Raw genomic sequence first — 222,461 nt, forward strand, 5'->3', positions numbered from 1 at the left:
GGCCTTCTCCAAGTTCGTCGACGATGTACTGGGAGGCGGCGTTGAGCACTGAGACCCTTGGCCACAATTCGGTCGATCCGCGCTCGAACGGGCTGTTCGGCGTTTATGTCCACTGGCCCTTCTGCGCGGCCAAGTGCCCCTATTGCGACTTCAACTCGCACGTCCATCGCGGTGAGTTCGACGAGCCCGCCTATGTCGAGGCCTACTCCCGCGAGCTCGCGCATTTCGCGCGCCAGACCGAGGGCCGCGTCGTCCAGTCGATCTTCTTCGGCGGCGGTACGCCCTCGCTGATGGATCCGCGCTCGGTTGCGGGCATCATCGATGCCATCGCCCAGCACTGGACCATCGATCCCAAGGCCGAGATCACGCTCGAGGCCAACCCGACCTCGGTCGAGGCCAACCGCTTCCGCGGTTACCGCAGCGCCGGCGTCAACCGCGTGTCGCTCGGCGTGCAGTCGTTGCGTGAGGGGCCGCTCGCCGAACTCGGCCGCCGCCACACGGTGGACGAGGCCATTGCCGCGGTGCGGCTGGCGCAGTCGATCTTCCCGCGCTCGAGCTTCGATCTCATCTACACGCGGCCCAAGCAGACCCTTGCGGACTGGGAAGACGAGCTGACCGATGCGCTGTGGCTGGCCGAGCCCGGCCACCTGTCGCTTTACCAGCTCACCATCGAGATGGGCACGCGCTACTACGACCTGTTCAAGGCCGGCAAGCTCAAGATGCCCGACGAGGACACGAGTGCCGATTTCTACGAGCTGACGCAGGAGCTGACCCAGAAGGCGGGCCTGCCCGCCTACGAGATCTCCAACCACGCGCGCCCCGGCCAGGAGAGCCGCCACAACCTCATCTACTGGCGCTACGGGGAGTATGTCGGCGTCGGCCCGGGAGCTCACGGCCGGTTGCTCATCAACAACCAGCGCCACGCCACCGCCACCGAGAAGATGCCGTTCGACTGGCACAAGAAGGTGCTGGCCCGTGGCCACGGCCTCGTCACCGACGACATCCTCACCTGGGAGGAGGAGGGCGACGAGATGCTGGTGATGGGCCTGCGCCTCCGCGAAGGCATCGACCCGCGCCGCTTCCACCGCATCGCCGGCCGCGCCATCTCCGATCGCCAGATCGCCGAACTCAAGGCCATCGGCTTCGTCGAAACCCTGCCCAACGGCTTCATCCGCGTCACCGACAAGGGATGGCCGGTACTGGACGCGGTGGTCGCGGACCTCGCGGCCTAAACCATCGCATCTGAAAGCCTGTCCCTCTTCAGGCGCATTGCGCTCCGCGTCGTAAACCGCTTTACTAAAGCCGTTGCCACCCGGAAAACAGCGTCAATGAATGTCCCCGACGATTTGATCCTCAGCCCCGAGGATGAGGTGGCTGTGCGCCAGCATCTGACCCTCGTGGCGCTGGCCAGGCGCCCCGCGGATCTGGTCATCGAGGTCGGCCGCCTGCTTGCCGTACACTCCCGCCATTGGCTCGAGGATCAGGAGATCGTCGTCTCCGGCCGCCGCATCGCCTATGTCGGCCCGCGCGGCAGCTACCGCGGCGAGGTCAAGGCGCGGGTGAGCTATCCGAACCTCAGCGCCGTTCCCGGCTTCGGCGAAGTGCACAAGCACATCGAATCGACCCACATCACGCCAGAGTTCGAGGCGGCGCTGGTCATTCCGCGCGGCAACACCTGGACCTGCGAGGCGAGCCATGAGTTCGCCAACGTCAATGGCCCCAGGAACCAGGAATTCTGGCAGAAGGCGCGCGGGCTCGGCTCGCCGCTGAAGATCTTCATCCAGCCCGGCTCGGCCGTCCCGCCCAGCGCCTGGGAGGAATCGGGCGGCTATTACGGCTACGAGGAGCAGGCGGGCTTTCTCGAGCACGACATGGGCACGGTCAGCCTCGACGAGGTGATGGACTGGCCCGCCGTCTGGGACCCGCAGAACCCCGGCTACATGCGCATGTGGGGCATGATCGGCGCTACCATGGAGAAGCGCGGCGTCGTCGAGGGGCACGGCTCGGGCCTGATCGACCCGCATGATCTCTCCGCCTTCGCCGCCGCCGGCATCTCCTCCGACCATGAGGTCTGGGCCTTCAAGGAGGCCTGGGAGCGGCTGAGCCACGGCATCTTCACCGAGCTCCGGCCGTTCTCCTATGACGTCATAATGCCCCAGCTGATCGAGCAGTTGGACGATTGGCAGAACGTCGCCTTCACCACCGACGACCGCTCGGCCACCGAGACGCTGGAAAAGGGTGCGTCCGACTACAACGTGCGGCTCGCCATCGAGTATGGCCTGAAGCCGGAGATTGCGATCCAGTGCGCCACCATCAATCCGGCGCGCCACATGCGCATCGACCAGTGGGTCGGCTCGATCGCTCCGGGGCGCTATGCCGACATAGTATTGCTCGACGACGTCCAGACGCTGTCGATCCGGCATGTCTATGCCGATGGTCGGCTGATGTCGGACGGCAAGCGCTTCCTCGGCCCTGAGGAGCCCATCGAGTGGCCCGACTGGGCCCGAAAGACCATGAATATCGGGCGCACGCTCGAGGCGTCCGACTTCGCCATCAAGGCCGAGCCGGGCCGCGAGACCATGGAGGCGGCGGTGCTGCGGCCCTTCCACTGGAACGAGGACTTCTGGGTCCGGACCCTGCCGGTGGTCGATGGCGAGGTGCAGCGTGACACCGCCGACCAGATCACCAAATGGGCGCTGATCGACCGTTATCGCGGTGACGGGGCCGTGGCGACGATGTTCTGGATCGGCTGCGGACCAGTCGATGCGGATACCGCGCTCTGTTCCTCGGTCGCCCATGACAGCCACAATGTCTGGTGCGTGGGCTCGTCCGATGCCGCCATGGCCAAGGCGGTAAACCGGTTGCAGGAGATCGATGGCGGCTGGGTCCTCGTCCATCGCGGCGAGATCGTCGCCGAGATGCGCTTCGAGATCGGCGGGCTGATGACGGCCCGGCCGGCCGAGGCCTATGATGCCGACATGCAGGCCTTCTATCGCGCGGCCGCCGAGGTTCAATGGATGTACCTGCCGGGTGGCGACAATCTCTGGAAGCCCGGATTCCCCGAGCACCTGAAGTTCGCCACCCTCACCTGCTCGCCCTGGCGCTGGGTGCTGGTGGCGCCGAGCGAGGCTTGCCCGGAGGGCTTCGTCAACGTGCAGACCGGCGAGCAGCACAAGGTGGTGTGGTGACGGGCCTGCGCGGGCGGGCCCTGCGTGGCACCTTCGTCCATGCGCCCGTGCGCGGCGAGATCGAGGTGCTGGACGATGTCGTCGTCAGCCTCGACGCGGAGGGACGGATCGACCGTGTCGTTCCGGCTGCCGAGGGCGTGCCGGAGGGGACGGTCGAACTGCCGGCGGGCCAGCTTGTGCTCCCCGGGTTTGTCGACCTCCACGTCCACGCCCCGCAATACCCGCAGCTCGGGCTGGCCCTCGACGAGCCGCTCGAGGTCTGGCTGCAGAAATACACCTTCCCGCTCGAGGCGAGGTACGCCGACCTCGATTTCGCCCGCGAGGCCTATGGCACACTGGTGACGGACCTGCTCGCAGGCGGTACGACCACGGCGCTCTATTTCGCGACGGTCCACCGCGAGGCGACCGAGCTTCTGGCCGAGATCAGCCTCGCGCAAGGCCAGCGCGCCCTTGTCGGCAAGGTGGTGATGGACCTCGCCGAGAGCTGCCCGGACTACTATCGCGATGCCACGCCGCAAGCGGCGATCGATGATACTCGGGCTGTGATCGACCATATCCGGGCGCTGCCCGGCAACGACCGCGTGCTGCCGGTCATCACGCCGCGCTTCATTCCGTCCTGCACGGACGAGGCGTTGACGGGGCTCGGCCAGCTGGCTGCCGAATGCGGCTGTCACGTGCAGACACACTGCTCGGAAAGCGACTGGGCGCACGGTTATGCGCTCGAGCGCTTCGGGCGCACCGATACCGACGCGCTCAGGCAGTTCGGGCTCCTGACCAGAAAGACCGTGCTCGCCCATTCGGTCTTTCTCACCGATGCCGACATGGATGAGGTGCGCGCCGCGGGCGCCGGTGTTGCGCACTGCGCGCTCTCCAACATGTATTTCGGCAATGCGGTCTTCCCGCTGCGCAAGGCGCTCGACAAGGGCCTCCATGTCGGACTCGGCACCGATATCTCCGGCGGACCTTCGGCCTCGATGCTCGAGGCCTGCCGCACCACGGTCGCCGCCTCGCGCGTGCTGGACGATGGCGTGGATGCGGAACGCCCTGCAGGCGAGCGCGGTCGCCCGGGTTCGCGGGTCGACATGCTGACGGCATTCCACCTCGCCACGGCGGGTGGTGGGGTGGCGCTGGATCTCGACATCGGTCTTTTCCGGCCCGGCTACCATTTCGATGCGCTTATTGTAGACCCCGCGGCAGCGGCGGGGACCGTCCGCCTGTTCGGCGCGCAACCGGTTGAGAGGATTGAGCAAATTCTCTACACCGCGAGCCGGGCCAACCTTGCTGCGGTCTATGTCGGCGGCGATCTGGTCAGCGGCGCTGACAGATCCGGCGCCTATTCCTGAACCATCCATTACCCGTTTCTGAACGAGCAAAATGCCTAAATCCGTCTATCTCGCCGGCCCCGAGGTCTTCCTGCCCAACGCGCGCGAAATCCTCGACCTCAAGATCGCGCTGACACGCGAGGCTGGCCTCGTTCCCGTGTCGCCCGGTGACCTCGAGCACCCCAAGACCGACAGCAAGTTCGAACTCGGCCTCGCCATCAGCCGGATCGACGAGCATCTGATGAACTCGGCCGACGCCATCATCGCCAACCTCACGCCGTTCCGCGGCATTGCCGCCGATACCGGCACCTGCTTCGAGCTCGGCTATGTCTGCGCGCAGGGCAAGCCCGCCTTCGCCTACACCAATGTGAAGGCCGACCACGGCGAGCGCACCCGCAGCCACTTCAACGGCGAGTGGTACGCCGACGCCGCGGGCCTGCCGCGCGGGCCTGATCATATCCTCATCGAGGACCTCGGCTTCATCGACAACCTGATGCTGCACGGCGGCGTCGTGAACCGCGGCGGCGAGGTGGTGGTCGGCGATGCCCCGGTGGGGGCCGAACTCACCGACATGACCGCCTTCAGGCGCATCCTCGCCATCGCCGCGGCAAAGCTGGGCTAGGCCCGCTCGAGGTTCCCCAGCACGATCTCGCGCCAGATGCGGGCCGGGGTGACCCAGCGCTCGAACAGGTTGTAGTCGCCGGCATAGATGACGCAGGCGACACCGGCTTCAGGCGCGAGCCACAGGCGCTGGCCGCCATTGCCGAACGCCCCGACCCAGCGCAGCGGCGTGTCGGAGCCGGGCGCCGGGGCCTCGTGCATGTACCACAGCCGCCCGTAGCCGAGGCCGTCGGGAAGGGTGATGGCAGGGGTCCATGATCCTTCGATCCAGGCCTCGGGCACGACCTGCCGGCCTTCGTGGCGGCCGCCATCGACCAGCATGGCGCCGATCCGGAGCAGGTCTGGAGCGCGAAGGCGCAGGCCGGAGGCCGGCGAGGCGACGCCATCGCTGCCGGCCATCCAGTAGAAATCGGTGATGCCGAGCGGCGCGAACAGCGCCTCGCGGGCGAACTCGGCTATCGGCTTGCCGGTGCCGCGCTCGATGAGCGCACCGATCAGGGCCACCGCCCCGCCCGAGTAGATCCAGGTCTTGCCGGGCTCCTCGACGATGGGCCGGTCGAGGACGAACCGGTAGCGATCCGGCGCCATTTCCATGGCGATCTCGGAATTGGTCGGGTCGGTGTAGGGTTTGTTCTCGTCCCACTCCATGCCCATGGTCATGTTGAGCGTATGCCCGACGGTCACCTTGCGGCGCTCCGGATCGGCGACGAGGTCCGGGTATTCGGGGAAGGCGTCGATCACCGGCGCGTCAATCGGCGGTACGAGGCCGCGTTCAAGCGCAATGCCGTAAAGGAGGCCGACGACGCTCTTGGTCACCGAGCGCAGGTCGTGCAGCACCTCCGGCCCGAACTCCACCCGGCCCAGCGAATCGGCCCAGCTCTCGTCCTCGCCCTCGAAATACTGCTCCAGCACCAGCTTGCCGCCGCGGCTCACGAGCAGCGCGTGGATGGGCAGCAGCAGCCCCGATTCGAAGCCCGCGGCGAGCTTGCGCTCCAGATTGACGGCAAAGCCCGCCGCTTCGGGCGCCACCCGGTTCCAGTCCGTCATCGTCGAAATCCCCCTGTTGCGGCCGCCTGCCCGATCACACCGGGGCGATGCCGTCTTGACCCCACGCCTCTGCCTCGCGACCTTGCCATATGCCCTTTGATTCGAGCGCCGCATGACCTGGCTCGCCGAGACCGTGATGCTGAGCCATGGCTGGCGGCGTTTCTTGATCCTGGTTGCGGCCGGTGCTGTTGCCGCGGCTTCCGTGCCGCCTTTCTTCCTGTTGCCGGCGCTCTTTCTCGCCCTGCCGGTCTGGGTCTGGGCCCTCGACGGCGCCGAGCATCGGCGTGGCTGGCGCCGGCTGGTCGGACCGGCCTTCGCGATCGGCTTTGCCTTCGGGCTCGGCTATTTCACAGTGGCGCTCCACTGGCTGGGCGCCGCCTTCTTCGAGGAGGGCGGCCTCTATCTGCTGCTCATGCCCTTCGCCATCGTCGGGCTCGCCGCGATCCTCTCGGTCTTCTGGGGTCTGGGCAGCGCATTGGCCCACATGCTGTGGTCGGGCGGGGCCTTCCGCATCGTCACGCTGGCGAGCTTCCTGGCGCTGGCCGAATGGGGCCGTGGGCACCTCTTCACCGGCTTCCCGTTCGACCTGCTCGGCTACGCGCTCACCGCCAATGACGAGATGCTGCAGCTCGCCTCGGTGATCGGCAGCTATGGCCTTACCTTCCTCGCCGCGCTCATCGCCATGACGCCGGCGCTGATCTGGCCGGCCGACCAGCGCGGACTGGTGCGCCGGCTGCTGCCGTTCTTCCTCGCCGTTGCCGTGATCGCCGGGCAGGTCGCCTATGGCAACTGGCGGCTCACCACCACGACGCTCACGGCGCGCACCGACATGAAGGTGCGCATGGTGCAGCCGATGATCCTCGAGCATGCCGACTGGGCGGTCGCCAATCCGGATACGATCATCAACCAGCTGATCAGCCTGTCCGAGAGCCGGCTGACGCCATCCGACCCCGGGCTGAGCGCCATCACCCACCTGGTGTGGCCGGAATCGGTGTTCCCGTTCTTTCTGACCAATTATCCCGACGGCATCGCGCGTATCGCCCGCATGCTGCCCGACACGACCCTGCTGCTCACCGGAGCGCCGCGCGAGCCGCTTGGCGACGACGGCCTGCCGATCCCGGACAACCCGGGCTACAACTCGATCCTCGCCATCGACACCAATGGCGAGGTGGTCGCGAGCTACGACAAGTCGCACCTCGTGCCGTTCGGGGAGTACCTGCCGTTCCAGAGCTTCTGGCGCCTGTTCGGCATCAACCAGTTCGTGCCCGGCACCAATGGCTGGGCCGCTGGCGACGGGCGCCGGCTGATGGCCCCGCCGGGCACGCCGCCTTTCCTCGCGCTGGTCTGCTACGAGGCGGTATTCCCCGGTGATATCGGCGACCCCGCCGAGGCGCAGTTCATCCTCAATGTCACCAATGATGCCTGGTTCATGGGTTCGATCGGACCGGCGCAGCACGCGCACCATGCGCGGATGCGGGCGGTCGAGACCGGCCTGCCGATGCTGCGCGCCGCCAATACCGGCGTGACGCTGAGCGTCGATCCGCTCGGCCGGGTGGTCGCGCAGCTGGCCGAGGGGCAGGTCGGGGTGCTCGACGTCGTGCCCGCCGAGCCCATTGCCGGCGGCACGCTGTTCAACCGGCTCGGCGACCTGCCGTTCTGGATTGCCGTCGGCCTTGGCATTCTCGGCTCGCTCATCGCCGCGCGGCGCCCCCGCCGCATAGCATGAATATTCCACGCCGGCCTTGCATCAAGACATAAAGCTACCTTTATATCCCTTGACCGCGTGCGGCCTGAGTGGCAAAACACGCCCCAACTATGCGATTTTCGCGTATTTGGACCATTTTTCGGGGGTTTCGCCTTGGCTCGGTCGTCCTACCTGTTCACGTCGGAGTCGGTTTCGGAGGGTCACCCCGACAAGGTCTGCGACCGGATCTCCGACGAGATCGTCGACCTCGTGTTCCGCGAGGCGAAGAAAACCGGCATGGATCCGGCCCAGGTCCGCATCGCCTGCGAAACGCTTGCCACCACCAACCGCGTCATCATCGCCGGCGAAGTGCGCGTCCCCGCGACGCTGCTGAAGAAGGGCAAGGACGGCAATATCCTGCTCGATGCCGCCGGCCATCCGGTGGTCAATCCGGCCAAGTTCAAGTCGACCGCCCGCAAGGCCATCAAGGCCATCGGCTACGAGCAGTCGGGCTTCCACTGGAAGACCTGCAGGATCGACGTGCTGCTGCACGGCCAGTCGGCCGACATCGCGCAGGGCGTCGACGAGACGGGCAACAAGGACGTCGGTGCCGGCGACCAGGGCATCATGTTCGGCTATGCCAGCCGCGAGACCCCGGAACTGCTTCCGGCCCCGATCTACTACGCCCACAAGATCCTCGAGACCCTGACCTATGCGCGCAAGAACGGCGATGCCAATGCGCGCAAGCTCGGCCCCGACGCCAAGAGCCAGGTGACGGTGAAGTACGAGAACGGCCAGCCCGTCGGCGTCACCCAGATCGTCGTTTCGACCCAGCATCTCGACGAGAGCCTCACGTCCGAGGACGTCCGCTCGATCATCGAGCCCTACGTGCGCTCGGCGCTGCCCGAGGGCTGGATCGACGCCGGCACCGTCTGGCACGTCAACCCGACCGGCAAGTTCGTCGTCGGCGGCCCTGACGGCGATGCCGGCCTCACCGGCCGCAAGATCATCGTCGACACCTATGGCGGCGCGGCCCCGCATGGCGGTGGCGCCTTCTCGGGCAAGGATCCGACCAAGGTCGACCGCTCGGCCGCCTATGCGGCGCGCTACCTCGCCAAGAACGTCGTCGCCGCCGGCCTCGCCGACCGCGCCACGATCCAGCTGAGCTACGCCATCGGGGTGGCGAAGCCCCTCTCGATCTATGTCGACCTCCACGGCACCGGCAAGGTCGCCGAGGACAAGCTCGAGACGGTGCTGAGCGAGGTGTTCGACCTCTCGCCGCGCGGCATCCGCACCCAGCTCGACCTCAACAAGCCGATCTACGCCAAGACCTCGGCCTACGGCCATTTCGGCCGCAAGCCCGGCCGCGACGGCTCGTTCAGCTGGGAAAAGACCGACCTGGTCCCGGCGCTCAAGGCGGCGGTCAAGGCGGCGTAGCGTCCCCAACTCATTGGATGTCATCCCCGCGAAAGCGGGGACCGATCCTTCCACAAGTGCCGGCCTCGAAATGGATCCCTGCTTCCGCAGGGATGGCGTCGTGGTGTAGGTGAGCCGCATGACCTCCAAGCCCCATCACCCCCTGAACGTCTCCGGCGAGCCGCGCGCCTTTTTCGGGCGCCGCTCGGGCAAGCGCCTGCACAAGGGGCAGGATCGGCTGTTCAAGGAACTGCTGCCTGAACTCTCGATCACGCTGGGCGAGGAGACGCTCGACCCGGCCGAACTGTTCCCCGCGAGCACCAGCCGCATCATCGAGATCGGCTATGGCGGCGGCGAGCATCTCGCCCGCCAGGCGCGCCAGAACCCGGAGACCGGCTTTATCGGCTGCGAAGTCTTCTCCGGCGGCATCGCCAAGCTTGTGCAGCAGATCGACGAGGAGGGGCTCGACAACGTCCGGCTCTATACCGACGATGCGCTGAAGCTGTTGCAGAAGCTCCCCGACGCTTCGCTCGACGGCGCCTACCTGCTCTATCCCGACCCATGGCCCAAGACTCGCCACCACAAGCGGCGCTTCATCTCGCCGATGACGCTGGGCGAGCTCGCGCGCACGCTGAAGCCGGGCGCCACCTTCCGCTTCGCGTCCGATATCGAGGATTATGCGAACTGGACGCTGGCGCATGTCCTCCGCTCGCCCGACTTCCGCTTCGCGCCGGAGCAGCCGGGCATCTGGCACGAGCCCTATGCCGGGTGGGAACCGACCCGCTACGAGGAAAAGGCCCGCGCCGAGGGCCGGCACATCAGCTTCTACCTGAGCTTCACGCGGCTCTGACGGTGCGGTTGTGCTGGCGCGTACGCCAGGCAGCAGGCTGTGGGCGCGGCGGTGGGCAGCGACGGGGGTGGTTGCCCTGATGCACGCGTCACGCGCCGGCTGTCATCCCTGCGAAAGCAGGGACCCATGTCTCCGCTGGCGCTGGCTGCGCGTTGGATCCCTGCCTTCGCAGGGATGACATCCCGAGGGTGGATGGGATCCTGTCGGGGAGGTTGAGGGTGGCCTCTGGAGGGGTCCGCTTGCTTTCGCGAGTTAACGCTACGTTAAGGCAACGGCTTCGGGAAAATACCTGCCGCCCTCTGGAAGAACGCGATTTGCGAACGATATCGGACGCTTGGGGAAGAGCTCGCGCCGTCCGTAAGGGCGGCCTCATCCGTCTATTCTGAGGAGTTGCCGCCATGCGGGAACAACGCCGGCCACCCATCGGCTACGAGGCCATCGAGGGCCTGCTGGCCACCCGCCAGAGCAAGTGGACCCTGGTCGTCGTCCTGCACCTGAGGCGCGAGACGATGCGGTTCTCCGAGCTGCAGCGCGACATCGGGGCCATCTCGCAGAAGGCCCTGACGCTGTCCCTGCGTGCGCTCGAGCGCGACGGGTTCGTCACCCGCACCAGCTACGCCACCATTCCGCCGCGCGTCGACTACGCCCTCACCGATCTCGGACATGAGGCGCTGAAGGCGTTCGAGGCGTTCGAGGCTTTCGCATCCCGGCATTGGCATCGGGTGCTGGAGGCGCGCACCCTGTTCGATGCCCGCGACGCGGAGCCGGTTGAACCGCAGGTGCGGGTTTCCGGCCTCCGCTAGTCTGGCTTAGCGAGCCGGCAGGCGATGCCCGCCGGCTCGGAGCGACCCGTCAGTCGAAGAAATTGTCGACGAGCAGCGAGTCCTTGCTCACCGGAGCGGTGCGCGCGCCGCTATCCACCTGCGTCATCACGCGGGTCTGCGAACCCGGAGCCTTCACCGGCTGCAGCGTGTCTTCATAGAAGTACTGGAACGCGGTCTTGCCGTCGGCGAGCTTCACTTCGGCACGGATCACGTTGTCAGAGTTCTCGTAGGCCGCGATGGCGGCGACGCCACGCTGCTGCAGCTGGGTGACGATGAAGTCGTCGTCGAAGCTCGAGTCCGACGCAAAGGCGGGAACCGAGAGGCCGCCGACAACGAGGAGAGCGACAAGGCCGAGGGGGGAGGTCTTCATTTTCATGTCCCTTTCGTTTCTGGACAACCGGGAGATCGGCCTTTCGACGTGTCTCCACAAGGACCAGAATCGACACTTCAGGGACTTGAAATTGGCGAGTTAGTGCAGAGACTTACAGTGAGGAGCGCCACTTTCAGATGAGATACCCACCCCCCTCCATGGGGGGTAGGTTGCCTCAACGAAACTGTAGGTCGGAGCAGGGCTTGCGTGCCATTTTCGGCTGCTGCACGCTGCAACCCGAAGGCTTTTCGCGCGTCTTTCGGGCACCGATGGAGGTGGGCCGTGCAGCAGAGTGTTAAGATTTTAGACATTTCGAAAGTCACGCACAATGTGCGGCGCTACGAGGTCGAAAAGCCCGAGGGCTTCCGTTTCGAGCCCGGGCAGGCGACCGAACTCTCGATCGACCGCAACGGCTGGCGCGAAAGGAAGAACCCTTTCACCTTCACCGCGCTGAACGACTGGGACCACCTGGAATTCACCATCAAGTCCTACTTCGACCATGACGGGGTGACGCGGCAGCTGTGGGAGCTCAACCCGGGCGACCGGCTGATCCTGCGCGATCCATGGGGCACCATCACCTACAGGGGGCCGGGTACGTTCATCGCCGGCGGGGCGGGCGTGACGCCGTTCATCGCGATCCTCCGCCAGCTCGAGAAGGACGGCAAGCTGGCCGGCCACCGCCTCATCGTCTCCAATCACCGCGCCGACGACATCATCCTGCGCGACGAGTTCGAGGCCATGGAGGGGCTCGAGGTGACCTGGACCCTGACCGACGATCCGAACGCGACGGGCGTCCTCCACGAGCGCATCGACGAGAACTTCCTCAAGCGCCACGTCCGCGACATCAGCCAGAACTTCTACCTCTGCGGCCCCGATCCGATGGTCAAGGAACTGCGCGGCACGCTCGAGGGCCTCGGCGCCAGCACCGAAGCCCTCACCTGGGAGAAGTAGGCCGGCTCAGTAGCGCTGCGGCGCCGCCGGCTTGTTGCCCATGATCTCCTCGATCCGGGCCAGCACGTCCGGGGTCAGCTTGGCCTTGTGCTTGAGCGCCTCGAGGTTGTCCTTGAGCTGGCTCAGCCGGCTCGCGCCGAGGATCACGGTCGACACGTTCGGGTTGGCGTTGCACCAGAGCAGCGCCAGGTGATGGATGGGCAGGCCGATCTCTTTGGCGAGCACGGCGAGTTTTCCGACCTTGGCCAACTCTTGCTTGCCCTGCTCGCTGTCGAGCCGCTTCTTCAGCCATTCGTAGCCGGGCAGGTTCATCCGTGAGTCGGCCGGGATGCCGTCATTGTACTTGCCGGTCAGGATGCCCGAGGCGAGCGGCGACCAGATGGTCGTGCCCAGCCCGAACAGGCTGTAGAGCGGCAGGAACTCGGCTTCGACCTTCTCGCGGCGGAACAGGTTGTATTCCGGCTGCTCCATGGTCGGCGGCGTCAGGTGCTCCTGGCGCGCGATAGCATAGGCCTCGGTGAGCTGCTGCGCGGTCCACTCCGAGGTGCCCCAGTAGAGCACCTTGCCCTGGGTGATGAGGTTGTGCATCGCCCGCACCGTCTCTTCGATCGGGGTATCGATGTCGGGGCGGTGGCAGAAATAGAGGTCGAGATAGTCGACCTGCAGGCGCTTCAGCGCCGCATGGGCCGCGTCGGTGACGTGCTTGGCGCTGAGCCCCTTCTGCGTCGGCTTCTCGCCGCCCCAGAAGACCTTGGAGGAGACGGCGTAGCTGTCGCGCCTCCAGTTCAGCGCCTTCAGCGCCTCGCCCATCACGACCTCGGCATTGCCGCTCTCGTAGCCCTCGGCATTGTCGAAGAAGTTGATGCCGTTGTCGTAGGCGTACCCCATGATCGAGGTCGCGTCGTCCTCGCCCACCTGCTTGCCGAAGGTGACCCAGGCGCCAAAGGAGAATTCGCTGACCTTGAGGCCAGCTTTGCCGAGACGGCGGTATTCCATGTCGATGTCCGTGGTTTGGGAGTCGGGGTACGCCATTCTATCGGCGCCTGCCGATGGAAGCAATGACGGTGGTATGGCAGTTAGTGAAGCATTGACTTAAGTCTCGCGCCGAAATAGCTTAAGCGCGCCCTTAAGTATCTGCGCAAGCGGAGCCGGGTGTCGTCGCTCACTGCTGCCGAGCGCCGACGGCGGCCGGCGGCGGCCTGAAGCGCTGGGCAGCGTAACGCCGTCGCCGGTTTCGCCCTTCGGCCGGGTTGATTGCCCGTCTCCGATCCCGCAAGGTCCCCCGACCCCGGGGTTCGTGGACCAGCGCATGCTCAGCATCCTCAATGCCATCCGTGGCGCCTTTGCCGCCCTGTTCAGCGAGCCCGAGGGCCTCGGCAGCGGTGCGCCGCCGGCGCCGCGCTTCATCGTCTTCGGCCTCGGCGCCGTCGGCGGCTCGCTCGCTGCGAGCCTTGCCCGGTCGGGCCACGAGGTCATCGGCATTGCCCGCGGCAGGATGCTGGACGCGACGAGGGCCGATGGCCTGCTCTTCCGCACGCCAGCCGGCGCGGAGCGCATCCGCTTCCCCGTCGTCGCCACCCCTGCCGAAATCCGCTTCCGGCCTGACGACATCATCCTGCTCACCATGAAATCGCAGGATACCGAGGCGGCGCTCCAGGCCCTGCGTGATGCCGGCGCGATCGAGCAGCCGATCTTGTGCGCCCAGAACGGCCTCAACAACGAGCGCCTGGCGCTGCGCTTCTTCCCCAATGTCTATGCCGTGACGGTGATGATCCCGGCCGACTACACCGTGCCCGGCGAGGTCAACTGCTTCGGCACGCCGCGCCACGGCATGTTCGACATCGGTCGCTACCCCGCGGGGCTCGACGACACCGTCCATCGCGTCGGCAAGGCCCTCGAGGCCGCCAACCATGCTGCCTACCCGATGGCCGATGTGATGCGCTCCAAATACGGCAAGCTGCTCGAGAACCTCGGCAATGTCGTCGAGGCGGCGCTCGGGCCCGGCAACGATCGCGCCGATATCATGGACGCCATCCGTGCCGAGGCCGAAGCGGTCTATCGCGCCGCCGGCATCACCGACTGGATCGAGATCGGGGGCGCCGATCCTCGCCGCGCCGGCGTCCTCTCGATGGGCGAGGTCGAGGGCGCGAGCCGTGTCGGCGGGTCCTCCACCCAGAGCCTCAGGCGCGGGGCAGGCAGCATCGAGACCGACTACCTCAATGGCGAGATCGTCCTCATGGGCCGCCTCCACGGCGTGCCCACCCCGCTCAATTCCACTCTCGTCGCGCTGGGCCATGAGCTGATCGCAAAAGGCGCTGAGCCCGGCAGCTACACTCCGGAAACCCTGAAGCAACGCCTCGGCCTAGCCTGAGCTTGCGCTTCAGCAGCTTCGGCGCTATATCAGCGCCAACAACATCTCTGGCTTTAAAGCGAGAGTGGGGTGCCGAACGGCCCCCGCTCTTTTTGTTTTCCGGGGCGGCATCTTAGCAGCCGCCAGTCAAGAAGGGCCGAATGAGCTTCGACCTCAACGAGAAACGATACGTCAAGGAGACCGGCCTCGAGGCGCGCATCGCCCGTATCGTCGAGCCGGTTGCCAATGATCTGGGCTACAGCCTCGTCCGCGTGAAGCTCACGCAGGAGAACGGGCTGACGCTGCAGATCATGGCCGAGGACCAGAACGGCCGTTTCAACATCACCGACTGCGAGCGGCTGAGCAAGGACCTCTCGCCGGTGCTGGACGTCGAAGACCCCATCGACCGCGAGTATCATCTCGAGGTGAGCTCGCCCGGCATCGACCGCCCGCTGGTCCGGGCCCGCGACTTCGCCAACTTCATCGGCCACGAGGCCAAGATCGAGCTCTCCGACCTGCTCGATGGCCGCAAGCGTTTCCGGGGGCTGATCAAGGCCGTGGACGGCGACACCGTCACCATCACGCTGCCCGACGCACCCAAGGACACCGACCCCGACAACAAGCTTCCGCTGGCCCTTCTGGCCGAAGCCAAGCTGGTGATGACCGACAAGCTCATGAACATGGCGCAGGTCGACCAGGAAGAATTCCCCATCGACGACGACGAGGACATCGAGACCGTCGAACTGGGTGAAACAGTAGAATCCGCCGACTCTGAAGAGGAGACACATTGAATGGCCGTTAGCGCGAACCGTCTGGAGCTGCTCCAGATCGCTGATGCCGTTGCTCGCGAGAAGTCGATCGACCGGATGATCGTGATCGAGTCCATGCAGGACGCGATCGAGAAGGCGGCCAAGACCCGCTACGGCGCCGAGACCAACGTGCGCGCCGAGATCAATCCGCGCAGCGGCGAGCTCCGCCTGTGGCGCCTGCTCGAGGTGGTTGAGACCGTCGAGGAGCCGTCGCGCCAGATCGAGCTCAAATACGCCAAGGCCAAGGCCCCCGACGCCAAGCTCGGCGACTACCTCACCGAGCCGCTGCCGCCGATCGAGTTCGGCCGCATCGCCGCCCAGTCGGCCAAGCAGGTGATCGTGCAGAAGGTGCGCGATGCCGAGCGCGACCGCATGTATGAAGAGTACATCAACCGCGTCGGCGAGATCGTCAACGGCACGGTCAAGCGCGTCGAGTATGGCAATGTCATCGTCGACCTCGGCCGTGGCGAGGCGATCATCCGCCGCGACGAACTGATCCCGCGCGAGGTCTACCGCTACGGCGACCGCGTCCGCGCCTATATCTACGACGTGCGCCGCGAGCAGCGCGGGCCGCAGATTTTCCTCTCCCGCACGCACCCGCAGTTCATGGCCAAGCTGTTCATGCAGGAAGTGCCGGAGATCTACGATGGCATCATCGCCATCCGCTCGATCGCCCGCGACCCGGGCAGCCGCGCCAAGATCGCCGTGACCTCGAACGACTCTTCGATCGATCCGGTCGGCGCGTGCGTCGGTATGCGCGGCAGCCGCGTGCAGGCCGTGGTCGCCGAACTCCAGGGCGAAAAGATCGACATCATTCCCTGGACCGAGAACATCGCTGACCTCGTCGTTTCGGCCCTGCAGCCGGCTGACGTCGCCAAGGTCGTGCTCGACGAGCAGGCCGAGCGCATCGAAGTCGTGGTGCCCGACGAGCAGCTCTCGCTCGCCATCGGCCGCCGTGGCCAGAACGTGCGCCTCGCCTCGCAGCTGATCGGCTGGGATATCGACATCCTCACCGAGCAGGAAGAGTCCGAGCGTCGCCACAAGGAATTCACCGAGCGGTCGGCTCTGTTCATGCAGGCCCTTGATGTTGACGAGATGGTTGCCCAACTATTGGCTTCCGAAGGTTTCTCGTCGGTCGAAGAGCTCGCCTATATCGATCTGAGCGAAATCGCCTCGATCCAGGGCTTCGACGAGGAAACGGCCGGAGAAATCCAGCAGCGCGCCGCCGACTACCTGGCCGCCATCGAGAAGGCCAACGACGACGAGCGCATCAAGCTCGGCGTCGAGGACGATCTTTACGAAATCCCGGGCCTGAACGCGGCGATGCTCGTCGCCTTGGGCAAGGAAGGTATCAAGAACGTCGAGGACTTCGCCGGTTGTGCCGCCGATGACCTCGTCGGCTGGACCGAACGCAAGGACGGCGAGACCAAGCGCTTCGACGGGACCTTCAAGGAGTTCCCGGTGAGCCGTGAGGAAGCCGAGGAGATGATCCTGCAGGCCCGCCTGAAGGCTGGCTGGATCACCGAGGCGGATCTCGCCGCGGACGAAGTGACTGAAGAGGAAGGGGCGCCCGCGTAATCGGGCGGTTCTGCCAAGGGTGCCGAGTAGAGAAGAAACAGAACGGATGTGCGCGCTCACCCGCGAGGTGAAGCCCGTCGCCGATCTCATCCGCTTCGCCGTCTCGCCTGACGACGAAGTGGTGCCCGATACGGACGCCAGGGCCGAAGGCCGAGGCGTCTGGATCACCCTCGGATACCGACAGGTTGCCGAGGCGCAGAAGAAGAAGGCCTTCGCCCGGAGCCTCAAGTCCGAGGTGAAGGTGCCCGAAGATCTCGCTGGGCTCACGCGCCGGCGGCTGGAGGAGCGGTACCTGTCCGCCCTCTCGCTGGCGCGAAAGGCCGGGCAGCTCGTCACCGGCGCGACCAAGGTGAAGGCCGCGATCGAGGGGGGCGAAATCAGTGCGCTCCTCACCGCGACCGACGCGGCCGAGGACGGCAGAAACAAGCTCCTGGGCTCGCTCAAGGGGTATACAAAAGCGGCGGAAGAGGCCGGTCTAAACCCGGCGGAAACCCCGCATTTCGAATTACTCGATTCCGGCCAAATGGGTTTGGCACTCGGGATCGAAAATGTGATACATGCTGCGCTCACAAAAGGGGGCGCGGCCCAGGCGGCAGTGAAACGAGCTGAAAGACTGGCTCGTTACATCGCCAACTAGATGGGTTATTCGAGCGGCGCGGCAACGCTACGTCGCCCCTGAGCCCCTGCAATCGGACTTGTTCGGAAAGAGCGGCCACGCACTTTCTAGGACGACGTTTCGTGAAGGAAGACGCGAGTACATGGCAGACAACGACGACAAGCGCGAAGATTCTGGTCAGGGCGGCAAGAAGACGCTGTCATTGAAGGGGGCTCCTCACATGGGGAACCGCCCGAACGTGGCACGCTCGTCGCGGACCGTGGTCGTCGAAAAGCGCACCCGGTTCGTGCCGGCCAACTCGCCACCGCACGTACCGCACGGCAATATCGGCGCCCCGCAATCGCGGCCGCAGCAGAGTTCGGCTCCGGCCGGTGGTGCAGCGCGTCCGCAGGGTGGACCCTCGCAGGGCAACCGCCCGCAGGGTGGTGCACCCGGTGGCCGTCCGTCCTATGACAATCGCTCGAACAGCTCGCGTCCGCCGATGCGTTCGGGCGGCCCTGCCCGTCCGACCGGCCTCAGCTCCACCGAATCCGACGCCCGGGCCCGCGCCCTGCGCGAAGCCGCCGGCCGCCAGGCCGAGGATGAAGCGCGCCATCGCGCCGAAGAGGCCCGCCGCAACGAGGAAGATGCGCGTCGTCGCGCCCTGCGCGAAGAAGCGCAGCGCGTCGAGGACGAGCGCCAGCGTGCCATCGAGGCCGAAAAGGCCGTGGCCGAAGTCGCGGAAGTCTCCAACGTCTCGCGTGAGCCGCGCGTGTCGCCGGCCGCACGTGCCGCCGAGCGCACCCCGGCCCGCCGGCCCGCCCCGACGCAGCCCGGTGCCAACATTCCGCCGGCCCCGCCGTCGGAGGCCGATGGCCGCAAGACCCGTACTGCACCCGCGGCCCGTCCGCTGGTCAGCGCCAACGAGCTCGAGAATGCCCGTCGTGGCGGTGCCGCCCGTGTGCCGGCGACGCCCGAGCGTCCGACCCGTCGTGCCGGTGAAGAGGCGTTTGCCCGCAGCCGCCTGACGCTGTCGAGCGCAACCACCGAATCCGATCGTGACCGCGGCCCCTCGCTCGCCGCGATGCGTCGCCGCCAGAACAAGAAGATGGGCCGCAACCAGCAGGCTGCACCCAAGCTCAGCCGTGAAGTGACCATTCCCGAGGCGATCACCGTCCAGGAACTGGCCAACCGCATGGCCGAACGCGCCGTCGACATCATCAAGATCCTGATGGCCCAGGGCCAGATGGTGAAGATCACCGACGTCATCGATGCCGATACCGCCGAACTCATCGCCACCGAGCTGGGCCATACGGTCAAGCGCGTGTCCGATGCCGACGTGGAAGAAGGCCTGTTCGACATCCAGTCGGACGACAAGGCCGAGGATCTGACCGATCGTGCGCCGGTCGTGACCATCATGGGTCACGTCGACCACGGCAAGACCTCGCTGCTCGATGCGATCCGCGAAGCCAACGTGGTCTCGGGTGAAGCCGGTGGCATCACCCAGCACATCGGTGCCTACCAGGTCGAAAAGAACGGCCAGAAGATCACCTTCCTCGATACCCCGGGCCACGAGGCGTTCACCGCCATGCGTGCCCGTGGCGCCCAGGCGACCGATATCGCGGTTCTGGTGGTGGCGGCCGACGACGGCGTCATGCCGCAGACGATCGAATCCATCAAGCACGCCAAGGCGGCCGGGGTTCCGATCATCGTGGCCATCAACAAGATGGACAAGCCGTCGGCCAATCCGCAGCGCGTTCGCACCGAGCTGCTGCAGCACGAGGTGTTCGTCGAATCGATGGGCGGCGACGTGCTCGACGTGGAAGTCTCGGCGGTCACCAAGGCCGGCCTCGACAAGCTGCTCGAAACCATCCTGCTGCAGGCCGAAGTGCTCGAGCTCAAGGTGGCCCGCGACGGGCGCGCCGAAGGCCTCGTCATCGAAGCCAAGCTCGATCGCGGCCGCGGTGCGGTGGCGACGGTGCTGGTGCAGCGCGGCACGCTCGCGATCGGCGACATCGTCGTCGCCGGCACCGAGTTTGCCCGCGTCCGTGCGCTGATCAACGACAAGGGCGAGCAGGTCAAGGAAGCCGGCCCGTCCATTCCGGTGGAAGTGCTGGGCTTTACCGGCGTGCCGAGTGCGGGCGACCGCTTCTCGGTGGTCGAGACCGAAGCCCGGGCCCGCGAAGTCACCGAGTATCGTCAGCGCGCCATCCGCGAGAAGACCGCGGGCGGTGGCGCCACCAGCCTCGAGCAGATGATGAATCAGCTCAAGGCCTCGGGCGTCGCCAAGTTCCCGCTGATCATCAAGGGCGACGTGCAGGGCTCGGTCGAAGCGATCAACGCTTCGCTCAACAAGCTCTCGACCGACGAAGTGTCGGCGCAGATCCTGATGAGCGGCGTCGGCGCCATCACCGAATCCGACGTGACGCTGGCTTCGGCTTCGAACGCCATCATCATCGGCTTCAACGTCCGCGCCAACAAGCAGGCCAACGACCTCGCCACCCGCGAGGGCATCGAGATCCGCTACTACAACATCATCTACGACCTCGTGGATGACGTGAAGGCGGCCATGTCGGGCCTCTTGAAGCCGGAACGGCGCGAGACCTTCATCGGCTACGCCGAGATCCTCGAGGTGTTCAACATCACCAAGGTCGGCAAGGTCGCGGGCTGCCGTGTCACCGAGGGCATCGTGGAGCGTGGCGCCGGCGTGCGTCTGCTGCGCGACAACGTCGTGATCCACGAAGGCAAACTCAAGACGCTCAAGCGCTTCAAGGACGAAGTCAAGGAAGTGCCGGCCGGCCAGGAATGCGGCATGGCCTTCGAGAACTACGAAGACATCCGCGCCGGCGACGTCATCGAATGCTTCCGCGTGGAGCAGGTGACCCGGACGCTGTAAGCGGTGGCCAGATCGAGCAAATCCAAGGAGGGGTACCAGCGGTACCCCTCCTTTTTGTTTGCGCTTTCGGCTCTGGGCATGGGACGGGTGGCTGCTGTCGTCGCCAGCCTCACCGCCGACCTCCTCTCCAGCCTGACGAGCCCTTACCTCGAGCCAGAGGTCCGCGTCCTGGCTTCTCGCCATCAGTGCAGGTTGAGAACCGGTTCCAGCTCCCCTAAGTATCTGTAATGCGTGGAGTCGGCGGCAGGGGTGGCGGGGGACGCGGGCTGAATGGCCCCGACATCCCTGATGCCCTGCCCTTCGACAAAGGCGAGCGGCTGAAGACCTTTCGCCATCTCGGGCGGCTGTTTGCGCAGATGTGGCGCACCAGCCCCTGGCTGATTTCGCTGTCGATCGCGCTTCGCCTTGTCGTTGCCATCCAGCCGCCGCTGGTGCTGCTGTTCACCAAGCTGATCATCGACGAGGTGGTGCACCAGACCGGCCTCGGCGTTCCCGGACCGGCTCTCGGCGACTGGCTCGAAAGCGGCCGGCTCAACTACCTGATGCTGCTGCTCGCCGGCGAGTTCGTGCTCGTCTTCGCCCGCGATGCCTTCAACCGCGCCATCAACGTCGTCGACAACATTCTCGGCGAGAGCCATTCCAATGCCGTGAGCCTCGAGCTCATGCAGCATGCGGCCAATCTCGACCTCAAGCATTTCGAACAGTCCGAGTACCAGGACAGTCTCGAGCGTGCCCGCCGCCAGGCCTCGAGCCGCTCGACCGTCATCTCGCAGCTCTTCGGGCAGGCGCAGGCGATGATCACCGCCATCGCGCTCGCCGCCGGCCTCTTCATCTATGCCCCGCTGCTGATCGGCCTCCTCGCGCTGGCGCTGATCCCGGCCGTATGGGGCGAGTTCAAGTTCAACCGCCTCGCCTACTGGATCTCGCACTCCCGTTCGCCCGAGCGGCGCCAGCTCGAATACCTGCGCCAGATCGGCGCCAGCGCCGAAAGCGCCAAGGAGATCAAGCTCTTCGGGCTGGGCGACTTTCTCTCCGGTCGCTTCAAGGTGCTGAGCGAGCAGATCCTCATCGAGAACAGGAACCTGTCGATCCGGCGTGCGCTGCAGACGGGACTGCTCGCCTCGATCTCGACCCTCACCTACTACGCCGCCTACGCCTACATCGTCTGGCGCACGCTCCATGGCGAGTTCTCGATCGGCACGCTGGTGTTCCTGTCGGGCAGCTTCAACCAGCTCAACGGGTACCTGCAGCAGATCCTCATCGGCTTCACCCAGATCGCCGGGCAGTCGCTCTATCTCGACGACCTCTTCGGCTTCTTCGAGATCAAGCCCGGTATCGTCGATCCCAAAAAGCCGCGGCCCTTCCCGACGCCGCTCCGGGAGGGCATCGTCTTCGACAATGTCGGCTTCCGCTATCCGGGCTCGGAAACCTGGGCCATCCGGAACCTGAGCTTCACTGTCGCCGCGGGCGATACGCTGGCGCTGGTCGGCGAGAACGGCGCCGGCAAGACCACCATCGTCAAGCTTCTCACCCGGCTCTACGACCCCGACGAGGGGCGGATCACCATCGACGGCATCGATATCCGCGAGTTCGCCCTCGCCGACCTCCGGACCCATGTCGGCGCCATCTTCCAGGATTTCCTGCGCTACAGCTTCTCGGCGTCGGACAATATCGGGGTGGGGCGGATCGAGGCCGCAGCCGATCGCGAGCGCATCGTCGCGGCCGCCACGCAGAGCCTTGCCGATGCGGTGATCAGGAAGCTCCCCGAGGGCTATGACCAGATGCTCGGTCGCACCTTCGCAAGAGGACACGACCTCTCGGGCGGCGAGTGGCAGAAGCTCGCCATCGCCCGCGCCTACATGCGCGATGCCGAGATCATCATCCTCGACGAGCCCACCGCCGCGCTCGATGCGCGCGCCGAGGCCGAGGTGTTCCAGCGCTTCAAGAATCTCGCCGAGGGGACGACCGCCGTGCTGATCTCGCACCGCTTCTCCACCGTGCGCATGGCCGACCGCATCGTCGTCCTCGCCGACGGCAAGGTGGAGGAAGAGGGCACCCACGACGAGCTCATGGCCAATGGCGGGCGCTATGCCGAGCTCTTCGAGCTGCAGGCGGCGGGGTACCGGTAGCGGGCCAGTTCCGAGGTCGCCGCCGCCATCCGCGGGTCCTTGCCCTGGCGGGAGCATCGGTCGGCTCCCCTCCCCCTTGAGGGGAGGGGTTGGGGGTGGGGGTCCGTCGGTGATCGCCGGACCACCCCCTCCCTCGGTCCCTCCCCTCAAGGGGGAGGGAGGCAGGCCGGCGCCGGGGATGGATCCCTACCTTCGCAGGGATGACAGCCGGTGGATGGAATGATCGGTGAGCATCGGCTCCCCTCCCCCTTGAGGGGAGGGGTTGGGGGGTGGGGGTCCATCGGTGATCACAGGACCACCCCCTCCCTCGATCCCTCCCCTCAAGGGGGAGGGAGGCGGGCCGCCGCACGGTAGGAGCTCGTGGTGGCATTGGTGGTGATGTTCACCGGGGGAGTACGGTATCGGCACCGGGAGGCGGCCCCTCGACTCCTCAGCCACGCGCGCATAGGTTCCGCGCGCTTTCGTGGAGGATCGAATGCGCGCCCTGTTGCTTGCCCTGGCCCTCGTGGCCGCTACGCCTGCCCTCGCCCAGGAACCAGCGGTCGGCCGTGATGGCGTGAACCTTACCTTCACCGCGCTCGGGCACCGGTTCGTGCTGCCCACGCCCGACTGGCTCACGCCGACCGAACGGCTGCAGCCCGATATTCTGCCGCTGGTGGAATCCACCACCTATGCCGATGCGGCACAGGCCTTCGTCGAGTTCTTCCCCAAGGGCCAGAGCGTAAAGGACTGGCGCACCACCTATGCCGCCCGCCTGACGCTCAATCCCGGCCGCAGCCTCGACGACTACCGGCGCGCCACCATGTACGGCTACTCCCAGATCTGCCGCGAGGATGCGATCGGCTTCTTCAACTTCGGCGAGGAGACGGCCGAGCAGTTCCCGGCGCTCGGCATGGTCTGCGGCGCCTACAAGGAGACCGGCGCGCTGAAGGGGCTGGGCGAGGTGATGGTCGCGGTGTTCAGGAAGACCGACGAGGGCGTCGCCATGGTCTACCAGGAATGGAAGGGGCCGGCGTTCGATCCGTCGGAGCCCAAGACCTGGCCAGTGGATGCCGAGGCGTTCCAGGCGCGGGCGAAGGAATTGCAGGAGGTGGTGAGGCTGGAGGCGGTTGGGGGCTGACTGAAGCAGACGGCCCCTCCCATCCTCCCCCATGAAGGGGGAGGTGCCCTGCCGGTGTGTCTGGCATCATCAAGCCACAGCCTCGACTCTTCACCTCCCCCTTCATGGGGGAGGATGGGAGGGGGCCGTCTCTCTCATCGATCCATTTTACCCCCGCGCCGCCAGCGCTGCGCCCGTGAGGCTCCCCTTCGCGCCCTTCAACCCCGCCGGTGTCCCCTCGAACACCACGTTGCCGCCTTCGTGCCCGGCCCCCGGACCGAGGTCGATGACCCAGTCCGCGCGGCTGATCACGTCGAGATTGTGCTCGATGACGATCACCGTCGAGCCGGCGTCGACCAGCCGGTCGAAGAGGCCGATCAGCGTGTCCACGTCGTTCATGTGGAGCCCGGTGGTGGGTTCGTCCAGCACGTAGATATTGCCGGACTTGCCGAGTTCCGCGGCGAGCTTCAGGCGCTGGCGTTCGCCGCCCGAGAGGGTCGAGAGCGGTTGGCCGAGGGTGAGGTAGCCGAGGCCGACGTCGTCGAGGCCCCGGATGATCTTGGCGATCGCCGGCTCGGTGAAGTAATCGAGCGCCTCGGTGACGCTCATCTCGTAGACGTCGCTGATCGCCTTGCCGCGCAGCTTGTGCTGCAGCACTTCCTCGGTGAAGCGCTTGCCCTCGCAGCTCTCGCAGACGCTGGCGACCGGGTCCATGTGGGCGAGGTCGGTGTAGGTGACGCCGAGGCCCTTGCAGTCGGGGCAGGCGCCCTTCGAGTTGGCCGAGAACAAAGCCGCGTCGACGCCGTTGGCCTTGGCGAAGGCCTTGCGGACGGTGTCGAGGATGCCGGTATAGGTCGCGGTGTTGGAGCGCGACGAGCCGCGGTTGAGGTTCTGGTCGATGATCACCGTGTCCGGGTAGGCCGCCGGGAGCGAGCCCTGGATCAGCGAGCTCTTGCCGGCGCCGGCGACGCCGGTCACCACGGTGAGGACGCCCTTGGGGATGGTGACCGACACGTCGCGGAGGTTGTTAGTCCTGGCGTTGGCGATCTTCAGCGCGCCGTCGGCCTTGCGCCCCTCGGTCTTGATCGGCTGGTGCTTCTTCATGTGGTTGCCGGTGAGCGTGCCGGACTTCAGCAGCCCGTCGAAATCGCCCTCGTAGACGATCTCGCCGCCTTTGCTGCCGGCGAACGGGCCCATGTCGACCACGTGGTCGGCGATGGCGATCATGTCGGGCTTGTGCTCGACGATCAGCACGGTGTTGCCCTTGTCGCGCAGCTGCTGCATCAGCCCGGCGAGCGGGCCGACATCGTGCGGGTGGAGCCCGACGCTCGGCTCGTCGAACACATAGGTGATGTCGGTCAGCGACGAGCCGAGGTGGCGCACCATCTTCACCCGCTGGCTTTCGCCGCCGGAGAGGGTGGAGCTTTCGCGGTCGAGGCTGAGATAGCCGAGCCCGATGGTGACGAGGTTCTCGAGCCGCGCCGCCAGCGCCTCGATCATCGGCTTGATCGAGGGGGCGTCGATCGAACGAACGAAGGGTGCGAGGTCGGAGACCTGCATGGCCGAGCATTCGGCGATCGACTTGCCGTTGACCTTGCTGCTCAGCGCCGCGGCGTTGAGCCGGGCGCCCTTGCAGGCGGGGCAGGTCGCGCGGGTGAAGATCTTGTCGTACTCGACGCGGACATGCGGCTGCAGGTTTTCGGGGTCCTTCGAGCCGAGCCCCTTCTTCAGCTTGGCGACCACGCCCTCGTAGGTGAGGCCGATCTTGCCGACCTTGATCTTGCGGCCGTCGTCGAGGTTGAGGAGGTTCTCGCGCTCCTCGGCGGTGAACTTGCCGACCGGCTTGTCCATGTCGAACAGGCCGGAATTGGCGTAGATTTCCCACCACCAGCTGTCGACGGCGAAATCCTTGGGCAGCAGGGCACCCTGGTTGAGGGACTTGCTCTCATCGAGCACCGCGCTCATGTCCATCGCCGCGACCTGGCCGATGCCTTCGCAGTCGGGGCACATGCCACGCGGGTCATTGTAGGAATAGAGCCCCGGTGCGCCCAGCCTAGGCTCCGCGGCGCGCGAAAAGATCACCCGCAGCATCTGCGCCGCGTCAGTGACGGTGGCGACGGTGGAGCGCGAATTGCCGCCCAGCCGCTGCTGGTCGACGATGATGGCGGCCGAAATGTTCTCGAGCTCGTCGGCATCGGGCTGGCCGTAATGCGGCATGAACTGCTGGACGAACGCGGGGTAGGTCTCGTTGATCAGCCGCTGGCTTTCCGCTGCGATGGTGCCGAACACCAGCGAGGATTTGCCGGAACCGGAGACGCCGGTGAACACGGTGATCTTCCGCTTCGGGATATCGAGCGACACGTTCTTGAGATTGTTCTCCCGCGCGCCGCGGATCCTGATCGAGCCGTACATGCAGATCCTCTTTGGTAATTTACCGAATGGTTGAATAAGGCGAGTGGGGGTCCCCGTCAAGCCGGTGCCTGGTGCACCCCCACCCCTCAGTCCCTCCCCACAAGGGGGAGGGAGGCGCACTTTGCACCGCCGGTTCAGTCGTCTCCCTCCCCCTTGTGGGGAGGGATCAAGGGTGGGGGTGGCCACACGCGCCGACCCTAGAGGCTCGCCTTGCGGATCGCTTTCGCGCCGATGCTGAGGCCGACGACGGCGGTGCCGGCGGCGATCAGGACGCCCCACAGCACCGTGGTGGTGAACAGCTCGCCGGCGAACAGCGCCCGCTCGGCTTCGACGAGATAGGTCAGCGGGTTGAAGCGGCTGGCGATGTAAAGCCAGCCCGGCCCGTTCTCGATCGGCAGCAGCACCCCGCCCAGCAGCATCAGCGGCAGCGCCACCGACTGGCTCACCATGTAGAACAGCGAGGTGTTGTGCCGCGCCGCGATGGCGAGCGCATAGGAGAGCGCCGCGACCCCGGCGCCGAACAGGGCGAGCAGCGCCAGCCCGAACAGCATCTGGATCGGATGGAGCTGCAGCCCGAACGGCCAGGCGAGGAGGATCAGCGCCAGCGCCTGCAGCGCGAGGGGGAACATCTCCTTCAGCGAGCGGCCGAAGATCAGCGCCGGCCGGCTCATCGGAGTGGCGAGGAAACGCTCCAGTACGCCGCTCATCAGCTCCTCGGTGAGGCTCCAGCCGACCATCGCGGTGCCGAACAGCGTCAGCATCACGATCATCCCCGGCACGAACCACTGCAGCGCATCGGCGGTGGAGCCGCCGACATCGAGCAGCGGCACGAAGAAGGCGAGGTAGAGGATCGGCTGCACGAGGCCGAACGCCATCCAGGACGGGTCGGCAAGGGTCGGCTTCATCTCGCGGGTGAACGAGGTCGCGACGTCACGGAAGAAGGTCATCGATGAAACTCCAAGTCTCTCGGGTCGCTTCTCCCCTCAGGGGAGAAGGTGGCGCGTAGCGCCGGATGAGGGGTGAAGGCGGCTCAGCTAGCGTAGATGGTGAGGCTGCACCCCTCACCCTGACCCTCTCCCCTGAGGGGAGAGGGGACTGCTCGGCTGGTGCGCGCCGCCCCCGTATCGGTGCAAACGGGCCCTTCATGTCGCCGTCTCCCGGAGCGAGCGGCCGGTCAGCCCCAGGAACACGTCGTCGAGCGTCGGGCGACGGATGTTGGCGGCGAGAACGCGTGCGCCGCGCTGGTCCAGCGCCCGGATGAACTCGGGCAGTACCGCTTCGCCGCCCTTCACCGTCACCCCGACCCGGGCGCCGTCGCGGACGACTTCGCGGGCTTCGGGGAGGTTGGCGGCGATCTCGGCGGCGACAATCGCGTTGTCGGCATCGATGGTGATGCGGTCGCCGGCGAGGTTGGCCTTGAGCCGCTCCGGCGTGTCGTTGGCGATGACCTGGCCGTTGTCCATGATCATCACCCGCTCGGCCATCTGATCGGCCTCGTCGAGATAGTGGGTGGTGAGGAAGATGGTCATGCCCGTGGACTTCCTCAGTTTGACGATGTGCTCCCAGAGATTGGCGCGGCTATGGGGGTCGAGCCCGGTCGAGGGTTCGTCGAGAAACAGCACGCTCGGGCTGTGCATCAGTCCGAGTGCGATATCGACGCGCCGCTTCTGCCCACCGGACAGGCTCATGCCGGTGCGTCTTTCGAGCCCGGTGAGTTCGAGCATGCCGATCAGTTCGTCGGCGCGGCGGGCCGCGGCGGCCCCGGTCATGCGCTGCGCCGCGCCCTGCGTCAGCAGTTCATCGCGCAGCTTGTTGTAGCCGCCGGCCCCGGCGCCCTGGCCGACATAGCCGATGCGGCGGCGCACCGCGTCGGCCTCGCGCAGCACGTCGTGGCCGGCAACGCTCGCCGCGCCCTCGGTCGGCGGCAGGAGTGTTGTCAGCATGCGGACGCTGGTGGATTTGCCGGCGCCGTTGGGGCCGAGGAAAGCGACGAGCTCGCCCTCCGCCACGTCGAGATCGAGGCCGCGCACGGCCTCGACGACGCCCTCCTTGGTCTTGAAGCTGCGCTTCAGTCCCCGCGCATGAATCATCGCTCCACTCCTCAGTTCGCTTCATTGGACAAACCTAGCCAGCCCTGCTGACATGACGTGTCAGCAGGCTGGATTTCGACACGCCGCTCGCCGGATACCCGAAGGGATATCTCGACTTTCGCGGGCAGTGCGTATAACGTTGTGCAGTGTACGAAGTTTGGATAGACCTAATCCTGTACACTGTAAAGAGTATTTTTGGAGGCCGGATGGCCGAGGAAATTGCCGGACGGGGCGATCCCGTACGGACGCTGGAACTGATGTGGGGCAAGGCCCCGGCGCCCCGGCGCGGGCCCAAGTCGCGGGTCAGCGTCGCCGATCTGGTGGCGGCCGCCGTCACCATCGCCGATGCCGACGGGATCGACGCGGTCTCGACCCGGCGGGTCGCCGAGGCGGTGGGTATCTCGCCGATGAGCTTTTACACACACATCCCCGACAAGGCCGTGTTGCTCGACCTGATGCTCGATGCGGTGGCGTCGCCGCCCGGCGAGGATACGCCGGCCAATCCGGCCTTCGATCCGGCCGAGTGGCGGGCCAATGTCACGTTCGTCGCGCGTGCCTTCCGCGCCTTCTACCTGCGCCATCCCTGGGTGCTGCAGGTGGGGACGCATCGTCCGGTGCTCGGGCCCAACACCATGCGCGCCTATGACGTCTTCCTCAGCGCCTTCGACGGCATCGGCCTGAGCGAAGTCGAGATGGACCTCTCGGTCACCATGGTCGCCAACTACGTGCATGGCGCGGTGCGCGACGTGGCGCGCGCCCATATGGTCAAGGAACAGACCGGCAAGAGCGACGACGAGTGGTGGTACACCATCGCGCCGTTCCTCGAGACCATCGACTTCTCGCCCTATCCGGTGGCAAACCGGGTCGGGCCGGTGGTCGGCGAACTCTACGGGCTGGGCGACCCCGACCTCGCCTTCGATTTCGGACTGGAGCGGCTGCTCGACGGGCTCGAGCGGCTGATCGAGGGCAAGGCTTCGTCCGCGGTCGTCATTCCGCCGAAGCTGACGCCGGCGGATCGAGAAGGTCTGGTCATCCCACCGTTGACGCCGCCGCGTGGAGCGCCTAACTCGGGCAGATGAAACGCGACACCCACAAGCCCACCGGTCCCAGTCAGCGCATGCTGCGCGTCGGCGAACTGGTGCGCCATGCCCTGGCGCAGGTCTTCGCGCGTGGCGAGATCGAAGATCCGCTGCTCGAAGGCAAGGTCATCACCGTGCCCGAAGTCCGCATGACGCCGGACCTGAAGCTCGCCAACGCCTACATCATGCCGCTGGGTGGCGAGGGGGCCGAGGAAGTCGTCGAGGCGCTCAACCGGCACCACCGCTTCATCCGCGGCCGTATCGCCCCCGATCTTGATCTGAAGTTCGCTCCCGACCTGCGCTTCTTCGTCGACAACACCTTCGAGGAGTTCGGCAAGATCGACGCCCTGCTGCGCTCCGACCGCGTGCAGCGCGACATCAGGGACGACGACGAAGACTAGCGCTTCCGCGAGGAACGCACCGACGCTCGTAGTCGCCTTCCTTCACCGGATGGGAGGGGTCAAGGATGGGGTGAAACCCCATGCCCGGCGCGAGTTGCACCCCCACCATCAATCCCTCCCCCGAAGGGGCGGGATGCGACAGGTTCGATATCCAGTGTCCCAGGCCAAATCCCCCAAGCGCGACGTCTCCGGCTGGCTCATCTTCGACAAGCCCTACGACATGACCTCGACCCAGGCGGTCGGCAAGATCCGCTGGCTGTTCGGCGCCAAGAAAGCCGGCCATGCCGGCACGCTCGACCCGCTGGCCACCGGCATCCTCCCCATCGCGCTCGGCGAAGCCACCAAGACGGTCCCCGCCGTGCAGGATGGCAAGAAAGTCTACCGCTTCGCCATCAAGTGGGGCGAGCAGACCACGACCGACGACATCGAGGGTGAAGTCAGCAACAGCTCGACCGCCCGGCCTTCCGAAGCCGATATCCGGGCTGCGCTGCCCCGCTTCACCGGCGAGATCATGCAGGTTCCGCCCGCCTTCTCGGCGATCAAGATCGACGGCGAGCGCGCCTATGACCTTGCCCGCGCCGGCGAAACCGTGGAACTCGCCCCCCGCCCGGTCTTCATCGAGACGCTGGAGCTCATCGCGCATCGCGGCGAAACGAGCGAGCTCGAGATGTCGTGCGAGAAGGGTACCTATGTGCGTGCGCTCGCCCGCGATCTCGCCCGGCACCTCGGCACGTTCGGCCATGTGGTCGAGCTGCGGCGCACCGCCGTTGGTCCCTTCACGACGGTTCGCGCCGTCGACCTCGCCACGCTGGAAGCCGCCGCCGATCGTGACGGCCTGCTCCTGCCCATCAGCGAAGGCCTGACTCTGCTGCCCGAAATTCGCCTAACGCCGGATCAGGTCAGCGTCGTCCGTCATGGCAACCCGGTTCTGCTCACCGGCCGCGCGGCGCCCATCGCGCTCGAGGAGTGCTGGGCCAGCTCGGGCGGCGTCGCCGTTGCGCTCGGCCGCGTCGAGATGGGACAGTTCAAGCCCCAGCGCGTCATCAACGGCTAATTTTTCTTCAACCTGTTGCAACTCACAGGCTAACCTGGCGTTTAAGGGCTGAAGTTTTCCTAGGGGCCGGGCGTATGTCTGCCGGAGTAGTTGATGGCTGACGGGTCCGGTTCGGCTGAAACCGGCGCTAGCAAGCGTACGCGCGTCGCGCGTCCGATCGCCGTCTATCTGTTTGTCCTCGCGCTCGTCGCGCTGGTTCCGGCCTTCATCTTCTCGGCCGTGCTGCTGCAGCGAAACAACGAGGCGCAGGAGCGGGTGGTCGAGACCCTGATCACCGGCAATGCCCGCGCCATCGTCCAGGCCGTCGACCGTGAGATCAACGCCAACGTCACGACGCTGCGCGTTCTCGCGACGACCCCGCCGCTCGAGCCTGCCGACTATCCCGCCTTCCACGCGCGGGTCAGCCAGGCCCTCGCCGATACCGGTTCGTACGTCTACCTGATCCACCCCGACTTCACCTCCGATCTCTCGACCCGCGTGCCGATATCGGAGCAGAAGGTCACCCCGATCGGCGACGTCGAGACGGCAAAGAAGGCCTTCGAGACGCATGAGGTCGTCGTTTCCGATGCCGTGTTCGGCCGTGTCTCCCAGCAATGGGTGGTCAACATCCTCCTGCCCATCTTCCCGCCCGGGAATGAGCCCCTGATCCTGGGGTTCAGCCGTTCCGCCAGCCAGCTCTCGATGCCGCTGCTCGCAAGCCGCATGCCCGAGGGCTGGCACGTCGCGCTCGTCGACCGCAAGGGCGTGATGATCGCCACCACGGGCGACGGCGGCGCCACCGGCGACGCCTTCAACCTGCTGCCGCTGGACCAGCTCGGCTCGGCTGCCGGCTGGCGCAACGTCCGCGACGGCAACACCGACTACCTCGTCGTCACCCAGCAGTCGCTGCTCACCGGCTGGACGCTCGTCGCCTGGGCCGACCGCAACGTGGTGGCCCAGCCGCTGGCCGATGCTTTCTGGTCGCTGCTCGCCGGCGGCGTGCTGCTCGCGGCGCTGGTCGTGCTCGTCGTCTATGGCGTGAGCCTGCAGATCGGGCGCTCGGTCCACGGGCTCGAGGCCGATGCCAAGCGGCTGGGCGCCGGCCAGCCCGTGGAGGCCCGGCACTTCCCCATCGAGGAGATCGAGACCGTCTCCGCTGCGCTCGGCGATGCGTCGCGGCGGCGGCAGGCCGCCGAAACCGAGGTGCGGTTCTTGATGCGCGAGCTGGCGCATCGATCGAAGAACCAGATGACGGTCATCGCCGCCATGGCCAAGCAGACGGCCCGCGGCGCCGATACCGTGCCCGAGTTCGTCCAGAGCTTCGAGCGGCGCATCTTCGGGCTCGCCCGCTCCACCGACCTGCTGCTCGCCCACGGCGTCGCCGGCGTCGACCTCAAGGAGTTGATGGTCAGCCAGATCGACCCGTTCTGCCCGGTCGATGGCAAGCAGGTGGTCGTCGAGGGCCCGGCGCTGCGGCTCAACGCCCAGGCGGCGCAGATCCTGGGCATGGCGGCCCATGAGCTGGCGACCAACGCGGCGAAATACGGCGCCTTCGCCCGCGAGGGCGGACGGCTCTCGGTTACATGGAAGCGTGAGGGCGAGGCTGTCGCCTTCACCTGGCATGAGACGGGCAGCACGCCCGGCGTCATTCAGCCCCGGCGCGGCTTCGGCACCACGGTGCTCGAGAACATGGTCGGCCGCTCGCTCAACGGCGAAGTGAACCGCGAAGTGCACGAACGCGGCATCACCTGGCGCTTCACCATCCCGCTCGCTTCGCTCGATCCATCGGACACGCTCAACGGCCGGGCCGAGGCCTAAGAGCGGGACCCGGCGGACAATTAGCTGGCATTTCCTGCCCCTTTCCCCTATAGAGCGCGCCAAGTTCCGGCTTGCCGGCACTTCTCATGGCTCCACCTGGACGACATCCCGGGTGGCAGCGTCCCGATGATCCTCTATTTGAAAGGACCTAGCCGATGTCGATTACCGCAGAGCGGAAGACTGCGCTCATCAAGGACTTTGCGACCAAGAAGGACGACACGGGCTCGCCCGAAGTCCAGGTCGCGATCCTCTCCGAACGCATCGCCAATCTCACCGAGCACTTCAAGAGCCACAACAAGGACAACCACTCCCGTCGTGGCCTGCTGAAGATGGTTTCGACGCGCCGTCGCCTTCTCGACTACGTCAAGAAGAACGACGAGACGCGCTACAAGGCGCTGATCGAGCGCCTCGGCCTCCGCCGCTAAGGCAGGGTCGATCGAACTTGGTCGCGAGGCACGCCTCGCGATCCTTTGCCCCGGCCGGATGCCGGGTGTTGCGTAGGCTGACGAACTACGCGGAGCATGGCGAGATCATCGGCCGCTCACGGTGCCAGTGGGCACCTCCCTCCCAGGAAAATGAGCGGCTCATCGTCTTGTCCATGTTCCGCCCCGGCCGCGGGAGCGTGATCAGGAAAAGTCATGAGACTTTTCCGGTTCGAGAGCGCGACCACAGAATATGCCGGGAGTCAGCGCCGAACCGTGCCGATTTTGGGCTGCGGTCGCACATGGGGTGCGGCGCGCGGCTGGCACACCGGATGAGTTCGCGGGGTGGCTACGCCTCCGCGTTCCCGCTCATTCCGGCAGAATGGAAAGACAACGATATGCCCATCAACTTCGACTACCACAAAGTTGAGCTGAACTGGGGCGGCCAGCCCCTCACCCTCGAGACCGGCAAGATCGCCCGCCAGGCAGACGGCGCCGTGCTCGCCACCCTCGGCGAGACCGTGCTGCTCGCGACCGTCGTTTCGGCCAAGTCGCCCAAGCCCGGTCAGGACTTCTTCCCCCTGACGGTCAACTATCAGGAAAAGTACTTCGCCGCCGGCAAGATCCCGGGCGGCTACTTCAAGCGCGAAGGTCGTCCGACCGAGAACGAGACCCTGGTCTCGCGCCTGATCGACCGTCCGATCCGCCCGCTGTTCCCCGAAGGCTACAAGAACGAGACCCAGGTGGTCGTCACCGTTCTGCAGCACGACATGGAAAACAACCCGGACGTGCTCGCCATGGTGGCCGCCTCCGCGGCACTGACCATCTCGGGCGTGCCGTTCATGGGCCCGATCGGCGCTGCCCGCGTCGGCTACATCGACGGTGAGTACGTCCTCAACCTCGACGTCAACCGTCGCTCTGAATCCAAGCTCGACCTCGTCATGGCCGGCACCCAGGACGCCGTCCTGATGGTGGAATCGGAAGCCCAGGAGCTCTCCGAGGAGATCATGCTCGGCGCCGTGATGTTCGGTCACGAAGCCTCGCGCAAGGTCATCGACGCGATCATCAAGCTGGCTGAACTCGCCGCCAAGGAACCGCGCGACTTCACGCCGCCGGACTACTCGGCGCTCGAAGCCGAAGTGCTGAAGGTTGCCGAGGCCGATCTCCGCGCTGCCTACAAGATCACCGACAAGGCCCAGCGCTACGCTGCGGTCGATGCCGCCAACGCCAAGGTCAAGGAGCACTTCGCCGCCCAGATCGAAGCCGGCACGGTGTCGAAGGAAGACCTGGCCGAAGTCGTCCATAACCTCCAGGCCAAGATCGTCCGCTGGAACATCCTCGACACCAAGTCGCGTATCGATGGCCGTGACCTGACCACGGTCCGTCCGATCGTGGCGGAAGTCGGTATCCTGCCGCGCACCCACGGCTCGGCCCTGTTCACCCGCGGTGAGACCCAGGCCCTCGTCGTTGCCACGCTCGGCACCGGCGACGACGAGCAGTTCGTCGACAGCCTCGAAGGCACCAACAAGGTGAACTTCATGCTGCACTACAACTTCCCGCCCTACTCGGTCGGTGAAGCTGGCCGCATGGGCTCGCCCGGCCGTCGCGAAATCGGTCACGGCAAGCTCGCCTGGCGCGCCATCAACCCGGTGCGCCCGAAGGCGGAAGACTTCCCCTACACCATCCGTGTCGTCTCCGAGATCACCGAGTCGAACGGCTCGTCCTCGATGGCGACCGTCTGCGGCACCTCGCTGGCGCTGATGGATGCGGGCGTTCCGCTGAAGAAGCCGGTGGCCGGTATCGCCATGGGCCTGATCCTCGAAGGCGACCGCTTCGCCGTGCTGTCCGATATCCTGGGTGACGAAGATCACCTCGGCGACATGGACTTCAAGGTTGCGGGCACTGCCGACGGCATCACCTCGCTGCAGATGGACATCAAGATCGCCGGCATCACCGAGGAGATCATGAAGGTCGCCCTCGGACAGGCCAAGGGCGGTCGCGAGCACATCCTGGGCGAGATGGCCAAGGCGCTCGACACCTCGCGTGCCACGGTGGGCGAGTTCGCTCCGCGCATCGAGACCATCACCATCCCGACCGACAAGATCCGCGAAGTGATCGGCACCGGCGGCAAGGTGATCCGCGAGATCGTCGAGAAGACCGGCGCCAAGATCGACATCAACGACGACGGCACCGTGAAGGTCTCGTCCTCGGACGGCAAGGCGATCGACGCTGCCATCAAGTGGATCAAGGGCATCACCGACGAAGCCGAAGTGGGCCAGATCTACCAGGGCACCGTGGTCAAGACCGCCGATTTCGGCGCGTTCGTGAACTTCTTCGGCGCCAAGGACGGCCTCGTCCACATCTCCCAGCTTGCCGACCAGCGCGTGGGCAAGACCACCGACGTCGTCAAGGAAGGCGACAAGGTGTGGGTGAAGCTGCTCGGCTTCGACGAGCGCGGCAAGGTCCGCCTCTCCATGAAGGTCGTCGACCAGGCGACCGGCAAGGAAAAGGCCGCCGAGGACGCGCCCGCCGCCGAGTAATCGGCAGCACCAGACAGTTGGAAAGGGCCCGGATCGATCGATCCGGGCCCTTTTGCTTAGGCGCTCGCCGATCCCGTCCGCCGGAACATCATGACCGAGGTGAGGGCCGCGACCAGGACGATGGCAGCGCTCACCAATAGTGGCCAATGGCTGCCTGACGGAAAGAGGCCCGGGGCTGGCGTGGCCCCGAGCACTTCCCCCGGCATCGCGGCGATCAGTAGCGGTCGGTCGCGTCGCGCACCGGGCGGTAGACGAAGTCGGTGAACACCGCCTCCTTGCCCGTGCCGTTGAGGTCGGAGCAGGCCATGCCGACGAAGGCGCCGGTGAAGCTGCCATGCTCGGCATGGCCGCCGCATTCATCCGAGAGCAGCGAGGCATCGAGCACCGGGCCGGCCGGCTGCCAGTTGCCGCCTGCTGCGGTATCGCCGGCGGCGTAGAAGAACTGCAGCTTCGGCCCGCGGATCTCGAGCTTCAGCCGCACCGGACCATCCTGCGGCAGCGGGATGGGATCGGCGGGGAACGTCAGGTTCCCATCGGGGTGCGAGGCCATCGAGCTCATGATGAGCAGCTCGCGCTTGCCGTCCGAATGGGCCGTGACCGTCACGTAGTGGAAGTTGTAGCGGCTGTAGTAGCCCGTGAGGCCCGCGAACTGGCGCTCGTCGACGGGGGAGAAATCGACCGTCACTTCGGCATCGTAGCTGAAGTGGGTCTGGCGGCGTGCGACGAGCGCCTGCTCGAACCAGCTGCCGATCGACTCGCGGCCGATCAGCGTCAGCTTGTTGTCACCGACCCTGAAGATGCGCTCGGTCTCGGGCGTGCGCAGCCACTGGAAGTCCTGGTGGAGCGTGTCGAAGCGGTAGCGCTGCTCGGCCCAGTAGGGGGCGTCGTCGCGCGTGCCGGGCACCTCGACCTCGATCGATGGGACCGGCCCGTCCTTGACCCACAGCCAGTCGTCATTGCCCCAGTAGGCTTCCTGGATGCCGGTCTCGCGGCCCAGCACGCAGCGGCGCTTCTGGGTGGTGGGGCGGCCCATCAGGTGGACGAGGAAGGTCTTGCCGTCAGGCGTCTCGACGATGTCGCCATGCCCGGCGCGCTGCACCTCGTTGAGCGGCGCGTCCTTGGCGGTGAGCACGTGCTTGATCGGGTGGGTCTCGTAGGGCCCCTCGATATTGCGCGAGCGGGCGAAGGTCACCGCGTGGTCGTAGCCGGTGCCGCCTTCGGCGGTCAGCAGGTAGTACCAGGGGCGGCCGTCCTTGCCGTTGCGCTTGTAGAGGTGCGGGCCCTCGACGAGCTTGAGCTCGGTGCCCTGGTAGATGTTCCTGACCGGGCCGACGAGCTTTCGCTGGCTGTGATCGTATTCCTGCAGCGCAATGCCGGCGAAGCGCAGCGGGCGGGCGCGATGGTCCCACAGCATGTTGACGAACCACTTCCTGCCGTCGTCGTCATGGAACAGCGAGGGATCGAAGCCCGACGAGTTCATGTAGACCGGGTCGGACCACGGACCTTCGATCGAGGGCGCGGTGACGAGGTAGTTGTGCGCGTCCTTGAAGTTGCCGTCCTTGCGCTTGACGTCGGTGTAGATCAGCCAGAACTGCTCGCCGTCATGGGTGAGGCACGGGGCCCAGATCCCGCAGCTGTCGGGGTCGCCGCGCATGTCGAGCTGGCTCTTGCGGGTGAGCGGGCGCGCGACCAGCTCCCAGTTGGCGAGGTCCTTCGAGTGATGGATCTGCACGCCCGGGTACCACTCGAAGGTGGAGGTGGCGATGTAGTAGTCGTCGCCGACACGCAGGATCGAGGGATCCGGGTTGAAGCCGGGGAGTATGGGATTGCGGATGGTGGGCATGTAACACTCAGCTAGCAGTCGGGATGCCTTCTCCCCTTGTGGGAGAAGGTGGCGCGAAGCGCCGGATGAGGGGTCGGCAGACGGCAGTCTGCGCGACCGGAGCGAAGCGACGGGCGACGAGTTGGCGGACAGAACCCCTCATCCGCCCTTCGGGCACCTTCTCCCACAAGGGGAGAAGGCGATCGCCGAAGCTGCGGAGGTCATCAAACGAACCGGTTGACCAGGTTTTCGAGGTATTCCTGCTGGCCGGATTTCGGTTGCGGGTTGATGTTCTCGGCTTCCACCCACTGGGCGATCTGCTCGAGGGTGCGTTCGCCCTTCAGCATGGCGGCCGCGCCTTTCTCGTTCCAGCCGGCGTAGCGCGCGTCCTGGGCCTTGTCGAAGGTGCCGTCCTCGATCATTGCCGCCGCGCCCTTGAGGCCGCGGGCGAGGACGTCGAGTCCGCCGATATGGCCGTAGAGCAGGTCGGCCGGATCGATCGACTGGCGGCGCACCTTGGCGTCGAAGTTGAAGCCGCCCTTGCCGAGGCCGCCGGCCTTGAGGATCTGGTAGAAGGCCAGCGCCATCTCGCCCGGATTGTTGGGGAACTGGTCGGTGTCCCAGCCCGATTGCAGGTCGTTGCGGTTGGCATCGACCGAGCCGAGGATGCCCAGCCCGCCGGCAACCGCCAGTTCATGCTCGAACGAGTGGCCGGCGAGGAAGGCATGGCCGACCTCGATATTGACCTTCACGTCCTTCTCGAGGCCGTAGGTCTTCAAGAACCCATAGACCGTCGCGACGTCGTAGTCGTACTGGTGCTTGGTCGGCTCCTGCGGCTTGGGTTCGATCAAGAGCTGGCCCTGAAAGCCGATCTTCTTCGCATGGTCGATGACCAGCGACAGGAAGCGCGCCGCCTGGTCCTGCTCCTGCTTGATGCGGGTGTTGAGCAGCGTTTCGTAGCCCTCGCGGCCGCCCCAGAGCACATAGTTGGCACCACCAAGCTCATGGGTGATCTCGAGCATCTCCTTCACCTGCCCGGCGGCATAGGCGAAGACATAGGGGTCAGGGTTGGTGGCGGCGCCCGCCATGTAGCGGCGGTTGGAAAAGAGGTTTGCCGTGCCCCAGAGCAGCCGGGTGCGCGAACTCTGCATCTTCTTGGCGAAGATGTCGGTGATGGTGCGCAGGTTCTTGTTGCTCTCCTTGAGGCTCGCACCCTCCGGCGCGACGTCGGCATCGTGGAAGCAGAAGAAAGGCGCGTCGAGCAGGTCGAACAGTTCGAAGGCGACATCCGCCTTGAGCTTGGCGCCTTCAAGGCCCTTGTCGTACCAGGGGCGATCGAAGGTACGGCCACCGAACGGGTCGCCGCCCTCCCAGGCGAACGTGTGCCAGTAGGCGACCGCAGGGCGGATGTGATCCTCCATCCGCTTGCCCAGGACGAGTTCATCCTTGTTGTAGAACCGATAAGCGAGCGGGTTGGCGCTTTGCGGGCCCTCGAACTTGACGGGGCTGAAACCCTTGAAGAAGTCAGTCACCGGCGTGCCTCCTCGATGGCGGGATAGAGCGCGCGATAGCGCTCGTACTGGCGGGAATAGGCGTCGGCGAGCGACGCATCGGGCGTGATGACCCGCCTGATGGCGGGGTTCTGCATGATTTCGGTGGGGTCGGCTCCTTCGGCGGCACAGAGGCCGAGCCGGGCAACGCCGAGCGCGCCGCCGAAATCCCCCTCGTCGGTGATGGCGATCTCGGTATCGAGATTGGTGGCGATCAGCTTGAGCCAGAGCTCGGACTTCGAGCCGCCGCCCACGGCGATCAGCCGGCCGAGATCAGTGCCGGCATCGTTGAGCACGCGCTTGCAGTCGCGGAAGGCGAAGGCGACGCCCTCCATCACGGCCTGCGCCAGCTTCGCGGTGTCCGTCGAGTGGCTGAGGCCGACGAAGCTGCCGCGCGCGCCGGCATTGTTGTGCGGCGTGCGCTCCCCGCTGAGATAGGGGAGGAAGATTTCCTCGCCCGGTCCCTCGAACTGCGCCTCCGCCGCGCCGGCGAGCTTGGCCGGGTCCTGCCCGGTGATCCTGGCCAGCCAGTTGAGGCTGTCTGTCGCCGAGAGGATCACGCCCATCTGGTGCCAGGTCCTGGGCACGGCATGGCAGAAGGCGTGGACGGCGCCCCTGGTGTTGGGCCGGAAGCGGTCATTGGAGACGAACAGCACGCCGGATGTGCCGAGCGACACGAAGCCCTCGCCCGGCTGGATCGCGCCGATGCCGCAGGCCGCCGCGGCGTTGTCGCCCGCGCCGCCCGCGACGATCACCTCGCCCGACATGCCCCAGCGATCGACGAACTCGCGCTTCAGTGCGGCCGAAGGCGCCGAGCCCTCGACGAGGCGCGGCATGTGCGAGCGGTCGAGGCCGGTGACCCTGAGCAGGTCGTCCGACCAATCACGCCTCGCGACGTCGAGCCACAGCGTGCCCGCGGCATCCGACATCTCCTCGACATGCTCGCCGGTCAGCAGCAGCCGGACATAGGCCTTGGGCAGCAGCACCTTGGCGATCTTTGCATAGATCTCGGGCTCGTGCTTGCGAACCCAGGCGATCTTGGGCGCCGTGAAGCCGGGCATGGCGATGTTGCCGGCGATGTCGCGCAGCGAGGGAAGCGCGGCTTCCATTTCGGTGCACTCCGCCGCCGAGCGGCCGTCGTTCCAGAGAATGCAGGGACGGAGGACCTGGTCGTTCTTGTCGAGGAGGGTCGCGCCGTGCATGTGACCGGAGAGGCCAATACCCCGCACCGCCGCCATCTCCGCGGGGTGCGCCCGCGCCAGCTTGTCGGCGGCTTCGAGCGTTGCGTTCCACCAGTCCGCCGGGTTCTGCTCCGACCATCCGGGGTGGGGACGGACCGGCTCGACGGCCTTCGCCGTGGCCTCGCCGATCGGCTTGCCGTCGCGATCGAGGAGCAGCGCCTTGACGCCGGAGGTGCCGATATCGATGCCGAGATAGGTCATGAGGCACGTACCTCAAGACGCGACAAGCCAACCATCGGACAGTCCTCCCCGGGCGATCTGTTTTGATTAGCCCTTTGGCAGATTGTCGCGCAGATAGAGGCCGATTTCAATGGGGGCGAGGAGGCGCCCGTCGTCCTGCCCGAGCGCGAGGCTGCGTGCGATGGCAAGGGCCGCGGCGATCTCGCCATCCGGGTTCTGGTCGATCACCACGTCGATGGCCCCGCTCGCCAGCCCCTTGCGGGTGGCGGCGGTGAGCTCGTGGGCGACGACGCGGACCTTGCCTGCCTGGCCCGAGCTTTCGAGCGCCCGGATGAGCCCGTCATTGCCGGCGCCGAGGTTGTAGATGCCGGCGAGCGGACGGCTGAGCAGTTCGGCCGCCGCCGCCTCGGTGCGCGCGTCGTCGTCGAAGCCTTCGAAGGGGCCGACGATCTCGTGCCCGGCGAATTCCGACTTCAGCACCGCCTCGAAACCCTCGCGCCGCTGGTGGTGGTCGGCGAGGCTGAGCGAGCCGGCGATGATCCCGATCGGCCCGGGCCGGACGAACCGCCCCAGCAGCGACGCCGCGGTGCGGCCCGCCGCGTGATTGTCGATGCCGACGAAATGCCGCCGGGCCGAGCCCGGCAGGTCGGACACCAGCGTCACCACGGCGATGCCGCGGCGGTGGGCCTGGTCGATGGCGCGCCGCACCACGTCATCTTCGGTGGCGACGACGACGGCGCAGTCGCAGGACTTGGGATCGAGCGCGCCGAGCGCTGTCGCCAGCGCGGCCGGATCGAAGGCGTGGACGCGCTGCGTGTCGATCCGCAGGCGTTCGCCCTTGCTCTGGCTGGCGCGCCGCTCGATCGCATCGATCAGCCGCAGCATGAACTCATTGCGGTTGTCGGGGATGAGGAAGCTGACGCCGAGATCGCGGGCGCGCGCCAGCAGCGACGCGGAGAGGTCGCGGCGGAAATCGAGCGCCTTGATCGCCTCGGCCACCTTCTCGGCTGTCTCGCTGCGCACCCCCGGCCGGCCGTTGAGCACCCGGTCGACGGTAGCGAGCGACACGCCGGCCTCGCGGGCCACGTCATGCACCGTTGCGCGGCGTCTGGTTTCGTCCATCTTGCCTCCCCCGCTTTCGCTCTCAAACGAATGCGGCTATCAACCCGTCGCACAAAAGAGGAGTTTTCGGCAATGAGCGTCGCGGTGGAAGCGTTCGGCAGCTTCGAGGGCAAGCGGGTCGATCAGTTCAAGCTCAAGAGCGACACGGGCGTCGAAGTCGACCTCATTTCCTGGGGCGTCACGGTGCGCGACTGGCGCGTTCCGGTCGCCGGCGGCCTCCGCTCGGTCGTCCTCGGTTTCGACCAGCTCGATTCCTATCCCACGGCCTCGCCCTATTTCGGCTCGCTCGCCGGGCGCGTCGCCAACCGCATCAAGGACGCGAGCTTCACCCTCGACGGCAAGACCTACAAGCTCGCGAGCAATTTCGTCACCCACACGCTGCATGGCGGGCCCGAAGGAATCGGCCGGCTGGTGTGGGACGGCGAGGCCGACAGCGCCAACAACGCCGTGAGCTTCACGCTCGATTCTCCCGATGGCGCGATGGGCTTTCCGGGCAATGTGAAGTTCACCGCCACCTACACGCTCACGGGGAACACCCTGCGGCTCGACATCGCCGCCAAGGCGGACCGGCGCACGCCGATCAACGTCGTGCAGCACCAGTATTTCAACCTCGGCACCGGCAAGGATGTGCTGGACCACACCTACAAGGTCAACGCCAGCGCCTATACCGAGCTCGGGGGCCCGCTGATCCCGACCGGCACCATCCTGCCGGTCGACGGCACCGTGTGGGACTTCCGCGCCGGCCGCACGATGCGCGACGCCGCCGGCAAGCCGATCGACTATGACGGCAATGTCGTCCTCGCCTCCGATCGCCGCTTCGAGGATCCGGTGGCCGTGGTCACCGGCCCCGACAAGGCCCTGACGCTGAAGCTCCGGACGGACCAGCCGGGCCTCCAGATCTACAATTCGGTGACCACCGATGCGTCGGCCGAAGGCAAGCATTTCGGCCACCATTGCGGCTTCTGCCTCGAGGACCAGGGCCTGCCGGATTCGGTGAACCACCCGCACTTCCCCTCGATCATCTATGGTCCCGACCGGGACTACAGCCACCGGGTCGATATCGAGATCGCCTGATGGCGGTCTGCGTCGCGCTGATCCGGGCGATCGGGCCGGTGACGCATGCCAAAATGAAGATGGCGGCGCTGCGCGATGCCTGCGCCGCCGCCGGGCTCGAGGACGTCTCGATCGTCGGCAATACCGGCAACGTCATCTTCCGCACCGGCCACACCCTCGCTGAGGCGCGGAAGATCGTGCAGGGCGCGGTGGACGGCTTCGGGCTCGGGCCGGCCAACGAGGTGTTCGTGCTGACGCCCACGGCCATGGCGGCGGTGGTGAGCGCCAACCCGTTCCCCGAGGTGGCGGCCGAGCGCCCGAGCGAGCTCGGCGTCTGCTCGTTCCACAAGGCGCCGGACTGGGCGCCGGTGCTCGACTGGGACGGGCCGGAGCTGGTGACAGCCGTGGGGGCGCACCTGGTCGTCGCCTACCCCAAGGGCGTCAGCACCAGCAAGCTCAACATCGAAAAGCGCCTCGGCGCCCGCATGACGCAGCGCAACTGGACGGTGTTTGCCGGCCTCGCCGAAAAGGCGGCGGCGCTGGCGAAGGCCTGACACACGGTACTGCTGACAGCATGTGGCAGCAGGCCTCGCGCATTGATCTCCGCGTACCCAACGTGGAGACGATCCTTGACCCCTTTCACCATCGCCATTGCCGACGCCGAGATCGCCGACCTCAGGAGCCGGCTGCAGCACGCCCGCTTCCCCGACGAGGTCGAGGATGCCGGCTGGGAGTACGGCACCAGCCTGCCGTTCCTGCGCCGCTTCGTCGCCTATTGGGGCAATGAGTTCGACTGGCGTGCCGCCGAGGTGCGGCTCAACCGCACCCCGCAGTTCACCGCCGAGATCGACGGCGAGACGGTGCATTTCGTCCACGCACGCGGCAAGGGCTCCAGCCCGGTCCCGTTGCTCCTTACCAACGGCTGGCCGAGCAATTTCGTCGAACTCTTGCCGCTGGTCGACCGGCTGACCGCCGAGACCGATGGCACCTCGTTCGACGTGATCATTCCCTCGCTGCCCGGCTACGGCTTCTCCGGCCGGCCCAGGCACAAGGGCATGAACCTGACCCGGACGGCGCAGCTCTGGGCCAAGCTGATGGACCGGCTCGACTACCCGCGCTTTCTCACCTCGGGTTCGGACCTCGGCACAGGCGCGATGATGAGCCTCGTGCGGCACCATCCCGAGCGGCTGCTCGGCGCACACTACTGCAACGTCTTCTCGGGTTATCCGAAGCCGGACGACCCGACGCCCGAGGAGGCCGAGTACTTCCAGAAGGTCGCCTATACCGGCTTTGTCGAGGGAGCCTACGCCCTGGTGCACGGCACCAAGCCGACGTCGCTGGCGGTGGGCCTCAACGATTCCCCGGCCGGGCTCGCCTCGTGGGTTCTCGAGAAATTCCACCGCTGGGGCGATACGGGCGGCGACATCGAGAGCGTCTTCCCGTTCGAGACGCTGGCGACGCTGCTGTCGGTCTACTGGTTCACCGAAACAATCGGCTCCTCGGTGCGGCTCTACAAGGAAGCCTTCGCCGATCACGAGGTCATGTCGCCGATGCCCAGGCACGACGTGCCGCAGGGCGTGCTGGTGCCGGCCGATGCCGACCTGCCGGCGCCGCGCGCCTGGGGCGAGCGGAACCTCCAGAACCTCATCCACTGGAACGAGACGCGCCAGGGCGGGCACTTCCCGGCACTCGAGGTCCCCGACGTGCTGGCGGGGGATATCCGGGCGTTCCAGCGCGAGGTCGCCGCGCGCGGCTAGCGCCGGTCATCCGGGGGTGGCCGTCGGCACGGCCGCCTCCCTCGCTGCAACCGCCCCTCGCATGGTGCAGCCGGCCGAACTTGGCTAGAACGAAGGCCCGGGAGATGATTGCTTGGACAAGACCGAACGCCTGTTTTCCGTCATGGATGCGCTCCGTCGTCACCGCCGCCCCGTCACGGCGGCGGCGTTGGCCGAGGAACAGGGCGTCTCCGTCCGCACGCTCTATCGCGACGTGCAGACGCTCATCGGGCTCGGCGCCCCCATCGATGGCGAGGCGGGAGTGGGCTACATGCTGAAACCCGGCTTCTTCCTGCCTCCGCTGATGTTCACCCCCGAGGAACTCGAAGCCCTCGTCCTCGGCGCGCGCTGGGTCCAGGCCCAGCCCGACGCCGGACTTGCCGGGGCCGCGCACAATGCGCTCGGCAAGATCGCCACCGCGTCGCCCGACGACCTGCGCGATCGCATCAAGGATACCGGCCTCTGGCCTGTCCTGATGCGCGGGCCGCTCGAGCCGACGCCCGTCCTCGGCCTCGTGCGCGAGGCCATGCGCAACGAGAAGGCCCTCCACATCGCCTATGCCGACGAGGGTGGTCGCGAGAGCGAGCGCGACATCTGGCCCGTGCAGCTCGCCTACTACGAAGGCAAGCAGATCGTCGTCGGCTGGTGCTGCCTGCGCGAAGCCTTCCGCAACTTCCGCACCGACCGTGTCGTCAGGGCCGAGGCGACCGAGAACCGCTACGGCCGCCGCCGCCTGCAGCTCGCCAAGGAATGGCGCGCCGAATGGGAGCGGCTGCACCCCGACTGGGCAACCGAGGCGGGATACTGAGGCCCCTGCCGGACACTCCTGCCACGCCCTGTCAGCAGGCCTGATGCACTCTCCTCCCAGACGCCGACGACAGTCGCCGGCGCTTTCAGAGGAGCCGCAGGATGACCGTTCTCGATCGCAGACAAGTCCTCGTTGCCGCCGCGGCGGCCGCCATCGCCCCGGTCCTGGCCGGCTCCGAAGCCATCGGAGAGAGCACCATGACCGCCGCCGTCACGCCGTTCAGGATCGACGTTTCCGACGAAGCCATCGCCGACCTCAAGGAGCGCCTCACCATGGCGCGCTGGCCGCACGCGACCACCACCGACTGGAGCCACGGACAGCCTGTCGCCTTTATCAGGGAACTGGCCGACCAGTGGCTCGGCAAGTTCGACTGGCGCGCCTGGGAGGCCCGGCTCAACGCCTACCCGCAGTTCACGACCAAGATCGACGGGCAGACGATCCATTTCCTCCACATCAGGTCGAAGGAGGCCAACGCCTTCCCGCTGATCCTCACCCATGGCTGGCCCTCGAGCGTGATCGAGTTCTTCGAGGTGATCGGGCCGCTCAGCGACCCGCGGGCGCACGGCCTCGACCCGAGTCTTGCCTTCGATCTCGTCATTCCCTCGCTCCCCGGCTACGGCTGGTCGACGCCGCTTGCCGCGCCCGGCTGGGACACCGCGAGGGTGGCGAGGACCTGGGACACGCTGATGAAGCGGCTGGGCTATGCGCGCTACGGCGCGCAGGGCGGCGATGTCGGCGCGCTGGTGGGTAAGGAGCTCGGCATCCTCAAACCCGAAGGGCTGGTCGGTGTGCACCTGCAGCAGATCTTCGCCTTCCCGACGGGCGCCGAAGGCGAGATGGAAAAGCTCACGCCCTTCGAGCAGGAGGGCTTTGCCAACCTCGACATGTTCACCAAGTACTCGGGCTACCAGGACATCCAGTCCAAGCGCCCGGGGACCCTCGCCTACGGGCTTGTCGATTCCCCCGTCGGGCAGCTCGCCTGGAACACCGAGCTGTTCTTCGGCTTCGAGGGCGAGGGGGTCCAGTTCGTCGATCGCGACCGCTACCTCGCGCATACCTCGATCTACTGGTTCACCGCCTCGGGCGGTTCGGCCGCCAGCATCTATCTCGAGGATGCCCGGTCGGGGTCAGGCTATCGCGAGGTGCGCAACGACACCCCGACCGGCGTCGCCGTGTTCCCGTGGGATTTCCGCTCGGTGCGCAGCTTTGCCGAGCGCGCCAACAACATTGTCCACTGGACCGAGATGCCCTCGGGCGGCCACTTCGCTGCAACCGACGCGCCGGACCTCCTGGTCGAGGATATCCGCAAGTTCTTCGGTGGGCTCATCTGAGCCCGTCCCGGGCGCGGCGGCCGATCCCCGCCGCGCTCAGTGCTTCGCCGGGCCGCCATTGGGGCTGACGAGATACCATTCCGCGCCGAAGTCCTTGAGGTCCTGCCCCTTGATGTCCCCCGGCGCGCTGTCTTCGCCGTAAAAGTACATGGGCCAGCCATTGTAGGTGAGCTGCTTGAGGCCGTCGGATCGGCTCATGGTCCCGAGCAGCGCGGCGTCCACCCCCTCGCCTCCCACCGGCTTGCCTTCGACGATCACCGCCGTCCACATGCCGATGCAATCGTCGACGCAGGCGCTGACGGCGCCGCTGCCGTCGCGCGCGCCCTTTGTGTCGGCCTCGAACAGGTACATGGCAGAACCGTTCCCGCCGACGAGATAGGCCCCCTCCTTGGCGTTGCGCATGACCCCGACCGGTTCGTCAGTCGATTGGGCCAGCACCGGCTGGGTCGAAAGGGCGAGCAGCAGGGTGAGTGACAGGGCACGGGCGTTCATGGCGGCATCCTCCAAACGCTCCGACAACGTCCGCGGACCCGCGGCGGTTTCAGGGGGGTTGCGTCGCGCACGCCATCGCACCAAGAATGCCCGGTCGCGAGGAGGGCGCCCCATGAAACTGCTTCACACTACGCTCGGGCCCAGGCGCGCCGACGAGCTCGGCATGATCCTGCCGCACGAGCACGTGTTCGTTGACCTCAGGACGCCGGACCAGCCCGGCTATGCCGAGGCGGACGCGGCCGACGTGGTGCGGCTGATGGTTCCCGAGATCGAGAAGATCAAGGCGCGCGGCATCACCGCGCTGGTCGAGTGCTCGACCGGCGGCGTCGGGCTGCGGGTCGACCTCGATCTCGCCGTCAGCCTCGCGACCGACTTCCCCATCGTCGTCCCTACCGGCAATTATCGCGAGCCCTGGATTCCGGACTGGGTTCGCGACGCGAGCGTCGATGAGCTCGAACAGAGCTTTTATCGCGACCTCGCCGAGGGCGTCGGCGATACGGGGGTCAAGGCAGCCTGGATCAAGATCTCCGCCGGCGACGACGGCATCACGCCGGTCGAGGAGAAAGTCCTGCGTGCCGCGGCCCGGGCTGCGAAGCGCACGGGCGCCGTGATAGGCAGCCACACGATCATGGGCCGGGTGGTGATGGACCAGCTCGACATCATCGAAGCCGAGGGCTATCGCGCCGACCGCTTCATCTCCATCCACACCCAGGCCGAGAAGGACTTCGGCCTCAACCTCGCGGTGGCCGAGCGCGGCGCCTGGATCGAGTACGACAATATCGGCTGGGTCGACGACGAGGAGTTGGCGCCGCTGATCGTCAAGGTGCTGGAGGCCGGCAGGGGCGACCAGCTGCTCCTCAGCCATGATCGCGGCTGGTACGATCCGGGCAAGCCCGGTGGCGGCGAGCCGCTGCCCTACACGCACCTGAGCGATGTGATGCTGCCGCTGCTGCGCGCGCGGGGTGTCGACGAGGCAGCCATCCGGCAGCTCACGGTGACCAACCCGTTCGAGGCATTCGCGCGCTGAAACAGCGGGTTGCGGGGGGCGGGTACTTGCCAGGGCGCGGCGGGCGGCGTTAGCATTTGCTAGTATGCTAGCGAAATCCGGAGTGTGTCATGAGCACCGGGCCCAAGGCGTATTTCTCCCAGATCCTTGCCGATGCGGGCATCGAACTCGGCGGCAGCCGGTCTTTCGACGTGACCGTGCATGACGACCGGCTGTGGGGCCGGGTCATCAGCCATGGCACGCTGGGCTTCGGCGAAGCCTACATGGACGGCTGGTTCGACACCGACGCGCTGGACGAGTTCGTCTACCGGCTCCTCGAGTACGACATCTACGCCCACCTGAAGCCGGACCTGGGACTGGCCATCAGCGTCGTCCGCGGGCGGCTCTTCAACCGCGCCCGCAGCCGCGTCGGCGAGGTGGGCGAGAAGCACTACGATATCGGCAACGACCTCTACGCCGCCATGCTCGACAGCCGCATGATCTATTCCTGCGGCTACTGGGCCGAGGCCACCGACCTCGACGCGGCGCAGGAGGCCAAGCTCGACCTCATCTGCCGAAAGGTCGGCCTCCGGCCGGGCATGAGGGTGCTCGACATCGGCTCGGGCTGGGGCGGGTTCCTCAAGTTCGCCGCCGAGCGCTATGGCATCGAGGGCATCGGCGTCACCATCTCGAAGGAGCAGGCGGCCTACGCCGAGCAGATGAAGGGCACGCTCCCGATCGAGACTCGGCTCATGGACTACATGGCGCTCGACGGCGAGTTCGACCGGGTGATCTCGATCGGCATGTTCGAGCATGTCGGCTACAAGAACTACGACGCCTACTTCCGCAAGGTGCGCTCGCTGCTGAAGCCGGACGGGCTGTTCCTGCTCCACACCATCGGCAACAACTTCACCTCGACCCACGGCGACCCGTGGACGGAAAAGTACATCTTTCCCAACGGTCTGCTCCCCTCGATCAAGCAGATCGCCAGCGCCAGCGAGCGCGTCTTCGTGCTGGAGGACTGGCACAATTTCGGCGCCGACTACGACCGGACGCTGATGGCCTGGTGGGCCAGGTTCGACGCCGCCTGGCCGAGCCTCAGGGACAAATACGGCGACCGGTTCTGGCGCATGTGGCGCTTCTACCTGCAGGTCTTCGCTGCCATGTTCCGGGCCCGCAACATGCACCTGTGGCAGCTGGTACTGAGCCCCGGCGGGGTGCGCGGAGGCTATCGGCGGATTTCGTAGGCGCTGCGGGGTGCCTGAGTTTAGGCGGCTCCGAAGAGGGGGCGGGCCAGGGACAGCATTTCCTCGGCGCTGATGAGACCGGTGGCCAGACCCACGAGCCACAGCGCGTGAACGCTTCCGACGATCGCCGTCGCGAAGATGAACGTCGGCTTGCGCGTCTTGTGGCGGAAGACCTCCTGGGCGAGGAGGCCGCCGATGACGCCGCAGAAGAGGTCCGCCGCCAGCAGCCTCGCCTCCGAGGTGCGCCAGCGTCTGGCTTCCGCCGCGGCCTTGTCGGACCCGTAGAGGGCGAACGAGACGACGCCCATCACCGCGTAGATCCCGACCAGCCACAGCGAGGCGGTTCCGCGGAAGACCGCAACCGCCAGCAAAAGCGCGAAGAGGCCGGCCACGACCGCACGCCAGCCTGGACGCGGCCTCGCGACGGGTGGAGCGCCGCGGCGGAGCACCTCGCGGTCGAAGGGGTTGGCGCCATCGATCTTCACCGACTTGGCGGCCGGCCGGCCATCGGAGCCTCGGCCGGCCAGGAACGTCACCGCATCGCCGTCGCGCGGCCGGGTGGCGATGCGGTCAATGGCGCTGATGTGCACGAAATAGCGTTCGCCGTCGGCGCCGGCGATGAAGCCGAACCCGCGTGCATCGTTCCACTGCGAAAGCTTGCCGCTGAGACGCATGGGTTAGCTCGTTGCCAGGTCGAGAAAGGCGTTGCGGCAAGAAGAGTTATGGGGAATGCAGAGCGCTCGCAAGCCTCGTCGCCGCTGACGTTATCCTCAACACGTGCCGGTGTCGGGACCGATGCCGGCAACCCAGCCGGCGATCGCCTCGGCGATATCGGCGAGATGCGACGTGCCATTGGGCGCCTCCATCCCGTGATCGAGGGCCGGAAACTCCCAGTAGGTCAGGTTGCACTTGCCGGCCGTCGCGAAGCGATCGGTGGTGGCGCGCGCCGCCGCCACCGGCGACGAGGTGTCCCGGTCACCCTGCACGATGAGGAACTGCGTGTCGCTGCGTGCCATGTAGTCGGCCGGGATGCGATCGAGGATATCGGCCCAGAAGCGATGCGATGAGCCGGCGAACAGCGTCCTGCCCTGCGGGTCGGAACGGGCGGCGGCGAAGCCGGCCCTGATGGACCCGTGGCCTTCGGGCGGCACGGTGCTCAGCACCATGTCGGCGAACGGGATGCCAGTGGCCGAGGAGAGAAGGATCGTGGCGGTGGGGGCCGCCTGCTCGGCCAGCATGGCAACGGCGAGCCCACCCTCGGACCCTCCGAACAGCACCAGCGGTGTGTCCGGCCTGCGCTTCAGGCTGTCGAGCACGCTGACATAGTCCGCAACGCGCTGGGCCACGGTATGGCCGGCATGAAAGGCCGCTGGGCAATCGGTGAAGCCGTCGGCGATGACGGCGTCCGATGCGATGCCGTATTTCTCGACCATGACCGTGACGTAGCGCGGGAAGGCTTGTCGCATGACGGCGAAGTTGGCGTTGGCGGTCGTCGGCTGGCAGCCGGACCCCTGGGCGAGCACCAGGATGCCGTCCGGCTTGCCCGCCGGCGTATCGACCGAGAATGCGATGGAGCTGCCATCGGGGCGGGGCAGCACGCGATGTTCCGTCTGGGCGAGCGCAGGGGTGGCGGCAAGAGCCGCAATGCAGGCAGCGATGAGGCGATGCATCAGCGAACTCTGAGGTGGCGGTGGAGCAGCAGGAACGGGGCGATGGTGGCGAGCGCATAGAGCGCCAACACGTCCGGCGCGGGACCGCCGAGGCTGACCGCCACGGCATCCGGGCCGATCGCGAGATCGAGCGCCGTCGCGGCAACGAGCGTCGCGAGCATGCCGGCCAGCGGCCAGCCGACGCCGGCCCGTCGGCGGAGGGCACTGGCAGCGATGCTCCAGGCGATGACGAGCGGCGCGAGCAGCAGCAGCGGGCCGACGATCGCAGGCCCCATCGGCGCAAGGCCATGCCGGCCGGCGGCAACCAGCAGCACGGCGAGCAGCGCGATGACGCCGAGCTGGGCCAGCAGCGGCAGCATCAGCCAGGTCAGCGCCGGCACACGGCTCGGCAGCGACCTGAGGCCTGGTTGGCTCAGCATCGAAACCGCGAGGGTTTTGTGATCGCCGAGGCGTGACAGAGCTGCGGCACGCGCTTCGGTCGGTGACAGGCCGGTGGCGGCGAGTTCGTCGGTGAGGTCGGCGAGATGCTCGTCGAGCTCGGCGGTGTAGCGGGCGACACGGGCGGGCGAAATGCCGGCTCGTAGCAGCTCTTCGCCGAGGGCCGAATGGGGGTCACGCATGGCGCGGCTCCCCGAGTACTCCGGCTATGACTGTGGTGAGCTGCCGCCAGGTGTCGGCAAGGTCGGCGAGACGCGTGCCCCCCTGTTCGGTCAGCGCGTAGTAGATGCGGCTGCGGCCGTTGACGGTCTGGCGTTCGGTGGAAAGCGCGCCCTCACGCTCCAGCATGTGCAGCACGGGATAAACCACGCCCTCGGCGAGGACGACATGCTCGCCGGTGGCCGCGCGGATCGCCTGCACCAGTTCGTAGCCGTACATCGGCCGCTCGCGCAGGCATTGCAGCACCAGCAGTTCGGGGACGCCGTTGAGGAACGGAGGATTCTTGGGGCCAGCCATTGCCAATACCTAGTGTCGCTAGGTGTCCGTATACCTAGCTGTGCTAGGTATGGCAAGCGCAGAGCTAGGCCGGCGCCAAGTTCAGCCGGTAGCTCAGGGCTTCGGCGAGGTGCGGGCGGGCGACCTTTTCGGCCCCGGCGAGGTCGGCGAGGGTACGCGCCACCTTCAGCACGCGGTGGTAGGCGCGGGCCGAGAGGTTGAAGCGCTCGGCGGCCTGCAGCAGCAGGGTCTGGCTTTCCTTGTCCGGGTTGACGAGCTTTTCGATCAGCGACGGGCCGGCGGCGGCGTTGGTGAAGACATCGGGCTGGCCCGCCTCGATGTAGCGCTCCCGCTGGCGTTCCCGCGCCTTCTCGACCCGCTCGGCCACGCTGGCCGATGGTTCGGCCGTCGCGGGGCCGATCATGTCGGCGGCGGAAACGGCGGGAACGTCGATCCTGAGGTCGATGCGGTCGAGGAAGGGGCCGGAGACTCGGCCCTGGTAGTCTGCGGCACAGCGGTCGCCGCGCTTGCAGGTGTGGCCCGGCGTGCCGGCGAGACCGCATTTGCAGGGGTTCATGGCCGCAACGAGCTGGAAGCGGGCCGGGAAGGTGACATGCGCATTGGCGCGGGCGATCACCGTCTCCCCCGATTCCAGCGGTTGGCGCAGGCTGTCGAGGACAGACGGCTGGAACTCCGGCAACTCGTCGAGAAAGAGCACGCCATTGTGGGCGAGGCTGGCTTCGCCCGGTCGCACCCGCAGCCCGCCGCCGACCAGTGCCGCCATCGAGGCCGAGTGGTGCGGCGCGCGGAAGGGCCGCCGATCGCTGAGGGCGCCGTCGGCCAGCTCACCGGCGATCGACTGGATCATCGACACGTCCAGCAGCTCGCGCGGGTTGAGGGGTGGCAGGATCGAGGGGAGGCGCGCCGCGAGCATGGATTTGCCGGCGCCCGGCGGGCCGATCATCAACAGGTTATGGCCACCGGCCGCGGCAACCTCGAGGGCGCGGCGCGCGACTTCCTGCCCGCGCACATCGGCGAGATCGGGCAGTGCGCCCGGATCGGGCCGCCGACGCGTTTGCGGGCGGGCGCAGAGCTGGTAGCCGCCGAGATGGTTGACGAGTGCCAGCAGGTTCTGCGGCGCGATGATCTCGAGGTCGTTGCCGGCCCACGCGGCTTCCGGTCCCGAGGGCTCGGCGCAGATGATGCCCATATCGCGCGACAGCGCCGCGATGGCGGCCGGAAGCACCCCGGCCGTCGGCGCAAGGCGGCCGTCTAGCCCGAGCTCGCCGAGCGCCACGTAGCCTTCGAGCGAATCCGACGGGATGGCGCCGATGGCCGCCATCAGCCCGAGCGCGATGGGCAGGTCGTAGTGGCTGCCTTCCTTGGGCAGGTCCGCCGGGGCGAGGTTTACCGTGATGCGCTTGGGCGGCAGGCTGAGCCCGGAGGCATAGAGCGCGGCATGGACGCGCTCGCTCGATTCCTTGACCGCCTTGTCCGGCAGGCCGACCAACAGGAACTTCGGCATGCCGGGCGCGATCTGCACCTGCACGTCCACCGGCACCGCCTCGATACCCTGAAACGCGACGGTCGCGACCCGCGTGACCATGACAAGCCCCCAAGCTCCGCCGCGACGGTATCAGGAGATTTACTTATGTGGCAAGAACGTTTCGGGAACAGATGCAGTCGTGTTGCGCAACCCGGCCGCGCCGTTAACCATGCTGGAATAACAAAGGGTTAGCGCAAGGTTTCATTAATTACCGCATGTTGAATCAAAGGCTTTCACTCCTTGCGAAGGCCTTGTTGCGCATGCGTCTTGCCGTCCGCCCCACGCCCACTCTCCTCAAGTCCGCGTTGGCCGTGGGGCTGATGCTTTTCCTCGCTGCCTGCGGGCGCTCGCCCACACACGACTATCGTGGCATTCCCGGCGACAATGATCCGCATGAGGGCGTGCGGCGGGCCTGGGCCCTGCCCATCCAGGGCATGGACGTGGCGCGCTATCAGGGCCGCATCGATTTCGCCGCGGCGCGCAATGGCGGCATGCACTTCGTCTTCATCAAGTCGACCGAGGGCAAGGACTACATCGACCCCAATTTCTACGACAACTGGCGCGGGGCACAGGCCGCGGGCATGGCGCGCGGCGCCTATCACTTCATGACCTGGTGCAGCCTTGCTTCCGAGCAGGCCGCCTGGTTCGCCAAGAAGGTGCCCAACGATCCCGATGCGCTGCCGCCGGTGCTCGACCTCGAGTGGAACAACCACTCGAGCTGCAAGAACAAGCACAACCGTGCCGACATCCTCGAGAAGGTGCGGGTGATGCTGGCGGCGATGGAGCGGCACACCGGCAAGGTGCCGATCATCTACACCGACATGAACTTCTACCGCGACATCCTCGCCGGCGAGCGCTTCGACTCGTCGTTCTGGCTGCGCTCGACCGCCGCCGAGCCGCACCTGCGCTATGGCGACCGTCCCTGGACGTTCTGGCAGTGGACCCAGACCGGCACCATGTCGGGCATCCGCACCGAGGTGGACCGCAACGCCTTCTACGGCAGCGAGAGCGAGTGGGTGCAATTTCTGTTGACCGGCTGCGACCCGCGCAACCTGCAATGGCTCGGCCCGCAGGGCCGTTGTGGTAGTCTCAAGTAGAGTTGAGGCGGCTCGATTCGCCATCAACTTGTCACGACCTGGCGCAACTACTAGATTTCCCTATGTGAATTGCTGGCGCGAGGCCAGCCACAAGCGAGGAGGGTGAAGACCATGGCTAAGGGCCAGATGCGCAAGACCAAGGAAGCCAAAAAACCCAAGAAGGACAAGGCCGCTGCCAAGCCGGCCGCCGGCGCGACGACCATCGCTGCGGCCAAGAAGTAATTCTGGCCAGCCGGGTCAAGTCCATAGGGGCCGTGGCGCTGAGCTGCGGCCTTCCTGTTTGCGCTAGACCGCGGGAAGCCCCGGAATGAGGCCGCTGGTCCTCAGCCCATCGAGCAGGAACTGCACGGCGAGCGCCGCGAGCAGCACGCCGACGACGCGGCTGACCACGGCAAGGCCGGTAATGCCGAGCAGGCGCTGGATCGGAATCGCGACCAGCATCACGACATAGCAGAGGCCGAGGATCGCGAGCAGGGCCAGCACCACCACGACCCATTCGAGGTTGAAGCCGCTGGTGCCGGTGGTGAGCAGGATCACCGCGCTGATGGCGCCCGGCCCCGCGATCAGCGGAGTGGCAAGCGGGAAGACCGAGATGTCGGCGCGGCCCTGCGCCTCGTTTTCTTCCTCGGGCGTCGTGCCGGTGCCGCCCGAATGGCGGGCGAACACCATGTCGATCGAGATGAGCAGCAGCAGGATGCCGCCGGCGATCCTCAGCGAAGGCAGGCTAACGCCGAACAGGCGGAGCATGGCTTCGCCGAAGACGGCGAAGAAGAGCAGGATGCCGGTGGCGATGAGAACGCCGCGCAGCGCCATCGTCTGCCGCTCGGCCCGGGTGTTCTTGGTGGTCAGCGCCGCAAAGACGAGCAGCAGATCTGCCGGCCCCAGCGTGGCGAAGAAGGTGGAGAGCGCTAGCAGGAACGTATCGATCGGCATGGAGTGACCATGCCGGAAACTCCGGCGCTTGGCGAGGGGGGCGCTACACGCGGGCGCGCTTCAGCGCCGTGCCGAAAGCCTTGGCGAAGCTCGCCTTCTCATCCTGGTCGAGGAACGAGCCCAGCACCATGTCGCGGTCGCGGGTTCTTAGGTGGAGGGCCACCGTCCGCTCGTTGTAGTCGCGGTCTATGACGAGCTTGACGAAATAGGGATTGAAGCGCGTGAGCGTTTCCTTGCCGGCGCCGTCGACCTGCTTCAGCTCGAGCTGGTCGGGCCACAGCGTCACCTCTTCGTAGCGCTTGCCGTCGCGCTGGCTGGCGCTCATCGCCCACCAGATGAGCGCAACGTCGAGGCCCATGAAGCCGACGATGGGCCAGGCGCCCATGGAAAAGAAGACAATGCCGGGAATGGTCGCGAGGATCGCGACCAATACGATGACGGCGCGAGCACCCTTTCGTCCCATCGAACGGTGGGGCGTCAGCTTCGCCGCGAAGAGCGGCCTAGCTTGCGTTTGCGTCGTCATCTTGGGCATCACTATAAGCCGGGATTCGGGATGACGGAAATGGCGCAGCAAAAAGTGAAGCCGCTGCCTACGGCAGATGTCGAGGCGATTTTCGGCGCTTTTGCGGCAGCCAACCCCGAACCGAAGGGGGAACTCGAATACGTCAATCCCTTCACCCTCCTCGTGGCCGTGGTGCTCTCCGCCCAGGCCACCGACGCCGGAGTCAACAAGGCGACGCGGGGTTTGTTCCAGCTCGCCGATACGCCGGAAAAGATGGTGGCCCTCGGGGTCGATGGCATCGAGCAGCGGATCAAGACCATCGGGCTTTTCCGCAACAAGGCGAAGAACGTCTTTGCGCTGAGCCAGCAACTGATCGAGAACTTCGATTCAAAGGTGCCTGAGGACCGCGAGGCGCTCGAGAGCCTGCCCGGCGTCGGCCGGAAGACCGCCAATGTCGTGCTCAACATCGCCTTCAGCCAGCCGACCATCGCAGTCGACACCCACCTGTTCCGGGTCGCCAACCGGACGGGCCTCGCTCCCGGCTCGAACCCGCTCGCGGTCGAGCGGGGGCTCCTGAAGGTCGTGCCCGACCAGTACCTGCTCCACGCCCATCACTGGCTGATCCTGCACGGTCGCTATGTATGCAAGGCGCGCAAGCCCGAGTGCTGGCGCTGCGTCATCCGCGAATGGTGCCGGTTCGAGCCCAAGACGCCGGCGCCCAAAGGCAGGTGACGCCTAAGCCCCATACCCCCGCGCCAGTGCCGCGGCGAAGCTGGGGATGAAGATGAAGATGGCGGCCTGGACGAAGAGCATGCGCCGCGCGCCGGCAACCTCGCCGGCCGGCGGGACATAGCCGGCGTCCTTCCCCGCGGCACGGCGCCAGCGTGCCACCGCGATGGTGCCGGGTATGGAAGCCAGGCCCATGGCGATGAAGGCACCCATCTTGGCCCAGAATACCCAGTTGCCGGCATAGTATTCCCAGCCCGAAGCGCCGAAGATCACGCGGATGATACCGACGACGACAACGGTGCCGGCAGCAGCGCCGTAGGCGGCGTCGACCGCGCCGAGCTGGCCGATGCGCCTGCCTTCGATGCCCGGCCGGAGCAGGGCGAACTCGGCGGCGAAGATGCCGACGAGGGCGAAGACGGCGAGGTGATGGAGGATGGCGAGAATCAGGTCGAGCATGTCGTGTTCCTTCCCTCGAAAACTTCGAGGCAATATGTTAACACTGTTCGCATGACACCTAGATAGGCAGGGATGTAAGCGATGTCAACTTCAGAGCCGACGGATCGCTACCATCACGGCGACCTCAAGCGGGCGCTGGTCGAGGCGGCGCTCGAGATGCTGGTTGAGGGTGGAGCAGAGGCCGTGGGCATGCGCGAGCTGGCGCGCCGCGTCGGCGTCTCGGCTGCAGCGCCCTATCGTCACTTCCGCGACAAGCAGGCGCTGATCCAGGCGGTGGCGGCCGTCGGCTTCGAGCGCTTCCACGAAGCGGTGGAAGGCGCCCGGGACGGCGTGCCTGAGGACGAGCAGTTCGGCGCCATGGCCGAGGCCTATGTGAAGTTCGCGCTTGCCCACCCAAGGCTCTACCGGCTGATGTTCTCGGCCGAGTTGGGCCAGTTCGGCGATCCCGACCTGAGGCGCGCGGCCGACGCTGCCTATGGCAGCCTTGCCCTCGCGGCCGCCAAGGAAGACCCGGAGCGCCCGGGCGAGGCCGCGATCAGCGCCTGGGCCTTCGTCCACGGTCTCTCCATGCTGCTGCTCGATGGCCAGCTGCTCGGCGTCTCCATCGACAATGCCGACCCGCTGGTCCGGGCCCTGACGCGCCGCGCCGCTCAGCGGATCAGGACCACCCATCCGGCCTGACTTTCCGTTGCGCGAGGGGGAAATCTCCTCTAAGTCCGGCGCGGCTCGAATTTCTCTACTTCTGTGAAGGATTGCCGATGGCCGAGGCCCGGTTCGACGTGTTGACCATCGGCAATGCCATCGTCGACGTCATCGCCCCCATCGAGCACGGCTTCCTCGAGCGCGAAGGGTTGTCCGAGGGCATCATGCACCTCGTCGACGCCGAGCGCAGCGAGTACCTCTACGAACGCATGCCGGCCGACAAGCGCCAGATTTCGGGTGGCAGTTCGGCCAATACCGCCGCCGGCGTTGCCTCGCTGGGCGGCAGGGCAGCATTCGTCGGCAAGGTCGCCAACGACCCGCTCGGCGACGTCTTCGCCGAGGACCTCACGCGCATCGGCGTCCACTATGGCGTGTCGCGGCTCGAGGACGGACCGGCCACGGCGCGCTCCATGATCCTGCTTTCCTCGAGCGGCGAGCGGACGATGAACACCTATCTCGGCGCCTGCCATCAGCTGACCACCGCCGATATCAAGGAAGACGAGATCGGCGCGGCGACGATCACCTACATGGAAGGGTTCCTCTGGGATCCGGCCGAGGCCAAGAAGGCCTTCGTCCAGGCGGCTCACTACGCGCACAAGCACGACAAGGCCGCCTCGTTCACGCTGTCCGACCCGTTCTGCGTCAACCGTTATCGCGACGAGTTTCTCGACCTGATCCGGTCCAAGACCATGGATATCGTGTTCGGCAACATCGAGGAGCTGAAGTCGCTCTACCAGTGCGACCTCCACGGTGCGGTGCAGGCCATCGCGCAGGATGCCGAACTCGCGGCGATCACCATGGGCGCCGATGGCGCCATGGCCATCCACAACGGCGAGATCGTCACCGTGCCGGCCTATGCCGTGCCGGAGGTGGTCGATGTCACCGGCGCCGGCGACCTCTTCGCCTCGGGGTTCCTGCTCGCCGTCGCCCGTGAGCGCGATTTCCGCACGGCGCTCCAGGCCGGCTGCCTCGCAGCGAGCGAGGTGATCTCGCATATCGGCGCACGCCCGGTGGCGGACCTCGCGGCGATGACGCGCGAGAGGGGCATCGGGGTTTAGGCTCAGATCTCTCCGTGATCATCCACCGCGTAGCGGGGGAGGGGGACCACGCAAAGCGTGGTGGAGGGGGCGACCAAGTGCGTCCGGCTACTCCGCTCCTGTCAGCGCCAGTCGGATCGCCGTCAGCACACCCTCAATCGAACGATCGTCAAGTATCTCGGCGGCGGCGAAGCGCAGTACCCGGACACCCTGTTGACTGAGCCAGGCATCCCGCCGCTCGTCGTGCAGGGCTTGCTGGACGAAATCATGTGCTGCCCCGTCTACCTCCACGGCCACGTTGGCGCCGGAACAGTAGAAATCCAGAACATGCGGTCCGACTGGGTGCTGGCGCCGAAAGTGCTTCGATAGCTGCCTGCGACGCAAGTCCTGCCAAAGCACGACCTCCGGCAGCGTCATTTCTCGACGCAGGCGCTTGGCGTGCTTCAGCGTGATTGTCGGTCCGCGCATCTGGCCGCCCCCTCCACCACGCTTCGCGTGGTCCCCCTCCCCCGCCTTGCGGTGGAGGATCAAGGGGAGATCCTGCCACAGCTCGGGCCTGGACTCACACCTTCCGCAAAGCCACCCGCTCGATGGCGTGGCTCGCGCCCTTGGTCAGCACCAGGTCGGCCCGGCTGCGGGTCGGCTGGATGTTGTCGCGCAGGTTCGGCAGGTTGATTTCCTTCCAGGCCCACATGCCAAAGGCCTCGGCTTCCTCGGCGCTCATCTGGGTGAAGCGGTGGAAGAAGCTCTTGGGGTCGGCGAAGGCCGTCTGGCGCAGGCGCCGGAAGCGTTCCATGAACCAGGTGGTGAGGACCTGCTCGTCGGCATCGATGAAGATCGAGAAATCGAGGAAGTCCGAGGCGAACAGGATCGGCTTGCCCGATTTGGGCAACTCGCCCGGCTGCAGGATGTTGAGCCCCTCGACGATCAGGATGTCGGGCCGGTCGACGGTGACGAACTGGCCCGGCACCACGTCGTAGACGAGGTGCGAATAGACCGGCACCTTCACCTCGGGCTTGCCCGACTTGATATCGGCGAGGAAGCGGATCAACGCCGGGCGGTCGTAGCTTTCGGGAAAGCCCTTGCGGTCGGCGAGCTTCAGCTGATCGAGCCGGGCATTGGGAAAGAGGAAGCCGTCCGTGGTGACGAGATCCACCTTGGGCGAACTGGGCCAGCGGCTGAGCAGAGCCCTCAGGATGCGCGACGTGGTCGACTTGCCCACGGCCACCGAGCCGGCGACGCCGATGATGTAGGGCACCTTGCGCCCGTCGGCGCCGAGGAAGCGGGTCGATGCCCGATGCAGTTCCTGCGTCGCCTCGACATAGAGCGAGATGAGCCGGCTGAGCGGAAGGTAGATTTCCTCCGCCTCAGTGAACGAGATCGGGTCGTTGAGCGCGCGCAGCCGCTCGATGTCGGCCGGCTCGAGCGTCATCGGCTCGTCGGCGCGGAAGCCGCTCCACTCGGCCTTGGTGAAGGTGTGATAGGGGGCGAGCTCGAGCTTGTCCGCCATCAGGACTTCGCCTTTCCGCGCGCGGCCTTCTCCTCGAGGCCGGATTGCGCCGTGCGCTTCTCCAGCTCGGTCATCACCTCGGCGAGCGGGACGCCGGCCGCGCGCAGCACCACGAGCAGGTGGTAGAGCACGTCCGCCGCCTCGGCCGTCGTGCCCGGCTTGTCGTGCGTCACCGAGGAGATGATCAGCTCGGCCGATTCCTCGCCGAACTTCTTGGCTGCCTTCTCGACCCCGGCAGCCAGCAGCTTGGCCGTGTAGCTCTCCTCGGGCGAGGCGGCGGCGCGCAGGGCAAGGCGCTCGTCGAGCGCTTCGAGCGTGAAACTCATGAGGTCAGGCTCCCGCGTTGGTGTCGCGCCGCATCGGGATGCCGTGGCGCTCCATGTAGTCCTTGGCCTCGGCTACCGTGTAGGTGCCGAAATGGAAGATCGAGGCGGCGAGCACCGCCGAGGCGTGACCCACCTTCACCCCGTCGACGAGGTCGTCGAGCGAGCCGACGCCACCCGAGGCGACCACCGGCACATGCACGGAATCGGCAATGGCGCGGGTCAGCTCGAGGTCGAAGCCGGACTTGGTGCCGTCTCGGTCCATCGAGGTGACGAGCAGCTCGCCGGCGCCGCGCTCGACCATCTTCGCGGCGAACTCCACCGCATCGAGCCCGGTCGGGTTGCGCCCGCCATGGGTGTAGATTTCCCATTCGTCGCGGTTCTGCTGCCCCGGCGCCTGGGTCTGGCGCCGGCGGGCGTCGACCGAGACGACGATGCATTGGTCGCCGAACTTGTCGGCAGCGCGGGCGACGAAATCGGGGTCGTTCACCGCGGCCGTGTTGATCGAGACCTTGTCGGCGCCGGCCAGCAGGAGCTTCCGGATATCCTCGACCCGGCGCACGCCGCCGCCGACCGTAACCGGCATGAAGCAGTGCTCGGCCGTCCGCGCCACGACATCGAAGATCGTGTCGCGGTTCTCCGAGCTCGCCGTGATGTCGAGGAAGCAGAGCTCGTCCGCGCCGGCGGCATTGTAGGCGATGGCGGCCTCGACCGGATCGCCGGCATCGATCAGGTCGACGAACTGCACGCCCTTCACAACGCGCCCGTCCTTGACGTCGAGGCAGGGAATGATGCGGGTCTTGAGCGTCATTGGCGCGGGTCCTTGGGGCGTTTCCTGAGCTTGCTCGCGATGGCGAAGACCAGGCTGAACAGCCAGAAGAAGAAGGCGAACAGGCCGAGCAGGCCGATGAAGGGCGAGAGGATTCCCGAAAAGCCGAGATAGATCAGCGCCAGGATGGGAAGGAGCGCGATGCCGTACCACCACAGGTCGACCTTGCCAACCAGCACCGGCTTGTTCTTGAGCTCAGCCATCAAAGCCCATCCTCTTCTTCCAGCGCGACCGATGCCACATCAGCACCAGGAGCCACACCGTCATCGCCACGATGCCCGCGGGCCAGGAGTAGAGAGCGTACCAGAAGCTGTTGGCCATCGCCTGCAGCTCCGGTGCCTTGTCGACACCCTCGACGATGCACGGGTCGAACAACCCGCCCGTCGCCGTGCAGCCATAGCCCTGGGCGCGGTTGACCGCGTAGACCGTGAGCCCGATTGGCGCCATGGCCCCGATGAAGATCAGCGCCAGCGCGACGAGATAGGGCCACCAGGGAAAGCGCGGGATGGTCATGGCTTGGCCGCCTGCCTGCGACCCCACACGGTCCGGTGGATGACGAGGATCACGAGCCACGCCATGATCGCCATGCCGCCCAGCGGGATGGTTGCGATCATGAGCCAGCCCATGACGCCCATGGCGTAGAGGGTCTTGCCCATGTCGGAGCCGTTGACGATGCAGGGGTTGGAGAAGCCCTCGTGCAGCGTGCAGCCATTGGCCTCGGCGATCGAGCCCGCGATGACCACCGGGACGACCGGCAGCAGCGCGACGACGAGAATGAGGGCCAGCAGGACCCAGTATACCCACCAGGGAAAGCGGCGGGCAGCTGGGTCGGTCACGCTGCCCTCACCTGCTTGAGCAGCGCCAGCGCCTCGCTCGGATCGATGCGGCCATCATAGAGCGCGCGGCCCGAGATGGCGCCTTCGAGGATCTGGTACTCGGGTTCGGTCATGGTCCGGATGTCGTCCATCGAGGCGAGCCCGCCCGAGGCGATGACCGGGATCGACACGGCCTTGGCCAGTTCGAGCGTCGATAGCCAGTTGATGCCCTTCAGCACGCCATCGCGGTCGATGTCGGTATAAATGATGGCGGCGACGCCCGCGCCTTCGAAGCGCTTGCCGAGCTCGATGGCGCTGAGTTCCGATGTCTCGGCCCAGCCTTCCACGGCAACCTTGCCGCCGCGCGCATCGATGCCGACGGCGACCCGGCCGGGGAACAGCCTCGCCGCTTCCCTGACCAGCGCCGGATCGCGCACCGCGACGGTGCCGAGGATGACGCGGCTGAGACCGCGGCCGAGCCAGTCCTCGACATGGGCGATCGAGCGGATGCCGCCGCCGAGCTGGACGGGGAAATCCACGGCATCGAGGATGGCCTGCACCGCCTCCCCGTTCACCGAACGCCCGGCAAAGGCACCGTTGAGGTCGACGACGTGCAGGTACTCGAAGCCCTGGTCTTCGAACGACTTCGCCTGCGCGGCGGGATTGTCGTTGAAGACGGTCGCCTGCTCCATGTCGCCCAGCTTCAGCCGGACGCACTGGCCATCTTTCAGGTCGATGGCGGGGAAGAGGATCATGGCGTCCACCTCAGGAAATTGCCGATGAGGGTCAGGCCGAGGGTCTGGCTCTTTTCGGGGTGGAACTGGGTGCCCAGCATGTTGTCGCGACCGACGATGGCGGTCACCTGCTGGCCGTACTCGGTCGCGGCGACGAGCGTCTCCGGACGTTCCGTGGCGAGGTGGTAGGAGTGGACGAAATAGGCATGCAGGCCCCGTTCACCATCCGGGATGCCGGCGAGCAGCGGATGCTGGCGCTCGAAACGAAGCGTGTTCCAGCCCATGTGCGGCACCTTGAGGTCGCCTTTTGGCTCGAGCCGCACCACGGCGCCGGGAATCCAGCCGAGGCCCCTGGTGATGGTCTTCTCGCGGCCCTCGCTGGCCATCAGCTGCATGCCGACGCAGATGCCGAGGAATGGTGTGCCGCCCTTGATGACGCGTTCTTCGAGCACGTCGACCATGCCGGTCACGGCGTCGAGCCCGGCGCGGCAATCGGCGAAGGCGCCGACGCCCGGCAGCACGATGCGGTCGGCGCGGCGCACCTTGTCGACATCGTCGGTGACGAGGATCTCGTCGCCGGTCCCGGTTTCGCGGGCGGCGCGTTCGAAGGCCTTGGCGGCCGAGCGGAGGTTGCCCGAGCCGTAGTCGATAATGGCAACCGTGCTCATGAGGCGCGCCGCTTCAGGTAGTCGACCAATGCGAGGTCCTCGTCGGCGGCGATCAGGTCGCCACCGAACTGGCCGCCGGCCTTGGCGGTCTTGATGCGGAGGAAGGTCGAAGCCTCGAAGCCGAGGAAGGCGGCAAACAGGACATAGAGCCAGAATCCGGCTTCGGCGCCGACAAAGAGCCCAATGCCGGCGATGGCGAGCGTTCCCACGACCCACAGGGCCAGCATGAGCCACAGCCCGTGGAAGAGCGCATGCACCGGCGGCAGCAGGGCTGCAGACCAGGAGAAGCGATCTGAGACCACAAGGGGCTCATCGCTTCGGCGCTCGTAGACGGAGTAGAGGGTCACGGGTTAACCTCGGAGGGATCGGCGTTGATCGAGGTTCGCCTTAGAGCAAAACCTCGGCGGTTGGAAGATCAGGGGAACCAGCCGCTGCTAGCATCGTTCGGCGCCGGAGCCATGAGGAGAGGCATATGTCGCACGATTCAACTGATGGGCTCGGTTCCAGCCCGAGCGATGGTGATATCGGCCAGGCGATATTCCTGGGCTGGCTCGCGGCCGGGCTGCTCGGCTTCATAGCGGTATTCACCGTCGCGGTACTGGTCATCGCAGCCATGCACGGCTTCAGCTGATCCTGCCGACCGCTCCGACAGTTTGAACCGGTCGCAGGTTGCGACCGGTGTTATGCTGGCGCCGCAGGGTGGACGTCATGCCGCTGCCCGGGACGGAGACGGACGACGAAGGCCGGCCGAAGCCCTGAGCGTTACAGCGTGCCTTTGGTCGATGGGATCGCATCCGCTGCCCGCGGATCGATCTCCACGGCCGAGCGCAGCGCCCGGGCCAGCGCCTTGAAGGCGCTTTCGGCAATATGGTGGTTGTTGTCGCCGTAGAAGGTCTCGACGTGGAGCGTGATCCCGGCATTCATCGCGAAGGCCTGGAACCACTCGCGGAAGAGTTCGGTATCCATCTCGCCCACCTTGTCGCGGGTGAACTCGACCTTCCACACGAGGAACGGCCGGCCCGAGACGTCGAGCGCGACGCGGGTCAGCGTGCCGTCCATCGGCAGGTCCGAGCTGGCGTAGCGGCGGATGCCCTTCTTGTTGCCGAGCGCCTTTTTCACCGCTTCACCCAGCGCGATGCCGACATCCTCGGCCGTGTGGTGGAAGTCGATATGCAGGTCGCCCTTGGCGCGCACCGTCATGTCGATCAGCGAGTGCTTGGACAGCTGGTCGAGCATGTGGTCGAGAAAGCCGATGCCGGTCTGCATGTCATGCTTGCCGGTACCATCGAGATTCACCGACACGGTGATGTCGGTCTCGTTGGTCTTGCGTGCAATCTCGGCGGTGCGCATGGCGTGAGGTCCCTGTGTGGCGCGCGGGCTTTAGCAGATAGCGCCCAAGGGATGAAGATGCGATGAAGTCCCGGCCCGCGGTCAAATCCGGGTCGCTTCGACCGGTGCGCGCGCCTATCTATGTCCGCATGAGCAAGCATGAAACCATCATCGCCAATTCGGACTACGAGACCGTCCAGGCCGCGATCGCCTATCTCAGCGAGACGCTGCCCGATGAAACCGACCTGCCGCGCTTTGCCCGTGCGCTCGGGCTGACCGAGCGGCAGCTCACCGACCTCTTCCGCCGCTGGTGCGGGTTGAGCCCGAAGAGCTTCGCCCAGTGCGTGGCGCTCAACCACGCCAAGAAGCTGCTGGCAGACAACCAGAGCGTTCTGGACACCACCTATGAGGTCGGCCTCTCATCGACCTCGCGCCTGCATGATCTCTTCGTCACCCACGAGGCCATGCCGCCCGGCGCCTATCGCAACAGGGGCGAGGGCATCGAGATGACCTGGGGCGTCGCGCCCTCCCCGTTCGGCACCGCCGTGCTGACCATGACGGAGTATGGCCTCTCGGGCATCGGCTTCGCCGATGAGCGCATGAGCATCGAGGAAGCCTTCGAGGACCTCGCCGACCGCTGGCCCAACGCCCGTTATCGCCGCGACGACAAGGCGGTGGCACCCGTCGCCGCTCGTGTCTTCGATCCCGGTCGCTGGAACGCCGAGGAGCCGGTGCGCGTGGTGCTGATCGGCACGGACTTCGAGGTCAAGGTCTGGGAGACGTTGCTGAGGATTCCGGTCGGCAAGGCGACCACCTACCAGAAGGTCGCCGACCATATCGGCAAGCCCACCGCAGCACGCGCCGTCGGCGCGGCCGTGGGCAAGAACCCGATCAGCTTCGTCGTCCCCTGCCACCGCGTGGTGGGTTCGAGCGGCGCGCTCACCGGCTACCACTGGGGCCTGCCACGGAAGCGCGCGATCCTGGGATGGGAGAGTGGGGTGGTCGGGGCTTAGCCAGTGCGTCACTGAGCCGGACGGCCCCCTCCCGGCCTCCCCCATGAAGGGGGAGGTGAAGAGTCGAGCTTGTGGCTGGATCGTGCCAAATACTGGATGCGGCACCTACCCCTTCATGGGGGAGGATGGGAGGGGGCCGTCTCTATCGGCTTGCGCCTAGACCGCCACCGTCCCCGCCAGCTTCCCGTCCGCGCCGATCTTGTAGACCACCGGCTCGCCCGTCGCGAGTTCGCGCTTCAGGATCTGCTCGGGCGTCAGGCCTTCGATCGCCATGACGATGGAGCGCAGCGAGTTGCCATGGGCAGCGACGAGGACGGTCTTGCCGGCCTTGAGCAGGGGCAGGATTTCCTTGTCGAAATAGGGCAGCGTGCGCGCCGCGGTGTCCTTGAGGCTCTCGCCGCCCGGCGGGGGCACGTCGAAGGAGCGGCGCCAGACATGGACCTGTTCCTCACCCCACTTCTTGCGGGCATCGTCCTTGTTGAGGCCGGCGAGATCGCCATAGTCGCGCTCGTTGAGCGCCTTGGAACGGGTGATCGTCACCTCGGTGATGCCGAGCTCGTCGAGGATCAGGTCGAGCGTGTGCTGGGCGCGGCGCAGCGCCGAGGTGAAGTAGACGTCGGGCACGAGCCCGGCCTTCTTCAGCCGCTCGCCGGTCGCCTTGGCCTCCCCGATTCCCTTCTCGGTGAGGTCCGGGTTGCGCCACCCGGTGAAGAGGTTCTTGAGGTTCCACTCGCTCTCGCCATGGCGCACGAGGATCAGCGTACCGGTCATCGACAGTTTCCTGGGTTCAGTTGAAGCCGAGCACATCGGCCATGGAATAGAGGCCGGGCCGCTGGTCGCGGGCCCAGAGCGCTGCTCGCATCGCGCCGTCGGCAAAGAGCGCACGATTGTCGGCGATATGCGTGAGTTCGATCCGCTCGGCCGGCCCGGCGAGGATCACCTTGTGCTCGCCGATGACGTTGCCGCCGCGCAGCGTCGCAAAGCCGATGCTGCCCGCTTCACGCGCGCCGGTATGGCCGTCGCGAACGCGAACCGAATGCGTCCTGAGGTCGACGTTACGGCCGCGTGCCGCCGCTTTGCCCAACATCAGTGCCGTGCCCGAGGGCGCATCCACCTTCTTGTTGTGGTGCATCTCGAGGACCTCGATATCGAAGTCCGGCAGCGCCGCCGCCGCCTGCCTGACGAGGCCGAGCAGCAGGTTGACGCCGAGCGAGAAATTGCCGTCCTTGACGATGCGCGCGCCGTTCGCTGCGGCAGCGGCGATCGCCGCGTCGTCGGCCTCGCTGCACCCGGTGGTGCCGATGATGTGGATCAGCCCGCGCTTCGCCGCCTCGTTGGCGAGCGCGACTGAATTGGCCGGGGCCGTGAAGTCGATGATCGCATCGGCGCCAGAAAGGGCTGCCTCGACGTTGTCGGTGATGGCGACGCCCAGCGCATCGACGCCCGCGAGTTCGCCGGCATCCTTGCCGATCGGCGGCGCGCCGCTGCGATCGAAGGCGGAGTGAACGGTGAGGCCCGGCGTCGCAACGATGGCGCGAATGTTCGCGCCGCCCATGCGTCCGCCCGCTCCGGCGACTGCAACCTTCAGGTCCGACATGCTGATCCCTCGTTGTTGACCGACGCCTATAGCGCAGGCCGGGGGCTCAAGCCAACCGCGTGCCACCAGCCATTTCGGCAAGAATGGCCTGCGCGGAGGCCCGGGGATTGGCGGCGGCCGTGATGGGCCGTCCGACAACGAGGTGACTGGCGCCGGCTGCGAGGGCTTCGGCCGGCCCCATGACGCGCTTCTGGTCACCCAGCGCGCTGCCGGAGGGGCGGATGCCCGGCGTGACGATATCGAGCTGCGGTCCGACGATGGCCCTGACCATCTGCGCCTCGTTAGGTGAGCACACGATCCCCCCGATGCCCGCGGCCCGGGCCTGCTCGGCGCGCAGCGCCACGAGGCCTGCCGCATCGCGGGCATAACCGGCTTCGATCAGGTCGGCGTCGTCCATCGAGGTCAGCACGGTGACGCCCAGCACGGTGAGCCCCGACCCGGCCGCAGCCTTGGCTGCCGCACGCATGGTCTTGGGATAGGCGTGGACGGTGACCATGGTGGCGCCGGTCCTGGCGATGGCGCCGACGCCCTTTTCGACGGTGTTGTCGATATCGAGCATCTTGAGGTCGAAGAATACGCGCTTGCCGGCGGCGAGCAGCGCCTTGCCGAGGTTCAGTCCGTCGCCGCCGTAGAAGAGCTGGTAGCCGATCTTGTAGAAATCGACCGCGTCGCCAAGGTCCGCGACCAAGCGTTCGGCCTCGTCTCGGGTGTCGAGATCGAGCGCCACAATGAGCGTGCCAGCCATCAGATGTCTCCGGATTTTTGGGCTCTTTGCATGCGTCGGCATGGTCGGTCAAGCCTTGTACGCCGGACTGGCCGCACTCAGTATGGCGCCATAGGACGTCTGGATTCGGTCGGGGTTACATGCAGCAGCAGGCGCTTTCCGCCACCGTCGCGTGGGTGCGGCTCGAGCGCGCGATGGCGGCATTCGAGGCCGAGCTGAAGAAGCGCTTCGGCATCACCGGGCTGCAGCTGCAGGTGCTGCGCATCTGTGCCGAACGACCACAGCTGCCGCTTGCGGCGCTGCGCAAGGCCCTCGTGATGCATCCGGCGACGCTCGGCCAGTCGATCGACGAACTGCGCCGCATGGATCTCGTCGCCGTCCGCACCGATCCCAATGACAGGCGGGCGCGTCTTGTGGGGCTGACCGACAAGGGGGCGGAACTCGTCGCGAAGATCCCGTCCGCCGGTCCGGTCCGCCTGCGCGAGATCGAGCACGACGTCGCCCGCCTCGACAGGCTGAAAAGCGCCCTCGAGGATGCAGTGGAGCTGTTCGGGCTCGCCGAGTGGGCGCCGGGTCGCTAGGCCGCCTCCCTCCCCGGGGAGGGATCGAGGAGGGGGTGGTGCGGTGATCACCGATGGACCCCCACCCCCAGCCCCTCCCCTCAAGGGGGAGGGGAGCTAGAGGCCGGTGATTGTGTCCGGTAGCACTTCCATGGCCAGCCAGTCGGTGAGCAGCGCCCGGTCCGACAGGCGGACGACGAAGACGTTGCCGCCGCCGGGATCGCCGATCCGGCGCTGATCCTCGTTGCGCGAAATGGCGCGGCCGCCGAGCTGGCATTTGAGGAGCGTCCCGACAGCGCCGTGCCCGGCGAATGCGATGGGCAGGGATGGGTCGTGGTTCGCCAGCGCGGCCTCGAAGGCGGCGGTGATCCGACGCTGCGCCGCCCGGGCGGTTTCCCAGCCTTCCGCCGAATCGTCCGGGCTCGCGAAGAACGCGTCGGCCAGCTGCTCGAAGCGGTCGGGCCCGACATAGCCGGTGCTCGTCCGGTCGTTCTCGGCAAAGTTATCCCCGCTGTCCACAGGCTTGCCGGACACCGTACCGAGAATCGCCGCGAGCTCGAGAGCCTTGGTTTCCGGGCTCGAGACGACCCTCGTGGCGGCGCGGACCAGCGGGTGGTTCGCGAATCGTTCTGCACGTGACCTGCCGAGCGACGAGAGCCCCCAGCGCGGCACCGGCACGGCCGGGTCCTGCACAACCTGCGGATGGGTGATGTAGAGCGCGTAGCTCACGTCAGATGCCGCCGCGCGAGAAGTGGGTGAGCTCGCGCACCGTCTGGCCGACCTTCCACTTGATGTTGGCTTCGTTCGGCTCGCCATTCTCGTCGAAGACGTCGGGGTAGGGCCCGATGCCGAGCAGCGTCGGCACGACCAGCGCGCCCAGCTTGCTGAGAGAATCGCGCAGGTGCGAGAGCGCGAAGATGGTGGCGTACTTGCCGTCGCTCACCCCGCCGATGCCGAAGATCGCGTGTTTGAACGGGTTCGGCTTCTGCCGGCTCACCCACGAGATCATGTTGACGATGAGCGGAGTGACGCCGCCGTTGTACTCGGGCGAGGCGATGAAGACGATGTCGTAGCTGCGGAACATGTCCGCGAGGCGCTTGGCTGCCTCCGGCGTCTCGCCGGTTTCCTCGATGTCCTGATTGAAGATCGGCATGTCGAAGTCGCGCAGGTCGAGGTCGGTGACCTCGACGCCGGCTTCGCGCAGCTTGTTCGACATCAACCGGCGAAGCGGCTCGTTGATCGACTCCTTGCGGAGCGAACCGCAGAGCGTGATGGCAGTCTTGGGGGAGGGCGCTTCAGTGGTCATGGCGCGAACGCTAGCCGATTTGCCGGGGCTGGTGGAAGAACCCCTCATCCGGCACTGCGCGCCATCCTCTCCCCGGCGGGGAGAAGAATGCGGATGGCCCGGCGGCGGGCCCTCGCCCTAGTTCTCGAAGATGCTCTTCAGCTTGGCGAAGAAGCCCTCGCTGGTCGGCGAGTTCTCGCGGGTCGATTCGCGTTCGAACTCCTCGAGCAGCTCGCGCTGGCGCTTGCTGAGGTTCTGCGGCGTCTCGACGTCGAGCTGGACGTAAAGGTCGCCGAAATCCTTCGAACGAAGGATCGGCATGCCCTTGCCCTTGAGCCGCACGCGCTGGCCGGGCTGGGTGCCCGAGGAGACCTTCACGCGGGCCCGCGATGCATCGAGCGTCGGCACCTCGAACTCGCCGCCCAGTGCCGCCGTGGTCATGGCGATGGGGACGCGCGCGTAGAGGTCGGCGCCGTCGCGCTGGAACAGGTCGTGCGGCTTGATCGAGATGAAGATGTAGAGATCGCCCGGCGGTCCGCCGCGCAACCCTGCCTCGCCTTCGTTGGCGAGCCGGATGCGGGTGCCGTCCTCGATCCCCTTGGGGATATCGACGCTCAGCGTGCGGTTCTGCTGGCGGCGACCCTGGCCGCCGCAATCGGTGCAGGCCTGCTCGAGGATCTGGCCGCGACCGTTACAGATGGGGCAGGTGCGCTCGATGGTGAAAAAGCCCTGCGCCGCGCGCACCTTGCCCTGGCCATTGCAGTGCCGGCAGGTCGACATTCCGGTGCCGGGCTTGGCGCCAGAGCCCTCGCAGGTGTCGCAGGCGGCGAGCGTGGGCACGTCGATATCGACGGTGCGGCCGGTGAAGGCCTCCTCGAGGCTGATCTCGAGGTTGTAGCGCAGGTCCGAGCCGCGCAGGCGTGACTGGCCGCTGCGGCCGCGGCCACCGCCGCCCATGAAGTCGCCGAAGATGTCCTCGAAGATATCGGACATCGACGAGGTGAATTCCGGCCCGAAGCCGCCCGGGCCGCGGCCCCCGCCATTCTCGAACGCCGCATGCCCGAACCGGTCGTAGGCCGCGCGCTTCTGGGGGTCCTTCAGCGTGTCGTAGGCTTCGGAGATTTCCTTGAACTTGTGCTCGGCATCGGCATTGCCCGGATTGCGGTCCGGGTGGAACTGCATGGCAAGCTTACGGTAGGCGCCTTTCAGCACCGCTTCGTCGGCACCCTTAGGTACGCCGAGCACTTCATAAAAGTCGCGTTTGGCCAATCCGTCTCGATCCCAGCTGCCCAGTGCCCAATCCAGGCATTCCGGCTAGATAAGTACTGTTCCGCGCTCTTACCATAGGTTGAGATCGCTTCAATCCTACCGAACGGTGCAGGTTCGGGAAGTATGGTGGTGTTGCTTATCCACCGCGGCAGCCCGCAATGCGGTCAACCGCCGAAGGCAGCTATCAGATTCCGGCTCAGCTGGCCGTGCGCGAACATGGCTTTGTTGACCACCCGATAGAGTCCAAAAAAACCGTGGGTCACGCCTTCGTAGCGCGTTTCGTCGACCCAGACGCCCGAGCGGCGCATGGCATCGGCCAGCGCTTCGCCCTCCGAGCGGAGCGGATCGGCATCGGCGAGGATGATCGTCGCCGGCGGCAGGCCGTCGAGATCGAGGCGGCCGGCAACGTTCATGCGCACGTCATGGGCCTCGTCCTTCTTGCGGAAGAGCTTGCGCGCCGCCCATTCGAGCGCCGCTGTCGAATAGGGGAAGGTCGCCTTGTTCTCGAGATGCGAGGGCAGGTCGAACAGCATGGCCGCCATCGGCGTCACCAGCCCCAGGTGGAGCGGCATGGCCTGCCCCTCGAGCTTGGCGCGCAGCGCGACATTGACGGCAAGATTGGCGCCCGAGCCCTCCCCGACAAGCGCGGCCCGCTTCGGATCGCCGCCCAGCGCCGCGGCATGCTCGTTGAGCCACGTCCAGGCCGCCCAGGCGTCCTCGTGCGCCGCGGGAAAACGATGCTCCGGCGCCTTCCGGTAGTGGGCCGAGACCACGAGGGCCCCGGTTCGCGCGGCAAGCGCCCGCGGGGTCGCGTCATACTGGTCGACGTCGCCGAGGACGAAGCCGCCGCCGTGGAAATAGAGGATCATCGGTCGCGGACCGACGATGATGTCGTTCTGCGGCAGGTAAATGCGGGCCCTGAGGTCGCCGGTATGCCCGTCGATGAGCCGCATCTCCATGCTGACGCCCATGTCGTCGATCTGGTCGCGCAGGATCCGGCGCAGCGCCATGTCGAGGGTCGGCAGCGCCCGCGCTTCGGGCGAGTTGCAGACTTCGATGCGCTTGCCGCCCATCGATTCGAGCACCGTCAGGACATGCCGCATGTCGGCGTCCAGCCGATCGGCAGGCAGCTCTGCTGGCGCCGCCGCGTGCGGTTCGCTGTTCTGCGCAAACCGCCTCACCTCTACCGATGACATTCAATATCCTTCTAAGAAGCCGCCGCCCCAAACGGCGGACCTGATGGCCTCAGAGGTCCGCCGCCGCCCCTGCCGGGTGCACGCCGTTACCAGCGAATCCCAAGCATCCCCTCAGCGCGATCAGCTTTAGCGTCCGATGTGAAGAGAGTTGGGCGGAGCTGTGGCGGGATTGCGGAAGCTGGGGATGCTGCACCGGCGTCCGGCGGGAAGGGGCGGCACTGGTGCCAAAAAGCAAAGGGCCCGGGATCGCTCCCGGGCCCTGTTCGATTCGTCCGAACCGGATCAGGCCGACCGCTTGTCGTCCTTGACCTCTTCGAACTCGGCGTCGACGACGTCGTCGTCGGCCGGCTGGTCGCCGCCCTCGGCCTTGGCTTCCGCCTCGGCCTGGCTGGCCTTGTACATGGCCTCGCCGAGCTTCATGGAGGCCTCGGCCAGCGCCGCGGACTTCTCCTTGATGACCTCGGCCTCATCGCCGTCGATCACGCCGCGCAGGTCCGCAATCGCGGTCTCGATGGCGGCCTTCTCCTCGGCGCTGACCTTGTCGCCATAGTCCTTGAGCGACTTCTCGGTCGAGTGGATCAGCGATTCGGCTTGGTTCTTGGCCTCGACCGCCTCGCGCTTCTTCTTGTCCGCCTCGGCATTGGCCTCGGCTTCCTTGACCATGCGCTCGATATCGGCGTCCGACAGGCCACCCGAGGCCTGGATGCGGATCTGCTGCTCCTTGCCGGTGCCCTTGTCCTTGGCGTGGACGTTGACGATGCCGTTGGCGTCGATGTCGAACGTCACTTCGATCTGCGGCACGCCGCGCGGGGCCGGCGGGATGCCGGCGAGGTCGAAGTTGCCCAGCAGCTTGTTGTTGGCTGCCATCTCGCGCTCGCCCTGGAACACGCGGATGGTCACAGCGCTCTGGTTGTCCTCGGCGGTCGAGAAGACCTGGCTCTTCTTGGTCGGGATCGTGGTGTTGCGGTCGATCAGGCGGGTGAACACGCCACCCAGCGTCTCGATGCCGAGCGACAGCGGGGTGACGTCGAGCAGCAGCACGTCCTTGACGTCGCCCTGCAGCACGCCGGCCTGGATGGCGGCGCCCATGGCCACGACTTCATCGGGGTTCACGCCCTTGTGGGGCTCCTTGCCGAAGAAGTTCTTCACCGTCTCGGCGACCTTGGGCATGCGGGTCATGCCGCCGACGAGAACGACCTCGTCGATCTGCGCGGCGGTGACGCCGGCATCCTTGAGGGCCTGGCGGCAGGGCTCGACCGTCCGCTGGATCAGGTCGTCGACCAGCGATTCGAGCTTGGCGCGGGTGAGCTTCAGCGTCAGGTGCTTGGGACCCGAGGCGTCGGCCGTGATGAAGGGCAGGTTGATCTCGGTCTGGGTGGCGCTCGAAAGCTCGATCTTGGCCTTCTCGGCCGCTTCCTTCAGGCGCTGCAGGGCGAGCTTGTCGCTCCTGAGGTCGATGCCCTGATCCTTCTTGAACTCGTCGGCGAGATAGTCGACGAGGCGCATGTCGAAGTCTTCGCCGCCGAGGAAGGTGTCGCCATTGGTCGACTTCACCTCGAACACGCCGTCGCCGATCTCGAGCACGGAAATGTCGAACGTGCCGCCACCAAGGTCATAGACCGCGATGGTGCCGGTGTTCTTCTTGTCGAGGCCGTAGGCGAGCGCAGCCGCCGTCGGCTCGTTGATGATGCGCAGCACCTCGAGACCGGCGATCTTGCCGGCGTCCTTGGTGGCCTGACGCTGGGAATCGTTGAAATAGGCGGGAACGGTGATGACCGCCTGGGTGACGTTCTCGCCCAGGTACGACTCGGCCGTTTCCTTCATCTTGGTGAGGATCATCGCCGAAATCTCGGACGGCGAGTACTTCTTGCCGTCGACCTCGACCCAGGCGTCGCCATTGTCGCCGTTGACGATCTTGAAGGGGACCAGCCCCTTGTCCTTCTCGACCATGGGGTCGTTGTAGCGGCGGCCGATCAGGCGCTTGACCGCGAACAGCGTGCCTTCCGGATTGGTCACCGCCTGGCGCTTGGCCGGCTGGCCGACGAGCCGCTCGCCGTCCTTGGTGAATGCAACCATGGAGGGCGTGGTGCGTGCGCCTTCCGCGTTCTCGATGACCTTGGGCGTGCTGCCGTCCATGACCGCAACGCAGCTGTTTGTCGTACCGAGGTCGATACCGATGACTTTACCCATACCTACTGCCTCTTTCCTGGCGAACCCGTTTGAAACCCCTCACGGCAGTTTCTCAAAGTCCCTCGCGGGGTTCGGGCTCCCTCACTGAAATTGACCCGTCGCCGGGCCTTGAGCGCTATATAGGAGGGGTGATTTGGGCCTGCAAGCGCCGTGCTCGTACAAAGTCACGAAGGCGCGAGGCTGGTGTCACCGGGACAGGGCCCGGACTGGACCGGCGGCGCGGGCATGGACCCATGGCGCCACCGGAAGACTTGCCTGTCAGGCAGGCCGGATCACTGCGCGTTGGACAGCGTGTATTCGCCCAGTTCGCACAGGTCGATGCCCTTCTCGATGAACTCGGAATCGTCCTCGAGGATGAATTTCATGTCGTAGACGCACTGCTCGCGGCCATCGCCGATCGTGATGCTCACATAGTTGCCGGCCGGCAGGTAATTCTCGCCGAACACGTCCTCTTCCCAGGTGTCGATATCTGCCGGCGAGGTGAAGAAGGCCTTCACCGCATAGGACGAACTGTTGGTCAGAACGAATTCCAGGTCCTCGGCCAGCGCGACGCCGGGCAAGGCGAGGAGAAGAGCGGCGGCGACGCCACCCACGAACAGATGCTTCACATAAGCCCCCAAAAAAACGCGCCGCTTCTGCGACGCTGAACGGTTCGATAGCATTTTAGGCGCATAAGCCTCAAAGGCCGCATCGTCGCGTGGTTAGAGAAACGTTCTGAAGGCGCGGCCCCCCGCGTGGCCGCTTGTCCGTCAGGCGCGCCGTATGGTCTAAGGAGCGCTCGTTGCCGACCGAAGGAACGCGACCATGCTGAGGTTCCTCGCACTCTTGCCGGCCGTCCTGGCCCTGACGCTCGTACCGCTCGCGGCCTATGCCCAGGAGGTGCCGGCGGAAGCGCAGATGGACCTGTGGTGCGGCACCGCCTTCGAGCTCATGACGCGCGATGCTCCGCCTGACGCCACGGCCGGCAAACTCGCGTCCGCCGAGATATTCGCCGATGGCGGCAAGCGCCTGATCGATCGCGCCATCCCTATCTTCCTCGAGGCCGGCTACTCCGACCAGGCCCTCGCCGACTACCGCTCCCGCCTCGAAGACTCCGTCGGCCGCGTCGTCAATGGCTCCGCCCGGGCCCATGAGGACGCCGCCTTTTCATTTCAGGATTGTTCGGCCTTGATCGGCCAGTGAAAGACAGACCCGTTATGGCCTTTACCCCCCGCTCCGAAGACCTGCTGCTCGTGGTCGACCTGCAGCACGATTTCCTGCCCGGCGGACAACTCGCTGTCGCCGGCGGGGACGAGATCATCATTCCGATCAACCGGCTGGGCCGCCGCTTCGAGAACGTCGTCATGACGCAGGACTGGCATCCGCCGGGCCACATCTCGTTCGCCTCGAGCCATGCCGGCGCCAAGCCCTTCGACATCATGGGATTGCCCTATGGCCCGCAGGTGCTCTGGCCGGATCACTGCGTCTGGGAGACCCACGGCGCTCAGTTCTCGCCGGATATCGAACTGCCGCACAACCAGCTGGTGATCCGCAAGGGCCATCACGACGTGGTCGATTCCTATTCCGGATTCCGGGAGGCCGACCGCAAGACGAGGACCGGTCTCGAAGGCTACCTCAAGGAGCGCGGCATCAAGCGGCTCTTCATTGCCGGCCTCGCCACCGACTTCTGCGTGAACTGGACCGCCGTTGACGCGCGGGCGGCGGGCTTCGAGACTTACGTCATCGAGGACGCCTGCCGGGCCATCGATACATCGGGCTCGCTCGCCCAGGCCTGGGCCGATATGAATGCTGCAGGGGTCAAGCGAATCGTGGCGGGGGACATCGCCTGAGGAGCCATGCTGAAGGTTGCACTGGGGCTATTGCTGGGCGTGCTTGCCACCACGGCTGTCGCCGAGGAGATCTCGGCGGCGACTGACCGCCTGCTCTGGTGCGGCAGCGCCTTCTACTGGCTCTCCACTGACGCCTATGATTCGGGCGACACCGTCGAGGGCGACCAGTACGAGGCCTGGTCCAATGACCTGGGCGCCCGTGCCGACATGATGCTCGAATCGGAAGGCAAGGGCGAGGACGAGATCGGCACCATCCGCGAGGATTACGACACCCGCGTCGTTGCCGAGATGGGCCAGCCCGGAGCCAAGTACGACGTGACGACCTGTCCCGACCTGGTGGCCGCACCCTAGGCGAGCGGCAGTCGCACGATGGCCTCGAGACCGCCCTCCGGGGCGCGGCCGAACCGGACGCTGCCGGCATTGAGCGCCACCACTTCGAGCGCAATGGCGAGGCCGAGGCCGGACCCGCGGCGACTTTCGTCGTGGCGCAGGCCCCGTTCGCCGAGCCGGGCGGCCTGATCATCGGGCAGGCCCGGGCCGTCGTCGGCGATCCTGAGCTCGGCGTACGCCCCGGCCACCACTGCCTCGACAGTGACCGCGGACCTGCCCCACTTGGCGGCATTCTCGAGAATGACCCCGACCAGCTCCATGAGGTCGTGGCGGTCGATATCGACCTTGAGTTCGGGCGCGACGTCGATGCGCCAGTCGAGCTCCTCGCCCTCCTGCGTCCGGCTCAGCACCGCGACGGTGCGGTCCACCGCCTCGTTGAGCGAGGCGGAGAGCTGGTGCGCACGGGTCCGCATGCGCAGCCGTGACAGGCGGAGCTGGTACTCGACCCGGTCGTCCATCTCGCCGACGATTTCGTCCACCTCGTTGCCGGCCGCCGCTTCACCGGTCGCTTTCATCTCGGCCGCGAGATTGCGCAGCACCGAGAGCGGCGTCTTGAGGCCGTGGGCGAGGTCGGCGGCGCGGGCACGGGCGAACTCCATCGATTTCTGCTGCTGCTCGAGCAGGGCATTCACCTCGCCCACCAGCGGCAGCACTTCGGCGGGATAGTGCGAGGCGAGCCTCTGGGTCGCGCCGCGGCGGACTGCGCCGATGCCCTCGCGCACGCTCTCGAGCGGCTTGAGGCCAAGCCGGACCTGCAGCCAGGCCGCCAGGATCAGCGCCACGCCGAGGACCGCAAGCGCCACCAGCAGGTCGCCCCCGAACTTGCGGATCGATTCGTCCAGCAGGGCCCGGTCCTCGGCCAGCGTGACGCGGAACCGCTTCGGCGTGCCGCCGGCGGAAGCGCTAAAACTTACCTCGCGCACCATCGCCGACAGCGATTGCCCGCCCGGTCCGGCGATCGTCGAGAAGCGCTCCACCCCGCCCGGGGCGGCAGCGTTGCGTGTGTCGAGCACATGGTCCCACAGCGAACGCGAGCGCCAGGACTCGAGCGTCGCCACGTCCTCGATCTGCCAATAGGCGCCGGAAAGCGGCGTGTCGTAGTGCGGGTCGGGCAAGGGGCCGGGCTCGACCGGCTCGGCGGCCGCCGGATCGATCTGCGCCACCAGCCGGTTGAGGCTCGCCGTCAGCTCCTCACGCATCGAGCGCTCGACATTGGCGGTGAACATCCAGCCGATGGCGATACCGGCGACGACGAGGGCGAGGACGATCCAGAGGGCCGCGCCGCCCAGGAGCCTGAGGCGCAGCGAACGCGACCTCATTCCTCCAGCATTCCCATGTAGTAGCCGAAGCCGCGCCGCGTCTTGATGATGTCGTTGCCGAGGCGCTTGCGCACCCGCCCCACCAGCACCTCGACGGAGTTGGATTCGCGCTCGAAGTCCTGCGCATAGAGATGCTCGGTGATCTCGAGCTGCGACACGACGCGGCCGCGCTGGTGCGCCAGATAGGCGAACAGGCGGTATTCCTGGGGCGTGAGGTTGACCGGCACGCCGTCCCGGCTCACCTGCATGGCCCGGGTGTCGAGCACGAGGTCGTCGACCTCGACGCGCGAGGAAGCAAAGCCGCTCGAGCGCCGGACGATGGCGCGGACGCGCGCCACCACTTCCTCGACGCGGAAGGGCTTGACCACATAGTCGTCGGCGCCCGCCTCGATGCCCTCGACACGCTCCTCCCAGTGCCCGCGCGCGGTGAGGATCAGCACCGGGCCGGTGCGCCCGGCCTTGCGCCAGCGCTTGAGAATGGTGAGGCCATCGAGCGTGGGCAGCCCAAGGTCGAGGATGATGGCGTCGAAATCCTCGGTATCGCCGCGGTGCCAGACGTCCTCGCCGTCGGCCTCGATCTCGGCGACGAACCCCGCGGCCTTGAGGGCTGCGGCAAGCGCTTCGGCGATCCGGCGGTCGTCTTCGGCGACAAGTACGCGCATGGTGCGATCAGTTGCCTACGGGGAGCCCTGAGCGAGCATAGAAGTAGAGCTCGCTCACGTCACCCGCCTTGCCCAGCACCTTGACCTCGTAGAGCAGCACATCCTGCACCGCGATCAGCCGGGCATCGATGATGTCGCCATCGGTGAGCAGCCTGGCGCGCAGGAGAATGTCCTCGAGCGGCAGCGCCCGGCCCCGCCTGACAGCCTCCGAGGCCTGTTTCTGGCCCAGCGCCAGGGTGTCGGCGCCCTCGCCCAGGTCGAAGTCGAGCCTGCCGCCGGAGCCGCCTCCCAGGTTGAGATCGAGTCCGAGACCTCTGTCACTGTCACCATCGCCGCCCACGTTCACGTCGAGCCCGGTGGCGCTCTCGCCGCCGATGTTGAGGTTGACGCCGGCGCCGTCGTCCCCGCCCAGCTCGAGGCCGAGTCCCAGCCCCTGCGCGGCGGCCGGCGAGGTGGCGGCGAGTGAGAGAAAGAGCGCAAGTGGCGCCAGGCGATACGAAATCAGGCGGAACATGCGGGCGTTCCTAGCGCAGCGCGGCTGACCGTTTGCTGACAGCGTCCTCACCGGCATGTCAGCCCGGCGGCGCCAAACTCCGATTCGCATGAACTGCAAAGGAGCCATAGTCATGAGAACCCAAACCCTCGCTGCAGCGCTTGCCTGCCTCACGGCGCTGTCCGCGCCCGCCCAGGCGCTCGACCTCGGCCTCGGTGCTTCCATCGGTGTCGGCGCATCCACGTCCGCGGAAGGAAGTGGCCTCTCGCTTGGCGTCGGCGCCGACCTCTCGGCGGGTGCCAGCATGGGGGCCGCCAGCCCTTCGGACACCGTTAGCACGTCCGCTTCGCTCACTGCCAATGCTTCGGCCGATGCGTCCTTAACCGCCGATGACGAGCTTGGGCAGATCATCGCGCTGATCGACGCTAGCGTGTGGACCACGAAAAGCCTCTCCGGCGTCACCGCCACCGATGCGACCGCCTATGATGTGGCCGCCTGGATCGATTCCGGCAACCAGGCTGCCTTCGACCTGGCGCTCAGCGCCAATGCCGATGAAATCGAGGACCTGCAGGCCGCCGTGGCGGCCAACCAGTCGCTCGAGAGCTGGCTCGAAGCCAACAACGCGACGGCGGAAGACGTGATTGCGATCGGCGTCACCGCCGACGGCTCGCTCGCGGTGTTCACGAACTAACAACCAGCAGCCCCCGACACAACTGGCGCGGCTCTCGCTTCCGGCCGCGCCACTTTCTTGCCTGCCAAAGCGAAAGGGCCGGTCGAGGACCGGCCCTTTGCGCATCTGTCGTTCGGACCGTCAGGCCTTCTTGGGCAGGATCTTCCAGATGCCGACGATCGAGAGCGCCGCGAAGCCCATCTTGAGGATGTCCCACACGATGAACGGGGCAACGGCGCCGTTCCAGGCCGTGGCGATGAGGTTGGTCGCATCGAGCCAGGACGGCAGCGCCGCCCCGGTCTGCATGATCACGTTGGCGACCACCAGCAGCCAGGTGAAGCCGAAGGCGAAGGCCACCGCATCGCCAAGGAGCATCGCGCCGAAAAGCAGCACGATTCGGCGCGAGGCGCCCATGTCGGCGGCGCGGCCGATGATGTAGGCCATCGGCAGGTAGCCGAGGATGAAGCCGAAGGACGGGCGCAGGATGTAGTCGAGGCCGCCGCCCGTGGCGAAGACCGGCAGGCCCGCAAGGCCCTGGGCGATATAGAGCGCCACGGTCGCGACGCCGATGCGCCAGCCGAACCCGGCAGCGAGGGCGGCGACGGCGAGGGTCGTCAGCGTCACGGGCACCGGCATGACCGGTACGCTGACCTTGGCCGACAGCGCCAGGACCAGCGAGCCCAGCACCACGGTGACGATGTTGAGGGCGAGGCGCGCCGACTGCGACTTGGGCGAAAGCACGCCGAGAACCGTGTTTGGCGTGGTGAGCGTCAAGGCCATTGCCAATCCTTCAGCAAGAGGAGATTTTCCAGGGCCCTTTACTATTCGGTCGCTTCGGAGAGCGCAATGGCTGCCCCGCCGCCGGTACTGCGCTTCAACACCGAGTTCGAGGCCCGGACGGGACTGCCGGTCGAGCTTGCCCCGGGGCTCGTCCGTGTCACTGCGCCCAATGCCGGCCCCTACACCTTCAAGGGCACCAACAGCTTCCTCGTTGGCACCGACAGCGTCGCCGTGGTCGATCCGGGGCCGGAGGACGAAACCCACCTCGAGGCGCTCCTCGCCGCCATAGCCGGCCGACCGGTCGAAGCCATCATCCTGACCCATACCCATCGCGACCACACAGCCCTCGTGCCGGCGCTGAAGGCGGCCACCGGTGCGCCGGTCTGGTCGGGCGGCAAGCATCGGCTGAGCCGGCCGGCGCGCCTGTTCGAGATCAACCCGGTCGGCACCGACAGCGACTTCCGCCTCGAGCCCGACCGCGTGCTCGTCGACGGCGAACGCCTGATGGTCGGCGGGGTGCCGGTCGAGGTCGTCGCGACCCCCGGGCACTGCGCCAACCATCTCGCCTTCGGCCTCGAGGGGACATCCCTGCTGCTCACGGGCGACCACATCATGGGGTGGAACTCGACGCTGGTCTCGGTCCCCGACGGCTCGATGGCCGACTATCTGCGCTCGCTCGAAAGGGTAATCGGGCTCGGCTACACCCGCTATGTGCCGGCACATGGCGGCCTGATCGAGAACGGGCCCGACTATGCCAGCGCGCTCCTCGCGCACCGGCAGGAGCGCAACCGGCAGGTGATCGAGGCCGTCGGGCTCGGGGCGCGCAAGGTCGGCGACCTGCTCAAGCCCATCTATCCCGATCTGCCCCAGCCCCTTCACGGTGCGGCGCTGATGACGCTGCAGGCCCACGCCGAGTATCTCGCCGATCGCGGGCTCATCGGGGCCACCTACGGCGTCATGGGGATGAGGCTGTTTCCCTCGAACCCCTAGTCGTCATCCTCGTCCGCTGCCGGGGTCGGCGGGGTTTCGCTGTCGGCCGGGGCGGCCGTCTGCGGCGTGTCGCGCAGGGTGAGGGTGATCTTCTGGTCGAGTGCGAGCAGGAATTCCTCGACGCGCCGCCCGTTCTCGCCGAAATCGTGGCCCCCGCTCAGCGGCACCGAGCGCATGTCGATGACCGAGCCCTGCGAAGTGCCGGTCACGCGAATCGCCACCTCGTCGCGCCACCCCAGCAGCGACACGGCGATGGCATTGAGCTGGCCGGAATCGAGGGCCGTGGGCGGGGCCCGGCGCATCCGCACCTCCCAGCCGCGCGCCGTCACGAGGTCGGCGACGATTGTGAACATGTCGGTCGCGTCCACCGGATAGGAGCGCGTACGGGCATTGGGGAAGGTGGCGGCGGTCTTCTCGCGCAGTGCCGCACTGGTGGGGGCGACGCGGATGGGCGAGGACAGCGTCAGCGGGTCGAAGATGTCCGTGCTGACCTCGTTGACGAGGGGATAGCGCGCAGCTTCGGTGGCCAGCCAGGCGAAGGGCAGCAGGCACAGCCCGCCGAAGACGAGACCCCACACGGCCCGCCCCCAGCCGCGGTCGCCCGTGATCCACAGGCGAACGAAGGCGCCGAGCGCCAGGATCACCGCCAGCGTCGCAAGGCCCGCGGCCACGGCCTCGATCACGGCGAAATCGCCCGACGAAACCATCTGCGCCCGGTGCATGAACACCGGGATGATGGTCAGGGGGACCGCGAGGCTCCCCAGTCGGCGGGCCCAGATCGCCCATTTCGAAGTGCGGATAAGGATACGCATTGCAGCCCGATTTCACTCGGCACTAGCCATAACCATGCCGGGGCCCTTCACGCAAAGCCAGCGCGAAGAAAGCTGTTAGGAGCGTGGCGGGATCCCGGTGAGGGCCGGCTCGGCTTCACGGGCAAACGGTCAACTGAACCGGTCGCACATCAGCTTGATCGCGGTCCACTCCTCGTCGCCGAAGGCGCGCAACCCCGGCGGCGGCTTGGGGAGCTGTTCGAGCGCCACCCGCCGTTCCACCGTCAGCGGGTGGGTGCTGAACACCTGGAAGAACCGTCCGGCCTCGTTGTCGCCGGCGACCCGCTCTATCAGCGTCGCGAGCGCAGCCGGGTCGAAGCCGTATCGCGCCCCGACAGCGCCGGCGAAGGCATCGGCCTCGTGCTCGGCTTCACGTGAGAAACGGGTGTCGATGAGGGCCGCCCCGAGGCCGCCGGCGACCGATAGCCCGGTCATGTCGCCCAGCACGAACCCGACGAGGAGGCCCGTGGCGGAGGTGGAGATCAGCCCGTCGAGGCCGTGCCGATGGTGGACATGGCCGAGCTCGTGCGCCAGCACCCCGGCGAACTCGTCCGCGGTTTCGGTCTGCTCGAGCAGCGCCGAGAAATAGTAGCTGTGCCCTCCGGGCAGTGCGAAGGCATTGGGAATGTACGCGGCGACGACCTTGACGTCGGGGGTGAAGGGTGACCCGGCGTCGGCGAGGACTGTCCTCGCGAAGCGATCGATCGCTCGGTTGGCGAGGCTATCAGGATCTTCGTCGCAGAATGTGACCTGTCCCTGGTAGCCGATGATCTGGTCGATCTGTGCAAGCGTCGCCTCGCCCAGCTGCGACTCCCATTCCGGCGGTATGGACGGAACGAGGGCACGGGCGAGAAGCGGTATGCCGAAGACGTAGGCGGCAACCAGGGAGAAGAGCGCGCCCGATGCGATGCCGATGAGCCGGCGTTGCTCGCGTCGTTCGTTCGCCTGCTGGTTCTTCAGCGCTGGCAGGAGCTTTCGGGTTGCCTCGACCAGCGGCGCTCCCGTCAGGCTGAGCCGTGCGCCATCGGGGCGGCCTCTGGCGCCCAGCCGCAGCCGGTTGGCGAGGCCGTGGACCTCGAACACGTCGTCGATCGGCCAGCGGTCGATCACGTCATGCGTTTGGCCATCGGCGATGATGATCGCGGGCGTAGCGGTGTCCCGGGTGATGGCGAAGGTGACGTCCCTCGCTGCGGAAACCCTGCCGTCATGGTAGCGGGCCAGCGGATTCATCAGAACGCCCCCACATTGAGCGCGTCGGCGAAACCTTCGCCGAGCGTCGACCTGTCCTCATCGATGGCGCGGACATCGCCGAGGCTCTCGACATTGACGATCCAGGATCCGCCCGCAACGAGCTTCCACCAGCCGAAATCGAGGATGGTTTCGCTGAGGAGCGAGAAGGCTCCGACGGTAAGGACGTACCCGCCCACAACGAGTGCGGCGCTGGCCCAGCCGTTCGTCGAAATTGACCTGATACCGGCCAGGGTGCCCTCGGCGCCTCCCGCGACAGCCAGTATGGCCGAGCCCGCAAACCACGCCACGATCACCAGCAGCAGCCAGACGAGGCCAAACGCGAGGTGCTGCCCGAACAGGGAGCGGGCCTTGATCGTGGTCTCGACGCGCGCCGGGCCGAGCCGGATTGCCGAGAACATGCGTGTCGCTTCCCGCGAGCGCCAATAGACGAGGGCCAGGCCGCCCAGGACGATCACCGCGACCGGTGCCAGCGCGAACACCCGCAGGTTGCCCGTCACGCCCAGTCCGACTACCAGTCCGACTGAAACGGCCACCACCGCGTACGCGCGGTAAAAGGGCCCGGCAATTGTCCTCCACGTGCCCTCGAAACTGACCTGCCGGTCGCCGAACCAGGTGTTCGCGTAGCGGTAACGCCAAAGGCTGGCCGACATGAACGGATAGGCCAGCCCGAGCGTGACCACGACGAGCAGGGACCACAGGAACCTGCGGGTCGCATATGCGACCGCGCTGCCCTTCTGGTCGAAACGGATGCCGCGCCAGAGCGTTCGCGACAGGCGGAAGTCCCGGCCGCGATACTGCGCGTAGCCGACGAAGAACCACAGGCAGCCGAGCACGACAACATAGCCGATCGCGCCGATTACTCCCGCGAACAAGGAGAGGACAAACAAGGCTATGTAGGCTGGAAGAAAGAACGCGATGGCAAGCAGGAAGCCGACCAGCAACTGCCGGGCCGTTCCTGTGTATTCGAGCGGGTCACCATCAATGACGGTGTGGCTCCAGTAGAACCTGCGCTTGAACGTCGTAACCCAGAAGCGATAGACGCCGAGCGTGGGCAGCATCAGCAGGTAACCGCCGAACAGCCGACCGAAGAACTCATCGCGCGGCCCGGTAAAAGTCACCGGTGCCGCGGCGGAATCGTTTAACCCGGCTGCCATTTTGCCCCCACCGCAGCGCCACTCCCTGCGTGAGGATTGCATGGTCATGCAATATCTACAATAGAGATCGAATCAGTTGGTGCGGCGGAAAGTATTCCTGCCGGCGAAGCAAGCTTACGGGTAGAGGCGCTGCCGCTTCCATTGCCCGTTGGGCAGGGTGCGGGTGAAGCGGACGCGGTCGTGGAGGCGGTTGGCGCCGTCCTTCCAGAATTCCATGACCTCGGGAACGAGCCGGAAGCCCGACCAGTAGGGCGGGCGCTGCACCGGTTCGTCCTCGCCGAAGCTCTTCTTCAGGGTCTCGACGCGCTCGAGCAGCGTGTAGCGGTTGGCCAGCGGGCGCGACTGCTTGCTGGCATGCGCGCCGATCTGGCTCAGCCGTGCACGGGTCGCGAAATAGGCGTCGGCCTCGCCATCGGGCACGATCTCGACCGGGCCGCGGACGCGGATCTGCCGGCGCAGCGACTTCCAGTGCATGACGAAGGCGGCCTTGGGGTTGGCGAGCAGTTCGCGCGCCTTGTCGCTCTCGAAATTGGTGAAGAAGCAATAGCCGCGCGCGTCGCGGGCATTGAGCAGCACCATGCGCACGTCGGGCATGCCGTTCTCGTCGACGGTGGCGAGAGCCATGGCGTGGGGGTCGTTCGGCTCGCTCTCCTGGGCCAGCGTGAACCACTCCTCGAACAGCGAGCAGGGATCGATCGGCGCGGTGTCGGAATCGTCGAACAGGCGCTCGGTCAAAGTCGTCGACGTCATGCTAACCCCCTCAAGCCCGACGGGAAACTTGCCGACCCTTGCGGTTCGGTCCCGTGGTGACTCTCTGCTGGCGCACCGATCTGGACAAGGCCCGGGCGCGTCGCCATATAGGATGTGGCAGGGGGCGAAAGCAAATCCCAACCCGCGCCAACCAAAAGGAACCGATGCGCGATCCCTATACCGTGCTCGGGGTGCCGAGGTCCGTCACCGACAAGGACCTGAAGTCCGCCTATCGCAAGCTCGCCAAGGCGCATCACCCCGACCAGAACCAGGACGATCCGAAGGCTCACGCGAAATTCGCGGAGATTTCGTCTGCCTATGACTTTCTCACCGACAAGGAGAAGCGTGCGAGCTACGACCGCGGCGAGATCGACGCCGACGGCAACCCACGCTTTGCGGGCTTCAACCGCACCAGTGGCGGCCGTGCCGGCGCAGGTGCGGCCGGCGCCGGAGGCTTCTCAGCCGAAGACATCCTCAAGGAATTCATGTCGGGCTTTGGCGGCCAGCAGCCGCGCGGCGGCGGCCGCGGCGCCGGCAGCCAGAGCTGGGACCCCTTCACCGGTGGCGGCGCATCGAGCGGCGGCTATTCGAGCCGCACCACGAGCTTTGCCGGCGAAGACCTCAATGCCACGGCGACCGTGACGCTGGAGGAAGCCCATACGGCGGCCAGCGTGCCGCTGCGCATGCCGACCGGCAAGACGCTCAACGTCAAGCTGCCCAAGGATGTCGAGGAAGGCCAGCAGATCCGCCTCAAGGGCCAGGGCAACGCCTCGCCCATGGGCGGCCCGCCCGGCGACGCCATCGTCACCGTCAAGTTCGAGCGCCACAAGCAGTTCCGCCGCGAAGGCAGCGACCTCCGGGTCGACGTGCCGATCACGCTCTATGAGGCTGTGCTTGGCGGCAAGGTCCGCGTCCCCACGCTTGATGGTTCGGCCGAGCTCAACCTGCCGGCTTCGGTCAATACGACCAAGGCGCTGCGCCTCAAGGGCAAGGGCCTCCACGGCAAGGGCGACCTCTATGTGACGCTGCGGATCGTCCTGCCCGAGACCGGCGACCCCGACCTCGAGAGCCTGATGCGCTTCTGGCGCGACCAGAAACCCTACAAGGTGCGGGACAACTAATCCCGCGGCGCCGCCGCCCGCTTCAGCCGGTCGTTGATCGCCTCGCCCAGTCCCAGGTTGGGGATTGGCGCGACGGCGATGCGGCTCGCGGTTTCGTCGAGCTGGTGCAGCATGGAAAAGAGATTCCGCGCGGCTTCGCGCAAATCGCCCGTCGGCGAGAGGTTGGGCCCGTCCCAGCCGGGGCCGAAGCCCAGATAGGTCTCGCCGTCACCGGGCCTGTCGGCGTCGAGCCGCAGCGTGGCATTGGGCGCGTAGTGGCTCGCCAGCATGCCCGGCGCCGCGACCTTGGCATCATGCGCCGCGATGGCGACCGGCCTGCCGAGCGCAGCCTCGATTTCCTCGCGCGGCAGCGCGCCGGCCCGGAGCTGGACCACGGCATCGCTGTCGACCGAGAGAATGGTGGATTCCACCCCCGAATGCGACGGCCCGCCGTCGAGCACCGGTACCGCTCCGGCAAAACCGCGCTCGACCTGTGCGGCCGTGGTGGGCGAGAGCTTGCCCGAGCGGTTGGCCGAGGGCGCGGCGAGCGGGCGTCCGGCGACGCGGATCAACTCGAGTGCCAGCGGGTGGTCCGGGATGCGGATGCCGACCGTGTCGAGCCCGGCGGTGACGATATCGGAGAGCCCGGCCTCCGCCCGCCGCGGCAGCACGAGCGTCAGCGGGCCCGGCCAGAAGCGGGCGAGCGCGCGGGCCACGGGGCCGATTTCCACCAGCTGTTCGGCCATGCCGAGATCGGCGACATGTACGATCAGCGGGTTGAAGCGCGGCCGGCCCTTGGTCTCGTAGATCTTGAGCACGGCATCCGAGTTCGTCGCGTCCGCACCCAGCCCGTAGACCGTCTCCGTGGGGAAGGCGACGAGCTCGCCGGCGCGAAGGCGGGCGGCGAGGGCGGGGAGGTCGGCAGGGGAATGGACGGCGCTGGCCATGGCGCGAGGTTTGACAAGCTCGCTGGCGCAACGTCAAGCTGGCTTTGCAGCGACAGTTCCCCGGATCATGGCCACCCTTCTCCTCTCCCAACGCAATTTCGAGAGCCACGTCACTCCTGCGGGCCATCCGGAGAGATCCGAACGGATACGCGCCGTCGAGCAGGCACTGAGCCGCGAGCGGTTCAGCGGGCTGATCCGGCGCGATGCTCCGTCGGCCGACCTGAGCCTCGCCGAGCTGGTGCACGACAAGGACTACCTGGGCATCCTGACCCGCGCCCGCCCGGCCGAGGGGATCGGACGGATCGACGAGGACACTTTCATCTCCTCGCGCTCGCTCGAGGCGGCGGCGACCGCGTTGGGCGCGGGCCTCGCGGGCCTCGAGGCCGTGGCGCTGGGCGAGGCGAGGAACGCGTTCTGCGCCGTGCGGCCACCGGGCCACCATGCCGAGATCGACCGGCCGATGGGCTTCTGCCTCGTGAACACGATCGCCGTGGTTGCGCGCGAGGCGCAGCGCAAGTTCGGCGCCGAGCGGGTGGCGATCGTCGACTTCGATGTCCACCACGGCAACGGCACCGAGGACATCTTCAAGGACGATCCGACGGTCTTCTACGCCTCGAGCCACCAGATGCCGCTCTATCCCGGCACCGGCTCGCCGAGCTTCACCGGCGTCGGCAACATCGTGAACGTCGCGCTCGCCGCCGGCTCCGGCACCGAGGCTATGCGCGAGGCCTATGACGGCCACATCCTGCCCGCCCTCGAGGCCTTCCACCCCGATATCCTGCTCGTCTCCGCCGGCTTCGATGCCGACTACCGGGACCCTCTCGCCGGGCTCAACTGGCGGCCCGAGGATTTCGCCTGGGTCACCGGCCGCCTCATGGAAGTCGCCGACCGGGTCTGCGACGGCCGCATCGTCTCGATGCTCGAAGGGGGATACGACCGAGAGGGCCTCGCAACGGGCGTCGCCGCGCATGTTGAAATGTTGATGGGCGCGGGCTAGCAACGGGGCCGAATACGAGGAGCCGCGAAATGGCCGATTCCCCCGCCGAGGACGACATCAAGACGATGAGCTTCGAGGCCGCGTTGCGCGAGCTCGAGACCATCGTCGGCAAGCTCGAGAGCGGCCAGGCGCCGCTCGCCGAGTCGATTGCCATCTACGAGCGCGGCGAGGCGCTGAAGCGGCACTGCGAGGCGCTGCTGAAGCAGGCCGAGATGCGCATCGAGAAGATCACCCTGCGCAACGGCCAGCCGACCGGGACCGAGCCGCTCGATCCGCAGTAGCGGCCGTTTCAACCCTTGGTGACTGCGACAACGCTGCGCGCACCTGCGATGCCGCGGGGCGGTATAAGCGGCACCAAGTTCGGGGACCTCTCACCATGGCCGACACCTCTTCCTCTCCCGCGCTCGCGCGCTTCCGCATCATCCTGTGGACGCTGGTCGTCCTCGCTGCGCTCGGGGCGACCGCGCTCTTCGTCTTCCGTCCGCCCACGGCGCCGCTGGCGGTGACGGGCAAACCCTTCGCGCTCGAGTCGACCGGGGGCGGGACCTTCACCGAGGCCAGCCTCAAGGGCACGCCGAGCCTCGTCTTCTTCGGCTACACCCACTGCCCCGATGTCTGCCCCACGACACTCGCCGAATCGGCGGTCTGGAAGGATGAGCTCGGTCTTTCGCCCGAGCAGCTCCGCATCATCTTCGTCACCGTCGATCCCAAGCGCGACACCAAGGAAGTCCTCGCCGACTACCTGAGCTCGTTCCCGGGCACGATCGGCCTCGTCGGCAACGACCAGCAGACGGCCGATGCCAAGGCCTCGTTCGGCGTGGCGTCGGAAACGACCGAGCCGGACGCCGACGGCTACTATCTCGTCAACCACACCGCGAGCGTGTTCCTGATCAACAAGGACGGCCAGTTCGAAGGCACCATCGCCTATGGCGAGCCCAAGGATACCGCCGTGGCCAAGATCAGGAAGCTGCTCGCGTCGTGAGCCGCACCCGGCTCGACCAGGAGCTGGAGGCCCGCGGGCTCCTGCCCAGCCGGGCCCGCGCCCGCGACGCCATCCTGCGCGGCACGGTGACCGTCAACGGCGCCGTCGCCAGCAAGCCGAACCAGCAGGTCGGCCCCGGCGATGTGATCGTGCTCGACGATCCCGCTGCCCGCTACGTCTCGCGCGCGGCGCTGAAGCTGGTGGCCGGCCTCGACGCGGGCAGCATCGATCCCGGTGGCAAGATTTGTCTCGACCTCGGTTCCTCGACCGGTGGTTTCACCCAGGTGCTGCTCGGACGCGGCGCCATCAGGGTCTATGCCGTCGACGTCGGACACGACCAGCTGCACGACACCGTGAAGGCTGACCCGCGCGTCGTTTCACTCGAGGGCGTCAACGGTCGCGACCTGACACCCGGGTTGATCCCCGACCCCGTGGCGCTGATCGTCTCCGATGTCAGCTTCGTCTCGATCCTCAAGGTCATCGACCCGGTACTGGCGCTGGCGGCGCCGGGGGCTGAGGCCGTGCTTCTCATCAAGCCGCAGTTCGAGGTGGGCCGCGACCATATCGGCAAAGGCGGCATCGTGACCGACGAGGCGGCTGTCGCGGCCGCGGTCACCCGGATCGTGGATCACCTGGCGGCAGCCGGCTGGGCCCACCGCTTCAGCGTTCCCTCACCCATTGCCGGTGGCGATGGCAACCACGAGATCGTCGCCGGCTTCCGCCGCTCCGCTCAGTAGCCGATCCCGCCTTCGCGCCCGGTCTGGCCGCGGTGGCGCAGGAAATGATCCGCGAGAACCAGGGCCATCATCGCCTCGCCGATCGGCACGGCGCGGATGCCGACGCACGGGTCGTGCCGGCCCTTGGTGATGACTTCGGTGTTCTCGTTGTGCGTCGTCACCGTCTCGCGCGGCGTGATGATCGACGAGGTCGGCTTCACCGCGAAGCGCACGACGATCGGATCGCCGTTCGAGATGCCGCCGAGGATTCCGCCGGCATGGTTGGACTTGAAGGTCGGCCCGCTATTGCCGGCGCGCATCTCGTCGGCATTCTCGGTGCCGGTCAGCGCCGCCGCCGCCATGCCTTCGCCGATCTCGACGCCCTTGACCGCATTGATCGACATCATCGCCGAGGCGAGGTCCGCACTGAGCTTGCCGTAGATCGGCGCGCCCCAGCCAGGCGGCACGCCTTCGGCCACCACCTCGATGATGGCGCCGACGGAGTTGCCGTCCTTGCGGATGCCGTCGAGATAGACCTCCCATTCTCTGGCCGCGACCGGATCGGCGCAGAAGAACGGGTTCTGGTCCACCTGGTCCCAGTCGAAGCGGGAATAGTCGATCTTGTGCGGGCCGACCTGGACGAGGCTCGCACGCACCCTGACGTTCGGGATCACCAGCCGCGCTACCGCACCGGCCGCCACCCGTGCCGCCGTCTCGCGCGCCGAGGCGCGGCCCGAGCCCTTGTAGTCGCGGATGCCGTATTTCTGGTGGTAGGTGAAATCGGCGTGCCCCGGCCGGTACTTGTCCTTGATCTCGGAATAGTCCTTGGAGCGCTGGTCGGTGTTCTCGATCATCAGCGAGATCGGCGTGCCGGTGGTCTTCACCAGCCCGTCGCGCTCGTCCTCGAACGTGCCGGAGAGAATCTGGACCTGGTCGTCCTCGCGCCGCTGCGTGGTGAAGCGCGACTGGCCGGGCTTGCGCCGGTCGAGATCGCGCTGGATCACCTCGGGCGAAATCGGGATGCCCGGCGGGCAGCCATCGACCACGACGCCGAGCGCCGGCCCATGGCTTTCGCCCCAGGTGGTGAAACGGAAGAGGTGGCCGAAACTGTTGAAGCTCATTGACGTGCCCCGAGGGTTGCGGCGGTTCTAGGGGCGGCAGACAGGTGCGTCAATTGGACGGCTGGAGGTATGGCCGCATCGCCTTCGCCATCTCGGCGGCAATCTCGATGCGACGGATCCACTGCAGTGGGTCGGCGTCGTAGCTGTCGGCAGCCGCCGCAAATTGCTCGATCGTGCGATACAGCAACCCATCCGCTTCGACATGACCCACGGCATGGCCCATCTGTTCCGCCAGCAGCGGCCACGCTACGTCGTTGGCGAGCGTATCGACCTGCGAGTGTGCGACGATGTCGCTGGCCGCCGCCCTGTCCATCCGGCGCACCGCGGACAGCAGGTCTGCACGCCGCCCTGTCATCAGTTCGTAGGCCCGGTTGATCGGCCCTTCGGTCTGCTGCAGCCGCTGCGGCACCGCTGCGAACGCACGCTCGGACCGCCCGACGATCAGAAAACCGACTTCCGGCCGCGCAGCGAGCACCGCCTTGAGTTCTTCGGGGGCCGCATTCAGCCAGTGCAGCATGTGGTCGGGGTCGGCATAGAGCACCCGCTCCGTACCGAGCTCCAGAGCCAGGGCGACAGCGGTGCGCCGGCCCAGACCGATGTACTGTTCGCCCGTCGGGTGTCGGGTGACCCGCGCGCCCAGTGCATCGACCATGATGCGCTCGATATCCGGATGGGTCGCCTCGGTGAGGCTCACCGCCACGCCCGAGAAGTTTTCGGCCAATCCGGGCGCTGCCGCCTTGATCGGACCGGCTAGCAGGGCCTGGGGGTCATGCAGGACTGTCGCGAACGCTGTGCTCCTCAACATGCCCTGCTCCCCGAAACCCCTCAGTCGTCCCAGCTATGCCCGGCTGGATAGACGACGCTCTTGCCATCGATGAAATGCACCACCGAATCCTGCGGCGGGAACCAGTTCACCGCCCGCTCGGCCGGAAAGTCCTCGATCAGGCGGCGGAGGATACGGAGTATCCCGCCATGCGCCACGATGATCGCCGGGCCATTGAGATTGTCGCCGGCAAAGCCCAGCACGCGCTGCGCCACGTCCTCATAGCTCTCGCCCGAGGGCGGGCGGAAGAACCAGAAATCGGCGTCGCGCTCGCCGGCAATGGCCATTTCCGATGTGCTGAGCTCGGAGTGGAGCCGCCCCTCATAGACGCCGAACGAGACCTCGACGAGCCGCTTGTCGAAGGCCACCTCCGGCAGCGGCTCGGAAAACGCCGAACGTACCCGTTCCATGGTCTCGCGCGTGCGTCCGAGCGGGGAGGCATGCCAGGTGAACTCGCCCGGCTTCCGTCCGGCGCGCTTCAGAATCTCGACCAGCAGCCTGCCGTTGAGATCGGCCTGCCCCCGCCCGATGTCGTTGAGCGGAATGTCCTTGGAGCCCTGGTAGCGCCCCTCGGCGTTCCAGTCGGTCTCCCCGTGACGGATGAAATAGAGTTCAGGCCAGTTGAAGGACATCTATCGACGCTCGGAAACAGAAAGGGCCGCCTCGCGGCAGCCCCTGGACAGGTCACGCAGTAGCTTCCGTTTCATCGTCGACATGCATGCCGATGATGTTGAAGCCGCAGTCGACATACTGGATCTGGCCGGTGACACCGGAAGCGAGGTCGCTGAGCAGGTACAGTGCGGCCGAGCCGACTTCCTCCTGCGTGACGTTGCGCTTGAGCGGCGCGGCCTTCTCCTGGAAGTGCAGCATGGTCCTGAGGCCCGAGATGCCCGAGGCCGCAAGGGTCTTGATCGCGCCAGCCGAGATGGCGTTGACGCGGATGTTCTTGGGGCCGAGGTCATGCGCGAGGTAGCGCACCGACGCTTCGAGCGCCGCCTTGGCGACGCCCATCACGTTGTAGTTCGGCACGTACTTCTCGGCGCCGTAATAGGTCAGCGTGAGCAGCGAACCGCCGGGGTTCAGCATCGCCTCGGCGCGCTTCGCCACGGCGGTGAACGAATAGACCGAGATGTTCATGGTCAGCGCGAAGTTGTCGGCGCTGGTATTGATGTAGCGGCCCTCGAGCTCTTCCTTGTTGGAAAAGCCGATGGCGTGGACGAGGAAATCCATCGTCCCCCACTTCTCCTTCAAGACGCGGAAGGTCTCGTCCATCGCCGCATCGTTCGACACGTCGCACTCGACCAGCGTCGTGACGCCGATCTCGGCGGCCAGCGGCTCGACGCGTTTCTTCAGCGCCTCGCCCTGGTAGGAGAAGGCAATCTCGGCGCCCTGGTCGGCAAGGGCCTTGGCGATGCCCCAGGCGATCGAGCGGTTGTTCGCCACGCCCATGATCAGGCCCTTCTTGCCGGCCATCAGCCCGTTCGCCATCGTCTTGCTCCGTAATGGATGTCTCGTTGGCGCCGCTTGTCGCATAGCGCCAAGTGGTGAGCAAGATTGGGCGGGCAAGTTCACCCTTGCGTCGATCCCGCCCGCCGCTATCTTCCCGGCCATGACGCTCGCCCCCGACGCAATCATCTCCGGTCTCAAGGCTTTGCTGGGGGAGGCGGGCGTGATCGCCGATCCCACGGCGATGACCACCTATCTCACCGAGCCGCGCAAGCGCTTCAGGGTCCCGGCCGTGGCGGTGGCCCTTCCCGCCGATGTCGCGGCGCTGCAGGCGCTTTGCCGCTGGGCCAACGCCAACCGCGTGCCGCTGATCCCGCAGAGCGGCAATACCGGCCTCGTCGGCGGCCAGGTGCCGCTCAGCGGCAACGAGGTCGTCGTCAACATCTCCCGCCTCAACCGCGTCCGCGAGGTCAACGCCGCCGCCGGACACATGACGGTCGAAGCCGGGCTGATCCTCGATGAAGCGCACAAGGTGGCGGAAGCCGCCGGTGCCATGTTCCCGCTCTGGCTCGCCTCGCAAGGCTCGGCCCGTATCGGCGGGGTGCTGAGCTCCAATGCCGGCGGCGTGCAGGTCCTCGCCTTCGGCAACGCCCGCGAGCTGACGCTCGGGGTCGAAGCCGTGCTGGCCGATGGCCGGCTCTACAACGGCCTCAATGCGCTCAAGAAGGATAATACCGGCTACGACCTCAAGGACCTGTTCGTCGGCGCCGAGGGCACGCTCGGCTTCATCACCGCCGCGACGGTGAAGCTCTTCCCCATCCCCGAGGCCCAGGAAACGGCGCTGGTCAACGTCGCGAGCCCCGAGATGGCACTCGAATTGTTCTACATGCTGCGTGAGCGTACCGGCTCCCGCCTCACTGCCTTCGAGTTGATGAACCGCTTCGGTGTCGATCTGCAGCTCAGGCACGGGCTCCTCGCGCGCGATCCGACTGCCAGCGTCTCGCCCTGGTACGTGCTGGCCGAGGTGAACCGCATGAAGGGCGGCGTGCCCGGGGCCCTCCAGGCAGCGCTCGAGGAAGCGCTGGGGGCGGGGCTCGTGACCGATGCCGTGGTCGCCGAATCCGAGGCCGACCGCACGCTGATGTGGGCGGCGCGCGAGCAGATGAGTGAGGTGCAGTCCAAGGAAGGCGCCTCGATCAAGCACGACGTCTCGGTGCCGATCGGCGCCGTCCCCCAGCTCATCGCCGAGGGAACTGCCGCAGTCGAGCGCGTGATTCCCGGCGTCCGGCCCTGCCCGTTCGGCCACATGGGCGACGGCAACATCCACTTCAATTTCAGCCAGCCGGTGGGCGAGGATCCCAAGGCCTTCATGGCGCGCGAGAAGGACGCCAACGCCGCGATCTATGAGGTCGTGCAGCGACTCGGCGGCTCGGTCTCGGCCGAGCACGGCATCGGGCAGTTGAAGCGCGACTTGCTGAAGGAGCTGAAGGACCCGGTGGCGCTCGACATGATGCGCGCTATCAAGGCGGCGCTCGATCCCAACGGCATCATGAACCCGGGCAAGGTACTCTGAGGTGCCTTGTTGACGGGGCGCCCACTCCGTCCCATCTCACGCCTATGCTTCTCGATATCGGTTTTCTCGACGACGCCACCCGTCCCGCCCCCATCCGGCTCGAAGGGCTGACGGAGGCCCAGCGCGCGCCCGGCCTGCACCTCCGTGAGGTGCACGACCACCTGCGCGACAACATGAAGACACTGGCAGTGCTGATCGAGCGCGCCGCGGCCGGCACAGTCGGCGCGCGGGCGGCGACCGATGAGGCCGCGAGCCTTGCCATGGTCGCCAACTATCGGCGCTTCGGCAACCTCTGTGGCCAGCACTGCAACATCGTCAACATGCACCACTCGATCGAGGACGAGGCGGTGTTCCCCGCGATTGCCGCCCAGGGCGCCGGCTTCAGGGCCATCGCCGACCGGCTCCGCGCAGAGCACGTGGTGGTGCATGAACTGCTGGTGCGCCTGATCGATGCGCTGGGCGAGCTGGCAGCCGATCCCGGGCCGAGCCGCTTCGACGATACGCTCGAGATCTATCGTGCGCTCGAGCGCGTGCTGCTCAGCCACCTCGGCTACGAGGAAGAGGCCATCGGCGACGCGCTGGGCTATTTCGACATTTTCTAGAACAGGTCGAGCTGCCCGCCGCCGGCCGCTGCCTTTTTCGGCTTCCTGGCCCGTGTTTCGTCCTCGGCGGCAAGCTCTTCCGCCGACATCTCCCGGATCAGCGCCGGCTCATCCACATCGGTCCGGCCCACCGCCTTGCCTACCGGGTGGTACTTCAGCGATCCCGCCGGGAGCGGCAGGGCGAGCTGAGTCGCGGCCCGCGTGTCGATATCGCGGGTATTGAGCCACAGGTCGACATTTTCCCCGGTCAGCATCGCCGGCATGCGGTCGTAGATCGAGCTGATCTCGAGATTGGGCTCGACCGTGACGATGCAGGCGGTGTCGACTTCCTCGCCGTCGGGGCCCGACCAGGTCGAGTAGAGCCCGGCAAACACCATGGGCGAGCCGTCTGCCATGGTGATGTAGTAGGGCCGGCGCACGCCATCCTTGCCCTTCATCCACTCATAGTAGCCCGAGGCCGGCACGATGCAGCGCGAGTTGCGCACCGCGTCGCGGAACGATGGCTTCTCGGCCATGGTCTCGGCGCGGGCATTGATGAGCAGCGAGAACTCGCGCGGATCCTTCACCCAGCCCGGCACGAATCCCCAACGCACCAGCTGGATGGTCCGGCGCCCCGATTGCTCCCAGACCACCGCGATCGGCTGGGTCGGGGTGATGTTATAGCGCGGCGGAAAGTCGATCTGGTTGAGCAGGTTGAACAGCTCGACCATCATCTCGGGGGGCAGGGTGGCCGCGTAGCGTCCGCACATGGGGCGAGTCTCCTTCAGGCACTAGTTAGGCACTTGCCGCCGAAGGGGCAAACCTCAATCATCGCGGCATGGCCGACTCCGCCCGCCCACCCAACGCCGCAAGCGTTGCGCTCATCGACCGCGACCGCGTGCTGCTCATCCAGCGGGCGCGAAAGCCCTATCACGGCATGTGGAGCCTCCCCGGCGGTCGGCTCGAGCCGGGCGAGACAGCCGAGCAGGCGGCCGAGCGCGAGATCATGGAGGAGGTGGGCCTGCGCGTCTGGCGCCTGCATCCGATCCGCCGCATGTGTCTCGCCGAGGGCCGCTTCGTGCTGCAGGTCTATGCCACCGAGGCCTTCGAGGGCGAGATCGTCACCTCCGACGAGGTGAGCGACCATCGCTGGGTCCGCGCCGACGAGATCGGGCTCATGCATACGACGCCCGACCTCGCCGAGGTCGTGGCCGGAGCCTTCCGCATCTTCAACCGCAGTTGAGGCGGGGGCCCGATTCCCATAAGGATGCGCCATGCGCCTCCGCTTCCTCCCCGCCGCGTTTCTCGCCGTGCTGCTGGCCACCGTGCCGGCACGTGCGATCGATCCGCCCTACCAGGCGGAAATGGAACGGCTGAGCGAGATCATGGGCAGCCTCTACTTCCTCGCCCCCCTCTGCCGTCCCGACAACCAGACGGACTGGCGCACCGAGATGGGCGAGCTCATCAGCCTCGACGAGCCCGATGACGACCGCCGCCAGCGCCTGACCGGGGCCTTCAATGCCGGCTACGAGGCCTACGCGCGATTCTACCGCCTGTGCACGCTTTCGGCCGACGAAGCCCTGTCGCGGCTCCTCATCGAGGCCGAAAAGACCGCCCGCGACATCCACTCCCGCTACGCCGAGTGATCCGGCCCGCGGGTTAAGGATAATTGAAGAGTGCATATTAACCTTTTGGCGACGACTTGGACGCGACTCAGGTGAGGGCATGCTACGGCCCTCGGTCATGAAACTCTCAAAGACCCTCAAAAGTCCGAACGGTATCGAGCTGCCGGCCGACGCCGACCGCGAAGAGCGCCAGGTGGCGCTCGAGTATGTCGCCGAGGCCTGGAACGAAGCCGAGGACGACGGTGTCGCAACGCTTGCGCTCGCCCACGCCTCGCTGTTCGCCGCCATCACGTCGCTGGTCGAGTATCACGGCGAGAGCGCCGTCGCCGCCCTGATCGCCAGCCTGCCCGCCAAGATCGAAGCCGGCGAATACAGCCTCGGGCGTTCGCTGCAGTAGCGCGGCCCCGCCAGATCGCGCCCTTCCAGCAGCGGCGTGATCCAGTCCTCGATCACAGCGTTTCGAGAAACCGCATCGGCTGGCCGACGCTCGGTGTCACCAGCTCGCCCTGCCACATGACGGTGTTGCCGCGCACGATCGTGCCCACCGGCCAGCCGGTGACGGCGACGCCGTCATAGGGCGTCCAGCCGGCACGGCTCTTTACCCACTCATTGGTGATGGTTTCGCGCCGCTTGAGGTCCACCACCGTGAGGTCCGCGTCATAGCCGACGGCGATCCGGCCCTTGCTGGCGATGCCGAACAGCCGATTGGGGCCGTGACTGGTCATGTCGACGAAACGCTCGAGGCTCATGCGTCCGGCATTCACGTGGTCGAGCATGATCGGCACCAGCGTCTGGACGCCGGTCATCCCCGAATGCGACTGCGGATAGGGATGGTCCTTTTCCTCGCGCGTATGCGGGGCATGGTCCGAGCCGAGGATGTCGGCGACGCCGTTCCTGACTCCGGCCCAGATGCCTTCGCGATGCGCCTTGTCACGCACTGGCGGGTTCATCTGCGCATACGTGCCGAGCCGCGTGTATGCCGTCTCGTCGAGCGTCAGGTGGTGAGGCGTCACCTCGACGCTCGCGACGTCCTTGTGCGCAGCGAGGAACACCATCTCCTCGGCCGTCGAGATGTGGAGGATGTGAACGCGCTTGCCGGTCTTCCGCGCCAGGGAAACCAGCCGCCGCGTCGACAACAGCGCTGCCTCGGGGTCGCGCCACACCGGATGCGAGCTAGGGTCGCCCGGCACGCGCAGGGGCTTTCGCTCCTCGAGCCGGTACTCATCTTCCGAATGGAAGGCGGCGCGGCGGGAAATGGCGCGAAGGATCGCCTCGACCCCACCATCGTCGGGAACCAGCAGCGAGCCGGTGGACGAGCCCATGAACACCTTTACGCCGGCGCACCCGGGCAGCCGCTCCAGTTCCGGGAGCTGCGCCACGTTGTCGTGCGTGCCGCCGATGTAGAAGGCGAAGTCGCAATGCATGCGGCGGGTGCCGAGCCGGATCTTCTCCTCGAAGGTCTCGAGCGTCGTCGTCAGCGGGTTGGTGTTGGGCATCTCGAACACGCCGGTAACGCCGCCCATCACCGCCGAGAGCGATCCGGTTTCGAGATCTTCCTTGTGGGTGAGCCCCGGCTCGCGGAAATGCACCTGCGTATCGATCACGCCCGGCAGGATATGGAGCCCGGTGCAATCGATCGTCTCGCCGGCGGATTCTGCGGCGAGATCGCCCAGCGCGACGATGCGGCCGTCATTGACGGCGATGTCGGCGCGATGGATGCCGTCTTGGTTGGCCACGGTGCCGTTCTTGAAGATCGTCTGATACTGCGCCATGTCTCTGGTCCCGGCCATTCCGTGTTCGGCCGGGTGTAGCGGAACCCTCCCATGCCCACAATCCTCCGTCCGTCCCGTGCCGCCTTCCGCTTCTCCGGCCCAGAGGCGCAGAAACTGCTGTTCGACGTGGTCACGGGGCGCCTCCTCGCCGAGCCGGGTCCGGCCGTGTGGTGGGCGCTGCTCTCGCCCCAGGGCAAGGTGCAGGCCGAGGGCCTGAGCGGCTGGGCCGCGGATGCCTTCTGGCTCGATGTCGATACCTCGGTCGCCGATGCATTCCTCAACAAGATGAAGCTCTATCGCCTTCGCGCCAAGGTCGAGATCGACGACCTCAGGGACACCCACTCGGTGGGCTGGAACTTCGACGGCTGGAGCGGGGGCATCGCCCATGCCGACCCGCGTGGCCTGGGCGAGCGTGTCATCGCGGGGAAATCCGCCACCGCGGAGTGGCTTCCCGCCGACGAGACTTTCGCCCGTCATCGCATCGCGGCCGGCATCCCCGAGCAGGGGCCCGATTTCGGCATCGACGAGGTCTTCGCCCACGACATCGGGCTCGACCTGCTCGACGGCATCGACTTCGTGAAGGGTTGCTATATTGGCCAGGAGGTCGTGAGCCGGATGAAGCACCGCGGCACCGCGCGCCGCCGTCCAGTCATCGTCTCGGGCATCGAGGCCCCGGCCGGAACCGCCGTCGTCGCCGGCAACCGCGAAGCCGGCACGATCGGCGAGGTCGTCGACGGCAAGGCCGTCGCCATCCTCCGCCTCGACCGCATCACCGACCCCGCAGCAGTCACCGTCGCCGGTCGCCCGGTCAACGTCACGCTGCCGCCCTACGCCACCTATCAGTTCGGCGAAGCGACTGCGGACGAAGGCTGAGCTCAGCGCATGGGGAACGTATCCCCCCCGTGGCGGCGCCCGAACCACCAATCAGCTTTGAGGGTCATTAGCGTGGTCTAGTTCGAGTGGAGGTCATTTGTGAACGGCCGCTGCTCGCATGCTCGAACTGCCAACGATCAATGATGCGGCCACCAGGCCAGGGCATAGTGCGGACATAGGGACCTGACGCTATGGATTTTGGATCCGTACCCGACTGGATCGTCGCCATCGCTGCTGCGCTGGCCGCTTGGCAGGGCATCAAGAGCCTCAACGCCTGGCGCCGAGAGGAAGCCGGCCGCCGGCGCATGGAGTTGGCGGAAGTGGCCCTGAGCGAATTCTACGAAGCACGCGACATCTTCAAATGGGTGCGCAGCCCGGCCCGCGAAGACAGCGATCCGGCGGCACAGTCAACTCCTGATGACCCAGAGACACGCATTCAGTCACAGCGCGACATCTACTACCCGATCCTCAAGCGCCTCGCCGATGATGGGGATTTCTTCGGTCGCATGCGAGCGCGCCGTTACCGAGTCCAGGCCTTGTTCGGCCCCGCCGGAGCAGAGCCCTACGACATAATCAACGACGTGCATGGCAAGGTCGCACTAGCGGCCAAGATGCTCGTGCAGACTCAACAGCAAGGAACGCCTACCGAGGCGGAGATGGCGCGGAGCGGCGAATGGCAGGATACAGTGTGGGATGATGCTGAAGGAAGCGACGAGATCAACGATCGCATTGAGCTGGCGATCCGGAAAGCCGAGGAGGTCTTTCGGCCAACGATATCGGTGTGACGCCAAACCGCCTCGTGGCTCCGTTACGGCTTTACGGGCTAGCCCGCAGCGCAGATTAGTCGACCCCGGCTTCGGCTCTAGATGGTGAGTTCCGCCTTCGACGCAGAACCGATGCTGCGTGACCGCCATGTCCCCGTCCCAACGTTCAAAAGTCTCCGTCACGTGGTGCACTTTTCATCCGCCCTCGCGTTTCGAATGGTAGAGGAACAGAGCGATGAGCAGGCCCGGCGAACCCAACGCCAGCAAAAACGCCTGGCGGGCAATCAAAGCGGGGCTGCGCGGACGATGTCCGCGGTGTGAGAAGGGCGACCTGTTCGCCGGGTTCCTCCGGCAGGTCGAACACTGTCCGGTCTGCGGCGAGCACCTGGGCCGCTACAACGTCGGCCTGTTGCTGCCCTTCATTGTCATCACCATTGTTGCACACGTGATCATTTTCGTGATGCTGGACATGGAGTTGAATCGGCGTGCCAGTCCGCTGATTTACCTCAGCGTGCTCGTTCCGATGTCAATTGTGGTACCGCTGCTGATAATCCGTCCAGCCAAGGGAGGACTCATTGGTTTCCTCTGGGCTCGCGGGCTGAGCGACGAACTCGATCGCTAGCCCGTCGGTGCCGGGCAGGTGAATTGGACTGCCAGCAGGTAGTTGAATTCGTCTTGCGGAGTCGGCAGGCAGCCCTGCAAGCCGGTCAGTCGACGGCCGAAATTGCGGCCGTTGTCCGCTCGAGGACTCTGGTGTGAACAGTACTAGTTGTTGGCGGCGTCGCTCGCACTTTTTTCTGCCAAGTCGGCAATTGCCTGCAACCGGATGGCTTCGGCGAGCCGCCGCAGACCCAGTCGCCTCAGCATGCGGGAACTGTGGACCTCGACAGTTCGCACGCTGATGCCCAGCTCGAACGCGATGGCTTTGTGAGAATCGCCTCGCGCGAGGGCGAACAGGACCTCGCTCTCGCGCGGTGACAGCATCTCGATGCGGCGGACCGCGCGTTCCACAGTCCCGCGAAGCTCGGGGGTAGGATGCTCGGCCATGGCGGCATCAATGGCGAGGAACAGCTGCTGCTCCTCGAAGGGCTTTCCCAGGAAGCCCGAGGCGCCGAGCTTGGCCGCACGCATGACTGTTTCCGGCTCGGTTTGCCCGCTCATCATGACCGCCGGCAGGTTGACATTGCGCTGCCGCAACTCAGCCAGCAACGACAACCCGTCGGTGCGGGGCATGCGGACATCAATAAGCAGGCAGCCGCGCCACAAGTTGTCATTGGTGGCCAGCACTCCGGCCGACTCCTGATAGAGATACACTTCGTAGCCCGCGAACGTCAGCTGTCGGCCGAGAGTCCGAAGGAACGCGGCATCATCGTCTACAACATGAACCGTATAGGCCTTCAGTTCGGCCTCCTCAGTGAGTCACCGGACAGCACTGCGCCGCTTGGATGCCCGGCTGGCGCCGCGGGTTCTGCCTGGCCTGCGCAACAACCCACATTGTCAATGTGTGACTTCGGTTCCGGACGTCAATTCTATCGACTTTGGCTGACGACCATCATTGCGGCCGGAATTTTCCTGCTGCCTTGGCGACCGGCAGATAGACCGTGACCGACGTGCCCATCCCGACCTTCGTTTCGATGCGCATCCCACCGCCGGATTGCTGCAGCACGCCGGAGATATGGGCGAGTCCGAGGCCCGAGCCCAGGCCGTTGGTTCTGGTCGTGAAGAAAGGCTCGAAAACATGGGGCAAGACATCGTTGCTGATGCCCTCACCGGTGTCCTCGACGAGAAGGGCGGCATATTCGCCCGCCGGAGGATGTTCCTCCCTCGTCGCCGACGCTGCCACGATGTTGAGCGTTCGCACAGTAAACGTGCCTTCTCCCAACATGGCATGGCGCGCGTTGTTCGCGAGGTTGAGGAGGATCATTTCGACCTGGGTGGGATCAACCAAAGCAGCTTTGAGATTTGGCGCCAACGCCATTTCGAGATGAATGCCCGCACCCAGTGCGGCACGCAGCAGATCGCTCATGCCGATGATCTGTGCATTCAGGTCGACGACTTGCGGCTCGAGTTGCTCCTTTCGAGCAAAGGCGGCGAGTTGCGCCGCGATCCTGGCTCCTCGGTCGGCAGCAACTCGGATCAGCTCGAGACCGTCGCGGTCTTCAGGATCGTGGATCGAGCGCTGGAGCAGCTGCACATTGGCGAGCACTATGGCTACCAGATTGTTAAAATCGTGAGCTATTCCAGAGGTCATCTGCCCAATGGCCCTGAACTGTAGAGCTGCGGCCTCGGTAGCTGCGTGTTGTGCGACCTCTTCGCGCAACTTCCCGTTGAGCAACTCGAGTTCGCGCGAGCGCGCGTCCACACTCTGCGCGAGCGCCTCCTCGATGTGCTTCCGCTCGGTGATGTCGATTACCGCGCTGTACAAGGCAACCGCCTTGCCGCCCGCGAAGCTTGCGGCTCCACGCGCTGCGACCCATCGTTCGATGGCATCATAGCCGATGACCCGATACTCGATATCAAACACCTCTCTGGTATTCGGATCGAGGCTCGATCTGATTGCCGCGTCCACGGCTCCGAGATCATCGGGATGAATGGCGGCCCGCCATAAGGCGTAGTCGCCTCCTGGGTGTGAGGGCAGTCCCCAAATCGCCCTGGCGACCGCATTCCATTCCATGTCATCGGTCTGAAGAGTCCACCGGCAGATCCCCAGTTGCACCAAGTCAGCCACGGCCTTCAAGCGAGCCTCACCTTCTCTCAGGCCGTCAGAGGCGCGCCTCTCACCGGATACGTCCTCAAGCGTCGCAACGGCACCCGAAATGCCGCCCCTTTCATCGCGATACGGGGCCGCGCAGACACGTAACCAACTGTAAACTCCCGCCTTATCGGTATAGCGGAAATCCACACCGGGGGTCACAGTTTCGCCGCGCAACGCCCGCGCTTCGGGGTAGTCTGCCGGGGCGAGGATACCTCCGGCGCGGTCGTTCCCGCGCCAGCGATGCTCCGACTCGGGCGTAAAGGCGGGCATCCGATCACCCCAGACGTGCGCCAGCCTTCCATTCCGCAGGAGCAAGCGCCCTTCAAGGTCAAACACCCCGATCGCGCCGGACAAGCTCAGGATCGACAACAACTGAGCCTTGCTAACCCTAAGGGCGTGATCGACGAACCGCTGGGTCATGGCGATGGCCTGTTCTCGACCCAATCAGTGACGAAAACGAACCGAGTCCGCTGGGCGGGAGCTCGGCGGTCCTCAATCTGACCAGATCCTTGTGCTGGTCGACGCGTCGGATGCGTGCCGAGCATGCACAATGACTAAAACGGCGGTCGCGATGTTTGGTTGCGGCGGCAGACAGCGCCTCAGGCCACGTCCTCGCCCGGCGTTACCTGCGGTGGATTGGGCAGCAGCGGCGTCAGTCCTGAGTCCCGCAACCAATTGGAGGGAACCAGCAGGGCCTTGTCAGCGGCGGCCTTGTCGATGAACAGGGTTACGCTGGCGAACACGTCCATCCCCGTATCGACCAGGTGATAGCCGCGAAAGCCCTCGACTTTGCTGATGATGGGGAGGAATTCTCCGGAGACCCGGCGCAAGACTTCCTGTGGCTTGATGACTCCGGCGTAGCGCCGGATGATGACATACATATCGCACCTCCGCGACATATTGAGCAGCGGGATTCTACGCGTTCCGCCCTGCCACGCCTTGCGATCGGTCAGGTTTAGAGCGGTTTGCCGAGCAGTTGCGTGATCGATCGGTTCCTTTAGTGCGCAATCAGCAGCGGGACTGGTGATCGCTGCAGCAGCTTTCGGGTCGTTCCCCCCAGAAGCCATTCAGCAAGACGGGAATGACCGTATCCACCCATGATGGCAAGGTCCGCATCGAGAGCCCTGAATTCCTCGATCAGGCCGTCGGCGACGCTGCCCTGGGTGGGGATGGTCCGCAGCCGTCCCTCAATTCCGTGAGCCTTGAGATAGCCGAGGGCCTTCTCCCCGATCAGGGCGTCGATTTCGAGGTGCCCCCCCCTGCCGACTACGAGGACGGTGACGATTCGCGTGTTGTGGAGATAAGGTCGTGCTTCGGAAAGCGCCCGGGCGACTTCGCAGCTGCCATTCCAGGCAATTACGGCGTGCTTGAACCCACCTTCATAACTACGCCGGTCGTTTACGAGGAGAAGGTGTCGTCCGCCTCGGAAAAGGACAGTCTCCACGACATCCTGCCTTTCGCTGTCGCCGCTGGCCGACGGGCGCAAGGTCAGGAACACGTCTGCGGCACGGGCTTCGCGCGCGCAGACCCAGCCGATATCGGCTTCGAAAACGTCAAACCGGCGCAATTCGGAACGTTGGCCCAGTTCCGCAAGCCGCGTCTTCAATTCGGCTGCGGCGATATCTCCCGACTTCCGCGCTGCCGCGACCAGAGGCGACCAGGCATCGGTGTGGAGGTCGACGCGTGGAATGGGAGAGGGGAGTACGTTGAGATAGAGCCCGACGACCTGCGCGTCGAACAGTTGCGCGAGCTCGCGCGCGGCGTGGAGCCGAAGGCCGTCGGGCGTCGTGTTGCCGTCAAAGCGAACAAGGATGACCTTGATCATACTGCTTTCATGCGACTGATCGGAGGGTGTGGCTGTCGATGCCACGCTGGATCAAATAAGGCCGGCGTCCGCCCCTCGCCCTGACCGTTGTCAGGTCGTTGCAGGACCGCACTCGGCAAGATGCAGGTTCATCGAGGACGGCCAGTTCCAAGTCGGCCCTCTGCGTCTAACCATGCGTGTCGGGATCTGCTCCATGGCCAGGAAAGTAATGCTTGAGGCGATCAATACCGGCCACCGGCTGTTGGTGACCCCGGAAGAGATACGTCTGTGGGGGGAGGCACGTTCCGGGTTGCCTGCCATCGAAGATCGGCCGCCAAACATACCGGGCCCGCCGATCCTTCGCATCGTTTTCGACCAGCAGCTGCTGAATACGGGCGAGAGCCAATACGGGGATCGGCCTGGCGGCCTGGAACTTGTTTCGTGGGACGAGTGGGTGGCCGAACTCGAGGTGCGCAATCTCGCTCTCAAGGTCGCGATCGAGGTTCCCGGTATGCTCGATGACCGCTACGAGTTCGTGGAACTTGACAGGCCCAGGAGCGAAATTTCCTAGTCCAAGGTCGTCACCGATCGATCGTTTGGATCGCAAGATAGGCGACAAGATCGGCAAGCTCTGTCGGATCCTTGATGCCGGGAAATGCCATCTTGTTTCCCAGTGCCGTTTCGCAATCCTGGTCCCGGAGACGGATCATCATGCTGACCTCCCGGTGGACGTATCCGAGGGCGCCGCAGCTGCGAGGGCATCGCGAAGAGCCTGCTCCTTCTCGGGATCGAGCGATGCCTTGATTACCTCGCCACCCGATCCCTTGATGGCCTCGAGCACCTTTTCGAACGAGACCTTGCGGATCAGGAGGAACAGTGCCGCATGACCGGGGGCAAGCTTTTGGCTCAACTCCTTCATGAAGTTGTCATCGATGCCGAGATCGGTGAGCGCGCCACCGATAGCGCCGGACGCTGCCCCGAGCGCAACGCCCGAGACCGCGCCGATAGCAAGTCCCGCGACCGGCATCAGGAAGAGAGCGCCGAGTAGCAGACCCCACATGCTGCCCGACAACGCGCCGGCGGCAGTCGGGTTGAGCAGCTGGTTCAGACGCACATGGCCGTTGCCGGTGTTGACCGCGATCGCCGCATCGTCGAGCTCGATCAGGTATTCCTTCTGGAGCTGCAAGAGCTTCCGGCGCATCTCCTCGGCCTGTTCTTCGCTGGGGTACACGATGACAGCAAGGTCGGGCATCTGGGGTCTCCTTGGTACGCGCGCAGATTGGGGAAGCGATGGTGCGAGAAAGCTCAACCGGAGCCGCCGGGACGGCCTTGACGTCCGTCAGTCAGGCTTCCGAAATGCAACGGCGGCAGAAGCTTGTGCCGCTGCCGCCGTGACACGCGCCGGGGAGGAGGCGGCGCTATTTCATGCCTTCGAGGTTCCGGCAAAACGCCACGACGACAGGAGGGTGGTCTGCCGCGGGTTCTACCAGTTGCACCAGACAGGCCTCCTTGACCTTGGCCTGCTGGTCAGCGGACAGCGAACGCATGAATGCCTGGTTGTCTTCGGCGGTCGTTCCCGCATTCGAAATGTCGACGCCGAGTTCTTTCATGCCTTGGGTGTCGGCGTTGGAGCCGGTCGTCTCTTGCGAAAAGCTCTGGGTTGGCGCGAGGGCGAACAGGATCACGCCGGCGAGTGCGATACGGGTGCTAGTCTTCATGACAGTTCCTTGGTTGGGACCAGGCGCGACGGCCGCACGACGCAGGTCCGGAGCGGTCCTATTTGTCCTGGCCGTATTTGAACTCTTGGGTCTGCTGCAGCTCTTCTTTGGAACCGCCGCTGGTCAGCACGATCCCACGACCCCCATCGCTGATCTCGAGGCTCTCGTAAGGGACCGCGACGAGGTAGCCGCCAAGCCCGAGAAATGCGCCGACCTGCAGGATTGCGTAAACAAGCCGGTCCTGATCGAAGATCAGGTCGTCGAGCGTGCCGACTTCCTCCTTGGCGGAGTTGACGACTTTCGTTCCAAGGAGCTTGGAGGCGCGGAAGCCTTCCGCAACCTTGACGACGTCGACGACAGTTACTGTCTGGGCGATGGCCGGGCGAACAGTCACCGTGACGCTCAGAGCAGCACAGGCGGCCGCGGCCAGCAACGCTGCGGAGAGCCAATGCCGCTGATGGCGGTTACGGGATTCGGCGGCGTGAGCGATGGCTACTTTCATTGTTGATCCTCGCTGTGATTGAACTGGTCGCCGATGGTTGGATCGGGGACCTTGCGAGTATCCCGGGATGCGCGCCCTCTGTCCTTGACCGCCGTCAGGTTTGGTGTGCGGGCGCGTTCATTGCGGCATTGATCGCAGTGATCAGCTCGGGCGCGAGGTACGCACCATTGTAACGCTCGCCGTTGATGAAGAAGGTCGGGGTGCCGTTCACACCGCTGCGGATGCCCCCCATGAAATCGTCGTTGATCTTGCTGCGATAGCGGCCGCGGTTGATGGCATCGCGCAGATCGAGCTGGGAGAGACCGAAGGTGCTCGCGAGCGCGAACAAGGTGGTTGGGCTGAGCATCCGCTGGTTCCGGAAGATCGCCTCATGCATCTCCCAGAACACTCCATTCTCGCCAGCGAACTCCGCTGTTTCCGCGGCGACGAGCGCGTACGGGTGAATCTCGGTCAACGGGAAGTGCCGGTACACCAGCGCCAGCCTTTCGCCGAACTGGGCTTGCACCCGCCTGACGTTTGGTTGCGCCGCGGCACAGTGCGGGCATTGATAGTCACCATACTCGACCAACGTCACGATCGCATTGCGACCGCCCGAGATGTGGTCATGCGCGTTTACGGGCACTCTTAGCGTCGACATCGAGGCTCTCCACAGCTGGCATCTTATCGAGGGCGTCGAGAATTCCATCGGCGCCGGGATTGACGGCAAGCGGGGACTGGTAGCTCCATACAATCATACCCTGCTCGTCGATCAGAAAGAGCGCGCGCGCCGCCTCTCCCACGTCCTCCATGTAGCAGCCATATGCCGTCGCAACGGCGCCCTTGGGGTGAAAGTCGGCAAGTATGGGAAAGTGAAGGTTGCGCGCCTTTGCGAATTCCTGATGGCACCACGCGCCGTCGACTGAGATGCCGAGAAGCTCGGCGCCGCGCCGGCGGAACTCAGGCAGGATCTGGTTGTAGAGCGCCAGCTGGTCGCCGCAGACCGGACTCCAGTCGGCGGGATAGAAGGTGAGAATGACCCGACGGCCGGCAAGCTCCGACAGTGCGAGTTTCTGGTCAGGTGTGACCGGAAGCGAAAATGCGGGGGCCTTGGTTCCAGGTTGCAGGTAGCGAGCCATGACGGTGCTCCGCTTTGGAGGGGGGCGTACGCGGCCAGGGAAACCGCGGACGCATTTCAGGATGCTCGGACGGGGGCAACTCGTTGCTTGGCTTTGCCAAGGCGCATCCCGAGTTGGAATGCCAATGCGACGATCCCAAAAGCGATGGCAAGCAGGCCGCGCAGGCTCACGATCCACCAGTTTCTGACGAGGTTGGCGTTTATGGCGCCGGCTCGCCCCGTGGACGCCGTTGCGTTGCCGCTCATTGCGAGACTCCCTGCCTCGTAGAAGTAATGACAATGCGATTCTCGACGACCTGGACGCCAGGCGTCTGCCAGGCGACGTGCTCGGCTTCCTGCCGCTCGGCCCAGCTTCTGACCCTGCCACTCAGGACAATCCGATCGTCGTCGGCCTCGATTTCGATACTCTTCGCATCGGTCTCGGCAATGCGACGGAATGCGTCTTCGATCCTCCGCCTGAGGGCGGTCTCCGCCGAGGCTGCGCCAACTTCCAAGTTATTGTTGACCGCAATCACGTCACGCACCTGAGAGGCGAGCTCACTGGCGCGAAGCCGCTGCGACTTGCTCGCGACCTGACCCTCGAGGGTCACGGCACCATTCTGAACCGAGATCCTGATGCCGTCCGCCACATCGCCGAACTCAAGAGCAAGTACTGCAGCGAGGTCGCTGGCGATCTCTGGGTCGGGGCGCCTGTCCATACCGGGTAGCCGGACTTCGATCTCGTTCACAATGACGCCAACACCTTCGACGCCCTTGACGATGCTTTCGGCGAGCCACTTCTGGTCGAGTCGCTCAACGACGCCGCCGATCGTCACAACGCCCTCTCTGGCGGCAATGCTGATCGTGGCTGACCTGAGCTCGGGGCGCTCGTCGAGCGCGGCCTGAATCTGGCTGGTGATCGCTTCGTCCGATGGCATTGTCATCGAGCTCCGGTGATGATCGTGGTGACCGCTGGACGGTAGCGGCGGCGAGGCGTCCGGACCTTGACCAGTGTCAGTTTCACTGCCGGCAGCCGGACCGGCGGCGACGACTGGCCCCCAGGCTGGTGGGTCGCTGGCGGGGAACGAGTCCTCGCTGGCGCGATCGACCGGGTCCGAAGCCTTGTCGCCGCCGGCCATTGTTGTCAGCTCCAATCGATGGTGATCAGGTTCCGGACGCTTTTTACGCCCGGGGCGCGCCACGCTGCGCGCTCCGCCGCCTCCTTCTCCGCCCAGGACTTCACGGTGCCTCGCAGCGTGACTTCCGAGCCTCCCACCTCGACGGTGATCCGTTGCGCATCCAGCTCCGCGGTTCGCTTGAGTGCCTCCTGGATCTTGGCCTTGACTTCGAACGGCTCCACCTTCGGCTTGATCGCGATCAGGTTGGAGACTCCCTTCACGCCAATCACGCGGCGGATCGCCTCTTCAGCGCGACGGCGCTGATACTCCCACTCGACGTCTCCCTCGAGCGTCAGCCAACCGTCCTTCACCACGATCTTGATCAGTTCGTGGGAGAAGGGGAGCTCCGCCTTCAGCTTGGCGACGGCGTCCCGGGCAATTTCGGGATCGGGGCGCTCACTTGAGGAGGGAAGCCGAACTTCGAGGTCATTGGCTACGGCGCGCACGCCGGAAACGCGCTTGGCCACCCGCTCCGCCTCCCACTTCTGGGTGTAGCTGCGTACGAAGCCCGTCAGGGTCACGACCCCATCCTTCACCGCGATCGCGATGTCGGTCGCATCGATGTCCGGTTCCCACTTGAGCTCGGCTTCCACGTCCCGACGAATGTCACTGTCTGTTCTCATGTCTCAAACTCCCAATGGGGCTCAGAGCCGATCCGGTCGATCGGTCCGCATCACCCTAAGGAGGGCCGCGCCGGTCGCCTTGACCGCTGTCACTTTTGAGGCGCGAATTTGAGGCGCGAAAAAGCCCCACGGTGAGGCGCCGTGGGGCTCAGAAGGCAAGCGAGGGAGGGAGGTCAGCTTGCCTGAATCTTGATCCTTTTTTGACCGGACCGCGACTCGACCGACTTGGGGACCACGATAGTCAGGGCCCCGTTCTTGAAGCGCGCGGCTGCCTGATCGGGCACTGAACCCTCGGGCAGAGGGATGGTACGCTCGAGAACACCGACGCTTCGCTCGATCATGACCGCGGTGCCGCTGCTTTCCTGCCGCGCTTGCTGGCGTTCGGCGCGGATCGACACCGAGCCCGTCCCAACAGTGACCTCGATATCGTCCTCGGAGAAGCCGGGCAGCTCGGCAACGATCTCGACCTCGTTCCCCTTGTCGCGAACATCGACCTTGAAATCGGGCTGTTCTACACCGGAAAATGCCCTCAACACGGCTTGGGGTTGGGAGAATGGCATGAGGTTCCAGAAGCTCCCGAAGGCGCGGTCCATGTCGGCCTGAAGAGCAAGGATGGGATCGCTATCGCTATCGCGATCTGTCGGCGCCGGTACATTTGCGCGACGCTGACGGAAAGGAACGACATCGAATATGCCCATTTCATTCTCCTCAGTTGAGCTTGACCGAAATCTTCTTGGACGGCTGCTGCGCTGCTTTGGGCAAGGTGAGGCGAAGCACACCGTTCTTGAGCACTGCATCGATCCCGTCCCGGTCGATCTGATCGGAGATGACGAACTTCCGCTCGTACGAACCGTCGCGATACTCCGCATAAAGTGGCCTGAGGCCCTCAGGCGCCGTGGACATCGACTGCGCGGCGATGGTGAGCACGCGTTCGTCGAGAGTGACGTCCAGTGTCTCCGGGTCAGCCCCTGGGACGTCGAGAATCATCACCAGGGCATCGGACCGTTCGATGATGTCCGTTGCCGGAATGAAGGTTGGACCGACGCGCGTCGGCTCGGCGCCGTTGCCGTTGGTGGCAGCTGGACGACCGTCTTGCTGAAGCTCTGCCATGGGTTCCTCCATCACGACGGCTGAACTTTGATGCGCTTGGGACGCTCTGACTCCGGACGCGGTAGCTCAAGGGTCAGCACGCCATGTTTGAAGCTCGCCTTCACACCGTCCGGATCGACATGGAACGGTAGAGTAAAGCTGCGCGCGAATGCTCCGGCGGTACGCTCAGCCCGGTGGACGACATCCCCTTCGGAGAGCGCTTCGGGTTCGCGGGTGCCGCGAAGAGTCACGGTGTCCTGGTGAACCGAAACATCGAGGGCGTCGGGCTCGACCCCCGGCACCTCTGCGCACAGAACGGCGTGATCGGCGCTGGCCCATACGTTGATCAAGGGATAGTCGGCCTGGGTGGGGGCGAAGCGCAGGGAACCAATAGCTCGGTTGAGCTCTGACTGCGCACGCCACATCTGCTGGAATGGATCCATCTGACGGGGGGAGGCGATGGGGACTGGACCTTGCATCATTTTTCGCTGCTCCGGGCTGAGGTCGTGCTGACGACGACCATCCCAGCTTGCCCCGGCCGCATCGGCGGGTCGCTGATGCCCATCATTTCCCCGGGCCGCAGCAGGGATAACCTTGCCGCTTTCGATCGCAGGAGCCGGCCGTGGCTGCCAATCCGTACCAGGTTCTCGGAGTGAAGAAGGACGCCTCCCAGAAGGAGATCCAACGGGTCTACCGGCAACTGGCGAAGAAATCGCATCCCGATCTGCATCCAGGGGACGCTGAGGCCGAGCAGAAGTTCAAGGAACTCACCGCAGCCTACGAGCTGATCGGCGACGCCGATAAGCGCAAGCGTTTCGATGCCGGCGAGATCGACGCCTCGGGACAGGAGACGCCGAAGCGAAGCTACTATCGCGACTTTGCGGGATCAGAGGCAGGCGCGGGCGCCTATCGATCAGCCGCCGGGTTCTCCGATTTCGGGGACGCGGAGGACATCTTCTCCAGTATGTTCGGTGGCCGCTCCTTCCGCTCGCGTGGACCGGACATTCGCTACCGGCTGACGATCGACTTCCTCGATGCCGTCAATGGCGGCACGAAACAGGTGACGCTGGCGGACGGCTCGAGCATCGACGTCAGTATTCCGCCGGGGACGCGTGACGGCCAGGTTCTGCGACTGCGCGGGAAGGGCCAGCCTGGCACCGGGGGAGGTCCCCCGGGCGACGCTCTCGTCGAAATCGTCGTGCGGCCGCACCCCTTTTTCACGCGCGATGCTGACGACATTCGGCTCGAGCTCCCTATATCCCTCACCGAGGCGGTGCTCGGCGGCAAGGTTAAGGCGCCGACGCCGACCGGTACCGTTATGGTCACTGTGCCCAAATGGTCGAGTAGCGGCAGGGTGCTTCGGATACGCGGTCGCGGCGTACCTCGCCGCGACGGATCTCGCGGAGACGCCTATGCTCGTCTCGCCATTGTCCTGCCTCAGAAGCCGGATGCGGAGCTCGAAAAGTTTGCCACCGGCTGGTCCGCCGGCAAGGCGCATCAGCCCCGCCAGCATATGGGAGTGTGATGCTCACGACTGCGGAACTTTGCGACGAACTGCACATCGGACGCGATCTCCTGGACCGCTGGATCGCCAGCGGCTGGCTTAACCCGGCCACCGAAGGCAGCGTCGCCAGTTACGCCGACATCGACATCGCTCGCGCCCGTCTCATCCTCGAGCTAAGCACTGATTTCGAGGTGAACGAGCAGGGGATCGGCATCATCATCGATCTCATCGACCAGATACACGGTTTACGTTTCGCGCTGCGGCATGTTCTCGACATCCGCTAGCCCGTACAGTCCGGAATCAGTCGGCGCCAATTCCGATCCCCTCGTTATCGACCACTCCAACCTTTGCCGGCCGCAGCAATCGATCGTGGATCATATAGCCGGGCAGGATTACTTCCATCACCTGGCCGGTATCGAGGCCCGGCTCAGCGCGCTGGTAGACAGCCTCGTGGTAGCGGGGGTCGAACCGCTCGCCCAGGGGTTCGATCTTGCGGATGCCGTGCTTGGCCAGGGCTGCAAGCAGGTTGCGCTCGGTAGCGACTACCCCCGAGAGCAAACTTTCGACGCCGCCTTGTGGCGAACTCTCCACCGCCCGGCGCAGGTTGTCGACCGACTCCAGCAGGTCCCCCGCCAGCTGTGCGGCGGCGAAACGCACGGCTTCATCGCGTTCCCGCGCTGCAAGCTTTCGCACATTGTCCTGATCGGCAAGAGCGCTCCGAAGAGCCTCGCGTGTTTCGACGAGAGCCCTCTCGTTCGCGGCCAGACGCTCGTGAACGTCCGGCTCTCCTATTGGATCGCCGTCAACGCTCTGGTCGTCCCGCGGAGGCGGCTCAGCCGCGTTCTGGTCGCCCGGATGTGGTCGTGTCATGCTCGTCTCGACTTCATCGCAGTGCCCTAGGGCGATCCATGGGTTTGGTTGTCGTCGACATCTTCAAACTCGGCATCGACGACATCGTCGTCGCCCCCGGGCGTGCCGCCAGCGCCATCGCTGCTGTCGGCGGAGCTTGTCTGTGATGCAGCCTGAAGCTGTTGCGTCGCTCCTGCGAGCGCGGTTGTCTTGGCATCGATGTCCGCCTTGTTGTCCGTAGTCATGGCGGTCTGGAGCTCGGTGATCGCGGTCTCGACCGATTCCTTCTGGTTCGGCGCCTTGTCTCCCGCCTCGGTGAGGGCGCGTTGTCCTGCGGCGATCTGAGCGTCTGCCTGGTTCCTGGATTCAATCAGCGCCCGCCGAGCCTTGTCGGCCTCCGCATTCTGCTCGGCCTCCTTGATCATGCGGTCGATGTCCTGCTGGGTTAGCCCGCCAGAACTCTCGATCTTGATCTGCTGCTCCTTGCCGCTCTGCTTGTCCTTGGCGGAAACGTTGACGATCCCATTGGCATCGATGTCGAAGGTGACTTCGATCTGCGGAACGCCACGCGGCGCTGGCGGAATGCCGACGAGATCGAACTGGCCAAGCAGCTTGTTGTCGGCGGCGAGTTCGCGCTCGCCTTGGAAGACCCGAATGGTCACAGCATTCTGGTTGTCCTCGGCCGTCGAGAACGTCTGGCTCTTCTTTGTCGGGACGGTCGTGTTGCGCTCGATCAGCTTGGTGAACACGCCGCCGAGCGTCTCGATGCCGAGCGACAGTGGCGTCACGTCGAGCAGCAGGACATTGGAAATGTCGCCTTGCAGGACGCCGGCCTGGATGGCGGCGCCGATGGCGACGACTTCGTCGGGATTGACGCCCTGGTGCGGTTCTTTCTTGAACAGGCCTTTGACCGTCTCCTGCACCTTGGGCATGCGCGTCTGGCCGCCGACAAGCACGACTTCCTCGAGCTCATCGGCCTTCAACTTGGCGTCCTTGAGGGCAGCCTCGCACGGTGGCACTGTGCGCTGGATGAGGTCGCCAACCAGTTCCTCGAGCTTGGCCCGCCGAATCTTGATCTCGAGATGTCGCGGGCCGGACGCGTCGGCGGTGATAAACGGCAGGCTGGCCGTCGTCTCGAGGGTCGAGGATAGCTCGATCTTCGCTTTCTCGGCTGCGTCCTTGAGCCGCTGCAGCGCAAGCCGGTCCTGCCTGAGGTCGATACCCTGGTCTTTCTTGAATTCCTCGGCGAGGTAGTCGACGAGGCGCTTGTCGAAATCCTCGCCGCCGAGGAACGTGTCACCGTTGGTCGCCCGCACCTCGAACACTCCGTCCCCGATATCGAGAATGGAGATGTCGAACGTGCCGCCGCCAAGGTCATAAACCGCGACTTCGCCATGTCCTTGCTTCTCGAGGCCATAAGCGAGAGCCGCCGCCGTCGGCTCATTGATGATGCGCAGCACCTCCAGTCCTGCGATCTGTCCGGCATCCTTGGTGGCCTGACGCTGCGAGTCGTTGAAATAGGCAGGAACCGTGATCACAGCCTGGGTGACTTTGTCGCCGAGGTAGCGCTCCGCAGTTTCCTTCATCTTGGTGAGGATGAAGGAGCTGATCTGGCTTGGGCTGTACTTCTTGCCCGCGCATTCGACCCAAGCGTCCCCATTGGGACCGGGTACAATCTTGTAGGGCACCAGCCCCTTATCCTTATCTACGATAGGATCGTCGTAGCGCCGGCCGATAAGACGCTTGATGGCAAAGACCGTGTTCTCCGGGTTGGTTACGGCCTGGCGCTTGGCCGGCCATCCCACCAGGATTTGCCCATCCTTGGAGAAGGCTACGTATGAGGGGGTAGTCCGCTGGCCTTCCTCGTTCTCAATGACTTTGGACTGCCGGCCTTCCATAACCGCCACGCAGCTATTGGTGGTCCCGAGATCGATGCCGATCACTCGCTTGGCCATTGCTCGTCTCCTTCAACCGGCGCGATGGCGCCGCGTAGCGCGGGCCTGGTCGGTGCCTGTCGCATCCTCGCGCGCGTGCGGGACGCGCGCGTTGACGGACGTCAGTGGGTTGGATGCTTGAGCATTGGATCAGGTTGGATATCTCCGAGTGGCAGGTCGCTTGTCCGCTTGCCGATCTCGATCTCATGGACGCGAACTGCGTCGGCTCCGCTCTTCTGCAGGATCTCCTGGGCACGCCACTCGTGTTCGGGGTCGTGAACGCGCACCCAGACGACGACTCCCCCTGCCGCCAGGTTGTCTTCAATCCCGTTCTCAAAGGTCCTGAGCAGCTTGCGGGCCAAACCGAAACCGATGAGACCGGCGGCGAGCCCGGCGACAGCCGCAACGATGAGGGCGGGGAGGGCGCCACCGCCGCTTGCCACGACCGCTGCTCCGCCAGCAAACGCGCCAACGACGAATAGAGATTGGAAGACGGCGATCATGGTCAGTCGCTGATCTTCCCGAGTGACGAGGGAATGTCGCGGGGCATTCGGCACGTCGGCAAGCTCTTCGACCGCCACCACCGTGCCAAGTCGACGATAAACGACATCAACATCGCCGAGAACGTCGATGTCGCTGCGGTCAAAGCCGGCCGTCAGCAGTTCTTTGATCGCCCGTTCCAGAGCGTCCCTGGTTCTGAACACGCCCACCGCTTCGCGGGCGATCGATGTCTCCAACAATGTGTCTTCAGGGATCACAGTACTAACCACCGTTCGATACTGGTTCGTCACGAACCACAATCAATCCAGGTAACGTGGCTCGATCGTCTGCAGATTCCTTGGGCTGCCGAGGTGGATGGTGCCCAATACCCTCAACTCGGTGATGGCGCGGCTCACCGTCTCCGCCGAGATACCGAGCTGGTCGGCAATGTCGTAGCGCGACACTGGCAACGTGATACCGCTGCCTCGGCGATTAGGCAGCCGATCGAACATGTTGGAGAGAAAGGCCCGGACCTTTTCCGCAGCTGTCATGGTGCCGACGACGAGCAGATGCTCCTGCAGTCGTGCGATAGTCGAAATGGTCCGTTCTCGTATCGCACGTGCAACAAGGGGGTCGGCATCGGCTGCCGCCTCGATCTGGCTTCGCGAATAACTCGCGACAATGGTGTCGGCCGCAATCGCCTGCACCGCGAAACGATGGGCAGTTTCGACCGTAAAGCCGAAGAAATCCCCAGGAAGCAGAATGTCCACGATCCGCCGCCGGCCGTCCGGTCGCACCATGTATTGGCGGCAAGCTCCCGAGATCACGCAGTACCAGTCGTCCGCGCTGTTGCCCTGGTAGACGATGTCCTGGTCGCGCGGCCAGCGCTTGATCCTGGCAAAGGGCCGTAGGATTTGGGGCCCGGTGGATGCTTGTACGGGCTCTGCCGCGAGAAAGGGAGTGAGTGCGGCAGGGCCAACGGTAACGTGCATGCTCATGATGGCCTCCATGTCTGGGATGGACCGTGGTCCGTCGACTTGGGTCGACCTCGCCAGCCTCACGGAACTTGCATTCGATGCCTATAGCGGGGATGCCCGTTAAGGGAGTTCCCGTAACGGGCAGCGTGACGTTTCGCCTGCAGTTCGGCAGACGCGTCGGTCTCTGAGCCTCGCGCATTCCCTTCAACAGCGCCTTCCGCGCCCGGTCTCTGCGTCTATCCCGGGCCCATCGTCCAGGCGGAAAGCTGTGGTCAGGCGTCTAAATGAACATTAATGAAACCTGTCCGAATGGTAAGTTCCGATCCTCTCTCCGATTTGAGAAACTCGCCGCGTCTATCTGGAGACCAAGCATGACCACCTTCGTCCCGCGCGTGAGCGAGCTTACCCGCGAACGTATTTCTCGCGAGTTTGATGAGTTCGGGCCGCGCGCTTGCCGCGCCGAGGTCACGGGCCTTCTCGCCGACGAGAATCCGGAGATCCTCGACATGATGACCCGGTGCGCGGAAGACATCGGCACCACACCCGACGTCATGATTGGCTTTGCGATGTTCTATCGCCTGCTCATAGCCGAGGCGCGAATGGCGCCAGGCTTGGTGTTGCCGCGCGTCACCGCCGAAACGCGCGCCCTCATGGTTGAGGAAATCACGGAGCTTGGAGAGGATCAGTTCACCCTGGCCGCGTGCGACCAACTGGGGAAGGACAACCCGGAATTGCTTCGGATGGCCGAGAGCTTCGCTTCGCGCCACACGGACTATCTGGGAATTATGCAGGGCTTCTGTCTCGTGTACGGCACGCTCGCTCTGCAATCGAAACTGGAGCGCGGGTCCGTCCACTAGTGTGAACGCCGTTCGGGCAACCCTGTCGATTACGCCAGCGGGCACTGTCCGACATGCAACTCCGGCGCTTTGCCCGGAAAGGGCGCCAGATTCCGATACTCAGCCTTAGTGCAGTTGTCGCAATCACTCTGAAGGCGGCGCCCCATCCGCTCATACACAGGAGAGCTGAGGTCATCACCGCGCTGGCGATGAACAAGATCCAGAAGGACGGGAGCCGGGAAGCTGGTTCCCGTTGATCATTCGTCGAAGACCCTTGAGCCTCCGGCATCCTACGGCGCCAGTCTTTCGTCGTAATCGCGTCACTCATTCGCGGGCAGAACACAGAACGGGCGTCTGGCTGGGGCGCTAGGATTCGAACCTAGGAATGGCGGTACCAAAAACCGCTGCCTTACCACTTGGCGACGCCCCAACGGGCGCGTTCCTACACGCTTCACCACGAGCGTGCAACCAATCGCAAAGAGCGTTGAGTTAGGCGCTTGAACCCCAAACGCGCCGAGTCTATAAGACGCCCGAGCCGCCGGCCGCCCCGCCGACATGACCTGGATTTCGGCAACGCGGGCACGGGATACGGCAACCTGACGGAGTATAGCGCAGCCTGGTAGCGCACCTGCTTCGGGAGCAGGGGGTCGAGTGTTCGAATCACTCTACTCCGACCAATCGAACCCCGGTCTCGCAAGAGGCCGGGGTTTTTGTTTGGCGCGGGTGGCTATGAGGCCAGCAGTGCTTCGATTTCGGGCCTGGTCGGCATGGATGGGGCTGTGCCCGGACGCTGGACGGAGATGCCGGCGGTGGCGCAGCCGAAGCGGATGGCTTCGACCGGCGACTTGCCCTCGGCGAGTGCAACGGCGAAGCCGCCGTTGAAGGCGTCGCCGGCGCCGGTGGTTTCGACGACCTTGTCGACCTTGAAGGCGGGCACGACATGGGTGCCGGCTTCGCCATGGAGGACGGCGCCCTTTTCGCCGAGCGTGATGAGCGCGTTGCGGGCACCGCGTCGGACGAACTCCTTCGCCGCGGCGAGCGCTTCCTCCTCGGTCTCCACCTTGAGGCCGGTGAGCGCTGCCGCCTCGGTCTCGTTCGGCGTGACATAGTCGCAGAGCGCGTAGATGGCGTCGTCGACGGCGACGGCCGGCGCGGGATTGAGAATGGTGGTGACGCCGTGCCGGCGCGCCAGCGTCAGTCCCGCGATCGCCGTTTCGACCGGCTGCTCGAACTGGGTGAGAAGGACGCGGGAACCCGCTATCACAGCCTCGGCTGCGGCCACATCGGCCGATGAGAGGTTCGCTGCGGCGCCGCTCTCGACGATGATGGCGTTGTTACCCGTCTCCGTCGAAACGAAGATGAAGGCGGCGCCGGTCGGGGCGGTGTCATCGACGGTCACGGCGGAGATGTCGATGCCGTCGGCGGCCCAGGCCTTCTGCGCCATTTCGCCGAAGGTGTCGCGGCCGATACGGGTGATGATGCGCGCGTCTCCTCCCGCCCGGGCCGCGGCGATGGCCTGGTTCGAGCCCTTGCCGCCCGGACCGTCCTTGAAACCCTGGCCGAGGATGGTCTCGCCCATGAGCGGCAGGCGCGGCGCCCGGAATGCCAAGTCTGCAACGAAAATGCCGAGCACGGCGACGGGTGCGCGCGTCATCAAGAGTTCTCCCCCAGTTTCCCGCCCGCCGCCGCCTCGTCGCCGGGGTGAGCCTGGCGACGAGGGCTGGCGGAGAACGGCTTGTCCCCTCGGCGTGCCGACTTACGTCAGCTTGCCCGCTTGCAATGCCGCAAGGATCCAGTCGCGATAGGTCTGGTCCTTGTTCTCGATTTCGGGAACCACCTTGCTGGCTTCGGTCATGAAGTAAAGGTAGTCGCGCCCCATTTCCTCGCCGCGCAGCGTGTGCATGTCGACGGCGAAATCGGGGATCTCGGGCAGGCGCTCACCAAAGGCGACGACGTGCCTGGCCCAGTTGACCATGTCGTCGCTGGTGCGGTCTTTCTTGCCCGAAGCGAGCACGCGGATGGCGTGCGCGGCAAACAGGAACCGATCATGCGTCGGCCGGTCGAAGCGCTGGTGCGTGCGATAGAGCGTATCCACCAGCACCGGAGCATCGAGGTTGCCGAAGCCGACATCCTCGACCGAGATCACCGCGAGCCGGTCCCACAGCTTCTGCTCGAGCTCGGGGCTGGTGAGATACATCTCCCAGCCGAGCAGCAGCGCGTTCTCGGTGAGGCCGCGGCGAATGGATTTCTGCAGCGCCGAGATCACCTCGTCGGCCGGAAAGCCGTTCTCGGTAGTGGTGCGCTGCCAGGGATCGGGAGCCTGCTTCACCTTGGTCATTTGCGGGAGTCGTCCTTTGCCACCCAGTTCGCGATGTTGTTCCACAGCGGTGCATAGCCGGCCCAGTCGACGAAGGGCGGCGGAGCCCAGTGCGGGCCGCAATCGGAGGTGAAGGCGACCGACCGGCCCTTGCCCGCCTTGCCGGCGACGATGAGCGGATCGCCTCCGACCCGGACCAGCACTTCGGCGTCGGGCTTGGCCGTCACTTCGTTGTAGCCGAGCAGCGCCGGCCAGTCCCCGTCGATGCCGCTGGTGATCGGGTGCGACGGGTTGCCGACATGCGGGACGACGCCCTGCGGCGATTCCCGGCGGTCGTCGTGGCGGAAGAGATCGACCGGCAGCACTTCGGCGACCGGCGAGCCGGCCCACTGGCCCTTGGCGTCGATCCCCTGGAAGGTGAGGTAGCCGCCGATCATCACGAGACCGCCGCCATTGAGGACATAGTCCCTGATCGCGACGAGGCGGTTGGGCAGCGGCACTGAGCGCACGAACGTATCGGGGTGGAGCAGCAGCGTGTTGGCGCCGATGTCGGAGAGCATCACCACGTCATAGGCGCCAAGCGCCTCGGCAGTCTGGGGGAACTCACGGGCGGCAAGGTGATTGGGCAGGAACGTCACCTCCCAGCCACCGGCTTCCAGCGCCGCTCGGAGCCAGCGCACGCCCTCGTTGTATTCGGTGGTGGTGAAGCTGTCGAAGCCCTTGGTGTGGATCGAGTGGGTGACCCAAGACTCGCCGGCAATGAGGACGCGTTTACTCACGTTCTGAAATCCTTGGCTGTGGGGGCCGCCACCGACTGCCGGCGGATGAGCTCCACCGGTAGGCGGGTGAGAAGCGGCGGCGACTCCCCGTTGAGAAGGGCGAAGAGGGCGAGAAAGCCCTGCCGCCCGAGTTGTTCGACCGGCTGGCGGATGGCGGTCAGCGGCGGTGTCAGCAGCGCGCCTAGGGCCATGTCGTCGAAGCCGATCAGCGACATCTCGTCGGGCACGCTGACGTTCCGGTCCCTGAGGCCCAGCACGGCGCCGATGGCGAGATAGTCCGACGAGGCGAAGATGGCGGTCGGCGGCAGCGGCAGGTCGAGGAACCTGAGCGTCGCCGCACGCGCCAGCTCGGGCGCAAAGCTGCCCATCGCCACATACTCGTTGCGCACCGGCACCCCGGCCTCGTTCATCGCCATCAGGAAGCCTTCACGGCGCTCGGTCACGGTCAGCAGGCCGTGCGGGCCGCCGAGGTAGGCGATGCGCCGGTGTCCGGCCTCGATCAGGTGCCTCGTTGCCTGATAGGCGCCTTCGGTGTTCTCGACGAAGATGCGCGGTACACTGACGCCGGGGATGTCCTCGTCGACGATGACGACGTTCTGGCGCTTGCCGATGAGCCCCGACAGCGTGCCGTCGTCGGGCGTGTTGGTCATCATGAGCAGCCCGTCGACATGCCGGTCGTGCAACCGCTCGAGCGAGGCGATCTCGCGGTGGCGGTCCGACCGGGTCGAACTGATGAACACGGTGTAGCCGTGCTGATCGGCCTCGTCCTCGAAGGCAGAGGCGAGCTCGGCGAAGAAGGGCTCACGAATCTCGGGTGTGACGAGGGCGACGGCCTCGGTCTTGCCCGTGGAGAGCCGCTTGGCGAGGAGGTTCGGGCGGTAGTCGAGCTTCTTGATCGCCGCATCGATGCGCGCCGCCGTTGACGCCGGCAGTTCGATCCGGTGGTTGAGATACCGCGACACCGTGGTCGGCGACACCCCGGCATCCTGCGCCACATCATGGATAGTTGCCATTGCACCCCCCATTCGCACTGCCAAGCTATGGCAAGAAAACCGCTTTAGTAAAGCGGTTTCGTAACCAGCTCACCCATTACCACACCACCGGATGCGTTTGCCCGGTCGCGACGTTCACGAAGCCTTCGGGCGCCAGTGGCGAAGGCGCGACCAGCACCCACTGCCAGGGTGCGCAGGTCAGTGTTGCGAACATAAGCCGTTCGGGAAAACCCGGATGCCAGCGCGGATGCCAGGTCGGCTCGTACATCCACTCGATCGCCTCGCCCGCCTTGCGCAGCACCGCCATGTCCGCCGCCACCGCTTCGGCGGAGCGCTGCGACATGAGCCCGCCCACCTCGAACTGCACAGTCGCGACGACCTCGCCGCGATGCACCAGCGCCCAGCCCCCCTGCTGATCGCGCAACCGGTTTACTGCGAGCGCCATGGCGGCATCCGACGAGCCGCAGACCCAGATGTTGTGCTTGTCGTGGGCGACCGAGCAGGCGAGCGCCGTCTCGGGATCGCGCGGGCCGCAGCCGCGCCAGAACATCTTCGAGACCTTGCCCTCGCCCGAGAAGCGATCGACGATGGCGAACTTGGTGATGGTCTCGGCCGCGAGGCGCTGCACCTCGCCGTTCTCGACCGGCAGCTCCTCCGTGAGGAACTCCGGATGCCAGTGGAACGGGCGGATCACGGCTGCCTTCATGCTGGTCCGACCGGGGTCCGCCTTGATGGCGAAATCGGCTGCCGTGATCTCGCGTCCGATGTTGACTGTGTGTGTCGCCCAATCCGGCCAGTCGATCGCCGGCACCTGGCCGGTAAACCGGTTTCCTTCAGAGACCAGTTCGCCGTCAGCCCAGACCTTGGCGATCGTGAGGCTCGGCACGTCCTCAAGCAGCACGATGTCGGCATAGCGCCCGGGCGCGATCGAGCCGACATGCGGCGTGAGACGCATGTGCCGTGCCGGGTTGATGGTCACGCACTGGATGGCGATCTCCGGGGCGAGCCCGGCCGCGATGGCGGTGCGGACATTGTGGTCGGTAGCGCCGATCTCGAGCGTCAGCGGTGCGCTTCGGTCATCGGTGGCAAAGGCGACCTGGCTCCAGTCGTTGAGGCCCCTTTCGATGAGACCCTTGATGATCTCGGGCATGGTGTGGATGCGGATCTCGATGAAGAGCCCGCGCCTCAGTTTGTCCCAGGCCTCCTCCGCGCTGAACATCTCGTGGTCCGAGGCCATGCCGGCGGCGGCGAAGGCGTTGATCTCGGGCAGGGCCCGCAAACCGGCCGCATGCCCCTCGACGACGCCACGCGCCGCGAAGGTCGCCTCGATCATCCCCCAGAGCCGCTGGTGCGAGGGGTTGTCGGCGTTCCAGACCGCCGGCCAGTCCATCACCTCGTCGAGCCCCGTGACCATCGGGTGCTGCATGAAGCGCTGCTGCTCGTCGTGGCCGAAATACCCGCCGCCCCATTCGTAGGCCGTGGGCGGCACGGCGGAGCCGGGCTGGGTGAAGATCTTGAGCCGGGAGCCGGCGGCGCGCGCCTTCATCCAGAATTCGAGATTGTGTGCGCCGTCCACATTGGAGAACTCGTGGCTCGCCTCGCAGGTCCAGGTATTGCCGCGCGGCATGACCAGCGCCGCCTCCCATTCCGGCGTCAGGTGCGAGCTTTCGATATGCTTGTGCACATCGCCGAAGCCCGGCACGGCGCTGAGCTCCGGCTCATGATGGCGCTCGGCCACCTCGCCCTGGTACTGGCCGGCCGGCCCTACCCAGGCGATCCGGCGCCCGCGGATCACGATTTCCTGGTCTTCGAGCCATGTCCGCGAATGGACATCGAGCAGCCGTCCGACGCGCAGCAGCCGGTCCGCCGGGCGCTTGCCCAGTGCAACGAGCAGCAGGTCCTGCCGGATCTTGACCTCGTCGGCGGCATTGAGGAGGAGGTCCGAGGGGAGCGGAGGGGTCATCGGGTGGACGTACTCACAGTCATATCCCCCACTTGTCGCGCCAGACGCCGATCAGGCGGAGGGACTCCGCAGCGATTCCCGCGATCATCGCCTCGCCCTTGTCGGCGGTGGCGGGGCGCGGGTCGCCGAAGACGCCACTGCGGTTGAAGGCACTCAGCTTCATCGGCTCGGCGCCGAACAGTTCGGGGAACTCCGGATACTCCGGCGCGGCCCGGTACATTCGCACCGTCTCGGGCGCGAGCGCCAGCATGATCGAGGTCTCGACCTCGTCGGCGTGGTAGAAGCCGGGGCCTGCCGGCTTGCTATCCATCAGTTCGCCGGCCAGCGCTTCGAGCCGTGGATAGTCGAGATGCAGCACCGGGAAACCGGCTTCGCTCAGGACGCGCGCCGCGAGGTTGATCGGCTCGCGATTGCCGAAATGGCCGTTGACGGTGACGAGGCCCCTGACCCCCATGCGCTGGAGGCCGCGACCGATATCCTCGACCGAGCGGCGCAGAGTGTCGGGCGAAAGCGACAGGGTTCCGGCCCAGTCTTCCGCCGTCCAGGCGTCGCCATAGGCGAGGGCGGGAAGCAGGAAGCCATCGCAGCCCTCGGCGATCCGCCGGGCGACACCGGCCGCCATGACCGTGTCGGTGAGCAGCGGCAGGTGCGGTCCGTGCTGCTCCACCGCGCCGACCGGCAGTACGGCGATCAGCCCGCGCGCAATAGCGGTGGCGACGTCTTCCCAGCTCGCGCTGGCCGCATCGAGCATCATGCCCACCCCACGATCGTCAGCGGCGCCGGGGGCGCCAGCCTGCCGAGGAGTTCAGTGACGCTGAGCGAATAGTCGACGCTGCCGCCGACCCGGGTGACGAGTGCCACCTCGGCGATGTCGGAGGCTTCGTAGCCATGGGCCACGAGGTCGATCATTGCCGCCTGCAGCGGTCCCATCGTGGGGTTGAAGGCGACGCTTTCGATCGCGAAACCGCTGACAGTGTTGCCGTCGCTGAGCGCCAGCACCACGGCGCCCGGGCACTTGCTGTAGGGCGCATGGGAACGCCGGCCGGCGAGCAGCAGCCGGTCGGCGATGGTCGCCGGCAGGTCGTGGTCACCAAGGTCGATCGCGGCGTTCGAGGTACCGGGCACGAAACCGGATTCGCCCAGATAGTTCGGGTCGAACGGCCAGGGATAGAGCTCGGCCATGGTCAGCCGGTGCCCGAGCGGGTCGATCAGCGTCAGGTCGCGCGTCGGTGCGAACTCGCTGAGATACTGCCGGCAGTGCGCGCAGGGATGGGCCTCGCCGATGGCGATGGTCTCGATGGATGTGCCTCGCGAGGCCGCCCGCGTGAATACGAACCCCTCGCCGTGGATGGTGAAGCCGAGGTGGGTAGCCGGGAACTCCATGTTCCCGCCCAGGATCAGGTTGCCTGTCTCGCGCTCGAGCCCCACGGCGCCGACGAAAAATCCGGAAATCGGCGGCCTGGCGATCTGGCGGGCCGCCGGCAGCGCGAGCAGCATCAGGTCCTCGACCCCGGCGAGGCCGTAGCTCTCGATCAGCTGCCGGGCCTCCTCCTTGAGGATGATGCCGCCAAGGTTCTCTTCCGGGCGCCGGTGCTTTTGAGCCGCCAGCCGGGCGATATCGGTCGCGATGTCGCCGCCGATCAGGGCCCCCAATTCGCTCAGGCGGTTAGCGATCTCGGGGTCGGCCCGAAACGGATTGAGGCTCACTGGGCGCGCGCTCCCTGTTCGGTGTTCTGCCGCGATTGCATTTGACAAGCAGCGCGGACGTGTCGTTAATTCGCAATGTAAACCGGTTTACCGGATGGGGGTCAAATGAGTTCGACGCTTATCCACGGAGCGACAATCCTGTCCGTGGACGCTGATAATCGTGTGTTTGAGGGTGGCTACATTTCCATCCACGATGGCCGGATCAGCGGCGTTGGACAAAGGGCCGAGACTCCCGACCCGTCCGGCTACGACGAGGTGTTCGACCTGACCGGACACCTCGTCATGCCGGGTCTCGTCAATGCCCATACCCACTCCGTCATGGTGCTGTTCCGCGGCCGCTCCGAGGGCCAGAGCCTGCTCACGATGGAGGGCTGGTACAATTCGATCCGCGAGCCCGAGCTGTCGCTGACCTCGACCGATATCGGTCCCGCCGTCGCGCTGAGCTGTGCCGAGATGGCGCTTTCGGGCACCACCACCTTCTGCGACCAGTATTTCTTCGCCGAGGAGATCGCCGAGGCGGTGAAGGCCGCCGGGCTGCGCTCGGTGATCGCCTATGGCATCGTGCAACTGGGCGACAAGCAGCGCGGCGAGGAAGAGCTCGCGAAAGCCACCGCGTTCCTCGAAAAGCAGCGCTCGGCCGATGGCCGGGTCATCCCGTGGTTCGGGCCGCACGCCCCCTATGTCGACAATTCCGAGGACCTGCTGCTGGCCGAGGTGGAGGTTGCCAACAAGTACGGCGTCGGCCTGCACCTGCACATGGCCTGCGGCCCCGAGGACAACGAGGAAACGGAGCGTCGCTACGGCACGACCGCGGCCGTGGCCCTCGAAAAGATCGGCTTCTTCAACGGCCGCATCCACGCCGCGCATTGCCTCGACCTCAGCGACGAGGACATCGCGGTGTTCGCCCGCGCTCCGCATGCTTCAGTCTCCTACAACGCCACGGCGGGGCTGCGCTCCGGTCGCGAGGGCATCTGCCCGGCGGTGAATCTGAAGGCCGCCGGTGTCACGGTGGCGCTGGGCACTGACAACGTTGCCGCGAACAATTCCTACGACATGGTCTCCGAGATGCGCGTCGCCGGGCTCGTCGCCTCCCACCGCGAAGGCGTGGCGCAGCCGCTCTCGAGCCGAGAACTCGTCCGCATGGCCACCATCGAGGGGGCGAAGGCCCTCGGCCTCGACAAGGAGATCGGCAGCCTCGAGGTCGGCAAGGCGGCCGACATCGCTGCCTTCGACCTGCGCGGCGCCGGTTACTCCGAAACGCCCGATCCCGAGACCCTGCTCATCTATTCGGGCTCCGGCCGCGATCTCAGGCACCTGTGGGTATCGGGTGAGCAATTGGTCGCAGATCGCAAACTCACCCGCAGGCCTTATGACGACATCCGGCACGCGTACTCGGCGACCTATTCCGATTTCTGGGATCGCGTGCGAGACGCCAAGAACAAAAGAGAAGTAGCCTGATCTTGACCAAGCGTAAGTTCATTTTCGACAGCGACGGCGGTGTTGACGACGCCCAGGCGCTGATCCTCCTGGTCGCCAATGGCAAGGTGCCCGATCTCATCACCACGGTGTTCGGCAATGTCGGACGCGACCAGGCGACGACCAACCTGCTCGCCACCTGCGCCCAGCTGGGCGTCGACATTCCGGTCCACCGCGGTGCCGATCGCCCGCTGACCCAGCCCGTCATCGACGCCAAGTACGTCCATGGCGACGATGGCCTGGGTGGCGCGCCGCGGCCCTCCTCGCAGCCGCCCCATGCCTCTGATGACGGCATTGGCGTCCTTGTCCGCACCTTCCGCGACGCCGCGGCAAAGGGTGAGAAGGTCGACATCCTGATGATCGGGCCGCTCACCAACCTGGCGCTGGCGCTCCGCCTCGATCCGACGATCGTCGACGGCATCGGTAGGCTCACCATCATGGGCGGCAACGTCTACGGCCGCGGCAACACCACGCCGGCCGCCGAGTTCAACATCTATGCCGACCCCGAGGGCGCGCATGTGGTGCTGACCGCCGGTATCGAGACCGTGGTGGTTCCCTGGGAGCCCTGCCTTACCCACTTCATGGAAGGCGAGAAGGTCGACGCGCTGTTTGCCGGCATCCCGGCCTCGCCGCTCAAGGACTTCAACGAGGCGCTGCAGCAGCACGCCCGTTCGAACGGCGTGAAGCGCGGCCTGCCCGACCGCTTCCTCTATGTCGATCCGCTCGCCGCTGCCGTGGTGCTCGATCCGTCCATGGTCACCAAGTCCATCGACGCATCCTCGTCGGTCGTCCTCGCCCCGGGCATCGCCCGCGGCATGACGCTCGTCGACCCTTCGGGCCGCCTCGGCACGCCCAGCATTACGTTCGTCGAGGAGGTCGACGTCAGCAAGGTCGACGCCCTCTACGCCGTATCAGCCGCCTATTCCCCATGATTGAGAACAAACGCAAACAGGAGTGCGCATGTCTCTGATCTCGACTCTCGGCAAAACCGTAACCGGTGCTCTGCTCGCAGCCGCATTGATGGCCTCGACGGCCATCCCTGCCTTCGCACAGGAGTACACCAAGGATAACCCGCTCAAGGTCGTGCTCATGCTGCACGGCACCCAGGGCGACAAGAGCTTCCTCGATTCCGCCGTCGCCGGCGTCAAGAAGGCCGCCGACGAGCTGCCGGTCGAAGTGAAGATCATCGAGGCGGGCTATGACCGCTCGAAGTGGCAGCCGGCTCTCGCCGACGCCGCTGACTCGGGCTACGACGTCGTCATCGCCGGTACCTTCGACATGACCGGCTACATCGTCGAACTCGCGCCGCAGTACCCGGACGTGAAGTTCATCGACTTCGACGACGCGCCCGACTTCGCCAACTGCGACTGCGACAACATCCTCGCCGTGCAGTACGGCACGTCGACCGCCGGCTACCTCGCCGGCTACGCCGCTGCCAAGCTCTCGAAGTCCGGCAAGCTGGGCACCATCATCGGCATGGAGTTCCCCACCGTCACCGACTTCAAGGTCGGCTTCGACCAGGGTGCCAAGGACGCCAATCCCAACATCGAGATCCTCAACGCCGTGGCCGGCACGTTCTCGGATCCCGCCAAGGGCAAGGAAATCGGCCTCGCCCAGCTCAACCAGGGCGCTGACGTGATCTTCCCGATCGCCGGCGGTACGGGCCTCGGCGCCCTGCAGGCCGTCAAGGAAGCCGGTGGCGGCAAGCTCGCGGTCGGTGTCGACAGCGACCAGGCCACCATCTTTGCCGCCAACAATGACCAGGCCCAGGCCGACGTCATCTTCACCTCGGTGGAAAAGAAGGTCGGCGAGTCGCTCTTCCTGGCGCTCAAGGCTACGATCGACGGCACGCAGCAGTACGGTCAGCGCGTCCTTCTCGGCCTCAAGGAAGGTGCCGTCGGCATCTCCAAGAACGCACAGTACGAGGCGCTTGTCCCGGCTGAACTGCGCGCCGAAGTCGACGCGCTCGAAGCCAAGATCATCGCCGGTGAAATCACCGTCGCGACCGATATGAAGTAATGAATGGGCGCCGCCGGCCATCCGGCGGCGCCCGTCTCTTGGCCCCGGGGCAATGGGGGCCGATAGGGAACGGGCTGCAAGGCCCTGACCCGGAAGGAATACGGGGAAGGCGCGGGGCAAAATGGCGCTTCTTGAAGCTATCGGGATCGGCAAGACCTATCCCGGCGGGGTCGTGGCCAATGACGGGGTCAACCTCGTCATCGAGCCGGGCGAGGTTCACGCCGTTGTCGGCGAAAACGGCGCGGGCAAATCCACGCTCATGAAAATCCTGTTCGGCATCGAGCAGCCGAATGCCGGCAGGCTCCTGCTCGACGGGCGCGAGGTGCATTTCGCCAATCCGCGCGAAGCCATCGACGCCGGCATCGGCATGGTGTTCCAGCATTTCTCCCTCGTTCCCACCTTCTCGGTCTACGAGAACGTGGTGCTCGGCTCCGAGCCGAGGAACGGCATCCGGCTCGATCGCCAAAGGGCGATCGCCGAGGTGCAGGAACTGAGCGAGCGGTTCCGCCTCAAGGTCGACCCGCTCCCGCCAGTGCGCGCGCTTCCGGTCGGCCAGCAGCAGCGCGTCGAAATCCTCAAGGCGCTCTACCGCAACGCCCGCATCCTGATCCTCGACGAGCCGACCGCCGTGCTCGCGCCGCAGGAAGTGCAGGAGCTGTTCGTCGCCATCCGCTCGCTGGTGGCACAGGGCAAGACCGTCATCTTCATCGCCCACAAGCTGCCCGAGGTGCTGGAGATATCGAACACCATCACCGTGATGCGCCAGGGCAAGACCGTCGGCCAGGTGAAGACCAGCGAGGTTACCGAAAAGAGCCTCGCCGCCATGATGGTCGGCCGTGAAGTGAGCCTGCGGGTCGAGCGCAAGCAGACCGACCAGTCCGAGTGCGTCGCCTCCGTCGAGGGATTGCGCGTGGTCAACGCACGCGGCACCGAAGTGGTGGCCGGGCTCGACCTCAACGTCCATGCCGGCGAGATCGTCGGCCTCGTCGGCGTCGAGGGCAACGGGCAGGCCGAGACTCTCGAGGCCATCGCCGGCCTCCGCTCGATTGCCGAGGGCACCATCACCATCGCCAACGAGAACGCCGCGTCCCTGAGCGTGCTCGAGCGGCGCGGGCTCGGCCTCGCCTCCATCCCCGAGGACCGGATCGCCGAAGGCCTCGCCACTGGCTCGAGCGTGGCCGAGAACCTCGTCGCCACGCGCCTTAACGATCGCCGCTACGTGCGCAACGGCCTGCTCGACCTCAAGGCCATCAAGGCCCACGCGACCAAGCTCATCGAGCAGTTCTCCATCCGGGTGGGTGGGCCCAGCTATGCCGTGGGGACGCTCTCGGGCGGCAACATGCAGAAGGTGGTCGTGGCGCGCGAGCTGTGCGAGCAGCCCAAGCTCCTGCTCGTCAACCAGCCGACCCGCGGCGTCGACCTCGGCGCCACGCAGTTCATCTGGCGTACGATCACCGACGCGCGCGACAAGGGCGCCGCCGTGCTGCTGAGTTCGGCCGACCTCTCCGAACTGCTTGCCCTCAGCGACAGGCTGGTGGTCCTCTATCGCGGCAAGATCGTCGCGGCCTTCGTCAATACGCCGGACCTCACGCCCGAAACGCTCGGCACTTACATGCTCGGGCTCTCCACGCAGACCGCGGACGAAATGAAGGCGGCCCTCAAATGAGCAACATCCCGGCCATCGACCGCGCGTCGCGCTGGAAAACGATCCGGCGCGAGACGCTGCGCGCACTGGCGGCGCTGGCAATCGCGCTGCTCGTCACCTTCATCGTCGTGCTCTTCACGTCCAAGGCCCCGTTCGAGGCCTTCACCCAGCTGCTCACCGCGCCCGTCTCGCGCGTGCGCACGGTCGGGCTGTGGATCGACGATGTCGTCAAGCTGACCATCACCGGACTGGCCTTCTCGCTCGTCTTCCAGGCCCGCCAGTTCTCCATGGGCGTGCAGGGGCAGGTCTACATCGGCGCCCTGGCCGCGACCTATGTCGCGCTCTCGCCCCTGGGGGCAACCTGGGCCGGAATTCCGCTCGGCATCACCGCGGCCATGCTTGCCGGCGCCGTCTACGGCTTCCTCCCCGGCATCGCCAAGGCCAAGCTGGGCGCCAACGAGATCGTCTCGTCGCTGATGCTGAACTACATCGCGATCGAGCTCTGCAACTTCCTCGTCCGCACCAACCTGCCCAAGCCACAGGCGGGCGTGCTGACCACCAACGACTTCCCCGACAGCGCGGTATTCCCCGCCCTTGTTGCCAACACGCGCATCGACCTGGGGCTCATCTTTGCACTGGTCGCAGTCGTCGTGGTGTGGTTCGCGCTCTACCGCACCAGCTGGGGCCTCAAGCTCCGCCTCGTCGGCCACAATGCCCGCTTCGCCGAGTATTCCGGCATCAAGGCGACCTTCATCATGGTCTCGGCCATGACCGCCTCGGGGGCCCTGGGCGGGCTGCTCGGCTCGATGTTCGTGCAGGGCCAGACCTACGGCAAGCTCACGGTCCTCTTCGAGGGTGGGCTCGCTTTCGAGGGTATCCTCGTTGCCATCGTGGCCCGCAGCCGGCCGCTCGCGGTACCCGTCGTGGCGCTGTTCTACGGCTACCTCAGGCAGGGGGCGCAGCTGATGAACATCCGCACCGACGTGCCCGCTGAAGTGATCGGCGTCGTTACCGCCATCATCATCCTGCTGGTCTCGTCGTCCTTCTCGTTCGGCTTCATCAAGAAGCTGTTCAACCGTGATCCGGCCCGCGTCTCGGCGCCGGTCGCCGCCGGTGGTGCCGCCAAATGATGGAACTGTTCCTCACCGTCTTCTCGGCGGCGTTCTTCGTCACGGTCATCCGGACCACGACGCCGCTGCTGCTCGCAACGCTGGGCGGTCTCATCGCTGACCTCGGCGGCGCGCTCAACGTGGCGCTCGAGGGCATGATGCTGATCGGGTGCCTCACCGCGGTTATCGTCTCGGTCTATGCGCCGTGGTACGTGGCGGTCGCCGCCGGGCTCGGCGCCGGGGCGCTGCTCGGGCTGATCATGGCGTTCTTCGCTTTCCGCCTGAAGGCCGACATCATCCTGGTCGGCTTCGCCATCAACATCTTCGCCGCCGGCGGCACCGTCTTCGCCCTCGCCCTCGCAACCGGTGGCGACAAGGGGACGTCGATCAACCTGCCCTCCAAGGCCATCCCGGCGGTTGACCTCAGCGTCCTCAGCAACATCCCGGTGGTCGGTCCGACGCTCACGGCCTTCCTCTCCGGCCATTCGGTGCTGAGCTGGTTCGCGGCGTTCCTGGTTTTCGCCGTGTGGTATTTCCTCTACCGGACGCCCTGGGGCCTGTGGCTGCGCGGCGTCGGCGAGTATCCGGCCGCGCCGGAGGCCGCCGGCATTCCGGTCAACAAGATCCGCACCTGGAGCCTCGTCGTCTCGGGCGCACTGGCCGGCCTCGGCGGCGCCCAGCTTGCCATGTTCAACTATGTCGGCTTCACCCGCGAGATGACCGCGGGCCGTGGCTTCATCGCCCTCGGCGCAGTGCTTCTCGGTGCTCGCCATCCGGTCGGTGCGCTGCTGGCGGCCCTGCTCTTCGGTGCCTTCGAGGCGCTGGCGGTGGTGATGCCCGGCCTCTTCAACGAGATTCCGGCCGAGATCATCCGCATGATCCCGTTCGTCGTGACCATCGCGGCGCTGGTGCTCTTCTCGGTCCGCGCCCAGCGCGCCCTGGCGATGCGCGGGGCGAAGTAGGGAAAAACCGCCCGTCACCGATGGTGGTGGCGGGCCTCCTGCTAGTACATGAGCTCGGTGAAGCGCGCAGCGCGCCCGTCGTAGAGCAGCAGGCGGCCGACCAGCGGCTCGCCGACGCCGGTGACGAGCTTGATCGCCTCCATCGCCATCAACGTGCCGATGACGCCGGTGACGGCACCCAGGACTCCCACCACTTCGCAAGCCGGCAGGTCGGCTTCGTCGGGCGTATCCGGATAGAGGTCGCGGAAACTCTTGCCGCCGGGCATGAACACCGTCACCTGGCCATCGAACATGGAGACGGCGCCCGAAACCAGTGGCAGTCCTGCCTCCTCGGCCGCCTCTGCAACGATGGCGCGCGTGCCAAAATTGTCGGTGCCGTCGAGGACCAGCGTGTAGCCCTCCATCAGCCGCGCCGCATTCTCCGAACTGATCCGCTCGATATGGGGGACGAACTCGACATGGGCGTTGAGTCCCGCAACGAACTCACCGGCGCTCTCCGCCTTGGGAGTGCCGATGCCGGCGCTCTGGTGGATCATCTGGCGCTGCAGGTTCGAGAGCGACACCGTGTCGTGGTCGACGACGCCCAAAGTCCCGACCCCAGCGGCAGCGAGATAGGCGATAGCAGGGCTGCCGAGCCCGCCGGCGCCAATGACAAGCACGCGCGCCGACTTGAGCTTCTGCTGTCCGTCGCCGCCGACGCCACGTAGCACGATGTGCCGGGCGTAGCGCTTGATCTCCTCGGGGCTCAGCGCGCTCATGGCGACGCCGTGACCGGCACGGCGATGAAGCGCCGGTCCGGTCCCTCGAAGCCGTGCGAATAAACCGAGACGATGGCCACCGGCGTGAAGTTCCTCCACGCCCAGTTGACCGGTGCGACCACACCATGGAGGCGGTAGTCGACCGTGCACGAGCGCGAGGCCGGCACCGTCTCGTCGCGATGCAACTCCCGAACCCCGTCGGCCGTCTTGAGTTCGAGGGCAAAGCCGACCGGCGCCTCAAAGCCGTAGCTCTCGACGCAGGGAAGCGTGGAAGTCGAGGGGAAGGTCGACAGGGTGAGCGTCGATATGTCGGTAGGGGGCTCGAGCCCGAAGCCGGGAGCCCCGAAGCTCAATGCGCGCCGGTCTTCGACCGGCTCCGCGTCGCCATTGAGAGCGACGATGACAGGCGGTTCGGTGATCGCGAGATCGGCCAGTGCTTGTGCCGCCTTCTCGTGCGACTGCTCCCGAACCTGCACCAGCCCCGGCTGCTCTTCCTCGATCCGTACCCGGAAAGGCGAACCGCCGGACCACTTGTCTTCGGCGACGTCGAGGATGAACACGTTCGAGAAGGGAAAGCCGGAGCCGTCCTGGACGCCGAACTCTTCGTAGGCGAAGTAGCGGCCATCGGCGGAAAAGCCGAGCGGCAGGAAGTTCGCAGCATCGCCGGAGAGGGCCGGCGATGCGAGGGCGAGAACGCCCAGGCTAGCGACCAGTCGAGCCGAAGCCGCCTGAACCACGTTGCGTCTCATCGAGTGCCTCCCGGAGTTCGAACTGCACTGCCGTCACCGGCGCCACCACCATCTGGGCGATACGGTCGCCGCGGCGGATCTCGAACGGGGCCTCGCCGAGGTTGATCAGGATGACCTTGATCTCTCCGCGATAGTCCGCATCGATGGTACCGGGCGTGTTGAGCACCGTCACCCCGTGCTTGGCCGCCAGCCCCGAGCGCGGGCGAACCTGCGCCTCGTAGCCGGGGGGCAGGGCGATCGCCATGCCCGTCGGCACCAGCGCGCGCTTACCCGGTGCGATGGTCATGGTCTCGGAAACGGCAAGCGCGGCGAGGAGGTCAACTCCTGCCGCGCCTTCGCTCTGCTGGCGCGGGGCCTCGAGGCCCCGGCCATGTTCAAGCCAGATGAACTGGACTGGAAGACGTCCCGTCATCAGCGGGTATCGACCACCGCGTAGAGCTCGTCGGGCAGTTCGGCCGTACCGTCGAGCAGCGCGGTGAACGGGATGACCTTCTCGGCGGCGCCGTCGGCAGCCGTGTCCATGTTGGTCTCGATGATCTTCTTGCCCTTGATGCGGATGGTGGCGTTGTGGCCCTCGAAATAGGCCTTCATCATCTGGGCGCCCTCTTCGTCCTGGCCCTCGGTAACCTGGCTCGACATCTCGGAGGTCTTGAAGGCAACGCGCACGACGCCCGGGCTGACGACGGTGAAGACCGTGTCTTCGCTGACGCTGTCCTCGTCGGCGGTGATTTCGGTGAGCGGGCCTTCCTTGACGGAGGTGCAGGTGGCGCTGCCATCGGCGTTCTCGGTCAGGACGTCGGCTTCTTCCTCGCAGAACCCGCTGCTGGCTGCTGCCTCGGCGTCTTCACCGCCGGCCTCTGCCATCTGCTTGATCATGGGGTAGAACTCGGCGCCCATGGTCATCGTGGTCGTGGCCTTGCCGGTGGTCTCCGACAGCACGTCGATCTCGGCAGTCACGTCCATACAGCCGGCAAGCCCGGCGCTCAGCATCAGAACGCCGGCCAGCCGGGCGATCGTCTTCACGGTCATCGAATTCTCCTCAACAGTCAGCCAGCGGCTTCCCCGTCACGGTATTGGCCGGGGCCCAAGAGCTGCAAGCTCGTTCTGCCTCGGTATGGCCCCAATCCTGAACGGACAATGAACCGGACCTAAGATTCCAGCAGCCGCCACAGCGCGACCAGCAGTACCACGACGCCGAGCCAGAACCCCGTCAGGATCATGAACCGGTTGAAGCGTCGGGTCGGCGCATGCTTGTCGCGTTCGTAGTCGTCGAGTGCCACCTCGGCCTTGTTGACGATGGCAGGCAGCCGACCGAGCGTTTCGACTGCTGTGTCGAAGTGATCCTTGAGGTCCTCGAGCCGGCCGAGCGGGCCGGCCTCCCTGCGCACCCAGTCGCCCACGATCGGCTCCGAGATCGTCCAGATGTCGAGCTCGGGATCGAGCGAGCGCGCCACGCCCTCGACCAGCACCATCGACTTCTGGAGAAGGATCAGTTCGGGACGCGTCTGCATCTCGAACAGCTCGGTCGTCGCAAAGAGCTGGCCCAGCACCTTGGCCATCGAGATATCGGAGACGCGCCGTCCGTGCTGCGGCTCGCCGATGGCCCGCAATGCCAGCGCGAACTCGTCCACCGACTGGTGTCGCGGCACGTAGCCGATATCGAAGTGCCGCTGGGCGATCAGCCGGTAGTCGCGGCTGATGAAGCCGTAGAGGATCTCGGCGAGGAACCGCCGCTCGCGCCGCGTGATCCGGCCCATGATGCCGAAATCGACGGCGACGATGTCATTGGTGCGCGGGTTGGCGAAGAGGTTGCCGGGGTGAAGGTCGGCGTGGAAGAATCCGTCCCGCACCGCATGGCGCAGGAAGGACTGCATCAGGTTGCGCGCCAGAGCCTTGCGGTCGGCGCCGGCCGCATCCAGCGCCGCGTTGTCGCGGATCGGGATACCTTCGACCCAGGTCGTCGTCAGCACCGTGTCCGAGGTGTAGTCCCACAGCACCCGGGGGATGACGAAACCCTTGTCGTCCTTGATGTTGTCGTGGAACTCCGAGATCGAGGCGGCTTCCATCCGGAGGTCGAGCTCGATCCGCGCCGAGCGGTCGAGCGTCGCCACCACGTCCACCGGCCTGAGGCGCCTGAGCTTGGGCACGAAGGTCTCGGCCAGCCGCGCACCGGCATACTGGCTCTCGATGTCGTCGGCGAAGCGCCGGCGGACGCCGGGCCTGAGTATCTTCACTGCGACCTTGGTGCCGTCGGGCAGGCGGGCGTGATGCACCTGCGCGATCGAGGCGGCCGCGACGGGTGGCGAAATCTCCGCGAGCTCCGCTGCGCGTGACCCGATCGCTTCGGCGAGGAGCCCGGGGACGAGCTTGTCATCAAACGGCTCCATCGCGTCCTGCAGTACGGCGAGGTCTGCGGCGACGGCGGGGCCGACGATGTCGGGGCGGGTGGCGAGGGTCTGCCCGAGCTTGACATAGGTTGGGCCGAGCCGGTTGAGGGCGCGTGTCAGGCGCTCAATCTTGCCGGTGCGCCTGACCTCGCCGCGCTCGAACAGCCGCCCGACCCGCACGCCGAACTTCATCACCGGCGGCAGCGCCTCGTTGTCGGCGATCGATAGTGCGCCCTCGCGCGCCAGCACGAAGCCGGCCCGAGCCAGTCGGAAATAGGCCCCCAACCCCATGGCGTCAGAGCTTCCAGGCTGCGTGCAGCGCCGCGATGTTCCCGCTGAAAGCAGTGTGCGTCACCCGCTTGAAGCCGGCATCGGCGATCATGCGCGAGAAATGCTCCGGGGTCGGGAACTTGCGGATGGATTCGATGAGATACTGGTAGGGCTGCGCGTCGCCCGTCACCACGCGCCCGATCGGCGGGATCACCCGGTCCGAGAAGGCCTTGTAGACATCGGACAGCACGGGCGTATCGACCTGGCTGAACTCGAGGCAGAGGAAACGCCCGCCGCGCTTGAGCACGCGATAGGCTTCCTTGAGCGCCAGCTCGATGCGCGGCACGTTCCTGATGCCGAAGGCGATCGTATAGGCGTCGAAGCTCTCGTCCTCGAACGGCAGCTGCTCGGCATTGGCCTCGACGAACGTCGCCTGACCCGGAAAGCGCCAGCCCTTCGACCGCTCCTCGCCCACCCGCAGCATATCGGTATTGATGTCGCTGACCGTCACCTCGGCATAGCCGACCGAGGCGTTGACGATGCGCTCGGCGATATCGCCGGTGCCGCCCGCCATATCCAGCACGCGGTAGGGCACCGTGCCGGACTTGGGCGGCGCGAGCCGGGCGACCATGGCGTCCTTCCACAGCCGGTGGACGCCGCCGCTCATCAGGTCGTTCATCAGGTCGTAGCGATCGGCGACGTTGTGGAAGACGTCGTTGACCAGCCCCTGCTTCTCGTCGAGGGCGACCGTCCGTTCGCCGAAATGGGTGGTCTCAGCCATGCGCGCGTCTCCGAAACTGGCGGCGTTATAGCGAAAGCCCGTGAGCCTGACCATGACGCAAACCGGCGCATGGTTGCCTGGTTTGGTCACCTAACCCTGACAATACGGTGGGCTTGTTTACCCCTCCGCTTCCGGCCACATATCGGCTCACCCGGAGAAGAGAGCAACATGCCCGAACTGCCAGAGGTCGAAACCGTCCGCCGCGGCCTCGAGCCCTATGTCACCGGCGCGCGCATCGACAAGGTCGTGCTGAAGCGCAAGGACCTGCGCTTCCCTTTTCCGGAAGGCTTCGGGCCAGCGCTTGAAGGGGCGACGATCGAAGCCACGGGCCGCCGCGCCAAGTACCTGCTGTTCCGCCTTTCGACCGGCAAGACCTGGCTGAGCCACCTGGGCATGACCGGCACCTACCGCTTCGAGGACTTCAAGTACAAGGACCCCTCGCGCTATTACGAGCCGACCGAGGACAGGAAGCACGACCATCTCGTGCTCGAGCTTACCCATCCCGAGCACGGCACGATGAAGCTCATCTACAATGATGCGCGCCGCTTCGGCTTCATGGATATGTTCGAGGACGAGGAGCAGAGCCCCTGGCTCGCCGAGCTCGGCCCCGAACCACTCTCCAACGCCTTCAACGCCGCCGAGATGGCCGACCGTTTCCGCGGCAAGAAGGCGCCGATGAAGGCGGCGCTCCTTGACCAGCGCGTCGTCGCCGGGCTCGGCAATATCTATGTCAGCGAGGCGCTGCACCGCGCCCACATCCGCCCCGACATTGCGGCGGGGACGCTCGTCCTCAAGTCCGGCAAGCCCTCGAAACGCCTCGAGAATCTGGCCGACGGGGTCCGCACCGTGCTCGTGGAGGCCATCGACGCCGGTGGCTCGACCCTGCGCGATTTCCGCGCCGCCGACGGCAATTCCGGCTACTTCCAGCACCGCTTCGCCGTCTACGACCGCGAGAACGAGCCGTGCCCCACGCCGGGTTGCCGCGGCACGATCAAGCGCATCGTCCAGTCAGGCCGCTCGACCTTCTTCTGCCCGATCTGCCAGCACTAGACGGCGCCTTTGACTGTACCGAACTTCCTGATACAAACGCCCTCTTATTTTGGGAATGCGGGCGAGTCATGAGCCGGAATTTTTTGCTCGTTGATCCGGAGGAGCGGCCGGAGGTGCTGAAGGCGCTGGCCTCCGAGGTTCGGGTGGCGATCCTGAAGCTGCTGCACATCGAAGGGCCGATGAACGTCAACGACATCGCGGCCAAGCTCGGCCAGCCGCAGTCGACCGTCAGCTCGAACATGCAGACGCTGGTCGAGGCCGGGCTCGTCCGAACCGAGACGCAGAAGGCGCGCAAGGGCAACCAGAAGATCTGCCACAGCCTCTTCGACGAGGTGCTGGTGATGTTCAAGGAGGACATCCGGCCGCTGAAGTCCAACGCCATAGAGGTGGCGATGCCGCTCGGCCTCTACACCAGCTGCGACGTCACCGCGCCCTGCGGCCTCTGCTCCACCGAGGGCATCATCGGGCTGCTCGACGTGCCCGATACCTTCCTCGATCCCGAGCGCATGAAGACCGGACTCATCTGGTTTACCAGGGGTTTCGTCGAGTACCAGTTCCCCAACAACGCCCGCCTCGCCCAGCAGAAGATCAGCTCGCTGGAGTTCTCGCTCGAGCTGAGCTCCGAGGTGCCCGGAACGAGCGCCGACTGGCCCAGCGACATCACCATCACGGTCAACGGCCACGACATCGGCACCTGGACCTCGCCCGGCGATTTCGGCGACAAGCGCGGCGTCTACACCCCGGACTGGTGGAAGCTGAAGGGCAGCCAGTACGGCAAGCTCAAGGGTTTCCGCGTCAACGGCACGGGCACGTTCGTCGATGGCGTGAAGATCTCGCCGGTATCGCTGAAGGACCTCGACCTCGACACGCACCACTCGATCCGGCTCAGGATCGGGGTGAAGGAGGATGCCAAGCACCCGGGCGGCATCAATATCTTCGGCCGTGGCTTCGGCAATTACGACCAGGACATCGTGCTCCGGATCGAGACGGAATAGTGCCGGAACATCGAGACCAAGCCCGACTCAAGTCCATGACGGGGCTATGAACTTCTACCGGCCCCGGTGACCCCCTTGACGGTTCCCAGTCGCTTCCATATCAAGTCCAACGATATAGATCACCAAATCTGGTGACATGGAGGAGCGGATGCGGGCGACGGTTACGGCGCACAAGGACTATACCATCTCGAAGATCGACGACCGGGTGTACGGGGCCTTCCTCGAACATCTCGGGCGCGCCATCTACACCGGCATCTACGAGCCCGATCATCCGACCGCCGACAAGAACGGCATGCGCGGCGACGTCGCCCAGCTGGTGCGCGAGCTCAAGGTGCCGATGGTCCGTTACCCCGGCGGCAACTTCGTCTCCGCCTACAACTGGGAAGACGGCGTCGGCCCGCGCGCTGAGCGCCCGACCCGCCTCGACCTCGCCTGGCACACCTCCGACAGCAACGCCGTGGGCGTCCATGAATTCGCCGACTGGTGCGAGCTGGTCGACACCGAGATGATGCTCGCCATCAATCTCGGCTCGCGCGGCCTCGACGATGCGCGCAACTTCCTCGAATACGTCAACGGCCCGACCGGTTCGTACTGGGGTGACCTCAGGAAGAAGAACGGCCGCGCCGACCCGTTCAACGTCAAGCTCTGGTGCCTCGGCAACGAGATGGACGGCCCCTGGCAGGTCGGACACAAGACCGCCTACGAGTATGGTCGCCTCGCCAACGAAGTGGCCAAGACCATGCGCGCCTTCGACAAGCAGCTCGAGCTGATCGTCTGCGGTTCGTCCCATGCCAACATGCCGACCTATCCCGATTGGGAACGCGAGGTGCTCGAGCACACCTACGACAACGTCGACCACATCTCGCTGCACATGTATTTTGCCAACCGCGAGAACGAGCAGGCCCTGCTCGATGGCGCCGCTCCCGAAGTGCTGGCCAGGAACACCGCCAACTACCTGGCGCTCAACGAGAAGCTGGACGGCTACATCGCCACGGTGGCGTCGACCATCAACTTCGTGAAGGCCAAGAAGCGCTCGAAGCACAACGTCTATATCAGCTTCGACGAATGGAACGTCTGGTACCACTCCAACAAGCAGGACCGGAAGATCCTCGACGGCAACGCCGGCTGGCCGCATGCGCCGCGCCTGCTCGAAGACATCTACAATTTCGAGGATGTGCTGCAGGTCGGCCTGATCCTCAACACCTTCATCCGCCGTTCCGACGTGGTGAAGCTCGCCTGTATCGCGCAGTTGGTGAACGTGATCGCGCCGATCATGACCGACCCCAAGGGGCAGGCCTGGCGGCAGACCATCTACTACCCGTACTACTTCGCCTCCGTGTTCGGCCGCGGCACCGCGATGCAGCTCGACGTCAAGTCGCCCGGCTATGACTCGGTGCATGGCGACAATATCGGCTATGTCGACGTCGCGGGCGTCCACAACGAGGAAGACGGCACCATCAGCTTCTTCGCGGTGAACCGTCACGCCACGGAATCGATCGATGTCGACCTGAACCTCCAGGGCTTCGGCACCGCCACGGTGATCGACCACCAGGTGATGACGCACGAGAACCTGCGTGCCGTGAACACCGCCACCGCGCAGACCAATGTCGCTCCGGCCAAGGGCTCGGGCGCCAAGGTCGAAGGCAAGGTGCTGAGCGTGAAGCTCGCTCCGTACTCGTATCAGATGATCCGCGTTAAGGTCTGATCGCGAGGTCTTTCCAAACACAGCGGAATCGGGAAAGTTCACGCTTTCCCGATTCCGCTTTCGCGTTCCGGTCCTCCCGGAAAAGTCCTCCGGCGCACCGCTCCCACGGGGCGCTGGAGGGCGCTTGGGGCTGGCGATGCAGCTCGCGCCCCCTTCATAGGTGCCCCTGACCTGGCCGGGATGACGCCGCTGGAGCGGTAGACACCACTTGCTCAGGTTCCCTCATCACCGGGCTTGTCCCGGTGATCCAGCCGCGCGGCGTCTGCCGCGCGAAAAGGAGTCGTCCCGCTCCGCCGACGCGGAGCGGCTGGATTGCCGGGACAAGCCCGGCAATGAGGGCAGACTGTGGGCCATCGCCCCGAGGGGATGGACGATGGTAGGGCAGTATGTACCTCGGCCTGTTTGTTTCCCATTTGTTCCTGTGCTATCTTCACGCCAGAACGAGGAACTCATCATGGCCACTCGCGCGGGAAGCGCCGATCTGCCGCTGCATGGCGGACGGGTGCCGAAATGGCTGAGCGAGCGCATGGCGCGGCTCGGCGCGGTGATCTGCGAGGCCATCGCCCATGAATATGGCCGCGACGAACTGCTGAGCCGGCTCGCCAACCCCTTCTGGTTCCAGTCCTTCGGGGCCGTCATGGGCATGGACTGGCATTCGAGCGGTATCACCACCAGCGTCATCGGGGCGCTGAAGGGCGGCCTGAGGCCGCTCGAGCGCGAACTGGGCCTGCATGTCTGCGGCGGTCGCGGACGCCATTCGCGCAAGACCCCCGACGAACTGGTGGCCATCGGCCACCGCGTCGGCTTCGACGGCGCCGGGCTGGCGCAGGCCAGCCGGCTCGTCGCCAAGGTCGACAGCGCCGCCGTGCAGGACGGCTTCGAGCTTTACCTGCACGGCTTCATCGTTGCCGATGACGGCAAGTGGGTGGTGGTGCAGCAGGGCATGAAGGGCGATGCGAAGACGGCCCGGCGCTACCACTGGCAGTCGGCCGGCCTGAAGAGCTTCGTCGAGGCGCCGCACAGCGCCATCGAGGGGATGGGGCAGGGAACGATCGTCAACCTGACCGATGTCCGGGCGGCGCTCTCGCGCACGGCCCAGACCGAACTGCTCGCCGGCATGGGGCCCGATGCCATCGTGCGCGAGGTCGGCCGGATCGAAGGGATCGTCGAGCCGGCGCCGGTCGAGGACGACCGGCCGATGCTGCCGCACCTCGTCATGCCCGAGCACCACGACATCCGCCCCAAGGACGTGATGCTGCGCCGCCTGCACGGCAGCCTCGCGGCCGCGGCCGACCGCGCGCCCACGGATTTTTCCGAACTGCTGCTCGTTCCGGGTGTCGGCGCCCGCACCGTGCGGGCCCTGGCCCAGGTGGCCGAAGTCGTGCACGGCGCGCCGCACCGCTTCGCCGACCCGGCCCGCTTCGCCATGGCGCATGGCGGCAAGGACGGCCACCCGTTCCCGGTGCCGCTCAAGGTCTATGACGAGACCATCCGCGTGCTGAAATCGGCAGTCGGCAAGGCTCGGCTCGGCGCCGAGGAGGAACTGGGCGCGATCCGGCGGCTCGACGCGCAGGCCCGGGCGCTCGAAGGGGCGCAAGGGCCGAGCTTTCACGAGTTCATCGCCGAGGAGCGACGGCGTTCGCCCGAATATGGCGGACGAACCGTGATGGACGACATGCCGAGCAGCTATCTCAAGGCAAAGATGCGGGTGTGAGGGTAGGTCGGGCCTGACGGTTTCGAGGGCCCGCGATCGCCGCCCATTGCTAGGGCCGCCTCGGCGACAACGTCCGTCCTGCGCCACGAGCAGACTGCATCTCCTGCATGCGTCGTGACTTGCGTCGCGTCCCGTTGCATCACTATTGGGTAGAAACTCGGGCGAGGATCGAACGTGCAAAGCCAGTCAATTGCGTCCCTCGTGCTCGCGTTGGTCTGCTCGCCTACCATTGCCTGCGACCTCATTCCACCCAGCAGGCCGCCGACGCTCGCGGAGAAGCTTGGCGGGGTGAAGGAAATCTTTGGTGGGACGGTAATTGGATATGTCACTCCAGATGGCACCCAGTTCATTGGATTGCCACCGGCGAGTTGCGTCGACGACGATGGCGATTTCCGCTGGTGGGAGTGGGAAGAGCTGCGGCAGCAGCCTGAGTGTTCGGCCTACATGGATATTGAGGCTGCGCTGTTCCGTGTGGATGTTCATATCGTGGGGCCCGCCGTCGGCGAAACGGCAACCTACGAGATGACGTGGGGTGACGGCGACTGCAACACCGACTTCGGCATCGGCGACAAGTGGCTCATAGCAGGTCCGCATGTGATCGAGGAACTCCAGGCGCCGATACGTGACGACGAGGTCGTCACGCTGCAGCGACTGGCAGCTCGACCTGCTTTCGACATGAGCCAACTGTATCGCTGAAGGTGTAGCCTCCCACACCCCGGCCCCAGGCGTGGGCAACCGAATGACCGCTCTGCGCCAGAAGCGGACACTCGCTCCCCCACGCCCCATCATCGTTTGCGGGCTCCCGCCGCATAGAATACGGTGCACGCTAGGGGGTGGTGCTAATGAAACGTCTCATTATTGCTTTGTCGTGCCTCGCCGCGGCGCCGGCGCTGGCATCGGAAACTGATGTCCTGCGCAGACTTGGTCGGCCGGACGTCCTCTGCCTGCACCAGTATTACGTGAGTGTTCAGGCGGCTACTAAACTTTGTCATTGGCCGAGAAGTGCGGTGGATGACGCGATCGATGCCTCAGTGCTGCGAATTGAGAGCTACCTGATCTCAATTGCGCCGGTGCATGTTGATGCAGCCCTCGCATCTCAGCGAAAGTGGCTTTTCGACATGCTTGAAGTCGGTGACAGCGAAGTGGAGATGTTGAAGGCCTGTCAGGAGTGGGACGGGATCGCTGCCCTTGCCACCCTCAGATCGTCCTTTAGCAATGGTGAGCAAATAGAGCGAATAGTGGACACAACGCTTGCTGGCCCGCCACCTGAACGAATGGTTTGCTAGCGAAACCGCAATCCGGCAAAGAGTCCGCTTCGGGCCAGAACCAGACGTCCCCTGTGCGCCAAAAGCGGTCACTTGATTTGGAACTGAGCCGCCGTCATTCTGGTCAGCGCGAATTCTTCGCTCTGGAGCACCCCATGCGAGCCTACTGATCCAAGGCAACGATGCCACCTGGGCAGCGAGCGCTTGTGCTCGCCCGGGATTCGGCGCGACCGCCATGGATCAGATCGTTCCCTGGGTTGGACTCGCTTCTTTCAATCGCCCTGGGTGGCTCGGCAGGAACCTGAGTTCTCCCTAGGATTGGGTCGCCTACGCCGGCGCATGTCACTGCCCGCCATGGGTGAGCAGTGATGCCGCTTCCTCGCTGAGGCCTGCCTTTGGCGGCGCGGGGCCGCCGGCCGCGACCCGACACTCCCGGAACACTGATCCCACTCAAGGTCCATTTGAGGGGATGACTATGCTTGACGTGACGATCGGCGCGGTGGCGCTGCGATTGCAGACCGAACCTGGCCTCTTCTCTCCGCAACGGCCAGATGCCGGCACGCTGGCAATGCTCTCACGGATCACCTTCGCTCCACACGACAAGATCCTCGACCTCGGTTGCGGTTACGGCCTGGTGGGCGTTCTGGCCGCCCACCACGTTCCTCCAGCGCAGGTGACCATGCTCGACAACGACCCAAGGGCCGTGGCTGTCGCCCGCCGCAACGCCGACGCCAACGGTGTGTCCGGCGTGACGGTGGCGCTGTCAGATGGTTTCAGGGACACGCGGGAGACCGGGTTCACCAAGATCATCTCGAACCCGCCCTACCATGTCGATTTCTCCGTTCCCCGGCACTTCATCGAGAAGGGCTTCAACCGGCTGGTGCTGGGCGGGACGATGTGGATGGTCACCAAAAGACGCGATTGGTACAGCAACAAGCTCGGCGCGATCTTCGGCGGCTGCCGGGTGCACGAGATAGACGGATACTATGTGTTCGAGGCCACCAGGCGTCGATCGACCTACGCTCGGTGGCGCTAAGGGCTCTGGTCGGATTGCCGGCCTGTGACAGACGACCGATCTGGGCCAGAAGCGGCCCCCCCGCACCCGTCATTCTGTGGGGTCACAAGTCTGGAATAGGCCTTGGCTGGAGGAATAGGCCAGCTGAGACGCGATAGTATGCCGTCGCCCCCTGATTGGTCACCGAGAGTTTCTCTGCACGGAGCGCCGGTTGATCCAGCCAAGTCAAAATGCTTGCTGCCCCAAAGGTCACTGGGTCAGTGGTCCGAGAAATCGCGACTCCTAGAATGCACAAATCACCAGGGAGTTCTCGCGGATTGTGAAGTTTGACCGCATGCGGGTTGTCCGGGTCGTCGGTGATCGCGATCACTGGCCAACGTTCTGGCGGCAGCAAGCACTCATCAACGAAAACCCTATCGACCTGCCTCAAAAAAACTGCAGCGTCGTCCAAATCGTTTGTATCCGGCGGAGAAACCTCACACGCATCGGATATGATGTTCGCTAAAGGTGCACCGCCCGGCGCAGGAGAATTCAGCGGAAAGAAATATCGTCCGTCCGCCGCCTCTCCACGGACCGTCTCACCACGCCAAATATACTGAATGCCCATGTGGTTAGGCACGGAACTAGGTAGGTAGGAAACCTCGATAACGCCCGAGGTCGCCTTCTGTGTGCCACCCGTCTCGTAGACGACCGCCAAACGATATCTGAGTTCAAGCGGCTCATAAGAATGTCCGCATCCAGCCAACACGCCAATTGCGGCGAGAAGTGCCAATGCCCGAGCATGTAACATTGCTTTCTCGGCAGAATGGTTGGACGGGTTCTTATTCGATGGCGACCAAATCCTTACAGTGCGTCACTTGGGTTGGGCATGATTTTGGGCAAAGTGATTAAGAGGCGGTAGGCCCCACACCCGCACTACGGGCGGTGAGACCTGAGGGCCCGCTCTGGCTGCCGCTCGTCGGCGTCCGCTGTGCGCCACAAGCGGCTACTCCCTGATCGGCCGACGACTAGAGCTACAGCAGCTTCAGGCCTGACGCGGCTACAGCCACTCGACTGGCTCGAAGGGGAGATCGGCAGGCTGACGGAACTGGGATTGCCATCGAACCACATAATCCCATCGATGGTCAGAGGCAGGTTCACCTCGGCACGATTCCAGCCAAGCGGGCTGCAGTGCCGTTTCTACTTAAGCTGTGGATGCACTGGCCAAACCCGGTAGAAGGATGTCGGCGGAACGGCGTTTGGGGGACTTGCGCTTGGGCAGCGACAGCACATCGCCGGAAGCCGGGGCGGCCAGGGTCGCAGACGTTTTCCGCCTTCCCAATTTCTTCCCGTTCTGGTTCGCCGAGACGGTCTCGGGGTTCGGGAACTACGTCACCTTACTTGCGGTCCAGACCACCGTTGTTCTGCTGCTTGGCGGCACGGCGACCGATGTCGGCCTCGTGACGATGGCGGGGTTGCTGCCGAACCTGTTCCTCGGGCCTGTCGCCGGTGCGGTTGTCGACCGCTTTCGGCGCATCAGGGTCCTCGTCGTTACCGACATCGGGAATGGAGCGGTCCTCTGTCTCCTCCCGCTGCTGTGGGTCGTGGGGCTGCTCAACACGCCCGTGCTGATGGCGATCATGATCGTCTCCGGGGTTCTGACGATCCTGAACCGGGCCGCGAGCCAGTCGGTGTTGCCGAGGCTCGTTCCCAGGCCGCACCTGCTCGCGGCGAACGCACGAATTGACCAGGGTGCGACCGTGGCGCAGACGTCTGGCAGCTTCGTAGCCGGGGGGCTTGTCGCGCTCCTGGGGGCTCCGCTCGCCATCCTGATCGACGCCGCGTCCTACTTCGTGTCGGCCGCCGCGATGGCGACGATCCGCCTCGACGAGTTGCCCCAGAAATCCAGGGCGACCCTGCGGGCGCTTCATGCCGAAGTCGGCGAGGCCGTGCGCTGGCTGTACGGGCACAAGGTGCTTGGGCCGTTGGCCCTGTCGACCCACATCTGGTTCTTCGCCAACGGCTTGGTCGGTACGGCGATGGTGGCCTACACGCTGCAAGCCCTGAGCCTTGGTCCATTCTGGCTGGGGGTCGTCTACGGCGTCGGCGGCATTGCGGGCCTCGTGGGCAGTTTCCTTGCGGTGAGGGTTGGCCGGTGGCTCGGCGAAGGCTCGACCGTCATCGCCTGCCGGACGCTGGCATGCCTTGCGTGGGTGCCGGTCGCGCTCATTCCCGATCCGGCGCCATTGTGGTTGCCGATCGCTCTGCTGGCGCTGGGGCAAGCGCTGTTCGGCCTGAGCATCGGCGTCGAGAACGCCAGCGAAGCGAGCATCTGGCAGAACGCGGTGCCGGACGACCTCCAGGCCCGGGTGGTCTCGACGCGGCGTTCCGTCAACCGGACTATGATCGTCATCGGCGCTCCGGCAGGGGGGCTGCTTGCCGATATGGCGGGGTTCGGAACCACGTTCTGGGTCGCCGTGTCCGTCTTCGCCATCGCCGCAGGCGCTCTCGGATTGGCAGGCTTCCGGAAAATCCGCGAAGCATAGGCTGGCGCAAGCACGGCAGCGAGCGCTACTGCGTGAGGAAGGCCGTCGCGACCTCGGTGAGGAGCGGCGACTGGATCAGGCTGTAGTGCGTGGTGTTGGGGATGATGGCGAGCTGGCTGGCGGGGCGCAGCGAGCCGTCAAAGCCGGCGTCGCGCTGACCGCCGCCGAGCAGCTTCCAGAACTCGACCATGTGCTCGGGCCGGATGGAATCCGAGTCGGCGAAGACCAGCAGCGTCGGAGCCTCGATGGCCTTGATCCCCTCGGTCCAGTCGCGCTCGGGCTGGTTCATCTCGCCGCTCTTGCGCATCATCGTCTCCCAGTTGACGTCGGGATAGAACTGCGCGAGCGGCGAGGCGGCGATCTGGCTGCCGATGGCAGCGGCCATGGCAGGCATCTGCTCGAAGGCCTGCCGGACTTCGGGATAGTCGCCGTCGGTGCGGAAGGCCACGGAGACCAAGACCAGTTTCTCGACCAGTTCCGGGTGCCGGAAGGCGACCTGCAGCGCGACGGCGGCGCCGAGCGAATAGCCCATGAAGCGCGCCTTGTCGATGCCGAGGTGCTGGAGCATGGCCGCGACGTCGTCGGCCATCAGCTCGTCGGACCAGGGCGCGTCGCTGTCCGTGCTGAAGCCGTGGCCGCGCATGTGGATGGCAATCACCTTGTGCGTCTTCGCCATGGCGGCGAGCGGAGCGCCGAAGGTCTGGGACGGGTCGACGCCGCCATGCAGCAGCACGAGCGGCGGGCCGTCGCCATGGATCTCGTAGTAGATTTCGGCGTCGCCGACCGTGACCTTGCCCGTGCTGCTGGGGGTGCTCATCGGATCGTCCACTGGGGTTTGGCCTACGGCGGCGCTGTCACCTAGGCCCTCAGAACAACCACTTTCGTGTTGACCGGCGTGCGTGAGTAGAGGTCGATCATGTCCTGGGTGAGCAGGCCGATACAGCCGCTTGAAATGCCCCTGCCGATCGTCTCCGGCGCGCTGGTGCTATAGAGCGTGTAGAGCGTGTAGACGCCGTTCTGGTAGAGATAGAGCGCCCGGGCGCCGAGCGGATTGTCGAGGCCTGGCGCCATGCCGCCGGCATACTTGGCCACTTCCGGCTGCCGCTTGATCATTTCCGCGGGAGGCGTCCAGATGGGCCATTCGGCCTTGCGTCCGATATAGGCGTCGCCGCTCCACAGGAAGCCGGCGCGGCCGACACTGACGCCATAGCGGGTGGCGTTTCCATCGCCTTCGACGCGGTAGACATAGTGGTTGCGCGGATCGACGACGATCGTTCCGGCCACTTCCGCGGTGTCGTAGCGCACTGTCCGGCGATAGTACTTGGGATCTACCTTGCTGACATTGACGGCCGGGATCGGGAAACGCTCGTTGGGCCGCGGCCCGTAGACATTCCTCGCTTCGGCCAAACTCATGCTCCCGGACGGGGCGCAACCGGCGAGCGCCAACGCGCCGAGACCGGCGGCCGATCCGAACAGAAACGAGCGGCGACTGACAATCGTGGGCCGAACTGCCGCGTCCGGTTCGCCTGCCGGAATCCCATCGTCTACGATCATGGCTTGAGTCTCCCCACTCCCATTCCCCAGCCAAGAATAACACGGGCCCACACCCGCAGAAGGCCCGGAGTAAGGCTGGTCTCATACCGCACAATGGCAGGAAGGGGCTCCCGTTCGGCGTGCTCCGGCCGGGACTTAGCGAAGAGTTCCGACATCGGCCTGGTTCGCGCTCGCGTGCGCGCGGTTCGAGCCACCGAGGCAGAAGCGGCCCTCCGCCGTAGCATCAGGGAGGTGGCGAGGAGCCTGAGTCGCGGGGTGAACCGGGATGTGCCGGGGACGTGGCGTCAGCACCACGACCGCCCCACCGTGGCAGCCTGACGCAGCGACAAACCGTGCAGGTGGCGAAGCAGCGCGATGCGCTAGCTTGGTTCCCCTTTTGCACTGAATGACCTTGGGGATACCAATGCCACAGCACCATAGCTGGTCGCCGCTGCGCGTCCCGCGGCGCGAGACCGAGACCGTCGATCAGTTTGAGCGACGGCGCGCCGAGATCGAGCGCATCGTCGCTGGTTTTCGCATGAGCCGCTACGGCCGAGCCGAGGCGGAGCGCCTCGAAAGGCGCCTCGCCCGGCTGCGTTCGGATCAGTCGAAGAAGCCGGCGTCTTCTTCCTTGAGGTAGCGCTTGGCCGCCTTGGCGTCGATGTCGAGACCGAGGCCTGGGCCCGGCAGGAGGTCGACATGGCTGTCGACGACGATCGGGCCGGAGGGGAGGCCCGTGACGATCTCGTTCCAGAAATCGTCGGAGGCCGACGGGTACTCGAAGGCGATGTAGTTGGCCGGCAGCGTCGCGCAGACATTGATCAGCGCGCCGAGACCGAGCAGGCCGTTCGCGGTGCCGTGCGGCGCCATCATGATCGAGTGCATGTAGGCGTGCTCGGCCACCCACTTGAGCTCGGCAATGCCGCCGATATCGGCCGGATCGGGACCGACGACGCGGACCGCCTGGGTCTCGATCAGTTCCTTGAAGTTGTGGCGCAGGTAGATCTGCTCGCCGGTATGGATCGGCGTCGAGGTCGAGGTGGTCAGCTCACGATAGGCCTGCGGATTGACCCACGGCACGTAGTCGCCGGTGAGCATGTCCTCGAGCCACATGATGTTGTAGGGCTCGACCGCGCGGGCGAACTTGATGGCGTCGTTGAGGAACCAGCCCGGGCCGCAATCGAGGGCGAGCGAAACCTTGTCGCCCAGCGCTTCCTTCATGGCGATGACGCAATCGAGCAGGTAGTTGAAGCCGTGCTCGGAAATCTGGCCCTGGTCCATGGCGCCGTGATAGCCGGCCTTCTTGCCGATCGGGCCATAGTGGAAATCGGGGTAGCTGTCCTTCTGGGACGAGTGGAAGCTCAGGCCCTGCTTGACCATAAAGAACTTCTGCGGCTGCTCGGCCATCCACTTGACGTCGGCGGCGAAGTCCTCGGGGCGATCGCCACTACGCTTCTGGCGCACTGAGCCGTTATAGACGCGGACCTTGTCGCGCACCTTGCCGCCGAGGAGTTTGTAGGCCGGAACGCCCGCCGCCTTGCCGGCAATGTCCCACAGCGCATGCTCGATCACCGAGACGGCGGCGCCGTAGGGCTTGAACGAGCCGCGCTGGCGGATCTTCATCATGCAGCGCTCGACGTCGGTCGGGTCCTCGCCGATCAGCGCCTCGCGGAAGTGGAGGATGAAGGGCTTGAGGTAGGTCTTGGTGTATTCCACCTCGCCGATGCCGTAGATGCCCTCGTCGGTGACGATGCGGACGATCGGATGCTTGCCGATGACGGCAACGCGCAAGTCTGTGATTTTCATGGTGTTCTCTCTATTCGTCCGGACGGGCCGGTGGCGTTCGTGCTCTGTGCCTCGCCGGCCTTGACCCTTCCCTACCGGGGCGGGGGGTGTCGCTGGTTGTCGGTTCCCTCCCCGTGCGGGGAGACGATGAGGGTGGGGTATGCCCCACCCCCGATGCGTCAGCTCCAGGTGCGGTCCCAGGAGTACTCGTTGTCCCAACGGTCGGTCGGCTCCCAGATGCCGGTGACGCCCGGCTGCAGGTGCTCGCGCAGCAGCTCGTCGTTGAGATCGTCGATGCCGAGGCCGGGCTTGTCCGAGACGGTGATGAAGCCATCCTTGACGATCGGCTTGGGCAGGCCGAGCTGGATGTCGTCCCACCACGGCACTTCCACCGTGTGATACTCGAGCGCGAGGAAGTTCTCGGTGGCGACCGCGACATGGGCGGCGGCCATCGCGGCGATCGGGCTCTCGGCCATGTGGATGGCCATGGCGATGCCGTGGTCCTGCGCCGCGTCGCCGATCTTCTTGGTCTCGAGGATGCCGCCCGAGGTCAACAGGTCCGGGTGGATGACCGAGATGCCGGCGTTGAACAGCGGCTCGAAGCCTTCCTTCAGATAGATGTCCTCGCCGGTGCAGATCGGCACCGAGGTTGACTGCTGCAGTTGGCGGTACTGCTCGGTATGCTGCCAGGGGATCACGTCCTCGAGCCAGGCCGGGGTGTACTTCTCGATGCGCTGGGCGAGGCGGATGCCGTCCTGCAGCGAGATGTGGCCAAGATGGTCGATGGCGAGCGGAATCTCGGGCCCGATGACCTCGCGGACTTCGGCGATGTACTGCTCGAGCAGCTCGAGGCCCTTCTCGGAAAAGTGCAGGCCCGTGAACGGGTGCATGACGTTCTGCGCGTCGTAGACGAGGTTGCGCTTCTTCCGGCCCTCGAGCGTGCGCGGCGAGGAATCGCCGGCATGGTGGCGGAAGGCGTCGAGCACGCCGGCCGGGCCGACGACGGCGCCCGGAACGTCCGCGATCTGCATCAGGCCGAGGTCCATCTTGAGGAAGGTGAACCCCAGGTCCATGCGCTCCTTGAGGCGCCTGCCGGTCTCGGCGCCGCTCGGCTTTTCCGCGTCGGTGTCGCAATAGACGCGCACCTTGTCGCGGAACTTGCCGCCCAGCATCTGGTAGATCGGCACGCCATAGGCCTTGCCGGCAATGTCCCACAGCGCGATCTCGATGGCCGAGACACCGCCGCCCTGGCGGCCATGGCCGCCGAACTGCTTGATGCGCCGGAACAGCCGGTCGATGTCGAGCGGGTTCTCGCCGAGGAGACGGCTCTTGAGCATCAGCGCATAGGTGGCGCTGGCGCCGTCGCGCACTTCGCCGAAGCCGACAATGCCCTGGTTGGTGTAGATCTTGAGGAGCGCCGAGGTGAACGGGGCGCCGACGATCTCGGCGACGCGGATGTCGGTGATGCGCAGTTCGCTCGGCCGTGAGGCCGTGCGGACATTGCCTTCGATCCGCTCGTTCGCTGTCAGGTTGTCAAGTTCAAGCGTCACTACCCTCTCCTCCTCGAAATGGCTGACTGAAAAATGGATTGCGCGATCAGCGCCGTGTGGTGCCGTTGCGCTGCGCCACGCCCATCTGCTCGATGATGTGCCGGCCCGAGCCTTCGACGTGGCGGGCGACGACCGCAGCGGCGGCCTCGGCATCCTGGGCGCGGATGCAGGCGATGAGTTCGCGGTGTTCGCGTAGCACGGAGACGCGCCGGCTGAGCGAGGTGGGGAAGCGCCGGCTGATGGCGCGCAGAATCTCGCGATGCTTCCACCACAGTTCGGCCGCGTGCCGGTTGTAGTGCCGGTCGTAGATGAACTGGTGGAAGCGCGTGTCGAGTATCCCGTGCCGGGTCCGGTCGGTGAAGTTGTTGGCCTCGATCTCGGCCTGGATCGCCTCGAGCTCGTCGATGTCGGAGTCGCCGGCGATGGAGACGAACCAGCGCGTCAGCGCTGCCTCGATCAGCATCTCGATCTCGATGATGTCGCGCACGAAATCGGCGTCGATCGGCCGGACGCGGGCGCCGCGATTGGGCTCCATGAGCACGAACCCCTCGCCGCGCAGCTGCTGCAGCGCTTCGCGGATGGGGTTGGTCGAGGTCTGGTAGCGCTCGGCGAGGTCTGCGACCTTCAGCCGCTCATTGGGCTCGAGACGCCCGGAGACGATGTCCTCGCGGATCATCTCGTAGACGGAACCGTGCTGCTCGAGCGTCTCCTCGGGCTTGTCCGGTATGTCGGTCACCTCACTCATTGCACCTGTTTATGCATGTTTTTTGGGCAAGCCAAGTCCGATTGCACGCTATCTTTCAGAAATAATGTACAACTTTGGTGATGTTGACATACATGACGTTGTCTGGAACTGTGCCATACCAGTTGGGAGTGCCGACAGCAGGCCGGTTCCCGAGCACCGTAACAGCGCAAGCTGTGGGGCGACGTTGCGAGGGCCGGATGGCCCGGGCGCGCTCAGATTTTTTGGAGGAGGATTCCTGAATGCCTACTTCGCGTCATCGCGAGAAGCGTGCCCGCCGTTTGCTCGGGCTTTCGATCGCCGCCCTGAGCGCAGCGAGCATGGTGGCGAGCACTGCCACCGCGACCTACGCGCAGTCGGTTGATCTGTCCAAGTGGTCGCCCGAGTACGTCAAGTCGATCGCCGGCACCAAGCAGTTCGACGCTGCCAAGGATTGCGGCGCGGTCGTGCCGAACGACTACACCGGTTCCGTCAGCTACTGGTACACCGGGCCGTTCGAAGCCGATCCGGCGATCGCGCATGAGCAGGACAAGGCGTTCTGGGAGGCCTTCAAGGCCGCCTATCCGAACATCACGACCGACGTTCAGTCGATCACCTACAACGAACTGCTCGACAAGTTCCGCACCTCGCTGCTCGGCAACTCGGCCCCGGCCGTCATCCGCCTGCAGATCCTGGGCGGCGTCGAGTTCGCCGCCAAGGGCTACCTGCAGCCGCTGAAGCCGGAAGATGTCGGCTACACCGCTGCCGATTTCTGGCCCGGCGCGCTGAAGTCCGTGACCTATGAGGGCGTCAGCTACGGCCTGCCGACCAACAACGAAACCATGGCGATGATCTGGAACGCCAAGGTGTTCAAGGATGCCGGCCTCGATCCGGAAAATCCGCCGGCCACCTGGGACGACGTCGTCACCTATTCCAAGACCATCAACGAAAAGCTCGGCATCCCGGGCTACGGCCTCGTGGCCAAGCAGAACGCCGGCAACACGCCGTTCCGCTTCATGCCGCAGATGTGGGCCTATGGTGGCGGCGCGCTGGACGAAGCCTCGGCCGAGCCCGGCTACAAGGATGTCTGGATCAACAATGCCGGCTCCAAGGCTGCGCTCCAGGCTGCCTACCAGATGTATGCCGTGGACAAGTCGGTCCCGACTTCCGCGCTGACCAACACGCAGGGTGAAAACCAGGCGCCGTTCATCGCCGGCAAGCTCGGCATGATGATCGCCCACCCGGCCGAATACGCCAAGATGACCGACCTCGCCTCCAAGGCGACCGGTGCCGACAAGGCAGCGGCCGACGAAGTGGTGGCCAACATGCGCTATGGCCTGATCCCGGCCGGTCCGGACGGCAAGCGCGCCGTGGTGTTCGGCGGTTCGAACATCCACGTCGTCAAGCCCGAGTTCGTGCAGGGCGGCAAGGTGGACGAGCAGGCCGTCAAGGCTCTGATCTGCTTCTGGAACAGCCCGGAATGGTCGACCAGGCTCGCCTGGGTCGGCTCCAACCCCGGCAACATCAATGGCTTCCTGACCGACGCCATGAAGGAACGCCTGGACACCATCAAGTTCCTCGACGTCACCACCTCGATGTTGCCCAACGGCATCCCGTTCCCGGTGATCCCGCAGGCTCCGGAAATCATGAACATCATCGTTCCGGACATGCTGCAGAACGCTCTCACCGGCAACATGACGGTCGACCAGGCGGCCGATGATGCGGCTGCCAAGGTGCAGGCCATCGTCGACGGCGGCGGCGGCATCTGATCGCCTGATCCATCTGATCTCGGACCGGCGGCATCGCCGCCGGTCTCTTATTCTCACCAACTAGGGTATGCGCTGTGAGCACCGTTCAGGGACAAGCCATCTTCCGCGACGTGCCCGAGCCCAAGCGCGTCGGCCTTCGCCAGAAGGTCTGGAACAGCCGGTTCGACTATCTGTATGTGGCGCCGGCGATCATCGTGATGCTGATCGTCATCGGCTACCCGATCTACTACACGATCGAGCTGAGCTTCTTTAACACGCCGGCGAGCCTGGCGCTCAGCGCCAAGCAGTTCAACGGCCTCGACAACTACGTCACCATCCTGACCAGCCCGATCTTCTGGAAGGTCACCTGGCAGACGGTCGTGTGGACCGTGGTCTCCACCTTCTTCGCTTTCATGATCGGCCTCGGCGCCGCGCTTGCCCTGCATCGCGAGTTCGCCGGCCGCGGGGTCCTGCGCGCAATCCTGCTCATTCCGTGGGTGGTGAGCGCCGTGGCGGCCTCGTATGTGTGGAAGTGGCTCTATCACTCCGACTTCGGCGCCATCAGCGCGATGCTGACGCAGGTCGGCCTCGTCGACAAGCCGATCAACTTCATCGACAACACCAGCACCTCGCTCTACGCGCTGATCGTCGTGAACGTGTGGAAGGAATTCTCCTTCGCCATGATCATGCTGATGGCGGGCCTGCAGACGGTGCCCGATACGCTGCTGCGCGCTGCGCAGGTCGATGGTGCGAGCCCGTGGCAGCGCTTCTGGCACGTCACGTTCCCGCATCTTCGCGGCGTGTCGATGGTCACCCTGCTGCTGCTCGCGGTGCAGAACTTCAACTCCTTCATCATCCCCTGGATCATGACCGGCGGCGGCCCGGCCGGCTCGTCGGACATCTGGATCACCCATATCTACCAGCTCGCCTTCGGGCGGCAGCGCTGGGGCGTCGCCTCGGCCTATGCGGTGATCCTGTTCATCGTGATGATGGTGCTCGGCTACTTCTATGTCCGTGCATTGACCAAGGGCGACGACGCGAGGGCCGCCACATGACCGCAATAACCGAAGCTGCGGTGACGCAACGCAAGGGCGCCGGCGGCTGGCGCTGGAGCGGACGGATCTTCCTCCTTCTGCTGCTCGGCTTCACCGTGATGCCGATGATCTGGATGTTCATCACCTCGCTGAAGACGGGTTTTGCCGCCATGCAATACCCGCCGCAGTGGTGGCCGTCCGAGCCGACGCTCGAGAACTACTGGCGCCTGATCGATCCGTCGGGCAGCGTCGGCCGCGACTTCGTGCAGTATTTCCTGAACAGCGTGTGGGTTTCGACCCTCACGACCATCCTCGCGGTGGTGGTAGCGGTGCCGGCGGCCTATGCGTTCTCGCGCTTCCGCTTCCCCGGCCGCACCTTCCTGTTCTTTGCGGTGCTGCTCAGGAACATGTTCCCGGCCGTGGTCTTCCTCGTGCCGCTGTTCATCCTGATGAAGGCGCTCGGGCTGGTGAACACCCACGGCTCGCTGATCCTCACCTACCTGACGTTCGGCCTGCCGCTCGCCATCTGGCTGCTCAAGGGGTTCTACGACAACATCCCGGTGCAGCTCGAACAGGCGGCCCGCATCGACGGCGCGACGCGCTTCCAGGCGTTCTTCCTGATCGTCATGCCGCTGTCGACGCCGGGCATCATCGCCACCTCGATCTACAGCTTCATCGGCGCCTGGAACGAGTACATCTACGCCTACACGTTCCTGACCCGGCACGATCAGATGACCCTGCCGGTCGGCATCCAGCGCTTCTTCTCGGAGAACGCCACGGATTGGCCGGGGCTGATGGCGGCCACCTTCATGATGAGCATCCCCGTCGTGGTGCTGTTCCTCGTCCTGCAACGCTACTTCGTGCGTGCCCTGACCGAGGGCGCCGTGAAGCACTAGTGCGCTCCGAGGAGCGCGACCAAACAAGACCCAGAGCGGTTCGACGAACCGCTCCTGCCTATGGAAAGCTAAGTTTATGGCTCAGGTTGTCCTCAAAGACGTGGTGAAGAATTACGGCGACGTCTATGCCGTGAACCACGTGTCACTGACCGTCGAGGACGGGGAGTTCGTCGCACTGGTCGGCCCTTCGGGCTGCGGCAAGACCACGACGCTCAATCTCGTCGCCGGCCTCATTCCGATGTCGGGCGGCACGATCAGCATCGGCGACCGCGACGTCACCGATCTCGATCCGAAGGACCGGGACATCGCCATGGTGTTCCAGAACTACGCGCTCTATCCGCAGAAGTCGGTCTACAAGAACCTCGCCTTCCCGCTGCAGATGCGCAAGCTCCCCAAGGACGAGATCGACAAGCGCGTCCAGGCCGCGGCCAAGACGCTCGATATCGTCCACCTGCTGGAGCGCAAGCCGCGCGAGCTTTCGGGCGGCCAGCAGCAGCGCGTTGCCCTCGGCCGTGCGCTCGTGCGCGAGCCGCGCGCCTTCCTGATGGACGAGCCGCTGTCGAACCTCGACGCCAAGCTGCGCGTGCAGATGCGTTCGGAGATCAAGCGCTTCCACCAGGACCTCAACGCCACCATCATCTATGTGACGCACGACCAGCTCGAGGCCGTCACCATGTCCGACAAGATGGCGGTGATGAACGGCGGGTTCCTGCAGCAGTACGACAGCCCGGCCAACGTCTTCGCCAACCCGGTGAACATGTTCGTCGCCAGCTTCGTCGGCTCGCCGGCAATGAGCCTCGTGCCGCTGACCGCGGTGACCAAGGGGACCGACGTCGTCCTCGCCAGCCCCGAGGGCTGGGAACTGCCGCTGAACGCCGCCAACGCCAAGAAGGCGCTGAGCGCCAAGTCGAACAAGGTGGTGCTGGGTGGCCGTCACTCGACCATCAAGGTGCACAAGGCGCAGGTGCCGGGCTCGGTGCCGGGCAAGGTCTACACGGTCGAGCCGACCGGCGACGTCACCTTCGCCCAGGTCTTCGTTTCGGGCGCCGTGGTCAATGTCAGCGTCGATCCGACCTTCCTGCTTCGGCCGGACGAGCCGGTGTTCATCGAGTTCGACCAGAACCGCATGCACCTGTTCGACGGCGAAACCGAAATGGCGCTGAAGCTGGCGGACTGACGATCCCATCTGTTTGAAGTCGCGCGGCTCCCTTCTCCCTTGAGGAGAGGGACAGGGGGTTGGGGACGCGCGGCTCCTGTCGTGCCTGCTGCACTCCTCTCTCCCTAAACCCTCCCCTCAGGGCGGAGGGAGGCAATGGTCAGTGGACATCAAATGAAGATCAAGGAAATCAAGGTCATCGTCTGCTCCCCGGGGCGCAACTTCGTCACGGTGAAGGTGATCACCGACGAAGGCGTCTACGGCATCGGCGATGGCACGGTGAACGGCCGCGAACTGGCGGTTGTCTCGTACCTGCAGGACCACATCGCGCCGACGCTGATCGGCAAGGACCCGCTCCGCACCGAGGACATCTGGCAGTATCTCTACAAGGGCGCCTACTGGCGCCGCGGCCCGATCACCATGGCCGCCATCGCCGCCATCGACATGGCGCTGTGGGACATCAAGGCCAAGGTTGCCAACATGCCGCTCTACCAGCTGCTCGGCGGCCGGTCGCGCGACAAGGTGATGGTCTACAAGCACGTCGGCGGCCTCGACATCAGCGAAGTGACCGAAGGCGTCATCCGGATGCGCGAGCAGGGGCTCGACGCCATCCGCGCCCAGGTCTCGATCCCCGGCCTGCCGCCGATCTACGGCACCGGCCCCTCCACCGACCAGGCCGCCGGCGGCATGATCAAGCCGATGGTGACCGAGGAAGTCTGGGCGACGCACAAGTACCTGCCGCTGGTGCCCAAGCTGTTCGACAAGCTTCGCGACGCCGTCGGCTGGGACGTGCACCTCTTGCACGACGTGCATCACCGCCTGACCCCGATCGAGGCAGCGCGGCTGGGCAAGGACCTCGAGCCTTACCGCCTGTTCTGGCTCGAGGACGCGATCCCCGCCGAGCTCCAGGAAGGCTTCCGCATCATCCGCCAGCACACCACGCAGCCCTTGGCCGTGGGCGAGGTGTTCAACTCGATCTACGACACCACGACGCTGATTTCCGAGCAGCTGATCGACTACATCCGCGTCACGGCCGTGCATGCGGGTGGCGTCACCGGCATCAAGAAGATCTTCGACTACGCCTCGATCTACCACGTGAAGTCGGCCTGCCACGGCCCGATGGACATGTCGCCCGCCACCATGGGCGCCAATATCCACGTCGACACCGCGATCTCGAACTTCGGCATCCAGGAGTTCACCGGCTACACCAAGGAGACGTACGACGTCTTCAAGTGCGACTGGCGCTATGACCGCGGCTACCTCTACCCCAACGAGACGCCCGGCCACGGCACCGATATCGATGAAGAGCTGGCGGCCAAGTACCCCTATGCCGCCGCCTACCTGCCGGTCGCCCGGCTGGAAGACGGCTCGATGACCAGCTGGTGAGGGCCACCCCATGAAGATCACTGCAATCAAGCCCTTCCCCGTCTGGGTCGGGCATCGCAATCAGCTGATCGTCAAGATCGAGACCGACGAGGGCATTTTCGGCTGGGGCGAGAGCGGCCTGTCGGGCCGCGAGAAGGCAGTGGTGGGTGCCCTCGAGCACTATGCCCAGTTCCTCGTCGGCAAGGACCCGTTCCGCATCGGCGCCATCTGGCAGGAGCTCTACCGCAGCCAGTATTTCGAGGGCGGCCGCGTGCTGCTCGCCGCCCAGTCGGCCATCGACATCGCGCTCCATGACATCAAGGGCAAGGCGCTCGGCGTTCCCGTCTACGAACTCCTCGGCGGCAAGCACCGCGAGTTCATCCCGACCTTCGCCTCGACCGGCGCCATCACCGAGAGCGGTGACGAGACGATCGAGGAAGCCAAGAAACTCATCGCCCGCGGCTGGTCCACCATCCGCTTCTTCCCCGCCGCCTGGAATGATGCGTCCGGGATCTTCGAGCCGCGCGAGAGCGTGGGCAAGACCGCGAAGTTCCTGATCCGGGCGCGCAAGGAGTTGGGCGAGGACGTGGTGCTCGGCATCGACTACCACCACCGCCTGTCGGTCGCCGAGACGGCGAGCTTCTGCCAGAAGATGCCGTCGGGCACGATCGACTTCCTCGAGGAGCCGATCCGCGACGAGACGCCCGAAGCCTACGAGTCGCTGCGCACGCTGACGGACGTGCAGTTCGCCATCGGCGAGGAGTTTGCCTCGAAGTGGCAGTTCCTGCCCTACATCGAGCGCGGCATCCACCAGTACAACCGGCTCGACCTCTGCAATGTCGGCGGCTTCACCGAGGCGATGAAGGTCGCCGGCTGGAGTGAGGCGCACTATGTCGACCTGATGCCGCACAACCCGCTGGGTCCGATCTGCACGGCGGCGACGATCCATTTCTCGGCTGCGACGCCCAACTTCTTCGCGCTCGAAGTGCGCGCCAACGCCACCGACCTTTATGCCGGCACGCCCACAGCGGACCTGTTCCCTGAGATGCCGATGCTCGATGGCGCCGTGTTCCAGGTGCCCAACGGGCCCGGCCTCGGCATCGAGGTCAACGAGAAGATGCTGGAAAAAGACAGTTTCAAATTCTGGGAGGCACCGCACCTGCGCCGTCGCGACGGTTCGGTCACCAACTGGTAAAGCCACATCTCATTTTGGAGGAGACACATATGGTCCACGTCATGCAAAGCCCGATCCCGGCGTTCAAGCGTCCGAGCAAGGACATCATCGCCGCGCTGAAGGATATCGGCACCGCCACCGTCGCCGGCTCGCTCGGCCATTCCGGCTTCCGCAACCCGCACATGATCGGCCCGGTCAGCCAGTACAAGGGCAAGTCGATCGTCGGCACGGCGCTGACGCTGCAGTTCATGCCGCAGCGCCCCGACCTGTTCAGCGAGGGCGAGTATTCGGATCCCGAAAAGCAGCTGCACCGCCACGTGCTCTACGAAGTCGAGGAGAACGACGTGGTCGTGGTCGACGCGCGCGGCGACCTGAGCTCGGGCGTGTTCGGCGACATGATGTCGACCTACTTCAAGGGCCGCAAGGGCGCCGGCATCGTCATCGACGGCGTGATGCGCGACAAGCCCAATGTCGACAAGCTCGACCTCGCCATCTGGATGCGCGGCTGGACCCCGAACTACCACGTTCAGGTCTCGATCTGGCCGTCGGCGGTGAACGTGCCGATCTCCTGCGGCGGCGTCATGGTCATCCCGGGCGACATCATCATGGCCGATGACGACGGCGTCGTGGTGCTGCCGCAGTCGATGGCCGAAAAGGTCATCGAGGATTCCAAGAAGCACGCCGAGTGGGAAGTGTTCAGCCGCGAGAAGCTGACGGCCGGTGAATCGCTCCGCCGCTACTACCCGCTGCACCCCGATGCCGAGGAAGAGTACCAGGCCTGGCGCAAGGCCAAGGGCCTGCCGCCCAGCCCGAGCCACTGAGGCAGCAAGAGAGACTCCGGAAAAGGGCGCCCCAGTGGCGCCCTTTGCTTTTGGTGGGCGGCGCTAGCTCGGCTGCTGCACGAGATCGAAGACGTATCGCGCGCGATCAATGGCGAGGAACTGGGGCACGGCATCGAGCGAGGGTGTCCAGCCCGCAAGACTGTTGCGGCCCTGCAGAATGGGCTCCGGCGCACCGAACCGGATGGTGCCTCGGCCATCGGCGCGCTCGCTGAGGTCGATCGCCGGCAGCTTCGCGCGATCAACGGCCGTGAATCGTCCGGGCGGTGCGGCGCGCATGACGAGCACGCGCCGATCCGTGACGGCATACTGCGTCCTGCTGCGCAGCCAGGCGTCGAGCAGGAACCTGCCGACAACGAAGTAGAGCCCGGCAACGATGAACAGGACGCCGAACAGCGCGAAGAAGTCGGGCGCTCCGTAGTTCGAGGCCAGCATCGTCCAGTAGATGGAGAAGCCGAGGAAGACGAGGCTGGAGGGGATCAGCAGGGCGTCGCGTCGTGTGAGCAGCAGTCCCTGCGCCGGGCGCCCTTCCCACAGGATGTGCTCCCCGGCGAGCAGGCGCCCCTGAATGTATCTGTCGTCCACACCAAAGCCCCCAATGGTGGGCGAGTGTTGCACCATGGGAGAGGGGAGTTCAACGGCAGCCCCGTTCTTGACAGATCGACCCGTCGCGATACTGGTATACTAGATCAACAAGAATGGTACGTTCGATGCGGCTCAAGGAAATCCTGGTCCTTCACCATAGCCACCTCGACGTGGGCTATACCCATAGCCAGCCGGTGGTCTGGGAGCTGCATCGGGAGTACATCGACCAGGCGCTGGAGCTGCTCGAACAGACCGCCGACTGGCCGGAGGCGGTTCGTCCGAAATGGACCTGCGAGGTGACGGCGCCGGTCACCCGGTGGCTCGAGACGGCCAGTGCCGGGGACCAGGAGCGGTTCCATCGCTTCGTACGGGACGGGCGGTTGGCGATCGGGGCGCTGCAGTACAACCTCACGCCGCTCAACTCGGTGGAGCAGCTGGCGCGGCAGCTGGCGCCGATCGGTGGTTTGCGGGAGCGCTTCGGGGCGCGGATCAACACGGCCCTGCAGCATGACGTGACCGGCGTTCCCTGGCCGCTGGCCGACCTGCTGCTCGATAACGGCGTCGAGCTGCTGATCATGGCGGTGAACCGCCACCTCGGTGGCATCGTCACGCCGCGCCCGGGTGTGTTCCGCTGGCAGACGCCGGACGGGCGCGAGCTCAGGGTGATGAACGGCAATCACTACACCATGTTCGACCAGATCCTCCTGACCTGGGAGCGCTCGCTCGACGCCATGGAGCGCGGGCTCGGTCAGTATGTCGAGCACCTCGACCAGATCGGCTACCCGCACGACTTCCTCTACCTCACGACGACCGCGCCGCCCGAGATGTGGGATAACGCACCGCCCAATCCGGCCGTCGCCAAGCTGATCCGGCAATGGAACGAGGCCGGACGCGAGCCGCCGATCCGCTACGTCACCAGCGAGGACCTGGCGGAGCGGATCAAGGCGATCCCCGCGGCCGAGTTGCCGCTGCTGTCGGGCGACTGGACCGACTACTGGAATTTCGGCTGCGCCAGCACGGCGGCGGACGTTGCGCGGTCGCGCGCCGCCAAGCGGATGCTGTCGACGGCCCGAACGTTACGGAGTGAGCCGCCGGCGCCCGCCGTCCAACGGGTGGAGGAGCGTGCCCGCGACCTGCTCGATCTGTTCGACGAACACACCTGGGGCTATTGGGACACGCTCGGGCAAACCGAAGCCGGCGCGATCCAGGACCGGCTGAAGGCCGCGCCGGCGATCGAGGCAGGGGAGTTGGCGCGCTACGTCCTCGTCGACCAGCTCGACGCCACGGCCGGCAACCCTGCGCATTCCGAAGTCGCCCCGGACCACGTCGTGTTCGCCAATCCGTCGCCGGTTGAACGCCGGGAGTATGTCGAGGTGCCCAGGGACTGGCGGAGGCCCGGACCGCGGCTGCGGGCGGAGCGGCTGAAATCGGAGCCGCTGGGCGCGACGGATGTCTGCGGTCCGCTCGAGGTTCCGGCGCACGGCGTGCTGCGCGTGCCGTTGGCGGAACTGGTGCCCGCTGCGGACGATCCGGCCGTGTGGCACGAGGATCGCCGCGCCGCCGAGACGGTGCAGGCGTTCAACAATGCGCTCCTGAGCAATGCCCGCAAGGGCGATGCGGTAATCGAGTCGCCTGCGCACCGGCTGACCTACGATCCGTCGAACGGACGAATCCTCGGTCTCTTCGACAAGGCGCTTGGCTGGGATGTCGTCCCGGCGGGCGGCGCGTATGAGCTGTTCGACTTCGTGCGCGAGCGTCCCGATGCGCTGGTCGATGGCAGCCGCAACGCCTACTACGAGCGCAATCTCGATTGGGAGAAGATCGACCGCTCGTGCTGGAAGCCGTGGCGCGCCGTGCGGGAACGGGCAACCCGGCTGGTCGAGTGCGGCGTCACGCGTACCGCTGGAAGCGTCACGCTGGAGCGGCGCTTCGCGGCGCCGGGGACCAACGGGCTGACGCAGCGGATCACGCTCAGGGCCGATACCCCGGTCATCGCCATCGAGTGCGAGATCGACAAGCTCGCCGATGCCGAGCCCGAGGCCATCTACTTCGTGCTGCCGCTCAACCTCGCGGAGGGCTGGCGCTGCCATTTCGATACGGCGGGCCTGCCGGTCGAACTGGATGCCGAGCAACTGCCTGGCGCGTGCCGCAACTGGTTCACGGCGGAGTCGTTCATGGCGATCCATAACGGGGAGCGCGGCGCGACGCTGTTCTGCCCGGATGCGCCGATGGGCATGGCAGGCGGCTTCCACTTCGGTCCGCCGCTCGAGGCGATCCCGCGCGACGCCGATCCGCTGCTGCTGGCCTGGCCGATGAACAATTACTGGAACACGAACTTCCCGCTGGTCCAGTCCGGCCGGCACACGTTCCGCTACGGGCTCCAGACCCATGCCGGCTTCGATGCGCAGCGGGCGCTGGACGCGGCTTCGGCCTTCGCCAACCCGATCATCGCCCACCCGGGATTTTCGCGGAACGAGCGCTGATCGCTGCGGGGAGTGGGGAGGCGGTTGCCCGCCTCCCGCGATAACGTCAGGCCTTGCCGAGGAACTCGGCCATCCTGATCAGGCCCTGCATGTAGCCGATGGCGTGCGAGCGGCCGCGGTGGTTCCAGTCGCTGTCGCCGTCCATCTTGGGGACGTGGTCGTCGAGGAGGAACCCGTCGAAGCCGTTCTTGGCGAGGAGCACGATGACCTCGGCCGGGTCGAAATTGCCGTCGCCGATGAAGCACTCGACGAAGTTCGGGACCGAGCCCTTCACGTCGCGGAAGTGGATGTAGGAGATGCGGCCCTTGGGGGCGAAGTACTCGATCATCTCGTTGACGTTGGCCTTGCCGCCTTCCATCTCCGAGCAGCAGCCGAGGCAGAGGTCGAGCGACCAGGCTTCCGAGCGGCCGACGAGGTCGTAGGCCTTCTTGAAGTTCTCGGGCTTGTAGAAGAGGCGGGCGACGCCGCCCAGCATCGGCACCGGCGGATCGTCGGGGTGCAGGGCGAGCTTCAGGCCCTCCTCCTCGGCGACCGGCAGCACGGCCTTCATGAAGTACTCGTAGTTGCTCCACATCTGCTCTTCGGTGATCAGCGGGCCGTCCTTGCCGAACAGCGGCATCGAGGAGGCGCGGCCGAGCGTCGTCGGCATGAACGAGCGGAGCAGTTCGAGATTGTCGATGTTGGCTTCGACCACGGCCATGTCGAACTGGCGGGCGACGGCGCCGCCGCGGGTCGCGGCGTCACGCTTGGTGGTCCAGACCGAGTTGGGCATGAAGTGGAGGCCGAGCACCGGGATGCCGGCGCGGGCGACGGCGCGGATCGTCGCCTGGTAGTTCTCGATCTGCTCGTCGCGGCCGTCGAGGCCCATCATCGCCTTGTGGTAGAAATGCGTCGGGACGTTTTCGATCGCCTCGAACTTGAGGCCGGCGGCTTCCACCTGGTCGACCAGTGCGCGAACGTCCTTCTGCTCCCAGCGGCTGTCGCCGGGGAGCGTGGGATTGTTCATCTGCAACCCGGTGGCGCCGATCTGCGCCGCAAAGCGGAGCCTTTCCTCGCTCAGCTCGTGGAACTGGCCTACCGCAACCCTGATACCCATCGTTCTCTTTCCAATTCTCGAAGTCAGTTCGTTGTTTTCACTGAGTTATCCCCGCGAAAGCGGGGATACCCGTCTCGTGGTCGCTGTCCACACGCACCGACGGCGATAGGGACGCGCGTACTGAGGTCATCCCTTCACGCTGCCCTCGGTCATGCCCGCCACCATGAAGCGCTGGGCGACGAAATAGAGGATCATCAGCGGCACCGACGAGATGGCGGCGCCCGCCATCAGCGGCCCCCATGGGAGCACGTCGGAGGTGATGAGATAGTTGAGGGCGAGCGGCGCGGTGCGCACACTTTCCGAGGTGGTGAGGACGAGCGCGAACAGCAGCTCGTTCCAGGCGCCGGTGAAGGTGAAGATGGCGACGGCGGCGAGGCCGGGGGCCGAGAGCGGCAGCGTGATCCTGAGCAGCGCGCCGAAGCGGGTCAGCCCGTCGATCATCCCCTGTTCCTCAAGCTCGCGCGGCACGCCGCGGAAATAGCCCTGCAGCAGCCAGGTCGAGAGCGGCAGCGAGAAGGTGAGGTAGACGAGGATGAGGCCCTGCAGCGAGTTGCCGAGCTTGAGCTGCGCCATGACGATCGACAGCGGAATGAACAGCAGCGAGCCGGGGGTGAGGTAGGCGAAGAGGATCAGCCGGCCGATCACGCCGCGGAAGCGGTAGCGGAAGCGCACCATCGAATAGGCGGCGAACGACGAGATGACCACCGAGATCACCGTGACGGTCGAGGCGACGATGAAGCTGTTGCGGATGGATAGCAGGAACTGCCCGTCGGCGAGGAGCTTGGAGAAGTTGTCGAGCGTGAAGGTCTTCGGCCACAGGGACGGGACGCGATAGATCTCGCGCGGCAGCTTCAGCGAAGTGACGATCATCCAGTAGATCGGGAACAGGACGAGGATCACCGCGATGATCAGAAGCGCGTAGCTGATCACGCGGCCGGTGATGAAGCGGCGGCGCGCCGAGGCGTTGGCATTGATCGGCGCCGCACTGGCGACTTCAGCGAGGCTGGCCATTATTCCTCCCTCCGCATCATCAGCGAAGTGGCAAAGAGCACGAGAATGGACAGCACCGGCAGCATGTAGACCGAGACGGCTGCCGCCTCGCCGATGCGCTGCGTCTGCATGCCGAAATAGGCGAGCACCGGGAACACCATGGTGGCGTCGGACGGGCCGCCGGCAGTGAGCAGCCAGACGTGCTCGAAGCCGTTGGCAGTCCAGATCGAGCTCAGCAGCGTCGTGACGATGATGACCGGCAGGATCGACGGGATGGTGACGTTCCAGAACCGCTGCCAGGTGTTGGCGCCGTCGACGATCGCCGCCTCGTAGAGTTCCTTGGGCACCGATTGGAGGGCCGCGAGGATCGAGATGAACCAGAACGGGAAGCCGCGCCACACCGAGGCGATGATCACCGAGGCCATCGCGGTCTGGCGGGTGCCGAGGAAGTCGATGACCTCGGGGTAGAGCCCGGTCTGGGTCAGGATGAGATTAATGCCGCCGCCGATCGGCTGGTACAGCACGCGCCAGGTGAGGAAGGCGACGAAGGCCGGCATGGCCCAGGGCAGCATCAGGAACGAACGGAAGATGCCGCGGCCGGGGAGGTTCTGGTGCACCAGCAGCGCGAGGCCGAGGCCGATCACCAGCTTCAGCACGTCCGAGACGAGGACGATGGTGATGGTGTTCCAGATCGCGCTCCAGAAGGTGGAGGTTCCGGCGAGATACTCGAAGTTCTTGAAGCCGACGAACTGGCCGGTGCTGCCGACCACCATGTCGGTGAACGACACCCAGATGGCGAACAGGAACGGATAGGCGACGAGGCCGAGGATCAGCAGCACCACCGGCGCGACGAGCGCGTAGGCGAAGAGTTTTAGGCGGAAACCGCCGCCGAAGCGGCGTCTCACAGGGCCGGTTTCGACTGTCATCTCGTGGTGCCCGCCTGCCTTCTCCCCTTGTGGGAGAAGGTGGCGCGAAGCGCCGGATGAGGGGTCCCGCAACCGGAGGTTGCGCGATTGGAGCGGAGCGACGAGCGAGGGCGTGTGCTGAAGCAACCCCTCATCCGCCCTTCGGGCACCTTCTCCCACAAGGGGAGAAGGCACTCAGCCTCGTCATTCGTGGCCATCGAAAATGCCATCCAAAAACACCCGCGGATGGTCCCGGGAGAGACCATCCGCGGCAGGGAGGAATTCAGGTCAGTACTTGTCGTAGATCGCCTGGCCTTGGGTCTGTGCTTCGGCGATCGCCTTGTCGAAGTCCCAGCCATCCACCACCACGCGCTGGGCGAGCTTGGGGATGAGGAAGTTGGAGCCGAAATCGGCGAAGGCGGCGTTGTTGACGTCCGGGTAGGCCGGGGCCGTGCCGTTCTTGGCGAGGCCGAGCAGGCCGACGAGGATGGTGTTGGTGCCATCGAACGCCTGCAGCTTTTCCTGGTTCGCCAGCACCGGGCCATAGATCGCCACGTTGAAGTAGGCGTTCATGAACTCGGGCGAGGACAGGTGCTCGAGCAGCGCCCTGGCTTCGTCCTGCACCGGGCTCCCCTTAGTGATGGCACGCAGCTGCACGTCGATCGGCGAGATGATGCCCTTCGGCCCGCCCGGCAGCGGCGAGAAGGCGCTGGCTTCGAACAGCTCCGGATCGTCCTTGCGTGCGGCGATACCGACCGAACCGGTATTGGCGATGAAACCGGCCTGGCCCGACAGGTAGGCCTGGTTGTCGCCGGCGCCGTCCCAGGTGGTGTTGCCGGGCGAGAACAGGCCCTTGTCCCAGGCGTTCTTGAGCCAGGTGAGCCACAGGCGGGTTTCGGGCGAGTCGATCGTCACCTTCTTGCCCGCGTCATCGGCGATGCGGCCGCCGAACGACTGCAGCACCGCGACCTGGAGGTTCGCGTCGCCGACATTGGAGAGCGCGAGGCCGAGGCCCGAGACCGGGGCCTTGTTGATGGCTTCGGCCTGCGTCACCAGTTCGTCCCAGGTCTTGGGCGCCTCGGTGAAGCCGGCGGGCTCGAGCAGGTCCTTTCGGCGCAGCAGCAGGTTGCCGTTGACGCCGAACGGAATGCCGACGCGGGCGATGCCACCGTCAGCGGTGAGGTCGGACGCGGTATCGGGACCGGCGAACCAGCCGCCCTGCGCGTCGCCGATCTTCTTGTAGAGGTCGCCGACATCGGAGAACTGGCTCTGCCGCGCCAGCAGGCGGGCGAGGCCGAGCCCCATGTCGAGGGCATCGGGCATGGTGTTGGACGACACCGCCGCCGAGACCTTCTGGGTGGTCTCGTTCTGGTTGATCATCACCACTTCGGTGGCGACGCCGTTGTCGGCGCCCCAGGCGTTGATCGTGTCGGCGAGGAGCTTGTTAGCGTCGTCCGAGAAGATCAGCCCGCCCCAGTAGGTGAGCTTCTTGCCCTGCGCGATGGCGGGCATCGGGAAGCCGCTTGCGGCGGCGACGGCGAGGCCGCTGGCGGCCGTTGCCAATACGCGACGACGCGACCAACCGCGCTGGTTGTTCTTGATTTCGGTCATGCTCTCCTCCGTGAGCTCCTGCTATCCCCTGGCGGGAAGGCCGGCACGGCGCAGCGGGACGGCCCGACGGGCCGCCGTCATCCGATACGTCGTACTGCTCCTCCGCGCCGCTCCCTTTCGCGGGCCACACCGAGAGGCGCAGCCACGCTCAGTCCCGTAGTCCGACGCTTTAAATATATTTATTATTCTGAATAAGAGCGTATTCTGCGGTTCAAACAGCTGTCAATGCGTCGCTAATAGGAGAAATGGATGAGAGGTGAAATCGAGAACGCCGGGTACCAGGCGTTCTTCGGTGCCTTGATCGAGGGTCGGCTGAAGCTCGGCCAGACCCTGACGCAGGAAGAATTGTGCCAGGTGGTGGGCCTGTCGCTCTCGCCCATGCGCGAGACGACGACGCTGCTCGAGGCCGAGGGGCTGATCACCGTCCGCCGCAAGGTCGGCATCACCATTTTCTATCCGGACGTGAAGTTCGTCGGGAACTGCTTCCAGTTCCGCGGCGTGCTCGAACGCGAGGGGCTGCGCAAGTTCGCGCAGACCGTGACGGCCGGCTGGATCGAGGCCATGCGCGGCGAGCATCTCGGGATCATCGACTTCGTCCGCAAGGTCAACGACATGGAGCGCTACCGCGTCCCGGTGAAGCTGCTCGAGCGCAAGTTCCACGACACCTTCGTCGACGCCTTCGAGAACGACCAGATCAGCGTCAACTATGCCCGGCTGACCCAGAAGATGTACCTGCTGCGCCTGCACAACCTCAACGCCGTGGGACCGGCCCAGACCGTCACGTCGATGGAGGAGCACCTCGCCATCCTCGACGGGCTGGCGGCCGGTGATGTCGAGGGCGCCATCGACGCGCTCGACCTCCACCTGCAGGGCGTGCTGCACCGGGTCCTGACGGCCTAGACGGCGTCTCCGGTCGGGCTTTCGACGCCGCGGCGGACGTTGGTCTCGTGGTCGTGGAGGACCACGAGGACGGCGGCGACGAGCCCGCCGAGCAATCCGGCGAGGAACCCGATCGCCATGCTGTCCCCGATCTCCATGAGCCGGCCGATGCCGCTGGCCGCAAGGCCCGCTGCGACAGCCGTGACGAACGCGCCGACCCAGACCGAGAGCGGCGGATGGCGCTCGCGATCGTCCAGAAAGAATCTCGGCAGCGAGCTGCCTACGAAGCGGCGCAACAGGATCTCGGCAGCGATGCCACAGAAGGCGGCGACGATGCCGACCGAGGCGCGGCCCGCGTCCGTATCGTCGAAGATCGCGCCGACAAGCGTGCCGACCAGCGTCGAGATGATGACGGCGGCGAGAATGTAGAAGGTGACTTCGTAACTGGCCTTCGGACGATCCGGCATTTCGCACTCCGATCACTCACGGCCCGAGCGGGAGCGTAGCGCGGGCGGGGGAGGCGGGCAATGCCGGGCTGGTGTCCGCCACCGCCCCCTCCGCCGCCCCCCTCCGCAGGTCGCATTTCGACGCCCGTTGACTCCATTTCCGCTTCGAGCTTAGCCTGTACCTAATGTGAAACGCTCGTTCCAGATGCGGAACGCACGGCGGGCGGTGGAGGAGAGATCCGATGGGGAACGCGGCCGCAGCGCCCGTGCTCGAGGCGCGCAATATCGCGCGGCATTTCGGCGCCGTGACGGCGCTGGCCGATGCCTCGCTGCAACTCTATCCGCGTGAAGTCGTCGGCCTCGTCGGCGACAATGGCGCCGGCAAGTCGACACTGCTGAAGATCCTTTCCGGCATCGTCGCGCCCTCAGCCGGCGAGATCGTCATCGACGGCCGGCCGGTGGTGCTGAAGCGGGCGCAGGACGCCATGGATGCGGGGATCGAGACGGTCTACCAGGACCTCGCCCTCGTTGACACCATGTCGGCCTACCAGAACGTCTACCTCGGCCGCGAGGAGCTTTCGGCCAACCCGCTGAAGCGCTTCTTCAACCTCGTCGACGACCGCCGGATGCGCGAACGCGCCCGCGAGGTGCTGGACGCGCTGCAGGTGAAGATCCCCTCGATCAATGTGTCGGTGAAGGGCATGTCGGGCGGCCAGCGCCAGTGCCTCGCCATTGCCCGGGCCCTGCTCTGGGGCCGCCGCATCGTCATCCTCGACGAGCCGACCGCGGCGCTCGGCGTGCGCGAGACCGGGCAGGTGCTCGAGGTCATCCGCGACCTCCGGAAGCACGACGTCTCGGTGATCATCGTCAGCCACAACATGCAGCAGCTGATGAGCGTCGCCGACCGCATCACGGTGATGCGGCTCGGCCGCTCGATCGCGACACGCACCGTCAAGGACACCGAGGTCAACGAGATCGTCGGTCTGATTACCGGCGCCATCCCGGGCGACTCGCCCGAGGCGCGCGCCGCTGAGGTTGCGGCCTGAGCCATGCGCTCCGGCCGCCGGAAGACGTTACCGCATATTCTAGGGAGGAGACCTATGTTGCGTAACACGACCACCCGTACCCTCGCCATGATGGCGCTGTCGGTCCCGGCCATTCTGGGCCTCGCCGGCGTCGCCGAGGCGCAGGACAAGTTCAAGCTCGGCATGGCGGTGGGTGGCAACACCTGCTGCGAGTGGATGAAGTCGCAGGGCGACGTGGCCCGCGCCCTTGCCGAGAAGGAAGGCTGGGACTATGTCGAGCTTTCCAACAACAACGACCCGGCCACGGCGCTGAAGAACGCGCAGATCTTCGTGCAGGAAGGGGTCGACGCGGTCATCCAGTTCAACGGCCAGCCCTCGTCCAACCCGGCGATCTCGGCCGTCATGAAGCAGGCCGGCGTCCCCATCGTCACCTACGACATCGCCGATCCCGGCATGTACTTCGTCGGCATCGACAACCTGGCGGCCGGCATTGCCGGCGGCGAGGGCCTGGGCGCCATCGTCAAGGAGAAGTGGGCCTGCAACCCCGACCTCGTCATCTCGGCTGAAGGCGCTGCCGCCGGCATCGTCAACGAGTGGCGCACGGGCGGCATGCGCACCGGCCTGAAGAACGTCTGCCCGGATATCCCGGCCGAGAAGTGGGTGAGCTTCGAGAGCCAGGGTGACGCCGCCGTCGGCCTGCCCGCGGCCCGCGACCTGCTCGCCGCGCATCCCGATGCCAAGAAGATCGCCGTGGTCGGTTTGAACGATGGCGGCGTACTGGCGCTGATCAATGCCGCCGAGCAGCTCGGCCGCGCCGATGAAGTGATCGGCTGGGGCCAGGACGGCGCCTTCATCACCGGCGACAACGTCAACCCGCACCTCGCCGGCTCGGTGTTCTACTTCCTCGAGGGCTACGCCGTGTACGCCATCAAGGACGTGATCAAGCCGATCGCCGAGGGCAAGGAAGTGCCGCTGAAGGCCGATGCCGGCGACCCGGCCTCGAAGGTCCAGCCATGCCCGGTCACCGCCGAGCAGGCCAAGGCCGTGCCCGACATGGCCGAACGCGTGAAGCAGCTGCTCGCCGCGCCGGCCGGGACCACCGAGTACGAGCTGTTCTGCCCCAACAAGGGCTGAGCCTCACGAGATAGCTGGCGCCCAGACCGCCGCAGCTATCGCCCCCTCTCCCCTCAGGGGAGAGGGTTGGGGTGAGGGGTGCAGCCTCTCGATAAGCGCTCGCTGCGCCGCTTCACCCTTCATCCGGCGCTTCGCGCCACCTTCTCCCCTGAGGGGAGAAGGGACAGACTGCCAGATTGTAACGAGCCGAACGCCATGTCCTTCAACCAAGCCATCGAGACCGCGCCGCCGGCCGTACCGTTAACGGTCCGTTTCGGCGGCTGGGGCACCGGACTGATGCTGCTCGCCGTGTGGCTGCTGCTCATCGCGGCCACCAGCCTCTACCGCCCCGACTTCTTCTCGCACCAGACGGTGCTGGCGGTGACCTTCACGATGGCCGTGGTCGGCGTCCTTGCCATCGGGCAGGGCATCGTCGCCATGTCGGGCGGCTTCATCGACCTGAGCCAGCCGGCCAACATGATCCTTGCGAGCCTCGTTGCCGTCCGGCTTTCGGAAGCCGGCATGCCGCTCGCCGTGGTGATCGTCGGCGCGATCCTTGCCGGCATGCTCTGGGGCGCGTTCAACGCCGCGATCATCGTCTTTGGCAAGCTCAACCCGGTGATCGTCACGCTCGCCACCAACTTCATCGGGCTTGCGGCGCTCTTTCTCGTCTTCCAGCTCGCCGAGGTGCCGATCGGCAGCGAGATCTATCATTTCGGCCGCGCCAGCTTCCTCGGCCTGCCCGCCATCTTCTGGCCCATGCTGGCGCTGGTGCTGGTCGTCGGCTTCCTCGTGCCGCGCACCCGATACGGCCGCCGCATGATCGCGGTCGGCGGCAACCGCGCCGCTGCCAAGGCGCGCGGCATCTCGCTCAAGGCGACGCGCTTTGCCACCTTCATGGCGGCAGGCGGCTTTGTCGGCTTCGCGGCGGTCCTGTTCGCGGCGACCGCCGGGCCGTTCAATCCCGGCTCGGCCAACACGCTCCAGCTCAACATCATCGCCGGGGTGATCCTTGCCGGCATCTCGCTCGCCGGTGGGCGCGGCAATTTCTGGATGCTGCTGCTCTCGGTCGGGTTCCTTTCGACCATTCCGACTTCGCTGGTCTTTTTCGGGCTGAGCTCGGACACCCAGTCGATCTTCCAGGGCTTCATCCTCGTCATCGCCGTCGCCATCGACGGCTGGCGCGCACGGAGGGCTACGCCATGACCGACGTCACCGCCGCCCCAGCCAGGCGCCCGGGCCTCAGCGAGGACTGGCGCGCCGCGCTTACCGGCTCGGTCGCCTCGATCACGCTGACCTTCATCGTCGTCGTCGCCATCGGCTGGTTCTGGGTCGGGCCGAAGTTCCTGAGCTTCGGCAACATCTCGATCATCGGCACCTTCGTCATCGTGCCGCTGATCGTCGGCGCCTTCGCGGGCTTTGCCCTGCTCTCCGGCGTCGTCGATCTCTCGATCGGCTCGATGGTCGGCTTCTCGTCGGCGCTGTTCGCGCTGCTGCTGTCGCTGGGCTGGGACCCGGCGAGTGCCGGCGCGGTGACGCTGCTCGCATGCCTCTGCTTCGGCGGCATCAACGCCATCGCCATTGTCGGGTTCGGCGCCGAGCCGATCGCGGCGACGCTCGGCATGCTGGTGGCGCTGCGCGGCATCGCCTGGGTGCTGCTCGGCTCGCAGGGCTCGATCTTTGCCTTCAACCTCGACATGTTCAACCTCGTGAGCACGACCGTCGGCGGCCTGCCGCTGTTCTTCCTTCTCGCCATCGCGCTGACGCTGGTCGCGGCGCTGGTCGTCACCAAAACTCGGGTCGGCCGGCACATCCGGGCCGTCGGCGGCGATGACAAGGCGGCGGCCCGCGCCGGCATTTCGGTGAAGAAGGTGCGCGTCGCGGCGCTGCTGCTCTCGGCCTTCGGCGCCGGCCTCGGTGGTATCGTCTATGCCGCCCAGCTCGGCTCGGCGGCGCGGGCCACCGGCTTCGGGCTCGAGTTCCAGGTCTATGCCGCGCTGATGATCGGCGGGTACTCGATCCTGCGCGGCGGCGTCGGCAACCCGATCGGCGGGGCGCTCGGCCTGCTCGCCGTGGCCGGGGTTTCCAACATCCTCGATCTCAAGGCCATCAGCCCGTACTTCGTGAACATCATTGTCGGCCTGTTGCTGCTTGCCGCCGTGCTGCTCGACCGCATCCGTGGCGGCGACGCCTACGAATAATCCTGAACCATTAGGGACACCCACGCCGTGAAGATTTCAGACATCACCATCAAGTCGTTCCGCACCTATGCCGATCGCTGGGACGTCGGCCACGCGCTGCCGTTGCCGAACACCCAGATGATGCAGACCGTGCTCACCATCCACACCGACGAAGGCGTGGTCGGGCACTATTTCGGCGGCGGCTCGCATGGCGACAACGAGGGCCTGAACGTCGTCGACCAGCAGCAGATCCTCTGGCGCATCAAGGACCTGCTCGTCGGGCAGGACCCGATGGATCGCGAGATGATCTGGAAGTGGATGTGGGTCGCCAACGTGCAGGAGAACGTCGCGTCGGTGATCGACAACGCGCTCTGGGACCTCGCCGGCCGCTACGCCAACCTGCCGGTCTACAAGCTGATGGGGGGCGCCGGGCGCGAGAAGGTGAAGGCCTATGCTTCGACCTATCCCAATATCGGCAAGCCGCACGTCTATGCCGAGCACGCGCTGGCCTGCAAGAACGAGGGCTACCAGGCCTACAAGATCCACCCGCACTATTTCTGGAACCCCGAGACCGGAACCCCGACGCCGGGCCGCCCCTCCAACATCAAGGCCGATATCGAGACCTGTCACCTGGTGCGCGAGGCGGTGGGACCGGACTACGTGCTGATGTTCGATCCCTGGGGCACCTACATGACCATGGAAGAGGCGATCCAGGTCGGCCGCGAGCTCGAAAAGCTCAACTTCTACTGGTACGAGCACCCGATGCCGGAATACCGCACCGAGAGCTATGTGCGGCTGTCGCGCGAGCTGTCGATCCCGATCCTGTCGCCCGAGATCATCGCCGGCGGCGTGTTCTCGCGCGCCGAGTGGATTCTGCGCGGTGCGGGCGACATGAGCCGTATCGACGTGGTCCGCGGCGGCATCACCGGGGCGCGCAAGACCGCCATCGTCGCCGAGGCCTATGGCCTGCGCTGCGAGATGCACATGGCCGGCTGGGGCAACCTGCAGGTGATCGGCGCGACCTCGGAAGATACGTCCGAGTACTACGAGAAGGGCCTCCTCGCGCCGGGCGTCGATTACGACGCGCCGCACCCCTACCTCCACAACACTGTCGACAAGATCGACTCGGAGGGCTTCGTGCACCTGCCCAAGGGTCCGGGCATGGGCTACGAGATTGCGTGGGACTACATCGACGACAACCTGATCGAGCCCAACGCGACGACCAAGAAGACGCATTGGTAAGGACGCATGCTGGCCTGTCTGTCTCCATTTGCACCGGCCCACACCCTCCCCTCGACGGGGAGGGCTGGGGTGGGGTGTGCGGAGCCAGTGACAGTGCAGTCGGGTACCGGGCTCGTCGCCCCCCACCCCATCCCTCCCCGCAAGGGGGAGGGTGACCCGACTGCAGCCGCAGGAGTTGAAACCTAGATGTCGAGCATCACCCGATCGGTCCAGGCCATGGACCTTCTCGCAAGGAAGGGTCCGCTCGGCGTGCGCGCCGTCGCGCAGCAGTTGCAGCTGCCGCTCGGCTCGGTGCACCGGATGCTGCTCGACCTGGCCGAGGAGGGGGTGGTCGACCGCACGCCTTCGGGTGAGTGGGAACTGAGCTTCCGGCTGCTCGAGATCACCGGGCTGCAGCTCGATCGCATCGACCTGCCCCGGCTCTGCCGGCCCTTTGCCGAACGGATCGCCGAGGCGACGCGGGAGACGGTGAACGTCAATGCGCTGAGCGGCGTCCATGGCGTCTGCATCGACAAGGTGCGCGGCAACGAGGGCATGCAGCTCGACCTCCGCATCGGTTCGCGTGGGCCGCTCAACTGCGGCGGCGCGGGCAAGGCCATGCTCGCGTATATGCCTGAGGCGCGGCAGGAGGAGATCTATACCCACCCGCTGCCGGCGCTCACCAGCCACACCATCACCGACGCAGAGGAACTGCGTGCGGAGATCGGGCGCATCCGCGAGCGCTTCTATTCGATCGACGACCAGGAGGTGGTGATGGGCGTCTACTGCGTCGCCGTGCCCCTGCTCGACCGCTCGGGCCATTCGGTTGGCGCAATGAGCGTCACCGGGCCGTCGGTGAAGAAGCCCGGCGGCGAGAACGTCATGCCTGTCGTCGCCATGCTGTGGGATGCCTGCGAGCATGTGAGCCGCCGCCTCGGCTTTGCCGGGACGTGGCCCCCGGTCGCGGTTGCCGCCGACAAACGCATCGCTGTCTGAGGAGAACAAGACGATGGTCCGCATCGCCTGGATGATGAAGCTGAAGCCCGGCAACGAGGCGATCTACAAGCAGAAGCACGACGAGATCTGGCCCGAGATGCTCGAGGCCATGAAGCGCGACGGTGTGCGCACCTTCTCGATCTACCGCAACGGGCTCGACCTGTTCGCCTACATGGAGCGCGACGGCGCGCCCGGCCCGGACGACAAGCCGACCGACCTCACCTGGCGCTGGTGGGAGATGATGGCGCCCTACATGGAAACCAATTCCGACTTCTCGCCGGTGCAACGCCCGGTCGAGGAAATGTTCAACTTCGAAAATCGCTGAAAGAGCTTTTGCCCATGACTTCGGCCGCCATCAGGGGCGTTGTGCCCATTCTCGTCACCCCGTTCCATCTCGATGGCAGCATCGACGAGGAGAGCCTTGCGCGCCTGATCGAGTTCAACATCGCGGCGGGCGTACATGGCCTCGGCGTGGCGCTGGGCAGCGAGGTGTTCAAGTTCAACGAGGCCGAGCGGGCCCAGATCACGCACGCGACGGTGAAGGCGGTGAACGGCCGGGTGCCGGTCATCATCAACTCGGGGGCGGCCGGTACCGACCTTGCGGTGTTCTACTCGAAGGCCGCCGAGGCCGCCGGCGCCGATGCGCTGATGGTGATCCCGCCCTCGTTCATGCCGGTGACCGCGGAAGAAATCTTCGACTACTACCGCGCCATCGACGCCGCAGTCGGCATCCCGATCATCCTCCAGGACGTCCCGCAGGGGCCGATCTCGCCGGCCCTGGCGCTGCGCATCGCCAAGGCCTGCCCGAACGTGACGTATATCAAGGTCGAGACCCAGCCGGTCACCGGCAAGGTGGAGGCGATGGCTGCGGCGGTTGGCGACAAGCTGACCATCTTCGGCGGCGCCGGCGGCAGCCACTTCATCGAGGAACTGCGGCGCGGCGCGCATGGCACCATGCCGTTCTGCAGCCAGCCGGCCGACTTCGTCGCCGTCTGGGATGCTTTCCAGAAGGGCGATGAAGCCACTGCGCGCCAGCGTTTCGACGCCACGATCATGGCGGTGAACCGGCTCGGCAACCAGGGCGGCGATATCTTCTACGCCATTCACAAGCAGCTGCTGGTGCGCCGCGGCATCATCCGCCATGCGCTGGTGCGGAGCCCGACCACGGCGGTCGATCCGATCACGCAGCGCGAGATCGACGAACTGCTCGCGACGATCGTTCCGACGCCGGTCGCCTTCGGAGCCTGAGATGGACCCCTTCGCGCTGAGGCCGCTCGGCCGGACGTCGCTCGAGCTGCCGCGGCTCGGCATGGGCGGCGCGGCGCTGGGCAACATCTTCAGTGTCATTCCCGACAGCGAGGCCGACGCCACCATGGACGCGGCCTGGGACGCGGGCGTGCGCTTCTACGACACCTCGCCCTGGTACGGCCGCGGCCTCAGCGAACACCGCATAGGACGGGGGCTCTACCTGCGTCCGCGCCACGAGGCGATCGTCTCGACCAAGGTCGGCCGCATTTTCACCGCACCGGCTGACCCCGACGCCTTCGAGCGCAGCGAGCGGGCCTGGCCCAACGGGCTGAAGTTCGAGCACCACCACGACTACACCCATGCCGGCATCATGCGAAGCTACGAGGACAGCCTGCAGCGGCTGCGGATGAACCGCGTCGACGTGCTGGTGATCCACGACCTCGACCTCGCCAATCTCGGCTCGGAGGAACTGGTGGCGAGGCACCTCGACGAGCTCGATGCCGGCGGCGGCATGCGGGCGCTCGAGGAGCTGAAGGCGGCGCGGCTGATCAAGGCTGTTGGCGCCGGCGTCAACCGCATGGGCACTATCCCCCGCTTCCTCGAGCGCTTCGATCTCGACTTCTTCCTCGTGGCGCTGCCCTACACGCTGGCCGAGCAGCCGGTGCTGGATGCGGAGTTCCCGCTCTGCGAGGCGCGCGGCGTCGGTGTGATCATCGGCGGCGTGTTCGCTTCGGGCATCCTCGCGACGGGACCGGTGCCGGGGGCGCGCTACAACTATGCGATCGCCAACGAGGAGCAGCTGGCCCGGGTTGGCAGCATGCAGGCCGTCTGCGAACGCCATGGCGTGCCCCTCGCTTCGGCGGCGCTGCAGTTCACGCTGCATCATCCGATCGTTGCTTCGGTGATCCCCGGCGCCTTCCAGCCGGATCAGCCGCGGCGCAATGTCGAGAGCATGCGCGTCGATGTGCCAGCCGACCTCTGGGCCGAACTGAAGCACGAGGGGCTGCTCCGCGAAGACGCGCCGACGCCCTGACCGGGGCCCGGACTCGTTCGGCTTGTCGATAATATTGAGTCGAGATCGACGCTTAGTTGGCGCAATATAGTTAGGTAGGGCGGGCTCAGACTGTTTCCGTAGGTTGGAGCGGAGACGTCGCCATGCTGATCAACGGCCCCGTGACGGCAATAGCTGTACTATCGATCCTGACGGCAATGCCGGTCGATGCGAGCGCGCAGTCGGCCACCTTGTACGAAAACGTACGGATATTTGACGGGCATTCGCCGGCATTGAGCGCGCCAAGCAATGTGCTGGTCAGTGGCGGCAAGATCGCGACCATATCGCCTGCCCCGATCACGGCCCCCGATGCCCAGGTGATCGACGGGGATGGCAGGGTGCTCATGCCCGGCCTGATCGATGCGCATTGGCACGCCATGCTCATCCGCTCGACGCCGGAAGAGGGGCTCAACAACGACCTCGGCTACTCGACGCTGCTCGCGGCCGACGAAGCGCGGGCGACGCTGATGCGCGGCTTCACGACGGTGCGCGATCTCGGTGGCGCGAGCTTCTCGCTGAAGCGCGCGATCGACGAGGGGCTCGTTGTCGGACCCCGGATCTACCCCTCCGGGGCGATCGTCTCGGTCACCAGCGGCCACGGCGACTTCCGCCACCTGTACGAGTTGCCCCGCCGCGTCGGCGAGTTGAGCCGCATGGAGGAGCTGGGCATGGCCATGATCGCCGACAGCCCCGACGAGGTGCGGATGCGGGTGCGCGAGCAGCTGATGCTGGGCGCCTCGCAGATCAAGCTCACGGCGGGCGGCGGCGTGGCCTCCCCGTTCAGCCCGATCGATGTCTCGACCTTCACGCTCGATGAGCTGAAGGCGGCAGTCGAGGCCGCGGACAACTGGGGCACCTATGTCGCGGTGCACGCCTACACGGCCGCCGCCATCGAGCGGTCCATCGAGGCCGGTGTGAAAGTGATCGAGCACGGCCACCTGATGGCTGAGGCCGATGCCCGGCAGATGGCGGAGAAGGGGATCTGGCTCAGTACGCAGCCGTTCCTCCCCGGCTTCGAGGAAGGCATCCCGCTCTCGCCCGAGAGCCGGCGCAAGCTGATCGAGGTGATCGCCGGGACGGACCGGATCTACGGCTACGCCAAGAAATACGGCATCAAGACCGCCTTCGGCACCGACATCCTGTTCTCGCCGGAAGCCGCCAAGACGCAGGGGCTGATGCTGACCTGGCTGACGCGCTGGTACACGCCCGCCGAAGCCCTCGCCATGGCGACCGGCTCGAACGGCGAACTGCTGCAGCTTTCGGGCCTGCGCAACCCCTATCCGGGCCGACTCGGCGTGGTCGAGGAGGGGGCGCTGGCCGACCTGCTGCTCGTCGACGGCGATCCGCTGGAGGATATCGACCTCATCGCCGATCCGACCAACTTCGTGGTGATCATGAAGGACGGCAGGATCGAGAAGAATACGCTCGCGCCTAGCGGGGCACACGGCGTAGGGCCATCGGTGACCGCCGGGCCACCACCTCCCTAGTACCCTCCCCTCACGTCGGCTGGCTGTCCCCTTCGGGGTGCGGCTTGGCCTGTTCGGCTTCCTCGCGGAACTCGTACCACATGGCGTTGAGGATGCCGAAGGCGGCTGCGAGGCCGACGCCGAGGATCCAGGAAAAATACCACATCGTTTGGCTCCTAGTAGGCGTTGGGATTGTTGTCGACGCTCTCGGCGGTGACCGGTCCGCGCATCACCCGGAACACCCAGGCGGTGTAGAGGAGGATGATCGGCAGGAAGAAGACGGTCGCGACCAGCATGGTGAAGAGCGTCAGGTGGCTCGACGACGAGTCCCACAGGGTGAGGCTCACGTTCGGATCAACCGAGGAGGGCAGGAGGAAGGGAAACAGCGTCAGCCCGGCCGTGGTGATGATGCCGAAGATGGCGACGCTCGAGCCCAGGATCGGCGCGAGCCTGGCGCGTGCGCCAAGTCCCCACCATGCGATGAAGCTGCCGACGATGGAGAGGAGCGGTATGGCGAACATCCACGGGAACAGCCCGTAGTTCGCGCGCCAGGCCCCGGCCTCGAAGACCACGGTCTTGTTGAGCGGGTTGGATGGCCCGAACACGTCCTGGACGCTGGTCACGCGATAGCCGTTGAGGACATAGAGCGCGAACACGCCGCCGAGCGCGAACAGCACGATGGTCGCGAGCGCCGCCCAGCGTCCGTAGTTGCGGGCCCGCTCGGCCATCTCGCCTTCGGTGCGCGCGGCGATGACCGTCGCGCCCTGCGTCACCAGCATCGCGAGGCTCACCAGCCCGGCCAGCAGCGCGAAGGGCGTGAGGAGGAGGAAGAAGTTGCCCTCGTAGGTCGTCCTCAGGGTGTCGTCGAGCCGGAAGGGCGCGCCGAGGAACAGGTTGCCTACCGCCACGCCGAAGACCAGCGACGGCACGAAGCCGCCGATGAACAGCGCCCAGTCCCAGGTCGCCCGCCAGCGCGGATCGGCCAGCTTGCTGCGATACTTGAAACCGACCGGCCTGAGGATGAGCGCGAGCAGGATCGCGATCATCGCGACATAGAAGCCGGAAAAGCTCACCGCATAGAGCGGCGGGAAGGCCGCGAAGATGGCGGCGCCACCGAGGATCAGCCAGACCTGATTGCCCTCCCAGGTCGGTCCGGCGAGGTTGAGCAGTATGCGCCGCTCCTCGTCGGTCCGGGCGACGAAAGGCAGGAGCGTGCCGATGCCCAGGTCGCGTCCGCCCATGATGGCGAAGCCGATGAGCAGGATGCCGAGCAGGGCCCACCAGATGAGGCGCACCGCTTCGTAGTCGAGAGGGATCGAACTCATTTGGCTTGCTCCTTAGCCGGCCTTGACGGCGGTGACGGGCTCGACCGGAGCGCTCGGGGGTGGCTCTCCGAAGGAGAAGCGGTCGGAGGGCCCGGCCTTGATCGTCTTCACCATCAGGAAGAGCTCGACCACGATCAGCGCGGTGTAGAGCGCGACGAAGAAGGTGAGCGAGATGACGAGGTCGGAGACCTTCAGCCCGGACGCGGCATAGAAGGTCGGCAGTACGCCTTCCACCACCCAGGGTTGCCGGCCGTACTCGGCGACCAGCCAGCCCAGCTCGATCGCGATCCAGGGCAGCGGCAGGGCGGCAACCGCGACCCAGAGCAGCCAGCGCGGCTTCTCGATTTTGCGGACGGCCGACCTGTAGAACCACAGCGCGAAGAAGCCGATGAAGAACAGGCCGCAGGCCACCATGATGCGGAAGCTCCAGAAGAGCGGCCACACATCGGGCACCGTGTCGAGCGCTGCCTGGGTGATCTCCTCGCCGGTCGCGTTCTCGACGTCCGGGCGGTACTTCTTGACCAGGAGGGCATAGCCCAGATCCTGCTGCCGCTTGTCGAACTCGGCCCGCGCCACGAGGTCCTCCGGATCGGCCTTGATCGCCTGCAGCGACTTGTAGGCCTCGATGCCGTTGGCGATGCGGAGCGCCGCGTGTTCGGTGAGTTCGGTGATGCCGGGCAGGTCGCGGTCGAACGAGCGGGTCGTGATGATGCCGAGCACCCACGGGATCTTCACCTCGAACTCAGGACGGCCGTCCGCGCCCGGGATGGCGAACAGCGTCAGCCCGGCCGGGGCCGGCTCGGTGTGATACATCGCCTCCATCGCGGCGATCTTCATCTTCTGGTGCTCGGTCGCGACATAGCCCGACTCGTCACCGAGGACGACCACCGACAGCGCCGAAGCGAGGCCGAAGCTCGCTGCAACGACGATGGAGCGCTTGGCGAGCTCGATGTGCCGGCCGCGCAGCAGGTAGAAGGCGCTGACGCCGAGCACGAACACCGCGCCGCACACGTAGCCGGCCGAAACCGTGTGGACGAACTTCGCCTGCGCCACGGAGTTGAAGACCACCTCCATGAAGTTGGTGATCTCCATGCGCATGGTGTCCGGATTGAAGCGTGCGCCGACCGGGTTTTGCATCCAGCCGTTGGCGACGAGGATCCAGAGCGCCGAGAAGTTGGCGCCGAACGCGACGGCCCAGGTCACGATCAGGTGGGTCACCGGCTTGAGCCGGTCCCAGCCGAAGAAGAACAGGCCAATCAGCGTCGCCTCGAGGAAGAAGGCCATCAGCCCTTCCATGGCGAGCGGCGCGCCGAACACGTCGCCGACATAGTGGCTGTAGTAGCTCCAGTTCATGCCGAACTGGAATTCCATGACGATGCCGGTGGCGACGCCCATGGCGAAATTGATGCCGAAAAGCGTGCCCCAGAAGATCGTCGCCTTGCGCCAAACCTGGCGCCCGGTCATGACGTACACGCTCTCCATGATGGCCATGATGAAGCTGAGGCCGATCGTGAGGGGCACGAACAGGAAGTGATACATCGCGGTCGCAGCGAACTGGATGCGCGACAGATCGACGACGAGGGGATCGACCATGGAAGGGCGCCTTCATGTTGGCCGGCCAGCGCCGGCGGCCTCGGCTGCACTGGCGTCGCAGCCCCTTGATCCAGATCAAGGTAACCTCACCTGAGTATAGTGCAAACAGCGTCGGGTTCATCCGGTAACGCAATGGACGATAAGGCTAAAATTGTCGCACATGGCCGCTGGCTGAGCCGGCTCGGGGCCGCGCAGGGGCCGTTGCGCGCCGCTGTCGTGGTGCTGCCGCTGCTGTCGGGTGCGCTGCTGTTGGCGCAGGCTGCCATCCTTGCTTCGGTGCTGCACCGGGCGATCGTCGAAGGCGTGCCGCTCGCCGATCTCGCCGGCTCCGTGCTGGCACTGGGTGCGCTGATCGTCGTGCGCGTCTGTCTCTCCGCAGCAGGCGAACAGGCCGGCGTCGAATTTTCCGAGAGGATCAAGGCGGGCCTGCGCGGGCGGATGTTCAAAGGGCTGATGGCGCGCCCGCCGACCTGGACGGCTGCACGCAGCACCGGCGCGCTCTCGAGCTCGCTGGTCGAGCAGGTCGAGGCGCTGGACGGCTATTTCGCCCGCTACCTGCCCGCCATGGTGCAGGCGGCGATCCTGCCGCTTGCCTTTGCGATTGTGATCCTGCCCGTCGACTGGGTCGTCGGGCTCCTCTTTTTCATCAGCGCACCGCTGATCCCGCTGTTCATGGCGCTGGTCGGCTGGGGCGCGGAGGCGGCGAGCCGCTCGCAGGCAGGAGCGCTCAATCGTCTCAGCGCCCGCTTCGCCGACCGGCTGCGCGGGCTGACGACGCTGATGCTGTTCGGCGGTGCCGCGCGCGAGACCGCTGCGGTCCGCACGGCCTCGGAGGAACTGCGTCAGCGCACGATGCGCGTCATGCGCATCGCCTTCCTCAGCTCTGCCGTGCTCGAATTCTTCGCTGCCCTCGGTGTCGCCGGCGTCGCGCTCTATGTCGGGCTGACCCTCCTCGACCTCGTGTCGGTACGGGGCGGGGTGGAGCTGACGCTGTGGGCCGGCATGTTCTGCCTGCTGATGGCGCCCGAGGTCTACCAGCCGCTACGCCTGCTTGCCGCGCACTACCACGATCGCGCCGCGGCGCGGGCCGCCGTCGCCGAGATCGCTGCCGAACTTGACGGGCTGCCCGATGAGGTCGAGCAGTCGCGTTCGGCAGCTGTCGCCACCCACGAGGGGGCCGCCCGGCTCGAGCTGGCGCAACTGGAGCTGCTCACGCCGGCCGATCGCCCGCTGCTGGCCGGGGCCGATCTCACCGTTGTTCCCGGCGAGCGCGTCGCCATCCTCGGGGCGAGCGGCATCGGCAAGTCGACACTGCTCGAGGCCATTGCCGGCCTCAGGCCGTTCGGCGGCGAGATCCGCATCGATGGCGTGCCGGTCGGCCAGTTCGCCGAGGCGGACCTGCGCCGGCGCGTCGCCGTTCTGGGCCAGCGTCCGCGCCTGTTCGTCGGCAGCATTGCCGACAACATCCGGCTCGGCCGGCGCGACGCCGACCATGCCGCGGTGCGGCTCGCGGGGCAGCGCGCCCATGTCACCGACTTTGCCGATGCGCTCCCCGAAGGCCTCGCGACCCGGCTGGGCGAGGACGGGATCGGGCTGTCCGGCGGGGAGGTGCAGCGCGTCGCCCTGGCACGCATCTACCTGCGTGACCCCGGGCTGATCCTCCTCGACGAGCCGACTGCGCACCTCGATGCCGACACCGAGGCGGCTGTGCTCGACGACCTGATCGCCTTCGCGGCGGGGCGGACGCTGCTGGTCGTTACCCACTCGCAGGCCGTCGCGGCGCGGATGGACCACGTCTTCCGCATTGCCGGCGGCGGGCTGCTGCCCGCGCCCAAGCCGCCGGTGGCCGCGCGCAAGGCAGGTGCAGCATGAAAGCTCTCCTCGCATTCGCCCCGCTGTTCGGCCGGCTGAAGGGCGCGCTCGCCCTGACCCTGCTGCTCTCGCTGGTCACCGTCGCGGCCGGTATCGGATTGCTCGGACTCGCCGGCTGGTTCCTCACCGCTGCCGCCCTCAGCGCGGCCGGCGCCGCCTTCAACCTGTTCGGGCCGTCGGCCGGGGTGCGCGGCCTTTCCTTCGTCCGCATCCTGTCGCGCTATGGCGAAAAGCTGAGCGGGCACGACGCGACGCTCCGGCTGCTCTCCGACCTCAGGACCTGGCTGTTCGAGAAGCTGTTCCCGCTAGCGCCGCTCGGGCGGCGGTTCGGCCGCGGCGACCTCGTGAGCCGGCTGCTATCGGATGTCGAGGCGCTGGATACGGTCTTCCTCGTGGCGCTCGGACCGATCAGCACGGCGCTGCTGGCCGGGCTCGCCATGACCACGGTCCTCGCCTTCTTCCTGCCGGGCGCGGCACTCGTCTACGGGCTTATCGTTATTGCCGCGGCCCTCCTCGTTCCCGCCGGACTGGTGCTGGCGGCGAAGCGGACGGGGACCGAGGTGGTGGCCGCGACTGCCGCCCTCCGCCAATCGGTGCTCGACGGCGTCGAGGGCCACCAGGATCTCGTGCTCTTCGGGGCGCGCGACGCGGCCGAGGCGGAGACGGCCCGGGCCGCGGCGCGGCTCGGGGCGGCCAGGCGCCGGCTGGGTCAGCAGGCAGCGATTGCTGCGGGACTGGTCCAGGTCCTCAGCGGCACGGCGCTCGTCAGCACCTTGTTCTTCGGGCTGGCTGCGCTGGGGGCAGGGCAGATCGACGGACCGCTGCTCGCAGGGCTCCTTCTCGCCGTCATCGCCAGCTTCGAAGCCTCCGCCATGCTGGTGCGGAGCGCGGCGCGCCTCGCTGGCGCGGCGGCAGCGGCGGGGCGGCTCGAGGCGATCACCTCCTCGGCGCCGGCCATCAGCACCCCCGCCAACCCGCGGCCGCTCCCGCCCGGCAACGAGCTGCGCTTCGAGGGCGTGCGGTTCGGCTACGATCCGGAGCACCCGGTGCTCGATGGCCTGAGCTTTTCCGTGCGCGAGGGCGAGTGCGTGGCGATCATCGGCCCGAGCGGCGCCGGCAAGTCGACCATTGCGCAGCTGGCGCTTCGCCTCCTCGATCCCGATGCCGGAACGGTGCGCATCGGCGGCGCCGATATCGCCGAGGTCTCTCCGGCGGCGCTGCACGCCCGTGTCGCGCTCATGACGCAGGATGCGCCGGTCTTTCTCGATACCATCCGCGCCAACCTGCTGATCGGGCGCCCCGGTGCGGACGACGCGGATTTGTGGCGGGTGCTCGATGCCGTGCGGCTGGGCGACCATGTGCGGAGCCTCCCCGATGGCCTCGATACGGTTGCCGGCGAGGCCGGGCGGACCCTCTCGGCCGGTCAGGCCCGTCGCATCTGTCTGGCCCGCACCCTGCTGTCGGATGCCCGCATCGTCGTCTTCGACGAGCCGACCAGCGGACTCGATGCCGAAACCGAGTCGGCTTTCCTCGCCGACCTGCCGGAGCTGACGCGCGGCCGCACCGCCATCGTCATCACCCATGCCGTCATCCCCGCCGCCTTCGACCGGGTGCTCGAACTGCGCGCCGGCGAACTGGCTGAACAACGGGGCCGGGCCTGAAATGCAAAAGCCGGGCATTGGGCCCGGCTTGCATCACATGTGGTGAACTCTCGGGCGCCTTGCGCCTCAGTTGCTGTCGGGCGGACGGCCGGCGCGGTGATGTCCCCAGGCCAGCGTCACGGCGAGGATGAGGAAAGCGGCAGTGACGGCAGTCACGACGATGATGGCATCAGGCGGCATGGGTATCTCCCTTTCGTGCGGGACGACATCACCATGCCTGAGCGTTCCAGATCTTGATCTGGGTCAAGCTCTGACAATGACCTTGGTGCCAACGGGCACGCGGTTGTAGAGGTCAATAATATCCTGGTTGATCAGCCGGATACAGCCGGACGACACGCTCTGGCCGATCGAATAGGGCTCGATCGTACCGTGCAGCCGGAAATGCGTGTCCTTGCCGTTGCGGTAGAGATAGAGCGCCCGCGCCCCGAGCGGGTTCTTGATCCCGCCCTCCATACCGGCTGCGACCGGGCCGTAGCGTTCGGGCTGGGTCTTGATCATGTTGGCGGTCGGCGTCCAGCGCGGCCATGCAGCCTTGCGCGAGATGGTCGCCGTGCCTCTGAAATTGAGCCCTTCATCGCGGCCGACGCCCACTCCGTAGCGCATGGCCCGTCCGCCCTGCTGCACGTAGTAGAGGAAGCGATCGGTCGTGTTGACGACGATCGTGCCCGCCCGCTCCGGCCCGTTATAGGCGACTTCCTGCCGCCAGTACTGCTCGGGAATGCGGCGGATGTCGATGCCGGGGACGGGGTATTGCTCGTCCACCTTCATCGAATAGTAGCTCGCCCATGGCTCGGCGACGTGGATCACGGTGGCAAGGTTGAACCTGTCCCTTCCGGTGGAAGAGCAGGCACTGAGCGCCATGGCGGCGCCTCCGGCGAGGAACAAGCGGCGGCTGGTCAATGTGATCTCGCGAGTGGCTATTGGAAACGAAGCATCAACCAACAAATCCGGGACCACTTTGTCGAGTGCGGGCGAGCCACATCCGCAGCGGAATCCGATTCACGAAATCGTGGGCAACGCCTCGGGAACCTTCGGCAAAGTCCCCTCGACTGCCGCGATGGAGCGCAATTGGCGCAAGTTCGACGCCGGTCGTTAAGCCTGTCGCATCTTGCCGCCTCTACGCTTGTTCCCGGCGCCTCACAGCGAACCTGACGGTGCCGGCATGTACGATCCCAAGCAGTTTCGGCTGGACGGAAACGTAGCCCTGGTGACGGGGGCCGGCGCCGGTATCGGCCGGGCCATCGCCCAGACCTTCGCTGCTGCGGGAGCATCCGTCGTGGTGAGCGATCTGAAGGCTGAAACGGCTGAGGCCGTCGCGGCCGCCATCACCCAGGCGGGCGGCAAGGCCGAATCGATTGCCTGCAACGTCACCAAGGAAGCCGATATCGAGGCCGCGGTCCGACTCGCTGTGGACCGCCTCGGTGGACTGTCGATCCTCGTCAACAACGCCGGTGGCGGCGGCGCGAAACCCTTTGACATGCCGATGGAGGACTTCCGCTGGGCGTTCGAACTGAACGTCTTCGCGATGTTCCGGCTGTCGCAACTGGTCGTACCGCATATGGCGAGGCGAGGCGGCGGCGCGATCCTCAACATCTCGTCGATGGCCGGGGAGAATCGCAATGTGCGAATGGCCTCGTACGGCGCCTCCAAGGCGGCGGTGAACCACCTGACCCGGAACATCGCGTTCGATCTCGGCCCGCAGGGCATCCGGGTCAACGCCATCGCGCCGGGCGCGATCCGCACCGATGCGTTGGCCACGGTCCTGACGCCGGTGGTCGAGAAGACGATGCTGCGGCACACACCGATCGGGCGACTTGGCCAGCCGGACGACATCGCCAATGCCGCCCTGTTCCTCTGCTCGCCTGCTGCGTCCTGGATCAGCGGCCAGATTCTGACCATCTCCGGCGGCGGAGTGCAGGAGCTGGACTGACGTTGTCCCAGAACGCGGAAGAGGAGAGACTGCCGTGGCCACGTTCGACCCGTTTGCCGATTTCCGCATGGACGGGCATGTCGCCCTCGTCACCGGCGGCGCCCAGAACATCGGCGAGGCCATCGCCCGCAGCTTTGCCGGGGCTGGGGCCCGCGTGATGATCGCCGACCTCAACGGCGACAAGGCGCAGGCCACTGCGGCGGCCATAGCCGGGGAAACCGGCAGCGACGTGCGCGGCCTTGCCTGCGACGTGACGAACGAGGCCGAGGTTCAGGCCTGCGTAAGCGAGACGGCCAGGGCTTTCGGCGGACTGTCCACCCTCGTCAACAATGTCGGCTGGGGTCGCGCCTACGATGATCCGCTTTCGGTGACGAACGAGGAGATGATCGAGAGCTATCGGCTCAACACCCTCTCCGCCTATCGCATGACCGAGGCCTGTCGCCCGCATCTGCTCAAAGCCGACAACGCGAGCATCACGAACTCGGGCTCGCTGGTCGGGGTGGAGCCGGCTTTCGACTTCATCGCCTATTCGGCTGCCAAGGCCGCGCTCAACCACCTGATGCTCGGCCTGGCCCACTATTTCGCCCGTCAGGTTCGGATCAACACGGTGCTGATCGGCACGGTGCTGACGGAGGGCTACGCCGCCGCCGGACTCGACGAGAAGGCGCAGCAGGACCTGGCTCACCCGGACAGCCTCACCGGACGGGCGGGGAAGCCCCAGGATGTCGCCAACGCCTTCCTCTGGCTCGCTTCGCCCGCGGGAAGCTGGATGTCCGGCCAGACGATCCGCGTGCATGGCGGCGGCCGCCGCATTCGGCTGAAGCCGGAGTGACCGCCCGGGAAACTCCGATCACCCCGCCCCGGCGAGGCTGAGGCCATCGAGGATCATTTCCACGCCGAGCGCCACCTGCAGCACGCCGAAAACCGCGCCCAGGACCATGAGCGGCACCATGCCGATCGTCGCCATGAACCAATGGGCGATCCGCATGGCACCGTAGTCGAGAGCGACGATGGCCGCGGCCACTGCCAGGACGGTCGCCTTCTCCGCGCCCGTCGTGAGGGAGGCGGTGAAGATGATGACGACCCCGATACCCTGCGGCGAGACGATGGTCGGGAAGGCCAGCGGTCGCACCGCCGTCGCCTTCGGGTCGGGACCGTCCTCCGGGACGGCGGGAGTGGTCGCAGTCATCAGGACGGAGCGGACCGCGGTCAGGGCCAGGATCACACCGGCGGCGACGACGAGGGAGGAGTTGCTGATGCCCCAGCTCTGGAGGATGGCCTCGCCGATCAGGACGGCGAGCAGGACGCCCGTGGCGGCGAACAGCACCGTACGCAACGCCACCGCCTTGCGCGTCGGGCCGTCCATCCGGGCCGTTACGGCGGCAAACACGGGAATGAGGCCGATCGGACCCATCATGTTGAACAGGAGCGGCAGCAGCTTGCCGACGATCGTAGCCGTGTCCATTGCGGGTCCCTCAGGGCGGGCGGACTCGGGCTGCCTGGCGCTGTCGTGGAGGGCGGAGGCCCCCCACGATGAGATGCAGCGGCGCGTAGTTCATTGTGTCACGACCACCGCGCCCTGGCGTCCCTCGGTGACCGATGGCGGCGCCCACTTGCCGTTGAGCGCTTCGGACTTGGGTCCGTAAAGGCGCATCAGCAGGTTGAAGGGGCCCGTCGGCGCCGGCAGCCAGTTTGCCTCCTTGTCCGCTCCGGGGCTCGCGTTCTGGAAGTAGAGCTCGACCGAGCCGTCGGCGTTCGCGACGAACGGCATGTAGCTGCTGAGCGCGAAGCGGTTCTGCGCGTTCGGCACCTGGAACCCGTCCTTGTCGTAGAGGGTGATCGACCAGAAGGCGTTGGCCGGCGGCAACTGGTCCTTGCTGAACTGGATCGTGTAGCTCTTGCTTCCGTCGAGCGGCTTGCCGGTGTTGTCGGCAATGTTGAGCGGGTAGATCGCATCCTCGGGCAGGTTCGCGCCGAGCCCCTGCTGCGCGACGATGGCGCGCTTGAGGTAGTAGTTGCCGTAGACGCCCATGGTGTCGGTGTTCATCGACCAGCCGTTGACGACTGGCGCCAGCGTCGGGACCTTCCAGGCCATCAGCGCCTGCGCCGCCTTGGGCGCTGCTTCGATCGCGGCGCGCGCCTCAGGGGGGGCGGCATTGATGTCGAAGCTCTTGCCCACTTCGAAGCCGAGCTTCTTGAGGTTGGCGATCATCGGCTGGTCGGTGATGTGCGGCGGGTTGGCTTTGAGGGCCTCGGCAGCGGCAGCGAAGTAGTCTGCTCCCGACATGGCATCGACCTGCGTCTTGGGCGGCGTCTTCATGTCGATCGAGGGATCGATCGCGACCTTGGGCTCCTCGGCCGGCTTGCCCCATTGCGACAGCGGGGTCAGCTTGTAGCCATCCTGGATCTTGTGCACCGCGTCGTAGTCGGCCGCGCCATCCGTCTTGGTGCGACCGATGATCCACACATGCGGCGTCGGCGCGTCGAGGCGCTGGGTGCCCGCCGGTAGCTTGAACTCGTCGAAGTTGTCGCGCAGGTCCGGCCGCCAGTCGACCGGGGCAATGAGGAAGTTGCCCGCACCAGTGCCGGTCGTCCGCCAGCCGGGCGAGGCGAAGACGTCGGACCACAGGTCGAGCATCGGCATCAGGTAGTAGCGCCCGTCGGTATCGGGAACCGACAGCACGATCGGTTCCTTGGTGAGGTCGAGCCAGGCAGAGGAATAGAGCGTATCGAAGTTGGGCCGGACGACGCCCTTGAAGTCAGCGGGGGGATACTCGCGCGCGTGGGCGAACATGTTCGGCGGCGCGTGTCCCAGCACCTCGCCGGGCTTGCTGTTGGTGAACTGGCGCCGTGTGACGTCCATCGACAGCAACGGGTAGAAATAGACATAGGCGTCGGTGGCGATGGCCTGCAGGTCGTCGGCAGCCGAAGTGGCTTGTGCCGCTTTCGCGCCGGTATCCGGCATGGCGAATCCGACGAGTGACAGCGACAGCACGGCAACTGTCGCAAGGCCTGAGATCGTTGGCAGCTTCATCTGGAAATCCTTCAGGGTTGTCGGATTCCCAACCCCCGGACGGGGGCCCCGAGCCAGAATTACAGCAGCCGTCTTGACCCGCTCGGGCAAACGATCGCGATGCTTTCCAGGACCTGAATGGGGACGTCAAACCTCACCTGGATAGGTGATTCTGCTCACCTTACCGGTGCGCCGCGCGCTGCTATTGCGCGGAGGCCTGGGTGACGGAAGGCTGCGAGTCAGCCAGGGCCGAAGTGTCCTCAGAAGCGAACGCGGTGAGCGCTGCCTGATAGGCGAGGGACGGCCGGCGGGTGCGGATGGCGTCGACGAGGTCGCGAAGCGCTCCCGCGGGCAGGTGCCTGATCCGGTCGTCGAGGAAGTCCGGGTCGTCCTGCAGCAGGCTGCGAACGCAAGACGTGGTCAGCGACCGCAGGTAGCGATTGCCCTGGGCCGCGATCTCGAGCAGCAGGTGGCCCAAGGCGGTGCGACGCGCCGCGGCGTCGCCGGCGGCCTCGAAGCTTTGCAGCGCATCGTCGATGGCCCGCACGTGCCCGCTTTGCGCGACATCGGCGACCATGGCTGCCTGGGCTGCCGCCATGGCCTCCCATAGTTCGCGGCTGATGCGTCCGCTGCCCTCGCGGCGCGACCAGGCGATGACCTCGGGATCGAGCATGTTCCAGTGGCTGCGATCGAGCACCTGCGTGCCGCGCTTGCGGCGCGTCTCGACGATGCCCTTGGCGACCAGCCCGCGGATGGCCTCGCGCAGCGCCGTGCGGCTGACGCCCAGCTTTGCCGCGAGCTCGAACTCGGTAGGCAGGATCGTGCCGGGGGCGAAGCGTCCCGACGCGATGGCCTGGAAGATCTCGCGGGCCGCGAGCCGGTTGAGATCCTCGGCCTCGCTGCGCACGGCAGAGAGCGGGCCCTGCGAGGCAAGGCTCGCCGACCGGCGGAGCGGGATCGGATCTGGACGGCGGTAGACGGTCACGCGCCACAAGCCTCCGGGGCGGGCCGGCGAAGGGCCGGCATCAGGCAGTCCCCATTCGCACAAATTCCCCCTGTTGTCATCTTTTATATGTAGGATTTATACCGTTCGGGGCGTGGCGCCTTTGCGCCGCGCGGGGGAGTGTCCATGACCACAATCGTCTGCTTCGGGGATTCCAACACCTGGGGATGTCCGCCTTTCGCCAACATCGCCCAGACGCCCGATCGCATCCCGCCCCCGCGGCGCTGGGCCAACATCATGGGCCGGCAACTGGGTGAGGACACCTGGGTGGTGGAGGAGGGGCTCTCGGGGCGCACGACCGTGTTCGACGACCCGATCGAGGGCATCCACAAGAACGGCTCGCGCACGTTGATCCCCATCCTCGAGTCGCACGCGCCGATGGACATCCTGATCCTCATGCTGGGCACCAATGATTTCAAGGATCAGCTCAGCATCACGGCCTTCAACTCGGCGCGCGGCATGCTCACGCTGGTGCAGATGGTCAAGGGTCACTATGCGCTGGTGGACCATCCGCCCGAGGTGCTGATCGTCACGCCGCCCGCCATCACCGAGGACGCCGAGCCGGCGATCTGGGGCGAGGGGCACCGGCGTTGCCGCGACCATGCGCACTACCTCGAGCAGGTTGCGCACCGCACCGGGTGCTTCCACTTCGATGCCAACAAGATCGTATCGGCGGGCATGGACGGCATCCATCTCGACGAGCAGTCGCACGAGATCCTGGGCCGGGCGCTGGCCCGCGAAGCGGCGAGCATCCTCGCCATGCGGGCTGCCCGCTGAATTGTCACTTTACATCATACATATTATAAAATAGCTCTGTAGTCATGGCGCCGAAGGCGTCCGGGCAGCGCGCATCGGGAGGATGGGCGCGGTGAGCCCGCCACAGGGGAGGAACATCATGAATCTGAAGAAGCTGGGCGCGCTTGCGCTCGCCGCCGCCATGGCTGCTGCGCCGCTGGCCGCCAGCGCCCAGGAGGATGTGATCATCATGCTGGGTGGCCCGAGCTCGGACCCGTTCTGGGGCGCCGTGCAGCAGGGCTTCGACCAGGCGACCAAGGACTACGGCGTCAAGACGCAGTGGACCGCGCCCGCCGACTTCAACGACATCGTCCCCGTCTATACCAAGATGTTCGAGGCGGCGATCGCGAGGAAGCCGGCCGCCATCGCCGTGGGCAACTTCTTTCCGGAGCCGACCGAGCCGCTGATCAAGCAGGCGGCGGCCGAAGGCATCCCGGTGATCATCATCAATTCGGGCGGCGCCAAGTACCAGGATCTCGGCGCCATCGGCTTCATCGGCGAAGACAGCTACCAGATGGGCTACCAGGGCGGCAAAGTCGCTGTGGGCAAGGGCGTCAAGAACGGCCTCTGCATCAACCAGATCGCCGCCAACCCGGTGCTCGAGCTGCGCTGCAAGGGCTATATCGACGCCGTCACCGAAGCGGGCGGCGCGGCCAAGATGGTGATCCTTGCCTCCGAGGACATCGGCAACAGCCAGAAGGTGCAGGCCGCCGTCAGCGCCATGCTGATGCAGGACCAGACCATCGACGGCGTGGTGACGCTCGGTGTCGCGGTGGGCGTCGACGCGCTCGAATCCATCAAGCAGGTGCGCGCCACCGGCCGCTCGGTCGACCTCGGCACCATGGATCTGGGCAACGCGGTGCTCGAGGCCGTCGCCGCCGGCGAGATGAGCTTTGCCTCCGACCAGCAGCCGTTCCTGCAGGGCTATTACGGGGTGGTGATCCCGCTCATGTACAACAAGTACAAGATGGCTCCGTCGGGCGTCATCAGTGTCGGCCCCTACCTCGTCACGCAGGACAATGCGGCCGCGGTGCTCGAGGTCAACAAGACCATCCCCGGCTCGCGCGGCGCCAACTGACGATGCCGGTTCGGGCGGGGAGCCGGACGCACCCCGCCCGACTTGGCCGGAGCATCCTGTGCCTCGTCGCTGTGATGTCGCGCCAAATGCGACAGCCGAGCGGGAGGAGGAACGGTGGGTAACCGGCGCTTTTGTGTCGCGACGGTTCGGCCCCTGCCTCGCCTGACTGCCGCGTTGCGCTAGCATTCAACCTTCGACGGTTCTGATGAGATGACCACTTCCATGCAAACCACGACCGCCGACACGCCGGTTCCCGCGACCCGCTACGGCGTCCTCGAGCGGCTGCTGCGCATCGTCTGGATCGGCCCCGCGATCGCGGCGCTGGTGATCTACATCTTCTTCGTCATCGTCGGCGGCGCCTCGGGCTTCTTCTCGGTGCCGGGCACGGCGGGCTGGCTGAACACCGCGGCCGAACTCGGCATCATCGCCCTGCCGATCGGGCTGCTGATGATCGCGGGCGAGTTCGATCTCTCGACCGGATCGGTGGTGGGGGCGGCGGCGATCATCGTGGCGCTGGGCACCGGCTTCTACGGCCTGCCGATCGAGCTCACCATGTCGATGGCGCTGGCGATGGGCGTCGCCGTGGGGTGCTTCAACGCCTTCCTCGTCAACGCGACGCGCCTGCCCAGCTTCATCGTGACGCTCGCCTCGAACTTCATCCTCGCCGGCACCTCGCTGGGGCTGTCGCGGCTGATCTCGGGCTCGTCGAACGTCTCGCTCAAGGATGCGGGCTGGGCCGAGCCGATCTTCGGTTCGAAGTGGATGTTCTTCAACGTCTCGGTGCTCTGGTACCTCGTGGCGATCGTGCTGGCCGCCTGGGTGCTGAAGCAGACCCGCTTCGGCAACTGGATCTTCGCCACCGGCGGCAATGTCGATGCCGCGCGCCGCGCCGGCGTGCCGGTGGCGCGGGTCAAGCTGATCCTGTTCATCTGGACCGCCGTCTCGGCCGCCTTCGTCGGCATAATGTCGGCCGTCATGTACAACCAGGGCAACGCCGCGCAGGGCCAGGGCTACGTGTTCCAGACGGCCATCGCCGCGGTCATCGGCGGCGTGTTGTTGCAGGGCGGCTTCGGCTCGGTGATCGGTATCGTCCTCGGCACGTTCATCTACGGCATCGTCAGCCTGGGGCTGTTCTACACCGGCTGGCCGACGGACTGGCTCGCCACCTTCATCGGCGGCCTCCTCGTGATCGCGGTGCTGACCAACAACTTCGTGCGCGAGCTCGCGCTCAACCGCGGAAAGAAGAAACCCTGATGACCGCGCTGATGACGCTGGAGGGCGTGACCCGCACCTTCGGCAACAACGTCGCCCTCAACAATGTGAGCCTCGAGGCCCATCCCGGCGAGGTGCACTGCCTGCTCGGCGACAACGGCGCCGGCAAGTCGACCCTGATCAAGATCATGTCGGGCGTGACCGCGCCGACGCTCGGCACGCTCACCTTCGACGGCAAGGCGGTCAGCTTTCGCTCGCCGCGTGATGCGCAGGCCTATGGCATCGGCACAGTGCACCAGGACGTGGGCTCGATCCCGCTGATCTCGGTGGCGCGGAACTTCTTTCTCGGCAACGAGCCGACCAAGGGCTGGGGGCCGCTGCGCCGGCTCGACCACGCCACCGCCAACCGCATCGCGCTCGAGCAGATCCGCGAGATGGGCATCCGCCGCATCAACGATGCCGAGCAGCTCGTCGGCACCATGTCGGGCGGCGAGCGGCAGGCGCTGGCCATCGCCCGCGCGCTCTATTTCGGCGCCAAGCTCCTGATCCTCGACGAGCCGACGGCGGCGCTCGGCGTCAAGGAGAGCAAGATCGTCATCGACCTGATGGTCAAGGCGCGCGCCCAGGGCATCGCGCTGGTGTTCATCACCCACAATGCCACGCACGCGCTGCAGGTGGGCGACCGCTTCACCGTGCTGATCCAGGGGCGCGTCGCCAGCCAGTTCAGGCGCGGCGAAAAGACCCGCGAAGAGGTGCTCAACCTCATGGCGGGCGGCGAGGAGTTCTACGCCGTGGGGCACGGGGACTAGGCCGGACGGCGAGGGAGGGGATCTGTGAACTGGAAATCCGAGAGCGCTCCGGCGCAGGGCTATGTTGCGCCCGGTTTCGAGCCGGTGGCCGAAGAGTTCGCCCGGAACTTCTCCGAGCGGAAGGATGTCGGCGCGGCCTTCGCGGCGACCCATGAGGGCAAGCTGGTCGTCGATCTCTGGGGTGGCGCGGCGGCGCCGGGCACGCCCTGGGCGGCGGATACGCTGCAGGTGATCTACTCGGGCACCAAGGGGCTGATGGCCGCCTGCGTGCTCAAGCTCGTCGAACGCGGCCAGCTCGATCTCAATGACCCGGTCGCGGACTACTGGCCCGAGTTCGCTCAGGCCGGCAAGGGGCGAGTACTGGTGCGGCATGTCACGTCGCACACGGCGGGTCTCCCGGGAGTGCACGCGCCACTCACGGCGGACGACTACACCGACTACGAGAAGATGGAGGCGCTGCTCGCGGCCCAGCCGCTGGTGCAGGACCCCAACGGCTATCGCTGCTATCACCCGGTCACCATTGGCTGGCTGGTCGGCGCGCTGGTGCGGCGGATCGACGGGCGTACCATCGGCAGTTTCTTTGCCGACGAGATCGCCGCTCCGCTCGGACTCGAGGCCTATATCGGCCTGCCCGAGGCGCTGGAGCCAAGGGTCGGTCGCATCGAGTTGGGCGAAGGCATGCTGCCCTTCGACGAGGCTTTCTCCGACGCGCAGCGGCAGGATCCGGTCTTCGCCTCGGCCTGGGGCAACCCACCGCTCTTTCCCCAAGAGCTCGCCTGGAACACGCGGGCTTATCATGCAGCCGAGATTGCCGGGGCCGGCGGCATCGCCGATGCCCGCTCGATGGCGCGCTTCTACGGTTGCATGGCTGCGGGCGGGTCGGTGGACGGGGTCACGGTGCTCAGGCCCGAGACGGTTGCCCTCGGTCGATCCGAGCACTCGCGCTTCATGGACCCTTACATCGCCGAGGCCATGGCCTTCGGCGTCTGCTGGGCCCTCCAGACCCCGCAGGGCCGCTTCGGGCCGGCGCCCGACGCCTTCGGCCACTCCGGCGCCGGCGGCTCGATCCATGGCGGGTGGCCGACCGAAGGGTGCGGCTTCAGCTATGTGATGAACCAGATGCGCGGCGACCCCGAGGACCTGCGCTCGCGCCATGTCCTGAAGCGGCTCCACGAGATCGTCAGGGCGTGAGCGCCAAGCCGTTCGAGGCCAGCGGAATGCGCTGGCCTCCTTGTGCCTGTCAGGCGACTTCTTCCAGAACGTCGCGCGAGGCGAGTTCCATGCCGAAGCCGGGCGCGTCGGACAGTTTCAGCCGGCCGCGTTCGGGCATGGCCTCGCCCACGAACAGGTCGCCGAAGACGGGCGTGATGCTCTTGCCGTCGGAGCTGGCGGCGACGTACTCGCAGAAGGCGGGACCGGTCTGGCTGGCGATGAACTGGTAGGAATAGGGTCCGCTGCCATGCGGCACGACGGGAATGTCGTAGGCCGAGGCATGCGCCGCGATCCGCAGCAACTCGGTCAGGCCGCCGACCCACATGACGTCGGGCTGCACGATATCGAGCGTGCGTTCCTCGATCAGGCGGCGGAAGCCGTAGCGGGTGTATTCGTGCTCGCCGGTCGTCCATTTGACGAAGGGGCACGCCGCCTTGATGGCGCGGAAGCCCTCGACGTCGTCGGGCGAGAGCACCTCTTCCCACCAGTGGATATCGAGATGCCGCGCCGCCTCGGCCAGCCGGATGGCGTAGTCGACGGTCAGCGACATGTAGCAGTCGACCATGAGCGGGAAGTCGGGGCCGACCGCGGCGCGGTGGGCCGCAAGCCAGGCGACGTTCTTGTGCAGCCCCTCCTCGCCCTCGAAATGGCTGTGCGGCAGCGGCACCTTGGCGCCCCAGAAGCCCAGCGACTTGATGGCGACCGGATCGGGGCCAGTGCAGTAGAAGGTGATCTCGTCGCGCGCGAGCCCGCCGATCAGGTTGTAGACCGGCTCACCGCGCACCTTGCCGATCAGGTCCCACAGGGCGAGATCGACCGCGCTGATCGCCATGATCGGCAGGCCCTTGCGGCCATAGGGCAGGGACGAGCGATAGAGCTGGTCCCACAGCATGTTGGTCTTGCGCGCATCCTCGCCGACGAGGAAGCGGGCGAAATGGTGCTTGATCATCCACGCGGCCGGGGCGCCGCCCGAACCGGTGGCGACGCCGACCGTGCCATCTTCCGTCTCGATCTCGACCACGATCGATCCCAGCACGCCGATGCCCCAGCTCGAGCGCTTCTCGCGATAGCGCGGATAGCCCGACATCGGGTTGGAGATGAGGGAGTCGACGAGCCAGTGCTTGCTGTCGCCCGGTTTGAAATAGGTGCCGGCCTTGTCGCTTGCCTTGACGGTGTAGGCGCGGACTTCCTTGATGCGGAACGAAGTGCTCATGGCAGGAAGAACACGCGCTTGAGCGGAACCTGCACCGGCACGTTGTCGGGGTGTGTTTCCATGACGTCGGCCATGTGCGCCCACCAGCGCTTCATCACTTCGGTGTCGGGCAATTGCGCCATGGTGTGATCGTCGGTGCGGGTGAGGATACCGAACAGGTGGTTCGATTCCGGGTCGAGCCAGATCGTGTAGTCCGACACGCCGGCCGACTTCAGGGCCGCGACGAGCTCGGGGAAGATCTCGTCATGACGCTTCTCGTACTCGGCGGCCTGGCCGGGATTGAGGTTCATGCGGAAGGCAATGCGTTCGGGCAATCTGGGTCAGCTCCTCGTCAGGGCCATGGACTGGGTGGTGGTATCGCGCACGTGCTCGAGATGCCTGCGATAGGCAGCGGCCGCCGCTTCGGCGTCATGCGCGAGGATGGCGTCGGCGACTTCGATGTGCTGGCCGACGCTCTTGGCGATCACGCCCGGCACTTCGCTCGCGGTGCGCCGCACGTCGAGGCCGAGGTCGTAGAGCACCTGCGCGAGGGCCGACAGCAGGTCGTTGCCGGCGCCCGTGTTGATGGCCTGATGGAACTCGATGTCGAGCAGCCGGAACGCCACCGGATCGTGCTCGAAGGCCTGTCCGTCTACCGCGAGCTTGCGGATGCGCTGGCGCAGTTCGACCGACGCCCGCAGCGTGCAGAGCCGCACCAGCTCGAGATCGACGACGGTGCGCGCCTCGAACTGCTGGTGCACGTCGTAGTCGGCGACCGACAGCATGGTGTTGAAGGGCGCGAACAGCCGGCTCGGCGTGAGATCGGTGACGGTGTACCGGCCGCCCTGACGGCTCGCCAGCACGCCCATAAGCGTCAGCGCCTTCAGCGCTTCGCGCAGCGGCGGCCGAGAGATGCCGAAGGCGATGGTCATCTGCTGTTCGGTGGGCAGCCGGTCGCCCGATTTCAGGTTCCCCGACTTGATCATCGACATGATACGCGTCGCAACCTGCTCGGCGATCGGGCGCCGTTCGAGCGTGGGGCCGCCGAAGTCGCTGGCGGTGCGCCCGGCTTCGATGAGGCCGGAGAAGGCGCGGTTCTCTGGCGTGTGGTCCGGCTTGGGCTTGTCCCTGGACGGGCGGGTCATGGTCGCATCATTGGCTGCGGCCACGTCTGGTCCCAGACGTGCAGGTGGGTGTCGATGACAGCAAAATTCGGCACGGCGCCCGCTCCCATACGCCCGCTGTTGCACCCGGCGGTTTCGCTTCCGGTTCAGGAATGACGGTCGGGTAAAAACTTGTCAAACTAATTTTTGTCTGACAAATTATCCTGCGAGCCGGGAGCGGAGCCAACTCCGCCGGTATGGTTCAGGGGGAGGGTAGTGGTCGTGAGCGTTACCGTCGGCGCGCGTCGCAAAGTCGGGCGTACTGCACTGGAACTGCCGGTCTTCGGCTTCGGTGCCGCCCACCTGGGGGAGCTCTACGCCAAGCTCGACGAAGCGCAGTCGCGGGCCACCCTCGATGCCGCCTGGGACGCAGGCGTGCGCTTCTACGATACGGCGCCCTGGTATGGCCGCGGCCTCTCCGAGCATCGGCTCGGCGGCTTCCTCAGGACCAAGCCGCGCAGCGAGTTCATCCTCAATTCCAAGGTCGGCCGCATCCTGCGCCGGCCCGACGATCCGGCAACCTTCAGCACGGCGCCATGGGCCGGCGGCCTGCCCTTCGAGGTGGAGTTCGACTACACCTATGACGGCATCATGCATGCCTATGAGCAGCTGCTGCAGCGCCTTGCGGTCAACACCGTCGACTCGCTGGTGATCCACGATCTCGACACCATGTTCCACACGCCCGAGGCCGTCATCGGCTACATGAAGCAGCTGACCGGCAGCGGCATGAAGGCGCTCGAGGAGTTGAAGCGCAACGGGGAGATCAAGGCGATCGGCGTCGGCAACAACGTGCCCGGCAATCTCGACGAGATGCTCGCCGAGATCGACGTGGATTTCGCCATAGTCGCCATGCCCTATACGCTGCTCGACCAGAGCGTGCTCGATACCAGCATGAAGACGGCCCTCGATCGCGGCATGAGCGTCATCATCGGCGCCCCCTTCGCCTCCGGCATCCTCGTGACGGGTTCGGGCGCGGGCGCGATGTATGCCTACGGCAAGGCGTCGCCGGAGGTGCAGGCCAAGGTCCGCGGCATCGAGGCGGTCTGCAAGGCGCACGATGTGTCGATGCCGGTGGCGGCGCTGCAGTTCGTCCTGGCACACCCCGCCGTTGCGTCGGTGATCCCCGGGGCGGCCAAGCCATCGGAAGTGCAGCAGAACGTCGCCGCGCTTTCCGTCGAGATCCCCGCGGCCTTCTGGTCGGACCTGAAGGCGCAAGGGCTGCTCGTCGCCAACGCGCCGGTTCCGGCGGGGAGATAGGCCGATGGCGGAGACGGTTCCCCTCGTCAGGGCGCGCGGCATCGGCAAGGAGTTCGCGGCGGTCGACGTGCTGCGCGATGTCGACCTCGACCTCTTTCCCGGCGAGATCCATGCGCTGCTCGGCGAGAACGGCGCCGGCAAGTCGACATTCGCCAAGATCCTCGCCGGCGTGCACCGGCCCTCGACCGGGACACTGGAGCTCAACGGCAAGCCGGTCGAGGTGACCAGCCCGATCGTCGCCCAGAAGCTCGGCATCACCCTGATCCACCAGGAACCGATTTCCTTCCCCGACCTGTCGGTCGCCGAGAACCTCGTCTTGGGGCGGGCGGACGAGCGCTGGTTCAGCCGCGTCCCCTGGGCCGAGATGACGGGCGAGGCGCGCCGGCTGATGGACCTGCTCGGCGTGAAGATCGACGTCACGCGGCAGATGCGTGGCCTTTCGATCGCCGACCAGCAGATGGTCGAGATCGCGCGCGCGCTCGCCTCGGACAGCCGGCTCATCATCATGGACGAGCCGACGGCGCCGCTGACGCCCAAGGAAGTGGAGACCCTGTTCGGCATCGCGAGGCGGCTGCGCGACGAGGGCCGGACCATCATCTTCATCTCGCACCGGCTCGAGGAAGTGCGGGCGCTGTGCGATCGCGTCACCATCTTCCGCGACGGCAACAAGATCGCCACCGACACGATCGGCAATCTCACGGACGCGGACATCATCCGGCTGATGATCGGGCGGCCGCTCAAGGAATACATGCACAAGACCCGCAGCCAGATCGGCGAGGCGGCCCTCAGGGTCGAGGGGCTGACGCTGCCGGGCGTGTTCAACGATGTGAGCTTCACTGTGCGGAAGGGCGAGATCGTCGGTCTCGGCGGCCTCGTCGGCGCCGGACGAACCGACGTGGCGCGCGCCATTTTCGGCGTTGCGCCGGCCGCGAGCGGCACGGTCGAGGTCGACGGCAAGCGCGTGACCATCGCCGACCCGTCGCAGGCGATCGCGCTCGGGCTTGCCTTCGTGCCCGAGGACCGCGCCGTGGCGGGCATCTTCCGGACCCTGTCGGTGGAGCAGAACATCTCGGCGGCGGTGCCGGATCAGATCGCGCCCTCGGGCTTCATCCGCCGGTCGGTGGAAAAGCTGCTGGCAGAGGACGCCGTGCGCAAGCTCTCGATCCGGCTCGCCTCGTTGCGGCAGCCGATCGGCGAGCTCTCGGGCGGCAACCAGCAGAAGGCAATCCTCGCGCGCTGGCTGCTGACCAACCCAAGCGTGCTGATCCTCGACGAGCCGACGCGCGGCATCGACATCGGCGTCAAGGCCGAGTTCTACGACATGATCGGCGAACTCGCCGCCTCGGGTCGCGCGATCCTCCTCATCTCGTCCGAACTGCCCGAACTGCTGGCGCTCTGCGACCGTATCCTCGTGATGTCGGAGGGCCGGCAGACGGCCGACATTCCGCGCAGCGCGGCGACGCAGGAGGCGATCATGCACGCGGCGGTGCCGCAGGTGCGCGGGGTGGCGGCATGAACGCGCTCCGCTCGATCCTGCTCCGGCGCGAGGCCGGCATCGCGGTGATGATCGTGCTGTTCTGCCTCGCGGTCGGGGCGTTCAAGCCGCAGTTCCTGACGCTCGACCAGCTGCGCATCATCCTGCTGCTGACCCCGCTCATCATGATCGCCGCCATGGGGCAGATGATGGTGATCGTCGCCCGCCATGTTGACCTGTCGATCGGCTCGATCCTGGGCTTTTCGGCGATGGTGAGCGGCATGCTCTATCGCTTCGACATCGACTGGTTCGGCTTCGACGTGCCGTGGTGGACGGGCATCCCGCTGTCGATCGCCGTCGGTGCGGTGCTCGGTCTCATCAATGGCCTCTTGATCCAGCTCTTCCGGCTGCCCGCCATCATCGTGACGCTCGGCACGCTCAGCCTCTATCGCGGCATGACCTTCATCATCTCCAATGCCAAGCAGATCGACCGGCAGTGGATTCCGTCCGAGCTCAAGGGCCTGTCGCAGACCTCGCCGATCCTCGGCATCCCGTGGATCATCTTCATCGCCTTCGGCGTGGCGCTGCTCGCCTATGTCTTCCTCAACCACACCCGTGTGGGCCGGCAGATCTACGCCATCGGCTCCAACCCCACGGCGGCGCCGCTGCGCGGCATCAAGGTGACGCAGGTGACGCTTCTGGTCTTCACCATTTCCGGTGCGCTCGCGGGCCTCGCCGGCATCCTCTATGCGAGCCGCTGGGGCTTCGTGAACCCGTCCAATACCGGTAGCGGCTTCGAGTTCCAGGTGATCGCCGCGGTGGTCATCGGCGGCGTGTCGATCAATGGTGGTGTCGGCACGGTTCTCGGCACCGTGCTCGGCGTGCTGCTGCTGGGGTGTGTTGCCGCCGCGCTGCCGCTGCTCGGTATCCCGGGCACGTCGCAGGCCGCCATCTACGGCGCGGTGATCCTCATCGCCCTCGTCATCGACCGTACGGTGCGCCGGCAGGGGATCGTCGGATTGCGGCGGGTGCGCGCATGAGCACGCTCGAGACCCCGGCCCCGACATCGGGGCACGACGCGGCACCGGCCCGCCCGCGCTGGCAGGTGGTGCTGGTCCGCCCCGAGACGATGACGCTGATCCTGCTGATACTCGGCATCTTCGCCGGCGGCCTGCTGTCGCCGTTCTTCCTCGACATCAGCTACATCCTCAGGAGCTTCACGCTCTACAGCGAGTTCGCGATGGTGGCGCTGGTGCTGACCATGGTGATCATCGCCGGCGAGATCGACCTGTCGCCGGCCGCCAACATGGCGCTCTCCGCCTGCATCTTCGCCTGGCTGCAGCAGGCGGGCGTGCCGATCCCCGCCGCCGTCGCCGTCGGCCTCGCGTCGGGTCTGGCAATGGGGGCGCTGAACGCGTTCATGGTCATCGGCCTGCAGCTGCCCTCGATCATCGTGACCATCGGCACGCTGACGCTCTACCGCGGCCTTGCGCAGGTGATCGCCGGCGACAAGTCGATCCGTGTGCCCGAGTGGTTCATCGGCATCGACAAGATCATGGTCGCGGGCATTCCGCTGCCGGTCGTCCTCTTCGTCGTCGTCGCCCTCGTGCTGGGGATCGTGCTGGGCGGCACCATCTTCGGGCGCCAGATCTACCAGGTCGGCACGAGCGAAGTGGCGGCGCGCCATGCCGGCATCCGTGCCGCGCGCATCAAGCTCGTGCTGTTCCTGTTGGTCGGGCTCGTCGCGGCGACGGCCGGCATCATGACCGCCTCGCGCCTCGGCTCGGTCCGCTACGACCTCGGGCTCGGGGGCGAGTTGCAGATGGTGCTCATGGCCATGCTGGGCGGCACCTACATCTTCGGCGGCCGCGGAACGATCCTCGGAACGTTCCTCGCGGCCTGGCTGCTCGTCATCGTCTCGACCGGCATGATCGTCGCCAACGTGCTGCCGGCGGTGCAACTCGTCGTGCTCGGCGCGCTGCTGATCGTCTCCATCATCGCAACCAACTTCATCTATTCCCGCACCCAGCGGTGACGGGCCATACCGCCCGCACTGAGGGGTGACGGGCAATTCCGCCGGCTTGAACCGGCACACACCAGGAGGAACTGAAGTGCTCAAGAAAACTCTGCTGCTCGGCCTGGCCGCCGGCCTCGCCTTTGCGGGCGCCGCCATGGCCCAGGATCCGGTCAAGATCGTCTATATCGGCAAGAACACCGGCAACCCGTATTTCGACTCGATCACCGGCGGCTTCGAGGATGCGTGCAAGGCCAAGGGTTGCGAGTTCGAGTTCGTCGCTCCGGCCACTGCCGAAGCCACCTCGCAGATCCCGTTCATCGAGGCCCAGATCCAGCGCGGCGTGAACGTCATCGGCATCGCGCCCAACAGCCCCGATGCGCTCAACCAGGTGCTCGACGACGCCCGCGCCAAGGGCATCCTCGTGCTCACCGTGAACGGCGACCTGACCGGCAACGAGAGCCACCGCGACGCCACCATCCTGCCGGTGAACTTCGACATCGTCGGCCGCGACCAGGTCGAGATGGTGGGCTCGCTCATCGGCTACGAGGGCGAGATCGCGATCCTTTCGGCCACCACCGAAGCTCCCGACCAGAACAAGTGGATCGTGGGCATGAACGAGACGCTCAAGACCGATCCCAAGTACGCCAAGATGAATCTCGTGGCGACCGTCTACGGCGACGACCAGCCGGAGAAGTCGACCACCGAGATGGAAGCCCTGCTCTCCAATTACCCCAACCTCAAGGGCGTCATCGCGCCGACCACGGTGGGCATCGCGGCGGCCGCTCAGGTCGTCCAGTCGCGCGGCATCGCCGACAAGGTCCAGGTGACCGGGCTGGGCCTGCCCAGCGAAATGCGCGACTTCGTCAAGGACGGCACGGTGAAGGCCTTCCAGCTCTGGTCGCCCTACAATGAAGGCTGGCTCGCCGTGCACTTCGCGCTCGGCGTGCTCGACGGCTCGATCAAGAACGAGGTCGGCTCGACCTTCGAAGTGCCGAACCTGGGCACCATCACGATCAACGCCAACAACTCGATCAACACCCAGGCGGAACTGACCACGTTCACCGCCGAGAACATCGACGACTTCAACTTCTAAGTCGCACTTGCGGGCGCCGGCCCAGCGGCCGGCGCTCGTCCTCGCCTAGCGCCTGGCGTCCTCTTCACCGAAATAGGTGTTGGACCACTCGAGGATGTGCTCGCGCATTGCAGCCGATGCCTTGGCGCCCTTCCTTGCCCTGACGAGCTGGAAGATTGCGCGGTGGTCGTCGATCTCCTTGCGGCGGGCATTGGGGATCGCATCGATGCGCCGCCCGCGCTCCTGCATGATGTGCAGGATCGAGGACATGAAGGAGGCCGCGACGCGGTTGTGCGATGCCTCGGCCAGCCGGATGTGGAACCGCGCTCCGTATTCCGAGACCGGCTTGTTCTGCTCGTGCAGCGACTCGTGCTCCTGCAGTAGGTGCTCGATCGCATCGAACTCCGCTTCCGTGGCGCGCTCGGCCGCCAGCCGGACGCAATCGGGCTCGATCATCATCCTCGCTTCGAGCATCTCTTCGGCCAGAACGTCATTGATCAGCAGGCCAAGGCAGGACTGAGCGCCAGGAAGACCCAACGCGCCCGGGCTACCGTTTCAGCAGGGCCCGGACGCTTTCGGCCGAGGAGGCCTCGAGGAAGATCACGCCTCCGCCGGTGCCGGCCCGGCAGACGCTGTCGCATTCCCTGCCGATGGCGAGGCAGTCATCGATATCAGTGCCTTCGCCGAACAGGCAGTCGAAATACCGCTTCCAGCAGTTGTAGCAATCGCTGCCCTCCTGGGCGCCCCCGGCACCCTGGGCCGGGCGCGCCAGCAGGGCGACGGGCGGCATCCCTTCCTTCTCGACGAGGTACAGCTTGCCCCCGGGCAGTTCGAACTCTCTAGCGGTTGTCATGCAATCCTCCGTTTGCCAGGCCGGATCGTGACGGCTGCCAGGCCGATAGACCAACAGGCCCGAGCTAGCAGCTCCCGATCGGGATGTACTCGAACAGGGTTCCGCCGCTGCCATCAGGGCCGCAGATCACGTAGTAGAGCACCCCGTTGCTCCCGCATTCGATGATCCTGGCCACGGCCGGATCGGAATAGACCACCCTCGTGTCGCCCTTCGGCCCCTTGGATGGGACTGCAGTGTTCCCTTCCTTCATCGCGAGCACGGCCTTGCCGTCCTTCAACTCGATCCGGCTGTTCTCCACCGTTCTGAGGACGAAATCGAAGATCGCGTCGGATTGCTGGCCAGGGGGATCCGCGACCTCCACGAGCGCCAGCCGATGGTTGGCATTGGGCGTCGGGCCGGATGGAGGCATCCCCTCCGGCTGGGCGGTTGCGCCAATGATGTTGCCGTCATCGTCGTGCACGATTGAGAGGATCATTTGCTGCTCACGGGCTATCGATGCTGATGTAGATGCTGAAGCCTTCGATCGGGTTCTGCCCGCAGTTCTGATACGTGGCGTGCACCTGGGTGTGGCTTTCACTGCCGCCGACAGGTCCGACGAAGGGCACGCTCGCGATGTTCACCGAATGCACGAGCATGTGCTGCTGGCGGTGCTGGTAGTTGCTGCCGGGCAGCCGCGTCCACGGGATCGGCGTTACCGAGATCGCGCCGCCGACATTGTCGCCGATGCCGATCCAGAAATAGAAGTGCTGGCCGGGCGGCAGGCCCTGAGGCCCGATCCAGACCCGCATATCCAGCCGCCACGGGCCGATAACCTGGGTTGCCAAGGCGCACCTCCTCACTCGCTGACTACGAACAGGCGTCTCGCTCGCGCACCACAGCTGGTTGTCGCTCTGGCGGGGCAGGACTGAACGTTGCAGGCAGCCGCCCTCCGCAGCAATTGACTCAATTGCGCAACGATTTCGATAAATCGTCGTGCAGGACAAATATTCGACAAAGTAAAGTGCTTGCAGAGGTCCTCTGCGTTCGCGGAGGCGGCGATATATTACTTATGAATCAACGAGTCGTGCGCGCTATATACGGTACTTTGCTCATACTTATAAGTAGTATGGCGGAAACGTGCGTGTTGATCTGCTCGGTGCGGCATGTACTTGGCCACGTGGCGCCGGGACCCTCAAGTCGTGAGGCGTGAGCGCGCGCAGGTCTGTCGCCTTGCTTCATGCGCCACTAGTCCAGGACCGTCCGGACCATGTCGGCCAACTCGTCTCTGCTGTAGGGTTTGCCAAGCAGATGGATACCCTGATCGAGGCGTCCCTCGTGCACAAGGGCATTCTCGGCGTAGCCGGAGGTGAACAGGACCTTCAGGCCGGGTCGAATTGCGATAGCTTGCTTTGCAAGTTCCTCCCCGCTCATGCCGCCCGGCATCACGATATCGGTAAAAAGCAACGTGATGGCGGAATTGGTCACGAGCATGTGGAGGGCCTGGTGGCCGGCGGCGGCCTGCAGAACGGAATAGCCAAGGTCTTCCAGCAGTCCGGTGACGTGGTGGCGGACCAGTGCATCGTCCTCCACGACCAGGATCACTTCGCTACCGCCCCTGACCCTGCGCGGCCGAACACCCTCAGGGATCGAGGGGGGCTGCTCAAAGGATCGCTGAAAGCAGAGCCGTACCGAAGTCCCCTGTCCCAAGGTGGAGTTGAGGCGGACATGACCGCCCGACTGCCTGACAAAACCATACACCATACTGAGTCCCAGCCCGGAGCCCTTGCCCACCTCCTTGGTCGTGAAGAAGGGTTCGAAGACGTGCGGCAGTACCTCAGGCGCGATTCCTGCCCCGGTGTCAGTCACGGTGAGCACGACATAATCCCCCGGCGTCATGTCGCCGATGATGGCCGCTTGATTGCTATCAATCGTTGCATTGGCCAGTTCTATTGTCATGCGACCGCACTCCCTCATTGCGTCTCGGGCATTGATCGCCAGATTGAGCACCGCGGTTTCCAGTTGCGTCGGGTCGACCTCGGTCATCCACAGACCTGTCGGTCGGACGATGTTGATCTCGATGTGTTCGCCGAGTGTGCGATGGAACAACGCTTCCATCGAGGCGATGAGGGTGCTCAGGTCCACCACCTGCGGCTGCAGAGGTTGCTTCCGGGCAAATGCCAAGAGGCGACTCGTGAGGTCCGCCCCCCTCTGGGCAGCCGTCAGGATCATTTCGGCGAGAGCACGCGTCTGGTGCCGGTTTGCCTGATCCTCCGCCAGCAGCTCGGCATTTCCGAGGATGACCGTCAGCAGATTGTTGAAGTCGTGCGCGACGCCTCCCGTCAGCTGACCCACAGCTTCGAGCTTTTGCGCCTGCCGCAGGCGATCCTCCAGTTCGCGCTGACGTGAAACATCGAGCATGCTGCCCACCATCCGGATGGCCTTGCCGTTGCCATCGCGAATGACGAAGCCGCGGTCGACGACGCTGAGCGCATGCCCATCGCGGTGAAGGAATCTATACTCACTGACCCAAGTCCTTTCAGTGCCGTGGATCACCGTTTGAATGCTGTCGAGGACACGGCCGACATCTTCGGGGTGTATGCGGGTTGTCCAGGATTCGGGGCCCGGCTCAATGGAGGCGGGGTCGTGGCCGAACAGCGTTCTGAGGTTATCGTTCCACCACAGGTTGTCGCCGACGAGGTCCCAGTCCCAGATCACATCATTGGTGGCCTGCGCGACAAGCAGGAACCGTTCATTGCTGACACGCACGTCCTCCTCGGCCCGCTTGCGCCTGGAAATGTCACGGAAGTAGACCGCAAGTCCTTCCGGTGTGGGGTGGGCATCGACGTCAAACCATTTCGCCAGCGGCGGAAAGTACTCCTGGAATCGCACGGAGCGGTCATCCGCCATCGCCCGCCGATAGCTGGTTTCGAACATGCTCCCCACCGTTTGGGGAAACTCATCCCAGATGGTCCGGCCCTCCAGATCCTGGTGCCTGCGCCCCAACAGCATCTGGGCCTCGCCATTAAGGAACGAGAACCGCCAGTCCTTGTCGAGCAGAAAGAAGGCATCGCTGATGCTCTCGAGGGTTTGGCGCAGCCGACGCGACAGGGCGTCGGCATCATGGCGCATGGCGACCAGGTGGGAGATGTTCTGGAACGCCCCCTCGACGGCCACGATGGCTCCTGCATCATCGCGAACGGCTTCGCCGATCGAGCGAACCCAGAGGCGGTTCCCCTTCGCCGTGACCAACTCCAGCACCTCATCGAACGGCCTGCCGCGTTCGACACAGTCGGCGAACGCCTTGCGGATTACCGGCTGGTGCTCCGCCGTGTAGTAGCTCAGGGCCTTGTCGGCATCGGGCGAAAAGTCCGGCGGCTCTTCGTGAATCTCTGCCGTTTCCGCGCTCCAGCTCAGCCGTGTCGGATGGAGATCGACACGCCATCCTCCAAGGCGTGCAATACGGCTCGCGATTCGTCGTAGGCTGGCAGTCTCGGCCTGCCGCGGCCCTGCCGTTTCGCCGGTGTCCTGTTCCGTGGCGACCGGCTCCCGGGGTAGAGAATCCAGGGACTGGAGTGCGCTGATTGGGTGCATTGGGTTTCCATCTGTCTACCCGGCGGATCTTCTGCGGCTGCTGCGCTATTGCCCGCCAACCATGGCACCGACCGGAGCTTCAGGCGCTGTCGGACCAGGCAAGCGCGAGGGGGGCCGCCATGGGACGGCCGATGAAATAGCCTTGGGCGGCGTCGCATCCCAACTCGCGCAGCCGCATGTACGTGTCCAGATCCTCGACGCCCTCCGCGACCGTGGTCATCCCCAGTCCATTGCTCATCCCGATGATGCCCGCAACGATGGCCTGCGCCTCACAGGAATGGCACAACTCGGCAACGAAACTGCGGTCGATCTTGATTTCCGAGAAGGGCATCCGGGCCAACTGCACCAGCGACGAATAGCCCACGCCAAAATCGTCGATCGAAAGCTTCATGCCCATCAGCCGCACCCGGGTCAGGACGTCGAGGGCGGCTGAATCGGGCTCGACGGCGCCGCTTTCGGTCACCTCCAGGACAACCCGATCCGGGGTGACGCCGTACTGCGAACACGTGCGGCCAATGAATCGGATTATCTGATCGTCCTTCAGACACTGCGCCGGAACATTAATGGCTACCGAGTGGGGCGCAGAGGGGAAATTACTGCCCAGCCACTGGAGCGAACGATCCGCGATGACCTCAGTGAGCCGTGCTGCCTGACCCGTTTGCTCTGCCAGGGGGACAAACGTGTCAGGACTCCAGAGATTGATTTCGGCACGGGTCCAGCGCGCCAGTGCCTCGTACCCGACGAGACTACCATCGCTGCACCGCACCTTGGGCTGAAAGACGGGGCCGATTTCTCCGTGTTCCAGCGCGTGCTTCAGATCGCGGCTGGACGGCGTCGGCCGTGGTTCCGCCGGGACCAGATGGAACTGGGGAGCAGCGCAGCCCACTTCGAGGAGAGTGGCCAGAGCACTCCGGCTGAATGGCTTGGACAGGGCACCGGCAAGCGATAGACGGTGCAGCCTGGCTGATCGCTGCGCAGCGTCGAGCACCCGGCGATCGACGCCGCTGACAATGATCAGCTTCGCTTCGCAGCCCATCTCGCCGAGGCGCTGGATGACTTCCACACCATCGAGGCCCGGCATCACGAGGTCGAGCAGAATGTGACTGGGCGCCCATTCCGCGACCCGCTTGAAGAAGTCGGCGGCTGTGCGGCAATAGAAGGCGCTGGCACCAACGGAGCCGGCCATTATCCGGACGGTATCGCCAACGAGTGGATCATCGTCGAGGATCAGCAGTCTCAAGGCCGAACCCGGGTGTCCAGCTTGCGGCACGGAACTGTAGTCAGGCATGGACGCCTTCTTTGCTGAGGCTCGACATAAGGTTATCCGGTTACACGCTTCGGGAAGGTGAGCGGCTGAAGGCGGGACGGCGCGCGCGGTACGTCCTGCGAAAGGTGAACGGCTGTGCCGCTGACGTACGAAAATCCGCTCTCAACGGCCGCAAGGGCCAGCCCGATTGTGTTGGCGTTGTGGGCGAAGGTCCGCAATCCGTTGCGCTTTGCGAACTCCCAGAACTGCGGTCCCAAGGTCTTCAGGTTGGCGTTACGCAGTTGCCCGACCGACAGATTGCACGAGAGCGCCCACAGTGGCTCCGGATCTAGAGAAGGCAGAAAGCTGGCGTTGCCGTTCACCTGCAGTGTCAGGGAGGGACTGACGGTGCTTGCAGCGAGAAGCATACTGTTCAGTTGATCGACGTTAGGGCGAGCAGGCACGTTCGTGATTTCCAGCTTCACGAAGGGAGTGTAGACCTCAGGGATACTGGCCAGCAGCTTGAGGTACTCTCGCCTGGTCGCACTGCGGGCGAGCGTTTGATAGCCCACCGGGACAAGTAGGGTGGCGACGTTGCTCCCCCGGCCATGGCGGTGCAGCATCTCGATCGCCCTGGTTAGTGCAAGGCAGTCGATGTCGGCTAGCGTATCGACCATCTGATCGGGATCGGCGATTGCCTGAAACTGGGATAGTGTAGTGCAGCCCAGTGATAGGTCGAGAACACACCGATTAAGGTTCACCATGGCGCGCTCGGGGTCCCACACCGGAGCAAAGAGCAGCTGGAAATCCTTCAGCAGCAGGCGGCGATAGTTCAAGATTGCCCGATCCGCTTCCAGCCGCATGCCACGCAGGGTGAACACGAGGCGGTCAGCGAGGCTGCCCGTGCTTTCCGCAAGAGTCGCGAGATCGATTTCCGCGACGTATTGCTTGACGGTCAGGCTCGATGAAAACTCAGGGAGTTCGGCCAGCAGTTCTTGCTTGATCTCTCGTGCAATCTGCTTGGCTCGACCGGTCGCGGCGTCCGGGCTGAGCTTGGAAAAGCAGACGAGGAACTCGGTGTCGCCTTGCACTTCCAGAAGGTCCGAATCGGAGATTCGCCGCCTGATGCCCTGCTCGGCAAGTTCGCTCGCTCGAGCCGCGAGGCTGGCCCACCGCTCTCCCAGCGCCTCCTTGATTTCGTCCAGCCCGATGAGTTCGAAACTGCCTGCTGTCAGCGATTGCGGAGCGGGGCCCTTGGTTCCAGCAAAGCTGCTAATGCGGTCGTCGCTGGGGGACGGCGAACGACCTGGCACGTGGTCGGCAACGGTTGCCGGCGGAGAGCCGGGAACTTGAGGCTGCTGCCCTCCGGCAGGGAGAGGTCGCGGCGAGCTCGTTCTATGGAAGAACGTTCTTATGATGCTGAATACGGTCATATCTGACGCACAAGCGCTACCCCTTGCCCGGCTACCCTTGGGCGCAACTGATTAACGAACCTCTATCCCGCTTGCGCAGAAAACGCCTAAGCCCACACTCAGAGAACCGACACCACCGTCGACAGCCAGAACCCCACCGCCGCGGCGTTTCAGCAGCTCGGCCGCCTACCAATGATTGCGCTCTGACTCGCAGTTGGCGAGAAGAGAAGAATCCCGAACACCCGATCAGCTTGGAGAATAGCCAGCGTGGGTCCAGTTCGAGTGGTGGTATTTATGGATGGCCGCTCGGAGGCTTGACCCGGAAAGCCGAGGAGGTCTTTCGGCCAACGATATCGGTATGAGGGCTATCACCCGCCGGCAGGTCGAGCACAGCGAACACTTGGCCTTTATTCTTCGCCAGCAGCTTAACCGCCTTCATCTCGAAGGACGTGAGATCGCCGCATGACTGACGTTGAGCGGCGATCCCGAGTTCGGTCGCTGAGCGCTACGGAATGAGGCCGCGCCGCTGTAGCCAGCTTTTTCCGCGGCTCGTGATGTGGCAACGCTGCTTGTCGCCGCCCATTACCAAACGTTCGTCCCATAGGATTTGAAACTCGGGCCTGTCCGCAATTGGGGAACCTACCTCTCGGGACAGGCGAATGAGTTCATCGATGGCGTTCTGCGTAAGCTCATACTCAGCCGACATCGCTCGACAGCGACCTCAGATTGCGAACCACTCGCTCCAGGCGCAGGCGCCACGCCTCAAGATGAGCCAGTATCTTCGTTCGGGCCTCGCTCGGGGATGAGCCGCGGATGGCCGCTATTTCGGCGTCGACAAGATCGAGGGAACACTCCGCCTCCACTAGCGCCCACGGATCCGCGATCTTGTTCTGCTTGGCATCGAATGCCTCCTTCTCAAGCCGGGACACGTCCAACTGCCAGTCGAACAGCAGCTCTTCGCCGGAGGAGGATGTGCTAAAGTCTTTCATTTCAACACCTACCAAGAGCGGCCCTTGATGGAAGGGCCGGACAGCATCGCTGCCTGGTCGATCTCGTTGTCCAGCCGCGCCATGGCTTCGAACAGGCTGTCAATCGTCACCGTCACGCCGCGGGCACAGCGAAGCGACGGCGCCCCACTAACCGCATGCACATCCGAGGCCCAATATGACAGCAGGGCCTTCTTGCGACTGGGCGAGAGCGCAGGATCCTCAACGATGTCGGCGGCGCGCCAGTATCCGACCAAGTCGCTGTCGCTGACGTCGTCGTCCTCTGCTGTCTGGCTCGGCCACTGCCATCCGTTCGCGACGGCAACATAGCTTGTGTTCGTGTCATGCCCGTCGACCTGCCGCTTTGTTGCGAGCAGACCAGCTCGCCGGGCAGCGTCGATAACTGCCCGGCGAGCGACCTCTGCGTCGACCAGTCCCTCGATGGCCGACTCGCAGAGAGCCTTGGCCTGCCGGTAGTGAGCCGTGCGAGCAGCTGGCCAGTGCAGATCAAGATATTCGTGTGCCTCACAGGCGCTCCTGGCCTGGAAGCTACCAGCGTGGTGGAGCCTTAAGGACACCGGTTGGGAAAATGGTCGATTTGCCATCACTCTCTCCGATCGTCTGAACAAAGCGATGCGGCAGGCGCCGCGAGAGGGAAGGCGGCAATGCACCGCCCTCCCTTCAATCGTTTCACGCCACCTCCGCAACTGCGTCAACCAGAGGCCGCGTTGGTGTCGGTGGCGGGGCCCCCGCCGGCGCGGGCGGAGGATAGTCGTCGTCATCGTTGCCGCGCCTTCGAGTCAGCCAGGGCTGGAGAGGCCGCTTTCCCCGCAACGCAACTTTGTGCTCGAGCTCCGAGCTATCGTACTCATCCGAGGGATAGACGCTCACTGATCTTCTCCATGCTCTCGTCCTCCCGGTTGGCACCAGGTGGTCGCGTCCCTAAATCGAACGTTGGGGAGATCAGGCCGCAGTGCGAGCCGGTTGCTCGATTTGCTTGGGCTCTTGCCCGCTTGGACCCCGGGAGCCAGAGGCGTCTCCGATCGAGATACGCCGGGGCTTCAACTGCTCGGGAACCTCGCGCACCAGACTGATCGACAGCAAACCGTTCTCCAGCGAGGCACCCTCCACTTTCACGTGGTCAGCCAGACTGAAGGTCTGCTTGAAACTCTGGTTGGCGATTCCCTGATGCAGATACTGCCGCTTCTCGTCGTTTCCCGACTTTGAGCCGGTTACCAGAAGCGCGTTTCCCTCCTGGGTCAGCTCGATCTCGCTGGCCGAGAAGCCGGCAACCGCCATGCTTATGCGGTAGCGATCCGCGTCGAGCCTTTCGATGTCGTAAGGCGGCCAATCTGGACGGATGCTACTATCGAGCATGTCGAACAGGCGGTCGAAGCCGACGGTGGAGCGATAAAGAGGTGCGAAGTCGAAGGTTCTCATAGCCACATTCTCCTTAGAGCAACATAGATACGAGGGACGGACCCATTGCCGGGCCACCCCGATTCTTCCGGCCCCGAAGGCGCCGGTGCCTTCGATCTAGGTAGCGCATCGCGACCGTCAAGAGCCCCAGATCATCTTTTTTCGGTCAGCACCACAGCGCCTCGCGCGCCCAGCGGGTGAAGGCTTGCGGATCCCTATGCAGACCAAAACTGACTCCTGCGGCCCATATGGTTCGACCAGGTTCTGAGCGGTCGCGCTGTTGAAGCAACTGGCTACGCTTGTGCGGGGAGCGGCACACACTGATGAGGCCGCGATCCTCACTTCTCTAATGGAATGGTCGACTGGTTCAGGCGTTCGGACTCGGTTCTGAAACTGGCGAGCGCTACGGTCGCAACCTGGCGACGACGTGCGTCGCGAACTTCCAGCCATACATCTTCCCAGTCATCAAAGGTCGCCTGATCGACCAGTAACTGGGCATCGCGAAGGGCCCAACTCCATGCTTGCGCCAGCCCGGCAAGTTCCACGCCGACGTGGTCCTCGTAGACTATGTTCGCCCAGCGCACATCAAAGTAAAACTCGCCCATAGCCCATGCATAGGACAATGGGCCCAGGCCAGACAAAGCTTATCCGAGTGAGTAAACTGAGGGACTGACTACTTCGCCCCCACCAGCTATCGATCCTGGCTCTCACCGAGCTGGCAGTAGACCGGGCCAGGCCGTCCGTTCAGTGCGCCCGCCGCATTGCGATCAGATCAGTCGGTTGGATCAGCCGAGCATGTGCCACCGTAACCGAGTGGATAGGACCCTCGATCTTCTCCTCCCAGAACGCCAGAAAGCCAGCAAGCAACGGAAACTCCGGGTAGGTGTCGTAACGCTGCCAAACAAACTCCTGAAAAAGAGAGCGATGGTCGGGCATCCGATAAACGATCTGCGCCGTGGTGAGCCCGTAGCCGACAGTGGTTTGCGTATCGCGGAACCTGGACATTCAAAGAACCTCCTAGAGCTGCCAGCGCTCAGATTGATGTCAATCGGCTGAGATTTCAAGGCCGTAGCGAGGCCTCGGAAAAATCTGATCAGCCCCTCTTGAACGAGAAAATCTCCGCTCCTAGCTGTTTTTTGCCTGGGCGCGGGCGCGTCCGGGCGACACTCACATCGTTGCAACTCAATGGAGGAAGCTTTGACGAAGTTCCGTCCTTTGCATGACCGTGTCGTGGTCAAGCGCATCGACGCGGAGCAGAAGACCGCCGGGGGAATTATCATCCCCGACACTGCCAAGGAAAAGCCGCAGGAAGGCGAAGTCGTGGCAGTCGGGCCAGGCGCCCGCAACGAGCGCGGCGAGCTCGTGGCCACAGAACTGAAACCGGGTGACCGGGTCCTGTTCGGCAAGTGGAGCGGCACCGAGGTCAAGCTCGATGGCCAGGAGCTCCTGATCATGAAGGAAAGCGACATCATGGGCGTGATCGAGCCCGTCGCTGAAGTCAAGAAGGCCGCCTGAGGCCTTCGCCAACCCAGAGTCAAATCTCGTTACGTCTCAAGGAGTGACGACAAATGGCTGCTAAGGAAGTCAAGTTCTCCCTCGATGCCCGCGACCGTATGCTGAAGGGCGTCGACACCCTCGCCGATGCGGTGAAGGTGACCCTCGGCCCCAAGGGCCGCAACGTTGTGATCGAAAAGAGCTTCGGAGCTCCTCGCATCACCAAGGATGGCGTGACCGTCGCCAAGGAGATCGAACTCTCCGACAAGTTCGAAAACATGGGCGCCCAGATGGTGCGCGAAGTCGCCAGCAAGCAGAATGACCTCGCCGGCGACGGGACGACCACGGCGACGGTGCTCGCTCAGGCCATCGTCAAGGAAGGTGCCAAGGCGGTTGCCGCGGGCATGAACCCGATGGACTTGAAGCGCGGCATCGACCTGGCCGTTTCGACGGTGGTTGCCGAACTCAAGCAGAACGCCCGCAAGATCACGTCCAACGACGAGATCGCCCAGGTCGGCACCATCTCGGCCAATGGCGAGACGGGCATCGGCAAGATGATCGCCGAGGCGATGCAGAAGGTCGGGAACGAGGGCGTCATCACGGTCGAGGAAGCCAAGACTGCCGAGACCGAGCTCGACGTCGTCGAAGGCATGCAGTTCGATCGGGGCTACCTCAGCCCGTACTTCGTGACCAATGCCGAGAAGATGCGGGTGGAGCTCGAGGATCCCTACATCCTCCTGCACGAGAAGAAGCTCTCCAACCTGCAGCCGATGCTGCCCGTGCTCGAAGCGATCGTGCAGACCGGAAGGCCCCTGCTCATCGTGGCCGAGGACGTGGAAGGCGAAGCGCTCGCCACCCTCGTCGTCAACAAGCTCCGCGGTGGACTGAAGATCGCCGCAGTGAAGGCACCGGGCTTCGGTGATCGCCGCAAGGCCATGCTCGAGGACATCGCCGTGCTCACTGGCGGCAACGTCATCTCCGAGGACCTCGGCATCAAGCTCGAGAACGTCACCCTCGACATGCTCGGTACCGCCAAGAAGGTCACGATCGAGAAGGAGAACACCACCATCGTCGATGGCGCCGGCTCCAAGACCGAGATCGAAGGCCGCGTTGCACAGATCAAGGCGCAGATCGAGGAGACCACCTCGGAATACGACCGTGAGAAGCTGCAGGAGCGTCTCGCCAAGCTTGCCGGCGGTGTGGCGGTTATTCGCGTCGGCGGATCGACCGAGGTCGAAGTCAAGGAGAAGAAGGACCGAGTCGACGACGCCATGCACGCGACCCGCGCGGCAGTCGAGGAAGGTGTCCTGCCGGGTGGCGGCGTGGCCCTTCTGCGAGCGACCAAGGCTCTCGAAGCCCTCAAGCCCGACAATGCCGATCAGCGCACCGGCGTCGACATCGTACGCCGCGCCATCCAGTGGCCTGCCAAGCAGATCGCGCTCAACGCCGGCGAGGATGGCTCGGTCATCGTCGGCAAGCTGCTGGAGAAGACCGACTATTCGCACGGCTGGAACGCCCAGACCGGCGAGTATGGCGACCTCTACAAGTGGGGCATCATCGATCCCGCCAAGGTCGTCCGCACCGCTATCGAGGATGCCGCCTCCGTCGCTGGCCTTCTGATCACCACCGAAGCGATGATTGCGGAGAAGCCGAAGAAGGAAGCTCCGCTGCCGGCCGCGCCCGGCGGCATGGACTTCTGAGTTGCGAAGGGCCGGTTCCAACCGGCCCTTCCTTTATTGTGAAGCTCGTTCTCGCTTGCTCCCAGGAGTACCTGCTCTCAACGTTCGTCGTACTCTACGACCGCTTCGGACCTACGCCGGTAGCGGCACCAGCATAACCGCAAGTCCCATGCCGCCGCAGACGGCCAGCGTCCACGTGATGCCCACCTTGAGGCGGAACAGGCAGACGCCTGCGACAATGCTGAGCGCCACGGCCGCCAGGTTCACTGTCATCAGGTTCGGGGTGGCGACCGATACCGGCCCCGCCGTGAACGTGCCGACCTCCCGGAACAAGACATGCAGACCGAACCAGATGGCAAGGTTGAGGATGACTCCCACGACCGCCGCCGTGATGGCGCTGAGTGCGCCGGACAGTTCGCGGTTGGACCTGAGCTTCTCGATGTAGGGACCGCCGAGGAAGATCCACAGGAAGCAGGGCACGAAGGTGACCCATGTCGTTAGGGCGCTGCCCAGCAGCCCCGCCAGCAGTGGGTCGAGCCCCCCGGGATCACGATAGGCCGCGAGGAATCCGACGAAGCTCAGCACCATCACGAGCGGGCCGGGTGTCGTCTCGGCCAGAGCCAGACCGTCGACCATTTCGCCCGGCCGCAGCCAGCCGAAGTTCTGCACCGCCTCCTGGGCGACGTAGGCCAGCACGGCGTAAGCTCCCCCGAAGGTCACCGTTGCCATCTGCGAGAAGAATACCCACAGAGTACCGAACGTGCTGGACCAGCCGAGCGCAGGCACGATCACCAGCAGCGGAGCGATCCACAGCGCAACCCAAACAGCGGCCGTTCGGAGCGTCGATGCGAGGGATGGGTGGGGCTTGGTGAAGTTCTCTCCGATGACAGAGGGCAGGTCGGGCGCCGCCGCCTTGTGCTTCGGTGGCGAGAAAAGTGCAGGGTTGATCCCGGTACCAATGAGGCCGATGAGCGCGGCAAGCAGGACAACCACCGGGAACGGCACGCTGAACGCGAAGAGGGCAACGAAAGCCAAGATCGCTATGCCCACCATCACACCGTTCTTCAGTGCCCGGCGGCCTACCCTGACGACCGCTTCGATGACGATCGCGAGTACGGCCGCTTTGAGCCCGAAGAAAAGGCTCGCCAGCCATCCCGCTTCGTGGAAAAGCGCATAGAGCGCCGACAGTACGGAAATGACCACGAAGCCGGGGATGACGAAGAGGGTTCCGGCGATGATTCCGCCTCTGGTGCCGTGCAGCAGCCAGCCGACATAGGTCGCCAGTTGCTGGGCCTCGGGACCGGGCAGCAGCATGCAGAAGTTAAGGGCGTGAAGAAAGCGGCTCTCTGCAATCCAGCGCCTCTCCTCGACTAGTTCCTTGTGCATCAGGGCGATCTGGCCCGCTGGCCCGCCGAAGCTCAGCAGGCCGATCTTGGCCCAGACCCTGGTGGCCTCGGCGAGCGTCGGAGCTCGGGGCGCGAGGTCGGGAGGCGTCGCCACGTTCATCGGGCTGCCTTTCCGCCCGGCCACGAGTGGGTCTCGTCGGTGGCGTCCCGCGCCCAGAGCGGTAAAGGGCATCGTAGATGCTCAGCCCCGCTTCGAGCTGCTCGAGGTCGTCGGCGTGGAGCCGGGAGAGACCCAGCGACACCGCAAGGAGTCCCGCCGCCTCGGGCGCGAGGTCTAGCCGGTCGGTGTCCGCCCCCCGGACGATCTTGGCGATGGTCGTTAGCGGCTCCGTCACCAGACCGAACTCCTCGACCATCACGTCGAACGTGCAGAGCTCTCCCCGGTGGCTCCAGAAAGCTCCTTCGACATCGAATGGCGTCGCCCCGAAGCGGTCCGCGACCGCGCTGACCTCGGACGGAGCGACGAACAGGAACACCGCAGACGGGTCGACGAAGCGTCGGATCAGCCAGGGGCAGGCGATGCGGTCGATCTTGGGCCGCGATCGGGTGACCCAGACGGTCGCACCGCTCGCGCTGCGCTTCGGCATGGTGCCAAGCGGGATCAAGGGAAGACCGGCATCGCGCCACCCCTCGAAGCCGCCTTCGACGACCTCAGCATCGGCCCCGTAGTGGCGCAGCCAGGCGGCGACTCCCTCGGCCAGCGCCTTGCCGTGCTGGCAGGTAACGGCAACGGTGCGCCCGGCATAGTCCAGAGCCCAGCTGTCGGCGGTCTCGTAGGGCAGGCATAGCGAGGTTGGGATCAGCCGCTGGTCGGCGGCGATGGCATCTTGCTCGCGCACGTCGATGATGACGGGGGCTTTGGGAGTGCCGAGGAGGCGGGCG

Annotated in this window: 231 protein-coding genes, 2 tRNA genes and 1 pseudogene (2 of these 234 cut by a window edge); 110 read left to right on the forward strand and 124 right to left on the reverse strand. The window is 65.8% G+C overall.

The window, feature by feature from the left end; translation table 11 throughout:
• The 5 genes from PRN20_RS02220 to PRN20_RS02240 all read left to right on the forward strand — a co-directional run.
• Positions 1–52: the final stretch of a non-canonical purine NTP pyrophosphatase gene (locus PRN20_RS02220; RefSeq protein ID WP_273955418.1), read on the forward strand. Its footprint begins 611 nt before the window's first position; the window shows 52 of its 663 coding nt (coding positions 612–663); its start codon lies off the left edge, out of view; its stop codon occupies positions 50–52.
• Positions 42–1,232, forward strand: a complete 1,191-nt coding sequence (gene hemW, locus PRN20_RS02225) for a radical SAM family heme chaperone HemW (RefSeq protein ID WP_273955419.1) — start codon at positions 42–44, stop codon at positions 1,230–1,232. Before PRN20_RS02220 ends, hemW begins: the two co-directional genes overlap by 11 nt.
• A 96-nt stretch (positions 1,233–1,328) precedes the next feature.
• Positions 1,329–3,188: an adenine deaminase gene (locus PRN20_RS02230; RefSeq protein ID WP_273955420.1), complete on the forward strand. Its 1,860-nt coding sequence runs from the start codon at positions 1,329–1,331 to the stop codon at positions 3,186–3,188.
• Complete coding sequence (guaD, locus tag PRN20_RS02235) at positions 3,185–4,531, forward strand: guanine deaminase (RefSeq protein WP_273955421.1); 1,347 nt, start codon at positions 3,185–3,187, stop codon at positions 4,529–4,531. Before PRN20_RS02230 ends, guaD begins: the two co-directional genes overlap by 4 nt.
• A 31-nt stretch (positions 4,532–4,562) precedes the next feature.
• Positions 4,563–5,132: a nucleoside 2-deoxyribosyltransferase gene (locus PRN20_RS02240; protein ID WP_273955422.1), complete on the forward strand. Its 570-nt coding sequence runs from the start codon at positions 4,563–4,565 to the stop codon at positions 5,130–5,132.
• Here the strand turns inward: PRN20_RS02240 and PRN20_RS02245 are convergent.
• Positions 5,129–6,178: a serine hydrolase domain-containing protein gene (locus PRN20_RS02245; RefSeq protein WP_273955423.1), complete on the reverse strand. Its 1,050-nt coding sequence runs from the start codon at positions 6,176–6,178 to the stop codon at positions 5,129–5,131. The genes PRN20_RS02240 and PRN20_RS02245 overlap by 4 nt on opposite strands.
• Positions 6,179–6,290: 112 nt before the next feature.
• Between PRN20_RS02245 and lnt the strand changes: the two genes are divergently transcribed.
• The 4 genes from lnt (at position 6,291) to PRN20_RS02265 (ending at position 10,931) form a co-directional block, all read left to right on the forward strand.
• Positions 6,291–7,904, forward strand: a complete 1,614-nt coding sequence (gene lnt, locus PRN20_RS02250) for an apolipoprotein N-acyltransferase (RefSeq protein WP_273955424.1) — start codon at positions 6,291–6,293, stop codon at positions 7,902–7,904.
• A gap of 132 nt (positions 7,905–8,036) precedes the next feature.
• The gene (gene metK / locus PRN20_RS02255) at positions 8,037–9,299 is read left to right on the forward strand and encodes a methionine adenosyltransferase (protein WP_273955425.1); all 1,263 of its coding nucleotides are present in this window, start codon (positions 8,037–8,039) and stop codon (positions 9,297–9,299) included.
• A 118-nt stretch (positions 9,300–9,417) separates the two neighbouring features.
• A complete protein-coding gene (gene trmB, locus PRN20_RS02260) occupies positions 9,418–10,128 on the forward strand; it encodes a tRNA (guanosine(46)-N7)-methyltransferase TrmB (protein WP_273955426.1) in 711 nt (236 codons plus the stop codon).
• 398 nt (positions 10,129–10,526) lie between these two features.
• Positions 10,527–10,931 carry a winged helix-turn-helix transcriptional regulator gene (locus PRN20_RS02265; protein WP_273955427.1) on the forward strand — a complete coding sequence of 135 codons (405 nt, stop codon included), beginning with the start codon at positions 10,527–10,529 and terminating at the stop codon, positions 10,929–10,931.
• Positions 10,932–10,980: 49 nt separating this feature from the next.
• Here the strand turns inward: PRN20_RS02265 and PRN20_RS02270 are convergent, their stop codons facing one another.
• Positions 10,981–11,322, reverse strand: a complete 342-nt coding sequence (locus tag PRN20_RS02270; protein WP_273955428.1) for a hypothetical protein — start codon at positions 11,320–11,322, stop codon at positions 10,981–10,983.
• 282 nt (positions 11,323–11,604) lie between these two features.
• Between PRN20_RS02270 and PRN20_RS02275 the strand changes: the two genes are divergently transcribed.
• Positions 11,605–12,273, forward strand: coding sequence for an FAD-binding oxidoreductase (locus PRN20_RS02275; RefSeq protein ID WP_273955429.1), 669 nt, complete (start codon positions 11,605–11,607; stop codon positions 12,271–12,273).
• A gap of 6 nt (positions 12,274–12,279) precedes the next feature.
• Here PRN20_RS02275 and PRN20_RS02280 read toward each other — a convergent pair whose 3' ends face one another.
• Positions 12,280–13,269: a potassium channel beta subunit family protein gene (locus tag PRN20_RS02280; protein ID WP_273956761.1), complete on the reverse strand. Its 990-nt coding sequence runs from the start codon at positions 13,267–13,269 to the stop codon at positions 12,280–12,282.
• Positions 13,270–13,582: 313 nt separating this feature from the next.
• Between PRN20_RS02280 and PRN20_RS02285 the strand changes: the two genes are divergently transcribed.
• The 7 genes from PRN20_RS02285 to PRN20_RS02315 all read left to right on the forward strand — a co-directional run bounded on the left by PRN20_RS02285 (position 13,583) and on the right by PRN20_RS02315 (position 23,750).
• Positions 13,583–14,644, forward strand: coding sequence for a ketopantoate reductase family protein (locus tag PRN20_RS02285; protein WP_273955430.1), 1,062 nt, complete (start codon positions 13,583–13,585; stop codon positions 14,642–14,644).
• 140 nt (positions 14,645–14,784) lie between these two features.
• Positions 14,785–15,414, forward strand: coding sequence for a ribosome maturation factor RimP (gene rimP, locus PRN20_RS02290; RefSeq protein WP_273955431.1), 630 nt, complete (start codon positions 14,785–14,787; stop codon positions 15,412–15,414).
• Entirely contained in the window at positions 15,415–17,010 is a 1,596-nt protein-coding gene (nusA, locus tag PRN20_RS02295; RefSeq protein WP_273955432.1) for a transcription termination factor NusA, read from the forward strand. It begins immediately after the preceding gene.
• 19 nt (positions 17,011–17,029) lie between these two features.
• On the forward strand, positions 17,030–17,647 hold the full coding sequence (locus tag PRN20_RS02300; RefSeq protein ID WP_273955433.1) for an RNA-binding protein: 618 nt from the start codon (positions 17,030–17,032) through the stop codon (positions 17,645–17,647).
• Positions 17,648–17,768: 121 nt separating this feature from the next.
• Positions 17,769–20,501: a translation initiation factor IF-2 gene (gene infB / locus PRN20_RS02305; RefSeq protein ID WP_273955434.1), complete on the forward strand. Its 2,733-nt coding sequence runs from the start codon at positions 17,769–17,771 to the stop codon at positions 20,499–20,501.
• 227 nt (positions 20,502–20,728) lie between these two features.
• A complete protein-coding gene (locus PRN20_RS02310; protein ID WP_273955435.1) occupies positions 20,729–22,630 on the forward strand; it encodes an ABC transporter ATP-binding protein in 1,902 nt (633 codons plus the stop codon).
• 475 nt (positions 22,631–23,105) lie between these two features.
• Positions 23,106–23,750, forward strand: coding sequence for a hypothetical protein (locus tag PRN20_RS02315; protein ID WP_273955436.1), 645 nt, complete (start codon positions 23,106–23,108; stop codon positions 23,748–23,750).
• Between the two features lie 147 nt (positions 23,751–23,897).
• Here PRN20_RS02315 and PRN20_RS02320 read toward each other — a convergent pair whose 3' ends face one another.
• From PRN20_RS02320 to PRN20_RS02330, 3 genes are all read right to left on the reverse strand, one after another.
• On the reverse strand, positions 23,898–26,141 hold the full coding sequence (locus PRN20_RS02320) for an excinuclease ABC subunit UvrA (RefSeq protein WP_273955437.1): 2,244 nt from the start codon (positions 26,139–26,141) through the stop codon (positions 23,898–23,900).
• A gap of 197 nt (positions 26,142–26,338) precedes the next feature.
• A complete protein-coding gene (locus PRN20_RS02325; protein WP_273955438.1) occupies positions 26,339–27,088 on the reverse strand; it encodes an ABC transporter permease in 750 nt (249 codons plus the stop codon).
• A gap of 195 nt (positions 27,089–27,283) precedes the next feature.
• On the reverse strand, positions 27,284–28,231 hold the full coding sequence (locus tag PRN20_RS02330) for an ATP-binding cassette domain-containing protein (RefSeq protein WP_273955439.1): 948 nt from the start codon (positions 28,229–28,231) through the stop codon (positions 27,284–27,286).
• Positions 28,232–28,437: 206 nt separating this feature from the next.
• Here PRN20_RS02330 and PRN20_RS02335 point away from each other — a divergent pair, with 206 nt between their 5' ends.
• The 6 genes from PRN20_RS02335 (at position 28,438) to pnp (ending at position 35,524) form a co-directional block, all read left to right on the forward strand.
• Positions 28,438–29,310, forward strand: coding sequence for a TetR/AcrR family transcriptional regulator (locus PRN20_RS02335; protein WP_273955440.1), 873 nt, complete (start codon positions 28,438–28,440; stop codon positions 29,308–29,310).
• On the forward strand, positions 29,307–29,711 hold the full coding sequence (gene rbfA / locus PRN20_RS02340) for a 30S ribosome-binding factor RbfA (RefSeq protein ID WP_273955441.1): 405 nt from the start codon (positions 29,307–29,309) through the stop codon (positions 29,709–29,711). Before PRN20_RS02335 ends, rbfA begins: the two co-directional genes overlap by 4 nt.
• Before the next feature lie 133 nt (positions 29,712–29,844).
• A complete protein-coding gene (truB, locus tag PRN20_RS02345) occupies positions 29,845–30,765 on the forward strand; it encodes a tRNA pseudouridine(55) synthase TruB (RefSeq protein ID WP_443112520.1) in 921 nt (306 codons plus the stop codon).
• Between the two features lie 93 nt (positions 30,766–30,858).
• Positions 30,859–32,562: a sensor histidine kinase gene (locus PRN20_RS02350; protein WP_273955443.1), complete on the forward strand. Its 1,704-nt coding sequence runs from the start codon at positions 30,859–30,861 to the stop codon at positions 32,560–32,562.
• Between the two features lie 155 nt (positions 32,563–32,717).
• Positions 32,718–32,987, forward strand: a complete 270-nt coding sequence (gene rpsO / locus PRN20_RS02355) for a 30S ribosomal protein S15 (RefSeq protein WP_273955444.1) — start codon at positions 32,718–32,720, stop codon at positions 32,985–32,987.
• A gap of 395 nt (positions 32,988–33,382) precedes the next feature.
• Entirely contained in the window at positions 33,383–35,524 is a 2,142-nt protein-coding gene (gene pnp / locus PRN20_RS02360) for a polyribonucleotide nucleotidyltransferase (protein ID WP_273955445.1), read from the forward strand.
• Between the two features lie 214 nt (positions 35,525–35,738).
• On the opposite strand, the gene PRN20_RS02365 is transcribed toward pnp, so the two are convergent.
• The 4 genes from PRN20_RS02365 to PRN20_RS02380 all read right to left on the reverse strand — a co-directional run bounded on the left by PRN20_RS02365 (position 35,739) and on the right by PRN20_RS02380 (position 41,439).
• On the reverse strand, positions 35,739–37,367 hold the full coding sequence (locus PRN20_RS02365) for a glycoside hydrolase family 43 protein (protein WP_273955446.1): 1,629 nt from the start codon (positions 37,365–37,367) through the stop codon (positions 35,739–35,741).
• Positions 37,368–37,570: 203 nt separating this feature from the next.
• A complete protein-coding gene (gene xylA / locus PRN20_RS02370) occupies positions 37,571–38,878 on the reverse strand; it encodes a xylose isomerase (RefSeq protein ID WP_273955447.1) in 1,308 nt (435 codons plus the stop codon).
• Positions 38,875–40,338 carry a xylulokinase gene (gene xylB / locus PRN20_RS02375; protein WP_273955448.1) on the reverse strand — a complete coding sequence of 488 codons (1,464 nt, stop codon included), beginning with the start codon at positions 40,336–40,338 and terminating at the stop codon, positions 38,875–38,877. The genes xylA and xylB overlap by 4 nt, the downstream gene beginning before the upstream one ends.
• Before the next feature lie 66 nt (positions 40,339–40,404).
• Positions 40,405–41,439, reverse strand: coding sequence for a LacI family DNA-binding transcriptional regulator (locus PRN20_RS02380; protein ID WP_273955449.1), 1,035 nt, complete (start codon positions 41,437–41,439; stop codon positions 40,405–40,407).
• A 72-nt stretch (positions 41,440–41,511) separates the two neighbouring features.
• Here PRN20_RS02380 and PRN20_RS02385 point away from each other — a divergent pair, with 72 nt between their 5' ends.
• The 5 genes from PRN20_RS02385 to PRN20_RS02405 all read left to right on the forward strand — a co-directional run bounded on the left by PRN20_RS02385 (position 41,512) and on the right by PRN20_RS02405 (position 46,406).
• Positions 41,512–42,513 (forward strand): aldose epimerase family protein, encoded by a 1,002-nt coding sequence (locus tag PRN20_RS02385; RefSeq protein WP_273955450.1) that lies wholly within the window; start codon positions 41,512–41,514, stop codon positions 42,511–42,513.
• Positions 42,513–43,046, forward strand: a complete 534-nt coding sequence (locus tag PRN20_RS02390) for a DUF1697 domain-containing protein (protein ID WP_273955451.1) — start codon at positions 42,513–42,515, stop codon at positions 43,044–43,046. The genes PRN20_RS02385 and PRN20_RS02390 overlap by 1 nt, the downstream gene beginning before the upstream one ends.
• A gap of 75 nt (positions 43,047–43,121) precedes the next feature.
• Complete coding sequence (locus tag PRN20_RS02395; RefSeq protein WP_273955452.1) at positions 43,122–44,249, forward strand: epoxide hydrolase family protein; 1,128 nt, start codon at positions 43,122–43,124, stop codon at positions 44,247–44,249.
• Positions 44,250–44,361: 112 nt separating this feature from the next.
• Positions 44,362–45,075, forward strand: a complete 714-nt coding sequence (locus tag PRN20_RS02400) for a helix-turn-helix transcriptional regulator (RefSeq protein WP_273955453.1) — start codon at positions 44,362–44,364, stop codon at positions 45,073–45,075.
• 101 nt (positions 45,076–45,176) lie between these two features.
• Positions 45,177–46,406 (forward strand): epoxide hydrolase family protein, encoded by a 1,230-nt coding sequence (locus PRN20_RS02405; protein WP_273955454.1) that lies wholly within the window; start codon positions 45,177–45,179, stop codon positions 46,404–46,406.
• 36 nt (positions 46,407–46,442) lie between these two features.
• Here PRN20_RS02405 and PRN20_RS02410 read toward each other — a convergent pair whose 3' ends face one another.
• Complete coding sequence (locus tag PRN20_RS02410) at positions 46,443–46,898, reverse strand: COG4315 family predicted lipoprotein (RefSeq protein ID WP_273955455.1); 456 nt, start codon at positions 46,896–46,898, stop codon at positions 46,443–46,445.
• 112 nt (positions 46,899–47,010) lie between these two features.
• Here PRN20_RS02410 and PRN20_RS02415 point away from each other — a divergent pair, with 112 nt between their 5' ends.
• Positions 47,011–47,925, forward strand: coding sequence for a phosphotriesterase family protein (locus PRN20_RS02415; protein WP_273955456.1), 915 nt, complete (start codon positions 47,011–47,013; stop codon positions 47,923–47,925).
• Positions 47,926–48,014: 89 nt separating this feature from the next.
• Positions 48,015–49,130 carry a cyclopropane fatty acyl phospholipid synthase gene (gene cfa / locus PRN20_RS02420; RefSeq protein WP_273955457.1) on the forward strand — a complete coding sequence of 372 codons (1,116 nt, stop codon included), beginning with the start codon at positions 48,015–48,017 and terminating at the stop codon, positions 49,128–49,130.
• 20 nt (positions 49,131–49,150) lie between these two features.
• On the opposite strand, the gene PRN20_RS02425 is transcribed toward cfa, so the two are convergent.
• From PRN20_RS02425 to PRN20_RS02445, 5 genes are all read right to left on the reverse strand, one after another.
• Complete coding sequence (locus tag PRN20_RS02425) at positions 49,151–49,804, reverse strand: DUF1294 domain-containing protein (protein ID WP_273955458.1); 654 nt, start codon at positions 49,802–49,804, stop codon at positions 49,151–49,153.
• A 96-nt stretch (positions 49,805–49,900) separates the two neighbouring features.
• Entirely contained in the window at positions 49,901–50,800 is a 900-nt protein-coding gene (locus tag PRN20_RS02430) for an alpha/beta hydrolase (RefSeq protein WP_273955459.1), read from the reverse strand.
• The gene (locus tag PRN20_RS02435) at positions 50,800–51,420 is read right to left on the reverse strand and encodes a permease prefix domain 1-containing protein (RefSeq protein ID WP_273955460.1); all 621 of its coding nucleotides are present in this window, start codon (positions 51,418–51,420) and stop codon (positions 50,800–50,802) included. The genes PRN20_RS02430 and PRN20_RS02435 overlap by 1 nt, the downstream gene beginning before the upstream one ends.
• Complete coding sequence (locus PRN20_RS02440; protein WP_273955462.1) at positions 51,413–51,754, reverse strand: PadR family transcriptional regulator; 342 nt, start codon at positions 51,752–51,754, stop codon at positions 51,413–51,415. The genes PRN20_RS02435 and PRN20_RS02440 overlap by 8 nt, the downstream gene beginning before the upstream one ends.
• 64 nt (positions 51,755–51,818) lie before the next feature.
• On the reverse strand, positions 51,819–53,339 hold the full coding sequence (locus PRN20_RS02445; protein ID WP_273955463.1) for a YifB family Mg chelatase-like AAA ATPase: 1,521 nt from the start codon (positions 53,337–53,339) through the stop codon (positions 51,819–51,821).
• 200 nt (positions 53,340–53,539) lie between these two features.
• Here PRN20_RS02445 and PRN20_RS02450 point away from each other — a divergent pair, with 200 nt between their 5' ends.
• Positions 53,540–54,376, forward strand: coding sequence for a glycoside hydrolase family 25 protein (locus PRN20_RS02450; protein ID WP_273956762.1), 837 nt, complete (start codon positions 53,540–53,542; stop codon positions 54,374–54,376).
• 285 nt (positions 54,377–54,661) lie between these two features.
• Here PRN20_RS02450 and PRN20_RS02455 read toward each other — a convergent pair whose 3' ends face one another.
• Together PRN20_RS02455 and PRN20_RS02460 are read right to left on the reverse strand one after the other, a co-directional pair.
• Positions 54,662–55,309 (reverse strand): MarC family protein, encoded by a 648-nt coding sequence (locus tag PRN20_RS02455; protein ID WP_273955464.1) that lies wholly within the window; start codon positions 55,307–55,309, stop codon positions 54,662–54,664.
• Positions 55,310–55,352: 43 nt separating this feature from the next.
• Positions 55,353–55,832 (reverse strand): DUF2244 domain-containing protein, encoded by a 480-nt coding sequence (locus PRN20_RS02460; protein ID WP_273955465.1) that lies wholly within the window; start codon positions 55,830–55,832, stop codon positions 55,353–55,355.
• A 39-nt stretch (positions 55,833–55,871) separates the two neighbouring features.
• Between PRN20_RS02460 and nth the strand changes: the two genes are divergently transcribed.
• Complete coding sequence (nth, locus tag PRN20_RS02465) at positions 55,872–56,543, forward strand: endonuclease III (protein ID WP_273955466.1); 672 nt, start codon at positions 55,872–55,874, stop codon at positions 56,541–56,543.
• 3 nt (positions 56,544–56,546) lie between these two features.
• Here the strand turns inward: nth and PRN20_RS02470 are convergent, their stop codons facing one another.
• Positions 56,547–56,996 (reverse strand): DUF2214 family protein, encoded by a 450-nt coding sequence (locus tag PRN20_RS02470; RefSeq protein WP_273955467.1) that lies wholly within the window; start codon positions 56,994–56,996, stop codon positions 56,547–56,549.
• Between the two features lie 81 nt (positions 56,997–57,077).
• Here PRN20_RS02470 and PRN20_RS02475 point away from each other — a divergent pair, with 81 nt between their 5' ends.
• Positions 57,078–57,677: a TetR/AcrR family transcriptional regulator gene (locus PRN20_RS02475; RefSeq protein WP_273955468.1), complete on the forward strand. Its 600-nt coding sequence runs from the start codon at positions 57,078–57,080 to the stop codon at positions 57,675–57,677.
• A 77-nt stretch (positions 57,678–57,754) separates the two neighbouring features.
• A complete protein-coding gene (locus PRN20_RS02480) occupies positions 57,755–58,756 on the forward strand; it encodes an adenosine kinase (protein ID WP_273955469.1) in 1,002 nt (333 codons plus the stop codon).
• Between the two features lie 87 nt (positions 58,757–58,843).
• On the opposite strand, the gene PRN20_RS02485 is transcribed toward PRN20_RS02480, so the two are convergent.
• From PRN20_RS02485 to PRN20_RS02530, 10 genes are read right to left on the reverse strand one after another with little or no spacing between them, the layout of a single operon-like run.
• Positions 58,844–59,266, reverse strand: coding sequence for an endonuclease domain-containing protein (locus PRN20_RS02485; protein WP_273955470.1), 423 nt, complete (start codon positions 59,264–59,266; stop codon positions 58,844–58,846).
• A 31-nt stretch (positions 59,267–59,297) separates the two neighbouring features.
• Positions 59,298–60,245 carry a type I pantothenate kinase gene (gene coaA, locus PRN20_RS02490; protein ID WP_273955471.1) on the reverse strand — a complete coding sequence of 316 codons (948 nt, stop codon included), beginning with the start codon at positions 60,243–60,245 and terminating at the stop codon, positions 59,298–59,300.
• Positions 60,245–60,571 carry a phosphoribosyl-ATP diphosphatase gene (locus PRN20_RS02495; RefSeq protein ID WP_273955472.1) on the reverse strand — a complete coding sequence of 109 codons (327 nt, stop codon included), beginning with the start codon at positions 60,569–60,571 and terminating at the stop codon, positions 60,245–60,247. The genes coaA and PRN20_RS02495 overlap by 1 nt, the downstream gene beginning before the upstream one ends.
• A gap of 4 nt (positions 60,572–60,575) precedes the next feature.
• Positions 60,576–61,379, reverse strand: coding sequence for an imidazole glycerol phosphate synthase subunit HisF (hisF, locus tag PRN20_RS02500; RefSeq protein ID WP_273955473.1), 804 nt, complete (start codon positions 61,377–61,379; stop codon positions 60,576–60,578).
• Positions 61,376–61,600 (reverse strand): hypothetical protein, encoded by a 225-nt coding sequence (locus PRN20_RS02505; protein WP_273955474.1) that lies wholly within the window; start codon positions 61,598–61,600, stop codon positions 61,376–61,378. The genes hisF and PRN20_RS02505 overlap by 4 nt, the downstream gene beginning before the upstream one ends.
• Positions 61,593–61,910, reverse strand: coding sequence for a hypothetical protein (locus tag PRN20_RS02510; RefSeq protein WP_273955475.1), 318 nt, complete (start codon positions 61,908–61,910; stop codon positions 61,593–61,595). Before PRN20_RS02510 ends, PRN20_RS02505 begins: the two co-directional genes overlap by 8 nt.
• Positions 61,907–62,233 carry a hypothetical protein gene (locus PRN20_RS02515; protein WP_273955476.1) on the reverse strand — a complete coding sequence of 109 codons (327 nt, stop codon included), beginning with the start codon at positions 62,231–62,233 and terminating at the stop codon, positions 61,907–61,909. Before PRN20_RS02515 ends, PRN20_RS02510 begins: the two co-directional genes overlap by 4 nt.
• On the reverse strand, positions 62,230–62,967 hold the full coding sequence (hisA, locus tag PRN20_RS02520; protein WP_273955477.1) for a 1-(5-phosphoribosyl)-5-[(5-phosphoribosylamino)methylideneamino]imidazole-4-carboxamide isomerase: 738 nt from the start codon (positions 62,965–62,967) through the stop codon (positions 62,230–62,232). Before hisA ends, PRN20_RS02515 begins: the two co-directional genes overlap by 4 nt.
• Entirely contained in the window at positions 62,964–63,614 is a 651-nt protein-coding gene (gene hisH / locus PRN20_RS02525) for an imidazole glycerol phosphate synthase subunit HisH (RefSeq protein ID WP_273955478.1), read from the reverse strand. Before hisH ends, hisA begins: the two co-directional genes overlap by 4 nt.
• Positions 63,611–63,961, reverse strand: a complete 351-nt coding sequence (locus tag PRN20_RS02530) for a DUF2628 domain-containing protein (RefSeq protein WP_273955479.1) — start codon at positions 63,959–63,961, stop codon at positions 63,611–63,613. The genes hisH and PRN20_RS02530 overlap by 4 nt, the downstream gene beginning before the upstream one ends.
• Before the next feature lie 125 nt (positions 63,962–64,086).
• On the opposite strand from PRN20_RS02530, the gene PRN20_RS02535 reads away from it, so the two are divergent.
• Positions 64,087–64,245 carry a hypothetical protein gene (locus PRN20_RS02535; RefSeq protein ID WP_273955480.1) on the forward strand — a complete coding sequence of 53 codons (159 nt, stop codon included), beginning with the start codon at positions 64,087–64,089 and terminating at the stop codon, positions 64,243–64,245.
• Between the two features lie 131 nt (positions 64,246–64,376).
• On the opposite strand, the gene hisB is transcribed toward PRN20_RS02535, so the two are convergent.
• Positions 64,377–64,964, reverse strand: coding sequence for an imidazoleglycerol-phosphate dehydratase HisB (gene hisB, locus PRN20_RS02540; protein ID WP_273955481.1), 588 nt, complete (start codon positions 64,962–64,964; stop codon positions 64,377–64,379).
• A gap of 128 nt (positions 64,965–65,092) precedes the next feature.
• Here hisB and PRN20_RS02545 point away from each other — a divergent pair, with 128 nt between their 5' ends.
• A complete protein-coding gene (locus PRN20_RS02545; RefSeq protein ID WP_273955482.1) occupies positions 65,093–65,956 on the forward strand; it encodes a methylated-DNA--[protein]-cysteine S-methyltransferase in 864 nt (287 codons plus the stop codon).
• Between the two features lie 156 nt (positions 65,957–66,112).
• Here the strand turns inward: PRN20_RS02545 and PRN20_RS02550 are convergent, their stop codons facing one another.
• From PRN20_RS02550 to pyrF, 3 genes are read right to left on the reverse strand one after another with little or no spacing between them, the layout of a single operon-like run.
• On the reverse strand, positions 66,113–66,727 hold the full coding sequence (locus tag PRN20_RS02550) for a 2,3-bisphosphoglycerate-dependent phosphoglycerate mutase (RefSeq protein ID WP_273955483.1): 615 nt from the start codon (positions 66,725–66,727) through the stop codon (positions 66,113–66,115).
• Positions 66,728–66,743: 16 nt separating this feature from the next.
• The gene (dapB, locus tag PRN20_RS02555; protein ID WP_273955484.1) at positions 66,744–67,553 is read right to left on the reverse strand and encodes a 4-hydroxy-tetrahydrodipicolinate reductase; all 810 of its coding nucleotides are present in this window, start codon (positions 67,551–67,553) and stop codon (positions 66,744–66,746) included.
• Positions 67,554–67,599: 46 nt separating this feature from the next.
• Complete coding sequence (gene pyrF, locus PRN20_RS02560) at positions 67,600–68,298, reverse strand: orotidine-5'-phosphate decarboxylase (protein ID WP_273955485.1); 699 nt, start codon at positions 68,296–68,298, stop codon at positions 67,600–67,602.
• A 119-nt stretch (positions 68,299–68,417) separates the two neighbouring features.
• Between pyrF and PRN20_RS02565 the strand changes: the two genes are divergently transcribed.
• Positions 68,418–68,858, forward strand: coding sequence for a MarR family winged helix-turn-helix transcriptional regulator (locus PRN20_RS02565; protein WP_273955486.1), 441 nt, complete (start codon positions 68,418–68,420; stop codon positions 68,856–68,858).
• 96 nt (positions 68,859–68,954) lie between these two features.
• Here the strand turns inward: PRN20_RS02565 and PRN20_RS02570 are convergent, their stop codons facing one another.
• From PRN20_RS02570 to PRN20_RS02595, 6 genes are all read right to left on the reverse strand, one after another.
• On the reverse strand, positions 68,955–69,566 hold the full coding sequence (locus tag PRN20_RS02570; RefSeq protein WP_273955487.1) for a histidine phosphatase family protein: 612 nt from the start codon (positions 69,564–69,566) through the stop codon (positions 68,955–68,957).
• A gap of 1 nt (position 69,567) precedes the next feature.
• Positions 69,568–70,143, reverse strand: coding sequence for an NADPH-dependent FMN reductase (locus PRN20_RS02575; protein ID WP_273955488.1), 576 nt, complete (start codon positions 70,141–70,143; stop codon positions 69,568–69,570).
• 117 nt (positions 70,144–70,260) lie between these two features.
• The gene (gene dnaJ / locus PRN20_RS02580; protein WP_273955489.1) at positions 70,261–71,391 is read right to left on the reverse strand and encodes a molecular chaperone DnaJ; all 1,131 of its coding nucleotides are present in this window, start codon (positions 71,389–71,391) and stop codon (positions 70,261–70,263) included.
• A 164-nt stretch (positions 71,392–71,555) separates the two neighbouring features.
• Positions 71,556–72,587, reverse strand: a complete 1,032-nt coding sequence (locus tag PRN20_RS02585; RefSeq protein WP_273955490.1) for an alpha/beta hydrolase — start codon at positions 72,585–72,587, stop codon at positions 71,556–71,558.
• Positions 72,588–72,869: 282 nt separating this feature from the next.
• Entirely contained in the window at positions 72,870–74,777 is a 1,908-nt protein-coding gene (dnaK, locus tag PRN20_RS02590; protein WP_273955491.1) for a molecular chaperone DnaK, read from the reverse strand.
• A gap of 272 nt (positions 74,778–75,049) precedes the next feature.
• Positions 75,050–75,385, reverse strand: a complete 336-nt coding sequence (locus PRN20_RS02595; RefSeq protein WP_273955492.1) for a hypothetical protein — start codon at positions 75,383–75,385, stop codon at positions 75,050–75,052.
• 196 nt (positions 75,386–75,581) lie between these two features.
• Here PRN20_RS02595 and PRN20_RS02600 point away from each other — a divergent pair, with 196 nt between their 5' ends.
• Genes PRN20_RS02600 through PRN20_RS02610 form a run of 3 tightly spaced genes read left to right on the forward strand, consistent with a single transcriptional unit; the run spans position 75,582 to position 76,957 of the window.
• Positions 75,582–75,959, forward strand: a complete 378-nt coding sequence (locus tag PRN20_RS02600; protein WP_273955493.1) for a hypothetical protein — start codon at positions 75,582–75,584, stop codon at positions 75,957–75,959.
• Positions 75,960–75,973: 14 nt separating this feature from the next.
• Positions 75,974–76,606 (forward strand): bifunctional nicotinamidase/pyrazinamidase, encoded by a 633-nt coding sequence (gene pncA / locus PRN20_RS02605; protein ID WP_273955494.1) that lies wholly within the window; start codon positions 75,974–75,976, stop codon positions 76,604–76,606.
• A gap of 6 nt (positions 76,607–76,612) precedes the next feature.
• Positions 76,613–76,957, forward strand: a complete 345-nt coding sequence (locus PRN20_RS02610) for a hypothetical protein (protein ID WP_273955495.1) — start codon at positions 76,613–76,615, stop codon at positions 76,955–76,957.
• On the opposite strand, the gene PRN20_RS02615 is transcribed toward PRN20_RS02610, so the two are convergent.
• From PRN20_RS02615 to PRN20_RS02625, 3 genes are read right to left on the reverse strand one after another with little or no spacing between them, the layout of a single operon-like run.
• A complete protein-coding gene (locus PRN20_RS02615) occupies positions 76,954–78,315 on the reverse strand; it encodes a sensor histidine kinase (protein WP_273955496.1) in 1,362 nt (453 codons plus the stop codon). The two genes, PRN20_RS02610 and PRN20_RS02615, sit on opposite strands and share 4 nt — an antisense overlap.
• Positions 78,312–78,977: a response regulator transcription factor gene (locus PRN20_RS02620; RefSeq protein ID WP_273955497.1), complete on the reverse strand. Its 666-nt coding sequence runs from the start codon at positions 78,975–78,977 to the stop codon at positions 78,312–78,314. Before PRN20_RS02620 ends, PRN20_RS02615 begins: the two co-directional genes overlap by 4 nt.
• A gap of 7 nt (positions 78,978–78,984) precedes the next feature.
• Positions 78,985–79,491, reverse strand: a complete 507-nt coding sequence (locus PRN20_RS02625; protein ID WP_273955498.1) for a PepSY domain-containing protein — start codon at positions 79,489–79,491, stop codon at positions 78,985–78,987.
• A gap of 112 nt (positions 79,492–79,603) precedes the next feature.
• Between PRN20_RS02625 and PRN20_RS02630 the strand changes: the two genes are divergently transcribed.
• A complete protein-coding gene (locus tag PRN20_RS02630) occupies positions 79,604–80,161 on the forward strand; it encodes a hypothetical protein (protein ID WP_273955499.1) in 558 nt (185 codons plus the stop codon).
• A gap of 120 nt (positions 80,162–80,281) precedes the next feature.
• Here the strand turns inward: PRN20_RS02630 and PRN20_RS02635 are convergent, their stop codons facing one another.
• Positions 80,282–80,920: a biotin transporter BioY gene (locus PRN20_RS02635; protein WP_273955500.1), complete on the reverse strand. Its 639-nt coding sequence runs from the start codon at positions 80,918–80,920 to the stop codon at positions 80,282–80,284.
• Positions 80,921–80,986: 66 nt separating this feature from the next.
• Between PRN20_RS02635 and PRN20_RS02640 the strand changes: the two genes are divergently transcribed.
• On the forward strand, positions 80,987–81,910 hold the full coding sequence (locus PRN20_RS02640) for an MBL fold metallo-hydrolase (RefSeq protein WP_273955501.1): 924 nt from the start codon (positions 80,987–80,989) through the stop codon (positions 81,908–81,910).
• Here PRN20_RS02640 and PRN20_RS02645 read toward each other — a convergent pair.
• From PRN20_RS02645 to pdxH, 4 genes are all read right to left on the reverse strand, one after another.
• Complete coding sequence (locus PRN20_RS02645) at positions 81,907–82,722, reverse strand: DUF1499 domain-containing protein (RefSeq protein ID WP_273955502.1); 816 nt, start codon at positions 82,720–82,722, stop codon at positions 81,907–81,909. The two genes, PRN20_RS02640 and PRN20_RS02645, sit on opposite strands and share 4 nt — an antisense overlap.
• A 129-nt stretch (positions 82,723–82,851) precedes the next feature.
• A complete protein-coding gene (locus PRN20_RS02650; protein ID WP_273955503.1) occupies positions 82,852–83,970 on the reverse strand; it encodes a M48 family metallopeptidase in 1,119 nt (372 codons plus the stop codon).
• Positions 83,970–85,193, reverse strand: a complete 1,224-nt coding sequence (locus tag PRN20_RS02655) for a DUF898 family protein (RefSeq protein WP_273955504.1) — start codon at positions 85,191–85,193, stop codon at positions 83,970–83,972. Before PRN20_RS02655 ends, PRN20_RS02650 begins: the two co-directional genes overlap by 1 nt.
• Positions 85,194–85,259: 66 nt before the next feature.
• Complete coding sequence (pdxH, locus tag PRN20_RS02660) at positions 85,260–85,895, reverse strand: pyridoxamine 5'-phosphate oxidase (RefSeq protein ID WP_273955505.1); 636 nt, start codon at positions 85,893–85,895, stop codon at positions 85,260–85,262.
• Between the two features lie 164 nt (positions 85,896–86,059).
• Between pdxH and PRN20_RS02665 the strand changes: the two genes are divergently transcribed.
• Positions 86,060–87,016 carry a DnaJ C-terminal domain-containing protein gene (locus tag PRN20_RS02665; protein ID WP_273955506.1) on the forward strand — a complete coding sequence of 319 codons (957 nt, stop codon included), beginning with the start codon at positions 86,060–86,062 and terminating at the stop codon, positions 87,014–87,016.
• On the opposite strand, the gene PRN20_RS02670 is transcribed toward PRN20_RS02665, so the two are convergent.
• Positions 87,013–87,942, reverse strand: coding sequence for an L-threonylcarbamoyladenylate synthase (locus tag PRN20_RS02670; RefSeq protein WP_273955507.1), 930 nt, complete (start codon positions 87,940–87,942; stop codon positions 87,013–87,015). The genes PRN20_RS02665 and PRN20_RS02670 overlap by 4 nt on opposite strands.
• 67 nt (positions 87,943–88,009) lie before the next feature.
• Between PRN20_RS02670 and PRN20_RS02675 the strand changes: the two genes are divergently transcribed.
• The 4 genes from PRN20_RS02675 to PRN20_RS02690 all read left to right on the forward strand — a co-directional run bounded on the left by PRN20_RS02675 (position 88,010) and on the right by PRN20_RS02690 (position 90,658).
• Entirely contained in the window at positions 88,010–88,939 is a 930-nt protein-coding gene (locus PRN20_RS02675; protein WP_273955508.1) for a histone deacetylase family protein, read from the forward strand.
• 29 nt (positions 88,940–88,968) lie between these two features.
• Positions 88,969–89,220 carry an exodeoxyribonuclease VII small subunit gene (locus PRN20_RS02680; RefSeq protein WP_273955509.1) on the forward strand — a complete coding sequence of 84 codons (252 nt, stop codon included), beginning with the start codon at positions 88,969–88,971 and terminating at the stop codon, positions 89,218–89,220.
• A gap of 95 nt (positions 89,221–89,315) precedes the next feature.
• On the forward strand, positions 89,316–89,921 hold the full coding sequence (locus PRN20_RS02685) for an SCO family protein (RefSeq protein ID WP_273955510.1): 606 nt from the start codon (positions 89,316–89,318) through the stop codon (positions 89,919–89,921).
• Positions 89,918–90,658 (forward strand): TlyA family RNA methyltransferase, encoded by a 741-nt coding sequence (locus PRN20_RS02690; protein ID WP_273955511.1) that lies wholly within the window; start codon positions 89,918–89,920, stop codon positions 90,656–90,658. Before PRN20_RS02685 ends, PRN20_RS02690 begins: the two co-directional genes overlap by 4 nt.
• Here the strand turns inward: PRN20_RS02690 and aroC are convergent.
• Genes aroC through PRN20_RS02710 form a run of 4 tightly spaced genes read right to left on the reverse strand, consistent with a single transcriptional unit; the run spans position 90,652 to position 94,069 of the window.
• A complete protein-coding gene (gene aroC / locus PRN20_RS02695; protein WP_273955512.1) occupies positions 90,652–91,758 on the reverse strand; it encodes a chorismate synthase in 1,107 nt (368 codons plus the stop codon). The two genes, PRN20_RS02690 and aroC, sit on opposite strands and share 7 nt — an antisense overlap.
• A 49-nt stretch (positions 91,759–91,807) precedes the next feature.
• Positions 91,808–92,563, reverse strand: coding sequence for a hypothetical protein (locus PRN20_RS02700; protein WP_273955513.1), 756 nt, complete (start codon positions 92,561–92,563; stop codon positions 91,808–91,810).
• A gap of 20 nt (positions 92,564–92,583) precedes the next feature.
• A complete protein-coding gene (locus PRN20_RS02705) occupies positions 92,584–93,213 on the reverse strand; it encodes a histidine phosphatase family protein (protein ID WP_273955514.1) in 630 nt (209 codons plus the stop codon).
• A gap of 52 nt (positions 93,214–93,265) precedes the next feature.
• Positions 93,266–94,069, reverse strand: coding sequence for an enoyl-ACP reductase FabI (locus PRN20_RS02710; RefSeq protein WP_273955515.1), 804 nt, complete (start codon positions 94,067–94,069; stop codon positions 93,266–93,268).
• A gap of 181 nt (positions 94,070–94,250) precedes the next feature.
• On the opposite strand from PRN20_RS02710, the gene PRN20_RS02715 reads away from it, so the two are divergent.
• Together PRN20_RS02715 and PRN20_RS02720 are read left to right on the forward strand one after the other, a co-directional pair.
• Entirely contained in the window at positions 94,251–95,600 is a 1,350-nt protein-coding gene (locus PRN20_RS02715) for an FAD-binding oxidoreductase (RefSeq protein WP_337956208.1), read from the forward strand.
• Between the two features lie 44 nt (positions 95,601–95,644).
• A complete protein-coding gene (locus PRN20_RS02720; RefSeq protein WP_273955517.1) occupies positions 95,645–96,202 on the forward strand; it encodes a hemerythrin domain-containing protein in 558 nt (185 codons plus the stop codon).
• Here the strand turns inward: PRN20_RS02720 and PRN20_RS02725 are convergent.
• On the reverse strand, positions 96,199–96,951 hold the full coding sequence (locus tag PRN20_RS02725) for an SOS response-associated peptidase (protein ID WP_273955518.1): 753 nt from the start codon (positions 96,949–96,951) through the stop codon (positions 96,199–96,201). The genes PRN20_RS02720 and PRN20_RS02725 overlap by 4 nt on opposite strands.
• 68 nt (positions 96,952–97,019) lie before the next feature.
• Here PRN20_RS02725 and PRN20_RS02730 point away from each other — a divergent pair, with 68 nt between their 5' ends.
• The 3 genes from PRN20_RS02730 to PRN20_RS02740 all read left to right on the forward strand — a co-directional run bounded on the left by PRN20_RS02730 (position 97,020) and on the right by PRN20_RS02740 (position 98,203).
• Entirely contained in the window at positions 97,020–97,424 is a 405-nt protein-coding gene (locus PRN20_RS02730) for an NUDIX hydrolase (protein ID WP_273955519.1), read from the forward strand.
• A gap of 31 nt (positions 97,425–97,455) precedes the next feature.
• On the forward strand, positions 97,456–97,827 hold the full coding sequence (locus tag PRN20_RS02735; protein ID WP_273955520.1) for a TIGR02301 family protein: 372 nt from the start codon (positions 97,456–97,458) through the stop codon (positions 97,825–97,827).
• A gap of 97 nt (positions 97,828–97,924) precedes the next feature.
• Positions 97,925–98,203 (forward strand): hypothetical protein, encoded by a 279-nt coding sequence (locus tag PRN20_RS02740; RefSeq protein ID WP_273955521.1) that lies wholly within the window; start codon positions 97,925–97,927, stop codon positions 98,201–98,203.
• Positions 98,204–98,255: 52 nt separating this feature from the next.
• Here PRN20_RS02740 and PRN20_RS02745 read toward each other — a convergent pair whose 3' ends face one another.
• Entirely contained in the window at positions 98,256–99,596 is a 1,341-nt protein-coding gene (locus PRN20_RS02745; protein WP_443112521.1) for a dihydroorotase, read from the reverse strand.
• Between the two features lie 33 nt (positions 99,597–99,629).
• Here PRN20_RS02745 and ygfZ point away from each other — a divergent pair, with 33 nt between their 5' ends.
• From ygfZ to PRN20_RS02760, 3 genes are all read left to right on the forward strand, one after another.
• Positions 99,630–100,451: a CAF17-like 4Fe-4S cluster assembly/insertion protein YgfZ gene (gene ygfZ / locus PRN20_RS02750; protein ID WP_273955522.1), complete on the forward strand. Its 822-nt coding sequence runs from the start codon at positions 99,630–99,632 to the stop codon at positions 100,449–100,451.
• 191 nt (positions 100,452–100,642) lie between these two features.
• A complete protein-coding gene (locus PRN20_RS02755; protein ID WP_273955523.1) occupies positions 100,643–101,236 on the forward strand; it encodes a hypothetical protein in 594 nt (197 codons plus the stop codon).
• 214 nt (positions 101,237–101,450) lie between these two features.
• The gene (locus PRN20_RS02760; protein ID WP_273955524.1) at positions 101,451–101,837 is read left to right on the forward strand and encodes a DUF983 domain-containing protein; all 387 of its coding nucleotides are present in this window, start codon (positions 101,451–101,453) and stop codon (positions 101,835–101,837) included.
• Between the two features lie 143 nt (positions 101,838–101,980).
• Here PRN20_RS02760 and PRN20_RS02765 read toward each other — a convergent pair whose 3' ends face one another.
• The 4 genes from PRN20_RS02765 to PRN20_RS02780 all read right to left on the reverse strand — a co-directional run bounded on the left by PRN20_RS02765 (position 101,981) and on the right by PRN20_RS02780 (position 105,795).
• Entirely contained in the window at positions 101,981–102,616 is a 636-nt protein-coding gene (locus PRN20_RS02765) for a response regulator transcription factor (RefSeq protein ID WP_273956764.1), read from the reverse strand.
• A gap of 151 nt (positions 102,617–102,767) precedes the next feature.
• On the reverse strand, positions 102,768–104,390 hold the full coding sequence (locus PRN20_RS02770; RefSeq protein ID WP_273955525.1) for a hybrid sensor histidine kinase/response regulator: 1,623 nt from the start codon (positions 104,388–104,390) through the stop codon (positions 102,768–102,770).
• A 179-nt stretch (positions 104,391–104,569) separates the two neighbouring features.
• Positions 104,570–104,851: a hypothetical protein gene (locus PRN20_RS02775; protein WP_273955526.1), complete on the reverse strand. Its 282-nt coding sequence runs from the start codon at positions 104,849–104,851 to the stop codon at positions 104,570–104,572.
• A 116-nt stretch (positions 104,852–104,967) separates the two neighbouring features.
• Complete coding sequence (locus tag PRN20_RS02780; RefSeq protein WP_273955527.1) at positions 104,968–105,795, reverse strand: universal stress protein; 828 nt, start codon at positions 105,793–105,795, stop codon at positions 104,968–104,970.
• 193 nt (positions 105,796–105,988) lie between these two features.
• Between PRN20_RS02780 and PRN20_RS02785 the strand changes: the two genes are divergently transcribed.
• A complete protein-coding gene (locus PRN20_RS02785; protein ID WP_273955528.1) occupies positions 105,989–106,345 on the forward strand; it encodes a hypothetical protein in 357 nt (118 codons plus the stop codon).
• Between the two features lie 10 nt (positions 106,346–106,355).
• Here the strand turns inward: PRN20_RS02785 and PRN20_RS02790 are convergent, their stop codons facing one another.
• The 12 genes from PRN20_RS02790 to PRN20_RS02845 all read right to left on the reverse strand — a co-directional run bounded on the left by PRN20_RS02790 (position 106,356) and on the right by PRN20_RS02845 (position 112,459).
• The gene (locus PRN20_RS02790; protein WP_273955530.1) at positions 106,356–106,487 is read right to left on the reverse strand and encodes a c-type cytochrome; all 132 of its coding nucleotides are present in this window, start codon (positions 106,485–106,487) and stop codon (positions 106,356–106,358) included.
• Positions 106,484–107,026, reverse strand: a complete 543-nt coding sequence (locus PRN20_RS02795) for a DUF1269 domain-containing protein (protein ID WP_273955531.1) — start codon at positions 107,024–107,026, stop codon at positions 106,484–106,486. Before PRN20_RS02795 ends, PRN20_RS02790 begins: the two co-directional genes overlap by 4 nt.
• Before the next feature lie 166 nt (positions 107,027–107,192).
• Positions 107,193–107,492, reverse strand: a complete 300-nt coding sequence (locus PRN20_RS02800) for a hypothetical protein (RefSeq protein WP_273955532.1) — start codon at positions 107,490–107,492, stop codon at positions 107,193–107,195.
• A 58-nt stretch (positions 107,493–107,550) separates the two neighbouring features.
• Entirely contained in the window at positions 107,551–107,994 is a 444-nt protein-coding gene (locus tag PRN20_RS02805; RefSeq protein WP_273955533.1) for a PRC-barrel domain-containing protein, read from the reverse strand.
• A 94-nt stretch (positions 107,995–108,088) separates the two neighbouring features.
• Positions 108,089–108,631: a DsbA family protein gene (locus tag PRN20_RS02810; RefSeq protein ID WP_273955534.1), complete on the reverse strand. Its 543-nt coding sequence runs from the start codon at positions 108,629–108,631 to the stop codon at positions 108,089–108,091.
• On the reverse strand, positions 108,597–109,109 hold the full coding sequence (locus PRN20_RS02815) for a redoxin domain-containing protein (RefSeq protein ID WP_273955535.1): 513 nt from the start codon (positions 109,107–109,109) through the stop codon (positions 108,597–108,599). The genes PRN20_RS02810 and PRN20_RS02815 overlap by 35 nt, the downstream gene beginning before the upstream one ends.
• 56 nt (positions 109,110–109,165) lie before the next feature.
• On the reverse strand, positions 109,166–109,354 hold the full coding sequence (locus PRN20_RS02820) for a hypothetical protein (RefSeq protein ID WP_273955536.1): 189 nt from the start codon (positions 109,352–109,354) through the stop codon (positions 109,166–109,168).
• Complete coding sequence (locus PRN20_RS02825) at positions 109,351–110,226, reverse strand: BON domain-containing protein (RefSeq protein WP_273955537.1); 876 nt, start codon at positions 110,224–110,226, stop codon at positions 109,351–109,353. The genes PRN20_RS02820 and PRN20_RS02825 overlap by 4 nt, the downstream gene beginning before the upstream one ends.
• 5 nt (positions 110,227–110,231) lie before the next feature.
• The gene (locus PRN20_RS02830; protein ID WP_273955538.1) at positions 110,232–110,888 is read right to left on the reverse strand and encodes a BON domain-containing protein; all 657 of its coding nucleotides are present in this window, start codon (positions 110,886–110,888) and stop codon (positions 110,232–110,234) included.
• 173 nt (positions 110,889–111,061) lie between these two features.
• Positions 111,062–111,586 carry an Hsp20/alpha crystallin family protein gene (locus tag PRN20_RS02835; RefSeq protein ID WP_273955539.1) on the reverse strand — a complete coding sequence of 175 codons (525 nt, stop codon included), beginning with the start codon at positions 111,584–111,586 and terminating at the stop codon, positions 111,062–111,064.
• Between the two features lie 10 nt (positions 111,587–111,596).
• On the reverse strand, positions 111,597–111,998 hold the full coding sequence (locus PRN20_RS02840; RefSeq protein WP_273955540.1) for an Hsp20/alpha crystallin family protein: 402 nt from the start codon (positions 111,996–111,998) through the stop codon (positions 111,597–111,599).
• 11 nt (positions 111,999–112,009) lie between these two features.
• Positions 112,010–112,459, reverse strand: coding sequence for an Hsp20/alpha crystallin family protein (locus tag PRN20_RS02845; protein WP_273955541.1), 450 nt, complete (start codon positions 112,457–112,459; stop codon positions 112,010–112,012).
• A gap of 140 nt (positions 112,460–112,599) precedes the next feature.
• On the opposite strand from PRN20_RS02845, the gene PRN20_RS02850 reads away from it, so the two are divergent.
• Positions 112,600–113,502 (forward strand): J domain-containing protein, encoded by a 903-nt coding sequence (locus PRN20_RS02850; RefSeq protein ID WP_273955542.1) that lies wholly within the window; start codon positions 112,600–112,602, stop codon positions 113,500–113,502.
• A complete protein-coding gene (locus tag PRN20_RS02855; protein WP_273955543.1) occupies positions 113,502–113,765 on the forward strand; it encodes a chaperone modulator CbpM in 264 nt (87 codons plus the stop codon). The genes PRN20_RS02850 and PRN20_RS02855 overlap by 1 nt, the downstream gene beginning before the upstream one ends.
• A 16-nt stretch (positions 113,766–113,781) precedes the next feature.
• On the opposite strand, the gene PRN20_RS02860 is transcribed toward PRN20_RS02855, so the two are convergent.
• The 4 genes from PRN20_RS02860 to PRN20_RS02875 all read right to left on the reverse strand — a co-directional run bounded on the left by PRN20_RS02860 (position 113,782) and on the right by PRN20_RS02875 (position 117,742).
• Complete coding sequence (locus PRN20_RS02860; protein ID WP_273955544.1) at positions 113,782–114,351, reverse strand: nucleotide exchange factor GrpE; 570 nt, start codon at positions 114,349–114,351, stop codon at positions 113,782–113,784.
• Positions 114,352–114,377: 26 nt separating this feature from the next.
• Positions 114,378–116,285, reverse strand: coding sequence for a molecular chaperone DnaK (gene dnaK / locus PRN20_RS02865; protein WP_273955545.1), 1,908 nt, complete (start codon positions 116,283–116,285; stop codon positions 114,378–114,380).
• Positions 116,286–116,386: 101 nt separating this feature from the next.
• Positions 116,387–117,001, reverse strand: coding sequence for a hypothetical protein (locus tag PRN20_RS02870; RefSeq protein ID WP_273955546.1), 615 nt, complete (start codon positions 116,999–117,001; stop codon positions 116,387–116,389).
• A gap of 63 nt (positions 117,002–117,064) precedes the next feature.
• Positions 117,065–117,742, reverse strand: coding sequence for a cyclic nucleotide-binding domain-containing protein (locus PRN20_RS02875; RefSeq protein WP_273955547.1), 678 nt, complete (start codon positions 117,740–117,742; stop codon positions 117,065–117,067).
• 350 nt (positions 117,743–118,092) lie between these two features.
• Between PRN20_RS02875 and PRN20_RS02880 the strand changes: the two genes are divergently transcribed.
• The gene (locus PRN20_RS02880; protein ID WP_273955548.1) at positions 118,093–118,578 is read left to right on the forward strand and encodes a hypothetical protein; all 486 of its coding nucleotides are present in this window, start codon (positions 118,093–118,095) and stop codon (positions 118,576–118,578) included.
• A gap of 334 nt (positions 118,579–118,912) precedes the next feature.
• Here PRN20_RS02880 and PRN20_RS02885 read toward each other — a convergent pair.
• Positions 118,913–118,987, reverse strand: a tRNA-Gln gene (locus PRN20_RS02885).
• A 170-nt stretch (positions 118,988–119,157) separates the two neighbouring features.
• Between PRN20_RS02885 and PRN20_RS02890 the strand changes: the two genes are divergently transcribed.
• Positions 119,158–119,234 (forward strand) — tRNA-Pro (locus PRN20_RS02890).
• Positions 119,235–119,284: 50 nt separating this feature from the next.
• On the opposite strand, the gene rbsK is transcribed toward PRN20_RS02890, so the two are convergent.
• From rbsK to PRN20_RS02925, 7 genes are all read right to left on the reverse strand, one after another.
• Positions 119,285–120,211: a ribokinase gene (gene rbsK / locus PRN20_RS02895; RefSeq protein WP_273955549.1), complete on the reverse strand. Its 927-nt coding sequence runs from the start codon at positions 120,209–120,211 to the stop codon at positions 119,285–119,287.
• A 102-nt stretch (positions 120,212–120,313) separates the two neighbouring features.
• A complete protein-coding gene (locus PRN20_RS02900; RefSeq protein WP_273955551.1) occupies positions 120,314–120,895 on the reverse strand; it encodes an AAA family ATPase in 582 nt (193 codons plus the stop codon).
• The gene (locus PRN20_RS02905; RefSeq protein WP_273955552.1) at positions 120,892–121,653 is read right to left on the reverse strand and encodes a glutamine amidotransferase; all 762 of its coding nucleotides are present in this window, start codon (positions 121,651–121,653) and stop codon (positions 120,892–120,894) included. Before PRN20_RS02905 ends, PRN20_RS02900 begins: the two co-directional genes overlap by 4 nt.
• Positions 121,650–122,666: a LacI family DNA-binding transcriptional regulator gene (locus PRN20_RS02910; protein ID WP_273955553.1), complete on the reverse strand. Its 1,017-nt coding sequence runs from the start codon at positions 122,664–122,666 to the stop codon at positions 121,650–121,652. Before PRN20_RS02910 ends, PRN20_RS02905 begins: the two co-directional genes overlap by 4 nt.
• A 76-nt stretch (positions 122,667–122,742) precedes the next feature.
• Complete coding sequence (locus tag PRN20_RS02915) at positions 122,743–124,608, reverse strand: adenine deaminase (RefSeq protein ID WP_273955554.1); 1,866 nt, start codon at positions 124,606–124,608, stop codon at positions 122,743–122,745.
• A gap of 19 nt (positions 124,609–124,627) precedes the next feature.
• A complete protein-coding gene (locus tag PRN20_RS02920) occupies positions 124,628–125,362 on the reverse strand; it encodes a creatininase family protein (protein ID WP_273955555.1) in 735 nt (244 codons plus the stop codon).
• Positions 125,359–126,315, reverse strand: a complete 957-nt coding sequence (locus PRN20_RS02925; protein ID WP_273955556.1) for a hypothetical protein — start codon at positions 126,313–126,315, stop codon at positions 125,359–125,361. Before PRN20_RS02925 ends, PRN20_RS02920 begins: the two co-directional genes overlap by 4 nt.
• 105 nt (positions 126,316–126,420) lie before the next feature.
• Here PRN20_RS02925 and PRN20_RS02930 point away from each other — a divergent pair, with 105 nt between their 5' ends.
• The 6 genes from PRN20_RS02930 to PRN20_RS02955 all read left to right on the forward strand — a co-directional run bounded on the left by PRN20_RS02930 (position 126,421) and on the right by PRN20_RS02955 (position 133,526).
• Positions 126,421–127,773: an amidohydrolase family protein gene (locus tag PRN20_RS02930; RefSeq protein WP_273955557.1), complete on the forward strand. Its 1,353-nt coding sequence runs from the start codon at positions 126,421–126,423 to the stop codon at positions 127,771–127,773.
• Positions 127,774–127,775: 2 nt separating this feature from the next.
• On the forward strand, positions 127,776–128,723 hold the full coding sequence (locus tag PRN20_RS02935) for a nucleoside hydrolase (RefSeq protein ID WP_273955558.1): 948 nt from the start codon (positions 127,776–127,778) through the stop codon (positions 128,721–128,723).
• A 28-nt stretch (positions 128,724–128,751) separates the two neighbouring features.
• Entirely contained in the window at positions 128,752–129,810 is a 1,059-nt protein-coding gene (locus PRN20_RS02940; RefSeq protein WP_273955559.1) for a BMP family lipoprotein, read from the forward strand.
• 121 nt (positions 129,811–129,931) lie between these two features.
• On the forward strand, positions 129,932–131,476 hold the full coding sequence (locus PRN20_RS02945; RefSeq protein ID WP_273955560.1) for an ABC transporter ATP-binding protein: 1,545 nt from the start codon (positions 129,932–129,934) through the stop codon (positions 131,474–131,476).
• The gene (locus tag PRN20_RS02950) at positions 131,473–132,585 is read left to right on the forward strand and encodes an ABC transporter permease (protein WP_273955561.1); all 1,113 of its coding nucleotides are present in this window, start codon (positions 131,473–131,475) and stop codon (positions 132,583–132,585) included. The genes PRN20_RS02945 and PRN20_RS02950 overlap by 4 nt, the downstream gene beginning before the upstream one ends.
• Positions 132,582–133,526, forward strand: a complete 945-nt coding sequence (locus tag PRN20_RS02955) for an ABC transporter permease (RefSeq protein WP_273955562.1) — start codon at positions 132,582–132,584, stop codon at positions 133,524–133,526. Before PRN20_RS02950 ends, PRN20_RS02955 begins: the two co-directional genes overlap by 4 nt.
• Before the next feature lie 41 nt (positions 133,527–133,567).
• Here the strand turns inward: PRN20_RS02955 and PRN20_RS02960 are convergent, their stop codons facing one another.
• The 6 genes from PRN20_RS02960 to ubiE form a co-directional block, all read right to left on the reverse strand.
• On the reverse strand, positions 133,568–134,284 hold the full coding sequence (locus PRN20_RS02960) for a HesA/MoeB/ThiF family protein (RefSeq protein ID WP_273955563.1): 717 nt from the start codon (positions 134,282–134,284) through the stop codon (positions 133,568–133,570).
• Entirely contained in the window at positions 134,281–135,033 is a 753-nt protein-coding gene (locus tag PRN20_RS02965) for a DUF2259 domain-containing protein (protein WP_273955564.1), read from the reverse strand. Before PRN20_RS02965 ends, PRN20_RS02960 begins: the two co-directional genes overlap by 4 nt.
• On the reverse strand, positions 134,987–135,445 hold the full coding sequence (gene dut, locus PRN20_RS02970) for a dUTP diphosphatase (RefSeq protein ID WP_273955565.1): 459 nt from the start codon (positions 135,443–135,445) through the stop codon (positions 134,987–134,989). The genes PRN20_RS02965 and dut overlap by 47 nt, the downstream gene beginning before the upstream one ends.
• Entirely contained in the window at positions 135,445–136,062 is a 618-nt protein-coding gene (locus PRN20_RS02975) for a hypothetical protein (protein WP_273955566.1), read from the reverse strand. Before PRN20_RS02975 ends, dut begins: the two co-directional genes overlap by 1 nt.
• Before the next feature lie 119 nt (positions 136,063–136,181).
• The gene (gene ubiB, locus PRN20_RS02980) at positions 136,182–137,711 is read right to left on the reverse strand and encodes a 2-polyprenylphenol 6-hydroxylase (protein WP_273955567.1); all 1,530 of its coding nucleotides are present in this window, start codon (positions 137,709–137,711) and stop codon (positions 136,182–136,184) included.
• Between the two features lie 4 nt (positions 137,712–137,715).
• Positions 137,716–138,471, reverse strand: coding sequence for a bifunctional demethylmenaquinone methyltransferase/2-methoxy-6-polyprenyl-1,4-benzoquinol methylase UbiE (gene ubiE / locus PRN20_RS02985; protein ID WP_273955568.1), 756 nt, complete (start codon positions 138,469–138,471; stop codon positions 137,716–137,718).
• A 168-nt stretch (positions 138,472–138,639) separates the two neighbouring features.
• On the opposite strand from ubiE, the gene mutM reads away from it, so the two are divergent.
• The 7 genes from mutM (at position 138,640) to PRN20_RS03020 (ending at position 146,236) form a co-directional block, all read left to right on the forward strand.
• Positions 138,640–139,521 carry a bifunctional DNA-formamidopyrimidine glycosylase/DNA-(apurinic or apyrimidinic site) lyase gene (mutM, locus tag PRN20_RS02990; RefSeq protein WP_273955569.1) on the forward strand — a complete coding sequence of 294 codons (882 nt, stop codon included), beginning with the start codon at positions 138,640–138,642 and terminating at the stop codon, positions 139,519–139,521.
• Positions 139,522–139,589: 68 nt separating this feature from the next.
• The gene (locus tag PRN20_RS02995; protein ID WP_273955571.1) at positions 139,590–140,516 is read left to right on the forward strand and encodes an ArsR/SmtB family transcription factor; all 927 of its coding nucleotides are present in this window, start codon (positions 139,590–139,592) and stop codon (positions 140,514–140,516) included.
• A 148-nt stretch (positions 140,517–140,664) separates the two neighbouring features.
• Positions 140,665–142,221, forward strand: coding sequence for an arabinosylfuranosidase ArfA (arfA, locus tag PRN20_RS03000; RefSeq protein ID WP_273955572.1), 1,557 nt, complete (start codon positions 140,665–140,667; stop codon positions 142,219–142,221).
• Between the two features lie 454 nt (positions 142,222–142,675).
• Positions 142,676–143,935, forward strand: a complete 1,260-nt coding sequence (locus PRN20_RS03005) for a DUF763 domain-containing protein (protein ID WP_273955573.1) — start codon at positions 142,676–142,678, stop codon at positions 143,933–143,935.
• Between the two features lie 174 nt (positions 143,936–144,109).
• Positions 144,110–144,631 (forward strand): hypothetical protein, encoded by a 522-nt coding sequence (locus PRN20_RS03010; RefSeq protein WP_273955574.1) that lies wholly within the window; start codon positions 144,110–144,112, stop codon positions 144,629–144,631.
• Positions 144,632–144,777: 146 nt separating this feature from the next.
• Complete coding sequence (locus PRN20_RS03015; RefSeq protein ID WP_273955575.1) at positions 144,778–145,221, forward strand: hypothetical protein; 444 nt, start codon at positions 144,778–144,780, stop codon at positions 145,219–145,221.
• A gap of 454 nt (positions 145,222–145,675) precedes the next feature.
• Positions 145,676–146,236: a class I SAM-dependent methyltransferase gene (locus PRN20_RS03020; protein WP_273955576.1), complete on the forward strand. Its 561-nt coding sequence runs from the start codon at positions 145,676–145,678 to the stop codon at positions 146,234–146,236.
• 82 nt (positions 146,237–146,318) lie between these two features.
• Here the strand turns inward: PRN20_RS03020 and PRN20_RS03025 are convergent, their stop codons facing one another.
• Positions 146,319–147,005 (reverse strand): hypothetical protein, encoded by a 687-nt coding sequence (locus PRN20_RS03025; RefSeq protein WP_273955577.1) that lies wholly within the window; start codon positions 147,003–147,005, stop codon positions 146,319–146,321.
• Between the two features lie 463 nt (positions 147,006–147,468).
• Here PRN20_RS03025 and PRN20_RS03030 point away from each other — a divergent pair, with 463 nt between their 5' ends.
• On the forward strand, positions 147,469–148,740 hold the full coding sequence (locus tag PRN20_RS03030; protein ID WP_273955578.1) for an MFS transporter: 1,272 nt from the start codon (positions 147,469–147,471) through the stop codon (positions 148,738–148,740).
• Between the two features lie 25 nt (positions 148,741–148,765).
• Here PRN20_RS03030 and PRN20_RS03035 read toward each other — a convergent pair whose 3' ends face one another.
• Entirely contained in the window at positions 148,766–149,557 is a 792-nt protein-coding gene (locus PRN20_RS03035) for an alpha/beta fold hydrolase (protein WP_273955579.1), read from the reverse strand.
• A gap of 41 nt (positions 149,558–149,598) precedes the next feature.
• Positions 149,599–150,294: a L,D-transpeptidase gene (locus PRN20_RS03040; protein ID WP_273955580.1), complete on the reverse strand. Its 696-nt coding sequence runs from the start codon at positions 150,292–150,294 to the stop codon at positions 149,599–149,601.
• 403 nt (positions 150,295–150,697) lie between these two features.
• Between PRN20_RS03040 and PRN20_RS03045 the strand changes: the two genes are divergently transcribed.
• Positions 150,698–150,913: a hypothetical protein gene (locus PRN20_RS03045; RefSeq protein WP_273955581.1), complete on the forward strand. Its 216-nt coding sequence runs from the start codon at positions 150,698–150,700 to the stop codon at positions 150,911–150,913.
• Here PRN20_RS03045 and PRN20_RS03050 read toward each other — a convergent pair.
• The 3 genes from PRN20_RS03050 to PRN20_RS03060 form a co-directional block, all read right to left on the reverse strand.
• Positions 150,877–152,079: a mandelate racemase/muconate lactonizing enzyme family protein gene (locus PRN20_RS03050; protein ID WP_273955582.1), complete on the reverse strand. Its 1,203-nt coding sequence runs from the start codon at positions 152,077–152,079 to the stop codon at positions 150,877–150,879. The two genes, PRN20_RS03045 and PRN20_RS03050, sit on opposite strands and share 37 nt — an antisense overlap.
• Before the next feature lie 158 nt (positions 152,080–152,237).
• Entirely contained in the window at positions 152,238–153,587 is a 1,350-nt protein-coding gene (locus PRN20_RS03055; RefSeq protein WP_273956765.1) for a mandelate racemase/muconate lactonizing enzyme family protein, read from the reverse strand.
• A 67-nt stretch (positions 153,588–153,654) separates the two neighbouring features.
• On the reverse strand, positions 153,655–154,353 hold the full coding sequence (locus tag PRN20_RS03060; RefSeq protein ID WP_273955583.1) for a GntR family transcriptional regulator: 699 nt from the start codon (positions 154,351–154,353) through the stop codon (positions 153,655–153,657).
• A 317-nt stretch (positions 154,354–154,670) separates the two neighbouring features.
• Between PRN20_RS03060 and PRN20_RS03065 the strand changes: the two genes are divergently transcribed.
• From PRN20_RS03065 to PRN20_RS03095, 7 genes are all read left to right on the forward strand, one after another.
• Positions 154,671–156,098 (forward strand): extracellular solute-binding protein, encoded by a 1,428-nt coding sequence (locus PRN20_RS03065; RefSeq protein ID WP_273956766.1) that lies wholly within the window; start codon positions 154,671–154,673, stop codon positions 156,096–156,098.
• Between the two features lie 74 nt (positions 156,099–156,172).
• Positions 156,173–157,132: a carbohydrate ABC transporter permease gene (locus PRN20_RS03070; protein ID WP_273955584.1), complete on the forward strand. Its 960-nt coding sequence runs from the start codon at positions 156,173–156,175 to the stop codon at positions 157,130–157,132.
• Positions 157,129–158,007 carry a carbohydrate ABC transporter permease gene (locus PRN20_RS03075; protein WP_273955585.1) on the forward strand — a complete coding sequence of 293 codons (879 nt, stop codon included), beginning with the start codon at positions 157,129–157,131 and terminating at the stop codon, positions 158,005–158,007. The genes PRN20_RS03070 and PRN20_RS03075 overlap by 4 nt, the downstream gene beginning before the upstream one ends.
• Before the next feature lie 76 nt (positions 158,008–158,083).
• Positions 158,084–159,184 carry an ABC transporter ATP-binding protein gene (locus PRN20_RS03080; protein ID WP_273955586.1) on the forward strand — a complete coding sequence of 367 codons (1,101 nt, stop codon included), beginning with the start codon at positions 158,084–158,086 and terminating at the stop codon, positions 159,182–159,184.
• Between the two features lie 153 nt (positions 159,185–159,337).
• Positions 159,338–160,549: a D-mannonate dehydratase ManD gene (gene manD, locus PRN20_RS03085; protein WP_273955587.1), complete on the forward strand. Its 1,212-nt coding sequence runs from the start codon at positions 159,338–159,340 to the stop codon at positions 160,547–160,549.
• Positions 160,550–160,559: 10 nt separating this feature from the next.
• Positions 160,560–161,723, forward strand: coding sequence for a mandelate racemase/muconate lactonizing enzyme family protein (locus tag PRN20_RS03090; RefSeq protein ID WP_273955588.1), 1,164 nt, complete (start codon positions 160,560–160,562; stop codon positions 161,721–161,723).
• Positions 161,724–161,752: 29 nt separating this feature from the next.
• Positions 161,753–162,523 (forward strand): ribonuclease activity regulator RraA, encoded by a 771-nt coding sequence (locus PRN20_RS03095; RefSeq protein ID WP_273955589.1) that lies wholly within the window; start codon positions 161,753–161,755, stop codon positions 162,521–162,523.
• A 63-nt stretch (positions 162,524–162,586) separates the two neighbouring features.
• On the opposite strand, the gene PRN20_RS03100 is transcribed toward PRN20_RS03095, so the two are convergent.
• Complete coding sequence (locus PRN20_RS03100) at positions 162,587–163,126, reverse strand: PH domain-containing protein (RefSeq protein ID WP_273955590.1); 540 nt, start codon at positions 163,124–163,126, stop codon at positions 162,587–162,589.
• 113 nt (positions 163,127–163,239) lie between these two features.
• Between PRN20_RS03100 and PRN20_RS03105 the strand changes: the two genes are divergently transcribed.
• The gene (locus PRN20_RS03105; RefSeq protein WP_273955591.1) at positions 163,240–165,609 is read left to right on the forward strand and encodes a hypothetical protein; all 2,370 of its coding nucleotides are present in this window, start codon (positions 163,240–163,242) and stop codon (positions 165,607–165,609) included.
• A gap of 46 nt (positions 165,610–165,655) precedes the next feature.
• On the opposite strand, the gene PRN20_RS03110 is transcribed toward PRN20_RS03105, so the two are convergent.
• The 4 genes from PRN20_RS03110 to PRN20_RS03125 all read right to left on the reverse strand — a co-directional run bounded on the left by PRN20_RS03110 (position 165,656) and on the right by PRN20_RS03125 (position 170,211).
• On the reverse strand, positions 165,656–166,705 hold the full coding sequence (locus tag PRN20_RS03110) for a mannonate dehydratase (protein ID WP_273955592.1): 1,050 nt from the start codon (positions 166,703–166,705) through the stop codon (positions 165,656–165,658).
• Positions 166,706–166,831: 126 nt separating this feature from the next.
• Positions 166,832–167,716 (reverse strand): carbohydrate ABC transporter permease, encoded by an 885-nt coding sequence (locus tag PRN20_RS03115; protein ID WP_273955593.1) that lies wholly within the window; start codon positions 167,714–167,716, stop codon positions 166,832–166,834.
• The gene (locus PRN20_RS03120; RefSeq protein WP_273955594.1) at positions 167,716–168,621 is read right to left on the reverse strand and encodes a carbohydrate ABC transporter permease; all 906 of its coding nucleotides are present in this window, start codon (positions 168,619–168,621) and stop codon (positions 167,716–167,718) included. Before PRN20_RS03120 ends, PRN20_RS03115 begins: the two co-directional genes overlap by 1 nt.
• A gap of 267 nt (positions 168,622–168,888) precedes the next feature.
• On the reverse strand, positions 168,889–170,211 hold the full coding sequence (locus PRN20_RS03125) for an ABC transporter substrate-binding protein (protein WP_273955595.1): 1,323 nt from the start codon (positions 170,209–170,211) through the stop codon (positions 168,889–168,891).
• 249 nt (positions 170,212–170,460) lie between these two features.
• Here PRN20_RS03125 and PRN20_RS03130 point away from each other — a divergent pair, with 249 nt between their 5' ends.
• Positions 170,461–171,111: a GntR family transcriptional regulator gene (locus tag PRN20_RS03130; RefSeq protein ID WP_273955596.1), complete on the forward strand. Its 651-nt coding sequence runs from the start codon at positions 170,461–170,463 to the stop codon at positions 171,109–171,111.
• Here the strand turns inward: PRN20_RS03130 and PRN20_RS03135 are convergent.
• Positions 171,108–171,557, reverse strand: coding sequence for a hypothetical protein (locus tag PRN20_RS03135; RefSeq protein ID WP_273955597.1), 450 nt, complete (start codon positions 171,555–171,557; stop codon positions 171,108–171,110). The genes PRN20_RS03130 and PRN20_RS03135 overlap by 4 nt on opposite strands.
• Before the next feature lie 221 nt (positions 171,558–171,778).
• On the opposite strand from PRN20_RS03135, the gene PRN20_RS03140 reads away from it, so the two are divergent.
• The 10 genes from PRN20_RS03140 to PRN20_RS03185 all read left to right on the forward strand — a co-directional run bounded on the left by PRN20_RS03140 (position 171,779) and on the right by PRN20_RS03185 (position 181,857).
• Positions 171,779–172,582: an ATP-binding cassette domain-containing protein gene (locus PRN20_RS03140; protein ID WP_273955598.1), complete on the forward strand. Its 804-nt coding sequence runs from the start codon at positions 171,779–171,781 to the stop codon at positions 172,580–172,582.
• A gap of 54 nt (positions 172,583–172,636) precedes the next feature.
• Positions 172,637–173,695 (forward strand): sugar ABC transporter substrate-binding protein, encoded by a 1,059-nt coding sequence (locus PRN20_RS03145; RefSeq protein ID WP_273955599.1) that lies wholly within the window; start codon positions 172,637–172,639, stop codon positions 173,693–173,695.
• A 195-nt stretch (positions 173,696–173,890) separates the two neighbouring features.
• Entirely contained in the window at positions 173,891–174,880 is a 990-nt protein-coding gene (locus tag PRN20_RS03150; protein WP_273955600.1) for an ABC transporter permease, read from the forward strand.
• A complete protein-coding gene (locus tag PRN20_RS03155; RefSeq protein ID WP_273955601.1) occupies positions 174,877–175,875 on the forward strand; it encodes an ABC transporter permease in 999 nt (332 codons plus the stop codon). The genes PRN20_RS03150 and PRN20_RS03155 overlap by 4 nt, the downstream gene beginning before the upstream one ends.
• A 27-nt stretch (positions 175,876–175,902) precedes the next feature.
• Complete coding sequence (locus PRN20_RS03160; protein WP_273955602.1) at positions 175,903–177,096, forward strand: enolase C-terminal domain-like protein; 1,194 nt, start codon at positions 175,903–175,905, stop codon at positions 177,094–177,096.
• 186 nt (positions 177,097–177,282) lie between these two features.
• Complete coding sequence (locus PRN20_RS03165; RefSeq protein WP_273955603.1) at positions 177,283–178,071, forward strand: IclR family transcriptional regulator; 789 nt, start codon at positions 177,283–177,285, stop codon at positions 178,069–178,071.
• Positions 178,072–178,084: 13 nt separating this feature from the next.
• Positions 178,085–178,396: an L-rhamnose mutarotase gene (locus PRN20_RS03170; protein WP_273955604.1), complete on the forward strand. Its 312-nt coding sequence runs from the start codon at positions 178,085–178,087 to the stop codon at positions 178,394–178,396.
• A 14-nt stretch (positions 178,397–178,410) separates the two neighbouring features.
• Positions 178,411–179,319, forward strand: coding sequence for a dihydrodipicolinate synthase family protein (locus PRN20_RS03175; protein WP_273955605.1), 909 nt, complete (start codon positions 178,411–178,413; stop codon positions 179,317–179,319).
• 1 nt (position 179,320) lies between these two features.
• Positions 179,321–180,352 carry an aldo/keto reductase gene (locus tag PRN20_RS03180; RefSeq protein ID WP_273955606.1) on the forward strand — a complete coding sequence of 344 codons (1,032 nt, stop codon included), beginning with the start codon at positions 179,321–179,323 and terminating at the stop codon, positions 180,350–180,352.
• 122 nt (positions 180,353–180,474) lie between these two features.
• Entirely contained in the window at positions 180,475–181,857 is a 1,383-nt protein-coding gene (locus PRN20_RS03185) for an amidohydrolase family protein (protein ID WP_443112522.1), read from the forward strand.
• 10 nt (positions 181,858–181,867) lie between these two features.
• Here PRN20_RS03185 and cydX read toward each other — a convergent pair whose 3' ends face one another.
• Genes cydX through PRN20_RS03200 form a run of 3 tightly spaced genes read right to left on the reverse strand, consistent with a single transcriptional unit; the run spans position 181,868 to position 184,754 of the window.
• On the reverse strand, positions 181,868–182,002 hold the full coding sequence (cydX, locus tag PRN20_RS03190) for a cytochrome bd-I oxidase subunit CydX (protein WP_273955607.1): 135 nt from the start codon (positions 182,000–182,002) through the stop codon (positions 181,868–181,870).
• Positions 182,003–182,012: 10 nt separating this feature from the next.
• Positions 182,013–183,161 carry a cytochrome d ubiquinol oxidase subunit II gene (gene cydB, locus PRN20_RS03195; RefSeq protein WP_273955608.1) on the reverse strand — a complete coding sequence of 383 codons (1,149 nt, stop codon included), beginning with the start codon at positions 183,159–183,161 and terminating at the stop codon, positions 182,013–182,015.
• 12 nt (positions 183,162–183,173) lie between these two features.
• The gene (locus tag PRN20_RS03200) at positions 183,174–184,754 is read right to left on the reverse strand and encodes a cytochrome ubiquinol oxidase subunit I (protein WP_273955609.1); all 1,581 of its coding nucleotides are present in this window, start codon (positions 184,752–184,754) and stop codon (positions 183,174–183,176) included.
• 132 nt (positions 184,755–184,886) lie between these two features.
• Here PRN20_RS03200 and cydD point away from each other — a divergent pair, with 132 nt between their 5' ends.
• Both cydD and cydC read left to right on the forward strand, forming a co-directional pair.
• A complete protein-coding gene (gene cydD / locus PRN20_RS03205) occupies positions 184,887–186,626 on the forward strand; it encodes a thiol reductant ABC exporter subunit CydD (RefSeq protein ID WP_273955610.1) in 1,740 nt (579 codons plus the stop codon).
• A complete protein-coding gene (gene cydC, locus PRN20_RS03210; RefSeq protein WP_273955611.1) occupies positions 186,623–188,287 on the forward strand; it encodes a thiol reductant ABC exporter subunit CydC in 1,665 nt (554 codons plus the stop codon). Before cydD ends, cydC begins: the two co-directional genes overlap by 4 nt.
• A gap of 243 nt (positions 188,288–188,530) precedes the next feature.
• Here cydC and PRN20_RS03215 read toward each other — a convergent pair whose 3' ends face one another.
• The gene (locus PRN20_RS03215) at positions 188,531–189,187 is read right to left on the reverse strand and encodes a L,D-transpeptidase (protein WP_273955612.1); all 657 of its coding nucleotides are present in this window, start codon (positions 189,185–189,187) and stop codon (positions 188,531–188,533) included.
• A 262-nt stretch (positions 189,188–189,449) separates the two neighbouring features.
• Between PRN20_RS03215 and hdhA the strand changes: the two genes are divergently transcribed.
• A complete protein-coding gene (hdhA, locus tag PRN20_RS03220) occupies positions 189,450–190,217 on the forward strand; it encodes a 7-alpha-hydroxysteroid dehydrogenase (RefSeq protein ID WP_273955613.1) in 768 nt (255 codons plus the stop codon).
• 67 nt (positions 190,218–190,284) lie between these two features.
• Complete coding sequence (locus tag PRN20_RS03225) at positions 190,285–191,049, forward strand: SDR family oxidoreductase (RefSeq protein WP_273956768.1); 765 nt, start codon at positions 190,285–190,287, stop codon at positions 191,047–191,049.
• Between the two features lie 18 nt (positions 191,050–191,067).
• Here PRN20_RS03225 and PRN20_RS03230 read toward each other — a convergent pair whose 3' ends face one another.
• From PRN20_RS03230 to PRN20_RS03240, 3 genes are all read right to left on the reverse strand, one after another.
• Positions 191,068–191,682, reverse strand: coding sequence for a MarC family protein (locus PRN20_RS03230; RefSeq protein WP_273955614.1), 615 nt, complete (start codon positions 191,680–191,682; stop codon positions 191,068–191,070).
• A gap of 90 nt (positions 191,683–191,772) precedes the next feature.
• A complete protein-coding gene (locus PRN20_RS03235) occupies positions 191,773–193,251 on the reverse strand; it encodes a DUF1254 domain-containing protein (RefSeq protein ID WP_273955615.1) in 1,479 nt (492 codons plus the stop codon).
• Positions 193,252–193,432: 181 nt separating this feature from the next.
• Entirely contained in the window at positions 193,433–194,215 is a 783-nt protein-coding gene (locus tag PRN20_RS03240) for a FadR/GntR family transcriptional regulator (protein WP_273955616.1), read from the reverse strand.
• A 144-nt stretch (positions 194,216–194,359) separates the two neighbouring features.
• Here PRN20_RS03240 and PRN20_RS03245 point away from each other — a divergent pair, with 144 nt between their 5' ends.
• From PRN20_RS03245 to PRN20_RS03265, 5 genes are all read left to right on the forward strand, one after another.
• Positions 194,360–195,010 carry a GDSL-type esterase/lipase family protein gene (locus PRN20_RS03245; RefSeq protein WP_273955617.1) on the forward strand — a complete coding sequence of 217 codons (651 nt, stop codon included), beginning with the start codon at positions 194,360–194,362 and terminating at the stop codon, positions 195,008–195,010.
• A 118-nt stretch (positions 195,011–195,128) separates the two neighbouring features.
• Positions 195,129–196,106, forward strand: a complete 978-nt coding sequence (locus PRN20_RS03250) for a substrate-binding domain-containing protein (protein ID WP_273955618.1) — start codon at positions 195,129–195,131, stop codon at positions 196,104–196,106.
• A gap of 222 nt (positions 196,107–196,328) precedes the next feature.
• A complete protein-coding gene (locus PRN20_RS03255) occupies positions 196,329–197,360 on the forward strand; it encodes an ABC transporter permease (RefSeq protein ID WP_273955619.1) in 1,032 nt (343 codons plus the stop codon).
• Positions 197,360–198,127: an ATP-binding cassette domain-containing protein gene (locus PRN20_RS03260; RefSeq protein ID WP_273955620.1), complete on the forward strand. Its 768-nt coding sequence runs from the start codon at positions 197,360–197,362 to the stop codon at positions 198,125–198,127. The genes PRN20_RS03255 and PRN20_RS03260 overlap by 1 nt, the downstream gene beginning before the upstream one ends.
• 24 nt (positions 198,128–198,151) lie before the next feature.
• Entirely contained in the window at positions 198,152–199,318 is a 1,167-nt protein-coding gene (locus PRN20_RS03265) for a serine hydrolase domain-containing protein (protein ID WP_273955621.1), read from the forward strand.
• A 49-nt stretch (positions 199,319–199,367) separates the two neighbouring features.
• Here the strand turns inward: PRN20_RS03265 and rhmD are convergent, their stop codons facing one another.
• From rhmD to PRN20_RS03280, 3 genes are read right to left on the reverse strand one after another with little or no spacing between them, the layout of a single operon-like run.
• Complete coding sequence (gene rhmD / locus PRN20_RS03270) at positions 199,368–200,552, reverse strand: L-rhamnonate dehydratase (RefSeq protein WP_273955622.1); 1,185 nt, start codon at positions 200,550–200,552, stop codon at positions 199,368–199,370.
• The gene (gene rhaM, locus PRN20_RS03275; RefSeq protein ID WP_273955623.1) at positions 200,549–200,866 is read right to left on the reverse strand and encodes an L-rhamnose mutarotase; all 318 of its coding nucleotides are present in this window, start codon (positions 200,864–200,866) and stop codon (positions 200,549–200,551) included. The genes rhmD and rhaM overlap by 4 nt, the downstream gene beginning before the upstream one ends.
• Positions 200,867–200,872: 6 nt before the next feature.
• Positions 200,873–201,676, reverse strand: a complete 804-nt coding sequence (locus PRN20_RS03280) for a FadR/GntR family transcriptional regulator (RefSeq protein ID WP_273955624.1) — start codon at positions 201,674–201,676, stop codon at positions 200,873–200,875.
• Positions 201,677–201,916: 240 nt separating this feature from the next.
• Here PRN20_RS03280 and PRN20_RS03285 point away from each other — a divergent pair, with 240 nt between their 5' ends.
• From PRN20_RS03285 to PRN20_RS03305, 5 genes are all read left to right on the forward strand, one after another.
• Positions 201,917–202,951 carry an aldo/keto reductase gene (locus PRN20_RS03285; RefSeq protein ID WP_273955625.1) on the forward strand — a complete coding sequence of 345 codons (1,035 nt, stop codon included), beginning with the start codon at positions 201,917–201,919 and terminating at the stop codon, positions 202,949–202,951.
• A gap of 4 nt (positions 202,952–202,955) precedes the next feature.
• Entirely contained in the window at positions 202,956–204,467 is a 1,512-nt protein-coding gene (locus PRN20_RS03290; protein WP_273955626.1) for a sugar ABC transporter ATP-binding protein, read from the forward strand.
• Positions 204,464–205,465, forward strand: coding sequence for an ABC transporter permease (locus PRN20_RS03295; protein WP_273955627.1), 1,002 nt, complete (start codon positions 204,464–204,466; stop codon positions 205,463–205,465). The genes PRN20_RS03290 and PRN20_RS03295 overlap by 4 nt, the downstream gene beginning before the upstream one ends.
• Entirely contained in the window at positions 205,462–206,460 is a 999-nt protein-coding gene (locus tag PRN20_RS03300) for an ABC transporter permease (RefSeq protein WP_273955628.1), read from the forward strand. The genes PRN20_RS03295 and PRN20_RS03300 overlap by 4 nt, the downstream gene beginning before the upstream one ends.
• A 76-nt stretch (positions 206,461–206,536) precedes the next feature.
• Entirely contained in the window at positions 206,537–207,535 is a 999-nt protein-coding gene (locus tag PRN20_RS03305) for a substrate-binding domain-containing protein (protein ID WP_273955629.1), read from the forward strand.
• Between the two features lie 45 nt (positions 207,536–207,580).
• Here the strand turns inward: PRN20_RS03305 and PRN20_RS03310 are convergent, their stop codons facing one another.
• From PRN20_RS03310 to PRN20_RS03365, 12 genes are all read right to left on the reverse strand, one after another.
• The gene (locus PRN20_RS03310; protein ID WP_273955630.1) at positions 207,581–207,988 is read right to left on the reverse strand and encodes a FadR/GntR family transcriptional regulator; all 408 of its coding nucleotides are present in this window, start codon (positions 207,986–207,988) and stop codon (positions 207,581–207,583) included.
• 73 nt (positions 207,989–208,061) lie between these two features.
• The gene (locus tag PRN20_RS03315; RefSeq protein WP_273955631.1) at positions 208,062–208,367 is read right to left on the reverse strand and encodes a hypothetical protein; all 306 of its coding nucleotides are present in this window, start codon (positions 208,365–208,367) and stop codon (positions 208,062–208,064) included.
• A 64-nt stretch (positions 208,368–208,431) separates the two neighbouring features.
• A complete protein-coding gene (locus PRN20_RS03320) occupies positions 208,432–208,842 on the reverse strand; it encodes a hypothetical protein (protein ID WP_273955632.1) in 411 nt (136 codons plus the stop codon).
• Positions 208,843–208,849: 7 nt separating this feature from the next.
• Positions 208,850–209,191: a hypothetical protein gene (locus PRN20_RS03325; RefSeq protein ID WP_273955633.1), complete on the reverse strand. Its 342-nt coding sequence runs from the start codon at positions 209,189–209,191 to the stop codon at positions 208,850–208,852.
• A 400-nt stretch (positions 209,192–209,591) separates the two neighbouring features.
• Positions 209,592–211,937, reverse strand: a complete 2,346-nt coding sequence (locus PRN20_RS03330) for a hybrid sensor histidine kinase/response regulator (RefSeq protein ID WP_273955634.1) — start codon at positions 211,935–211,937, stop codon at positions 209,592–209,594.
• A 79-nt stretch (positions 211,938–212,016) separates the two neighbouring features.
• Positions 212,017–213,225, reverse strand: a complete 1,209-nt coding sequence (locus tag PRN20_RS03335; RefSeq protein WP_273955635.1) for an EAL domain-containing response regulator — start codon at positions 213,223–213,225, stop codon at positions 212,017–212,019.
• Positions 213,226–213,257: 32 nt separating this feature from the next.
• Entirely contained in the window at positions 213,258–214,616 is a 1,359-nt protein-coding gene (locus tag PRN20_RS03340; RefSeq protein ID WP_273955637.1) for a hypothetical protein, read from the reverse strand.
• A gap of 674 nt (positions 214,617–215,290) precedes the next feature.
• Positions 215,291–215,584, reverse strand: coding sequence for a hypothetical protein (locus tag PRN20_RS03345; protein ID WP_273955638.1), 294 nt, complete (start codon positions 215,582–215,584; stop codon positions 215,291–215,293).
• A gap of 8 nt (positions 215,585–215,592) precedes the next feature.
• Positions 215,593–216,186, reverse strand: coding sequence for a DUF982 domain-containing protein (locus PRN20_RS03350; RefSeq protein WP_273955639.1), 594 nt, complete (start codon positions 216,184–216,186; stop codon positions 215,593–215,595).
• 358 nt (positions 216,187–216,544) lie between these two features.
• Positions 216,545–217,021, reverse strand: coding sequence for an Hsp20 family protein (locus tag PRN20_RS03355; protein WP_273955640.1), 477 nt, complete (start codon positions 217,019–217,021; stop codon positions 216,545–216,547).
• 317 nt (positions 217,022–217,338) lie between these two features.
• Positions 217,339–217,605 (reverse strand): DUF6894 family protein, encoded by a 267-nt coding sequence (locus PRN20_RS03360; protein WP_273955641.1) that lies wholly within the window; start codon positions 217,603–217,605, stop codon positions 217,339–217,341.
• A gap of 139 nt (positions 217,606–217,744) precedes the next feature.
• A complete protein-coding gene (locus tag PRN20_RS03365; protein WP_273955642.1) occupies positions 217,745–218,005 on the reverse strand; it encodes a protein usg in 261 nt (86 codons plus the stop codon).
• A 180-nt stretch (positions 218,006–218,185) separates the two neighbouring features.
• Here PRN20_RS03365 and groES point away from each other — a divergent pair, with 180 nt between their 5' ends.
• Both groES and groL read left to right on the forward strand, forming a co-directional pair.
• Complete coding sequence (gene groES / locus PRN20_RS03370) at positions 218,186–218,515, forward strand: co-chaperone GroES (protein ID WP_443112523.1); 330 nt, start codon at positions 218,186–218,188, stop codon at positions 218,513–218,515.
• A gap of 53 nt (positions 218,516–218,568) precedes the next feature.
• On the forward strand, positions 218,569–220,194 hold the full coding sequence (gene groL, locus PRN20_RS03375; RefSeq protein ID WP_273955644.1) for a chaperonin GroEL: 1,626 nt from the start codon (positions 218,569–218,571) through the stop codon (positions 220,192–220,194).
• A gap of 111 nt (positions 220,195–220,305) precedes the next feature.
• Here the strand turns inward: groL and chrA are convergent, their stop codons facing one another.
• Positions 220,306–221,679 carry a chromate efflux transporter gene (chrA, locus tag PRN20_RS03380; RefSeq protein WP_273956769.1) on the reverse strand — a complete coding sequence of 458 codons (1,374 nt, stop codon included), beginning with the start codon at positions 221,677–221,679 and terminating at the stop codon, positions 220,306–220,308.
• Positions 221,676–222,461: pseudogene (locus tag PRN20_RS03385) on the reverse strand (chromate resistance protein ChrB domain-containing protein) (it continues 35 nt past the right edge of the window). The gene chrA and the pseudogene PRN20_RS03385 overlap by 4 nt, the downstream one beginning before the upstream one ends.

Origin of the sequence: Devosia sp. ZB163 (genome assembly GCF_028613635.1) — a bacterium.
GTDB lineage: Bacteria > Pseudomonadota > Alphaproteobacteria > Rhizobiales > Devosiaceae > Devosia_A.

Coding starts and splice junctions, on each gene's coding strand:
- PRN20_RS02230 (WP_273955420.1), top strand. CDS start 1,329: ATGAATGTCCCCGACGATTTGATCCTCAGCCCCGAGGATGAGGTGGCT.
- PRN20_RS02240 (WP_273955422.1), top strand. CDS start 4,563: ATGCCTAAATCCGTCTATCTCGCCGGCCCCGAGGTCTTCCTGCCCAAC.
- PRN20_RS02245 (WP_273955423.1), bottom strand. CDS start 6,178: ATGACGGACTGGAACCGGGTGGCGCCCGAAGCGGCGGGCTTTGCCGTC.
- lnt (WP_273955424.1), top strand. CDS start 6,291: ATGACCTGGCTCGCCGAGACCGTGATGCTGAGCCATGGCTGGCGGCGT.
- trmB (WP_273955426.1), top strand. CDS start 9,418: ATGACCTCCAAGCCCCATCACCCCCTGAACGTCTCCGGCGAGCCGCGC.
- PRN20_RS02265 (WP_273955427.1), top strand. CDS start 10,527: ATGCGGGAACAACGCCGGCCACCCATCGGCTACGAGGCCATCGAGGGC.
- PRN20_RS02270 (WP_273955428.1), bottom strand. CDS start 11,322: ATGAAGACCTCCCCCCTCGGCCTTGTCGCTCTCCTCGTTGTCGGCGGC.
- PRN20_RS02280 (WP_273956761.1), bottom strand. CDS start 13,269: ATGGAATACCGCCGTCTCGGCAAAGCTGGCCTCAAGGTCAGCGAATTC.
- PRN20_RS02285 (WP_273955430.1), top strand. CDS start 13,583: ATGCTCAGCATCCTCAATGCCATCCGTGGCGCCTTTGCCGCCCTGTTC.
- rimP (WP_273955431.1), top strand. CDS start 14,785: ATGAGCTTCGACCTCAACGAGAAACGATACGTCAAGGAGACCGGCCTC.
- nusA (WP_273955432.1), top strand. CDS start 15,415: ATGGCCGTTAGCGCGAACCGTCTGGAGCTGCTCCAGATCGCTGATGCC.
- infB (WP_273955434.1), top strand. CDS start 17,769: ATGGCAGACAACGACGACAAGCGCGAAGATTCTGGTCAGGGCGGCAAG.
- PRN20_RS02310 (WP_273955435.1), top strand. CDS start 20,729: ATGCGTGGAGTCGGCGGCAGGGGTGGCGGGGGACGCGGGCTGAATGGC.
- PRN20_RS02315 (WP_273955436.1), top strand. CDS start 23,106: ATGCGCGCCCTGTTGCTTGCCCTGGCCCTCGTGGCCGCTACGCCTGCC.
- PRN20_RS02320 (WP_273955437.1), bottom strand. CDS start 26,141: ATGTACGGCTCGATCAGGATCCGCGGCGCGCGGGAGAACAATCTCAAG.
- PRN20_RS02325 (WP_273955438.1), bottom strand. CDS start 27,088: ATGACCTTCTTCCGTGACGTCGCGACCTCGTTCACCCGCGAGATGAAG.
- PRN20_RS02330 (WP_273955439.1), bottom strand. CDS start 28,231: ATGATTCATGCGCGGGGACTGAAGCGCAGCTTCAAGACCAAGGAGGGC.
- PRN20_RS02335 (WP_273955440.1), top strand. CDS start 28,438: ATGGCCGAGGAAATTGCCGGACGGGGCGATCCCGTACGGACGCTGGAA.
- rbfA (WP_273955441.1), top strand. CDS start 29,307: ATGAAACGCGACACCCACAAGCCCACCGGTCCCAGTCAGCGCATGCTG.
- truB (WP_443112520.1), top strand. CDS start 29,845: ATGCGACAGGTTCGATATCCAGTGTCCCAGGCCAAATCCCCCAAGCGC.
- PRN20_RS02350 (WP_273955443.1), top strand. CDS start 30,859: ATGGCTGACGGGTCCGGTTCGGCTGAAACCGGCGCTAGCAAGCGTACG.
- rpsO (WP_273955444.1), top strand. CDS start 32,718: ATGTCGATTACCGCAGAGCGGAAGACTGCGCTCATCAAGGACTTTGCG.
- pnp (WP_273955445.1), top strand. CDS start 33,383: ATGCCCATCAACTTCGACTACCACAAAGTTGAGCTGAACTGGGGCGGC.
- PRN20_RS02365 (WP_273955446.1), bottom strand. CDS start 37,367: ATGCCCACCATCCGCAATCCCATACTCCCCGGCTTCAACCCGGATCCC.
- xylB (WP_273955448.1), bottom strand. CDS start 40,338: ATGACCTATCTCGGCATCGATATCGGCACCTCCGGCGTCAAGGCGCTG.
- PRN20_RS02380 (WP_273955449.1), bottom strand. CDS start 41,439: ATGGACGAAACCAGACGCCGCGCAACGGTGCATGACGTGGCCCGCGAG.
- PRN20_RS02385 (WP_273955450.1), top strand. CDS start 41,512: ATGAGCGTCGCGGTGGAAGCGTTCGGCAGCTTCGAGGGCAAGCGGGTC.
- PRN20_RS02390 (WP_273955451.1), top strand. CDS start 42,513: ATGGCGGTCTGCGTCGCGCTGATCCGGGCGATCGGGCCGGTGACGCAT.
- PRN20_RS02405 (WP_273955454.1), top strand. CDS start 45,177: ATGACCGTTCTCGATCGCAGACAAGTCCTCGTTGCCGCCGCGGCGGCC.
- PRN20_RS02410 (WP_273955455.1), bottom strand. CDS start 46,898: ATGAACGCCCGTGCCCTGTCACTCACCCTGCTGCTCGCCCTTTCGACC.
- PRN20_RS02415 (WP_273955456.1), top strand. CDS start 47,011: ATGAAACTGCTTCACACTACGCTCGGGCCCAGGCGCGCCGACGAGCTC.
- cfa (WP_273955457.1), top strand. CDS start 48,015: ATGAGCACCGGGCCCAAGGCGTATTTCTCCCAGATCCTTGCCGATGCG.
- PRN20_RS02425 (WP_273955458.1), bottom strand. CDS start 49,804: ATGCGTCTCAGCGGCAAGCTTTCGCAGTGGAACGATGCACGCGGGTTC.
- PRN20_RS02430 (WP_273955459.1), bottom strand. CDS start 50,800: ATGCATCGCCTCATCGCTGCCTGCATTGCGGCTCTTGCCGCCACCCCT.
- PRN20_RS02435 (WP_273955460.1), bottom strand. CDS start 51,420: ATGCGTGACCCCCATTCGGCCCTCGGCGAAGAGCTGCTACGAGCCGGC.
- PRN20_RS02440 (WP_273955462.1), bottom strand. CDS start 51,754: ATGGCTGGCCCCAAGAATCCTCCGTTCCTCAACGGCGTCCCCGAACTG.
- PRN20_RS02445 (WP_273955463.1), bottom strand. CDS start 53,339: ATGGTCACGCGGGTCGCGACCGTCGCGTTTCAGGGTATCGAGGCGGTG.
- PRN20_RS02450 (WP_273956762.1), top strand. CDS start 53,540: ATGCGTCTTGCCGTCCGCCCCACGCCCACTCTCCTCAAGTCCGCGTTG.
- PRN20_RS02455 (WP_273955464.1), bottom strand. CDS start 55,309: ATGCCGATCGATACGTTCCTGCTAGCGCTCTCCACCTTCTTCGCCACG.
- PRN20_RS02460 (WP_273955465.1), bottom strand. CDS start 55,832: ATGACGACGCAAACGCAAGCTAGGCCGCTCTTCGCGGCGAAGCTGACG.
- nth (WP_273955466.1), top strand. CDS start 55,872: ATGGCGCAGCAAAAAGTGAAGCCGCTGCCTACGGCAGATGTCGAGGCG.
- PRN20_RS02470 (WP_273955467.1), bottom strand. CDS start 56,996: ATGCTCGACCTGATTCTCGCCATCCTCCATCACCTCGCCGTCTTCGCC.
- PRN20_RS02475 (WP_273955468.1), top strand. CDS start 57,078: ATGTCAACTTCAGAGCCGACGGATCGCTACCATCACGGCGACCTCAAG.
- PRN20_RS02480 (WP_273955469.1), top strand. CDS start 57,755: ATGGCCGAGGCCCGGTTCGACGTGTTGACCATCGGCAATGCCATCGTC.
- coaA (WP_273955471.1), bottom strand. CDS start 60,245: ATGGCGGACAAGCTCGAGCTCGCCCCCTATCACACCTTCACCAAGGCC.
- PRN20_RS02495 (WP_273955472.1), bottom strand. CDS start 60,571: ATGAGTTTCACGCTCGAAGCGCTCGACGAGCGCCTTGCCCTGCGCGCC.
- hisF (WP_273955473.1), bottom strand. CDS start 61,379: ATGACGCTCAAGACCCGCATCATTCCCTGCCTCGACGTCAAGGACGGG.
- PRN20_RS02505 (WP_273955474.1), bottom strand. CDS start 61,600: ATGGCTGAGCTCAAGAACAAGCCGGTGCTGGTTGGCAAGGTCGACCTG.
- PRN20_RS02510 (WP_273955475.1), bottom strand. CDS start 61,910: ATGACCATCCCGCGCTTTCCCTGGTGGCCCTATCTCGTCGCGCTGGCG.
- hisA (WP_273955477.1), bottom strand. CDS start 62,967: ATGATCCTCTTCCCCGCCATCGACCTGAAAGATGGCCAGTGCGTCCGG.
- hisH (WP_273955478.1), bottom strand. CDS start 63,614: ATGAGCACGGTTGCCATTATCGACTACGGCTCGGGCAACCTCCGCTCG.
- PRN20_RS02535 (WP_273955480.1), top strand. CDS start 64,087: ATGTCGCACGATTCAACTGATGGGCTCGGTTCCAGCCCGAGCGATGGT.
- hisB (WP_273955481.1), bottom strand. CDS start 64,964: ATGCGCACCGCCGAGATTGCACGCAAGACCAACGAGACCGACATCACC.
- PRN20_RS02545 (WP_273955482.1), top strand. CDS start 65,093: ATGAGCAAGCATGAAACCATCATCGCCAATTCGGACTACGAGACCGTC.
- PRN20_RS02550 (WP_273955483.1), bottom strand. CDS start 66,727: ATGACCGGTACGCTGATCCTCGTGCGCCATGGCGAGAGCGAGTGGAAC.
- dapB (WP_273955484.1), bottom strand. CDS start 67,553: ATGTCGGACCTGAAGGTTGCAGTCGCCGGAGCGGGCGGACGCATGGGC.
- pyrF (WP_273955485.1), bottom strand. CDS start 68,298: ATGGCTGGCACGCTCATTGTGGCGCTCGATCTCGACACCCGAGACGAG.
- PRN20_RS02565 (WP_273955486.1), top strand. CDS start 68,418: ATGCAGCAGCAGGCGCTTTCCGCCACCGTCGCGTGGGTGCGGCTCGAG.
- PRN20_RS02575 (WP_273955488.1), bottom strand. CDS start 70,143: ATGACCACTGAAGCGCCCTCCCCCAAGACTGCCATCACGCTCTGCGGT.
- PRN20_RS02585 (WP_273955490.1), bottom strand. CDS start 72,587: ATGTCATCGGTAGAGGTGAGGCGGTTTGCGCAGAACAGCGAACCGCAC.
- dnaK (WP_273955491.1), bottom strand. CDS start 74,777: ATGGGTAAAGTCATCGGTATCGACCTCGGTACGACAAACAGCTGCGTT.
- PRN20_RS02600 (WP_273955493.1), top strand. CDS start 75,582: ATGCTGAGGTTCCTCGCACTCTTGCCGGCCGTCCTGGCCCTGACGCTC.
- pncA (WP_273955494.1), top strand. CDS start 75,974: ATGGCCTTTACCCCCCGCTCCGAAGACCTGCTGCTCGTGGTCGACCTG.
- PRN20_RS02610 (WP_273955495.1), top strand. CDS start 76,613: ATGCTGAAGGTTGCACTGGGGCTATTGCTGGGCGTGCTTGCCACCACG.
- PRN20_RS02615 (WP_273955496.1), bottom strand. CDS start 78,315: ATGAGGTCGCGTTCGCTGCGCCTCAGGCTCCTGGGCGGCGCGGCCCTC.
- PRN20_RS02620 (WP_273955497.1), bottom strand. CDS start 78,977: ATGCGCGTACTTGTCGCCGAAGACGACCGCCGGATCGCCGAAGCGCTT.
- PRN20_RS02625 (WP_273955498.1), bottom strand. CDS start 79,491: ATGTTCCGCCTGATTTCGTATCGCCTGGCGCCACTTGCGCTCTTTCTC.
- PRN20_RS02630 (WP_273955499.1), top strand. CDS start 79,604: ATGAGAACCCAAACCCTCGCTGCAGCGCTTGCCTGCCTCACGGCGCTG.
- PRN20_RS02635 (WP_273955500.1), bottom strand. CDS start 80,920: ATGGCCTTGACGCTCACCACGCCAAACACGGTTCTCGGCGTGCTTTCG.
- PRN20_RS02640 (WP_273955501.1), top strand. CDS start 80,987: ATGGCTGCCCCGCCGCCGGTACTGCGCTTCAACACCGAGTTCGAGGCC.
- PRN20_RS02645 (WP_273955502.1), bottom strand. CDS start 82,722: ATGCGTATCCTTATCCGCACTTCGAAATGGGCGATCTGGGCCCGCCGA.
- PRN20_RS02650 (WP_273955503.1), bottom strand. CDS start 83,970: ATGAATCCGCTGGCCCGCTACCATGACGGCAGGGTTTCCGCAGCGAGG.
- PRN20_RS02655 (WP_273955504.1), bottom strand. CDS start 85,193: ATGACCATGCAATCCTCACGCAGGGAGTGGCGCTGCGGTGGGGGCAAA.
- pdxH (WP_273955505.1), bottom strand. CDS start 85,895: ATGACGTCGACGACTTTGACCGAGCGCCTGTTCGACGATTCCGACACC.
- PRN20_RS02665 (WP_273955506.1), top strand. CDS start 86,060: ATGCGCGATCCCTATACCGTGCTCGGGGTGCCGAGGTCCGTCACCGAC.
- PRN20_RS02670 (WP_273955507.1), bottom strand. CDS start 87,942: ATGGCCAGCGCCGTCCATTCCCCTGCCGACCTCCCCGCCCTCGCCGCC.
- PRN20_RS02675 (WP_273955508.1), top strand. CDS start 88,010: ATGGCCACCCTTCTCCTCTCCCAACGCAATTTCGAGAGCCACGTCACT.
- PRN20_RS02680 (WP_273955509.1), top strand. CDS start 88,969: ATGGCCGATTCCCCCGCCGAGGACGACATCAAGACGATGAGCTTCGAG.
- PRN20_RS02685 (WP_273955510.1), top strand. CDS start 89,316: ATGGCCGACACCTCTTCCTCTCCCGCGCTCGCGCGCTTCCGCATCATC.
- aroC (WP_273955512.1), bottom strand. CDS start 91,758: ATGAGCTTCAACAGTTTCGGCCACCTCTTCCGTTTCACCACCTGGGGC.
- PRN20_RS02700 (WP_273955513.1), bottom strand. CDS start 92,563: ATGTTGAGGAGCACAGCGTTCGCGACAGTCCTGCATGACCCCCAGGCC.
- PRN20_RS02705 (WP_273955514.1), bottom strand. CDS start 93,213: ATGTCCTTCAACTGGCCTGAACTCTATTTCATCCGTCACGGGGAGACC.
- PRN20_RS02710 (WP_273955515.1), bottom strand. CDS start 94,069: ATGGCGAACGGGCTGATGGCCGGCAAGAAGGGCCTGATCATGGGCGTG.
- PRN20_RS02720 (WP_273955517.1), top strand. CDS start 95,645: ATGCTTCTCGATATCGGTTTTCTCGACGACGCCACCCGTCCCGCCCCC.
- PRN20_RS02725 (WP_273955518.1), bottom strand. CDS start 96,951: ATGTGCGGACGCTACGCGGCCACCCTGCCCCCCGAGATGATGGTCGAG.
- PRN20_RS02730 (WP_273955519.1), top strand. CDS start 97,020: ATGGCCGACTCCGCCCGCCCACCCAACGCCGCAAGCGTTGCGCTCATC.
- PRN20_RS02735 (WP_273955520.1), top strand. CDS start 97,456: ATGCGCCTCCGCTTCCTCCCCGCCGCGTTTCTCGCCGTGCTGCTGGCC.
- PRN20_RS02740 (WP_273955521.1), top strand. CDS start 97,925: ATGAAACTCTCAAAGACCCTCAAAAGTCCGAACGGTATCGAGCTGCCG.
- PRN20_RS02745 (WP_443112521.1), bottom strand. CDS start 99,596: ATGGCCGGGACCAGAGACATGGCGCAGTATCAGACGATCTTCAAGAAC.
- ygfZ (WP_273955522.1), top strand. CDS start 99,630: ATGCCCACAATCCTCCGTCCGTCCCGTGCCGCCTTCCGCTTCTCCGGC.
- PRN20_RS02755 (WP_273955523.1), top strand. CDS start 100,643: ATGGATTTTGGATCCGTACCCGACTGGATCGTCGCCATCGCTGCTGCG.
- PRN20_RS02760 (WP_273955524.1), top strand. CDS start 101,451: ATGAGCAGGCCCGGCGAACCCAACGCCAGCAAAAACGCCTGGCGGGCA.
- PRN20_RS02770 (WP_273955525.1), bottom strand. CDS start 104,390: ATGACCCAGCGGTTCGTCGATCACGCCCTTAGGGTTAGCAAGGCTCAG.
- PRN20_RS02775 (WP_273955526.1), bottom strand. CDS start 104,851: ATGTATGTCATCATCCGGCGCTACGCCGGAGTCATCAAGCCACAGGAA.
- PRN20_RS02780 (WP_273955527.1), bottom strand. CDS start 105,795: ATGATCAAGGTCATCCTTGTTCGCTTTGACGGCAACACGACGCCCGAC.
- PRN20_RS02785 (WP_273955528.1), top strand. CDS start 105,989: ATGGCCAGGAAAGTAATGCTTGAGGCGATCAATACCGGCCACCGGCTG.
- PRN20_RS02790 (WP_273955530.1), bottom strand. CDS start 106,487: ATGATGATCCGTCTCCGGGACCAGGATTGCGAAACGGCACTGGGAAAC.
- PRN20_RS02795 (WP_273955531.1), bottom strand. CDS start 107,026: ATGCCCGACCTTGCTGTCATCGTGTACCCCAGCGAAGAACAGGCCGAG.
- PRN20_RS02800 (WP_273955532.1), bottom strand. CDS start 107,492: ATGAAGACTAGCACCCGTATCGCACTCGCCGGCGTGATCCTGTTCGCC.
- PRN20_RS02805 (WP_273955533.1), bottom strand. CDS start 107,994: ATGAAAGTAGCCATCGCTCACGCCGCCGAATCCCGTAACCGCCATCAG.
- PRN20_RS02810 (WP_273955534.1), bottom strand. CDS start 108,631: ATGTCGACGCTAAGAGTGCCCGTAAACGCGCATGACCACATCTCGGGC.
- PRN20_RS02815 (WP_273955535.1), bottom strand. CDS start 109,109: ATGGCTCGCTACCTGCAACCTGGAACCAAGGCCCCCGCATTTTCGCTT.
- PRN20_RS02820 (WP_273955536.1), bottom strand. CDS start 109,354: ATGAGCGGCAACGCAACGGCGTCCACGGGGCGAGCCGGCGCCATAAAC.
- PRN20_RS02825 (WP_273955537.1), bottom strand. CDS start 110,226: ATGGCCGGCGGCGACAAGGCTTCGGACCCGGTCGATCGCGCCAGCGAG.
- PRN20_RS02830 (WP_273955538.1), bottom strand. CDS start 110,888: ATGAGAACAGACAGTGACATTCGTCGGGACGTGGAAGCCGAGCTCAAG.
- PRN20_RS02835 (WP_273955539.1), bottom strand. CDS start 111,586: ATGGGCATATTCGATGTCGTTCCTTTCCGTCAGCGTCGCGCAAATGTA.
- PRN20_RS02840 (WP_273955540.1), bottom strand. CDS start 111,998: ATGGCAGAGCTTCAGCAAGACGGTCGTCCAGCTGCCACCAACGGCAAC.
- PRN20_RS02845 (WP_273955541.1), bottom strand. CDS start 112,459: ATGATGCAAGGTCCAGTCCCCATCGCCTCCCCCCGTCAGATGGATCCA.
- PRN20_RS02855 (WP_273955543.1), top strand. CDS start 113,502: ATGCTCACGACTGCGGAACTTTGCGACGAACTGCACATCGGACGCGAT.
- PRN20_RS02860 (WP_273955544.1), bottom strand. CDS start 114,351: ATGACACGACCACATCCGGGCGACCAGAACGCGGCTGAGCCGCCTCCG.
- dnaK (WP_273955545.1), bottom strand. CDS start 116,285: ATGGCCAAGCGAGTGATCGGCATCGATCTCGGGACCACCAATAGCTGC.
- PRN20_RS02875 (WP_273955547.1), bottom strand. CDS start 117,742: ATGAGCATGCACGTTACCGTTGGCCCTGCCGCACTCACTCCCTTTCTC.
- PRN20_RS02880 (WP_273955548.1), top strand. CDS start 118,093: ATGACCACCTTCGTCCCGCGCGTGAGCGAGCTTACCCGCGAACGTATT.
- rbsK (WP_273955549.1), bottom strand. CDS start 120,211: ATGACGCGCGCACCCGTCGCCGTGCTCGGCATTTTCGTTGCAGACTTG.
- PRN20_RS02900 (WP_273955551.1), bottom strand. CDS start 120,895: ATGACCAAGGTGAAGCAGGCTCCCGATCCCTGGCAGCGCACCACTACC.
- PRN20_RS02910 (WP_273955553.1), bottom strand. CDS start 122,666: ATGGCAACTATCCATGATGTGGCGCAGGATGCCGGGGTGTCGCCGACC.
- PRN20_RS02915 (WP_273955554.1), bottom strand. CDS start 124,608: ATGACCCCTCCGCTCCCCTCGGACCTCCTCCTCAATGCCGCCGACGAG.
- PRN20_RS02920 (WP_273955555.1), bottom strand. CDS start 125,362: ATGATGCTCGATGCGGCCAGCGCGAGCTGGGAAGACGTCGCCACCGCT.
- PRN20_RS02930 (WP_273955557.1), top strand. CDS start 126,421: ATGAGTTCGACGCTTATCCACGGAGCGACAATCCTGTCCGTGGACGCT.
- PRN20_RS02940 (WP_273955559.1), top strand. CDS start 128,752: ATGTCTCTGATCTCGACTCTCGGCAAAACCGTAACCGGTGCTCTGCTC.
- PRN20_RS02945 (WP_273955560.1), top strand. CDS start 129,932: ATGGCGCTTCTTGAAGCTATCGGGATCGGCAAGACCTATCCCGGCGGG.
- PRN20_RS02950 (WP_273955561.1), top strand. CDS start 131,473: ATGAGCAACATCCCGGCCATCGACCGCGCGTCGCGCTGGAAAACGATC.
- PRN20_RS02955 (WP_273955562.1), top strand. CDS start 132,582: ATGATGGAACTGTTCCTCACCGTCTTCTCGGCGGCGTTCTTCGTCACG.
- PRN20_RS02960 (WP_273955563.1), bottom strand. CDS start 134,284: ATGAGCGCGCTGAGCCCCGAGGAGATCAAGCGCTACGCCCGGCACATC.
- PRN20_RS02965 (WP_273955564.1), bottom strand. CDS start 135,033: ATGAGACGCAACGTGGTTCAGGCGGCTTCGGCTCGACTGGTCGCTAGC.
- dut (WP_273955565.1), bottom strand. CDS start 135,445: ATGACGGGACGTCTTCCAGTCCAGTTCATCTGGCTTGAACATGGCCGG.
- PRN20_RS02975 (WP_273955566.1), bottom strand. CDS start 136,062: ATGACCGTGAAGACGATCGCCCGGCTGGCCGGCGTTCTGATGCTGAGC.
- ubiB (WP_273955567.1), bottom strand. CDS start 137,711: ATGGGGTTGGGGGCCTATTTCCGACTGGCTCGGGCCGGCTTCGTGCTG.
- ubiE (WP_273955568.1), bottom strand. CDS start 138,471: ATGGCTGAGACCACCCATTTCGGCGAACGGACGGTCGCCCTCGACGAG.
- mutM (WP_273955569.1), top strand. CDS start 138,640: ATGCCCGAACTGCCAGAGGTCGAAACCGTCCGCCGCGGCCTCGAGCCC.
- PRN20_RS02995 (WP_273955571.1), top strand. CDS start 139,590: ATGAGCCGGAATTTTTTGCTCGTTGATCCGGAGGAGCGGCCGGAGGTG.
- arfA (WP_273955572.1), top strand. CDS start 140,665: ATGCGGGCGACGGTTACGGCGCACAAGGACTATACCATCTCGAAGATC.
- PRN20_RS03005 (WP_273955573.1), top strand. CDS start 142,676: ATGGCCACTCGCGCGGGAAGCGCCGATCTGCCGCTGCATGGCGGACGG.
- PRN20_RS03015 (WP_273955575.1), top strand. CDS start 144,778: ATGAAACGTCTCATTATTGCTTTGTCGTGCCTCGCCGCGGCGCCGGCG.
- PRN20_RS03020 (WP_273955576.1), top strand. CDS start 145,676: ATGCTTGACGTGACGATCGGCGCGGTGGCGCTGCGATTGCAGACCGAA.
- PRN20_RS03025 (WP_273955577.1), bottom strand. CDS start 147,005: ATGTTACATGCTCGGGCATTGGCACTTCTCGCCGCAATTGGCGTGTTG.
- PRN20_RS03035 (WP_273955579.1), bottom strand. CDS start 149,557: ATGAGCACCCCCAGCAGCACGGGCAAGGTCACGGTCGGCGACGCCGAA.
- PRN20_RS03040 (WP_273955580.1), bottom strand. CDS start 150,294: ATGATCGTAGACGATGGGATTCCGGCAGGCGAACCGGACGCGGCAGTT.
- PRN20_RS03045 (WP_273955581.1), top strand. CDS start 150,698: ATGCCACAGCACCATAGCTGGTCGCCGCTGCGCGTCCCGCGGCGCGAG.
- PRN20_RS03050 (WP_273955582.1), bottom strand. CDS start 152,079: ATGAAAATCACAGACTTGCGCGTTGCCGTCATCGGCAAGCATCCGATC.
- PRN20_RS03060 (WP_273955583.1), bottom strand. CDS start 154,353: ATGAGTGAGGTGACCGACATACCGGACAAGCCCGAGGAGACGCTCGAG.
- PRN20_RS03065 (WP_273956766.1), top strand. CDS start 154,671: ATGGTGGCGAGCACTGCCACCGCGACCTACGCGCAGTCGGTTGATCTG.
- PRN20_RS03075 (WP_273955585.1), top strand. CDS start 157,129: ATGACCGCAATAACCGAAGCTGCGGTGACGCAACGCAAGGGCGCCGGC.
- PRN20_RS03080 (WP_273955586.1), top strand. CDS start 158,084: ATGGCTCAGGTTGTCCTCAAAGACGTGGTGAAGAATTACGGCGACGTC.
- manD (WP_273955587.1), top strand. CDS start 159,338: ATGAAGATCAAGGAAATCAAGGTCATCGTCTGCTCCCCGGGGCGCAAC.
- PRN20_RS03090 (WP_273955588.1), top strand. CDS start 160,560: ATGAAGATCACTGCAATCAAGCCCTTCCCCGTCTGGGTCGGGCATCGC.
- PRN20_RS03095 (WP_273955589.1), top strand. CDS start 161,753: ATGGTCCACGTCATGCAAAGCCCGATCCCGGCGTTCAAGCGTCCGAGC.
- PRN20_RS03105 (WP_273955591.1), top strand. CDS start 163,240: ATGGTACGTTCGATGCGGCTCAAGGAAATCCTGGTCCTTCACCATAGC.
- PRN20_RS03110 (WP_273955592.1), bottom strand. CDS start 166,705: ATGGGTATCAGGGTTGCGGTAGGCCAGTTCCACGAGCTGAGCGAGGAA.
- PRN20_RS03115 (WP_273955593.1), bottom strand. CDS start 167,716: ATGGCCAGCCTCGCTGAAGTCGCCAGTGCGGCGCCGATCAATGCCAAC.
- PRN20_RS03120 (WP_273955594.1), bottom strand. CDS start 168,621: ATGACAGTCGAAACCGGCCCTGTGAGACGCCGCTTCGGCGGCGGTTTC.
- PRN20_RS03125 (WP_273955595.1), bottom strand. CDS start 170,211: ATGACCGAAATCAAGAACAACCAGCGCGGTTGGTCGCGTCGTCGCGTA.
- PRN20_RS03130 (WP_273955596.1), top strand. CDS start 170,461: ATGAGAGGTGAAATCGAGAACGCCGGGTACCAGGCGTTCTTCGGTGCC.
- PRN20_RS03135 (WP_273955597.1), bottom strand. CDS start 171,557: ATGCCGGATCGTCCGAAGGCCAGTTACGAAGTCACCTTCTACATTCTC.
- PRN20_RS03140 (WP_273955598.1), top strand. CDS start 171,779: ATGGGGAACGCGGCCGCAGCGCCCGTGCTCGAGGCGCGCAATATCGCG.
- PRN20_RS03145 (WP_273955599.1), top strand. CDS start 172,637: ATGTTGCGTAACACGACCACCCGTACCCTCGCCATGATGGCGCTGTCG.
- PRN20_RS03150 (WP_273955600.1), top strand. CDS start 173,891: ATGTCCTTCAACCAAGCCATCGAGACCGCGCCGCCGGCCGTACCGTTA.
- PRN20_RS03155 (WP_273955601.1), top strand. CDS start 174,877: ATGACCGACGTCACCGCCGCCCCAGCCAGGCGCCCGGGCCTCAGCGAG.
- PRN20_RS03165 (WP_273955603.1), top strand. CDS start 177,283: ATGTCGAGCATCACCCGATCGGTCCAGGCCATGGACCTTCTCGCAAGG.
- PRN20_RS03170 (WP_273955604.1), top strand. CDS start 178,085: ATGGTCCGCATCGCCTGGATGATGAAGCTGAAGCCCGGCAACGAGGCG.
- PRN20_RS03175 (WP_273955605.1), top strand. CDS start 178,411: ATGACTTCGGCCGCCATCAGGGGCGTTGTGCCCATTCTCGTCACCCCG.
- PRN20_RS03180 (WP_273955606.1), top strand. CDS start 179,321: ATGGACCCCTTCGCGCTGAGGCCGCTCGGCCGGACGTCGCTCGAGCTG.
- PRN20_RS03185 (WP_443112522.1), top strand. CDS start 180,475: ATGCTGATCAACGGCCCCGTGACGGCAATAGCTGTACTATCGATCCTG.
- cydX (WP_273955607.1), bottom strand. CDS start 182,002: ATGTGGTATTTTTCCTGGATCCTCGGCGTCGGCCTCGCAGCCGCCTTC.
- cydB (WP_273955608.1), bottom strand. CDS start 183,161: ATGAGTTCGATCCCTCTCGACTACGAAGCGGTGCGCCTCATCTGGTGG.
- PRN20_RS03200 (WP_273955609.1), bottom strand. CDS start 184,754: ATGGTCGATCCCCTCGTCGTCGATCTGTCGCGCATCCAGTTCGCTGCG.
- cydD (WP_273955610.1), top strand. CDS start 184,887: ATGGACGATAAGGCTAAAATTGTCGCACATGGCCGCTGGCTGAGCCGG.
- cydC (WP_273955611.1), top strand. CDS start 186,623: ATGAAAGCTCTCCTCGCATTCGCCCCGCTGTTCGGCCGGCTGAAGGGC.
- hdhA (WP_273955613.1), top strand. CDS start 189,450: ATGTACGATCCCAAGCAGTTTCGGCTGGACGGAAACGTAGCCCTGGTG.
- PRN20_RS03225 (WP_273956768.1), top strand. CDS start 190,285: ATGGACGGGCATGTCGCCCTCGTCACCGGCGGCGCCCAGAACATCGGC.
- PRN20_RS03230 (WP_273955614.1), bottom strand. CDS start 191,682: ATGGACACGGCTACGATCGTCGGCAAGCTGCTGCCGCTCCTGTTCAAC.
- PRN20_RS03235 (WP_273955615.1), bottom strand. CDS start 193,251: ATGAAGCTGCCAACGATCTCAGGCCTTGCGACAGTTGCCGTGCTGTCG.
- PRN20_RS03245 (WP_273955617.1), top strand. CDS start 194,360: ATGACCACAATCGTCTGCTTCGGGGATTCCAACACCTGGGGATGTCCG.
- PRN20_RS03250 (WP_273955618.1), top strand. CDS start 195,129: ATGAATCTGAAGAAGCTGGGCGCGCTTGCGCTCGCCGCCGCCATGGCT.
- PRN20_RS03255 (WP_273955619.1), top strand. CDS start 196,329: ATGCAAACCACGACCGCCGACACGCCGGTTCCCGCGACCCGCTACGGC.
- PRN20_RS03260 (WP_273955620.1), top strand. CDS start 197,360: ATGACCGCGCTGATGACGCTGGAGGGCGTGACCCGCACCTTCGGCAAC.
- rhmD (WP_273955622.1), bottom strand. CDS start 200,552: ATGAGCACTTCGTTCCGCATCAAGGAAGTCCGCGCCTACACCGTCAAG.
- PRN20_RS03280 (WP_273955624.1), bottom strand. CDS start 201,676: ATGACCCGCCCGTCCAGGGACAAGCCCAAGCCGGACCACACGCCAGAG.
- PRN20_RS03290 (WP_273955626.1), top strand. CDS start 202,956: ATGGCGGAGACGGTTCCCCTCGTCAGGGCGCGCGGCATCGGCAAGGAG.
- PRN20_RS03295 (WP_273955627.1), top strand. CDS start 204,464: ATGAACGCGCTCCGCTCGATCCTGCTCCGGCGCGAGGCCGGCATCGCG.
- PRN20_RS03300 (WP_273955628.1), top strand. CDS start 205,462: ATGAGCACGCTCGAGACCCCGGCCCCGACATCGGGGCACGACGCGGCA.
- PRN20_RS03310 (WP_273955630.1), bottom strand. CDS start 207,988: ATGCTCGAAGCGAGGATGATGATCGAGCCCGATTGCGTCCGGCTGGCG.
- PRN20_RS03315 (WP_273955631.1), bottom strand. CDS start 208,367: ATGACAACCGCTAGAGAGTTCGAACTGCCCGGGGGCAAGCTGTACCTC.
- PRN20_RS03320 (WP_273955632.1), bottom strand. CDS start 208,842: ATGATCCTCTCAATCGTGCACGACGATGACGGCAACATCATTGGCGCA.
- PRN20_RS03330 (WP_273955634.1), bottom strand. CDS start 211,937: ATGCACCCAATCAGCGCACTCCAGTCCCTGGATTCTCTACCCCGGGAG.
- PRN20_RS03335 (WP_273955635.1), bottom strand. CDS start 213,225: ATGCCTGACTACAGTTCCGTGCCGCAAGCTGGACACCCGGGTTCGGCC.
- PRN20_RS03340 (WP_273955637.1), bottom strand. CDS start 214,616: ATGACCGTATTCAGCATCATAAGAACGTTCTTCCATAGAACGAGCTCG.
- PRN20_RS03345 (WP_273955638.1), bottom strand. CDS start 215,584: ATGAAAGACTTTAGCACATCCTCCTCCGGCGAAGAGCTGCTGTTCGAC.
- PRN20_RS03350 (WP_273955639.1), bottom strand. CDS start 216,186: ATGGCAAATCGACCATTTTCCCAACCGGTGTCCTTAAGGCTCCACCAC.
- PRN20_RS03355 (WP_273955640.1), bottom strand. CDS start 217,021: ATGAGAACCTTCGACTTCGCACCTCTTTATCGCTCCACCGTCGGCTTC.
- PRN20_RS03360 (WP_273955641.1), bottom strand. CDS start 217,605: ATGGGCGAGTTTTACTTTGATGTGCGCTGGGCGAACATAGTCTACGAG.
- PRN20_RS03365 (WP_273955642.1), bottom strand. CDS start 218,005: ATGTCCAGGTTCCGCGATACGCAAACCACTGTCGGCTACGGGCTCACC.
- groES (WP_443112523.1), top strand. CDS start 218,186: ATGGAGGAAGCTTTGACGAAGTTCCGTCCTTTGCATGACCGTGTCGTG.
- groL (WP_273955644.1), top strand. CDS start 218,569: ATGGCTGCTAAGGAAGTCAAGTTCTCCCTCGATGCCCGCGACCGTATG.
- chrA (WP_273956769.1), bottom strand. CDS start 221,679: ATGAACGTGGCGACGCCTCCCGACCTCGCGCCCCGAGCTCCGACGCTC.